The organism is Streptomyces sp. NPDC018019 (genome assembly GCF_044327805.1).
Lineage (GTDB): Bacteria > Actinomycetota > Actinomycetes > Streptomycetales > Streptomycetaceae > Streptomyces.
This window is the reverse complement of record NZ_JBIRGD010000002.1, coordinates 380018-587810: the sequence shown is the minus strand read 5'-3', so window position 1 is coordinate 587810 and position 207793 is coordinate 380018. Positions and strand designations below refer to the sequence as shown.

At 73.4% G+C, this 207793-nt stretch carries 173 protein-coding genes, 2 tRNA genes and 4 pseudogenes; 97 read left to right on the top strand and 82 right to left on the bottom strand.

Going from position 1 to position 207793, the window contains the following annotated elements:
* From ACH4FX_RS05785 to ACH4FX_RS05765, 5 genes and pseudogenes are all read right to left on the bottom strand, one after another.
* Window positions 1–225 (bottom strand): annotated as a pseudogene (locus ACH4FX_RS05785) (hypothetical protein); the annotation flags it as partial.
* A gap of 313 nt (window positions 226–538) precedes the next feature.
* Entirely contained in the window at window positions 539–2191 is a 1653-nt protein-coding gene (locus tag ACH4FX_RS05780; RefSeq protein ID WP_398475487.1) for an APC family permease, read from the bottom strand.
* A complete protein-coding gene (locus tag ACH4FX_RS05775) occupies window positions 2179–3648 on the bottom strand; it encodes an aldehyde dehydrogenase family protein (protein WP_398475485.1) in 1470 nt (489 codons plus the stop codon). The genes ACH4FX_RS05780 and ACH4FX_RS05775 overlap by 13 nt, the downstream gene beginning before the upstream one ends.
* Before the next feature lie 231 nt (window positions 3649–3879).
* A complete protein-coding gene (locus ACH4FX_RS05770; protein ID WP_398475483.1) occupies window positions 3880–5454 on the bottom strand; it encodes an AMP-binding protein in 1575 nt (524 codons plus the stop codon).
* 438 nt (window positions 5455–5892) lie between these two features.
* Complete coding sequence (locus ACH4FX_RS05765; protein WP_398475481.1) at window positions 5893–6198, bottom strand: putative quinol monooxygenase; 306 nt, start codon at window positions 6196–6198, stop codon at window positions 5893–5895.
* A 261-nt stretch (window positions 6199–6459) separates the two neighbouring features.
* On the opposite strand from ACH4FX_RS05765, the gene ACH4FX_RS05760 reads away from it, so the two are divergent.
* The 3 genes from ACH4FX_RS05760 (at window position 6460) to ACH4FX_RS05750 (ending at window position 9277) form a co-directional block, all read left to right on the top strand.
* Window positions 6460–7227 (top strand): serine/threonine protein kinase, encoded by a 768-nt coding sequence (locus ACH4FX_RS05760; RefSeq protein WP_398475479.1) that lies wholly within the window; start codon window positions 6460–6462, stop codon window positions 7225–7227.
* Window positions 7228–7256: 29 nt separating this feature from the next.
* A complete protein-coding gene (locus ACH4FX_RS05755; protein WP_398475477.1) occupies window positions 7257–8777 on the top strand; it encodes a protein kinase in 1521 nt (506 codons plus the stop codon).
* 158 nt (window positions 8778–8935) lie between these two features.
* Window positions 8936–9277, top strand: a complete 342-nt coding sequence (locus tag ACH4FX_RS05750) for an SH3 domain-containing protein (protein WP_398475476.1) — start codon at window positions 8936–8938, stop codon at window positions 9275–9277.
* 115 nt (window positions 9278–9392) lie between these two features.
* Here the strand turns inward: ACH4FX_RS05750 and ACH4FX_RS05745 are convergent, their stop codons facing one another.
* Window positions 9393–9896 carry a hypothetical protein gene (locus ACH4FX_RS05745; protein WP_398475475.1) on the bottom strand — a complete coding sequence of 168 codons (504 nt, stop codon included), beginning with the start codon at window positions 9894–9896 and terminating at the stop codon, window positions 9393–9395.
* A 330-nt stretch (window positions 9897–10226) separates the two neighbouring features.
* Between ACH4FX_RS05745 and ACH4FX_RS05740 the strand changes: the two genes are divergently transcribed.
* The 4 genes from ACH4FX_RS05740 (at window position 10227) to ACH4FX_RS05725 (ending at window position 13334) form a co-directional block, all read left to right on the top strand.
* Window positions 10227–10688, top strand: coding sequence for an SCP2 sterol-binding domain-containing protein (locus ACH4FX_RS05740; RefSeq protein WP_398475474.1), 462 nt, complete (start codon window positions 10227–10229; stop codon window positions 10686–10688).
* Between the two features lie 291 nt (window positions 10689–10979).
* Window positions 10980–11495 carry a lytic polysaccharide monooxygenase auxiliary activity family 9 protein gene (locus ACH4FX_RS05735; protein ID WP_398475472.1) on the top strand — a complete coding sequence of 172 codons (516 nt, stop codon included), beginning with the start codon at window positions 10980–10982 and terminating at the stop codon, window positions 11493–11495.
* Between the two features lie 129 nt (window positions 11496–11624).
* Window positions 11625–12425, top strand: coding sequence for an SDR family NAD(P)-dependent oxidoreductase (locus ACH4FX_RS05730; RefSeq protein ID WP_398475470.1), 801 nt, complete (start codon window positions 11625–11627; stop codon window positions 12423–12425).
* A gap of 12 nt (window positions 12426–12437) precedes the next feature.
* Window positions 12438–13334 carry a LysR family transcriptional regulator gene (locus ACH4FX_RS05725; RefSeq protein WP_398475468.1) on the top strand — a complete coding sequence of 299 codons (897 nt, stop codon included), beginning with the start codon at window positions 12438–12440 and terminating at the stop codon, window positions 13332–13334.
* Between the two features lie 127 nt (window positions 13335–13461).
* Here ACH4FX_RS05725 and meaB read toward each other — a convergent pair whose 3' ends face one another.
* Genes meaB through ACH4FX_RS05710 form a run of 3 tightly spaced genes read right to left on the bottom strand, consistent with a single transcriptional unit; the run spans window position 13462 to window position 18620 of the window.
* The gene (gene meaB / locus ACH4FX_RS05720) at window positions 13462–14445 is read right to left on the bottom strand and encodes a methylmalonyl Co-A mutase-associated GTPase MeaB (protein ID WP_398475532.1); all 984 of its coding nucleotides are present in this window, start codon (window positions 14443–14445) and stop codon (window positions 13462–13464) included.
* Between the two features lie 57 nt (window positions 14446–14502).
* Window positions 14503–16728, bottom strand: coding sequence for a methylmalonyl-CoA mutase (scpA, locus tag ACH4FX_RS05715; protein ID WP_398475466.1), 2226 nt, complete (start codon window positions 16726–16728; stop codon window positions 14503–14505).
* On the bottom strand, window positions 16728–18620 hold the full coding sequence (locus tag ACH4FX_RS05710; RefSeq protein WP_398475464.1) for a methylmalonyl-CoA mutase family protein: 1893 nt from the start codon (window positions 18618–18620) through the stop codon (window positions 16728–16730). Before ACH4FX_RS05710 ends, scpA begins: the two co-directional genes overlap by 1 nt.
* Before the next feature lie 241 nt (window positions 18621–18861).
* Between ACH4FX_RS05710 and ACH4FX_RS05705 the strand changes: the two genes are divergently transcribed.
* Window positions 18862–20127 carry a DUF4185 domain-containing protein gene (locus ACH4FX_RS05705; protein ID WP_398475462.1) on the top strand — a complete coding sequence of 422 codons (1266 nt, stop codon included), beginning with the start codon at window positions 18862–18864 and terminating at the stop codon, window positions 20125–20127.
* Between the two features lie 79 nt (window positions 20128–20206).
* Here the strand turns inward: ACH4FX_RS05705 and ACH4FX_RS05700 are convergent, their stop codons facing one another.
* The 6 genes from ACH4FX_RS05700 to ACH4FX_RS05675 form a co-directional block, all read right to left on the bottom strand.
* Complete coding sequence (locus tag ACH4FX_RS05700; protein WP_398475460.1) at window positions 20207–20605, bottom strand: VOC family protein; 399 nt, start codon at window positions 20603–20605, stop codon at window positions 20207–20209.
* An 88-nt stretch (window positions 20606–20693) separates the two neighbouring features.
* Window positions 20694–22394 (bottom strand): CocE/NonD family hydrolase, encoded by a 1701-nt coding sequence (locus ACH4FX_RS05695; RefSeq protein WP_398475459.1) that lies wholly within the window; start codon window positions 22392–22394, stop codon window positions 20694–20696.
* 156 nt (window positions 22395–22550) lie between these two features.
* Complete coding sequence (locus ACH4FX_RS05690; protein WP_398475457.1) at window positions 22551–24128, bottom strand: GMC family oxidoreductase; 1578 nt, start codon at window positions 24126–24128, stop codon at window positions 22551–22553.
* A gap of 86 nt (window positions 24129–24214) precedes the next feature.
* Window positions 24215–24811 carry a hypothetical protein gene (locus ACH4FX_RS05685; RefSeq protein ID WP_398475455.1) on the bottom strand — a complete coding sequence of 199 codons (597 nt, stop codon included), beginning with the start codon at window positions 24809–24811 and terminating at the stop codon, window positions 24215–24217.
* The gene (locus ACH4FX_RS05680) at window positions 24808–26511 is read right to left on the bottom strand and encodes an ATP-binding protein (RefSeq protein WP_398475453.1); all 1704 of its coding nucleotides are present in this window, start codon (window positions 26509–26511) and stop codon (window positions 24808–24810) included. The genes ACH4FX_RS05685 and ACH4FX_RS05680 overlap by 4 nt, the downstream gene beginning before the upstream one ends.
* Window positions 26508–27215 carry a response regulator gene (locus ACH4FX_RS05675; protein ID WP_398475451.1) on the bottom strand — a complete coding sequence of 236 codons (708 nt, stop codon included), beginning with the start codon at window positions 27213–27215 and terminating at the stop codon, window positions 26508–26510. The genes ACH4FX_RS05680 and ACH4FX_RS05675 overlap by 4 nt, the downstream gene beginning before the upstream one ends.
* 188 nt (window positions 27216–27403) lie before the next feature.
* Here ACH4FX_RS05675 and ACH4FX_RS05670 point away from each other — a divergent pair, with 188 nt between their 5' ends.
* Window positions 27404–28156: a polysaccharide deacetylase family protein gene (locus ACH4FX_RS05670; protein WP_398475449.1), complete on the top strand. Its 753-nt coding sequence runs from the start codon at window positions 27404–27406 to the stop codon at window positions 28154–28156.
* A gap of 54 nt (window positions 28157–28210) precedes the next feature.
* Here ACH4FX_RS05670 and ACH4FX_RS05665 read toward each other — a convergent pair whose 3' ends face one another.
* The 3 genes from ACH4FX_RS05665 to ACH4FX_RS05655 all read right to left on the bottom strand — a co-directional run bounded on the left by ACH4FX_RS05665 (window position 28211) and on the right by ACH4FX_RS05655 (window position 30843).
* Window positions 28211–28624: an SsgA family sporulation/cell division regulator gene (locus ACH4FX_RS05665; RefSeq protein WP_398475447.1), complete on the bottom strand. Its 414-nt coding sequence runs from the start codon at window positions 28622–28624 to the stop codon at window positions 28211–28213.
* A gap of 96 nt (window positions 28625–28720) precedes the next feature.
* The gene (locus ACH4FX_RS05660) at window positions 28721–30328 is read right to left on the bottom strand and encodes a PH domain-containing protein (protein ID WP_398475445.1); all 1608 of its coding nucleotides are present in this window, start codon (window positions 30326–30328) and stop codon (window positions 28721–28723) included.
* On the bottom strand, window positions 30325–30843 hold the full coding sequence (locus ACH4FX_RS05655) for a PH domain-containing protein (RefSeq protein ID WP_398475443.1): 519 nt from the start codon (window positions 30841–30843) through the stop codon (window positions 30325–30327). The genes ACH4FX_RS05660 and ACH4FX_RS05655 overlap by 4 nt, the downstream gene beginning before the upstream one ends.
* Window positions 30844–30933: 90 nt before the next feature.
* Here ACH4FX_RS05655 and ACH4FX_RS05650 point away from each other — a divergent pair, with 90 nt between their 5' ends.
* Window positions 30934–31545, top strand: coding sequence for a TetR/AcrR family transcriptional regulator (locus ACH4FX_RS05650; RefSeq protein ID WP_398475441.1), 612 nt, complete (start codon window positions 30934–30936; stop codon window positions 31543–31545).
* Window positions 31546–31647: 102 nt separating this feature from the next.
* Here ACH4FX_RS05650 and ACH4FX_RS05645 read toward each other — a convergent pair whose 3' ends face one another.
* On the bottom strand, window positions 31648–32616 hold the full coding sequence (locus ACH4FX_RS05645; RefSeq protein ID WP_398475439.1) for an aldo/keto reductase: 969 nt from the start codon (window positions 32614–32616) through the stop codon (window positions 31648–31650).
* 183 nt (window positions 32617–32799) lie between these two features.
* Complete coding sequence (locus ACH4FX_RS05640; protein ID WP_398475437.1) at window positions 32800–33213, bottom strand: SsgA family sporulation/cell division regulator; 414 nt, start codon at window positions 33211–33213, stop codon at window positions 32800–32802.
* A 234-nt stretch (window positions 33214–33447) separates the two neighbouring features.
* Here ACH4FX_RS05640 and ACH4FX_RS05635 point away from each other — a divergent pair, with 234 nt between their 5' ends.
* Entirely contained in the window at window positions 33448–34977 is a 1530-nt protein-coding gene (locus tag ACH4FX_RS05635; protein ID WP_398475435.1) for a sigma factor, read from the top strand.
* 43 nt (window positions 34978–35020) lie between these two features.
* On the opposite strand, the gene ACH4FX_RS05630 is transcribed toward ACH4FX_RS05635, so the two are convergent.
* Window positions 35021–35335: a GNAT family N-acetyltransferase gene (locus ACH4FX_RS05630; protein ID WP_398475433.1), complete on the bottom strand. Its 315-nt coding sequence runs from the start codon at window positions 35333–35335 to the stop codon at window positions 35021–35023.
* 238 nt (window positions 35336–35573) lie between these two features.
* Here ACH4FX_RS05630 and ACH4FX_RS05625 point away from each other — a divergent pair, with 238 nt between their 5' ends.
* A complete protein-coding gene (locus tag ACH4FX_RS05625; protein ID WP_398475431.1) occupies window positions 35574–36683 on the top strand; it encodes an oxidoreductase in 1110 nt (369 codons plus the stop codon).
* Between the two features lie 55 nt (window positions 36684–36738).
* Here the strand turns inward: ACH4FX_RS05625 and ACH4FX_RS05620 are convergent, their stop codons facing one another.
* From ACH4FX_RS05620 to ACH4FX_RS05600, 5 genes are all read right to left on the bottom strand, one after another.
* A complete protein-coding gene (locus tag ACH4FX_RS05620) occupies window positions 36739–37473 on the bottom strand; it encodes a class I SAM-dependent methyltransferase (RefSeq protein WP_398475429.1) in 735 nt (244 codons plus the stop codon).
* 414 nt (window positions 37474–37887) lie between these two features.
* Window positions 37888–38394 carry a MarR family winged helix-turn-helix transcriptional regulator gene (locus tag ACH4FX_RS05615; protein ID WP_398475427.1) on the bottom strand — a complete coding sequence of 169 codons (507 nt, stop codon included), beginning with the start codon at window positions 38392–38394 and terminating at the stop codon, window positions 37888–37890.
* A 164-nt stretch (window positions 38395–38558) separates the two neighbouring features.
* Window positions 38559–40367, bottom strand: a complete 1809-nt coding sequence (locus ACH4FX_RS05610; RefSeq protein WP_398475426.1) for an FUSC family protein — start codon at window positions 40365–40367, stop codon at window positions 38559–38561.
* A gap of 44 nt (window positions 40368–40411) precedes the next feature.
* A complete protein-coding gene (locus ACH4FX_RS05605; RefSeq protein WP_398475424.1) occupies window positions 40412–41416 on the bottom strand; it encodes an acyl-CoA dehydrogenase family protein in 1005 nt (334 codons plus the stop codon).
* Window positions 41417–41444: 28 nt separating this feature from the next.
* Window positions 41445–42614, bottom strand: a complete 1170-nt coding sequence (locus tag ACH4FX_RS05600; RefSeq protein WP_398475422.1) for an acyl-CoA dehydrogenase family protein — start codon at window positions 42612–42614, stop codon at window positions 41445–41447.
* Between the two features lie 112 nt (window positions 42615–42726).
* Here ACH4FX_RS05600 and ACH4FX_RS05595 point away from each other — a divergent pair, with 112 nt between their 5' ends.
* From ACH4FX_RS05595 to ACH4FX_RS05585, 3 genes are all read left to right on the top strand, one after another.
* Window positions 42727–43536 carry an SDR family oxidoreductase gene (locus ACH4FX_RS05595; protein WP_398475420.1) on the top strand — a complete coding sequence of 270 codons (810 nt, stop codon included), beginning with the start codon at window positions 42727–42729 and terminating at the stop codon, window positions 43534–43536.
* Window positions 43537–43629: 93 nt separating this feature from the next.
* Window positions 43630–44217 (top strand): TetR/AcrR family transcriptional regulator, encoded by a 588-nt coding sequence (locus ACH4FX_RS05590; protein WP_398475530.1) that lies wholly within the window; start codon window positions 43630–43632, stop codon window positions 44215–44217.
* Between the two features lie 77 nt (window positions 44218–44294).
* Window positions 44295–45452, top strand: a complete 1158-nt coding sequence (locus tag ACH4FX_RS05585; RefSeq protein ID WP_398475419.1) for an acetyl-CoA C-acetyltransferase — start codon at window positions 44295–44297, stop codon at window positions 45450–45452.
* 40 nt (window positions 45453–45492) lie between these two features.
* Here ACH4FX_RS05585 and ACH4FX_RS05580 read toward each other — a convergent pair whose 3' ends face one another.
* The 5 genes from ACH4FX_RS05580 to ACH4FX_RS05560 all read right to left on the bottom strand — a co-directional run bounded on the left by ACH4FX_RS05580 (window position 45493) and on the right by ACH4FX_RS05560 (window position 49570).
* The gene (locus ACH4FX_RS05580) at window positions 45493–45804 is read right to left on the bottom strand and encodes a hypothetical protein (RefSeq protein ID WP_398475418.1); all 312 of its coding nucleotides are present in this window, start codon (window positions 45802–45804) and stop codon (window positions 45493–45495) included.
* Between the two features lie 166 nt (window positions 45805–45970).
* Window positions 45971–47017, bottom strand: coding sequence for an NAD(P)H-dependent flavin oxidoreductase (locus tag ACH4FX_RS05575; RefSeq protein ID WP_398475528.1), 1047 nt, complete (start codon window positions 47015–47017; stop codon window positions 45971–45973).
* Window positions 47014–47796, bottom strand: a complete 783-nt coding sequence (locus tag ACH4FX_RS05570) for a CoA-transferase subunit beta (protein ID WP_398475416.1) — start codon at window positions 47794–47796, stop codon at window positions 47014–47016. Before ACH4FX_RS05570 ends, ACH4FX_RS05575 begins: the two co-directional genes overlap by 4 nt.
* Entirely contained in the window at window positions 47793–48743 is a 951-nt protein-coding gene (locus ACH4FX_RS05565) for a CoA transferase subunit A (protein ID WP_398475414.1), read from the bottom strand. The genes ACH4FX_RS05570 and ACH4FX_RS05565 overlap by 4 nt, the downstream gene beginning before the upstream one ends.
* Window positions 48740–49570: an enoyl-CoA hydratase family protein gene (locus ACH4FX_RS05560; protein ID WP_398475413.1), complete on the bottom strand. Its 831-nt coding sequence runs from the start codon at window positions 49568–49570 to the stop codon at window positions 48740–48742. The genes ACH4FX_RS05565 and ACH4FX_RS05560 overlap by 4 nt, the downstream gene beginning before the upstream one ends.
* 98 nt (window positions 49571–49668) lie before the next feature.
* Between ACH4FX_RS05560 and ACH4FX_RS05555 the strand changes: the two are divergent.
* From ACH4FX_RS05555 to ACH4FX_RS05545, 3 genes and pseudogenes are all read left to right on the top strand, one after another.
* Window positions 49669–50439 (top strand): annotated as a pseudogene (locus ACH4FX_RS05555) (SDR family oxidoreductase); the annotation flags it as partial.
* A 217-nt stretch (window positions 50440–50656) separates the two neighbouring features.
* A complete protein-coding gene (locus ACH4FX_RS05550) occupies window positions 50657–51613 on the top strand; it encodes an SDR family oxidoreductase (RefSeq protein ID WP_398475411.1) in 957 nt (318 codons plus the stop codon).
* Between the two features lie 297 nt (window positions 51614–51910).
* Window positions 51911–52690 (top strand): SDR family oxidoreductase, encoded by a 780-nt coding sequence (locus tag ACH4FX_RS05545; RefSeq protein ID WP_398475409.1) that lies wholly within the window; start codon window positions 51911–51913, stop codon window positions 52688–52690.
* Between the two features lie 31 nt (window positions 52691–52721).
* Here ACH4FX_RS05545 and ACH4FX_RS05540 read toward each other — a convergent pair whose 3' ends face one another.
* The 4 genes from ACH4FX_RS05540 to ACH4FX_RS05525 all read right to left on the bottom strand — a co-directional run bounded on the left by ACH4FX_RS05540 (window position 52722) and on the right by ACH4FX_RS05525 (window position 57463).
* A complete protein-coding gene (locus tag ACH4FX_RS05540; protein ID WP_398475407.1) occupies window positions 52722–53438 on the bottom strand; it encodes an N-acyl homoserine lactonase family protein in 717 nt (238 codons plus the stop codon).
* Between the two features lie 296 nt (window positions 53439–53734).
* Window positions 53735–54538: a DeoR/GlpR family DNA-binding transcription regulator gene (locus tag ACH4FX_RS05535; RefSeq protein ID WP_398475405.1), complete on the bottom strand. Its 804-nt coding sequence runs from the start codon at window positions 54536–54538 to the stop codon at window positions 53735–53737.
* A 642-nt stretch (window positions 54539–55180) separates the two neighbouring features.
* Window positions 55181–56065: a class II fructose-bisphosphate aldolase gene (locus tag ACH4FX_RS05530; protein WP_398475403.1), complete on the bottom strand. Its 885-nt coding sequence runs from the start codon at window positions 56063–56065 to the stop codon at window positions 55181–55183.
* Between the two features lie 474 nt (window positions 56066–56539).
* Entirely contained in the window at window positions 56540–57463 is a 924-nt protein-coding gene (locus tag ACH4FX_RS05525; protein WP_398475401.1) for an SIS domain-containing protein, read from the bottom strand.
* Between the two features lie 379 nt (window positions 57464–57842).
* On the opposite strand from ACH4FX_RS05525, the gene ACH4FX_RS05520 reads away from it, so the two are divergent.
* Window positions 57843–59255 carry a sugar porter family MFS transporter gene (locus tag ACH4FX_RS05520; protein ID WP_398475399.1) on the top strand — a complete coding sequence of 471 codons (1413 nt, stop codon included), beginning with the start codon at window positions 57843–57845 and terminating at the stop codon, window positions 59253–59255.
* Here ACH4FX_RS05520 and ACH4FX_RS05515 read toward each other — a convergent pair.
* On the bottom strand, window positions 59252–59587 hold the full coding sequence (locus ACH4FX_RS05515) for a hypothetical protein (protein WP_398475397.1): 336 nt from the start codon (window positions 59585–59587) through the stop codon (window positions 59252–59254). The genes ACH4FX_RS05520 and ACH4FX_RS05515 overlap by 4 nt on opposite strands.
* Window positions 59588–59835: 248 nt before the next feature.
* Here ACH4FX_RS05515 and ACH4FX_RS05510 point away from each other — a divergent pair, with 248 nt between their 5' ends.
* Window positions 59836–60669, top strand: a complete 834-nt coding sequence (locus ACH4FX_RS05510; protein WP_398475396.1) for a nucleotidyltransferase domain-containing protein — start codon at window positions 59836–59838, stop codon at window positions 60667–60669.
* A 78-nt stretch (window positions 60670–60747) separates the two neighbouring features.
* On the opposite strand, the gene ACH4FX_RS05505 is transcribed toward ACH4FX_RS05510, so the two are convergent.
* From ACH4FX_RS05505 to ACH4FX_RS05490, 4 genes are all read right to left on the bottom strand, one after another.
* Window positions 60748–61047 (bottom strand): YciI family protein, encoded by a 300-nt coding sequence (locus ACH4FX_RS05505; RefSeq protein WP_398475394.1) that lies wholly within the window; start codon window positions 61045–61047, stop codon window positions 60748–60750.
* A 167-nt stretch (window positions 61048–61214) separates the two neighbouring features.
* The gene (locus ACH4FX_RS05500; protein ID WP_398475392.1) at window positions 61215–61733 is read right to left on the bottom strand and encodes a hypothetical protein; all 519 of its coding nucleotides are present in this window, start codon (window positions 61731–61733) and stop codon (window positions 61215–61217) included.
* A 383-nt stretch (window positions 61734–62116) separates the two neighbouring features.
* Entirely contained in the window at window positions 62117–62332 is a 216-nt protein-coding gene (locus ACH4FX_RS05495; protein WP_398475390.1) for a ferredoxin, read from the bottom strand.
* Between the two features lie 5 nt (window positions 62333–62337).
* Complete coding sequence (locus ACH4FX_RS05490) at window positions 62338–63528, bottom strand: cytochrome P450 (RefSeq protein WP_398475388.1); 1191 nt, start codon at window positions 63526–63528, stop codon at window positions 62338–62340.
* A gap of 134 nt (window positions 63529–63662) precedes the next feature.
* Between ACH4FX_RS05490 and ACH4FX_RS05485 the strand changes: the two genes are divergently transcribed.
* Window positions 63663–64307: a TetR family transcriptional regulator gene (locus ACH4FX_RS05485; protein WP_398475386.1), complete on the top strand. Its 645-nt coding sequence runs from the start codon at window positions 63663–63665 to the stop codon at window positions 64305–64307.
* Between the two features lie 66 nt (window positions 64308–64373).
* Here ACH4FX_RS05485 and ACH4FX_RS05480 read toward each other — a convergent pair whose 3' ends face one another.
* Window positions 64374–64937 carry a GNAT family N-acetyltransferase gene (locus tag ACH4FX_RS05480; protein WP_398475384.1) on the bottom strand — a complete coding sequence of 188 codons (564 nt, stop codon included), beginning with the start codon at window positions 64935–64937 and terminating at the stop codon, window positions 64374–64376.
* A gap of 148 nt (window positions 64938–65085) precedes the next feature.
* Between ACH4FX_RS05480 and ACH4FX_RS05475 the strand changes: the two genes are divergently transcribed.
* A complete protein-coding gene (locus tag ACH4FX_RS05475; protein WP_398475382.1) occupies window positions 65086–65814 on the top strand; it encodes an endonuclease V in 729 nt (242 codons plus the stop codon).
* A 15-nt stretch (window positions 65815–65829) separates the two neighbouring features.
* Here ACH4FX_RS05475 and ACH4FX_RS05470 read toward each other — a convergent pair whose 3' ends face one another.
* Window positions 65830–67056 (bottom strand): saccharopine dehydrogenase family protein, encoded by a 1227-nt coding sequence (locus ACH4FX_RS05470; RefSeq protein WP_398475380.1) that lies wholly within the window; start codon window positions 67054–67056, stop codon window positions 65830–65832.
* Window positions 67057–67252: 196 nt separating this feature from the next.
* Between ACH4FX_RS05470 and ACH4FX_RS05465 the strand changes: the two genes are divergently transcribed.
* Together ACH4FX_RS05465 and ACH4FX_RS05460 are read left to right on the top strand one after the other, a co-directional pair.
* Window positions 67253–68191: a dihydrodipicolinate synthase family protein gene (locus ACH4FX_RS05465; RefSeq protein ID WP_398475378.1), complete on the top strand. Its 939-nt coding sequence runs from the start codon at window positions 67253–67255 to the stop codon at window positions 68189–68191.
* Window positions 68192–68207: 16 nt separating this feature from the next.
* Window positions 68208–69740 (top strand): sialate:H+ symport family MFS transporter, encoded by a 1533-nt coding sequence (locus tag ACH4FX_RS05460; RefSeq protein WP_398475377.1) that lies wholly within the window; start codon window positions 68208–68210, stop codon window positions 69738–69740.
* A gap of 104 nt (window positions 69741–69844) precedes the next feature.
* Here the strand turns inward: ACH4FX_RS05460 and ACH4FX_RS05455 are convergent, their stop codons facing one another.
* The gene (locus ACH4FX_RS05455; RefSeq protein WP_398475375.1) at window positions 69845–70582 is read right to left on the bottom strand and encodes an MgtC/SapB family protein; all 738 of its coding nucleotides are present in this window, start codon (window positions 70580–70582) and stop codon (window positions 69845–69847) included.
* 480 nt (window positions 70583–71062) lie between these two features.
* Between ACH4FX_RS05455 and ACH4FX_RS05450 the strand changes: the two genes are divergently transcribed.
* The 4 genes from ACH4FX_RS05450 to ACH4FX_RS05435 all read left to right on the top strand — a co-directional run bounded on the left by ACH4FX_RS05450 (window position 71063) and on the right by ACH4FX_RS05435 (window position 77004).
* Window positions 71063–72280, top strand: coding sequence for a CaiB/BaiF CoA transferase family protein (locus tag ACH4FX_RS05450; RefSeq protein WP_398475373.1), 1218 nt, complete (start codon window positions 71063–71065; stop codon window positions 72278–72280).
* A gap of 49 nt (window positions 72281–72329) precedes the next feature.
* Window positions 72330–73484, top strand: a complete 1155-nt coding sequence (locus tag ACH4FX_RS05445; protein WP_398475371.1) for an acyl-CoA dehydrogenase family protein — start codon at window positions 72330–72332, stop codon at window positions 73482–73484.
* 98 nt (window positions 73485–73582) lie between these two features.
* On the top strand, window positions 73583–74797 hold the full coding sequence (locus tag ACH4FX_RS05440; RefSeq protein ID WP_398475369.1) for an acetyl-CoA C-acetyltransferase: 1215 nt from the start codon (window positions 73583–73585) through the stop codon (window positions 74795–74797).
* Between the two features lie 32 nt (window positions 74798–74829).
* On the top strand, window positions 74830–77004 hold the full coding sequence (locus tag ACH4FX_RS05435) for a 3-hydroxyacyl-CoA dehydrogenase NAD-binding domain-containing protein (protein ID WP_398475367.1): 2175 nt from the start codon (window positions 74830–74832) through the stop codon (window positions 77002–77004).
* A 138-nt stretch (window positions 77005–77142) separates the two neighbouring features.
* Here ACH4FX_RS05435 and ACH4FX_RS05430 read toward each other — a convergent pair whose 3' ends face one another.
* Complete coding sequence (locus ACH4FX_RS05430) at window positions 77143–77730, bottom strand: TetR/AcrR family transcriptional regulator (RefSeq protein WP_398475365.1); 588 nt, start codon at window positions 77728–77730, stop codon at window positions 77143–77145.
* 70 nt (window positions 77731–77800) lie between these two features.
* Between ACH4FX_RS05430 and ACH4FX_RS05425 the strand changes: the two genes are divergently transcribed.
* Complete coding sequence (locus ACH4FX_RS05425) at window positions 77801–78709, top strand: NADP-dependent oxidoreductase (RefSeq protein ID WP_398475363.1); 909 nt, start codon at window positions 77801–77803, stop codon at window positions 78707–78709.
* A 124-nt stretch (window positions 78710–78833) separates the two neighbouring features.
* On the opposite strand, the gene ACH4FX_RS05420 is transcribed toward ACH4FX_RS05425, so the two are convergent.
* The gene (locus ACH4FX_RS05420) at window positions 78834–79565 is read right to left on the bottom strand and encodes a MerR family transcriptional regulator (protein ID WP_398475361.1); all 732 of its coding nucleotides are present in this window, start codon (window positions 79563–79565) and stop codon (window positions 78834–78836) included.
* A gap of 493 nt (window positions 79566–80058) precedes the next feature.
* On the opposite strand from ACH4FX_RS05420, the gene ACH4FX_RS05415 reads away from it, so the two are divergent.
* On the top strand, window positions 80059–81555 hold the full coding sequence (locus ACH4FX_RS05415) for an amino acid permease (protein ID WP_398475359.1): 1497 nt from the start codon (window positions 80059–80061) through the stop codon (window positions 81553–81555).
* Window positions 81556–81632: 77 nt separating this feature from the next.
* Here the strand turns inward: ACH4FX_RS05415 and ACH4FX_RS05410 are convergent, their stop codons facing one another.
* The 3 genes from ACH4FX_RS05410 to ACH4FX_RS05400 form a co-directional block, all read right to left on the bottom strand.
* A complete protein-coding gene (locus ACH4FX_RS05410; protein ID WP_398475357.1) occupies window positions 81633–83111 on the bottom strand; it encodes an MFS transporter in 1479 nt (492 codons plus the stop codon).
* A 99-nt stretch (window positions 83112–83210) separates the two neighbouring features.
* Window positions 83211–84209 (bottom strand): sphingomyelin phosphodiesterase, encoded by a 999-nt coding sequence (gene sph, locus ACH4FX_RS05405; RefSeq protein ID WP_398475355.1) that lies wholly within the window; start codon window positions 84207–84209, stop codon window positions 83211–83213.
* 236 nt (window positions 84210–84445) lie between these two features.
* Window positions 84446–85957 (bottom strand): M1 family metallopeptidase, encoded by a 1512-nt coding sequence (locus ACH4FX_RS05400; protein WP_398475353.1) that lies wholly within the window; start codon window positions 85955–85957, stop codon window positions 84446–84448.
* Between the two features lie 233 nt (window positions 85958–86190).
* Between ACH4FX_RS05400 and ACH4FX_RS05395 the strand changes: the two genes are divergently transcribed.
* From ACH4FX_RS05395 to ACH4FX_RS05385, 3 genes are all read left to right on the top strand, one after another.
* Entirely contained in the window at window positions 86191–88158 is a 1968-nt protein-coding gene (locus tag ACH4FX_RS05395; RefSeq protein WP_398475351.1) for a Xaa-Pro dipeptidyl-peptidase, read from the top strand.
* Between the two features lie 98 nt (window positions 88159–88256).
* On the top strand, window positions 88257–89570 hold the full coding sequence (locus ACH4FX_RS05390) for a M14 family metallopeptidase (RefSeq protein ID WP_398475349.1): 1314 nt from the start codon (window positions 88257–88259) through the stop codon (window positions 89568–89570).
* A gap of 65 nt (window positions 89571–89635) precedes the next feature.
* Window positions 89636–91393, top strand: a complete 1758-nt coding sequence (locus ACH4FX_RS05385; protein ID WP_398475347.1) for a BCCT family transporter — start codon at window positions 89636–89638, stop codon at window positions 91391–91393.
* A gap of 57 nt (window positions 91394–91450) precedes the next feature.
* Here ACH4FX_RS05385 and ACH4FX_RS05380 read toward each other — a convergent pair whose 3' ends face one another.
* A complete protein-coding gene (locus ACH4FX_RS05380) occupies window positions 91451–92440 on the bottom strand; it encodes an FAD-dependent oxidoreductase (RefSeq protein ID WP_398475345.1) in 990 nt (329 codons plus the stop codon).
* Between the two features lie 179 nt (window positions 92441–92619).
* Here ACH4FX_RS05380 and ACH4FX_RS05375 point away from each other — a divergent pair, with 179 nt between their 5' ends.
* The 3 genes from ACH4FX_RS05375 (at window position 92620) to ACH4FX_RS05365 (ending at window position 96642) form a co-directional block, all read left to right on the top strand.
* Window positions 92620–93657: an oxidoreductase gene (locus tag ACH4FX_RS05375; protein ID WP_398475343.1), complete on the top strand. Its 1038-nt coding sequence runs from the start codon at window positions 92620–92622 to the stop codon at window positions 93655–93657.
* 327 nt (window positions 93658–93984) lie between these two features.
* Window positions 93985–96159 (top strand): FUSC family protein, encoded by a 2175-nt coding sequence (locus ACH4FX_RS05370; protein WP_398475342.1) that lies wholly within the window; start codon window positions 93985–93987, stop codon window positions 96157–96159.
* Between the two features lie 252 nt (window positions 96160–96411).
* Window positions 96412–96642, top strand: coding sequence for a hypothetical protein (locus tag ACH4FX_RS05365; protein ID WP_398475340.1), 231 nt, complete (start codon window positions 96412–96414; stop codon window positions 96640–96642).
* Window positions 96643–96720: 78 nt separating this feature from the next.
* On the opposite strand, the gene ACH4FX_RS05360 is transcribed toward ACH4FX_RS05365, so the two are convergent.
* From ACH4FX_RS05360 to ACH4FX_RS05350, 3 genes and pseudogenes are all read right to left on the bottom strand, one after another.
* Window positions 96721–99156, bottom strand: coding sequence for a Tex family protein (locus ACH4FX_RS05360; protein WP_398475338.1), 2436 nt, complete (start codon window positions 99154–99156; stop codon window positions 96721–96723).
* Between the two features lie 245 nt (window positions 99157–99401).
* Window positions 99402–100138, bottom strand: a pseudogene (locus ACH4FX_RS05355) (SAM-dependent methyltransferase).
* Window positions 100139–100266: 128 nt separating this feature from the next.
* Window positions 100267–101139 (bottom strand): hypothetical protein, encoded by an 873-nt coding sequence (locus ACH4FX_RS05350; protein WP_398475336.1) that lies wholly within the window; start codon window positions 101137–101139, stop codon window positions 100267–100269.
* Between the two features lie 331 nt (window positions 101140–101470).
* Here ACH4FX_RS05350 and ACH4FX_RS05345 point away from each other — a divergent pair, with 331 nt between their 5' ends.
* Window positions 101471–102439 (top strand): GlxA family transcriptional regulator, encoded by a 969-nt coding sequence (locus ACH4FX_RS05345; protein WP_398475334.1) that lies wholly within the window; start codon window positions 101471–101473, stop codon window positions 102437–102439.
* A gap of 39 nt (window positions 102440–102478) precedes the next feature.
* Window positions 102479–103117 carry a DJ-1/PfpI family protein gene (locus ACH4FX_RS05340; RefSeq protein WP_398475332.1) on the top strand — a complete coding sequence of 213 codons (639 nt, stop codon included), beginning with the start codon at window positions 102479–102481 and terminating at the stop codon, window positions 103115–103117.
* Here the strand turns inward: ACH4FX_RS05340 and ACH4FX_RS05335 are convergent.
* Both ACH4FX_RS05335 and ACH4FX_RS05330 read right to left on the bottom strand, forming a co-directional pair.
* Window positions 103101–105263: a hypothetical protein gene (locus tag ACH4FX_RS05335; RefSeq protein ID WP_398475330.1), complete on the bottom strand. Its 2163-nt coding sequence runs from the start codon at window positions 105261–105263 to the stop codon at window positions 103101–103103. The two genes, ACH4FX_RS05340 and ACH4FX_RS05335, sit on opposite strands and share 17 nt — an antisense overlap.
* A 220-nt stretch (window positions 105264–105483) precedes the next feature.
* Complete coding sequence (locus ACH4FX_RS05330) at window positions 105484–106236, bottom strand: enoyl-CoA hydratase/isomerase family protein (RefSeq protein WP_398475328.1); 753 nt, start codon at window positions 106234–106236, stop codon at window positions 105484–105486.
* Between the two features lie 55 nt (window positions 106237–106291).
* Between ACH4FX_RS05330 and ACH4FX_RS05325 the strand changes: the two genes are divergently transcribed.
* The 4 genes from ACH4FX_RS05325 to ACH4FX_RS05310 all read left to right on the top strand — a co-directional run bounded on the left by ACH4FX_RS05325 (window position 106292) and on the right by ACH4FX_RS05310 (window position 109498).
* Window positions 106292–107950 carry an ABC-F family ATP-binding cassette domain-containing protein gene (locus ACH4FX_RS05325; RefSeq protein WP_398475326.1) on the top strand — a complete coding sequence of 553 codons (1659 nt, stop codon included), beginning with the start codon at window positions 106292–106294 and terminating at the stop codon, window positions 107948–107950.
* A 60-nt stretch (window positions 107951–108010) separates the two neighbouring features.
* A tRNA-Met gene (locus tag ACH4FX_RS05320) sits at window positions 108011–108084 on the top strand.
* Between the two features lie 115 nt (window positions 108085–108199).
* Entirely contained in the window at window positions 108200–108892 is a 693-nt protein-coding gene (locus ACH4FX_RS05315) for an HdeD family acid-resistance protein (RefSeq protein ID WP_398475324.1), read from the top strand.
* 99 nt (window positions 108893–108991) lie between these two features.
* Window positions 108992–109498 carry an ATP-binding protein gene (locus ACH4FX_RS05310; RefSeq protein ID WP_398475322.1) on the top strand — a complete coding sequence of 169 codons (507 nt, stop codon included), beginning with the start codon at window positions 108992–108994 and terminating at the stop codon, window positions 109496–109498.
* Here ACH4FX_RS05310 and idi read toward each other — a convergent pair.
* Together idi and ACH4FX_RS05300 are read right to left on the bottom strand one after the other, a co-directional pair.
* Window positions 109473–110084: an isopentenyl-diphosphate Delta-isomerase gene (gene idi, locus ACH4FX_RS05305; protein ID WP_398475320.1), complete on the bottom strand. Its 612-nt coding sequence runs from the start codon at window positions 110082–110084 to the stop codon at window positions 109473–109475. The genes ACH4FX_RS05310 and idi overlap by 26 nt on opposite strands.
* Window positions 110085–110140: 56 nt before the next feature.
* Window positions 110141–111088: a cation diffusion facilitator family transporter gene (locus ACH4FX_RS05300; RefSeq protein WP_398475318.1), complete on the bottom strand. Its 948-nt coding sequence runs from the start codon at window positions 111086–111088 to the stop codon at window positions 110141–110143.
* Between the two features lie 858 nt (window positions 111089–111946).
* Here ACH4FX_RS05300 and ACH4FX_RS05295 point away from each other — a divergent pair.
* From ACH4FX_RS05295 to ACH4FX_RS05215, 17 genes are all read left to right on the top strand, one after another.
* The gene (locus ACH4FX_RS05295; RefSeq protein ID WP_398475526.1) at window positions 111947–113740 is read left to right on the top strand and encodes a DUF5941 domain-containing protein; all 1794 of its coding nucleotides are present in this window, start codon (window positions 111947–111949) and stop codon (window positions 113738–113740) included.
* Window positions 113737–114474, top strand: coding sequence for a sugar phosphate nucleotidyltransferase (locus tag ACH4FX_RS05290; protein WP_398475316.1), 738 nt, complete (start codon window positions 113737–113739; stop codon window positions 114472–114474). Before ACH4FX_RS05295 ends, ACH4FX_RS05290 begins: the two co-directional genes overlap by 4 nt.
* The gene (locus tag ACH4FX_RS05285; RefSeq protein ID WP_398475314.1) at window positions 114462–115523 is read left to right on the top strand and encodes an iron-containing alcohol dehydrogenase family protein; all 1062 of its coding nucleotides are present in this window, start codon (window positions 114462–114464) and stop codon (window positions 115521–115523) included. Before ACH4FX_RS05290 ends, ACH4FX_RS05285 begins: the two co-directional genes overlap by 13 nt.
* Window positions 115501–116280 carry a CDP-alcohol phosphatidyltransferase family protein gene (locus tag ACH4FX_RS05280; RefSeq protein ID WP_398475312.1) on the top strand — a complete coding sequence of 260 codons (780 nt, stop codon included), beginning with the start codon at window positions 115501–115503 and terminating at the stop codon, window positions 116278–116280. The genes ACH4FX_RS05285 and ACH4FX_RS05280 overlap by 23 nt, the downstream gene beginning before the upstream one ends.
* Before the next feature lie 14 nt (window positions 116281–116294).
* The gene (locus ACH4FX_RS05275; RefSeq protein WP_398475524.1) at window positions 116295–117167 is read left to right on the top strand and encodes a glycosyltransferase family 2 protein; all 873 of its coding nucleotides are present in this window, start codon (window positions 116295–116297) and stop codon (window positions 117165–117167) included.
* Between the two features lie 78 nt (window positions 117168–117245).
* Window positions 117246–118175: an ABC transporter permease gene (locus ACH4FX_RS05270; protein WP_398475310.1), complete on the top strand. Its 930-nt coding sequence runs from the start codon at window positions 117246–117248 to the stop codon at window positions 118173–118175.
* Window positions 118168–118965: an ABC transporter ATP-binding protein gene (locus tag ACH4FX_RS05265; protein WP_398475308.1), complete on the top strand. Its 798-nt coding sequence runs from the start codon at window positions 118168–118170 to the stop codon at window positions 118963–118965. The genes ACH4FX_RS05270 and ACH4FX_RS05265 overlap by 8 nt, the downstream gene beginning before the upstream one ends.
* 424 nt (window positions 118966–119389) lie before the next feature.
* Complete coding sequence (hpnC, locus tag ACH4FX_RS05260) at window positions 119390–120337, top strand: squalene synthase HpnC (RefSeq protein ID WP_398475306.1); 948 nt, start codon at window positions 119390–119392, stop codon at window positions 120335–120337.
* Window positions 120334–121311 carry a presqualene diphosphate synthase HpnD gene (hpnD, locus tag ACH4FX_RS05255; protein WP_398475304.1) on the top strand — a complete coding sequence of 326 codons (978 nt, stop codon included), beginning with the start codon at window positions 120334–120336 and terminating at the stop codon, window positions 121309–121311. Before hpnC ends, hpnD begins: the two co-directional genes overlap by 4 nt.
* Before the next feature lie 133 nt (window positions 121312–121444).
* Window positions 121445–122890: a hydroxysqualene dehydroxylase HpnE gene (hpnE, locus tag ACH4FX_RS05250; protein WP_398475522.1), complete on the top strand. Its 1446-nt coding sequence runs from the start codon at window positions 121445–121447 to the stop codon at window positions 122888–122890.
* Complete coding sequence (locus ACH4FX_RS05245; RefSeq protein WP_398475302.1) at window positions 122887–124008, top strand: polyprenyl synthetase family protein; 1122 nt, start codon at window positions 122887–122889, stop codon at window positions 124006–124008. The genes hpnE and ACH4FX_RS05245 overlap by 4 nt, the downstream gene beginning before the upstream one ends.
* A 128-nt stretch (window positions 124009–124136) precedes the next feature.
* Window positions 124137–126152 carry a squalene--hopene cyclase gene (gene shc / locus ACH4FX_RS05240; RefSeq protein ID WP_398475300.1) on the top strand — a complete coding sequence of 672 codons (2016 nt, stop codon included), beginning with the start codon at window positions 124137–124139 and terminating at the stop codon, window positions 126150–126152.
* Entirely contained in the window at window positions 126152–126841 is a 690-nt protein-coding gene (locus tag ACH4FX_RS05235) for a 1-hydroxy-2-methyl-2-butenyl 4-diphosphate reductase (protein WP_398475298.1), read from the top strand. The genes shc and ACH4FX_RS05235 overlap by 1 nt, the downstream gene beginning before the upstream one ends.
* A gap of 5 nt (window positions 126842–126846) precedes the next feature.
* Window positions 126847–127869 (top strand): adenosyl-hopene transferase HpnH, encoded by a 1023-nt coding sequence (hpnH, locus tag ACH4FX_RS05230; RefSeq protein ID WP_398475296.1) that lies wholly within the window; start codon window positions 126847–126849, stop codon window positions 127867–127869.
* 58 nt (window positions 127870–127927) lie between these two features.
* A complete protein-coding gene (ispG, locus tag ACH4FX_RS05225; protein ID WP_398475520.1) occupies window positions 127928–129064 on the top strand; it encodes a flavodoxin-dependent (E)-4-hydroxy-3-methylbut-2-enyl-diphosphate synthase in 1137 nt (378 codons plus the stop codon).
* 36 nt (window positions 129065–129100) lie between these two features.
* Window positions 129101–130996, top strand: coding sequence for a 1-deoxy-D-xylulose-5-phosphate synthase (gene dxs / locus ACH4FX_RS05220; RefSeq protein WP_398475294.1), 1896 nt, complete (start codon window positions 129101–129103; stop codon window positions 130994–130996).
* Window positions 130993–132375 carry an aspartate aminotransferase family protein gene (locus tag ACH4FX_RS05215; protein WP_398475292.1) on the top strand — a complete coding sequence of 461 codons (1383 nt, stop codon included), beginning with the start codon at window positions 130993–130995 and terminating at the stop codon, window positions 132373–132375. The genes dxs and ACH4FX_RS05215 overlap by 4 nt, the downstream gene beginning before the upstream one ends.
* Window positions 132376–132432: 57 nt before the next feature.
* Here the strand turns inward: ACH4FX_RS05215 and ACH4FX_RS05210 are convergent, their stop codons facing one another.
* Entirely contained in the window at window positions 132433–133242 is an 810-nt protein-coding gene (locus ACH4FX_RS05210; RefSeq protein WP_398475290.1) for a tyrosine-protein phosphatase, read from the bottom strand.
* A gap of 365 nt (window positions 133243–133607) precedes the next feature.
* Between ACH4FX_RS05210 and ACH4FX_RS05205 the strand changes: the two genes are divergently transcribed.
* Window positions 133608–134408: an SGNH/GDSL hydrolase family protein gene (locus tag ACH4FX_RS05205; protein ID WP_398475288.1), complete on the top strand. Its 801-nt coding sequence runs from the start codon at window positions 133608–133610 to the stop codon at window positions 134406–134408.
* 95 nt (window positions 134409–134503) lie between these two features.
* On the opposite strand, the gene ACH4FX_RS05200 is transcribed toward ACH4FX_RS05205, so the two are convergent.
* Window positions 134504–134974 carry an ATP-binding protein gene (locus ACH4FX_RS05200; protein ID WP_398475286.1) on the bottom strand — a complete coding sequence of 157 codons (471 nt, stop codon included), beginning with the start codon at window positions 134972–134974 and terminating at the stop codon, window positions 134504–134506.
* A 136-nt stretch (window positions 134975–135110) separates the two neighbouring features.
* Between ACH4FX_RS05200 and ACH4FX_RS05195 the strand changes: the two genes are divergently transcribed.
* From ACH4FX_RS05195 to ACH4FX_RS05180, 4 genes are all read left to right on the top strand, one after another.
* Window positions 135111–135977: a helix-turn-helix domain-containing protein gene (locus ACH4FX_RS05195; RefSeq protein WP_398475284.1), complete on the top strand. Its 867-nt coding sequence runs from the start codon at window positions 135111–135113 to the stop codon at window positions 135975–135977.
* Between the two features lie 3 nt (window positions 135978–135980).
* Window positions 135981–136268 carry a DUF397 domain-containing protein gene (locus tag ACH4FX_RS05190; protein WP_398475282.1) on the top strand — a complete coding sequence of 96 codons (288 nt, stop codon included), beginning with the start codon at window positions 135981–135983 and terminating at the stop codon, window positions 136266–136268.
* Between the two features lie 23 nt (window positions 136269–136291).
* Entirely contained in the window at window positions 136292–137167 is an 876-nt protein-coding gene (locus ACH4FX_RS05185) for an SAM-dependent methyltransferase (RefSeq protein WP_398475518.1), read from the top strand.
* A gap of 192 nt (window positions 137168–137359) precedes the next feature.
* Complete coding sequence (locus tag ACH4FX_RS05180) at window positions 137360–138817, top strand: NAD(P)/FAD-dependent oxidoreductase (RefSeq protein WP_398475517.1); 1458 nt, start codon at window positions 137360–137362, stop codon at window positions 138815–138817.
* A 49-nt stretch (window positions 138818–138866) separates the two neighbouring features.
* On the opposite strand, the gene ACH4FX_RS05175 is transcribed toward ACH4FX_RS05180, so the two are convergent.
* Entirely contained in the window at window positions 138867–140006 is a 1140-nt protein-coding gene (locus tag ACH4FX_RS05175) for a hypothetical protein (protein ID WP_398475280.1), read from the bottom strand.
* Window positions 140007–140363: 357 nt separating this feature from the next.
* On the opposite strand from ACH4FX_RS05175, the gene ACH4FX_RS05170 reads away from it, so the two are divergent.
* Complete coding sequence (locus tag ACH4FX_RS05170; RefSeq protein ID WP_398475515.1) at window positions 140364–141515, top strand: MBL fold metallo-hydrolase; 1152 nt, start codon at window positions 140364–140366, stop codon at window positions 141513–141515.
* Window positions 141516–141578: 63 nt separating this feature from the next.
* On the opposite strand, the gene ACH4FX_RS05165 is transcribed toward ACH4FX_RS05170, so the two are convergent.
* From ACH4FX_RS05165 to ACH4FX_RS05155, 3 genes are all read right to left on the bottom strand, one after another.
* Window positions 141579–141932 (bottom strand): hypothetical protein, encoded by a 354-nt coding sequence (locus ACH4FX_RS05165; protein ID WP_398475278.1) that lies wholly within the window; start codon window positions 141930–141932, stop codon window positions 141579–141581.
* Between the two features lie 37 nt (window positions 141933–141969).
* A complete protein-coding gene (gene ctaD / locus ACH4FX_RS05160) occupies window positions 141970–143679 on the bottom strand; it encodes a cytochrome c oxidase subunit I (protein ID WP_398475276.1) in 1710 nt (569 codons plus the stop codon).
* A gap of 292 nt (window positions 143680–143971) precedes the next feature.
* Window positions 143972–144232 carry a GlsB/YeaQ/YmgE family stress response membrane protein gene (locus ACH4FX_RS05155; RefSeq protein WP_398475274.1) on the bottom strand — a complete coding sequence of 87 codons (261 nt, stop codon included), beginning with the start codon at window positions 144230–144232 and terminating at the stop codon, window positions 143972–143974.
* Between the two features lie 191 nt (window positions 144233–144423).
* On the opposite strand from ACH4FX_RS05155, the gene ACH4FX_RS05150 reads away from it, so the two are divergent.
* The 7 genes from ACH4FX_RS05150 to epsC all read left to right on the top strand — a co-directional run bounded on the left by ACH4FX_RS05150 (window position 144424) and on the right by epsC (window position 153095).
* Complete coding sequence (locus tag ACH4FX_RS05150) at window positions 144424–144594, top strand: hypothetical protein (protein WP_398475273.1); 171 nt, start codon at window positions 144424–144426, stop codon at window positions 144592–144594.
* 243 nt (window positions 144595–144837) lie between these two features.
* The gene (locus tag ACH4FX_RS05145; protein WP_398475271.1) at window positions 144838–145851 is read left to right on the top strand and encodes a helix-turn-helix transcriptional regulator; all 1014 of its coding nucleotides are present in this window, start codon (window positions 144838–144840) and stop codon (window positions 145849–145851) included.
* Between the two features lie 454 nt (window positions 145852–146305).
* Entirely contained in the window at window positions 146306–147541 is a 1236-nt protein-coding gene (locus tag ACH4FX_RS05140; protein WP_398475269.1) for a multidrug effflux MFS transporter, read from the top strand.
* Window positions 147542–147655: 114 nt separating this feature from the next.
* A complete protein-coding gene (locus ACH4FX_RS05135) occupies window positions 147656–148876 on the top strand; it encodes a cytochrome P450 (protein WP_398475267.1) in 1221 nt (406 codons plus the stop codon).
* A gap of 129 nt (window positions 148877–149005) precedes the next feature.
* Window positions 149006–150832 carry an asparagine synthase (glutamine-hydrolyzing) gene (gene asnB / locus ACH4FX_RS05130; RefSeq protein WP_398475265.1) on the top strand — a complete coding sequence of 609 codons (1827 nt, stop codon included), beginning with the start codon at window positions 149006–149008 and terminating at the stop codon, window positions 150830–150832.
* Window positions 150833–151430: 598 nt separating this feature from the next.
* Window positions 151431–152456, top strand: coding sequence for a PLP-dependent cysteine synthase family protein (locus ACH4FX_RS05125; protein ID WP_398475263.1), 1026 nt, complete (start codon window positions 151431–151433; stop codon window positions 152454–152456).
* Between the two features lie 90 nt (window positions 152457–152546).
* On the top strand, window positions 152547–153095 hold the full coding sequence (gene epsC, locus ACH4FX_RS05120) for a serine O-acetyltransferase EpsC (RefSeq protein ID WP_398475513.1): 549 nt from the start codon (window positions 152547–152549) through the stop codon (window positions 153093–153095).
* 629 nt (window positions 153096–153724) lie between these two features.
* On the opposite strand, the pseudogene ACH4FX_RS05115 reads toward epsC, so the two are convergent.
* Window positions 153725–153945: pseudogene (locus ACH4FX_RS05115) on the bottom strand (TetR/AcrR family transcriptional regulator); the annotation flags it as partial.
* A gap of 291 nt (window positions 153946–154236) precedes the next feature.
* Between ACH4FX_RS05115 and ACH4FX_RS05110 the strand changes: the two are divergent.
* From ACH4FX_RS05110 to ACH4FX_RS05085, 6 genes are all read left to right on the top strand, one after another.
* Window positions 154237–155151: a hypothetical protein gene (locus ACH4FX_RS05110; RefSeq protein WP_398475261.1), complete on the top strand. Its 915-nt coding sequence runs from the start codon at window positions 154237–154239 to the stop codon at window positions 155149–155151.
* 444 nt (window positions 155152–155595) lie between these two features.
* Entirely contained in the window at window positions 155596–157638 is a 2043-nt protein-coding gene (locus ACH4FX_RS05105; RefSeq protein ID WP_398475259.1) for a sensor histidine kinase, read from the top strand.
* On the top strand, window positions 157628–158074 hold the full coding sequence (locus ACH4FX_RS05100) for a roadblock/LC7 domain-containing protein (RefSeq protein ID WP_398475257.1): 447 nt from the start codon (window positions 157628–157630) through the stop codon (window positions 158072–158074). The genes ACH4FX_RS05105 and ACH4FX_RS05100 overlap by 11 nt, the downstream gene beginning before the upstream one ends.
* Window positions 158075–158076: 2 nt before the next feature.
* Entirely contained in the window at window positions 158077–158487 is a 411-nt protein-coding gene (locus ACH4FX_RS05095; protein ID WP_398475255.1) for a DUF742 domain-containing protein, read from the top strand.
* Window positions 158465–159130 (top strand): GTP-binding protein, encoded by a 666-nt coding sequence (locus ACH4FX_RS05090; protein WP_398475254.1) that lies wholly within the window; start codon window positions 158465–158467, stop codon window positions 159128–159130. Before ACH4FX_RS05095 ends, ACH4FX_RS05090 begins: the two co-directional genes overlap by 23 nt.
* Window positions 159127–159735, top strand: a complete 609-nt coding sequence (locus tag ACH4FX_RS05085) for a GAF domain-containing protein (protein ID WP_398475252.1) — start codon at window positions 159127–159129, stop codon at window positions 159733–159735. Before ACH4FX_RS05090 ends, ACH4FX_RS05085 begins: the two co-directional genes overlap by 4 nt.
* A 127-nt stretch (window positions 159736–159862) precedes the next feature.
* Here ACH4FX_RS05085 and ACH4FX_RS05080 read toward each other — a convergent pair whose 3' ends face one another.
* Window positions 159863–161164 carry an acyl-CoA dehydrogenase family protein gene (locus ACH4FX_RS05080; RefSeq protein WP_398475250.1) on the bottom strand — a complete coding sequence of 434 codons (1302 nt, stop codon included), beginning with the start codon at window positions 161162–161164 and terminating at the stop codon, window positions 159863–159865.
* Window positions 161165–161545: 381 nt separating this feature from the next.
* On the opposite strand from ACH4FX_RS05080, the gene ACH4FX_RS05075 reads away from it, so the two are divergent.
* Entirely contained in the window at window positions 161546–162745 is a 1200-nt protein-coding gene (locus ACH4FX_RS05075) for a Gfo/Idh/MocA family protein (protein ID WP_398475248.1), read from the top strand.
* Window positions 162746–162769: 24 nt separating this feature from the next.
* Here ACH4FX_RS05075 and ACH4FX_RS05070 read toward each other — a convergent pair whose 3' ends face one another.
* The 3 genes from ACH4FX_RS05070 to ACH4FX_RS05060 form a co-directional block, all read right to left on the bottom strand.
* Window positions 162770–166015 carry an amidohydrolase family protein gene (locus ACH4FX_RS05070; RefSeq protein ID WP_398475246.1) on the bottom strand — a complete coding sequence of 1082 codons (3246 nt, stop codon included), beginning with the start codon at window positions 166013–166015 and terminating at the stop codon, window positions 162770–162772.
* Between the two features lie 312 nt (window positions 166016–166327).
* The gene (locus tag ACH4FX_RS05065; RefSeq protein WP_398475244.1) at window positions 166328–167230 is read right to left on the bottom strand and encodes a transketolase family protein; all 903 of its coding nucleotides are present in this window, start codon (window positions 167228–167230) and stop codon (window positions 166328–166330) included.
* Window positions 167231–167316: 86 nt separating this feature from the next.
* A complete protein-coding gene (locus ACH4FX_RS05060) occupies window positions 167317–168093 on the bottom strand; it encodes a transketolase (protein WP_398475242.1) in 777 nt (258 codons plus the stop codon).
* Window positions 168094–168147: 54 nt separating this feature from the next.
* Here ACH4FX_RS05060 and soxR point away from each other — a divergent pair, with 54 nt between their 5' ends.
* Complete coding sequence (gene soxR, locus ACH4FX_RS05055) at window positions 168148–168645, top strand: redox-sensitive transcriptional activator SoxR (RefSeq protein ID WP_398475240.1); 498 nt, start codon at window positions 168148–168150, stop codon at window positions 168643–168645.
* Here soxR and ACH4FX_RS05050 read toward each other — a convergent pair.
* Window positions 168626–168919: a YiaA/YiaB family inner membrane protein gene (locus ACH4FX_RS05050; protein ID WP_174856366.1), complete on the bottom strand. Its 294-nt coding sequence runs from the start codon at window positions 168917–168919 to the stop codon at window positions 168626–168628. The genes soxR and ACH4FX_RS05050 overlap by 20 nt on opposite strands.
* Window positions 168920–169108: 189 nt before the next feature.
* Here ACH4FX_RS05050 and ACH4FX_RS05045 point away from each other — a divergent pair.
* The 5 genes from ACH4FX_RS05045 to ACH4FX_RS05025 all read left to right on the top strand — a co-directional run bounded on the left by ACH4FX_RS05045 (window position 169109) and on the right by ACH4FX_RS05025 (window position 174828).
* Window positions 169109–169185, top strand: a tRNA-Pro gene (locus tag ACH4FX_RS05045).
* 733 nt (window positions 169186–169918) lie between these two features.
* Window positions 169919–171229: an MAB_1171c family putative transporter gene (locus ACH4FX_RS05040; protein WP_398475238.1), complete on the top strand. Its 1311-nt coding sequence runs from the start codon at window positions 169919–169921 to the stop codon at window positions 171227–171229.
* A 60-nt stretch (window positions 171230–171289) separates the two neighbouring features.
* Window positions 171290–172525 carry a cytochrome P450 gene (locus ACH4FX_RS05035; RefSeq protein ID WP_398475236.1) on the top strand — a complete coding sequence of 412 codons (1236 nt, stop codon included), beginning with the start codon at window positions 171290–171292 and terminating at the stop codon, window positions 172523–172525.
* A gap of 274 nt (window positions 172526–172799) precedes the next feature.
* Entirely contained in the window at window positions 172800–174059 is a 1260-nt protein-coding gene (locus tag ACH4FX_RS05030; protein ID WP_398475234.1) for a D-alanyl-D-alanine carboxypeptidase family protein, read from the top strand.
* Between the two features lie 133 nt (window positions 174060–174192).
* Window positions 174193–174828 carry a DUF309 domain-containing protein gene (locus ACH4FX_RS05025; protein WP_398475512.1) on the top strand — a complete coding sequence of 212 codons (636 nt, stop codon included), beginning with the start codon at window positions 174193–174195 and terminating at the stop codon, window positions 174826–174828.
* Between the two features lie 14 nt (window positions 174829–174842).
* Here ACH4FX_RS05025 and ACH4FX_RS05020 read toward each other — a convergent pair whose 3' ends face one another.
* The 8 genes from ACH4FX_RS05020 to ACH4FX_RS04985 all read right to left on the bottom strand — a co-directional run bounded on the left by ACH4FX_RS05020 (window position 174843) and on the right by ACH4FX_RS04985 (window position 181990).
* A complete protein-coding gene (locus ACH4FX_RS05020; protein WP_398475232.1) occupies window positions 174843–175940 on the bottom strand; it encodes a hypothetical protein in 1098 nt (365 codons plus the stop codon).
* On the bottom strand, window positions 175931–177184 hold the full coding sequence (locus tag ACH4FX_RS05015; protein WP_398475230.1) for an MFS transporter: 1254 nt from the start codon (window positions 177182–177184) through the stop codon (window positions 175931–175933). The genes ACH4FX_RS05020 and ACH4FX_RS05015 overlap by 10 nt, the downstream gene beginning before the upstream one ends.
* 24 nt (window positions 177185–177208) lie before the next feature.
* A complete protein-coding gene (locus ACH4FX_RS05010; protein WP_398475228.1) occupies window positions 177209–178189 on the bottom strand; it encodes a metallophosphoesterase family protein in 981 nt (326 codons plus the stop codon).
* Window positions 178190–178287: 98 nt separating this feature from the next.
* Window positions 178288–178644: a DUF427 domain-containing protein gene (locus tag ACH4FX_RS05005; RefSeq protein ID WP_398475226.1), complete on the bottom strand. Its 357-nt coding sequence runs from the start codon at window positions 178642–178644 to the stop codon at window positions 178288–178290.
* A 116-nt stretch (window positions 178645–178760) separates the two neighbouring features.
* Complete coding sequence (locus ACH4FX_RS05000; protein ID WP_398475224.1) at window positions 178761–179219, bottom strand: thioesterase family protein; 459 nt, start codon at window positions 179217–179219, stop codon at window positions 178761–178763.
* Window positions 179216–180172, bottom strand: coding sequence for a 3-hydroxyacyl-CoA dehydrogenase NAD-binding domain-containing protein (locus tag ACH4FX_RS04995; RefSeq protein WP_398475222.1), 957 nt, complete (start codon window positions 180170–180172; stop codon window positions 179216–179218). The genes ACH4FX_RS05000 and ACH4FX_RS04995 overlap by 4 nt, the downstream gene beginning before the upstream one ends.
* Before the next feature lie 48 nt (window positions 180173–180220).
* Complete coding sequence (locus ACH4FX_RS04990; protein ID WP_398475220.1) at window positions 180221–181108, bottom strand: 3-keto-5-aminohexanoate cleavage protein; 888 nt, start codon at window positions 181106–181108, stop codon at window positions 180221–180223.
* Window positions 181109–181135: 27 nt separating this feature from the next.
* Window positions 181136–181990: a TetR family transcriptional regulator C-terminal domain-containing protein gene (locus ACH4FX_RS04985; protein ID WP_398475218.1), complete on the bottom strand. Its 855-nt coding sequence runs from the start codon at window positions 181988–181990 to the stop codon at window positions 181136–181138.
* 193 nt (window positions 181991–182183) lie between these two features.
* On the opposite strand from ACH4FX_RS04985, the gene ACH4FX_RS04980 reads away from it, so the two are divergent.
* The 4 genes from ACH4FX_RS04980 to ACH4FX_RS04965 all read left to right on the top strand — a co-directional run bounded on the left by ACH4FX_RS04980 (window position 182184) and on the right by ACH4FX_RS04965 (window position 188279).
* Window positions 182184–184247 carry a SpoIIE family protein phosphatase gene (locus tag ACH4FX_RS04980; RefSeq protein WP_398475216.1) on the top strand — a complete coding sequence of 688 codons (2064 nt, stop codon included), beginning with the start codon at window positions 182184–182186 and terminating at the stop codon, window positions 184245–184247.
* 72 nt (window positions 184248–184319) lie between these two features.
* On the top strand, window positions 184320–185744 hold the full coding sequence (locus ACH4FX_RS04975) for a glutamine synthetase family protein (protein ID WP_398475214.1): 1425 nt from the start codon (window positions 184320–184322) through the stop codon (window positions 185742–185744).
* Window positions 185744–186916 carry an amidohydrolase family protein gene (locus ACH4FX_RS04970; RefSeq protein ID WP_398475212.1) on the top strand — a complete coding sequence of 391 codons (1173 nt, stop codon included), beginning with the start codon at window positions 185744–185746 and terminating at the stop codon, window positions 186914–186916. The genes ACH4FX_RS04975 and ACH4FX_RS04970 overlap by 1 nt, the downstream gene beginning before the upstream one ends.
* 70 nt (window positions 186917–186986) lie before the next feature.
* Window positions 186987–188279: an MFS transporter gene (locus ACH4FX_RS04965; RefSeq protein ID WP_398475210.1), complete on the top strand. Its 1293-nt coding sequence runs from the start codon at window positions 186987–186989 to the stop codon at window positions 188277–188279.
* Here ACH4FX_RS04965 and ACH4FX_RS04960 read toward each other — a convergent pair.
* The gene (locus tag ACH4FX_RS04960; protein WP_398475209.1) at window positions 188166–189113 is read right to left on the bottom strand and encodes a LysR family transcriptional regulator; all 948 of its coding nucleotides are present in this window, start codon (window positions 189111–189113) and stop codon (window positions 188166–188168) included. The genes ACH4FX_RS04965 and ACH4FX_RS04960 overlap by 114 nt on opposite strands.
* A gap of 224 nt (window positions 189114–189337) precedes the next feature.
* Between ACH4FX_RS04960 and ACH4FX_RS04955 the strand changes: the two genes are divergently transcribed.
* Entirely contained in the window at window positions 189338–190033 is a 696-nt protein-coding gene (locus tag ACH4FX_RS04955; protein ID WP_398475208.1) for an SDR family oxidoreductase, read from the top strand.
* Window positions 190034–190090: 57 nt separating this feature from the next.
* On the opposite strand, the gene ACH4FX_RS04950 is transcribed toward ACH4FX_RS04955, so the two are convergent.
* The 3 genes from ACH4FX_RS04950 to ACH4FX_RS04940 all read right to left on the bottom strand — a co-directional run bounded on the left by ACH4FX_RS04950 (window position 190091) and on the right by ACH4FX_RS04940 (window position 195356).
* On the bottom strand, window positions 190091–192469 hold the full coding sequence (locus ACH4FX_RS04950; RefSeq protein WP_398475206.1) for a phosphoketolase: 2379 nt from the start codon (window positions 192467–192469) through the stop codon (window positions 190091–190093).
* A gap of 146 nt (window positions 192470–192615) precedes the next feature.
* Window positions 192616–194115, bottom strand: coding sequence for a M81 family metallopeptidase (locus tag ACH4FX_RS04945; RefSeq protein ID WP_398475204.1), 1500 nt, complete (start codon window positions 194113–194115; stop codon window positions 192616–192618).
* Between the two features lie 77 nt (window positions 194116–194192).
* Window positions 194193–195356 carry an ROK family protein gene (locus ACH4FX_RS04940; RefSeq protein WP_398475202.1) on the bottom strand — a complete coding sequence of 388 codons (1164 nt, stop codon included), beginning with the start codon at window positions 195354–195356 and terminating at the stop codon, window positions 194193–194195.
* A 225-nt stretch (window positions 195357–195581) separates the two neighbouring features.
* On the opposite strand from ACH4FX_RS04940, the gene ACH4FX_RS04935 reads away from it, so the two are divergent.
* The 4 genes from ACH4FX_RS04935 to ACH4FX_RS04920 are packed head-to-tail and all read left to right on the top strand — an operon-like array spanning window position 195582 to window position 201397.
* Window positions 195582–197390, top strand: coding sequence for a peptide ABC transporter substrate-binding protein (locus tag ACH4FX_RS04935; protein WP_398475200.1), 1809 nt, complete (start codon window positions 195582–195584; stop codon window positions 197388–197390).
* Window positions 197387–198337 (top strand): ABC transporter permease, encoded by a 951-nt coding sequence (locus ACH4FX_RS04930; RefSeq protein WP_398475198.1) that lies wholly within the window; start codon window positions 197387–197389, stop codon window positions 198335–198337. Before ACH4FX_RS04935 ends, ACH4FX_RS04930 begins: the two co-directional genes overlap by 4 nt.
* Before the next feature lie 11 nt (window positions 198338–198348).
* Window positions 198349–199263: an ABC transporter permease gene (locus ACH4FX_RS04925; protein ID WP_398475510.1), complete on the top strand. Its 915-nt coding sequence runs from the start codon at window positions 198349–198351 to the stop codon at window positions 199261–199263.
* Window positions 199264–199273: 10 nt separating this feature from the next.
* A complete protein-coding gene (locus ACH4FX_RS04920) occupies window positions 199274–201397 on the top strand; it encodes a dipeptide ABC transporter ATP-binding protein (RefSeq protein ID WP_398475197.1) in 2124 nt (707 codons plus the stop codon).
* Here ACH4FX_RS04920 and ACH4FX_RS04915 read toward each other — a convergent pair.
* A complete protein-coding gene (locus ACH4FX_RS04915) occupies window positions 201384–202133 on the bottom strand; it encodes a L,D-transpeptidase (protein ID WP_398475195.1) in 750 nt (249 codons plus the stop codon). The two genes, ACH4FX_RS04920 and ACH4FX_RS04915, sit on opposite strands and share 14 nt — an antisense overlap.
* Window positions 202134–202903: 770 nt before the next feature.
* Here ACH4FX_RS04915 and ACH4FX_RS04910 point away from each other — a divergent pair.
* Window positions 202904–204295, top strand: a complete 1392-nt coding sequence (locus tag ACH4FX_RS04910) for an NADP-dependent succinic semialdehyde dehydrogenase (RefSeq protein WP_398475193.1) — start codon at window positions 202904–202906, stop codon at window positions 204293–204295.
* A 129-nt stretch (window positions 204296–204424) separates the two neighbouring features.
* On the opposite strand, the gene ACH4FX_RS04905 is transcribed toward ACH4FX_RS04910, so the two are convergent.
* On the bottom strand, window positions 204425–205414 hold the full coding sequence (locus ACH4FX_RS04905) for a LuxR C-terminal-related transcriptional regulator (RefSeq protein ID WP_398475191.1): 990 nt from the start codon (window positions 205412–205414) through the stop codon (window positions 204425–204427).
* 432 nt (window positions 205415–205846) lie between these two features.
* Between ACH4FX_RS04905 and ACH4FX_RS04900 the strand changes: the two genes are divergently transcribed.
* On the top strand, window positions 205847–206116 hold the full coding sequence (locus tag ACH4FX_RS04900; protein WP_398475189.1) for a hypothetical protein: 270 nt from the start codon (window positions 205847–205849) through the stop codon (window positions 206114–206116).
* A gap of 114 nt (window positions 206117–206230) precedes the next feature.
* Window positions 206231–207793 (top strand): FG-GAP-like repeat-containing protein (locus ACH4FX_RS04895; protein ID WP_398475187.1); only part of this gene is annotated, 1563 nt, incomplete at its 3' end.

Genomic DNA, 207793 nt, shown 5'->3' with positions numbered 1-207793 from the left:
GTCGTCCTTGGCCTCGACGGAGGTGAGACTGCCGCCGCTGACCTTCACGGATATAGGGGAGCCGAGCTCGGCCGACTTGCTGCCCGCCGCCGGCGTCACGGTCACCTTCGCCGCCGGCTTGTCGGACGCCTGGGAGCCGCCGTCCGCACCGCACGCGGTCAGCAGCGCGGCTCCCACCAGGGTGGCGGACAGCAGGACTGTGCGACGGGCTGATCTGACGTGCACGTGGGGTTCCCTCCGAAGCAACACAACTGGCTGTGGCGGGCACCACCGCGGCCCCGGCGCGGTCACGGGACCGCCGGAGCCGGTTGCGGCAACCGCCGACCATCCAGACGGCATGCGCCGCATGATCGGTTGCCTGGAGAAACGGATATTTGTGTCACAGATTGGTACAGGAGTGCGCCGAGCTGGCGGAATGCGAAATTCCGTTTACCTGTGCGGGTACGGCGCGGCCCGCGGGCTCCCCGAGGGAACCCGCGGGCGAGGGATGCCGCACGGTGCGGAGGGCGCGACTATGGCGCGGCCGGCTCCGGAGGGGTCACGGCGTCGCGGGAGCGGACGGGTCCTCGGACCCGTCCGGGTTCGCCGGGTCCTCCGGCGTCTCGGCCGCGTGGCCCGCCAGGACGCAGGTGCGCTTGCGCTGGACGAACCAGTAGTACGTGAAGCCGCCGACGGCGACGATGCCGACGAACAGGAAGGCGCCCCAGCGCAGGTACCAGTGCTGCGGCCCGTTCGCGTTGTAGACCTCGGCGCGCGGCCAGGCGAGGTTGGTGGCCATGGCGGTGCCCCACAGCACGGCGAGGATGTTGACCGGCAGCCCGAACCGGCCCAGCGAGAACTTCCCCGCGGCCGGCTCCCACTGGCCGCGCAGCCGCCGTACCAGCATCGGCACGGTGACCATCAGGTACGCCACGTAGATCATGATGATGGCGATGCTGGTGATCACCGAGAAGATCTGCGGCTGGTTGACGTTGACCAGCAGGATGCAGACCGCGATGCACCCGATGATCACCGCGGGCGCCACCGGGGTCTGGAAGCGCGGGCTGACCCGGGCGAGCAGCGAGGCGGCCGGCAGATTGGTGTCCCGGGCCATGGCGAACGCCAGCCGGATGCCGGCGGTGTGCACGGCCAGCGCGCACACCGTGATCGCGATGACCACGCACCACAGCATGATGTCGCCGATGGTCGTACCGAGCGCGCTCAGCACGACGTACTGGAGGCCGTCCACGGCCAGCCGCTTGTCGTGCAGATCGGGCGTGGCCAGCAGCGCGAACAGCAGGATGAGCCCGCCGATGAGGAACGAGGCGAACAGGGCCCGCAGGATCGCGCGCGGCGCGTTGCGGCCGGGGTCCTTGGACTCCTCGCCGAGCGAGGACGCCGTGTCGAAGCCGTACATGACGTAGGCGGAGGCGAGCGAGGCGGTCAGGAACGCGCCGAGGTAGCCCAGCGACTCGCCCCGGCCCAGCGCGTACGTCTCGGTCACCGCGCCCGGGCCGCGGGTGATGTGCGCGGCCAGCAGCACGATCAGCGCGAGGGCCGCGATCAGCTCGATGGCCACCCCGGCCGAGTTGATCTGCGCCATCAGCTTGACCCCGAACGCGTTGACCAGCGTGGTGAACACGACGAGCACGGCGCCGAGCAGCACGGCGTTGGCGGCCTGGTCGGTCCGGCCGCTGCCGTCCCCGATGAACTGGAAGAACGAGGAGATCTGCGGCAGCGTGACCTGGTAGGCGAGCGCCACGGCCGCCAGCGACACCATGGTCGCGGTCATCATCATCCAGCCGCCGAGCCAGCCCACGTGCGGGCCGCCGAGCTGCTTCGACCAGTTGTAGACCGAGCCGGCCACCGGATAGCGGGCGGCCATCTCGCAGAAGCACAGGGCCACCATCAGCTGGCCGCAGAAGACCATCGGCCAGGACCACCAGTAGGCGGGACCGCCGTGGTTGACGCCGAAGTAGAAGAGCTGGAAGGTGCCGGTGAGGATCGAGATGTAGCTGATGCCGGCGGCGAAGGTGTGGAAGTTGCCGAGGGTGCGCTTCAGCTCGGGCTTGTAGCCGAGTTCCGCGAGCGAGTCGTCGTCGCTGGAGGTCTCGGTCTCCGCGGCCGGCGCGGTGTCCACGCCGTCGCCCTGTCCGCCCCCGTTCGCCGAACCGCCCGCCGCGGGCCCCGTGCCGCCGCTCACTCGAACCACCGCTGCGGCCGGGGCGCGGTGTTGCGCCAGATGTGCTTGGCCTCCTGGTACTCCCCGAGCCCGGCCGGGCCCAGCTCGCGCCCGATGCCGGACTGCTTCATACCGCCCCACTCGGCCTGCGGGACGTACGGATGGAAGTCGTTGATCCACACGGTGCCGGCCCGCAGCCGGGCGGCCACCCGGTGCGCGCGCTCCGCGCTCTGCGTCCACACGCCCGCGGCCAGCCCGTAGACGGTGTCGTTGGCGAGCGCCACCGCCTCCTCCTCGGTACGGAACCGCTCCACGGTCAGCACCGGCCCGAACGATTCGTCACGGATCACGGACATGCCGGGGGAGCACTCGTCCAGCACCGTCGGCAGGTAGTAGTAGCCGTCCCGCAGCCGGGGGTCGTCGGGGCGTTCGCCGCCGCAGCGCAGCACCGCGCCCTCGGCCAGCCCGGCCGCCACGTACTTCTCCACCTTGTCGCGGTGTTCCGCGGAGATCAGCGGTCCGCTGCGCGCGTCCTCGTCGAACGGCCCGCCCAGCCGGATCGCCCGCGCCCGGCGCACCACCTCGTCCACGAAGTCGTCGTGCAGCGTGTCCTCCACCAGCAGCCGCGCACCGGCCGAGCAGACCTGCCCGGAGTGCAGGAACACCGCCATCAGCGCGTAGTCGACGGCGGTGTCGAAGTCGGTGTCGGCGAAGACCAGGTTGGGGTTCTTGCCCCCCAGCTCCAGCGCGATCTTCTTGACGGTGGGCGCGGCGGCGGCCATGATGCTCCGCCCGGTGACCAGCCCGCCGGTGAAGGACACCAGGTCCACCCGCTCGTCGCTGGTCAGCGGCGCGCCGACGGCGGCGCCCGCGCCCAGCACCAGGTTGGCCACCCCGTCCGGCAGCCCGGCCTCGACCAGCGTCCGCATCAGCAGGATCGCGGTGTGCGGGGTCAGCTCGCTGGGCTTGAGGACGAACGTGTCGCCCGCGCCGATGGCCGGGGCCACCTTCCAGGCCGTCTGGAGCAGCGGATAGTTCCACGGTGTGATCAGCGAGCAGACGCCGACCGGCTCGTGCACCACCCGGCTGTCGATCTCCGGCTGCCCGGTGTCCACCACCCGTCCGTCGTTGCCGGACGCCACGAGATCGCCGAAGTAGCGGAAGCAGCCGGCGATGTCGTCCATGTCGTACCGGCTCTCCACGAACCGCTTGCCGGTGTCCAGGGACTCGGCCCGTGCGTACGTGTCCTTGTCGCGCTCCAGCAGACCGGCGACGCGCAGCAGCAGCGCCCCGCGCTCCGCGGCCGGGGTGTGCGGCCAGGGCCCGTCGTCGAACGCCGCGCGGGCCGCGGTGACCGCGGCCGCCGCGTCCACGGCGCCCGCCTCGTCGACGGTGGCGACCAGCGTGCCGTCCGCCGGGCAGCGGATCTCGCGCACCTCCCCGTCGGCCGCGGCGGTCCACTGACCCCCGATGAACAGCTCCGGCATGGGTGAGCCTCCGTGCCTGTGCTCGCGGACGGGCGGCCCGGCCGGGCCGCCTCGGTGACGATCTCCGTACCGAGCGTAGGCGGGGCGGGGTGCGGACGCATGACGCGCTGCTCCGGGTGGCTGCCCGGCGGGCCCGCCGGAGCGGGGCCGGGCCAGGACCGGCCCCGCCGCAGACGAAGGACCGGCCCCCGCCTCTGAGCGGCAGTGGGCCGGTCCGGCCGTCCCCGCGGGTCAGGCGGCCGTACGGGTCGCCTGCGCGCGCAGCTGCTTCTTGTCCGGCTTGCCGGCGTCCGTCAGCGGCAGCTGCTCGACGAACTCGATGTGGGCCGGTTCGTACATCGCGCCGCGCGCCTCGCGCACCATCGCGCGCAGCTGCTCCGCGTCCACGCTCCGGCCGGCGGCGGGCACCACGGCCGCGTACACCTGCTCCATCCGGTCCGCGTCCCGCACGCCGAAGACGGCGCTCTGCAGGACGCCCGGGTGCGAGTTGAGCAGGTCCTCCAGCTCGGTGGTGTACACGTGGCCGCCCACCACGACGATCATGTCCTTGATCCGGTCGACGATGGTCAGGTAGCCGTCGTCGTCCAGGAAGCCGATGTCGCCGGTGTGCAGCCAGCCGTCGCGCAGCACCTCGGCGGTCAGCTCCGGCTGCTTCCAGTAGCCCTGCATGATGCTCGCCGAGCGGATGCAGATCTCGCCGTGCTCTCCGCGCGGCAGGTCGCGGCCGTCCTCGTCGCGCACCGCCACCTCGACGTTGGGCAGGATGCGGCCGGCCGAGCGCAGCCGCTCCAGGTTGTCCGGGTCGTGGTCCTCGGCGGGCAGCACGCTGATCCCGCCGGCCTCGTTCTGTCCGTAGAACTGCACCAGCACCGGGCCGAAGCGCCGGATCGCGTCGGCGATGCGGGCGGGCGAGGACTGGCAGCCGCCGTAGGTCAGGCAGCGCAGGCTGGAGGTGTCGGTGGTGGCCGCGTCGGGGTGGTCGGTGAGCTGGTACAGCAGCGGCGGCAGCAGGAACAGGTGGGTGATCCGCTCGCGCTCGATGGTCGCGAGCACCTCGGCCGGGTCGAAGTCCTCCAGGAGCACCACGAGTCCGTGCTCGCGCAGCGTGACGTCGGCCATCATGCCGCCCGCGTGCGCCAGCGTGGTGCACACCAGCAGCCGGTTCCCCTCCTGGCCGGCGGGGCGCTCCCAGAGCACCTTGGCGTCGCCCGCGTCCTCGTCGTTGTCGGCGACGAAGGTGCGCACCTGCCCGTAGGTGGTGCAGATGCCCTTGGGGTGGCCGGTGGTGCCGCCGGTGTGGCGGATGGTGCAGATGTCCTCGGGCCGCGCCTGGCTCGGGAACGGCTCGTCGCTCTCGGCGGCCGCCAGTTCCAGCAGGTCGGTGCCGGTCTTCGCGGGGCCCAGGGACAGTACGGTCGCCACCGGCGCCAGCGCGGTCAGTTCGGCGGCCCGGTCGTCGAAGCGGGGGTCGACGATGAGCGCGGCGGTCTCCACGTCCTTGACGATGGTGGCCTGCACGTCGGCCGAGAGCTTGTTGTAGAGGTGGTTGACCCGGCAGCCGATGAGGTTGGCGGCGTAGCGGGCGGCGATGGTCTCGGGCAGGTTGCCGCTGAGCAGTGTGACGGTCCGGCCGCGGTCGATGCCCTGACCCCGCATCGCGCGGGCCATGCGGTGGACGAGGGCGCGGAACTCACCCGCGGTGACGCGTCGCCCTTGGTGCACCAGCGCCTCGCGCCCAGGGTCGGCCCCCAGCGCGTCGAGGTTCTCCTCCACGTAGGTGCGGAAGTCGTGCGCGGTGTCGGGCATAGGTGATTCCTCCTAGATCCCGGGGCATGACGGGTAGTTAGTTGCCCCGGACAACCATTTCCATGCTAACGGTCGTCGATCAAGGGTTCCAAGTTGATGCGAACGCGCATTGGCGGGCCTTTTACCGAGGCGGGGATATCCGGCCAACAATGACCGGCCGCGATGGGCGTCCGGGCGCGCGGCACCGCCTTCCGCCCGCAATTCCGGGCGGAAACCGGCAGGTCGCGCACCTGCCGGACGGCGGTCGGCGAGTCATGGGAATGGCCGGTCAGTGGGGTGCGGGGCCATCGGGAAGGTGTACGGACGGCCGCGGCCGGACATTCCGGAACGCCGGCCGCGGGCGAGAATTACGCATCGTCCGAAATGACGGGCTCCCGCTGGCGAGGAATTGACGCATTGTTTGCCTGCCTTTTGCCGGGGCCGTACTGCGAAGTGTGCCTAAAGCGTGGATTTGCCCGGGTCGCCCATCGGGACCGCGTCCAGCACGGCGACATCCATCGGCGCGGCGAGCAGCCCGCCGACCCCCTCCGCGATCGCGGCGAGCGCCGCACCCCGGGAATGGGCGTCCAGCGCGGCGCCGTCCGCCCAGTTCTCCACGACCACCACGCGGTCCTCTCCGGCGTGCACCGCGTACAGCAGGCAGCCGTCCTCCTCGTGCACGGCCGGTGCGTGCGAGCGGAAGACGTCGAGAGCCGCCTCCAGCTCGCCGGGCTTCGTCCTGATCGTGGCGACTACGACGGGCATCTGTGCGACCTCCAAAGCGAACGGAATGTCGCACGAACCTATCCCACGCCCGGCCTCTGACCTGCGGCCGGAGCCCCGGACGTGTCGTCAGGCCCGGTGCTCCGGCGCGTCGTACGGCAGGGAACGCCGGGCCGCTCCGGCCCCCGGCCCCGCGGCAGGCCGGATCGGCCGGAACCACCGCCCTGTCGGCACGGGACGCCGGGCACGGCACGTGGTACGGCTGGAAGGACCGGGGCGGAACGGCAGGAACGGGGGAGCGGCGTGGACACCGTCATCGTCGAGTTGCCCGAGGCGGCGGAGCGGGCGCCGGACGGGCGCCGCGGCAGGCCACGGCTGCTGCGGCTCGGGCCGGGGGACACCGCGGACTTCGGGCGCGGCTCGCCGGGCGCCCCGGTGGCCGTGCCGCTCGCCGACCCGGGCGTCTCGCGCCTGGCGGGGCAGCTCACCGCCGCCGAGGACTACTGGCGGCTGTCCAATTTCAGCCACGCGGTGACCTATGTCGTGGAGAACATGGAGGGCGCGGGGGAGCACATCAAGGTCGCCCCCGGCCGGCTCGGGGCCCCGGTGCCCTTCGAGTTCTCGCGGGTCCTGCTGCCCGCGACGCGCGGCGAGGCGTCCTTCAAGGTGTTCGCGCCGGAACACGCGTACCTGGACGGCGAACCGTACGACGGGGTGGGAGAGCCGACGGCGAGCCCCTTCGCGCTCGACCCGACCGCCAAGTACTTCCTGGTGCTGCTCGCCCTGTGCGAACCCCGGCTGCGCCACGCCTCCAGCGGAGCCGTGCCGGGCGTCGGCGACGTGCTGGAGCGGCTGCGCCCGCTGGAGACCTGCCGGGGGCTGACCCGCTCGGCCGTCAACTACCACATCGACTACCTGACTTCGGTGAAACTGCGGCTGCGCGCCGGCGACCCGGCGGAGCCGGACGCCCGCGGCGGCGGCAAGCGCGACGAACTCGTCGCCTTCGCGCTGCGCTTCGACCTGATCCGTGAGGAGCACCTCGCCCTGCTGTCCCCGGGCGGCAGGCGGTGAGGCGCGGGACGGGCTGACGGCGGACCGCCATGGACGGAACGAGTGCCACCCCGCCGCCCGGCGTCCGGCCCGGCTACCGGATCGGCGACTGGCGGCTGACCGGGCCCATCGGGGCGGGCAGTTGGGGCAGCGTGTACGCCGCCGAGCACACCGGCGACGGCCGCCCGGCCGCCGTCAAGCTCCTGCGGACCGATCTGCTCGCACCGGGCCAGCGCGCCTGGATGGCCGAACTGGTCCGCCGGGAGGTGCGCTTCAGCCTGGAGGCCGACCACCCGAACGTCGTCCGGACCCATGCCGCGCTCACCGTCGAGGACCCGGACCACCCCGCGCTCGACGGGCTCACCGCCCTCGTCATGGACCGGGCCGAGCGCAGCCTGCGGGACCTGCTCGCCGACGCGGCGGGCCGCCCGCTGCCGGACGGGCCGCACCTCCTGCGGGGGGTCGCCGACGGGCTGGCCCACCTGCACGGGCGCGGCTGGGTGCACGGGGACCTGAAACCGGCCAACATCCTCCTCGCCCCGGACGGCACGGCGTGGCTCGCCGACTTCGGCCTCACCGCCGAACTGGAGGGCAGCCACGCGTACGTGCCGCCGCTGGGCTCGCTCGACCACGTACCGCCCGAGTGGTGGTCGCAGCGCACCGGGCAGCGCGGTGCGACGGTGCGCCCCACGGCCGACATCTGGGCGTACGGCGTGCTGGCCCACCAGGTGCTCACCGGCGGCCGGCACCCCTTCCCCGGCCGTACCGCGCGGGCCCGTGCCCTGGCGGCCCAGACGTACGCGCGCGGCGGCGCGCCCCTGCGGCTGGACGGACAACTGCCGCCGGGGTGGCGGGAACTGATCGGTGACTGTCTGCTGCCCGGCCACGCGTCCCGGGCCCGGCACACCGCCGCGGAGCTGTCCCGGCGTGTGCAGCGGCTGTGTGACGCGCCCGGCGCCCGGCGCCGCGCAGGCCGACCAGCGCTGCTGGCCACCGGCGCCGCGCTGCTCGCCCTGGCCGGAAGTGCCGGTGTACTGCTGGCCTCCGACGGCCGGACCGGCCCGCCGACCGCCGGTGCGTCGTCGTCGGCCACACCGCCCGCCACCGGTTCCATCGCCGGTGCGCTGCCGGAGGATTCCGACGTGCCGCGCGCTCTGCGGACGTACATCACCCGGGCCGCGGAGCGCTGCGCGGAGGAAGAGGTGACGCCCGCCCTGATCGCCGCCATGCTCAAGACGGAGAGCGGCTTCGACCCGCGCGCGCGGCGCAAGGACGAGTACGGCATCGCGATGTGGACCCCTTCGGTCTTCCGCGCCTGGGCCGTGGACGGCGACCACGACGGCCGCAAGGACTACTGGTCACCGCCCGACGCCATCGCCTCCATGGGCTCCTACCTGTGCTGGCTGGGCCAGCGCTTCAAGGCCGGCGGGCTGCGCCACGACCTGCCCGCGCTGATCGCGGCCGGCTACCGCACCAGCAGCCGGGTCGTCCTGGACACCGGCGGCGTGCCCGCCCGTACCCGCGGCTATGTGGACCGGGTGACCCGACAGCTCGCCCAGTACTCCCGCTGACCCCTGCTGACCTGCGACGTTGCCGCGGCCCTGACAGATGTCAGGTACCGCGGCGGTCCGGTCCGGGGCACCGTGGAGCACGCAAGGCAGGCAGCTGTACGGCAACGGCAGCGCCCACCGCACACAGCGGGGACCGTACGAACCGGAAGGACAGCACCATGCGCAGGACCGCAGTCACCAGGACGCTCGCCAAGCTGGCCGTCGCCACCGCGGCGACCGGGACGCTCGTCGCGACCACCGGCGCCGCCCACGCCGCCGCGCAGCCGGAGCGTGCCGCCGCCGCGTCGCACGCCGCCCGGCAGGCCGCCGCCCCGGTGTGCACCGTCAACGACAACGGGGTCAACTTCCGCGGCGGGCCCGGTGAGAACTTCCCGGTCCTGGGGAAGGTCAACGCCGGTCAGAAGATGAACGCACGCGGGCGGCAGGGCAACTGGATCATGGGCGACCTGTGGGGCGGCCGCACCGGGGTGTGGATCCACGTCGCCTACCTGAACTGCTGACACCGGCTCTCGGGGGACGTCGCGCCGGGTACGCGCCGCACAGCGCGGGCCCGGCGCGGCGGCTGTGTCCACGGCCGTGCGTGACCGGTCATGCGGCAGGGCCGCCCCCGGACGGCTACTGCTCCGTGTCCGGCCGGATGTCGGTGATGCGCAGGGTGTTCAGGTCGGAGGTGACGAGCAGGTGGGTGTACCGCGGCTGGGCGGCGCTGCCGAAGGTGAGGCGGACCCGGGTCCAGGCGCGGCCCATGGCGCTGTCGTTGTAGGTGACGCGCCAGGCCCTGGGGGCGTCCTGGGCGCGTGTCACGCCGTCCGCGTGCTCCCGCCGCTCCCAGTCCGCCAGGCGCGCCCGCAGCTCGGGGGTCAGGTAGTGGGTGCGCAGCGCCTCGGCCAGCGCGCCGCGCCCCTCGTCGTGCACGGCGTCGAGGTAGCCGCCGTAGAAGTCGGCGACCCGGTCGACGGCCGATTCCGTACTGCCGCTGCGGGCGGGCACGTCGGCCCGGTCGCCGGCCGGCGCGGGGGCGGGCGCGGCGGTGGCGCTCGCCCCGGCGGGCGCGGTGACGGCGAGGGCCGACAGGGCGGCGGCCAGGGCGGCGCGGCGGACGGTCCGGTTTCCGGACATGGTGGCGCTCCTTGTTCCCGGTGCCTCGCCTCCCGCGGGTGCGCCGTGCGGACGGCCGCGGCCGCTGGTCTGGCGCGCTGCGGGGGAGCGAGGTGCGTACGTCGGAACGGCCGCCTCCGCGCGGTGCACGGGCGACGGGTAACCGGTACGCGGGCCGTCAATCCCCGTGGGCCCGCAGCCGTACGGGGAACGGCGCGAAGCCCTCGCCCCGGCGGCCGGATGTGACCGGTGGGGCAGCAGGGGAGTGCCGGTGGGCGGCCCCGGGCGACGCGGTCCGGGGCCGCCCGTGCACCATGCTGGAATCAGGAATTCCGTCATGAGGAGAGTGCCGTGGCACGGGACGTCAGGTCGCTGCTGGCCGAGCTCGACTTCGCGAGCGTCACACCCGAGGAGTTCGCGCGGATCGTTAAAGGGCTGTCGACCGAGGAGATCACCGGTCTCGCGCGCGGCGAGCTGCGGGAGCGGGTGCTCGGCGAGGTCTTCGGGCGGATGGGGCGGCAGTTCCGCCCGGACCGGGCCGGGCAGGTGCGCGCGGTGATCCGCTGGCACATCACCGGGGAGTGGGAGGCGGTGTACGAGACCACGCTCGCGGACGGGGTCTGCACGGTCCGCGAGGGCACCGGTACCGCCGCGCCGCAGCTGACGCTGACCATGGGCGACGCGGCGTTCCTGCGGCTGGTGTCGGGCAACGGCAACCCCGTGACGATGGTCGTCACCCGCAAGATCAAGGTGTCCGGCGACCTCGCGCTGGCCGCCTCCCTGAACCGGTACTTCGACCTCCCCAAGGTGTGACGCAAAAGCGTCACATGGGTCCCAAGTGGCCTCTGTGGCGGGATAAGTTGATGTCCAGACTCTTGACCCGGGCCTGCCCGTCGGTAAAGTCTAGACCAATTGACGAGCGGGAACCCGTTCCTCCCCACGGAGTCGGCACTGCACACCGGGGCGGCCGTGGTCCCCGCGCGTCGGCACCACCCCTTCGCGTCACCCACCCCCACCCGCGAGGCCCCCGCAACACGGACGTACGGCGCACCCGCGCCGGTACCCGTCTGCCCTGCGCCGGGCCTCCACCGTGAAGGAGTCGACATGCACCAGAAGAGAAAGATCGCCACGGCCATCGGCGCCGCGCTGGCCCCGCTCCTCGTCGTCACCCTGCCGGCCGGTTCGGCCAGCGCGCACGGCTATGTGAACGCCCCGGCCAGCCGGCAGGCGCAGTGTGCGGCGGGCACCGTCTCCTGCGGAGAGATCAAATGGGAGCCGCAGAGCGTCGAGGGGCCCAAGGGCCTCAAGAGCTGCAGCGGCGGCAACGCCCGGTTCCGTGAGCTCGACGACGACAGCAAGGGCTGGAAGGCCACCCCGGTCGGCAGCTCCCAGAACTTCACCTGGCGGCTGACCGCCCAGCACCGCACCAGCACCTGGCAGTACTTCATCGGCGGACGCAAGATCGCGGAGATCAACGACCACGGGGCCAAGCCGCCCGCCACGGTCACCCACAACGTGAACTTCCAGGGCATCAAGGGCAAGCAGAAGGTGCTCGCCGTCTGGAACGTCGCGGACACCGCCAACGCCTTCTACGCCTGCATCGACGTCACCATACGCTGACGCCGGAGCGGGGCGGCGGGCCCGCGCCCGCCGCCCCGCCACAGCTCCCTGACGCGGATGCCGCGGTGCGCACGACGGTCACCACGGCCGCGGCGGAGCGCCCCCGCGGCCTCCGGCACAATGATCGGCATGACGGATACGACGGGTACGGAACGGCCGGGCACGGCCGGCGGCCGGCTGCTGGACGGCAAGGTCCTGCTGATCACCGGGGCGGGGCGCGGCATCGGCGCCGCCGCGGCCCGGCTGTTCGCACGGGAAGGCGCCGCGGTCGTGCTGACCGCACGGACGGAGCCGGAACTGGCCGCCGTGGCCGAGGAGATACGGGCGGCGGGCGGCAGCGCCGAGCACGTCGTCGCGGACCTGGCGGACGCGGACGCCGTACAGCGGGCGGTGGACACGGCCGTCGAGCGCCACGGCCGCCTGGACGGCGCGTTCAACAACGCGGGCATGGGCATCGGCCACGCCCCGCTGGCCGAGATCCCCCTGGCGGACTTCGACCGGATCACCGCCGTCAACCAGCGGGGCGTCTGGCTGGCGATGGCCGCCGAGATACGGGCGATCACCGCCACCGCCGGCACCGGCGCGATCGTCAACAACAGCAGCGTCGGCAGTCTGAAGCCGTCCGCCGGAATGAGTCTGTACGGCGCCTCCAAGCGGGCGGTGAACAGCCTCACCCAGACCGCCGCCGTCGAGTACGGCCCCCAGGGCGTCCGCGTCAACGCCATCGCGCCCGGCACCACCATGACCGCCATGATCGAGGACTGGGCCGCCCGCGAACCGGACGTCCTCGACCGGCTCACGGCCCGCACCCCGCTGCGCCGCGCGGCCGCCCCCGAAGAGGTGGCACAGGCGGCCGCGTGGCTGCTCAGCGACCGGGCCTCGTTCGTGACGGGCGCGATCCTGCCCGTCGACGGCGGCCTCACCGTCTGAGCGGGAGCGGGCGTGGACCTGACGTCCCTGCGGACGTTCCGGATGGTGGCCCGGCACGAGCACATCAGCCGGGCGGCGGCCGAACTTCGGGTCGCACAGCCCGCGGTGAGCCGGACGGTGGCCCGGCTGGAGGCGGAGCTGGGCGTCCCGCTCTTCGACCGGCAGGGGCGCTCGGTGCGCCTCAACCGGTACGGCGCCGCCTTCCTGCGCCGGGTCGAGCGCGCGCTCGGTGAGCTGGACGACGCGCGCCGCGAACTGGCGGACGCCGCGGGCCTGGACCAGGGGCGGGTCGTGGTCGCCGCCGAGACGCTGCTGACCCTCACGTCGCTGCTGTCCGCCTTCCGGGCCGCGCACCCCGGCGTCGAGATCCGGCTGCACCAGTCGACCGCCGAGGTGATGCGGCGTCAGCTGGCGGGCCGGGAGGTGGATCTGTGCATCGCCTCGCAGCCCCTGAGCGGTGCCGGGCTGCGGTCGGTGGTGCTGAAGGAGGAGGACGTCCTGCTGGCCGTGCCGGTCGGCCACCCGCTGGCCGGACGCGCGAGCGTCGGCCTGGACGAGGTCGCGGACGAGCCCTTCGTCACCACCCGCCGCGGGCACTGGCAACGCGAGCTGCTGGACCGGCTGTTCGCCGCGGCGGGCCGCAGCCCCGTCATCACCTGCGAGGGCGACGAGCCCGCCGCTACCCAGTTCATGATCGGCGCCGGGCTCGGCATCGGGCTCATCCCGGAGATCGCCCGCAACGAGTCGGCCGAGGCGCCGGTCCACTGGCTGCGCCTGGACGTACCGGGCTGCCGCCGCACGCTGTGCCTGGTGCGGCGCGCGGACGGCTATGTCTCCGAGGCCGAGCGGCGGTTCGGGGAGGCGGCGGTCGCGCACTTCGCGGGCCGGGGCACGCCATTGGCGGAGTGAGCACTCACCCGTACGGGGCGCGCCCACCACCTGGGGAACCCGTGCCCGTCACGCGGTGCCGGACCCCGAGGGCCACCACCTCGCCTTCGACGTGGACCCGGACACCTTCGACGCGATCATGGCGCCTTCACGCGCCGTCCGGCATCCCGAACGCGCCGAGGATGCGCTCGGCCGCGAGCGTCGCCGTCAGCGTGCCCGCCCGTACCTCGCGTTCCACCTCCGGGGCCACGTCCCGCACCCCTGGGTGGTCCCGGAGCCGGTTCAGCAGCTGTTCGCGGACCATCGACCAGGTCCAGTCGACCTGCTGGTCCCGCCGCTTCTCCGCCAGCGCCCCGGTGGACTCCAGCAGCTTGCGGTGCTGCTCGACGCGGTCCCACACCGTGTCCAGGCCGGTGCCCTCGCGCGCGCTGCACGTCAGGACCGGCGGGGTCCAGACGGCGTCCGGCGGCCGGAGCAGCCGCAGCGCGCCGGACAGCTCCCGGGCCGCCGACTTCGCGTCGCGCTCGTGCGGCCCGTCCGCCTTGTTGACCGACACCAGGTCGGCCAGCTCCAGCACGCCCTTCTTGATGCCCTGGAGCTGGTCGCCGGTCCGGGCGAGGGTGAGCAGCAGGAACGTGTCGACCATGTTGGCGACGGCCGTCTCGGACTGCCCGACGCCCACCGTCTCGACGAGCACCACGTCATAGCCCGCGGCCTCCATCACGACGATGGACTCCCGCGTCGCCCGCGCCACCCCGCCGAGCGTGCCGGAGGTGGGGGAGGGGCGGACGAACGCCGCCGGGTCGGCGGCCAGCCGCTCCATCCGCGTCTTGTCGCCCAGGATGGAGCCGCCGGTACGGCTGGACGACGGGTCCACGGCCAGTACGGCGACCCGGTGCCCGGCGCCGGTCAGCTGGGAGCCCAGCGCGTCGATGAAGGTCGACTTGCCGACTCCGGGCACCCCGCTGATGCCCACCCGCCGGGCCGCGCCGGAGTACGGCAGCAGCTCGACCAGCAGCCGCTGTGCCAGCGCCCGGTGGTCGGCCCGGGTGGATTCCACCAGCGTGATGGCGCGTGCGATCCAGGCCCGGGAACCCTCCCGCACGCCTGCCGCGTACTGGTCGATGTCGATCGTCGGTCGCTTGCGGGCCGCTCGGGGCCGGGGCTTCTCAGGCGTCAACGTGGTGGCTCACAGCTCGTGGCCGAGGACCCCGGCGAGGTCCTTGACCAGGTCGTACGCGGCATCGGGGATCACCGTACCGGGCGGGAAGACGGCCGCGGCGCCCGCCTCGTGGAGCGCCGGGACGTCGCCGGGCGGGATCACCCCGCCCACCACGATCATGATGTCCTCCCGGCCCTGCGCCGCCAGCTCCTCGCGCAGCGCGGGCACCAGCGTCAGGTGCCCCGCGGCCAGCGAGGAGACGCCGACGATGTGCACGTCGGCCTCCACCGCCTGCCGGGCGACCTCCGCCGGCGTCTGGAACAGCGGGCCGACGTCCACGTCGAAGCCCAGGTCGGCGAAGGCGGTCGCGATCACCTTCTGGCCGCGGTCGTGGCCGTCCTGGCCCATCTTGGCGACCAGGATGCGCGGCCGGCGCCCCTCGGCCCGTTCGAACTCGGCCACCAGGTCCCGGGTCCGGTCCACGCCGGAGGACGGCCCTGCTTCGTCTCGGTACACACCGGAGATCGTACGGATCTGCCCGGAGTGGCGTCCGTAGACCTTCTCCAGTGCGTCGGAGATCTCGCCGACCGTCGCCATCGCACGCGCCGCGTTCACGGCCAGTGCCAGCAGGTTGCCCTCCAGGCCCGGGCCGGGACCGGCCTCGGCGGCGGCGGTCAGCGCCCGCAGCGCGTCCTGGCAGGCCGCCTCGTCGCGCTCCTCGCGCAGCCGCCGCAGCTTGTCGATCTGCTGCGCGCGCACCGCCGAGTTGTCGACCTTCAGCACGTCGATCTGCTCATCGGTGTCCACCCGGTACTTGTTGACGCCGATCAGCGCCTGCCGCCCCGAGTCGATCCGGGCCTGCGTACGGGCCGCGGCCTCCTCCACGCGCAGCTTCGGGATGCCCGCGTCGATGGCCTTGGCCATGCCGCCGGCCGCCTCCACCTCCTCGATGTGCTGCCAGGCCCGGTGCGCCAGGTCGTGGGTGAGCTTCTCGACGTACGCGCTGCCGCCCCACGGGTCGATGACCCGGCAGGTGCCCGACTCCTGCTGGAGGAAGAGCTGGGTGTTGCGGGCGATGCGGGCGGAGAAGTCGGTGGGCAGGGCCAGGGCCTCGTCCAGCGCGTTGGTGTGCAGCGACTGGGTGTGGCCCTGCGTCGCGGCCATCGCCTCCACACACGTCCGCGTGACGTTGTTGAACACGTCCTGCGCGGTCAGCGACCAGCCGGAGGTCTGCGAATGGGTGCGCAGCGACAGCGACTTGGGGTTCTTCGGGTCGAACCGCTGCACCAGTTTCGCCCACAGCAGCCGGGCCGCCCGCAGCTTGGCGATCTCCATGAAGAAGTTCATGCCGATCGCCCAGAAGAACGACAGCCGCGGCGCGAAGGAGTCCACGTCCATCCCCGCGTCGATGCCCGCCTTCAGGTACTCGACGCCGTCCGCGAGGGTGTACGCCAGCTCCAGGTCGGCGGTCGCGCCCGCTTCCTGGATGTGGTAGCCGGAGATGGAGATGGAGTTGTAGCGCGGCATCTTCTGCGAGGTGTACGCGAAGATGTCGGAGATGATCCGCATCGAGGGGCGCGGCGGATAGATGTAGGTGTTGCGGACCATGAACTCCTTGAGGATGTCGTTCTGGATGGTCCCGGCCAGCTTCTCGGGCGGTACGCCCTGCTCCTCGGCCGCCACGATGTAGAGCGCGAGGACGGGCAGCACCGCGCCGTTCATCGTCATCGACACCGTCATTCTGTCCAGCGGGATGCCGGAGAAGAGCTGCCGCATGTCGTAGATGGAGTCGATGGCCACGCCCGCCATGCCGACGTCACCGGTCACCCGCGGGTGGTCGCTGTCGTAGCCGCGGTGGGTCGGCAGGTCGAAGGCGACCGACAGGCCCTTCTGACCGGCCGCCAGATTGCGCCGGTAGAACGCGTTGGACTCCTCGGCGGTGGAGAAGCCCGCGTACTGCCGGATGGTCCAGGGCTGGTTGACGTACATGGTCGGGTACGGGCCGCGCAGGTACGGCGCGATGCCCGGGTACGTGCGCAGGAAGTCCAGCCCGGCCAGGTCCTCGCCGGTGTACAGCGGCTTGACCTCGATGCCCTCGGGCGTCTCCCACACCAGGTCGTCGACGCCCTTGCCGGTGGCCTCCTGGACGGCGGCCGTCCACTGCGCCGCGCCGCCCTCCGGGGCCCGCGGCTCGCCCAGCTCGACCGTGCTGAAGTCCGGGATGGCGCCCGCCCGCCCCGTCGCGCGCTCCATCACGCCACCTCCATGACATCCAGGGCCGAGGCCAGCACCCCGACCGCGTCGCAGCCCGCGAAGACGAACGCGTCCACTCCGGCTCGTACATATGCTTCCCGCCGCTCGCCCGGTTTCCCGGCCAGCAGCACCTGTCGCGCGCCCGCGGCCTTCAGCGCCGCCGCGACCTCGGCGGCCTGCTCGGCGTAGAGCGCGTCACTCGAACACAGGCAGGCGATACCCGCGCCGCTCGCCGTGAACGCCTCGGCCGCCGACTCCGCGTCCACCGAGACCGGGTCGTGCACCGGCTCGATGCCGCCCGCCTGGAGGAGGTTCGAGGCGAAGGCGGCACGCGCGGTGTGCACCGCGGCCGGGCCGAGCGCGGCGAGGAACGCCCTGGGACGGGCGCCGGTGGCCGCCAGGTGCGCGTCCGAGCGGGCGCGCAGCGCCTCGTACGCCTCGTCCCGGCGCACCCGCGGCAGACCGCCGCCGGCCGGTACGGGCGCGGGCTCGCGCTCCACCGGCGGCTCGGCCAGGAACGGGAACTCGCTGACGCCGGTGACCGGTTCACGGCGGTGCGCCAGGTCCTCGGACCGCCGGCGCCAGGTCGCGGCCAGCCGCTCGCCGACCATCCCGGAGCCGAGCGCCGCGGCCTGCCCGCCCGCGGCCTCGATCTCCTGGAACCACGCCCAGGCCGCGCGGGCCAGCTCGTCGGTCAGCCGCTCCACGTACCAGGAGCCGCCCGCCGGGTCGATCACCTTCGACAGGTGCGACTCCTCCAGCAGGATCGACTGGGTGTTGCGCGCGATACGGCGGGCGAACGCGTCCGGCAGGCCGAGCGCCGCGTCGAACGGCAGGACGGTGACGGCGTCCGCGCCGCCCAGACCCGCCGAGAGGCCCGCCACGGTGGTGCGCAGCATGTTCACCCACGGGTCCCGACGGGTCATCATGACCGTCGAGGTCACCGCGTGCTGGCGCTGCGCGCGGGCCGCGGGGGAGGCGCCGCACACCTCGGCGACCCGCGACCACAGCCGCCGGGCCGCCCGCAGCTTGGCGATGGTCAGGAACTGGTCGGCGGTCGCCGCGTACCGGAACTCCAGCTGCGCGCAGGCGGCGTCCACACCGAGGCCCGCCGCGGTCAGCTCCCGCAGGTAGGCCACGCCGGCGGCCAGCGAGCACCCCAGCTCCTCGGCGGTCGAACCGCCCGCCTCGTGGTAGGGCAGCGCGTCCACGGCCAGTGCGCGCATCCGGGGCGCCTCGTCGGCGCACCGCCGGGCCAGCCCGGCCGCCGCCTCCAGGTGTCCGGCCAGGGCGGCCGAACGGCCGGTGCGGGCCAGCACGCCCAGCGGATCGGCACCCAGGGTGCCCGCCGTCTCGGAGGGCGCCACGCCCTTCTCCGCGCAGAGCCGGAACCACGCGTCGGCCGCCTCCGCGAAGTCCGCGCCCGCGTCCAGGGCGACGGCCGCGAGGTCCAGATAGACCCCGTCGAGCGCGATGGCCAGCTCCGGCACCGGCACGCCGCCGTCCCCGACGGCCAGCCACAGCGAGGTGACGCCGTTCTCCAGATCGGCGAGGACCGCCTCGTTGGCGCGCCGCGGATCGGTGTCCGCGTGGCGCTGCCGTACGTCCCAGCCCGCCACGGTGCTGCCGGTGGCACGGCCGGCCCGGACGAACGGCGGGAACCCGGGGCGGCCGGTGGCCGCCGCGGCGGCGGGCGCGTCCTCGGCGGTGTAGAGCGGACGGACCTGGATGCCGTCCTGGAGTGCGGTGGCGAGCGCGTCTTCGGCGGCGGTGCCGGTCGCCTCCGCGGCGCCCGATTTGCGCAGCACGCCTTCGACCAGGCGCTGCCACTGCTCGCGGTCCGCGTCCGGGAACGCGGCGGCCAGAGGGAGTTCGGAGGGCTGGGCGGTCATGACAGCAGGCTAGGCGAACGGTCGTTAGCCGCAGCAGGGCATCGGGCTGTGACCTTGCACTCGTTGACCTGGGATTGCTCCGTTGGGAAGCTCTACGATCGCCCTTCCGGCGGTGTCGCTACCCGCGAGTAGGTGCCTGCGGCGGGCAGCCTGCCGCTTTCATGGCGAATGGGCTGGTATGCCGCCCTTGGCGGACGGGTTCTGTACGGTGGGCGGCCCCGCCACCCCGACGAGGAGGGACATGCGCGTGCCGGTGAGGCGAACCGCCGCCGTGACGGCGGTACTCGCCCTGCTCGCCGGCGTGGTCCTGCTCCTCGTGCGCCCCGGCGACGAGCGCCCGGCGTGCACCGGCCGGAAGATCACCTCGTGGTCGGCGGAATCCCGCTTCACCCGGGAATTCACCCGTTACGGCAACGACAACACCCGGGTGGACGACTGGACCGGCGGCGACGGCACCCACTCCGTCCGGCTGCCGGACGGCCGGACCCTGTGGATCTTCTCCGACACCTTCACCGACCGGATCCAGCCGCCGCCCGACCCGCAGGGGCGGCCGTACCACCGGCGCTCCTCCGACACCGGCCGCACCCCCGCCCTGGTGCACAACTCCCTCGTCGTCATGGGCCGTTCGGGCCGCCTGGAACGCACCCTGACCGGCACCACCGGCTCCGGGACCGGACCGTACTTCCCCGACCTGCCGGACGGCTGGCGCTGGCCGGTGCAGGCACACGTGGAACCCCGTACGCCCGGCTCCCCGGAACAGGTCGTCCGCGTCCTGCTGTGGAACCGGACGCCCGGCCAGGGTCCGTGGATCTTCGGCGTCCCCCGCGCGACCGAGGTCGCCACCCTCTCCCTCCCCGACCTGCGGCTGGAAGGCATCACCCCGGTCGTCGACCAGTCCTCCGTACAGGACCCCGCGCGCCGCGTCCTGTACGGCACCGCCTCCGTACAGGACGGCGCGTGGACGTACGTCTACGGCGGGGACGACGGGCCGTCGCGCCCCACCTCCAACGCCTACCTGGCCCGGGTGCCCACCGGACAGCTGGGACAGGCCGGGGCGTGGCGGTTCTGGGACGGGAAGGACTGGCAGCCGCACGCGGACCGGGCGGCCCCGGTGATCCGCGCGGGCGCGGGCCGCGGCGTGGGCAGCTCCTTCACCGTCGTACGGGACGGCGCCACGTGGGTGCTGCTGTCGATGGACACGCCGGGGGCGCCCGGCAACGCCCTGTCCTCCGTCACCACCTACTGGTCGTGCTCGGCCGAGGGACCGTGGCACGGCCCGGCCGGACGCATCACCCCGCCCCGGCCGGCCGACCCCACCGGACAGCACCGCGTCGCCGCGTACAACCCGCAGGCGCACCCGGAGTTCACCGACGCCGCGGGCCAACTCCTGCTCAGCTACGACATCAACTGGCTCGGACCACCGGGCGTCCCCTCCGACGCCCAGATCAACGGCGATGTCGAGCTGTACCGGCCGCGCTTCCTGCGGCTGCGCCTGGGGCCCGGGTGAGGGGTACGTGGTGATCACCGTGGGCCCGCGACGGCCGGACGCCGGCTGAGCGCCGGCCCAGGCAGCGCGCGGCGCGGGCTCAGTCGGTCTTCGGGCCCGACTGGAGCGAGCAGCGCAGCGAGAACGGGTGCCCGGCCGGATCGGAGTAGATCCGCACCTCGCGGGGGCCGGTGTCGTCCTTGGTGTCCAGCGGGCGCGCGCCGAGACCGACCGCCTTGCGCTCCGCCTCATCCATGTCCGCCTCGTCGACCAGCAGGTCCAGATGGGCCTGGAGCGAGCTGTCGGGACGCGGCCAGGTCGGCGGCGTCATGTTCAGGTCGCGGCGGAAGGACAGCTGGGCGCCGTTGGCGATGACCTCCACCCGGTCGGGCAGGTGCTCGGTGCGGATCTCGCCCTCCAGGAAGTCGGCGTAGAAGTCCGCCAGCTTCTCCGGCTCGGCGCAGTCGAGCACGATGACGGCCGCTTTGACCAGTCCCATGGCATCTCCTCGGCCCCGTGGGCCCTCGGCGGGGCACCGTCGCCGGTGCCGGCCGCGCGGCGCGCGGACGGGACGACGAGTACCGCGCTCAGGCCGGTTCACTCCCGCCGGGCGGGGCGGGCGCGGTCATCAGCGGCAGCACGACCGCGGAGGGGCGGCCCGGCTCGTGGAAGACCTCGAACCGTATCGGCCGGCAGGCGACGGCGGACGCGACCGGCTCCCCGGTCCCGTGGTGGCGCGCGTACCGGGGGAACGCGCCGCCCGCCACCTGCACCCGCAGGCTGTGCCCGCGCAGGAACCGGTAGCCGGTCGGGTGCATCTCCACCCGGGCCGTCACCACGCCGTCGGCGTCCGCGGGCGGCGAGCCCGGGCGCAGGCGCAGGATGCCGTCGGTGACGTTGCGGGAGATCCCGGCCCGGTCCACGTCGCACAGCCGGACGAAGACATCGCCGTGCCCGGAGTCGGTACGGACGTGCACCACGGCCGACACCGGGCCGATCAGGTCCAGGTCGCGGGGGAGCGGCCGGCCGGTGAAGACCAGGACGTCGGGCCGCCGTTCGACGGCCGCGTTGTCCTGCTGCCGGATCTCGCCCGGCAGCAGCAGCGGGCCGCCGGTCGACGGGGTCGGGTCGGCGCCGTGGTAGGTGAACCGGTCGGGCGCGCCGTCCGGCGGCTCCGGCCAGTCGAGCCCGCCGGACGGCTGGAGGCGCAGCGGCGTCGGCACCGACTGCGGCGGCGGCCACCGGTCGAAGTCCAGCCAGCGGCCCGCCCGCTGGAGGTAGAGGCGGACCGGGGACTGGTGCAGCTGCGTCGCGTCGCCGGCGAGCTGCGCGCTCAGCCAGGAGACGTGGTCGGTGAGCGTGGCCTTGAGCGCGTTCCGGTCGTGCGCCCACGGCCCGATGGTGATCCGCGAGCGGTGCCCGGCGGCGGTCAGCGCCGCGAAGTCGCGCAGCTGCCACGGCAGGAACAGGTCCCACCAGCCGGTCACCATGCTGGTCGGCGTGGACATCCGCAGCGCCGCCGCACTGTGGTCGATCGGCGCCCAGAAGTCGTCGCCGGGCACCGCGTGCGCGCTGACCTCGCGCAGGAAGCGCTCCGGCCGCCCTATGGCCGCGAGGTCGGCCTCGCCGACGGGGAGCGTGCGCATCGCGCGCTGCACCCTGCGGGTCTGGAGCGGGTTGGGCAGCAGTCCGCCGAGCGGCGCCTCCTCCTGGGTGCCCGTCGCGGAGGACCACACCAGCATGTTGTGCAGCGCCAGCACCCCGCCCGGGTAGAAGGCGGCGGGGAAGCCGGAGGTGGTGATGCCCAGGCACATCGCCTCCAGCGGCGGGTCCAGGTACGGGCCGATCGCCCACTCGGTGTGCCCGAGGTAGCTGGCGCCCGCGGTGGCCAGCCGGCCGTCGCACCACGCCCGTTCGCGCAGCCACGCCGCGGTGTCCAGCCCGTCCTCCTTCTCGTGCACGAAGGCGCGGAAGTCGCCGCCGGAGCCGAAGACGCCGCGTACGTTCTGCGCCACGACCTGGAAGCCGCGCCGGGCCAGCACGCCCGCGAACAGCCTGATGTCCGGCTTGTGCTTGCCGTACGGGGTGCGCAGCAGCACCACCGGCAGCGGCCCGGCGCCGCGCGGCCGGTAGCGGTCGGCGAGCAGCACGGTGCCGTCCCGCATGGGCACGCGCAGGTCGCGGACGCACTCGACATCGGGCGTGACCGGCTCGGGCAGGTCCAGGTACCGGTCGACCAGGCGGCCGAGCCCCCGCCTGGTCCGGTCGCGGAGCATGGATTCCGTCATCGGTCCCTCCCGTCGTCCGTTGCGTCCGCCTTCCCCGCGGGGCTCGTCACGGTGGGTACACGGGCGTCACTCCCTGTGCCGTTCCGGGGTGCCGTCCCGGGTGATCCAGTGTCCGGCTTTCCGCCGGATCGCGCATGTACGCACCGGAACGGCCGGTCAGGCGCGGAGCAGGTCCGCGGCCCGTTCGGCGATCATCACGGTGGGGGCGTGGGTGTGCCCGCGGGGAATCGCCGGCATGACCGAGGCGTCCGCGACGCGCAGCCCGGTGACGCCCCGCACCCGCAGGCGGGGGTCGGTCACGGTGTCGTCGCCGGTGCCCATCCGGCAGGTGCCCACCGGGTGGTAGAGGGTTTCGGCGAGGGCGCGGACGGTCTCCCCGGCGGTCCGGTCGTCCTGTGCGCCGGGCCAGGGTTCCAGCGGCTTCGTGACGTGCGGGGCCAGCGCGCGCGTCCCGTACAGCCGCTCGGCGAAGCGGACCCCGGCCAGCAGCCGCGGCAGGTCCGCGTCGGACGTCAGGTAGCCCGGGTCGATGAGCGGCGGCGCGTCCGGGCCGTCGCCCAGGGTGATCCGGCCGCGGCTCTCCGGCCGCAGCAGGATCACGCCGATGGTGACGCCGTGTTCGGTCGGCGCCCGGAGACCGTGTCCGACGAACGGGACGGGCGCGAAGATCAGCTCCAGGTCCGGTACGGCCAGATCCTCGGAACTGCGCACGAACGCCACGGCCTCGCCGATGTTGGAGGTCAGCGGGCCCCGGCGGGACAGCAGGTAGCGCGCGACGTTCGCGGGGGTGTCGGCGCCGGTGAGCGTGCGGGGCAGCGCGGTGCGCATCAGGACCGGTACGGACAGGTGGTCCTGGAGGTGGCGGCCCACCGCGGGCAGTTCGGCCACCGGAGCGATGCCGGCCTCCGCCAGCTGCCCGGGGTCGCCCACGCCGGAGCGCAGCAGCAGCTGCGGGGAGCCGATCGCGCCGGCGCACAGGACGACCTCGCGGCGCGCCCGCAGCCGCCCGCCGGGCAGCTCGACGCCGTACGCCCGGCCGTCCTCGAAGAGCACCCGGCGCACCTCCTGCCCCGTGACGACCCGCAGGTTCGCGCGCCGCAGCGCCGGGCGCAGATAGCCGTCGGCGGCGCTCCACCGGCGCCCGCGCCGCTGGTTGAGCGGGGTGGGCGCGCAGCCGCTGTGGTCCGGCCCGTTGAGTTCCGCGAGTCGCGGCAGACCGGCCTCCGCGCACGCGTCGAGGAAGGCGCCGGTCAGCGGGTGGGCGTCGCGCGCCGGGGAGATCCACAGGGGTCCGGTGGCGCCGTGCACGGTGCCACCGGGCGGTCCGGCCCAGCGCTCCGCCCGCCGGAAGTAGCGGGCCACCCCGTCCCAGGACCACTCCTCGCCCGCCGTCTCGGCCCAGCCGTCGTAGTCGGCACGGTGGCCGCGCACCCACATCATCGCGTTGAGCGACGAGGAACCGCCCAGGGTCCGGCCGCGCGGCCAGTACAACTCCCGTCCGTGCAGGCCGGCCTGGGGCACCGTGGTGAAGTTCCAGTCGTACGGGGTCCGGAAGAGCTTGGGGAAGGCCGCCGGGACGCGGATCTCCTGCTTGCGGTCCGGCCCGCCCGCTTCCACCAGCGCGACGCGCACCGTCGGGTCCTCGGACAGCCGGGCCGCGAGCACACAGCCCGCGGACCCGGCGCCGACGACGATGTGGTCGTACGCCTGGTCGTACACCCCTGCACCGGCCATCCGACCCGCCTCCCGATGTCCCCAGCCCGCCGTGCCCCGTGCCCCCGTGTCCGTGGGTGATCGTAGGGGAACCGGCGGGGGCGGCGTCAGTCCTCCGGGGCGGGAGCGACGGCCGAGGGCCCGGGCTGGATGAGGGGGAAGGCGTTGGTGCCGCCGCACACCATCGGGCCGACCCGGACGCCGTCGCCGACCAGGGTGACCCGGACGTCCGAGGGCCGGCGGCTGCCGGGCACGTTGGCGTTGGCGGCGGTGCACACCAGCTGGCTCATCGAGGGGGTGTCGAGCCGCTTGGCGTTCACGGGCAGGCGGACGGTGACCGCGCCGTCCTGCGCCTCCGCGGTGATCCGGCCGGGCAGCACCGGCAGCACGTTGGTCAGCCCGCGCTGCCGTTCGGCCTCGTTGGGGCCGGCCAGCAGCAGCTGGATCGCCTCCTCCGGGCCGACCGGCGCGTTCGCGGGGCGGCTGGCGGCGCGCATGCCGGCCGGGCCGAGGAAGTACAGCTGCACGTCGGGCGCCGGCTTGCCGGGCGCCTTGACGCCGTGCGCCGGCTCGCCCGCGTCGATCACGCCGGTCGGCGCGATGCCGCAGCCGGTGAGGGCGCTCGCCGACAGCCCGCCCAGCGCAGCCGCCAGCAGCCCGCCCAGCGCGATGTGCCGGGCCCGTGCGGAGTTCAACAGCTTCACGTCGGGTCCGCCTTCCCGGCCGGCGCGGCCGGCCCTCGTCCGCGGTCCGCCGGCGCCTCGACCTGGGGATCGCCGCCGTCGTCCGCGGCGTCCCGGGTCCGGTCCGCACCGGCCGCGCCGCTCTTGGTACGGTCCGCGCTGTCCCGGTCCGCGGCGGCACCGTCCACGGGCCCCCGCGCCGGCTCCCCGGCCGTCTCGGACGCTTCCGCGCCGCCGCTCGCCCCCTGCTCGGGCAGCGGCAGTTCCACGGTGAACACCGCGCCCCCCTCAGGGCAGTTGGCGGCCTGGATGGTCCCGCCGTGCAGCCGTACGTTCTCCATGGCGATGGCCAGGCCCAGCCCGCTGCCCTCGGAACGGGCGCGCGCGGAGTCCGCCTTGTAGAAGCGGTCGAAGACGTGCGGCAGCACCTCGGGGTCGATGCCCGGACCGCTGTCCACGATCCGGATCACCAGCCGCCCGTCGCCCGGCTCCGGCGCCCGCAGCAGCACCCGTACCGGCTCCCCGCCGTGGTGCAGCGCGTTGCCGACGAGGTTGGCCACCACGACGTCCAGCCGCCGCGGGTCCAGCCGGGCCCGTACGCCGTCCGGCAGTTCGGTGCCCACCCGGCCCTGCCAGGCCCGGGCCTGGAGCGTCTTGCGGATCGTCTCGGCGACGTCCACCTCGTCCAGGTGCAGCGCCGCGGCCCCGGCGTCGAAGCGCGAGACCTCCATCAGGTCCTCGACCATCCGCGCCAGCTTGCCGGTCTCCTGGCTGATCAGGCGGACCGCGGAGGCGGTGTCCGGGTCGAGCGCGTCGGCGTCCTCGTCGAGCACGTCGGTGACGGCGCTCATCGCGGCCAGCGGTGTGCGCAGCTCGTGCGAGACGTCGGCCGCGAAGCGCCGGGCGTTGGCCTCCATGCGCCGCAGGTCGGCCACGCTCTCCTCCAGCTTGGCGGCCATGTCGTTGAACGTCCGGGACAGGTCGGCCAGCTCGTCGGCGCCCTTGACCTCCAGCCGGGTCTCCAGCTTGCCCTCCGCGATCCGCCCGGCGGCCTGCCGCAGCCCGCGCACCGGCCGCAGCACACCGCGGGCCGCGAGCAGCGCCGGGACCACGGCCAGCGCGAGCGCCGGAAGGGCGCCCCGCTGCGCGGCGCTCACCAGCGCCTCGACATTGGCCTCCTCCGCGCGCAGCGGGAGCTGGGCGTAGACGGACAGCGGGGCCGCCTTGCGGCTCCCGGTCTGCGACTGCAGCACCGGCATGCCGATCAGCAGCCACGGATCGCCGTTGCGGTCCACCCGCTGGAAGGCGGTCACATGGCGCTTCTCGACCGATTCCCGGAGCTCCTCGGGGACGACGACCGGGTGGCGCCGGCCGCGCTCGTCCTCGGCGACGCCTTCGTACCGGACGTACACGTCCCAGTCCCGGGCCCGGCCGGAGCGGTCCAGCTGCCGGGCGAACTCCTCCAGGTCCTCCCGGGTGGGCGGCACCGCGAGGTCGGGCGCGAGCGAGTTGACCTGCCCCCTGAGGTCCTGGATCGCGGTGTCCTGGGAGCGCTGGAGGATGGCGTTGCGGGCCTCGCGGTAGGTCAGTGCCGCGGTGGTCAGCGCGCTGACCGCGGCGACCAGCAGGAACGCGACGACGAGCCGGGCCCGCAGGCCGCGGGGCAGCGAACGCGGCAGCAGGGGGCGGCGCGCGCCGCCCGCGGGCCTTGGGCGCCTCACAGGGGGCCGAAGCGGTAGCCGAAGCCGCGCACGGTCTGGACGTACCGGGGGCTGCGCGGGGTGTCCTCGATCTTCGTGCGCAGCCGCATCACGCACGCGTCCACCAGGCGCGCGTCGCCGTGGTAGCTGTGCTCCCACACGTGTTCCAGCAACTGCTGGCGGCTGAAGACCTGGCCGGGCGTCGCGGACAGGAACAGCAGCAGCTTCATCTCCGAGGGGGCCAGCGGCAGATCGGCGCCGCCCTTGGTGACGACCAGTCCGGCACGGTCCACGGCCAGTTCGCCGTAGGTCTCCACGGGGGCGGGGCCGGGCTCGGCGGGGCCGGCGGCACCGTCGGCGGGCAGTGCGGTACGCCGCAGCACCGCGCGGATGCGGGCCTCCAGCACTTCGCCGCGCGCGGGTTTGACGATGTAGTCGTCGGCGCCCGCCTCCAGTCCGAGCACCACGTCCAGGTCGTCGCCGCGGGCGGTGAGCATGATGATCGGCAGCTGGCGGTCGGCGCGGATGCGCCGGCAGACCTCGAAGCCGTCCTTGCCCGGGAGCATCAGGTCCAGCAGCACGATGTCGGGGCGGAAGGCAGGGAGGAGGTCGAGGCCGTCCTCGCCGCTGGCCGCGGCCGCCACCTCGTGGCCGCGCCGGCGCAGCGCGAGGGTCACGCCGTCGCGCACCGCGGCGTCGTCCTCGATGAGAAGTACTCGGGGCATGGGACCAGTATCAATAAGTTTCATGATGGATCGGTAACAGACGGATCCTGCCCGCAATTCTTCGCATCTGTCGTGATGCACAGCAGTAAGCGCGCGAGCGCACCGCAGGGGGAATCGTACGGCGCCGACGGTGGCGTCCGTACGCATGTCCGCGGTGGCCCGCGCACGGCAGTAGGGACGGGATACGCATGGCACGGCACGGCAGGCGGAGCGGGATCATCGGGGTGGCCGCGGTGGCGGTGGCCTCGCTGGGGGTGGCGGGCTATCTGACCTTCGGGCAGTCCGGCGCCACCTCCGAGGCGCACGCCGGCACCACCGAACAGGCGGGGCCCGCCCCGGTCGACCAGAGCATCGTGCACGCCTCCGACCGGCCCGGAAAGAGCCTGAACATCACCATCGACGACGGCCCGGACCCGGTCTGGACCCCGAAGGTGCTGGCCGTGCTGAAGAAGTACGACGTCAAGGCCACCTTCTGCATGATCGGCCCGTCGGCGAAGGCCCACCCGGACCTGGTCAAGCAGGTGGCGGCGGCCGGTCACAGGCTGTGCGACCACACCATCAGCCACAACACCGGCATGGACCACCGGCCCGAGAGCTACCAGTCGCGGCAGATCGTGGCGGCGCAGGAGATGATCGAGCAGGCGGCGGGCGGTCCGAAGGTGGAGTACTACCGGGCGCCGGGCGGCGCCTTCACCCCGTACAGCAGGAAGGTGGCCGCGGAGCGGGGCATGCGCCCGCTGGGCTGGAACGTGGACAGCAAGGACTTCGAGCGGCCGGGGACCGACGCGATCGTGCGCACGGTGCGCAAGGAGCTGCGCAACGGCCCGACCGTGCTCTTCCACGACGGCGGCGGCGACCGCAGCCAGACGGTCGGGGCGCTGGAACGGCTGCTGCCCTGGATGAAGCAGCAGGGCTACGGATTCGGGTTCCCGCAGCGCTGAGCGGGCGCCGGAAGCGGTGCCGGGACCCCGGGGACCGGGGCCCGGACACCGCTGTCACGCGTCGCCGAGCAGCTCCGCCAGCCCGCGGTCCACGTCCATGTGCTGCTGCTCGCGGCCCGCGGGCACGGCCCGGTACGTACGGTCCAGGAAGCTGCGCAGGTCGGCGGTGCGGACCTGGACCATCGCGACGCCGTCCTCGACGTGGAACTCCAGCACCGTCCGCTCCGGGCCCAGCGGGCGCACCCGCACATCGCCGGTGCCCGCCGGGGTCTCCAGCCCGTCGGCGAGCAGCTCGCGGGCGAACGCCCAGTCGACCGCGGCGCCGTCCAGCGAGATCTCCGGGGGGAAGGAGATCCGCACCGCGAGCGGGTCGGCTCGGTGGTAGTGCAGGACCGCGGGCACGGAACGCGAGCCGGGCGCGGTCGCGATGAGACGTACCTGGACGGCTTGGTCGATGACACTGGGCACCGCGGCTGCTCCCTTACGGCTGTCGGGTCGGGGACATGGCTTACGCCATGTAGGACGGTGTGCCCGCACTCGCCGTGCACGTGACAGGGGTGTGATCTATGTCATGTCCAGGTCGTCATGGTTCCGGTGCAACGCGTGGGTTGGCATGGTTTTGCGATGCCGTCCGGGGCCCGCGTTCCCGTGGCCGCGGGCCGGGCCGTGGTCGCCGTGGTCCAGGAATTCCTCCAGGATCCCGGGCGCCGCGGCCGCCGCCAGGGCCGGTGCCTCGTCCGCCGCGAGATCGCGGACGTGGTAGCCGTCCTCGCCGGCCGCGACCGCCGCGGTGAGGGTGACCAGTCCGGTCCGCCGGCTGAACGGGGTGGTGGAGAACGTCCAGGCCCCGATCGCCTCCCGCCGGAGCGCGACGGTGTCCCGGCTGAACGTGCCGGAGCGCGCGATCAGGTGGCGCCCCTGGAGGCCGTGCCCCAGACTGCGGTATGCGTCCCGGGCCGACCACAGCACCAGCGGCACCGACACCAGCGCGAACACCCAGGCGCAGTGCAGCAGTACGGGCGTCAGCAGCCCGCCCAGGAGTGCCAGGACGAGGGTGCCCGGGAGCGTGACGAGGAGCAGCCCGCGTGTGCGGCGCCGCCGCAGTGCCGCCTTCGGGTGGGAGCGCAGCTCGGTGTCCGGGAAGGCAGCGCGCAGGGTTCCGGAGGCCGCGCGCACCGCCTCCGTGCGCGGCGCGGGCGGCAGCACGACGCTGCGCTTGCGGTTCTCCTCCTTGTTGCCCAGGCCGCCCGCGACCACACGTACGGTGGCGCCGCCGCCCGCCCGCAGCAGCAGCGGTTCGCGCAGCACCGCCCCGCGCAGCCGGGCCCGTTCGATGGTCACCGACCGGGTGGTGAGCAGGCCACGGCGTACCCGCAGCGTCTGCGCGTCGGTCCATTCGAGGCGGAAGCCCCACCAGCCCTCGACGTAGAGGACGAGCGCACCGACCGTTCCGAGGGCGAGGACGGCCAGCAGCGCGAGCGGGATGGTGATCCAGAGCGCGCCGGTGCCGAACTCGTCGAACGCGCTGCGCACGATGCCCAGCCGCCACGGCTCGATGCCGGCACCGTCCAGGACGCGGTAGACGCCGCCGGCGGCGGCGAAGACACCGCCGATGACCCAGAAGGTGAGCGGCGCATAGCGCAGCCAGCGCCAGTTGATGCGGGAGACGACCGGGTCCTCGGCCGCGGCGGCGTCGGCGCGGGCCAGCAGCGCGGCCCGCAGCCGCTCCGCGTCGGCCGCCGTCAGTGCCTCCAGGGACAGTTCGGCGCTGCCGCCCGCGGAGCCCGCGGTACCGGCCCGCAGGACGGTGACGCCCATCAGCCGGTGCAGCGGCGAGGCGGTCAGGTCGACCGTACGGATGCGGTGCAGCGGTACGGAACGCAGCCGCCGGGTCAGCACCCCGCTGCGCACCTCGAAGGAGTCGTGGGTGACGCGGTAGTCCGTGCGGGCCCAGCGGATCAGGCCGATCACGGTCAGGACCGCGAAGCTGACCGCGATGACGGACAGGGTGATCCAGGCGCCCGGCGTGATCCGGCCGCCGGTGGCCAGCGCGGTCAGCGCCCACGAGCCGAGCGGCGCGGCCATCCAGCCGCAGTGCACCAGGAGGGTGCGCCGGTCCAGCCGGTGCCACCGCTGCGGTGCGCCGGGCGCGTGCGGTGCGGTGGCGGTCATGCGGCATCACCCGGCACGGCCTGTGCGGCCTCGCCGATCCGGCGCGACAGCTCCTCGGCGTCCGCGTCGGACAGCCCGGCTATCTTCACGTCGCCGGCGGTGGAGGCGGTGGTGACGGTGACCGTCGCCAGCCCGAACCGCTGCTGCACGGGGCCGCGCACGGTGTCCACCGTCTGCACCCGCGACAGCGGCGCGATCCGCCGCTTCTGCCAGAACCAGCCGTTCGCCGCGTACACCGCGCGGTCGCCCAGCTCCCAGGCGTGCACCGAGTACCGCCACCGCGGCATGACCAGCAGGTATCCGAGCGCGGGCAGGACCAGGACGACGAGCAGCAGCGGGCCGAGCCAGGGCAGGGCGCCCGGGAAGAGCAGCACCGAGCAGACGGCCAGGGCGAGCGCGGTGAGCAGCAGCGGCCCGCTGACCGTCAGCAGCGCCTGGACGGTCCACCAGCGGCGGGCGCGCGGGTCGACCCGGTTGCGGGGGGGCCGCAGCTGGGGCGTGGCGGGTGCGGACATGGAGGCTCCCCGTTCTTTGCAAGTCAGGCGTATTGAGTAGCGTTACGTTATAACGGTACGAGCGACTTGTAAAAAAGAAGGCGAGGGCACGTGCCCAAGAAGGTGGACCACGAGGCGCGGCGGCGGGAGATCTCCGAGGCGCTGTGGCGGATCGCGAGCACCCGGGGGCTGGAGGGCGCGAGCCTGCGGGACGTGGCCGCCGAGGCCGGCATGTCCCTGGGACGGCTCCAGCACTACTTCCGCACCAAGGACGAGATGCTGGTCTTCGCGCTGCGCTACATCGAGACCCTCGCCCAGCAGCGCATCCGCGCACGCATCGAGGCGCTGGACGGGGAGCCGACGCCGCGCGACATCCTGCGCGCCTGCCTCATGGGGATGCTGCCGCTGGACGAGCAGAGCCGTACCGGCTTCCTGGTGGGCGTGGCCCACTTCCACCGGGCCGTGCACGACCCGTCGCTGCGCACCGACGCCCGGGACGGCATCCCCAGACTGCGCGGCTTCTTCGCCGACCAGCTGCGGCTGGCGGTGGAGCGGGGCGAGGTGAGCGCCGAACGGGACGCCGAGGACGAGGCGATGGTGCTGATCTGCCTGGCCGACGGCCTCTCGACGTACATCCTGCTGGACGTGCACACCCCCGAGAAGGCCGTCGGGCTCCTGGACATGCACCTGTCCCAGCTGTTCGACGGGGCGGGCGCGGGCTGAGACGGCGCGGGCGGGGACGGCGCCGGGCCGGGACGGCGGCGCGCGTCCGCCCGCGGGCCCCGCCGCCCCGGGGCCGCCCGCCGCGCCGGGGCGGCGCCGCGCTCAGTAGCGGGTGCCCGCGGCCGCCGGCAGGGCGTCGAGTTCGGCCAGCGCCTCCGCCGGCAGGGACAGGTCCGCCGCGCCCGCGTTGTCCACCAGGTACTTGGGCGTCTTGGTGCCGGGGATCGGAACGACGAACCGCCCCTGGGCGAGCACCCAGGCGAGGGCGACCTGCGCGGGCGAGGCACCGTACCGCCCGGCGATGGCGCGCACCTTGGCCACCAGCTCCAGGTTGGCCTTCAGCGCCTCCTGCTGGAAGCGCGGCAGCCGGCGCCGGAAGTCGTCCTCCGCCAGTTCGTCGAAGGAGGTGATGCTGCCGGTCAGGAAGCCCCGGCCGAGCGGCGAGAACGGCAGGAAGGCGATGCCCTGCTCCTCGCAGTACGGCAGGACGGCGTCGAGCGCGTCGCGGGTCCACAGCGACAGTTCGGACTGCACGGAGGCGACCGGGTGGACCGCCTGGGCGCGCCGGATCTCCTCGACGGTCGGCTCCGACAGGCCGATGTGCCGGGCCTTGCCCGCCTGGACGGCCTCGGCCAGCGCGCCCCAGCTCTCCTCGACCGGCACCTCCGGGTCCACCCGGTGCAGCTGGTAGAGGTCCACATAATCGGTGCCCAGGCGGCGCAGGCTCGCGTCGATGGAGCGGCGGATGTGCTCGGGACGGCCGTTGCGCACCAGTCCGCTCGTGTTCTCCGGCGTGATCTCGCCGGTCACCAGCCCCACCTTCGTCGCCAGCACCACCCGCTCCCGGTGCCCGCCCGCCAGCGCCCGGCCCACCAACTCCTCGTTGGTGTACGGGCCGTAGACGTCGGCGGTGTCGATCAGCGTCACGCCGAGATCGACGGCCTGCCGGATCACCTGGACGGAGGTGGCCTCGTCCCGGCCGTCCGGGTCGTAGGCGTGGGTCATGCCCATGCAGCCGAGACCGATGACGCCGACCTCGGGGCCGGTGCTGCCGAGCGTGGTGGTGCGCATGCTGATGCTCCTCGGGGAGTGCCGTGGTCGCGTGATCGCGAACGGGACTCACTCTCCACGCTGGAGCGCACTCCAAGTCAAGCGGCGGCCGGAGCGGTGGGGAACTCGCCGGGTGCGGCCGGGCGGTGGGGGAAGCTCGTCGGGTGCGGCCGGGGGGAGGCAGGGACCGCCGCGCCCACCGGGCTACGCCTCGCGCAGCAGGGCCGCGAGGTCGCCCTCGACGTCCAGGTACCGGCCCTCGCTGCCGAGGGCCACGACGCCGTACGACCGCATCAGGAAGCCGCGCAGGTCACGGGCCCGGAACTGCACCATGGCCAGGCCGTCGGCGGTGTGGAACTCCAGCATCGTGTACTCCGGTCCGCACGGCCAGATGTGCACGTCGCCCCGGCCGGCCGGCTCCCGCAGGCCCGCCGCCAGCAGATCGCGGGCGAACGTCCATACGACTTCGGCCCCGTCCAACGACGCCACGGGCGGGAAGACGACCCGCACCGCGAGCGGGTCGCCGCTGTCGTAGCGCAGCCGGGCGGGGACGGGGCGCGACCGGGGCGCGGTCGCGATCAGGCGGGCGTGCACGGCGTGGTCGATGACATGGGGCATCGCCGGCTCCTCGATGCTGGTGCGGACAGGTCCTTGCCTCTATGACCCGTAAGACGCGCCGGGCATGACGCCAGTGCACCTGATGACCGCGTGAGGTGCGTCACGAACTTTTGATCGCGCGGACTTCCGGTCCTTACGCTGACGAAACCCATGCGAGGCCGCAGGAACCCGAACGTGTGCGTCCGGTTCCGGCGGCCCCGGGGCCGGTGGTGACACGTCAGGGGTTGTTCGTTCATGTCCGATGCATCCGCGGTGTCCCCGGAGTCGGCGGCGGACGACTACGCCCGGCTCTACGAGCGCGAGCACCCGCGTCTGGTCGGGTACGCGCGGTCGCTGACGACCAGCGGCTGGCTCGCGGAGGACCTGGTCGCCGAGGCGCACTTCCGGGTCTGGCGCCGCATCCGGGCCGGACACCGCATCGACAACGTGCCCGCCTACCTGCGCACCACCATCCGGCACCTGGCCTCGGCCGTCGGCGCGGCCGCCGCCCGCGAGACACCGCGGGACCCCGCGGACGGCGGACCGGCGTGGTCCGGGGCCGGGCCGGCGGCCGAGTCCGCCAACCCGGCGCAGCGCATCGCCCACGTCGAACTCCTCGCCCGCGTCCTGGGGCAGCTGCCGCGGCGCTGGGTGACGGCACTGTGGCTGGCGGAGGCCGAGGGCCAGCCCCTGGAGGCGGTCGGCAGGGCGATCGGGACGAACAAGGGTGCGACGGCGGTCCTGCTGCACCGGGCCAGGGAGGGGATGCGGCAGGCGTTCCTCGGCGCGGTGCCCGGCACACCGGACGACCCGGCGTGCGCACGCTACTGGGAGCGGCTGCCCGCTTTCGTGCGGGGCGAGACCACCGCGAAGCAGACCGGCACGGTCGCGGGCCACCTCACCGGCTGCGCCGACTGCCAAGCCCGGCTGGCGCTGCTGACCAGGGCCAACGACCGGCTGCCCGCGCTCACCGGGCCCGCGCTGCTGGTGCTGCTGGCGGGCGGTTCGGCGAAGTTCCTGATGCCGCTGGCGGGGGCCGGGGCCGCCGCGGCCGGCGGCGGGCACGCGGCGGGCAGCGGCGCGCTCACCTCCGTCCGGACCTGCGTACGGCACCTGCTGCACGGCCGGATCGGGCAGGCCGGGCCCGTCGGTGCCACCGTCGCGGGGGTCGGTGTGGCGGTGGCAGTCGGTGTGGCGGTGGCCGCGGGCGCCGTGCTGACCGGTGGCGGAACGGGGGCACCGGCCGAGCAGGCGGCGGTGGCCCCGGCAGCGCCCGGCGGAAGCGGCGACGCGCGGCCGGGCAGGCAGGCCGCGGCGGAGCGGCCGGTGCCTTCCGGGGCGGCGGTTTCCGGGCCCACCGATTCCGGGCCCACCACTCCCACCACTCCCACCGGTGCCGCGCCCGCACCGGCCGCACCGGCCGGGAGCGGCACCGCGAGTGCGCCGCCGGAGTCCCGGCCGAGCGCGCCGGCGGTGTCGCCGGCCGCCTCGCCAGCCCCCGTGCCGACCGCGACCGGACGGCCGGGACCCGTGCCGGGGCCCACCGGCTCGGCCACGGACGCCGATCCGCGTCCGACGGCGTCCGCACCGACCGGCGGGCCGACGCCCACCACCGGGCCGACCATCGGCCCCACGCACCGGCCCACACCCACACCCACACCCACACCCACTCCCACCCCGACCTCCGTACCCACTCCCGCGCCCACCGTCGCGCCGTCCCCGCCCGCGCACTGCCACTGGGGCAGGTGGGGCTGGATTCCGGTGTGGATCTGCCGCGCAGGCTGAACCGGACGGTCCGTGGGTGCTGCCGGGCCGCGCGCCGACGCGGTCAGTCCGTGACCTTGCTGCGGTTCTCGTAGGCCAGGTCCCGGTACTCGGGGTGCCGGTCCATCCAGCCCGCGACGAACGGGCACACGGCCAGCACTCGCAGCCCGTCCGCCCGCGCCGCGTCCAGCGCGTGCCGGGCCAGCGCCGAACCGACGCCGTTGCCCTCGTACACCGGGTCCACCTCGGTGTGCACGAGGGCGAGGATTCCCTGGGCCCGCAGATAGGCCGCCACACCCGCCAGTTGCCCGCCGAGCCGGGCCTCGTAGCGGTGGGCGGCGCGGTCGTCGGTCACCGTCACCGGGGCCGGCGCGTTCATGAGCGGTTCCCCTGCCGGTCCATCGCGACCTCCTCGTACGTCGCCCAGGGCGTGGGGCGCCCTTGTGCAGCACAGTAGGAGGGCCGGACGGACCGCGCGAGGCGAGACACGTAGACACGGGGGGCCGGGGCCGGGCCTCTCTGGACGGGGCGTCCCGGCTGGGCTAGCTTCCAGCCTCATGAGGGCCAAGGGGAAGCCGGGACAGCCTGGACAGCCGGGGTGGATGAGACGGGGGCGCATGCTGTGGGCGGTGGCCTGCGCGGCGGTGCTCGGTGCCGCGGGCACCGCACCGGTGTCCGCACAGCCGCACCGCACCGCAGCACGAGCGGCGACCGCCGCGCAAGCCGCCGCGCAACCGGCCGTGGCCGGTCTGCTGCGCGGCGGCTGGGACCTGAAGGACAGCGACAGCGACGCCCGCTTCCGCGGACTGGCCGCCGTCAGCCGCCGCACCGCCTGGGTCGCGGGCAGCGGCGGGACCGTACTGCGTACCGGCGACGGCGGCGACCACTGGCGTGACGTGTCCCCGCCGGGCGCCGGAACGCTGGATTTCCGGGACGTCGAGGCGTTCGACGCGCGGCACGCCGTGGTCCTGGCGGCCGGTGAGGGCGAGGCGTCCCGGGTCTTCCGTACCGACGACGGCGGCGCCACCTGGACCGAGAGCTTCCGCAACACCGACCCGCGGGCCTTCTACGACTGCATGACGTTCTTCGACAGCAGCCACGGCATCGCGCTCGCCGACCCGGTGGACGGCAGGTACCGCATCCTGTCCACCGTCGACGGCGGCCGGAACTGGCGGGTGCTGCCCTCGCGCGGGATGCCCCCGGCCCAGCCCGGCGAGGCGTCGTTCGCGGCCGGCGGCCAGTGCCTGGTCAGCTCCGGGGAGCACGACGCGTGGTTCGCCACCGGCGGCGCGGCCCGCAGCCGGGTGCTCCACTCGCCGGACCGCGGGCGCAGCTGGACCGTGGCCGAGACGCCGGTCCCGGCGGGCGACCCGGCCCGTGGGGTCTTCGGGCTGGCCTTCCGGGACCGTACGCACGGCCTGGCGGTCGGCGGTGACCACCGGACCGGCAAGCCGTCGCCCAAGGCCGCCGCGGTGAGCGCGGACGGCGGCGCGTCCTGGCAGCCGTCCGCCCGTCCCCCGAAGCGCTACCGGTCCGGCGTGACCTGGTTCCCCCGCACCACGAGGGCCGCCCTCGCCGTCGGCCCGACGGGCAGCGACGTCACCCTCGACGGCGGCCGGAGCTGGTACGCCTTCGACGACGGCTCGTACGACACCGTCGACTGCGCCGCGGACTTCGGCTGCTGGGCTGCGGGGGAGGACGGGCGCGTCGCCCGGCTGGAGCCGTGAGGCCGCGGCCCCGCGGACGACGCGGGGCCGCCGCCGCGGGTCCGGGCACAAGCTTTCAGCGCACGCGCGCGGACACGGCCAGCACGTGCGGGGCCGCCAGGTAGCGTGCGAACAGGGACGCGCTGCCGTCGGCGGCGGTGCGCGGGGACTGCCAGGTGACGTCGGTGAACCCGGCCTCGGCCAGCGCCCGGCCGTGTGCCTCGCGGGACCAGTAGTAGGCGGTCACCTGGAAGCTCTCCTCGCCGGTCCGGCTGTGCAGGCCGACGGGGTCGCCGTCTCGCAGGTGGGGATCGACCACGGTGAGGTCGAAGCCGTAGGGCCGGTAGTAGTGGGGCACCGTCGAGAGGTCCGGGTTGAGCGTGGCGGCCACGAAACGGCCGCCGGGGGCGAGGGTGGCGCGGGCGGCGGCGCACCGCCGGGCGAGGGCCGCCGGGGTGGCCGCGTAGGACAGCCCGTACACGGAGACGGCCAGGTCGAACGCGCCGGCCAGGGCCTCTGCGGTCGCCGCGTCGTGGACCAGGTAGCGCACGCCCAGCGGTTCCACCTCCTCGCGGTGCCGGGCGTGCGCGATCAGCCCGGGGGAGCGGTCCACGCCGAGCACGCTGCCCGCCCCGTTGCGGGCGAAGAAGCGGGCGTACAGCCCCGAACCGCAGCCCAGGTCCAGGACCCGGCGCCCCGCGACGTCGCCCGCGGCGGCGAGGACGGAGGGCATCTCGATGTGCCGTCTGCAGGGCAGCTCGTCGATGCTGCGCTCGTGCAGAGCGGCCATACCGTCGAATTGGGAAGTCATGACGCTGCCTGGGGGATGCGGGTCGCCGGGCGACGGGGCGGGCGGTGGGCGGGCGGTGCGGGGCCGCGACCGGGGCGGCCCGCGTCCGCCGGCGGCCGGGCACCGCGGCCGGCCGCCCCCGGGAGGGCGGAGCGTGCGGTCGGACACTGCGGCGTTCCTCCCTCGGCCGGTGCGGGACGGCGCCGCCCCGGTGCCCGCCGGCCTGCGGGCACCTGCGGAGCCGTCTACGGAACGCATCATTCCGCAGGGCGTGGGCGGTGACCGGGAGGCGCCGGGCGAACGGCCGGTGCGCCACTCGCCCTGCCCAGGCGGGCCGCCGCGCCGCGGCCCTGTTCCGTACCCGTACGCGGGGAACGCGGCGTCGCCTGTCCGGCCCACGGCGGCGCACCGCCCGGCCGCCCGCCGCGCGGGCCGTCAGTCCAGCAGGCTGCCGAGCCGTCCTTCCAGGAGGACCAGCAACTCGCTCAGCCCCGCGGAGAGTTCGTCCTGCCGGCGGGCGTCGATGCCCTCCAGCAGACCGGCCTCGTAGCGCAGTTGCTCGGGCAGCAGCCGGTCGATGACCGCGCGGCCCGCGTCGGTGAGCGAGAGGTGCGCAACGCGCCGGTCCCGCTCGTCGGGGCGCCGCGCGAGCAGCCCGCGCGACTCCAACTGCCGTACCCGCTTGGTGACCGCGGCCCCGGACGCGAAGGTCTCGCGCGCGATCCGCCCGGGTGTCAGCTCGCGGTCCATCCGCCGCAGCGTGCCGAGGATGTCGAACTCCGGGCGGGTCAGGCCCTCCCGCCGCAGCGGCGCGTCGGCGGCCTGCTGCAACAGCGCGGAACAGCGGTTGAGCCGTCCGATCACCGCCATCGGACCGGTGTCCAGCCCCGGGTGGACCTGCTGCCACTGGCGCAGCACCCCCGCGACGATGTCCTCGGTCACGCGCGCACCCCTTCTTCCCGGGCTCTCCCGGCCCCCGTCGGCGTCCTGTGTCGCGCGCGGCGGCGCGGGCCGCCGTCCGGGACCCGCGCCGCACCGCGCCCGGCCATTGTGCCTGGCGCCGCCGGCAGGGGCGGTCCGGGGAGGTACGGGCACGGCCGCCGCGCCTACGCGGCCAGGGCCGGCGCGGACAGCCGGCGCACGAGCCGGGCCAGAGTGCGGTGCCCCTGCTGCTCGGCCAGCGCCACCCGCTCCTCGGGGACGGCCCGCTGCCACCACTCGCCGGCCGACACTTCCACCGCCTCCCGCAGCTCCACCAGGCTCCCGGCGAGGCGGTCCCGCGCCCAGCCGGTCTCGCGCGCGTCGTCCCGTACGTCCGCCGGGTCCGGCCCGCCGTCGCCGTCCAGCAGCCGCAGGGCCGCCGCCTCGGCCGCGGCCACCCGGCCGAGCGCCGCCTCGATGCGGTCGGCGGCGCGGCGGTTGGTGACCAGGACGCAGCAGGCCAGACCCACGGCGGCGCCCACGACGGTGTCCGTCCAGCGGTCGGTGACCAGGGTCCGCGCGGGCAGCCGGCGGGCGAACTCGGTGAGCAGCAGCGCCATCGGCGTGACCCAGACCGACCCGAGCCAGTAGTTGCGGGTGATGCTCGCCTCCGCGCAGAACTGGAAGGTGAGCGCCAGCAGGATCATCGCGAGGTGGCCGGTGTGGATCACCGGCAGCAGGGCGGTGAAGAGCAGCAGCCCGAGCAGGTTGCCGAGGGTGCGCTGGACGGCCCGCTGCCAGGAGAGGGTGGTGTTGGCCTGGTAGATGGAGGCCGCGGTGACCACGGCCCAGTACGGGTGGCCGACGCCGACCGCCATCGAGGCCCAGCCCGCCAGCGCGCAGCCCACGGCGACCCGCGCGCCGATGGGCAGCAGCGGCGAGCCGGGCGCGAGGCGGCCGAACATGGCCCGGAAGCCGCGCGGGTGCCCGGGCGCGGGGCGGCGCGGGCCGGTGTCCCCGTGTCCCGGGTCCCTGTCCTGGCCTGCGTGCTCCGCGGCGACCCCGGCCAGCTCGCCGGCCTGCGCACCGGTGAGCGTGACCGCCGGCAGCGGCCGGCCCCGGCGCAGGTCACGGGCCCACGCCGCGTAACGCTCGGCCTCCGCCGCATCGGCCTCACGGGCCGCGAGGGCCGACTCGGCCCGTACGAGGAGCCGTTCCAGCCCCGCGCGGGCGGCTGCCGCGGCGGGCGTACGGCCCGGCACCTGGAACAGCGTCAGCCAGGCGGCGTTCACGGCGGCCGCGGTGGCGTGCCGGGCACGGTCCGGCGCGCCGGGGGCGTCCGCCGCGGCCGGGCCGGAGCGCAGCAGCCCGGCGGCGGCCTCCAGCGCCCGGGCCGTCGCGATCCGCTCCGGGCCGCGCGGCCGGACCAGCGCGGGCGCCATGCACACCAGCCAGGCGAGGGCGCCCGCGCCGAGCGCCAGAGCCAGGTGGAAGGGCACCTGCCCGGCCCGCTGCGGCACGAAGAAGGCGGACGCCGAGATGAAGGTGAAGATCAGGTTTCCCGGCGGTCCGACGCGCGTCGCGTCGCACATCATCTTGTGCACGGCGGCGACCAGCGAGGCGAGGAGGACGAGCAGCGGGACCGAGGTGGTCAGGGAGGCCGCCGTCAGGGCGACGCCGAGGCTCGCGACCATGCCGAGCACCACCCACATCAGAGTGCGGGCGCGGGCGGCGTACGGCAGCCCGTGTGCGTACAGGGCGCACATCGCGCCGGCCGAGGTGTAGAGCACCAGGTCCAGGCGGCCCAGCGCGAGCAGGACGAATTCCGGGATGCCGAGCGCGACGACGGCGCTCAGCGCGGGCTTGTGCCAGATGTCCACGGGGCGGCGCAGCAGCACCGTGCTCCTGATCGGCAGCGGGCGGGCGCGAACCGCGGTGCCGCTGCCGGAGCGGGCCGTCGCGCGCTGTCCCGTGGACCTGGCATGTTTCCCCATGCCAAAACCTTAGCAGGTGTTTTACTCGTAAAAGATATCCGTGATCAGCCGCCCGGCGCCGGGGCGGCGAGGACGCGGGCCCGGCACTCTGCGGGCGTGCCCCAGGCGCCGCGCAGGGCGCGGGCCTTGCGGATCCACAGGGAGAGGTCCAGTTCGTCGGTGTAGCCGAGGGCGCCGTGCAACTGGAGCGCGGCCCGGGCCGCGGTGTAGGCGGCCTCACCGGCGGCGGCCTTCGCCATGGCGATGCCGGCGCCCGCCTCCGCGCCGCCCGCGAGCTCCACCGCGGCCCCGTACACCAGCGGCTCGGCGAACTCCAGCGCCAGCAGCACATCCGCCAGCCGGTGCTTCACCGACTGGAACGACCCGATCGCGACGCCGAACTGGGTGCGCTGTTTGACGTACGTCACGGTGTCGTCCAGCAGCCGCCGGCCGACGCCGAGCGCCTGGGCCGCGGTGAGCAGCCGGGCGGTCTCCGCGGCCTGCGCGGCGGCGGCCCGCACGGCCGGCCCGCTCGCCAGGACGTCCCCTTCGTTCTCCGTGCACCGGGACAGCCGCCGCGCCGGATCGACCGAGGGCTGGACCGGCCCGCTCCCGTCGGACCGCCGCAGGACGTCACCGCTGACGATGAACGTGATGTCGGCGGTCGCCGCGTCGAGCGCGTACGGCCCGCGGGCCAGGTCCGCGTACGACGCCAGCAGGTCCCCGTCCGTGAGCGCGGGCAGCCAGGCACCCGCCGGACCGGCATCGCCGAGCCGGTCCAGCAGCGCGGCCGCCGCGGCGGTCTCCACCACCGGGCCGGGTACGGCGTGGCGCCCCAGCTCGGCGAACGCGACGACCAGTTCGACGGGCAGGAACCCCGCGCCCCCGTACTTCTCCGGTACGGCGAGCCCGAACACCCCGGCCCCGGCGAGCCGCCGCCACACCTCGCGCCCCGGGCCGCCGTCCCCGGCGCCCCAGGCCCGTACGGCGGCCGGGGTGTCCGCCGCCGCCAGCATCCGGCCGACGGTCCGGCCGAACTCCGCCTGCTCCGCGTCCAGCAGAAACCGCATCCCCACTCCTCCCGCGGGCGCGGCCCGCTCAGCGCCGTCCCTTCGGCAGGCCCAGCAGCCGTTCGGCGATGATGTCGCGCTGGATCTCGTTCGTACCGGCGTAGACCGGACCGGCCAGCGCGAAGATCCAGCCGGCCGCCCAGCCTCCGTGGTCCGGCGCGTCGGCGGCGGTGTCCGCCAGTTCGCCGTACGGGCCCAGGAGGTCGAGCGCGGTCTCGTGCAGGGCGATGTCCAGTTCGGACCAGAAGACCTTGGTCAGGCTGGCCGCCGCGCCCGGTGCGCCGCCCGCCGTGGGCCGCGCGGCCTGGGCGTAGGCGGCCAGCCGGTAGGCGCGGGCGCCGATGACCGCGTCGGCGACCCGGTCGCGCAGCGCCGTGTCCGCGGGGTCGGCGGTGGCCCGCCAGAGGGCGGCGAGGCGGTCCGCGGCGGCCGTGAAGCGCCCGGGGCTGCGCAGCGTGAGCCCGCGCTCGTTGCCCGCCGTGCTCATCGCGACCCGCCAGCCCCGCCCCGGTTCGCCGATCACGTCGGCGTCCGGCACGAACACGTCCTCCAGGAGGAGTTCGGCGAAGGCCGGCCTGCCGTCGAGACGGCCGATCGGCCGCACCGTCACGCCCGGCGCGGCCAGGTCGAACATCAGATACGTGAGGCCGTGGTGCGGCCGTTCCGCGCCGGGGTGACTGCGGAACAGCCCGAAGGCCCGGTCCGCGAATGCCGCCCGGGAGGACCATGTCTTGTGCCCCCGCAGCAGCCAGCCGCCCTCGGTCCGCACGGCGGCCGACCGCAGCGCGGCGAGGTCGGAACCGGCGCCCGGCTCCGACCACGCCTGCGCCCAGACCGTCTCCCCGCTCGCCATCGGCGGCAGCACCCGCGCCAGCTGTTCGGCCGTGCCGTGCTCGAAGAGGGTGGGGGCGAGCAGGCTGATGCCGTTCTGGGAGACCCGGCCCGGCGCGCGTGCCGCGTGGTACTCCTCCTCGAAGAGCAGCCACCGCACCACCGACGCGCCGCGCCCGCCGTACTCCTCGGGCCAGGTCACGGCCGACCAGCGGCCGGAGTGCAGCTCGCGCTCCCACTCCCGGTGGGCGGCGAAGCCTTCCGCCGTCTCCAGCGAGGGCAGCGGCCCGGCGGGTACGTGGGCGGCCAGCCAGGCCCGCGCCTCGCGCCGGAACTCCTCGTCCTCCGGGGCGTGTTCGAGATCCATCGGCGAGCGGCCTCCCGTTGCGGTGGCGGCGTGCTCCGGCGCGGTTCCTCCGGGGATCGCGGCGGTCCCGCGACCGTTCCCTAACAAGTGTTAGGTAGGTTAGCGTACGGCCATGACGCCCGAGAAGCCTCCGACGGCGCACCCGGCACCCCCGTACGTCCCCGGCCACGGCCTGCTCGCCGGCCGGACGGCCGTGGTCACCGCCGCGGCGGGCACCGGCATCGGCGGCGCCACCGCCCGCAGACTCCTGGAGGAGGGCGCGGACGTGCTGCTCTCCGACGCGCACGCCCGGCGCCTGAAGGAGTCCGAGGCGGCGCTCGCCGCCGAGTTCGGCGCCGCGCGGGTCACCGCCCTGCCCTGTGACGTCACCGACGAAGCGCAGGTCACCGCCCTCTTCGACGGTGCCGAGCAACGGCACGGACGGCTGGACGTGGTCGTCAACAACGCCGGACTCGGCGGCAGCGCCGACCTGGTGACGATGACCGACGAGCAATGGGCGGCCGTCCTCGACGTCACACTGAACGGGACGTTCCGCTGCACCCGCGCCGCCCTGCGCCGGATGCGGGCCGCGGGCCGGGGCGGCGTCATCGTCAACAACGCCTCCGTCGTCGGCTGGCGGGCCCAGCGCGGCCAGGCGCACTACGCCGCCGCCAAGGCCGGGGTGATGGCGCTGACCCGCTGCGCCGCCGTCGAGGCCGCCGCGTACGGGGTCCGGGTCAACGCCGTCTCGCCCAGCCTGGCCGTCCACCCGCACCTGGCGAAGGTGGCCGACGCGGAACTGCTGGCCGGTCTCGCCGCCCGGGAGGCGTTCGGGCGCTCCGCCGAGCCGTGGGAGGTCGCCAACGTCATCGTCTTCCTGGCCAGCGACTACGCCTCGTACATGACCGGCGAGACGGTGCCGGTCAGCAGCCAGCGCGCCTGACCGGGGAGCGACAATGGCCCGGTGCCCACCGACAGCAAGCCCCAGAAGAAGCCCGCCGGGCGGACGCGCCGGCCGGCCCCCGGGAAGTCCGCCGTGACCCCGTCGCCCGCCCGCCGCCGCGAACTGCTCGCCACCGCGGCCGAGGTGTTCGCCGCCCATGGCTACACCGCCACGACCGTACGCCGCATCGCGGACGAGGCCGGTCTGCTCGCGGGCAGCCTCTACTACCACTTCGACTCCAAGGAGTCGATGCTGGACGAGATCCTGCGCACCTTCCTGGACGAGCTGTGGACCGGCTACGACGCGGTGCTCGCGGCCGGCCTCGGCCCCCGGGAGACCATCGAGGCCCTGGTCACCGAGTCCTTCCGGGAGATCGACCGGCACCGCGCCGCCGTCGCCATCTACCAGAACGAGTCCCGGCAGCTCGCCGCCCGGCCCCGCTTCGGCTACCTCGCCGACTCGCAGCGCAAGTTCGAGAAGGCGTGGCTCGGCACGCTGGAACGCGGCGTCGCCGAGGGCGTCTTCCGCCCCGAGCTCGACGTCCGGCTCACCTACCGGTTCGTCCGCGACACCGTCTGGGTCGCCGCGAGCTGGTACCGGCCGGGCGGCCACCACGGCCCGGAGGAGATCGCCCGCCAGTACCTGTCGATGGTGCTGGACGGCATCGCCGTACGGGACTGACCGCACCGCACCGCACACCGCTCCACCGGACACCGCACCGCGCACGCTCCGCCCGCCCCGACGACCGAGGAGCCCGCATGGCCGAGGCCTACATCATCGACGCGCTGCGCACCCCCGTCGGCAAGCGTGGTGGCGGGCTCGCCGCCGCGCACCCGGCCGACCTCGGCGCGCACGTGCTGAGGGCGCTGCTGGACCGCACGGACGTGGACCCGGCCGCCGTGGACGACGTGGTCTTCGGCTGCCTGGACGCGGTCGGGCCGCAGGCCGGTGACATCGCCCGGACCAGCTGGCTGGCGGCCGGACTGCCCGAGGAGGTGCCGGGCGTCACCGTCGACCGCCAGTGCGGCTCCTCCCAGCAGGCCGTCCACTTCGCCGCGCAAGGAGTGCTCTCCGGCACCCAGGACCTGGTGGTCGCGGGCGGCACCCAGAACATGTCGGTGATCCCCATCGCCTTCGCGAGCCGCCGGGCCGCCGAACCGCTCGGCCTGGCCGACGGCCCGTACGCGGGCAGCGCGGGCTGGCGGGCCCGTTACGGCGACCGTCCCGTGGACCAGTTCCACGGCGCCGAGCTGATCGCCGAGCAGTGGGGCATATCCCGCACGGATATGGAGGAGTACGCGCTGCGCTCGCACCGGCGGGCCGTTCGCGCCGCCGACGAGGGCCGCTTCGCACGCGAGCTGGTGCCGTACGGGGACGTCGCGGCCGACGAGGGCCCGCGGCGGGACACGACGGCCGCGAAGATGGCGGCCCTGCCGCCCGTGGTGCCCGGCGGACGGCTCACCGCCGCCGTCTCCTCCCAGGTCTCCGACGGCGCGGCGGCCCTGCTCCTGGCGAGCGAACGCGCCGTACGGGACCACGGCCTGACGCCGCGCGCCCGCGTCCACCACCTGTCCGTACGCGGCGAGGACCCGATCCGGATGCTGACCGCGCCGATCCCGGCCACCGCGCACGCGCTGAAGAAGACCGGGCTGCGCATCGACGCCCTCGACCTCGTGGAGATCAACGAAGCGTTCGCGCCGGTCGTGCTGGCCTGGCTGAAGGAGACCGGCGCCGACCCCGCCCGGGTCAACGTCAACGGCGGGGCCATCGCGCTCGGCCACCCGCTCGGCGCGACCGGGTGCCGGCTCATGGCCACGCTGCTGCACGAGCTGGAGCGCACCGGCGGGCGCTACGGCCTCCAGACGATGTGCGAGGGCGGCGGCCAGGCCAATGTGACGGTGATCGAACGGCTGTGACCAGGACCGGGCCGGAGGCCGGCCCGGCGGTGCGTCCGTGTCAGCAGGCCCGGTTCTTCACGTACAGCGCGCGCGGGCCCCGGTCCGTGCCGTACCGGACGTCCTTCGTCTGGCCCTTGGCGAGGCGGCCGTTCACGGCGGGCCGGGTCGGTACGACGATCGTGTAGCACGCCGGGCGCTGCTTGCAGAGGTTCTTCAGACGGACGATCCGCTGGTGGTTCTTGGTGAAGTACTTCATCACTTTGGCGCACTGCGGCGCCCGCGGGGCCGCGGCCGCCTCTGACGCCGTGGCCAGACCGAGCGTCGTGCTGAACGCCGTCACCGCGACGGCCGTGGCGAGGAACTTGCGCATCTGATCTCCCCCGATGGAAACCTGCGCCCGCAGCGGTACCACGGGCAACCTTCACGTGGTCGGTGTCCACCGTAGTCCGCCGGAGTCCCGTTCGAGATTCGGGGCACGTGTTCGAGCCGGGTGGCGCGTCGTCGCCCGTACGGTACGGGTCCCGGCGGCGGCCTGTTCAGGACGGCCCCAGCCGGTCCAGCGTCGCCGCCGCCTCGGCCATGATCCGGCCGACCAGCTCCGCACACGACGGCAGGTCGTCGATGAGCCCGGCCACCTGGCCCGCCGCCAGCACCCCGGCGTCCGTACGGCCCTCCACCAGCGCGGCCCGCAGCATCATCGGCGTGTTCGCGGCCAGCAGCACCTGGCTCCAGGTCAGCCCGGCGCCGCGCCGCATGGCCAGCCCGTCGCGCACCATACGGGCCCAGCCCGTGCCCGCCTGCTTCCGGAACGCCGCCGCGTGCCGCACGGCCCGCAGCAGGGCCGCCGGACGCCCGGACCGTTCGAGGGCGGCGACCAGATCCGTACGGAGCATCCGGTGCGGCAGCCCGTCCACCGCGCGGGTCACGGTGACGTCGTGCACCGAGGCCGCCAGATAGCGCGCCTTCACGGCGGCCGGAACGGTGCTGTCGGAGGTGAGCAGGAAGCGCGTCCCCATGGCCACGCCCGCCGCCCCGAAGGCCAGGGCGGCCACCAGCCCGCGCCCGTCGTGGAAGCCGCCCGCCGCCACGACCGGGATGTCCACCGCGTCCACCACCTGCGGCACCAGCACGGTGGTGGTCACCTCGCCGGTGTGCCCGCCGCCCTCGGACCCCTGGACGACCACCGCGTCCGCGCCCCATCCGGCGACCTTCTCGGCGTGCCGCCGCGCCCCCACCGTCGGGATGACGACCACCCCCGCGTCCTTCAGCCGGGCGATCAGCTCCCGCGAGGGCGCGAGGGCGAACGAGGCCACCCGTACGCCCTCCTCGATGATGACGCGCACCCGCTCCGCTGCGTCCCCGGTGTCCGCCCGCAGATTGACGCCGAAGGGCCGGTCCGTACGGGCGGCGACCTCGCGGACCGCGGCCCGCAGCCGCCCGGCGGACATGGTGGCGGAGGCCAGGATGCCGAGCGCACCGGCCTCGGCGGTGGCGGAGACCAGGCGCGGCCCGGCGACCCAGCCCATGCCGGTCTGCACGATCGGGTACCGGACGCCGGTCAGCTCGGTGAGCGCCGTGGTCAGGGGGCGCACGGCGGCACCTCCCGGTCGCGCAGCCCGCGCGGATCGATCACCTCGCGGATCAGCCGCAGCTCGGCGGCGTCCGGCGCACGGGTCTCCGGCACCCCGCCGCCCGGCACCCGCAGCGCGAATCCGGTCGCCGCCGACACCTCGCCGAGCGGTACGCCGGGGTGCAGCGACCGGATGCGCATCGTGCGGTCCGGCGTGTCGAAGTCGAACACACCGAGGTTGCTGACGACCTCCCGGACGCGGTGGTAGCGGGTGGCGGCCGGCCCGGCCGCCGCGGCCCGGTCGTACCCGACACCGCAGACCATGTCGACGCGCTCGACGAAGGTCCGCGGCGTGTGCCTGGGCACCCAGTAACTGGTCGGGTTGTTGAGCGTGTTGGCGGGCGCGCCGCGCACCCCGAGCAGCTGCCGGGACGGGCGCGCCCAGTCTCCGATGCAGGAGATGTTCTGGTTGCCGTACCGGTCGATCTGGCTCGCGCCCATCATCACGTGCCGGCGCCCCGTGGCGACCAGCGCCAGATGCCGGCGGTACGGCAGCCAGCCCTCCGTCACCGGCCCGGACCCGGCCTCCGGCGCCTCGCCGACGAGCAGGGCCTCGCCGTCCGTCAGCAGCAGGTCGGGGGAGAAGGTGAGCCTGGCCAGCCGCGCGCCGAGCGCGGGCACGGTCCCCATGGGCGAGGCGAGCACCTCGCCCGCGCCGCGCCACACCTCGGCGCACGCGACCACGCAGTACTCGGCGCGGGTGACGGCCCCGGTGCCGGCTCCGGCGGTCATGGGCGCTCCTTGGCGGGGGTGGCGGGCTTGGCGATGGCCCCGGTGGGGCCGGTGGGCTCGGCGGGCCCGGCGGTCTCCGCGGACTCGGCTGACCCGGCGGCGAAGGCCGCCACCGCGGCCCGGTAGTCGTCCTCGTCGCCCGACAGGAAGCGCTCGGCGAACGCGGCCCAGGCGGCCGGATCCGCCGCAGCCCGCGCGTACGCCCGCTGGAACGCCTCGTCCCGCCCGTAGTCCGGCGCGCAGGAGGTGAAGTGCGCGCCGCCCGGCGCCTCCACAACGCCCCGCACGAACATCCGGCTGACCAGCAGCGTCTGCGGGCCGCCCGCCCGGGTCAGCTCCGCGCCGTCCACGATCCGCTCGCACGAGACGTACGCCGCGTCCGCCGCCTCGCAGAAGAGGTCGTCGAAGTACGGGTCGGGGCCCAGGTACTGCCCGTTGCCGCGCGCGTCCGCCCGGTTCAGGTGTACCAGCGCCGCGTCCAGCCGCAGCGCCGGTACGGCGACCAGCTCCTCCCCGTCCTCGTAGGGCGAAGTGACGGTACGGAGGTGCGGGTTGACCCGCATGACGTCGGAGCCCGGCCCCGCCCGTACCGGCAGGAAGGGCAGCCGTCGGCCCGCCGCGGTCAGCCCCCACAGGAACATCGCCTCGTCCAGCTCGGTCAGTTCGAGGGCGCCGCGCTCGCGGGCGGCGCGGTAATGCGGTTCCAGGGGGATCGAGTCCAGTGTGACGAAGGGCGTGACCAGTCGGCGGATCTTCCCGGCGGCGGCCAGCAGGCCCACGTCCGGGCCGCCGCAGGAGACGACGGTGAGGTCGGTCAGCCCGGACCGCAGCAGCGCCCGTACGAGCGCCATCGGCTTGCGGCGCGAGCCCCACCCGCCGATGCCGACCGTCATCCCGCTGGCCAGCCGGCCCGCCACGTCGTCGGCGGTCATGGTCTTGTCGGTCAACTCGTCTCCTTTCCGCTCGTGTCGGCGGACCCGTCACCGGATGCGGTCCCCGGGCGCGGCGGCCCGTGCCCGGGCTCCCGCCGCGCGAACGCGTCCCGGTGCCGGTCGGCCACGCCGCTGAGACTCGCCTCGAAGGTGAAGCCCTGCTCGAAGCGGTAGCTGCGGTGTACGTCGACGGGGTCGATGCCGTTGATGGCGGCCTTGGCCAGCCGCAGCAGGTAGCCGTCCTTGGCGGCGATCTCCCCGGCCAGCGCGAGCGCCGCCGCGAGTACCGTGCCGCGCGGCACCACGTCCCACACCGCGCCGTGCCGGTGGAGTTCGGCGGCCGTCACGGTGCGCGAGGTGTAGTAGAGGGTGCGCATCAGGTGCGGCGGGACGAGCCGGGCGAGGTGGGTGGCCGCGCCGAGCGCGCCGCGGTCCAGTTCGGGCAGGCCGAACGTGGCGTCCTCGCTCGCCACGATCGCGTCGGCGTTGCCGGCCAGGCCGATCCCGCCGCCCAGGCAGTGCCCGTGCACGGCGGCGACGACCGGCACCTCGCAGTCGTACACGGCGCCGAACGCCGCGTGGCAGCCGCGGTTGACGCCGAGCAGCGCGCCGTGCCCCGGGGTCCGCTGCAACTCCTTGAGGTCCACGCCCGCGTTGAACCCGCGGCCGGCCGCGGCGAGCACCACGCAGCGGGTGCCGGGGTCGCGGCCGGCCGCCCGTACCGCGTCGGCGAGATCGAACCACCCCTGTACGGGCAGGGCGTTGACCGGCGGACGGTCGACGGTGACGAGCGCGATGCCGTCCTCGGGACGGGACAGTGTGACGGCGGTGGAGACACCCATGGGCGGATCAGCTACCTTTCCACCAAACGTTTGTTAGGTGCCGGTTGCCTGAGAAGGTAGCAGCGCGGCGCCCGCAACGGGAGGGCGGAGGTGCTCCGTTGGCGATCGGCATCGACCTGTCGGGCCGCGTCGCGGTCGTCACGGGCGGCACCCGGGGCGTCGGCGCCGGCATCACCCGGGCCCTGCTCGCGGCGGGTGCCGAAGTCGTCGCCTGCGCGCGCCGCCCGCCGGAACGGCCGGTCACGGCGGCGGACGGGCGCGCCGCCGCCTTCGAACCGGTGGACGTACGCGACCCGGACGCGGTCACCGCCTGCTTCGCCCGCGTACGGGACCGGTACGGCAGCCTCGACATCCTCGTCAACAACGCGGGCGGCACACCGTACCGGCTCCTCGACGACTCCACGCCGCAGCAGGCCGCCCGGATCATCGAACTCAACCTCGTCGCGCCGCTCACCGTGTCCCTGGCCGCCCGCGCCGTCATGGCGGAGCAGGAGAGCGGCGGCTCGATCATCATGATCGGCAGCGTCAGCGGCACCCGCCCGTCACCCGGCACCGCCGCCTACGGAGCCGCCAAGGCGGGGCTGGAGAACCTCGCCCGCACCCTGGCCGTCGAATGGGCGCCGCACATCCGCGTCAACACGCTCGTCCTCGGCATGGTGCACACCGAACGCGCCCACCTGCACTACGGCGACGCGGCGGGTGTCGCCGCCGTCGGCCGCACCGTCCCGCTCGGCCGGCTCGCGACCCCCGACGAGGTCGGCGACGTGTGCGCCTTCCTGGCGGCGGACCGGTGCGGCTACGTGAGCGGCGCGAGCCTCGCCGTCCACGGCGGGGGCGAACGGCCGGCGTTCCTGGCGGCTGCGGGGGTGGCGAGTGGGGCGTGTCCGTCAGGTGCGGATGCCGGTACGTCGAGTGAGTCGCCGGACCCGTCCCGTACGGCCACTGGTGTGTCGGGTGGGTCGCCTCCGTGTGGTGCGGATGCCGGTACGCCGAACGGGCCGCCGTTCCCGTCCCGTACGGCCACCGATACGCCGGGCGCGCCCCCCTCGTCCCGTACCGGCGCAACTTCCGATCAGGAGGACGCAGATGACCGATGAGAGCACGAGCGAAACACCCCCGCCCGCCGGGGCGGGCCTGTGCGCCGGGCGGGTGGTGGTCGTCACCGGCGCGGGCCGTGGCCTCGGCCGCGCCCACGCGCTGGCCTTCGCGGCCGAGGGCGCGCGGGTCGTCGTCAACGACTTCGGGGTACGGCCGGACGGCACCCCGGCCACGGGCGCGCGAGGTCCTGCCGACGAGGTCGCCGCGGAGATCCGCGCGGCGGGCGGTGAGGCGGTCGCCCACGCCGGGGACGTCGCCACGGAGACCGGCGCCGCCTCGCTCGTCGCCACCGCGCTCGGCACGTACGGACGCCTGGACACCCTGGTCAACAACGCGGGTTTCGTCCGCGACCGGATGCTGGTGAACCTGACCGAGGACGAGTGGGACGCCGTCGTGCGCGTCCATCTGAAGGGCCACTTCCTGCCGCTCCGGCACGCCGCCGCGCACTGGCGCGCGGAGGCGAAGGAGGGCCGCGGGCCGCGGGCGCGGGTCGTCAACACCAGCTCCGGCGCGGGCCTCGCGGGCAGCGTCGGCCAGGCGAACTACTCCGCCGCCAAGGCCGGTGTCCTTGGCCTCACCCTGGTGGCCGCCGCCGAACTGGGCCGGTACGGCGTCCAGGTCAACGCCATCGCCCCGGCCGCCCGTACCCGTATGACCGAGCGGACTTTCGCCGAGACCATGGCCGCGCCGGCGGACGGCACGTTCGACGCCATGGCCCCCGAGAACGTCTCCCCCCTCGTCGTCTGGCTCGGCTCCGCCGCCTCCGCAGGCGTCACCGGCCGGGTCTTCGCCGCCGAGGGCGGGCGGATCACGGTCATGGAGGGCTGGCGCCCCGGCCCCACCGCCGACAAGCAGGCCCGCTGGACCCCGGCGGAAGCGGGCGAGAGCGCCCGTGGCCTCCTGGCCGAAGCGGCTGCGGCGGAGCCGGTTCACGGGGCGGGCTGAGCGGTTGGGCGAGGCCGGTTCATGGGGCGGGCTGAGCGGTTGGGCAAGGCCGGTTCATGGGGCGGGCTGGCAGCGGTGGGACTGGTTCAGAGGGCTGGCCCTGGCCGGGCCGGTTCAGGGGGCTGGCCGTGGCGGGGCCGGTTCAGGGTGGGCTGAGGGGAGTCCGGGGGCGTAGGACTCGGCGAGACCGGGAGGGGCGGGGCGCCGTGCGGGGTGCCCGGGCCTCGGGGTGCGCGGATGCCGCAGGTAGGTTGGCGGTTGCCTGGCGGTCACCTGGATCCACCGAGGAGCACACCCATGCCGTCCCGTACGTACCTCGTCACCGGAGCGGCCTCCGGCATAGGCGAGGCCACCGCCGCCCGCCTCCGCACGCAGGGCCACACCGTGATCGGCGCCGACCTCAAGGACGCCGACATCCACGCCGATCTCGCCACCGCCGAAGGCCGTACGGAACTGGCCGCCCGGGCAGTGGAACTGACCGGCGGCCGGCTGGACGCGGTGATCGCCTGCGCCGGTACCGCCGCTTTCGACCCGCTGACCGTCAAGGTCAACCACTTCGGCGCGGTGGCCACCCTGGAGGGCCTGCGCCCGCTGCTGGTCGCCGGCACCGACCCGCGCGCGGTGGTGGTCTCCTCGGTGGCGTCGTTGCACCCGTACGACACCGCCATCGTCGACGCGGCGCTGGCCGGTGACGAGCCGGCGGCGGTCGCCGCGGCGCAGGCGGCCGTCGACCGCGGCGAGGGCCACCTCATCTACGGCTCCTCCAAGGCCGCCCTCGCGCGCTGGATCCGCCGTACCGCCCCGGCCGCCGACTGGGCGGGCGCCGGCATCCCGCTCAACGCCGTCGCCCCGGGCACCGTCGTCACCCCCATGACCGCGCCCATGCTCGCCGACCCGGACACCCGCCAGGTGGTGGACGCCAGCGTGCCGATGCCGCTGCACGGGCACGCCCGCCCGGAGCAGGCCGCGGCGCTCCTGACCTGGCTGACATCGCCCGAGAACACGCACGTCACCGGGCAGGTCGTCTTCCTCGACGGCGGCGCGGACGCCGTGCTGCGGGGCGATCGCACCTGGTGACGGGACGTCGGCAGGGGACGGGCCCGCGCCCTTAAGACGGTTCCCACACCGAACAGTCGTGAGCGAACAGCACCCGCCGCGGATCGAAAGCGCTCAGCCGCTCCAGCCAGGACGGATAGCCGGGCAGCGGAGCGCCCTGACCGTCGAGGGCGGCCTGCCGGGCCAGTTGGTCCGACGCGTACTCCGAGGCGAAGTCGCGCGCCTGGCCCGCCAGGACCACGGTGCCGTCGGGCTGCCGTACCACCAGGGACTGGTGCCCCGCGGTGTGCCCCGGCGTCGGGACGACATGGACGCCGGGCCACACCTCGGCCTCACCGTTCAGCTCCTCGTAGACGGCACCCGGGAAGTCGATCAGCGCGTCCACCGTGTAGTCGCCTCCGCGGGCCAGGGCCAGTTCCGTCGCCTGTACGAGGACGGGCCGGCCGGCCAGCAGCGGATTGCCGCCGCAGTGGTCGAAGTGCAGATGGCAGTTGACCACCAGCGTGATGTCCGCGAGCCGGTGCCCGGCCGCGGCCAGCGCCGCTTCCAGGGGCCTGCGCCGCGGCCGGTAGTGGGCCTCGGTTTCCGGATCGGCGGCGCCGATACCCGTGTCGAACAGCAGCAGCCCGGCATCATGCCGTACCAAGTACGCGAGTACCGGTTCCACCCGCGGCTCCGGCCCACCGGTCTCCGACGCAGGCCGGACGAAGTAACCAAGATCCAGCCTGTGCACGGCATGCACCGCCTGTACCGCTCGCCCTGCCCGCATCCCCTGCCCCGGGGCGCTGGGCGCTGACCGCCTCCGTGCCGGTTCCCTGATATGTATGGGGTCCATACGGTCATCGTGACAGCGACCACAGGTCGGTGGTGGGCAGAGAGGCTGTTCGGTTCGACGGCGGGGAACGGCCGGGCACGGGCCGGCCGAACCGCGCCCGGCCGCCGCGCCGGGCAGCCGTAACCGTGCCGGAACGCCGGGCGTGACCGCGCTCGCCCGCCATGTCCGGCCGCCGCGCCGGACAGCCGTGACTTTGCCGGAACGCCGGCGCGCCCGTGCCCGGCCCCGGCTCAGTCCTCCGCGCCGGTCCGGGCGGCGACGACGCGCAGGCCCCGTTCGGCGAACTCCCGCCGGACGGACTCCTGCACACCACTGTCCGTGATGAGGGTGTCGAAGACGTCCGCGGCGCCCACCCGGGCGAAGCAGCGGGCGCCGATCTTCGAGGAGTCCGCGACGACCACGGCGCGCCGTGCCCGTTCGGCCATGAGACGGTTGATCCGGGCCTCCGCCTCGTCGTGCACGGTCGCGCCCATCACCGGTTCTATGCCGTTGGCGCCGATGAAGGCGATGTCCACGGAGATCTGCTGGAGGACCAGCTCGCTGAACGGGCCGACCAGCTCGAACGACCTGGAGTGCGCCACACCGCCGGTCAGCACGATCTTGATCTGCGGGCGTACGGCGAGTTCGTTGGCGATGTTCAGCGAGTTGGTGACGATGGTCAGGTGCGGCTGCGGTCCCGCCTCGGCGAAGTCCGGGCGGGTGGCCAGTACCCGGGCGATCTCCGTGGTCGTGGTGCCGCCGCTGAGCCCGACCACGTCGCCGCGCTCGACCAGCTTCGCCGCGGCCTGCGCCACCGCCTGCTTCTCGTCGGCGCGGTGCGCTCGCTTGTAACGGATGGGCAGGTCGTACGCCACCGAGCTGAGCACCGCGCCGCCCCGGGTACGGGTGAGCAGCTGCTGGTCGGCCAGGGCGTCCATGTCGCGCCGCATCGTCGCGGCCGACACCTCCAGCTGGGCCGCGGCCTCCTCGACCTCCACCCGGCCGCGTTCGCCGAGCAGCTCAAGGAGGGCGTTCATCCGTTCATGGCGGTTCATGGCGCGAGCCTAAGTCCTTTCCGGCGGCCTGCGTGATATCGGGGAGCCCGCCGCCCGGCCGGAGGCGGAGGGTGGGCAGGCACCGTGCACACCCGTTGTGGGAGCGTACGCAAGCGCTTTCGCGTCATATGCCGACGGGTAGCTCTCCGCCCGACGCCGCCCACTCCCTCCCACACCACCCCCGCACGCCTCCGCACGCCCATGCACTCCTCCACACCTGTTCACATGGCGCATGGGGGCTCCCGCCGCCTGAGAGTTCCTGCCGCCTGAGAGTTCCTGCCCATGGGGCTCCCACCGCGGAGGGCTCGGCCGTGCGCGATGGGGTCGGCACACGCCACGGACCGGTGTACGCCACGGGACCGGTGGACGCCATGGGACGGGCGGACTCCAGGACCGGCGTACGCCATGGGGTGGGCGGACTCCAGGACCGGCGTACGCCACGAGGCCAGCCTCTGCACGGGCCCCGCATCTCTGCATGGGCCCCTGCGTTGGACCCTGCCCCGTGCACGGGGCCCCTGCACGAGCCCGACCTCTGCGCGGGGGCCTCCGCACGAGACCCAACCCCTGCACGGGCCCTGTACGAGACCCAGCCAGTCCCCTGCACGGGCCCGACCTTTTAGCGGGGGCCTCCGCACAAGACCCTCACCCCTGCACAGGGGCCTCCGCGGCGGCCGACTGACCCGGGACCGCAGCGGGCGCGCCGAGCAGACCCAGCAGCCGCGCCGCCTCTCGCGTGACCGCTTCCCGGGCCGGTTTCACGTACTTCCGCGAGTCGACGAGCGCCGGGTCCGCGTCCAGGGTCTCCCGGATGCTTCGGGTGAAGACGGAGACGAGGTGGGTGGAGATGTTGATCTTCGTCATGCCGGCCGCGATGGCCCGGCGCAGTTCGTCGTCCGGCACCCCCGAGGAGCCGTGCAGCACCAGCGGCACCGGCAGCTTCCCGGCCAGCGCGGCGATCAGCTCCTTGTCCAGGACGGCGGTGCGCTCGTGCATCGCGTGGGACGACCCGACGGCGACCGCCAACGCGTCCACCCCGGTCGCCCGGACGAACGCCAGCGCCTCGGCGGCGTCCGTACGGGCGCCTGGGGCGTGCACGCCGTCCTTGCCGCCGACCTCGCCCAGCTCGGCCTCGACGTAGGCACCGCGCTCATGGCACCAGGCGGTCAGCTCCGCCGTGGCGGCGACGTTCTGCTCGTACGGGAGGGCTGAGGCGTCCACCATCACCGACCTCACCCCGGCCTCGACGCCCTCGCGTACCAGGTCCGCCTCGGTGATGTGGTCCAGGTGCACGGCGACCCGCGCCGTGGACACCTCGGCGAGCGCGAGCGTGGCGCGGACGATGGGCAGCAGGCTGCCGTGGTACCGGATGCAGTTCTCGCTGATGCCCAGGATGACCGGAATCCCGGTACGTTCGGCCGCCGCGACGAGCGCCTCGGCGGTCTCCAGGTGAATGACGTTGAACGCCGCGGCACCGGCCCGCGCCTCACGGGCAGCGGCGACGATCGACGAGGTCGGAACGAGAGACATGAGGTCCTGACTCCCTTGCGGGACGGGTGATGGGTGGGAGAAGAAGGCGGGGGAGGGGCGGGCCGGAGCAACGGTGGTCGGTGAATCGAAGGATCAGAGGACTGGACGCCACACCGGCGGAGACCGACGCCCCGAACACCACACCCCGGAGGCACGCGCCCATCCGCCGAACGCCCGGAAGCCGCCGGCCCATCCGCAGCACGTCTGCGCGCCACGCGTGCGGAGCCCCCGCATCCGAAGGCCGTGCGCCCGAACTTTGCGCCTCCGGAGGCCGCGCGCCCATCCGCCGCGCGCCCGGAGCCCGTACGCCCGAACGCCACGCGCCCCGAGGCCGCGCCCGCCACGCCCCCACCGCCCGACCGCCACACGCGCTCCCCCGAGCAGTTCGCCTGGCCACCCGTCCGGCCATCCCCGTCCGGGCCGCCCCCCATCCCGGCCCTTCACCCGACCACCTTCCCAGCCACCAACGGCCCCCTAACCAGCCGCGGGCTCGGGTTCGGGCCCGGGCTCGGTGAGCATGACCGAGCGGGTCAGGCTGCGTGGGTTGTCCGGGTCCAGGCCGCGGGTGCGGGCTCGTTCCAGGGCGATGCGCTGGACCAGGACCAGGTCGGCCAGCGGGTCGCGGTCGTGGTGCACGAAGTGGGCGCCGGTGCGGGCGACGTCCGCCTCCAGGCCCTCGGGGACCTCGCCGAACACCCAGGTGACGCGGCCCGGGGCCGCTATGGAGATCGGGCCGTGGCGGTACTCCATCGCCGGGTAGGACTCCGTCCAGCTCTGCGACGCCTCGCGCATCTTCAGCGCCGCCTCGTTGGCCAGGCCGTACGTCCAGCCCGTGCCCAGGAACGAGAACTGCTCGGCGGCCACCCACTCCTGGTCCAGGGGCGCGGCCAGTGCCTCCTCCGCGTCGTGCACCGCGCCGGACAGGTCCGCGCCGAGGTGGGCCCGCAGCAACGCGAGCGCGGTCGTTGCGAACCGGGTCTGCACCACGGACTTCTCGTCGGCGAAGGGCAGCGGGACGGTGGCGTCCGACAGCTCGGTGGCGGGGGTGCCGGGGTCGCCGAGCACCGTCACGGTCGGGATGCGCCCCTTGACCTCCTCCAGGACGCGCAGCACCTCGGTCGTGGTCCCGGACCGGGTGATCGCCAGGACGGTGTCGTAGCCGCGGTCGGCGCCGAGGAACGCCTCGGAGGCGGCGAAGGCGTCCGTCACGCCGAGCCCGGCGCCCTCGCGCAGGGCCGCGTACGCCTGCGCCATGAACCACGAGGTGCCGCAGCCCACCACGGCGACGCGCCGGCCCGCCCGGGGCAGCGGGCCGTCGGCGCCACCGATCCGCGCGGCCTCCCGCCACGTCTCCGGCTGACTGCGCAGCTCCTGCTCCATGTACGAGGTCCCGCTCACGACACCCTCCAGCTGTCTGCGTGAACTTGCAACATCATGCTCGCTTACGAACAACTCTACGCACGCCCTGCGGCGTAATCCATCCCTCGTAAGGGTGGGACTTCCGGTAGGACGGGAAGGGATGCTCCATGAACTGGCGCTCTCTCCAGGAGGTGTGGCGAACATCTGGTCGCCCCAGGTGACTGTTGACACCTGCATGAAAGGAGCCGAATACTCGCAGGATCACTCATGCAGCCGCAGTGGGGCGGCGGCCGTCAGGCAGTGCAGCCAGTGCTGGCACCGGGCGGTGCGTCCGGTCCCCGGCCACCCACCCGCAGCTGCCGCAGTGATCGCCACGCAGCAAGGCCGTTCCGCCGACAGTCGTCACAAAGGACTTCCCATGTCCGTTGCAACGCGCTCCACGCAGCCACCGTCATCGCCGCCGCCCGGCCCGCCGCCCCGCCGCACCGGCCGGCTCTTCGCCCTCACCGGTGCCGTCGTCGGCGTGATCTACGGTTACGACACCGGCAGCATCTCCGGCGCCCTGGTGTTCCTGAGCAAGGACTTCCACCTCACCGACAGCGAAAAAGGCCTGGTCAACAGCATCCTGGTGTTCGGTTCGATCGTGGGCGCGCTGATCGGCGGAAAGCTGGCGGACGCCCTCGGCCGCAAGGCGGCCATGCTGATCGTCGCCGGGTCCTACACCGTCTTCGTGGCGCTGTCCGCCCTCGCCCCGAACGTCGTGGTGCTCGACGCGGTCCGGTTCCTGCTCGGCATCGCCATCGGCATCTCGATCGTCGCGGCCCCGCTGTACATCGCCGAATCCACGCCGGCCCGCACCCGCGGCGCGTCCGTGGCCGCGTACCAGGTCGCCACGGTCGCGGGCATCGCCCTGACGTACTTCGTGAACTGGGGACTGTCCGACGGCGGCCACTGGCGGCTGATGCTCGGCCTGTCCGCCATCCCGGCCGCGCTCGTGCTGATCCCGCTGTTCCGGCTGCCCGACACGCCGCGCTGGTACGTCCTCAAGGGGCAGACCGAAAAGGCCGTCGAGGTCATGGCGATGACCGACCCCGACGTGGACCCGCGGGCGGAGACCGAGGCGGTGCGCGCCGCGCTGGCCGAGGAGAGCGGCGGCTCGCTGCGCTCGCTGCTGCGCAAGCCGTACGCCCGCGCCACGCTCTTCGTCATCGGGCTCGGCTTCTTCTGCCAGATCACCGGCATCAACGCCGTGACGTACTACAGCCCGCAGATCTTCGAGGAGATGGGCTTCACCGGCGACGGGCAGAACTTCCTGCTGCCGGCCTTCGTCCAGCTGGCCTCACTGGCCGCGACGGTGCTGGCCATCCTCATCATCGACCGGCTCGGGCGGCGTGTCGTCCTGCTCTCCGGCATCGCCACGATGACGGCCATGCTCGGCGTGCTGACCGCCGTGTTCGGTTTCGGTGATCTGGAAGGCACGGCCACCTGGATCGGCTTCGGCGCCATCCTGCTCTTCACCGCCGCCTTCAACTTCGGCTTCGGCTCCCTGATCTGGGTGTACGCGGGCGAGGCGTTCCCCGCCCAGCTCCGCTCCACCGGCGCCTCGGCGATGCTCACGGCCGACCTCGTCGCCAACCTCCTCATCGCCCAGTTCTTCCCCTCCCTGCTGTCCTGGGCGGGCGCCGCCGCGACCTTCGCGGGCCTCGGCCTCCTCGCACTCGGCGCCCTGGCCTTCGCCGCGGTCACCGCCCCGGAAACGAAGGGCCGCCAACTGGAAGAAATCCAGGGCTACTGGCTCAACGGAGGCCACTGGCCCACCCCGGCCGCCTAGCGAAGCGGCCCGTGGTGGCAGGGGGCGCCGCGGTCATCAGCGGCGCCAAGTCGGCAGGCGCAAAGGTCGTAAAGGTACGAGCGGTTGTTCTTGAAGCTGCGCCAGGTGGTGGCGGGGGGTGTGGGGGCGTCGGCCCGGCCGTCGAGCGGGCGAGCGGTGACGAGGCCGTCGCTGGTCGTGCAGTGCCAGCCGTCGGCCGGTGACCACAGGCACCACACCTGTCCGTCCGTTCGGCGGTAGGCGGGGCGGCCGTTGCGCTCGCCGTCGCGTTCGAAGTGATGGCGGAGCCCGTCCAGATGGCGCATGAAGGTGAACGACGTAAGTTCGGTCATGCTTTCGGCACTGTACGGGCTGCCACCGGCACCGGCCATCGGGTGCGGGGCGCCACCTCGTCGAGCGGCGCCCCGCCCACGCGTCCCTGAAATCATTGGACCGTCACCGATCACAGCGCATACGATCCCGGCATGGGCGTTTTCATCTGAGCAGGCGGATGTGGTCCGCGACCTGATCGCCCGGTGCGTTGCCGCCGGGCCGGTTCCGTGTGTCTGTATCTCATCCGTCTGCTCAGGAGAACTCACCCATGCACCACGATTCCGCTTCGGCCTGTCCCGTCCTCGATCGCCGTGTTGCGCGGCTGCGTGAGCTGGCCGCGGCCGAGCCTCGGCTGGAGGGCGTTCTGCTCTATGGCTCGTGGGCCCTCGGCGAGGCCGACGCGTACTCCGACATCGAGGCGTATCTGTACGTCCGTGACGCGCACGCCGACACCTTCGACGGTCCGGAGTTCGTCGGCCGTCTGGCCCCGCTGAAGCTGGCCTACACCAATATGTACGGCATTCTGGCCGTCGTCTTCGACGACCTGATGCGCGGCGAGTTCCACCTCGTGCCCGCCGGGCCGGGCATCGACGAGGTGCCCACCTGGCGCGGCATGGTCCATTTGCCGGATCCCGGCGCCGCCGTGCTGCTGGACCGCAGCGGCCGGCTGACCGCCGCGGCCCGTCGCCTCGCCGATCCGTGCCCGCCCGAGCCCGGCCCGACCGCCCAGCAGATCACCGACGAACTCGCCAACTGGACACTGATGCTCGCCCACGTCCTGGGCCGCGGTGAGACCGCCCGCGCACACGCGCTGCTGCACACCGTCGTCGCCCCGCAGCAGCTCCAGCTGTGCAGACTGCTGCGCGGGTCCACCACACACTGGCTGACCCCCAGCCGCGCTCTGGAACAGGACCTGCCGGCCGCCGACCGAGACCGTTACACGGCGACCACTGCACCGGCCGTGCTCCCTGCCGTACGTACGGCGGCGCGGGCCAGCTGGGCCTGGAGCCGGGAACTGGCCACCCAGGCGGCGGAACGGTGGGACATCCGGCTGCCGGTCGCGCTGCACGAGGAGATCGGCGCGCTGCTGGACCGCGGCTGATGGGTGGCCCGGCCGGGCACCGGACGGGCCGAGGGACATGGGCGTGTCCGCCCCCCTGCCGGGCCCTGCCCCGCCGCATCAGGACGGCAGCTGCTCCTTGTACGGTTCCAGCGCCGGCGCGGTCGTCGTCGCCACGAACTCGGTGATCCGGTAGGCGCAGACGCCCGCGACCGTGAAGGGGTCCTCCGCGACGATCCGCTCCGCCGTCGCCCGGTCGGCCACGGACGCGAGGATGACGCCGCCGTCCCGCGGCACCTTGCGTCCGGCGGCGAGGAAGTGCCCGGCCGCGTAGTGCCTCTTCAGCCACTCCACGTGGTCGGGCAGGGCGGCGTCGACGCGCTCCAGCGGCGCGGTGTAGGTCAGCTCCAGTACGAACATGCGTGCCATCGTATGCGGCGTCGGTCGCAGCGCCGCCGGAGCCGCGGCGGACCGCGCCGAGCCCGCTGTGCCGTGCTGCGGCCGCTGTGTCCCCGCCGGGCCGGGAGGTGGGACCCGGCGGGGACACAGCGGCCCGAGGTGGTGCCTGTAGGTGGCTCGCGGCGCCGTCAGGACTGGTTCTGGCGGCGGCGCAGGAAGTAGGTGCCACCGATCGCGGCCGTGGCCAGGACGGCGGCGCCCGCGACGATCTCCGTGGTGTTGGAGTCCTCGCTGGTGCCGCCGGCACCCGTGCGTACCTTGCCCTTGGGCAGCTTGGCGTCGGTCTTGAAGCTGGTCATCCACTGCTTGCCGTCGGGGCAGTTGCCGTTCACGCCCCAGTTGGAGTAACGGCCGAGGTGGTGGGGGCCGCCGGTGAGCTGGGACGCCACCCGGGCGGTGCCGCGGTAGGTCTTGCCGTGCTTGTGGGTGCGGTACAGCCAGATGGTGCCGCTGCGGAACCCCTGTGAGGACGCGGCGATACGGCCGGCCTTGCCCGTGTCACAGGTGACGGTGACGGTGACGGCTCCGCCCGGGCCCACGAGCTTCGGCGAGGTGGTGGCCACCGGCTTGGCGAACGCGGCGCCGGTGGACAGCCCCAGGGCGGCGATGGTCAGGCCGGATGCGGCGATGACGCGAGTGGAACGCATGGTGATCCTCCGGCAGCGCGGAGGCGGCGCGGGTGCGCCGCGACAGGATCGGATGGATCCGCGCTGACGCATTCGAGACAAGCGTCGGCGCGCCGTCGCCGCCCGGTGAGGAGGTGTCAGGTAGGGTGCCGCCCCTCGGCGTGTCGGCCCCCGCCCGGCAGCGTCGTGGCAGGTCATTGCGCTGACAGCTGGTCGGCGATTTGCCGCTGCCCGGCGGGGACAGACGGGTGAGGGCCGTCCGTGCCCGTGTAGGCCGTTCGGTGAACGGCCCGCGCCCCGCCTGCCCCGGACGTACGAAGACGGAGATGGAGACGTACGGGACGGAGGCGAGCGGGGCGGAGACGTGCAGCCCACCCGACTCGCCCGCCGTCCCCGCGCCCCCCTCACGGCCGCGGCCCCACCACCCTCTCCCCGTCCCGGATCAGGATCGCCATGGCCGGACACGAGTCCGCCGCGTCCAGTGCGCTCTCGTCCTTGGGGATCTCCTCGTGCAGGGGCCGGGCGTACGGCCCGTCCAGGACGAAGAGGTCCGGGGCGATGCCGGCGCACATGCCGGACGCCATGCACTGCTGTCCGTCGATCGCCGCCTTCCAGGTCATCCGGCTCACCACCCCACCGGCAGCACGCGCGGGCCGCGGACCAGCATCTGGTCCTTCCAGACCACGTCCCCGGCCACGTGCAGCTCCGGGAAGCGGGTGATCAGGGCGATCAGCGCCTCCTGGAGTTCCAGCCGGGCCAGCGGCGCGCCGAGGCAGTGGTGCACGCCGTGTCCGAAGCCGAGGTGCTGGTTGCCGTCGCGGGCGATGTCGAGGGTGCCCGGTTCGTCGAAGCGCAGCGCGTCCCGGTTGGCCGCGCCGACCGCGACCAGCACCGGTTCACCCGCACGGACGAGCGTGCCGCCCACTTCGATGTCCTCGGTGGCGTAGCGGGGGAAGCTCGCGCCGCTGCCCAGCGGGACGAAGCGCAGCAGCTCCTCGACGGCGCTCTTGACCAACCCGGGCTCGGCGCGCAGCCGCTCCAGCTCGCCGGGGTGGTCCAGCAGCGACAGGACGAAGTTGGGGATCTGGGTGGCGGTCGTCTCGTGTCCGGCGACGAGGATGCCGACGCACAGGTCGATCAGCTCCAGCTCGGACAGCCGGTCGTCGACGTCCCGGGCCTCGATCAGCCGCGTCATGAGGTCGTCCCGGGGCGTCACGCGGTGATCCCCGATCAACTTCGCCATGTAGGCGCGCAGTTCCTCGCGGTTGGCCTCGAACTCCTCGGCCGTCAGGGAGCTGGTGGACAGCGCGGCGTCGCTCCACGTACGGAACTTGGGCCGGTCCTCCTCGGGCACGCCCAGCATCCGGCAGATCACCGCGACCGGGATGGGCAGGGCGTAGCGGTCCACGAGGTCCACGGGCGGGCCCGCGGCCTCCAGCTCGTCGATCAGGCCGTGCGTCAACTCGCGCACCCACGGCCGTAGTTTCTCCACCTGGTGGACGGTGAACGCCTTGGCGACCAGGGTGCGCAGCCGGGTGTGGTCGGGCGGGTCCATGCTCAGGATCCCGCTGTCCCGCTGGCCTTCGGACTGCCGCGGCTCGTCGTGCTTGAGTCCTTCCGCGCGGCTGAAGCGCCGGTCGCCGAGGACCAGCCGGGCGTCGGCGTAGCGGGTGGCGAGCCAGGCCGGTTCGCCGTACGCCATCTGTACCCGCAGTAACCCCGGCTGGTCGCGGACCTGTTCGTAGATGCCGGACAGGGACAGTCCGTCGGAGTCGTTGAAGGGATAAGCAAGGGGCTTCGTGTCGGCTGTGGTCACCGGGGCCTCCCTCGTGTAAGCAGCTGCTTACAAAGTAGAGGGCGGTTCTTGGTACGGTCAACGGCCGCGCATGATCCGCGTACCGGCGGCCCGTCGGGTCCGCCGGGCGCGGCACCGGAGAGAGGAGTACGCGGATGACCGGGAACGAGCCGAGGAACGGGGCGGGAACCGCCACGGGGTACGCGCCCGGCGGTGCGGGGGCGCGCCGCCGCGGGGCCCAGGGCACCCGGCTGCTCCTCCTGGAGGCGGCCGCGGCGCTGTTCGCCGAGCGGGGGTACGAGCGGGCCACCGTACGCGACATCGCGGAGCGGGCCGGCGTCAACCAGGCTCTCCTCTTCCGCTACTTCGGCTCCAAGAAGGCGCTGTTCGGCGAGGTGGTGGCGCTCGGCGGCCAGGAGCAGCTGCACAGCACCCCGCCCGGCGAACTGTTCGAGGTGGCGCTGCGCGGGATGCTCGGCCACCGGGGCGAGGAGCCGGGGGACCGCGCCCTGGAGACGTTCCTGCGCTCCATCGGGGACAGCGATGAGATCACCACCGCCGTACGGGAGATGGGCGACGACTACGCGCGGGTGCTCGCCACCCTCAGCAGCGCCGACGACCGCGGACTGCGTGCGGACCTCGCCCTTTCCTGGATGCTCGGCATCGGCCTGATGCGCGTGGTCGTCGGCAAGCAGCCGCTCGCCGACGCCGACCCGGACGCCGTGTGCGCGCTGGTCACCGGCGCGCTCGGCACGCTTCTGGAGGACCTGCCGCGGTCGGCGCCGTCGCCGACCGCCTGAACCCGCCGGTGGCCGAGCCCCGGCCGGGACGCCCGGAGGCGCCCCCAGCCGGTCCGGCCGCGCCGGTCAGCGTCCGGCCGCCTGCCGCTCCCGCCACTCCGGCGCCAGCACCGACCAGACCTCCACGTCGTGGCGTACACCGCCGCGCGCGTAGCTCTGCCGCAGCACCCCGTCCCGCACCATCCCGAGCCGCTCGGCCACCTTCAGGCTCGCCGTGTTGCCGGACGCGGCCCGCCACTCCACGCGGTGGATGCCGCGTTCCTCGACCGCCCAGTCGACGATCACCCGGATCGCCCGCGTGACCAGACCGCGCCCGACGGCCGCCTCCTCCAGCCAGCAGCCGACCTCGCAGGTCTCCGCGGCGGCGTCGAACGTGCGGAACAGCACGCCGCCGACGAGGGTGCCGTCCGTCCAGATCCCGTACAGCCGCCCGCTGTCGGCCGCCGCCTTCTCCGCGTACGACCGCAGTAGCTCCCGGGTGGAGGCCAGGTCGGTGCAGAGGTCCGGCAGCCCGATGAAACGGCCGATGTACTCCCGGCCGCGTTCCATGTGCGCCAGGTACTCCTCGGCGTGGTACGGCTCCAGGGGCCGCAGTTCGGCACCGTCGTCACCCAGCGAGATCACGAACATCCCCGTTCCCCCTTGCTCTCTGCGCCCGTGCGGGCGCGGCTCCATGGCACGCGGCACCGGTCGCACGCGCACCGCGCGCATCATCACACACGGCCGTCACATCCCACCCAGGGCCGTCCACCAGCCCGTTCGATACCGTGACCCCACCATGACGAACGACGGCACGATCTCCCTCGACGACGAACTGGCCCACTGGCCCACCGACGAGACCGCGGCGCTCGCGGTCCAGGACCGGCTGCGCGCCCACGTGTGCCGGGAGCAGTCCGGTCCCGAGCCGGGGGCCGCCGGGACGGTCGTCGGCGTGGACGTCGCCTACGACGACGAGCGCGACCTGGTGGCCGCGGCGGCCGTCGCCCTGGACGGGGCCACGCTCGCGGTCGTCGAGGAGGCCACCGCCGTGGGCCGGGTCGCCTTCCCGTACGTACCGGGGCTGCTCGCCTTCCGGGAGATCCCCACCGTGGTGGAGGCGCTGGGCCGCCTCGGCCGCACGCCGGACCTCGTGGTCTGCGACGGCTACGGGCTCGCGCACCCGCGCCGCTTCGGCCTCGCCAGCCACCTCGGCGTGCTCACCGGCCTGCCCACCATCGGCGTCGCCAAGAACCCGTTCACCTCACGCTACGACCTGCCGGGCACCGAGCGCGGCGCGTCCTCACCGCTGCTGGACGGCACCGCCGACGGGCGTGACGAAGTGGTCGGGCGGGCGCTGCGTACCCAACAGGGCGTCAAGCCGGTCTTCGTGTCGGTGGGGCACCGCGTCGACCTCGACCGGGCCTGCGCGCACACCCTCCACCTGACGCCCCGGTACCGCGTCCCGGAGACGACCCGGGCCGCCGACGCGCTGTGCCGGCGCGCCCTGTCGCAGGCGCGCGCCGGCTGACGGCCCGGCGCCCGGTCAGCCCGCCGGAGCCGTACGCCCCGCACGCGACGCGGATTCGGCCACCACCCGGAACGTGATGCCCGCCCGCCGCAGCCGTCCGATGAGCGCGTCGCCCATCGCGACCGCCGGGGTCACCTGGCCGGACGTCGCGGGCAGGTCGTCGAAGGCCAGGCTCAGCGCCGACTCCGCGAGGATCTTCGCCGTCTCGTCGTATCCCGGATCGCCGCCCGAGACCTCCGTCAGGACGCGCCGGCCCCCGCCCTCGCCGACGAACCGCAGGCTGAACGAGCTGCGCGCCCGCCGCTCCTCGCTCGGCCCCGTGCCCGGCTCCAGACGGCCCGCCAGCCAGCGGCGCGCCGGCGGCACCTGCGCGACCGCGCAGGCGGCGGAGGCCGCGCCCACCGCGCCCACGGCGACCGGCAGCCAGGAGACGGCGGCGAAGTGGCGGTAGCGGAAGTCCGGCCCGTACTGCTCCAGCGCGGCCGCCGAGCGCGCCACCACCTGGGGGTCGAGCGTCGGCAGCGGCAGGCCCCAGGCCCGGACCACGCCGTTGCGGTACGGGCGGCCGAGCGGGGCCCGCACCGTGCGGTCCGCGGGCCGCGGCTCCAGCCGCTGCCGGTCGCGGGCGGCGCGCAGCATGCCCAGCGGACGCGAGACGGCCGTCAGCACGGAGGCCAGCGTGCCGCCGGAGATCCTGCCGTTGCTGCGTACGAAACCGTCGACGCGCAGCGGCACACCGGCCGGGAGCCGGTCGACGGTGAAGCGCACGCCGAGGTCGGCCGGTACGCAGTCGAAGGCGCAGGCGTGCACGAGACGGGCGCCGGACGCGCGCGCCGCCGCGTCGTACCGCACATACGCCCGGTCGACGAACTCGGCCTCGCCGGTCAGGTCGGCGTAGTCCGTACCGGCCTCGGCGCAGGCGGCGACCAGCGCGTCCCCGTAGAAGAGGTACGGGCCGACGGTCGTGGCGAGCACGCGGGTGCTCGCGGCGAGCGCGCGCAGCGAGCCGGGATCCTCGACGTCCGCGCACAGCAGGGGCAGTTCCGCGCAGGCCGGGGCGGTCTCGGCCAGGCTCTCGCGCAGCCGCTCCAGCTTGGCGCGGTCGCGGCCGGCCAGAGCCCAGCGGCAGTCGGCGGGCGCGTGCCGGGCCAGGTACGCGGCGGTGAGCCGCCCCACGAATCCGGTGGCGCCGAACAGCACCAGGTCGTACGGCCGTGCTGCGGTCTCCTGCGGTCCTGTCACGCCTGCCTCCGCCTCGGTTCCCCGGCCGCGCCGTGCCGCCGGCCGGTGCGGCGCCACGCTAGGCAGGGGGTTGACCGTCCGTCAACGAACGGTCTTCGGCCGGACCGTATTGACACGCCTGGGCGGCTGGTCCACATTCACCCGCACGTCCGCGAACATGGGACGTCCGATGTCCGGAATATGAAGGCCCTCGCCGATGCCGCTTCCCCCGCCCCCCGCCCCCCTCACCGGAGTCGTCCCGCCGCTGTGCACCCCGCTGACCCCCGACGGCCGGGTCGACACCCGCTCGCTGGCCGCGCTCGCCGCCCGGCTCACCGGGGCCGGGGTGAGCGGGCTGTTCGTCCTCGGCTCCACCGGGGAGGCCGCTCACCTCACCGACGCGCAGCGCCGCACCGTCGTGGAGACGGTGGTCGGGGCGGTCGCGGGACGGCTGCCCGTGCTGGCCGGAGTCATCGACATGACCACCGCGCGGGTGCTCGAACACGCCCGGCAGGCCCGGGACCTGGGCGCCGACGCGATCGTGGCCACCGCCCCGTTCTACGCGCGCACCCACCCCGCGGAGGTCGCCGACCACTTCCGGCGCGTGCGCGACGGCGCGCACCTGCCGCTGTTCGCGTACGACATCCCGATGGCCGTGCACACCAAACTGCCGCTCGACACGGTGCTCACGCTCGCGCGGGACGGCGTACTGGCCGGCCTGAAGGACAGCAGCGGCGAGGACGGCGCGCTGCGGCGCCTCCTGGTGCGGGTGCGCGGCCTGGCACCGGACTTCACCGTGCTCACGGGGTCGGAGCTGACCGTCGACGGCGCCCTGCTGGCGGGCGCCCACGGCGTCGTACCCGGCCTCGGCAACGTCGACCCGCACGGCTACGTACGCCTCTACGAGCACGCCGCGGCGGGCCGCTGGCGCGAGGCCGCCGCCGAACAGGACCGGCTCGCCGCGCTCTTCGCGCTCACCGAAGCGGGCGACCCGGCGGTGATGGGCCGCAACTCCTCCGCGCTGGGCGCCTTCAAGACGGCCCTGCATCTCCAGGGCGTCATCGCCTGCCCGGCCACCGCGCCGCCGCAGGTGCCGCTGGACGGGGCCGCCGTCGGCCGGGTCCGGCGGTGTCTGGAGGAAGCCGGGCTGCTGTGAGGGAAGCCGGTCTGTCATGAGGAAGCGCCCCTCCGAGGGCGGCGGCCCCGGACGGCGCCGTACCGGGGGCGCCGGTCACGGCCGGCGCCGCACCGGAGGCAGCGGACACGGCCGGCGGACGCCCTGGTACCGGCAGGTGACACCCCGCCAGTGGAAGTCCCTGTTCGCCGCCTGGGTGGGCTACCTCCTGGACGGCTTCGACTTCGTCCTCATCACCCTCGTCCTGACCGAGATCGCCGACACGTTCGGCCTGAGTACGGCCGGCGCGGCCTCCCTCGTCTCCGGCGCGTTCATCACCCGCTGGCTCGGCGGGGCGCTCCTCGGCGCGCTCGGCGACCGGCACGGGCGCAGGGCCGCGATGATCACCAGCATCCTCCTGTACTCGCTGGGCACCTTCGCCTGCGGCTTCGCCTGGGACTACACCAGCCTGTTCACCGCCCGGCTGGTCGTCGGCATGGGCATGGCCGGGGAGTACAGCGCCAGTGCGACGTACGTCCTGGAGAGCTGGCCCGCCCCCTTGCGCAACCGCGCCTCCGGCTTCCTGATATCCGGTTACGCGGGCGGCACGGTCCTCGCGGCCCAGCTGTACCAGTGGGTGGTGCCGCACTGGGGCTGGCGCTGGATGTTCTGGATCGGCGTGCTGCCGGTCCTGGTCGCGCTGTGGGTGCGCAGATCGCTGCCGGAGGCGGGCGACTGGAGCGCCGAGGTGGGGGCCGCCGGGGTACGGCCCGACCCGTTCCGGCCGCTGTTCGCCGGGCGCGCCAGGCGCCGGCTCAACGGGGTGCTCGCGGCCGTCGCGTCGGCCGCCCTCTTCTGCGTCTTCACCCCGGTCGGCGCGGGGCACGTGCCCTGGCTGGCGGCGCTCTCCGCGCTCTGCCTGACCGCGTTCGCCGTACAGCTCGGCGGCCGGCGCGGCTGGGTGCTGTACGTGTCCCTGACGGTCACCGTGTTCTGCGCCTTCCTCTACAGCTGGCCCGTCCAGGCGCTGCTGCCCACCTACCTCAAGACCGAGCTGGGGTACGCGCCCGCCCAGGTCGCCGACGTGCTGTTCTATGCCGGGTTCGGCACGATGGCGGGCTGCTGGCTGGCCGGCTTCACGGGCGACCGGTTCGGCACCCGCCGCGCGTACGCCGGCACGCTGCTGGCCTCGCTGGCATTCGTCTTCCCGGTGTTCGCCGTCCGGGTCAGCCTGGTCGCCCTGGGCGTCCTGCTCTTCGGGCTGCTCGCCCTGGGCCAGGGCATCTCGGGCATCCTGCCGAAGTACATCGCCGGGCACTTCCCGACCGCGGTCCGCGCGGCGTCGCTCGGCTTCGTCTACAACGTCGGCGCGCTCGGCGGGGCGGTCGCCCCGGTGCTCGGCGCCCGGCTCGCCGAGGGCATGTCCCTGGGCCGGGCGCTGGCCGTCCTCACCTTCGGGCTGACGCTGGTCGTCATCGTCCTGGTGGGCGGTGACGTACCGGTACGGCTCGCCCGTCTGCTGGACCGCGGGGTGGTGGGGGACCACTTGGTGCCGGGCGGGGCGGACGGGGCGGTGGGGCGGCGGCCGTAGCCGCGGCGTACGCAGTGCCGGTCGGCCGGTCTCCCGTCCAGGACGGCGGGGCAGGGCCAGGCCGCGTGTACTGTGCGCGCCGCCGCCGGGCTCCCCTCCGCCCATCACTCCGTACGGTCCGATTCCTGTCCCATGGACACCCCGCGCACGCCGTCCAGCTCCGTCAGCTGCTCCACGAGCGAGTGTGCCGAGCCGCGGCCCTCCAGGCGCAGCAGCACCTCGGCCGGCACCCGGTCGTCCGTGCTGGTCTCCACCTGGACGTCGGTCACCTGGAAGCCGCTGCCGGTGCACATCTCCAGCATCCGGCCCAGCAGGCCGTGCTGGGCGCGGTAGCTCAGGCGCAGTTCGACGCGCTCGACGGACGGCGTCCGCCGGCGCCCCGAGAACAGCTTCGGGAAGCCGCGTACGACGAGGAAGTGGACCAGTGTCGCACCGGCGGCCAGCAGGGGCAGGCCACCGCCGCACGCCATGCCGATGGCACAGGTCAGCCAGATCGTCGCGGCGGTCGTCAGCCCCCGTACCGCGTCCTTCTTCACGAAGATCAGGCCACCGCCGATGAAGCCGATGCCGGAGACGATCTGCGCGGCCACCCGGGACGGGTCGAGCGCCACGCCGTCCGTGCCGAGCAGTGCGTAGAAGCCGTGGATCGAGACTTCCATGAACAGCGCGCTGCCCACACCGACGAGGGTGTGGGTGCGCAGCCCCGCGCTCTTCTGCTGCACCTGCCGCTCCAGCCCGATGAGGGAGGACAGGAGCAGCGCCAGGGCCAGTTCGGTGAACTGGCGGAGGCCCTGACCGTGGCTGACGTCGAACAACGGTGATGCGAGGTGCGTATGAGGCATTCGGCCATTGTCCCTCCGTGCCCGGCGCGCGGGCCGTTGTCAGTGGTCGCCGCTAGCGTGGTGTTCACGGTGACCGGCAGCGGGCCGGTCCGGTGCGGAGTGGAAGGGGGCGGGTCCGGTGGTGCGGATGGCGAGTGCGGCCGTGGTGCGTACGGCAGCGGTGCGGGGGAGTGCTGCGGTGGTGCGGGACAGGGCTGCCGTGGTGCCGGGTGGCGGCGTGGGTGCGCCGGCGCCGGGCGGCGCGGTGGCGTGGCGCCGCATATCCGGGTGCGACCCCATCGCCGGTTCCGACGGGGGCGCGCGCCGCTGGTGAAGTGACGCGTGAAGGCCCGTGGCGGCGGTGGGAGTTGACCACCGCCGCCACGGGCTTTTCCGTTGTCCGTCCGTTGCCGCCGGGGTCTTGTGGAAAGTGGAACACGTTCTTAACATCGCGAGTGTTACATCAGTAGTGTCACAGTGCTGCGGAGCTCAGGGGGCCCGATGGCAGGGACAGGGAACGGCCCGCTGAGCGGGGTGCGCGTGGTGGAGCTGGCCGGCATCGGGCCCGGCCCGTTCGCCGCGATGCTGCTGGCCGACCTCGGCGCCGACGTGGTGCGCGTCGACCGCCCCGGCGGGTCCGGGCTCGGCATCGACCCGGCGTACGACGTCACCAACCGCAACAAGCGCTCCGTGCTCGTGGACCTGAAGTCCGCCGAGGGGCCAGACCAGGTGCTCGACCTCGCCGAGCGCGCCGACGTCCTGATCGAGGGATACCGCCCCGGCGTGGCCGAGCGGCTCGGCATCGGCCCGGACGCCTGCCTGGCGCGCAACCCGCGGCTCGTGTACGGCCGGATGACCGGCTGGGGCCAGCAGGGCCCGCTCGCCGGAACCGCCGGACACGACATCGGCTACATCGCCGTCACCGGCGCGCTGGGCATGATCGGCCCGCCCGACGGCCCGCCCGCCGTCCCCGCCAACCTGCTCGGCGACTACGCGGGCGGCTCCCTCTACCTGGTCGTCGGCGTCCTGGCCGCGCTCCGGCACGCCCAGAGCGAAGGCGGCCGCGGCCAGGTCGTGGACGCGGCCATCGTCGACGGCACCGCCCACCTCACCGCGATGATCCACGGCATGCTGGCCGCCGGCGGCTGGCAGGACCGGCGCGGCGCCAACCTCCTGGACGGCGCCGCCCCGTTCTACGGCACGTACGAAACCGCCGACGGCGGCCACATGGCGGTCGGCGCATTGGAGCGGCGCTTCTACGGCGAGTTCATCCGGCTGCTCGGCATCGAGGACGAGGTGCCGGCCCGGGACGACCTCGCCGCCTGGGAGGAGCTGCGCTCCGCCATCGCCGCCCGCTTCAGGACCCGTACGCGCCGGGAATGGACCGCCGTCTTCGAGGCGGCCGACGCCTGCGTGGCGCCCGTCCTGTCGCTGCGTGAGGCCCCCGGCCACCCGCACCTCGCCGCCCGCGGCACCTTCACCGACCACGGCGGCATCACCCAGCCCGCGCCGGCCCCGCGCTTCTCCGCCACCCCCGGCGCCGTCCGCCGGCCCCCGGCCCAGCCCGGCGCGGACACCGTCGAGGTGGCCCGCGACTGGGGCGTTCCGGCCCTCACCGACCGCCGGGAGCCGGACCCCGGCACCGGCCACCGCACGGCCTGGCCCGACGGCACCCGGGCCGCGGACGGCCGCGCCCGGTCCGGGGGCGGGGCCGGCTGATGCCCACCACCCCGCCGGCCCACCGCCGGCCCCGAGGAGGCCCCAAGCGATGACCGCGCAGCTCAAGCGGCAGATCTTCACCGAGGACCACGACGCTTTCCGCCGCACCGTACGGACCTTCCTCGACCGGGAGGTGACGCCGCACTACGCCCAGTGGGAGAAGGACGGCATCGTCAGCCGCGACGCCTGGCGCGCCGCGGGCAAGCAGGGCCTGCTGGGTCTGGCCGTGCCCGAGGAGTACGGAGGCGGGGGCAACGCCGACTTCCGGTACGCCGCCGTGCTGGCCGAGGAGTTCACCCGGGCCGGCGCGGCCGGACTCGCCGTCGGCCTGCACAACGACATCGTCGGCCCGTACCTGACCCAGCTCGCCACCGAGGAGCAGAAGCGCCGCTGGCTGCCCGGTTTCTGCAGCGGCGAGACCATCACCGCCATCGCCATGACCGAACCGGGCGCCGGCTCCGACCTCCAGGGCATCCGCACCACCGCCGAGGACCGCGGCGACCACTGGCTGCTCAACGGCGCCAAGACGTTCATCTCCAACGGCATCCTCGCCGACCTGGTCATCGTCGCCGCCAAGACCACACCCGAGGGCGGCGCGCACGGCCTGAGCCTGCTGGTCGTCGAGCGGGGCGCCCCGGGCTTCGAGCGCGGCCGGAACCTGGACAAGATCGGCCAGAAGGCGCAGGACACCGCCGAGCTGTTCTTCACCGACGTACGGGTGCCCAAGGAGAACCTGCTCGGCGAGCCGAACGGCGCGTTCATCCACCTGATGACCAACCTCGCGCAGGAGCGCATGGCCATCGCGGTCGCCGGGATCGCCGCCGCCGAGCACCTGCTGGAGATCACCACGCGGTATGTGAAGGAGCGGGAGGCGTTCGGCCGGCCGCTCGCCAAGCTCCAGCACATCCGCTTCGAGATAGCCGAGATGGCGACCGAGTGCGCCGTCACCCGCGAGTTCCTGGACCGCTGCATCGTGGACCACTCCGACGGGAAGCTCGCCGCCGTACACGCCTCGATGGCCAAGTGGTGGGCCACCGAACTGCAAAAGCGCGTCGCCGACCGCTGTCTGCAACTGCACGGCGGCTACGGCTACATGAGCGAGTACCCGGTCGCCCGCGCCTTCACCGACGGCCGCATCCAGACCATCTACGGAGGCACCACCGAAATCATGAAGGAGATCATCGGCCGTTCCCTCCTCGGCTGACCGGCCGCCCGGCGCGGCACCGGGCGCTGCCCCGGCCCCGGCCTCGCCGCCCCTGCACCCCGCCGCCCCCGAATCCAGAGCTGGAAAGGCTGCTCACCGTGACTTCCGAAGCGTACGTATACGACGCGATCCGCACCCCGCGCGGACGCGGCAAGGCCAACGGCGCGCTGCACGGCACCAAACCGATCGATCTCGTCGTCGGCCTCATCCACGAGGTGCGCAAGCGCTTCCCCGGCCTCGACCCGGCCGCCGTCGACGACATCGTGCTCGGCGTCGTCGGCCCGGTCGGCGACCAGGGCTCGGACATCGCCCGGATCGCGGCGATCGCCGCCGGGCTGCCGGACACCGTCGCGGGCGTCCAGGAGAACCGCTTCTGTGCCTCCGGCCTCGAAGCGGTCAACATGGCCGCCGCCAAGGTCCGCTCCGGCTGGGAGGACCTGGTCCTGGCGGGCGGCGTCGAGTCGATGTCGCGCGTCCCGATGGCCTCCGACGGCGGCGCCTGGTTCGCCGACCCGATGACCAACTTCGACACCGGCTTCGTCCCGCAGGGCATCGGCGCCGACCTCATCGCCACCGTCGAGGGCTACTCCCGCCGCGACGTCGACGAGTACGCCGCGCTCTCCCAGGAGCGCGCCGCCGCGGCCTGGAAGGACGGCCGCTTCGCCCGCTCCGTCGTCCCCGTCACCGACCGCAACGGCCTGGTCGTCCTCGACCACGACGAGCACATGCGGCCCGGCACCACCGCCGACTCGCTGGCCGGCCTCAAGCCGTCCTTCGCCGCCATCGGCGACGCGGGCGGCTTCGACGCGGTGGCCCTGCAGAAGTACCACTGGATCGAGAAGATCGACCACGTCCACCACGCGGGCAACGCCTCCGGCATCGTGGACGGCGCGGCGCTGGTCGCCATCGGCTCCCGCGAGGTCGGCGAGCGCTACGGCCTCACCCCGCGCGCCCGTATCGTCTCCGCCGCGGTCTCCGGCTCGGAGCCCACGATCATGCTGACCGGACCGGCCCCCGCCACCCGCAAGGCACTGGCCAAGGCCGGGCTGACCATCGACGACATCGACCTGGTCGAGATCAACGAGGCGTTCGCCGCGGTCGTGCTGCGCTTCGTCAAGGACCTGGGCCTGAGCCTGGACAAGGTCAACGTCAACGGCGGCGCCATCGCCATGGGCCACCCCCTCGGTGCCACCGGCGCGATGATCCTGGGCACCCTCGTCGACGAACTGGAGCGCCAGGACAAGCGCTACGGCCTGGCCACCCTGTGCGTCGGCGGCGGCATGGGCATCGCCACCGTCATCGAGCGCGTCTGACCCCGTCCCGAACCCACCACGGAGCACGCATCATGACCGAACCCACCACCATCCGCTGGGAACAGGACGAAACCGGCGTCGTCACCCTCGTCCTCGACGACCCGGACCAGTCGGCCAACACGATGAACGCCGCCTTCAAGTCCTCGCTGACGGCGGTCGCCGACCGTCTGGAGGCCGAGCGGGAGTCCGTCCGCGGCGTCATCGTCACCTCCGCCAAGAAGACCTTCTTCGCCGGCGGCGACCTGCGCGACCTGATCGCCGTCACCCCCGACCAGGCCCGGCGCGCCTTCGAGACCGGCCAGGGCATCAAGCGCGATCTGCGCCGCATCGAGACCCTCGGCAAGCCGGTCGTCGCCGCCATCAACGGCGCGGCCCTCGGCGGCGGTTACGAGATCGCGCTCGCCTGCCACCACCGCGTCGCCCTCGACACCCGCGTCACCAAGATCGGCCTGCCCGAGGTCACGCTCGGCCTGCTCCCGGCGGCCGGCGGCGTGGTCCGTACGGTCCGGCTGCTGGGCATCGCCGACGCGCTGCTGAAGGTGCTGCTCCAGGGCACCCAGTACAACGCCGTACGCGCCCGGGACAACGGCCTGGTCCACGAGGTCGCGGCCACGCACGAGGAACTGCTCGAGAAGGCGCGCGCGTTCATCGACGCCCACCCCGAATCCCAGCAGCCCTGGGACGTCAAGGGCTACAAGATCCCCGGCGGCACCCCGGCGCACCCGAAGTTCGCCGCCAACCTCCCCGCCTTCCCCGCCAACCTGAAGAAGCAGCTGAACGGCGCCCCGTATCCGGCCCCGCGCAACATCCTCGCGGCGGCCGTCGAGGGCTCCCAGGTCGACTTCGAGACCGCGCAGACCATCGAGGCGCGCTACTTCACCGAGCTGGTCACCGGCCAGATCTCGAAGAACATGATCCAGGCGTTCTTCTTCGACCTCCAGGCCGTCAACTCCGGCGCCAGCCGCCCGAAGGACATCGCGCCGCGCACGGTGCGCAAGGCCGCCGTGCTCGGCGCCGGCATGATGGGCGCCGGCATCGCCTACGCCTGCGCCAAGGCCGGGATCGAGGTCGTCCTCAAGGACGTCACCCCGGAGGCGGCCGAGAAGGGCAAGGCGTACTCCGCGGGTCTGCTCGCCAAGGCGCTCAGCCGCGGCCGGACGACCGAGGCCCAGCGGGACGAACTGCTCGCCCGCATCACGCCCACCGCCGACCCGCGGGACCTGGCCGGCTGCGACGCCGTCATCGAGGCGGTCTTCGAGGACACCGCCCTCAAGCACAAGGTGTTCCAGGAGATCCAGCACCTCGTCGCCCCGGACGCGCTGCTGTGCTCCAACACCTCCACGCTGCCCATCACCACCCTCGCCCAGGGCGTCGAGCGGGACGCCGATTTCATCGGGCTGCACTTCTTCTCGCCCGTCGACAAGATGCCGCTGGTCGAGATCATCAAGGGCGGGCGGACCGGCGACGAGGCGCTGGCCCGCGCCTTCGACCTGGTGCGGCAGATCCGCAAGACGCCCATCGTGGTCAACGACTCGCGCGGCTTCTTCACCTCGCGCGTCATCGGCCACTTCATCAACGAGGGCGTGGCCATGGTCGGCGAGGGCATCGAGCCCGCCTCGGTGGAACAGGCCGCGGCCCAGGCCGGCTACCCGGCCAAGGTGCTCTCCCTGATGGACGAGCTGACCCTCACCCTCCCGCGCAAGATCCGCGACGAGACCCGGCGGGCGGTCGAGGCGGCCGGCGGCACCTGGCAGGAGCACCCCGCCGACACCGTCATCGACCGCATGGTCGACGAGTTCGGGCGGCCGGGCCGCAGCGGCGGCGGGGGCTTCTACGAGTACGGCGAGGACGGCGGCCGGACGGGCCTGTGGCCGGGCCTGCGCGAGCACTTCACCCGGGAGGGCACTGCCATCCCGTTCCGCGACATGCAGGAGCGGATGCTGTTCGCCGAGGCGCTGGACACCGTCCGCTGCTTCGAGGAGGGCGTGCTGACCTCCGTCGCGGACGCCAACATCGGCTCCCTCCTCGGCATCGGCTTCCCCGGCTGGACCGGCGGCGTCCTCCAGTACATCAACGGCTACGAGGGCGGGCTGCCCGGCTTCGTGGCCCGCGCCCGCGAACTCCAGGCGGCGTACGGGGAGCGGTTCGCGCCGCCCGCGCTGCTGGTGGAGAAGGCGGAGAAGGGCGAGAAGTTCAGCGACGCGTAACCGTGCGCCGCGCGCCGCGGACCGGCCCACCGGGGCCGGTCCGCCGTGCACGCGGCACCCGTATCCGCCCGTCCCGGCACCGAGTGCAGTGCGACGGCCCGCCGCCGGACGGCCGCTGTCCCGCCCGGCCACCGTCCCTCACGCGCGTCGCGGAGGGCGGCCGGCCTCCCAGGCCGCCTCGATCATCCGGAAGATCTCGTCCACCGCGGCGTCCGGATCGGCCGCCTCGCGGGCCAGCGAATAGGCGTCGATCACGAACCTCGCGAGCGTCCGGCAGGCCGTGGTGGCCGGTGGCAGGCCGAGGTCGGCAGCGATGGCCGTGGCCAGCGCCTCCGCGTGGCGCAGCCGCATCGACTCCTCGTACTCCCGCAGGGCGGGGGACGCCTCGATCATGTGCCAGATCGGGGCGGCGCCGTCTCCGGTGCAATGCCGTACCAGGGCCAGGATCTCGTGGCGCAGCGCGGGCAGGAGCGGCTCGTGCGGCGCCCGGTCGGCGACCGCCCGGGTGAGGCGTTGCTCGAAGTCCGCGTCCTGCTCGAACACCAGGGCCTCTTTCGAGGCGAAGTGGGAGAAGAGCGTGGTGACGGCCACGTCGGCCTCGGCGGCCACGTCACGGATACCCACCGCGTCGTACCCGCGTTCCAGGAAGAGCCGCAGGGCGGTGTCGGCGATCTTCTGACGGGTCGCGGCCTTCTTGCGCTCACGGCGCCCGGGCGGCTCGGTCATTCCTTGATGCTAACAGGTGCATTGTCATACCTGTTTCAAAACGCTAACCGTTAGCGTTACGGTCGGCGGCATGAAGAGAGTGAGCTTCGCCGTGTTCGGCGGTCCGGACGTGCTGCGACTTGAAGACGCCGAGGAGCCCCACGCGGGCCCCGGCCAGATACGCGTCGCCGTGCGGGCGGCGGGCGTGAACCCCGTCGACTGGCGGATCCGTGAAGGCCAGTTCCAGAACGAGCGCCGTACGGTGCACCGGCCGATCGAGCTGCCCGCCGGGATCGGGCAGGACGCCTCCGGGGTGGTGGACGAGGTCGGCGCGGGCGTCGAAGGGGTCGAGACCGGCGACCGGGTGTTCGGCAGAGGATCGAACACCTACGCCGAGTTCGCCGTGCTGGGGGCCTGGGCCCGGATGCCCGAGGGCCTGACGTTCGAAGAGGCGGCCGGCTACCCCTCCGTGGTGGAGACCGCGCTGCGCGTCATCCGCGAGGCCGGGGTCCGGTCCGGGCAGACGCTGCTGGTCAGCGGCGCGTCCGGGGGAGTCGGATCGGCGGTGCTCCAGATCGCCCGGGACCGCGGCATCACGGTGATCGGCACGGCCGGGGCCGCGAACCAGGACTATCTGCGCGGTCTGGGTGCCCTCGCCACGACGTACGGCGAGGGCTGGGTCGAGCGGGTCCGGCAGCTCGGCCGCGTCGACGCGGCCCTCGACCTGGCCGGTTCAGGGGTGATCCGCGAGCTCGTCGAGCTGACCGGAGACCCGCAAAAGGTCATCTCCATCGCCGATCTCGACGCGCCGGAGTTCGGAGCCCGGTACTCCGGCGTGTCCGGGGACAAGGCGGCTGCGCTCGCCGAGGCGGCCGGTCTCATCTCGCGGGGGAAGCTCCGCATTCCGGTCGAGAAGGCGTATCCGCTCGCCGAGGCCGCGGCGGCGCACGCCGACAGCCAGGCCGGTCACACGCGCGGGCGCCGGGTCATCGTCGTCTGAGCCGGTCTGCGCGGTCGCGCGGCCCGGCGCATCCCCTTCCTCGGCGGTGGTGAACGTGCTTCCCGCCGCCGAGGCCGCCGCGGCGGCGGGCCTCCACGCTCTGCCCGCCGGGCGCCGGCTCGCCTCACTCCTCGGCGTAGGTCGCCCGCAACTCCTCGCGCATCGACCGCTGGAAGGCCGTCACCAGCGCCTGCACCACCATCGGCTGCATATGCGCGGAGAGCGACTTCATCGATTCCACCTGCTCCGGGTCCGACTCGCGTGCCCGGTACGGGCCCCACACCTGGTCGTGGAAGAGCCGGGTCAGCTCGCGCGCCGCCGCGCGCGTGTGGTCCTGGACGACGGCGCGGGCGGCGAGCAGCGTTTCCAGCGAGATGGGCACGTCCAGCAGCCGGATGCCCAGGTGGAGGACGGCCGGGTCGACCCGGAACGCGTCGGGTTCCGCGGTGCGTTCCAGGACGTCCATCGCCGCCAGCCGGTCGATGTCGTCCTCGCTCAGCGCCCGGCCCGCGCGGCGCTCCAGCTGGGCGCGGGTGGCCTCCTCGGCGGAGTCCGGCGACCAGGAGGCGACCAGCGCGCGGTGGATGGCGAGGTCGTGCGCGCTGAGATCGTCGGGCAGCCGGGCGAGGTAGCGCTCGATGGCGGCCAGCGTCATGCCGTGGTGCTGGAGTTCTTCGATCAGTGCGAGCCGGGACAGGTGGGCGGCGCCGTACCGGCCGACCCGGCGCGGGCCGATCGCGGGCGGCGGGAGCAGTCCGCGGGTGCTGTAGAAGCGGACGGTCCGTACGGTCACGCCGGCGCGGGCGGCCAACTCGTCGACGGTGAGCGTCGGTTCTTCCCCGGTCCCGGTGGCCATGCCGCGCCTCACTTCCCTCGCTGCGTCCGCGCGGGTGCCCGCGCCCCCTCGGCCGCCGCGTTCCGCGGCGTGGTCCGTGTTCAACAGTATTGCTGTCTCACCAGCCCTGTGAAACCTTCCGGGGCGTACGGAGCCTGGGGAGCCCCCTTCAGCGGCACCTCGGCGCCACACCGGCCACCGGCCGGCGGACGGACGCCCTCCGCAGGCGAGTGGCGATTTCCGGCCACCGCCGACCGGAATGCGTTCCCCGTTTCGCTCTTCTGGGTGAGGGTCGATGACCGGAGCGTGGCGAATTGCTGGGTCTGAACGAGGGGCGTCGGCGCGGCATTCCGGGCATTCCCGGACGGATTATTGATGTCTTATACACGCTGTGATCCAGCACACAGACGAGGGGGCGGCTCTGGGGGAAGGTGTGCCGTCGGCCGGACTTCGCGTGACCCGTGGGGCCGCGCCGTCGGCTCCATCGCCTGCCCGAAAGCGAGATGAACCAGCTGTGAGCACGGAAACCGTCCAGGAACACGCCCACAGGCCACCGGACGGGGGGACGGCCGGAACCGCGCAGGACGCGGGCGACGCCGGATACAGCAAGGGCCTCAAGGGCCGGCACATCAACATGATCGCGATCGGTGGGGCGATCGGCACCGGCCTGTTCCTGGGGGCGGGCGGCCGGCTCGCCTCCGCCGGCCCCGCCCTCGCCGTCGCGTACGCGGTCTGCGGCCTGTTCGCGTTCTTCGTCGTCCGGGCCCTGGGCGAACTGGTGCTGCACCGACCGTCGTCGGGCTCCTTCGTCTCGTACGCCCGCGAGTTCCTGGGGGAGAAGGGCGCCTACGTCGCGGGCTGGATGTACGTCGTCAACTGGTCCACGACCGGGATCGCCGACATCACCGCCATCGCGCTCTACACCCACTACTGGAGCCTGTTCACCGCCGTCCCGCAGTGGGTGATGGCGCTGATCGCGCTCGCGGTGGTGCTGGCCATCAACCTCATCTCGGTGAAGATCTTCGGTGAGATGGAGTTCTGGTTCGCGATCATCAAGGTCGCGGCGCTGGTCGTCTTCATGTTCATCGGGATCTTCCTGCTGGCCACCCAGCACCCGGTGGGCGGCGCCACCCCCGGCCTCAGCCTGATCACCGACCACGGCGGCTTCTTCCCGACCGGCCTGCTGCCCGTGGTGATCGTGCTCCAGGGCGTGGTCTTCGCCTACTCCGCCGTCGAACTGGTCGGCGTGACCGCGGGTGAGACCAGCGAGCCGGAGAAGGTCGTGCCCAAGGCCGTTAACTCGATCATGTGGCGGGTGGGCGTCTTCTACGTCGGCTCGGTCATCCTGCTCGCGCTGCTGCTGCCGTGGAACAAGTACACCGGCTCCGAGAGCCCCTTCGTGACCGTGCTGTCCAACGTCGGCGTACCGGCCGCGGGCGACGTGATGAACCTCGTGGTGCTCACCGCCGCCATGTCCAGCCTCAACTCCGGCCTGTACTCGACCGGCCGCATCCTGCGCTCGATGTCGATGGCCGGCTCGGCGCCGAAGTTCGCCGCCCTGATGAACCGCAACCAGGTGCCGTACGGCGGCATCATGCTCACCTCCGCGGTGTGCGTGCTGGGTGTCGGGCTCAACTACCTGGTGCCCGGCAAGGCGTTCGAGATCGTGCTGAACATCGCGGCGCTCGGCATCATCAGCACCTGGTGCACGATCATGATCTGTCACCTGGTCTTCGTCCGCCGCTCCCGTGCGGGCCTGGTGGAGCGGCCCCGCTTCCAGCTGCCGGGCACGCCCGTCACCGACATCGTGACCATCGTCTTCCTGGTCGGCGTGGTCATCCTGATGGCCTTCGACAGCGAGGGCGTGGGGCAGCAGACCGTGATGCTGGTGCCGGTCATCGGCGCGGCGCTGTGGGCGGGCTGGTACGCGGTCCGCGGCCGGGTCGCCCGGATCGCGGCCGAGCGCGAGCGGGCCGCGGCGGCGGCCGGCGGCGCGCTGGGCAAGGAGTGACCGCGGGGCCGTGACGTACGGCGAAGGGCGGTCGTGTGGCTCGCACACGACCGCCCTTCGCCATACCGCCGCGTGCCTCAGGCGCCCGCCGCCTTCTCCGCCTGCGCGGTGCGGTCGGCCGCGCGCCGGATGACCGTGGTCAGCACCGTGACCGCACAGGTCAGGACGACCGAGACCAAGGTGGTCCACATGGCGGCACGGGCGTGCGCCGCGGTGTCCGGCGCGGTGCCGGCCAGGGCGAAGAAGGCCGCCCCGATGATCGCGACACCGGCGGCGCCGCCGAACTGCTGGGCGGTGGTGAGCACCCCGGCCCCGGTACCGGCCCGCCGCGCCGGCACCCGTACCAGGGAGGCGCCGATCAGCTGGGGGAACGTGAGCCCGTTGCCCACCCCGGCCACCGCCATGGTGAGCATCACCCAGGGCAGCGCCCCGCCGTCCGGCCGGAGGGCGAGCACGAGGGTGAGCGCCGCCAGACCGGTCACCGTGACGACACTGCCCAGTTGCAGGACGCGCAGGCCGTAGCGCTGCACCAGCGGGCGGCTGAGCAGCGAGCTGCCCGCGAAGCAGATGCCGGTCGGCGCGAAGGCCAGCCCCGCCGCGAAGGGCCCCAGCCCGAATCCGCCCTGGAGCAGCAGCGTCAGGGTGAACATCAGACTCGCCCAGTACGCCATGAAGGCGGCCTGGGCCACCACACCGGCCAGGTAGGACCCCTCGCGGAACAGCGCGAGGTCCAGGACCGGGTCGCCGCCGCGGGCGGTCAGCCTCCGTTGCCAGTACACGGTGGCCGCGCCCACCGGCACGGCGGCCGCCAGACACAGCCACGTCCAGACCGGCCAGCCGGCGGTCCGGCCCATCGCGAGCGGCACCAGCACCAGGCCGAGCGCCACTGCGACGCCGCTCGCGCCCAGCAGGTCCAGCCGGGCCCGGCGGGCGGGGCGTACCGCGGGCAGGTACCGCAGTGACAGCACCGCCGCGACCACGCCGATCGGCACGTTGACCAGGAACAGGATCCGCCAGCCCAGCCCCAGGACGTCGGCGTCCAGCAGCAGTCCGCCCAGCACCTGGCCGGCGACCGAGGCCGACCCGCCGGCGACGCCGTACCAGGCCATCGCCCGGCCCCGGGCGTGCGCCGGGAACGAGGCGGTGATCGTGGCGAGCACCTGCGGCACCATCACCGCCCCGGCGAACCCCTGGAGCAGCCGGGCGCCGACCAGCTGGGCCGGGCTGACCGCGATGCCGCACAGCAGCGAGGTGACGGCGAAGGCGGCCAGGCCCGCGACGAACGTGCGCCGGTACCCGAACAGATCGCCCAGCCGGCCACCGGTGATCATGCCGCTGGCGTACGCGAAGGCGTAGCCGCCGACGATCAGCTCCAGCGCGGCGGGCCCGGTGTGCAGGTCCTGTTCGAGTGAGGGTGCGGCGACGTTGACCACGAAGAAGTCGAACTGCGCCATGAACCACGCGGACAGCAGGACGGCCAGCAGCGGGCCCGGGCGCGGCACGGCGGGGGGAGAGGGCCGTACGCCGGCCCGTGGATCAGCGGATAACTCGGTCACGGCAGCATCCTGGACCCTAAGTGTCCAGGAAGACAAGCCGCGCCCCGGTCCGGTGCCCCCGGCCGCCGTCCGTGCGCCGCCCCCGCGCCGGTCCGGATCTCAGCCCGCCACCAAGGGGTAGTGGTCGGAGAGATTGGTGTACGTGTAGTCCCTGCCCCAGCTCGACACCGTCCAGGGCGCGGACTGCTCCTTGACGACCTGGTTGTGCCAGGCGGCGGGCCGGGCGTGGCCGCCGCGGTGCAGGACGTGGTCCAGGTCCTCGCGGGGATCGTCCGGGTAGCGGTACTTCGCGACGGAGTTCTCCCGGGTGTCGAAGGAGTACGGGTGCCCGGTGCGCGTGTCGGCCGCCACCAGGCCGGCGTCGGCGAGCATCGAGGAGAACTCGGGGCTGCGGCCGTCCACGTTCAGGTCACCGGCGACCATGACCTGTTCGTCCGCCGGAATGTGCTTGGCGTCCAGGAAGGCGTCGATCTCCTTGAACTGCCTGGACCGTACCGCCGCCGCTTCTCCCGCCTTGCAGCCCGGGTCGGTGGACTGGGTGTGCGTACCGACCACGTGCACCTTGGCGCCGCGTACGTTCAGCACCGCGTAGGCGAAGCCCTTGTTGGACCAGTAGTCGGAGCCGCACGCGTCCTTGAAGACGTACTGTTCCTTCCGGATCACCGGCCAGGCGCTGAGCACGGTGACACCGCCGTCCTCGGGCGTGGTGGCGGAGTACGCCCCGCCCGTGGCGTCCCAGCCGCTCTTCCCGCGCCCGACGACCGGGGTCTGGTACGGATACCGCGCCGCCGCGGCCGACTTCAGCGCGTCGGACGACGCGTTGTCGAAGGCTTCCTGGAGCACCACGACGTCCTGACCGCGGAAGAAGTCCGCGGCGGGTATCGCCCCGGCCCGGTGGTCCTGCCCCCAGTTGGGGTAGAGGTTCTTGCTCATGAGGAAGACGTTGTACGAGAGCACCTTCACCGCGGGGGCCGCGGCCGGGGCCGGAGCGGCCGACGCCGCGGGGGCCGTGGCGAGGAGCGTCGACGCGGCCAGTACGGCGGCCAGCGTCGCGCCGGCCGCGGCCCGGGGGGAGCGGCGTGGGGTGCGGTGCGGCATGGGAACTCCCGATCGTGGTGGGGGGCATGAACCGCCGCACAGTGAACCAGGCTCACTTACTTCTGAGTAGCCTCCGTGTGATGCCGAGATGTACGCGCTGTGGCAGATGGGTTGTTGCTGTCGTCGCAGATGACGTGGACGCAAACCACACGTCCGAGTGGCATCTCGCGGGACTTGGGCGCGAAAAGGCCCGGCGCATCGCGCCGGGCCCCTTCCGTACGTCATCCCCGCACGGTTCAGTGACCGTGACCGTGGTCGTGGATGTGGTTCGTCGCCTGGATCGACTTCCAGGACTTCGGCTGGGCCGGAGCCTTGGCCGGGGCCGCGGCCCGGGCGCCGAGCGCCTTCTTCGCCGCCGGGGCCGAGGGCTTGACCGGCTGGAACAGCCAGGTGTCGAAGAGCCCGGCGAGCGGCTTGCCGGTCTTGCGCTCGGCGTACGCCACGAAGTCGTGCACCGAGGCGTTGCCGTACTTCCGGTCGGTGGGCCAGGACTTCAGGAGCCCGAAGAACGCCTGGTCGCCGACGGTGTTGCGGAGCGCCTGGAGGGCGAGCGCGCCCCGGTCGTAGACCGCGCCGTGGAACTGGTTGTCCGGGCCCGGGTCGCCCGGCTTGACCTTCCAGAACGGGTCGTCGGCCGGGTGCTGGGCGTACACGTAGTCGGCCAGTTCCTGGCCGGTGCCCTCGCCCTCCTTCTCCGACCACAGCCACTGGCTGTAGCGGGCGAAGCCCTCGTTGACCCAGATGTCCTTCCAGTCCTTGACGGAGACGCTGTCGCCGTACCACTGGTGGGCGATCTCGTGCACCACGACGGAGACGTTGGTGCCGTTGGCGAACGCCTCCTTGCCGTAGAACGGGCGGGTCTGCGTCTCCAGCGCGTACCCGGCCTTCACGTTCGGCACGTACCCGCCGACGGAGTTGAACGGGTAGGGGCCGAAGACCGACTCCAGCCACTCCGTGACCTCGGTGGTGCGCTCGATGCTCGCGCGCGCCGAACCCTCGTAGGGGCCGAGGTCGGTGCTGACGGCGTTGATCACCGGCAGGCCGCTGGCCGTGGTGTCCTTGGTGACGTCGAACTTGCCGACCGCGAGCGTGGTCAGGTACGTCGCCTGCGGCTTGTCCGAGCGCCAGTTGAAGCGCGTCCAGCCGAGCTTGGAGGACTGGGACAGCAGGACGCCGTTGCTGAGCGCCTGGTTGCCGTCCGGCACCGAGACGGATATGTCGTACGTCGCCTTGTCGGTCGGGTGGTCGTTGCTCGGGAACCACCACACGGCGGCGTCCGGCTCCTGGGCGATCACCCCGCCGTCGGGCGTACGGTGCCAGGCGGAGAAGCCGTCGATCTTCAGCTCGGACGGCTTGCCCGCGTAGCGCACCACGACGCTGATCTGCTTGCCCTTGGGCAGCGGCGCGGCCGGGGTGACCTCCAACTCGTGCTTGCCGGAGGTGGCGAAGGACGCCTTCTTGCCGTTGACGCGTATCTCGCTGACCTTCAGGCCGAAGTCCAGGTTGAAGCGGCTGAGGTCCTGCGTGGTCTTGGCGAGCAGCGTCGCCGTGCCCTCCAGCAGGTCCGTCTTCGGCTGGTATTTCAGCCGCAGGTCGTAGTGGGAGACGTCGTACCCGCCGTTACCGCTCTCGGGGTAGTAGGAGTCGCCCGCGCCCGGAGCGCCGGGTGTGTAACCGGCCGCGGAAGCCGGGATCGCCAGCAGCATGCTGAGGGCGGCCGCACCCGGAACGATGAGTCTGTGACGCACGAAATCCTCCAGCTGGTAGGGGAGGTGAGCCCGTTCGGCTCGTCAGCTCTTCAGGTGTTCAGACCTTATGTACTCGGAAGCCACCCGTCATGTCCATGGCCCCATCTGACACATGACCGACATCAGCACGACACAGGACGTACCGGTGCCCACCCGGCACGGCAGTCCCCGCGGACACTCCCGCCGCCCGCGCACTCTTACGCACAGGAGTTCCCCCGCGCTACCGTCCGCCCGTGACCAATAGCGCGCGGATCACCCGCATCCCCTGGAAAGCGCTCGTGACGGCGCTCACGGCCGCCCTGCTGTCCACGCTCATCGGCCCGGTCTCCGCCGCCCAGGCCGCGCCCGGTGGATCCAGACCCGTGTACTCCTACGACCGTGCGATACGCGAATCGGTCTGGGTGGACACGGAGACCGACGGCGACTCGGACGGGCGGACCGACCGGGTCGCCGTCGACATCGTGCGGCCGCGCGAGCCCGCGCAGCAGGGCCGCCGGGTCCCTGTGATCATGGATGCCAGCCCGTACTACTCCTGCTGCGGGCGCGGCAACGAGAGTCAGAAGAAGACCTACGACAGTGCCGGACGGCCGGTGCGGTTCCCGCTCTTCTACGACAACTACTTCGTGCCGCGCGGCTATGCGACGGTGCTGGTCGACCTGGCGGGCACCAACCGTTCGGACGGCTGCGTGGACGTCGGCGGGCGCTCCGACATCCAGTCCGCGCGCGCCGTGGTCGACTGGCTCAACGGCCGGGCGCGCGCCTACGACTCCCGTACCGGCGGCAAACGTGTCACCGCCGCCTGGTCCGACGGCAACACCGGCATGATCGGCAAGAGCTGGGACGGCACCATCGCCAACGGCGTCGCCGCCACCGGCGTCGAGGGCCTGAAGACCATCGTGCCGATCGCCGCCATCTCCTCCTGGTACGACTACTACTTCGCCAAGGGCGCCCCGCTGTACAACTCCGGCCCCGACCGGCTGGCCGACCGCGTCGAAAGCCCCGAGGCGCGCCTGCGCTGCGCGGCGATGCAGAAGAAGCTCGTCGAGGGCGCCCCGCGCACCGGCGACTGGACCCGGCTGTGGACCGAGCGCGACTACGTCAAGAACGCGGAGAACGTCACCGCCAGCGTCTTCGCCGTCCACGGCATGCAGGACCTCAACGTCCGCACCAAGCACTTCGGCCAGTGGTGGGACGCGCTCGCCGACAACGGCGTCGAGCGCAAGGTCTGGCTCTCCCAGACCGGCCACGTCGACCCGTTCGACTTCCGCCGGGCCGACTGGGTGAAGACCCTGCACCGCTGGTTCGACCACTACCTGATGGGCTACGAGAACGGCATCGACGAGGAGCCGATGGCCGACATCGAGCGCGCCCCCGACCGGTGGACCACCGACCGCGTCTGGCCCGCCGCCGGCACGTCGGCCACCACCGTACGGCCGCGCAACGGGGCACTGCCCGGCGTCGGCGAACTCGGCACCCGGCGCGCGCCGCACGGCGCCACCGAAACCTTCACCGACGACGCGCGGCTGGACGAGGCCGACTGGGCGGCACAGATCGACACATCGACGCCCGCGAAGGCCGGGTTCACCACCAAGCCGCTCGCCAAGCCCCTCCGCCTGTCCGGCTCGGGCAAGGTCACCGTCACCGCCACACCCAGCACCACCACCGCCCACCTCTCCGCCGTCCTGGTGGACCTCGGCCCCGACACCATCCGCAACTACGGCGCCGCCGGCGAGGGCATCACCACCCTCGCCGACCGCACCTGCTGGGGCGCGAGCACCGCCGGTGACAGCGCCTGCTACAAGGAGACGGAGGCCGACACCCTGCGCGTCGGTCACACCGTCTTCAGCCGCGGCTGGGCCGACCTGGGCAACTGGGCGGACCCGGGCAAGGGCCGTCCGCTGACCCCCGGCAAGCGCTACACGATCACCCTCGACCTGGCCGCGAGCGACCACGTCGTGCCCGCCGGGCACCGGCTCGCGCTCATCATCGCCGGTACGGACGCCGGCCTGATCGACCCGCCGTCCACCACCCCGCGGCTCACCCTCGACCTGGACCGCACCGCCGCCCGTCTGCCCGTCGTCGGCGGGAGCAAGGCGCTGGCCGCCGCCACGGCCGGCACCGGCGGACCGGCCGGTGTCGCGCCCGCGCCCGCGACCGGCGTCGAGCCGCGCGTGCCGAGCGGCATCCCCGGCGCGCGCTGACGGCACGGCGGGGACCGGGACACCGCGCCCGGTCCCCGCCGTACGCCCGCCCCTCCTCCACCGTTCGCCCCACCGACCGACACCGGAGGCACCCCCTCGTGACATCCCTCTCCCGCGGCCTCGCCCTGACCGCCGCGCTCACCACGGCCCTGCTGGCCGCACCGCTCGCCCCGCCCGCCGGGGCGGCCGGCCCGGACCTCCCCCGCACCGGCTTCGAGACCAGCAAGGGCGCCCGCTGGACCACCCAGCCGGAGGAGCAGGACTTCCTCGCCGCCGTGGACCGGGCGAGCGACCGGGTCCGTACCGACCGGATCGGCACGACCGCGCAGGGCCGCCCGCTCCAGCTGGTACGGATCGGCGCACCGGCCCCCGCGCGCCCCGACGCCGTACGGCACGGCAACGCGGTGCTGCTCATCTGCTCGCAGCACGGCGACGAGCCGTCCGGGCGCGAGGCGTGCCTGTCCGCCGTCCGCGACCTGGCCTTCGCCGGCGACCGGGCCACCCGCCGCTTCCTGGAGCGCACCAGCGTGCTGGTCGTACCGACCGCCAACCCGGACGGCCGGGCCGCGGACACCCGCGGCAACGCCGCCGGGGTGGACATCAACCGCGACCACCTCGCCCTGAAGACCGCCGAGGCCCGCGCGCTCTCCGCCGTACAGCGCGACTACCGCCCGGACATCGTCTACGACCTGCACGAATACGGGCCCACCGTGCCGTATTACCTGAAAGACGTGCTGTCCCTGTGGCCGCGCAACCTGAACACCGCCCGCGCGGTGCACCGGGAGGCCACCACCCTCTCCGAGGAGTACGTCCGCCCGGCCGCCGCCCGGGCGGGCTTCAGCACCGGGATCTACGGCATCTGGACCGACCCGGAGACCGGTGAGCCGGTCAAGCAGGTGGCCGGTGACGGCCAGGAACGCATCCTGCGCAACACCGCCGGGGTGAAGAACTCCGTCGGGCTGCTCGTGGAGACCCGGGTCGACGCGCTGACCGACGCCGAGAAGGCCGATCCGGCGCTCAACAACCGCCGCCGCGTCACCTCGCAACGGGCCGGACTGAAGGGCCTGTTCGATTTCGCCGGGGAGCGCCGGGCCCGGATCGAGCCCGCCACGGCCCGTGCCCGGCTGGCCGGTTACGCCGACCGGGGGCCGGTCTACCTCGGCGGCGCGGACAACGAACCGCCCGCGGCCGGTGAGATACTGCGCGACCCACCGTGCGCGTACCGCCTGGACGCCCGGCAGTACGCCGAGGTCGGGGACGAACTGGCGCTGCACGGCGTGTCGTTGCGCCGGACGGGCGAGGGCGGGGCCGTGGTGCCGCTGCGCCAGCCGCTGCGCGCCCTCGTCCCGCTGCTGCTGGACGGCCGGGCCGAATATCACCTTACGGCCGCGACTCCGCTCAAGGGCTGCTGAACGCGTCCCACCGTGTGGTAGGGGGTAACGGGTAGGGAAATTCTTGCCAATTGAAAGGGCGACACGTGTCGGAAACAGACAAGGACACGGGCGGCGGGGGAGGTGCGACGGTGCAGGCCGACCTCCCCGGCGCGCCGCACCGTACCGGCCCTCCGCAGACCGACCGCGTGGTCTTCGGCGTCACCGCGCTGCTCACCCTCGCCTTCATCGTCTGGGGGGCCACCTCCACCGAGTCGCTCAAGAGCGCCTCGTCGACGATGCTGGACTGGATCATCAAGAACGGCGGCTGGGCCTTCGTGCTCTCCGCCTCCGGTTTCGTGGTCTTCGCGATCTGGCTGGCCCTGAGCAAGTACGGCCGCATCACGCTGGGGAAGGAGGGCGAGGAGCCGGAGTTCCGCACGGTGTCCTGGGTCGCGATGATGTTCAGCGCGGGCATGGGCATCGGTCTGATGTTCTACGGCGTCAGCGAGCCGCTGGGGCACTTCGGCAGCCCGCCCCCGGGCACCGACCCCAAGGACGCCGCGCAGGCCATGGACACGGCCATGGCCACCACGCTGTTCCACTGGACCCTGCACCCGTGGGCGATCTACGCGGTCGTGGGCCTGGCCATCGCGTACAGCTGCTTCCGGCGGGGGAGAAGGCAGACCATCAGCGCGGTGTTCATCCCGTTGATCGGCGAGCGGCGGGCCAACGGCTGGGGCGGACAGGTCATCGACATCCTCGCCATCTTCGCCACGCTCTTCGGCTCCGCCGCGTCGCTGGGACTCGGCGCGCTCCAGATCGGCAGCGGGATCAAGGTGCTCGGCTGGCTGGACAAGGTCAGCACCACCCTGCTCGTCGTCGTCATCGCCGTGCTGACCGTCGCCTTCGTCCTGTCGGCGGTCTCCGGCATCGCCCGTGGCGTCCAGATGCTGTCCAACATCAACATGGTGCTGGCGCTGATCCTGGCCGTCTTCGTCTTCGTCGTCGGGCCGACCATCCTTATCCTGAACATGCTGCCGACCTCCATCGGCACCTTCATCGGTGAACTGCCGCAGCTGGCCGGCCGCACCGAGGCCGGCAGCGGGGACAAGGTCGGTGAGTGGCTGCGCGGCTGGACGGTCTTCTACTGGGCGTGGTGGATCTCCTGGACGCCCTTCGTGGGCATGTTCATCGCCCGGATCAGCCGTGGGCGCACGATCCGGCAGTTCATCGGCGGGGTGATCCTGGTGCCGAGCCTGGTGAGCCTGCTGTGGTTCGCGGTGTTCGGCAGCTCCGCGATGCACCTGCAGGACGGGAAGAAGCTCTCCGGCGAGACCACGCCCGAGGGCCAGCTCTTCGACGTGCTCCACCAGTACCCGGTGGCCACCGTCACCAGTGTCCTGGTCATGGTCCTGGTCGGCATCTTCTTCGTCTCCGGGGCGGACGCCGCGTCCATCGTCATGGGCACGCTGTCGCAGAAGGGCTCCTTCGAACCGACCCGGCTCGTGGTGGTCTTCTGGGGCGTGGTCACCGGCGCGGTCGCCGCGATCATGCTGCTGATCGGCGGCGGGTCGGACGACGCGCTCACCGGACTGCGGGACCTGACGATCCTCGTCGCGGCGCCCTTCACCCTGGTGATGATCGCGATGTGCTGGGCGCTGATGAAGGACCTGCGCAAGGACCCGCTGATCGTCCGCGGGCAGAAGGGCGAGGAGGTCGTCGAACTGGCCGTGATCGCGGGCCACGAGCGCTACGACGGCGACTTCGAGATCCGCATCGGGCCGGGCAACGGCGCCGGGGCGGGAGCCGCCGGCCCGGCGCCGGCCGCCGGGACGCCGGCTGCCGAGGAGGGCAAGGCGTAACACCGGCCGCACGGCGGGGAACCATGGGGGAGGGCCGGCGCGCGACCGGCCCTCTTCTCATGCCGCGCTGTCCCCGGCCAGCCGCACCACCTCGTCCGCGCAGCCCCACGCCACCGTGACCCCCGCCCCGCCGTGCCCGTAGTTGTGCACGCACAGCGCGCCGCCGGGCAGCCGTTCGGCTTCGAGCCGTACGGCGGTGCGCCCCGGGCGCAGGCCCACCCGGTGGGCCAGGACGCGGGCGTGCGCCAGCTTCGGGTGGACGCGCGCGCAGCGCTCCACGATCGCGCGGGCGGTCGCCGGGTCCGGCTCCCGCGACCAGGCGCCCTCGCGCGCGGTACCGCCGAGCACCACGCCGTACGGCTGCGGCAGGATGTACGTGGTGGTCTCGGCGTGCCCGTCGGCCGACCCGAACCACTCCTCGATGCCCGGGTTCTCCGCGATCACCAGCTGCCCCTGCACCGGCTGGACCGCCACGTCCGGGACCAGCTCACGGGCGCCCAGCCCGGAGCAGTTGACGACCGTGCCGGCCTCCCGCCCGGCCTCCGCGAGCGAGGTGACCGGCCGCCGCTGCACCGTGCCGCCCGCCGCCGCCAACCGCCGCTCCAGGTAGTGCAGGTGGGACGGCATGTCCACCAGCGGCATGCACGCGCGCCACCCCGAGCCGTAGCCCGGCGGCAGCTCGTCCGGCGCGGCCCGCCGCAGCCCCGGGACCGCCGCGTGCCAGCCGTCGGGTCCCGCGTCCGGCCCGGCGTCCGGCACCGTGCCCGGGGCGTCGGCCATGGTGCCGGTGACCATCCGGACGCCGGTCTCCGCCGGGCGCTCCGCCAGCTCCGCGAGCACGTGGAAGGAGCGTACGGACCAGGCCACCGCCCGCTCCTCCGGCCGCACCCGGTAGGGCCAGCACAGGCCGCCCGCGACCGCGGAGGTGGTGTCCCGGGCCGGGTCGCGGCTGACGACCCGTACCTCGCGCCCGCTCTCCGCCAGTGCCACGGCGGCCGTCAGGCCGAGCACCCCGCCGCCGATCACGATCACATCGCTCGTCGTCATGCCAGGACGCTATCCGCTGCGTCCGCCGGGGGCGACGGGGCGGCGGGTGGCGGGGCCGGAGGGGACACGGCCGGGGCATGCCGCCGGGGTGCGGATGCCGGAGCGATACGGAATGTGCCCCTCCCGGCAGATTGCCGGAGCCGGGCTCATATCGCCGGTCGCATGGGGATACTCAGGACATGTCTGCGCACCACGCGACTTTCGCACTGGCCCCCGCGACACGCGCCGGAGCCGTGCTGTCCGACGGCGCGTACGAAGTCCACCGCGACTTCTGGGACTTCATCGTGGACGGCAGACCGCTCCTGCTGCGCCTGGCGGACCTCGACGCGGTCTCCCCGCTCGCCGCCGACCTCGGGCCGTCCCTGTTCACCGCGCACGTCCGGCGGCTGCTCCTGGAGGAGGCCGCCCCGCTCGCCGGCGGGCGCTACGTCCTGTACGGCTGCCCGGAGTGCGAAGGGCTGGAGTGCGGCGCGGTCACCGCCGTCATCGAGCGCGACGGCGCGGACGTGGTGTGGCGGGACTTCGCCTGGCAGACCGGGCAGACCGCGGATCTGCGGCGCGACGGCTATCCCGGCATCGGCCCGTTCCGCTTCGACGGCGCGCAGTACCGGGCCGCGCTGGAGCGCCTGCTGTCCGACGGCGGCCCGGCGCATGGCGCGGCGACCGCCCGGCGGGTCCTGCTGGTCGCACAGCGGGTCGCGCTGCCCGCCCGGCTGGCCGCCGCGCTGCGCGGCATCGGGATCGGCGCGGAGATCACCCGGGACGCGGCGGGCGCCTCGCCGGACGAACTGCGGTCCTACGGGGCGGTGGCCTTCGGCGGTGCGGTGGGGGAGGCGGAGCGGGAGGCGGTGCGCGCCGCGTTCGCGGCGGCGGGGTCCTCGGCGGTCTTCGTGGACCTGCCGGTGCCGGTCGTCCCGCTGCTCGTCGCGCGGATCGAGCAGGCCCTGGACCGCTGTCCGCAGGACCAGCGGCGCCTGCTGCGGCTGGCCGCCGCCCGGGGCGAGGTCACGGTCGAGACCGCCGTGCCGTGCCGGCTCACGCTCACCGCGTACCGGGTGGACCGCCTCGCGCGTGCCCGGACGGCCGAGCTGTTCGGGGGACGAGTGGGAGCGGGTACGCACCGGCTGGCGGTGGACGCGCGGGCGACGAAGGGCACGGCGTACGTCGTCGCCCGGACGAGCGGAAGCGTGCTGGTCGCGGCGGTGGCGGGGGAGTAGGCGCGGGCGGGGCGGGACGGGCAGACGGTGGGGGCGGGCCCGGGGACGTAGACGGAGCCGGACCGGGCCCGGGCGCAGGGTGGGGCTCGCTCGTTCGGTGCGGCTGAATGTGATCTTGACATCCCGGTAACCCGCACGTCCCGACGCGTACAAACAGGACCTTAAGCTGGGTGTCAGCACCGTCGGCCGATGACGCCCCTCGGACACCCGCCCCCGCCCCGCGCGCCGGGGCACGCCCATCCCATTGCCAGGCAGTACGTCCCGTTCCCACCGGGTACGTACCCATACGTTTCCCGCCCTCCGTCATCCGCCGTACCGAGGAGGCCCATGCCCCGCGCTCCGCGCGCCGTGCCCACCTGGCTCGCCCACCCCCTGCGCTGGCAGCGGCTGCCCGTCCCCTGGGCGGCCGTGGTCCGCGGCGCGCTGTGCGCGGGCCCGCTGCTCGCCGCCGGTGTGGCCACCGGCCATCCGGCGGCCGGCGTGCTGGCCGGGCTCGGCTCCATGCTCGCGGGTGTCAACGACCGCCCCGGCACCCGCCGCCGCGGCGTCGTGCACATCGGCCTGCCCGCCCTCGCGTCGGCGTTCGGCATGCTGCTGGGCGCCACGCTCCAGACGGTCGGCGCGGGCTGGTGGGTGGTGCCCGCGCTGTTCGCCGTGGGCTTCGTCTCGGGCGCGGGCAGCGTCGCCGGGCCGGTCCGCTCCAACGCGGGCATGCAGATGCTGGCCAGCACCATCCTCGGCGCGGGCATGCCGCTGTCCGGCGCGCCGTGGCTCAAGGCCCTCTACCTCCTGGCCGGCTGCCTGTGGCTGCTCCTGCTGCGCCTGGTCTTCCACCCGCCGCGCCCGGCCGGCGGACCGCTCAGCGGCGAGCGGGCCGCCGTCGCGACCGTCTTCGACGCGCTCGCGGACGCGCTGGCCGCCGTCGGCGGGCCGGGCGCCGAGGCGGCCCGGCGCCGCCTGACCGCCGCCCTCGACCGCGCCGACGAGGCGCTGCGGCTGCGCCGGCTGCTGCGCCGCCGGCCGCGTCCGGACGAGCGGCTGCTCGCCGAGCGGCTGGCCGCCGGCACCGCGCTGTGCGAGGCCAGCGTCGCGCTGCTGTGGGAGGCCCGGCCGCTGCCGGACCGGGTCACCGAGGGGCCGCGCCGCTTCGCCGAAGCGCTGCGCACCGGCCGTCCGCCGGGCCGGCTGCCCGCCCCGGAGACCAGCTCACCGGCGCGCGGCGCCTTCGACCGCGCGCTCCTGGACGCCGCGGTGGTCTTCGACCGTACGGAACCGGTGGACGCCGCCGGGGCCGACGGCGGGCCCGCGGCGATCTCCGGGGCGGTACCCGTCGATACGGGAACGGAAACGGAACCGGGGACGGACGGCGCGGAACCGGGGACGGACGGCGCGGAACCGGGGACGGACGGCGCGGAACCGGGGACGGACGGCTCGGGACCGTCCGCCGGGCCGAGCGGGTCCACCGGCCCCACCCATCCCACCGCCCCCACCCGGCCCCGCCCCACCTCCCGACAGCGCCGCTCCTCCCCACTGGCCCGGCTGATCGCGTCGGCCGGCGCGCGGACCCGGCCCGGCCGGAGCGTGCTCGGACCGGCCGGCCGCGACTACGGGCTGCGGGTCGGCCTGTGCATCGCGGTGAGCGCGGCGGTGGCCCTCGCGCTGCGCGCCGAGCACTGGTACTGGCTGCCCGCCACCGTCACCTTCCTTGTCAAGCCCGACCTGGGCCCGCTCTTCTCCCGTACGGTCAACCGCTTCGCCGGGACCGTCGCCGGCGTGCTGGTCTTCGCGGCGGCGGGGACACTGCTGGACGGCTGGTGGTGGCCGGCGCTGGTGGCCGGCGCGGGCGGCGCGCTGCTGCCGTTCGCCACCCGGCACTTCGCGTTGCAGACCGTCGCCATCACGCTGATGGTGCTGTCGTTCGTGCACGTCAGCGGTGATCCGCAGGCCGCGCTGGAGCGGATCGTGGACACCTCGGCCGCCTGCGCCATCGTGCTGGTCGTCGGCCATCTGCCGCGGCTCGCCGACCCGCGCCGCCGCGTCGGCCACCGGGTGACGGCCGCGCTGCGCGCCACCGGGACGTACCTGGGCGAGGTGCTGCGCACCGAGCCGGGGCACGACCGGGGCGAGCGGCTGGTGCGGCGCCGGGCGGCCTACCGGGCGCTGGGGGAGGCGCGCGCTGCGGCCGAGACCGCCGCCGCCGAACTCCTCGCGGCACGCGGCCGCAATCCCGACTGGCTGACCGTCGTCACCGCCGCCGAGCGCATCGTCGACGCGGCGACGGCCTGCGCGGTGCGGCTCGACCACGGCGCCCGCCGCCCCACCCCGCAGGAGGCGGGCCGCCTGTGCGAGGCGCTGACCGCGATGGCCGACGCCCTGGAGGACCCGGACCGGCCGGGCCCGCCCGCGCTGGCCGCGGAGATCCCGCCCGTACCGGGCTGCGCGACGCTCACGGACGTCGCCGCCGAACTGGAACGCATGCGCGGCTTCGCGGGGGCGGCCTGAGCGGTCCGCGGCCCGGTACGGGCCACCGGCCGGCGTGGTCCGCGACGGGCCGGCCGGCCCGGTCTGATCCCGCCGGCAGCGGGTAGGCGAGCCGCGGACGGGCGCCGGTGCGGCTGCCGCCGGCCGCCACCCGCTTGGCTCGCCGGGCATGCCGACGGTGCCGGGCCGGTGCGGTACTGGAGGGGCCGGGCGGCACCGCCGGGCGCCACCGAACCACCGATTCCGCGTGAGCCGGGAGCCAGCATGGATGACATGAGCACGGGTGACATGTCGGAGAATCGCCCCGAACGGGAGCGCAGGGCACAGCGCGCGGCGCAGGAGAGCGCCCCTGCGGCACGGGAGCGCAGCGCGAAGGAAGCCCCCGTGGGAGAAAGCTACGTCTCCGAGGAGAACGGCCGCTGGGTCAGCCACGTGGCGAAGCCGGGCACCGGCAGGCCCCGGCGGGGCCCCGGCCCGGTACCGCGCGAGGACGCGCCGGAGTGATCCGGCCGGGCTGAGCCCGCCCGGAGCCCGGACCCGTACGGCCGGAACCGGCGCCCGCCGGTCCCGGCCGTCTTCGGCTCAGCGTCCGCCGCGCTCCTTGCCGAGCAGCCCGGCCCGGCGCAGCGCGTCGGCCATGGCGCCGTTCGCCGGGGCCGCGTCGCGGGAGCCGCCACGGCGGTCGCCGCTCTGACGCTGCCGGGGCGTGCCGCCGCGCCGCTGGTCGCCGCGGTCCGGCCGGTCGCCGCGCCGCCCCTCGCGCGGGCCGCCCGCGCGCCGGCCGCCGTCGGCCGCGCCGCCGCCCTTGGCCGGTTCGTCGTCGAGCCGCAGCGTCAGGGAGATCCGCTTGCGCGGGATGTCCACGTCCAGCACCTTGACGCGCACGATATCGCCCGGCTTGACCACGTCCCGCGGGTCCTTGACGAACGTCCTGGACATCGCCGAGACGTGCACCAGGCCGTCCTGGTGGACGCCGACGTCGACGAACGCCCCGAAGGCGGCGACGTTGGTCACCACGCCCTCCAGGAGCATCCCGGCCGCCAGGTCGCCGATCTTCTCCACGCCCTCCTTGAAGGTGGCCGTCTTGAACACCGGGCGCGGGTCCCGGCCCGGCTTCTCCAGCTCCTGGAGGATGTCGGTGACGGTCGGCAGACCGAACGAGTCGTCCACGAAGTCGGCGGGCTTCAGCGAGCGCAGCACCGCCGTGTTGCCGATCAGCGAGGACACCTCGCCGCCCGCCGCCCGCACCATCCGGCGCACCACCGGGTACGCCTCCGGGTGCACGCTGGAGGCGTCCAGCGGGTCCTCGCCGTCCCGGATCCGCAGGAAGCCCGCGCACTGCTCGTACGCCTTCGGGCCGAGCCGCGCCACGTCCTTGAGGGCCTTGCGGGCGCGGAAGGGGCCGTTGGCGTCGCGGTGCGCGACGATGTTCTCGGCCAGCCCGGAACTGATGCCGGACACCCGCGACAGCAGCGGCGCGGACGCGGTGTTGACGTCCACGCCGACGCCGTTGACGCAGTCCTCGACCACCGCGTCCAGCGAGCGCGACAGCTTCACCTCGGACAGGTCGTGCTGGTACTGGCCGACCCCGATCGACTTCGGATCGATCTTGACCAGTTCGGCCAGCGGGTCCTGGAGGCGGCGCGCGATCGAGACCGCGCCGCGCAGCGACACGTCCAGATCCGGCAGTTCCTGCGAGGCGAACGCGGAGGCGGAGTACACCGAGGCGCCCGCCTCGGAGACCATCACCTTGGTCAGCTTCAGCTCCGGCTGCGCCGCGATCAGGTCGGCGGCCAGCTTGTCCGTCTCGCGGGACGCGGTGCCGTTGCCGATCGCGATCAGCTCGACGTCGTGCTCCCGGGCCAGCCGCGCCAGCGTGGCCAGCGACTGGTCCCACTTCTGCTGCGGGACGTGCGGGTAGATGGTCTCCGTCGCTGCCACCTTGCCGGTCGCGTCCACGACGGCGACCTTCACGCCCGTACGGAAACCCGGGTCCAGGCCCATCGTGGCGCGGGTGCCGGCCGGCGCCGCCAGCAGCAGGTCGCGCAGGTTGGCCGCGAACACCCGTACCGCCTCGTCCTCGGCGGCCTGCCGCAGCCGCAGCCGCAGGTCGATGCCGAGGTGGACCAGGACGCGGGTGCGCCAGGCCCAGCGGACGGTGTCCTGGAGCCACTTGTCGGCCGGCCGGCCGCGGTCGGCGATGCCGAACTTCCGGGCGATGGACTGCTCGTACGAGGAGACGCCCTCGACCGGCTCGGTCTCCGGCTCCAGCGCGAGGTCGAGGATCTCCTCCTTCTCGCCGCGCAGCATCGCCAGGATGCGGTGCGACGGCAGCGCGGTGAACGGCTCCGCGAAGTCGAAGTAGTCGGCGAACTTCGCGCCCGCCTCCTCCTTGCCCGCGCGCACCTTCGCCGCCACCTGGCCCCGCGACCACATGCGCTCGCGCAGCTCGCCGATCAGGTCGGCGTCCTCGCTGAACCGCTCGGTCAGGATCGCCCGCGCGCCCTCCAGAGCGGCGGCCGGGTCGGCGACGCCCTTGTCCGCGTCCACGAACGCCGCCGCCGCGGCCACCGGCTCCACCGAGGGGTCGCTCAGCAGGCCGTCCGCCAGCGGTTCGAGGCCCGCCTCGCGCGCGATCTGCGCCTTGGTGCGCCGCTTGGGCTTGAAGGGCAGGTAGATGTCCTCCAGCCGGGCCTTGGACTCCGCGCCGCGGATCCGCGCCTCCAGCGCGGCGTCCAGCTTGCCCTGGGACCGTACGGACTCCAGGATCGCGGTGCGCCGGTCCTCCAGCTCCCGCAGGTAGCGCAGCCGCTCCTCCAACGCGCGCAGCTGCGCGTCGTCGAGCATCTCGGTCGCTTCCTTGCGGTACCGGGCGATGAAGGGCACGGTCGAGCCGCCGTCGAGCAGTTCGACCGCGGCCCGCACCTGCCGCTCCTTGACGCCGAGCTCGTCGGCGATCCTCGCTTCGATGGATCCGATGGTCCCGGACGCCCCGTTGGCCTCGGTGGATGCCGTCACGTTGATTCCTGCCCCGCCTTCCAGCGCTTGCTTGAGCCTGCATTGTGCAGGTTGCCGGGCAGCACTGTCGCGCCACCCGGCCCACTGCCGCCAGGTGTGAGAAGCCGCACGCACCGGGCGCGGGGCGCGCGCGGCACGGGGACACACGTGGGGCGGGCGGGGCGGGGCATGCCTCGCGCCGGGGCCGCGGGCGGCCGTGAAGGGGCCCGGCGGCCGGGCGTGTCCGGGGATCGCGCGCCCGCCGCTCAGCCGTCGGTACGGCGCAGCACCAGGCTGACGAACCCCCAGCTGTCCCGGTAGTCGCGCAGCCATTCCGTACGGTGCGCCTCGGCCGCCGCGAGCGCTTCGGTACGGCCGGCACCGGCGGGGCGGTCCAGGGCCCACGACGCCAGCGACCCGGTCCAGGACCACTCGTAGTCGTCCAGTTCGCGGCGGGTGCTGAGGTGCCCGTGGACGGGGGTCCACCCGTCGGCGGCGATGCGTTCCACCGTGGCCGGCAGACCGGCGAAGTCGCCCAGCATCTCGACGGCCTCGCGGGACGGCGTACGTTCCCAGAAGCCGTCACCGATCAGGACCCGCCCGCCGGGGCCAGGTGGCCGCGCGCCGCCGCCAGGGTGGGCAGCAGGCCCCCGAAGGCGTGCGCGGCCCCGACGCTGAGCACCAGGCCGAACCGGTGCGGGGAGCGGAAGTCCGCGGCGTCCGCCCGGTGCAGGACGAGCCGGTCCGCGACGCCCCGCTCGACGGCGGCCGTACGGGCGTGCGCCAGGGATTCCGCGCTGATGTCCACGCCCTCGGCGCGCAGCCGCGGGTATGCGGCCAGCGCGCGCAGCAGCCACTCCCCGCCGCCGCAGCCGAGATCGAGTACGCGCTCGTCGCCGCGCGGCAGACCGTGTTCCAGCAGTTGCCGCACCGAGTCGTCGTCGAGGGGCGCCGCGATCGGGTGGCCGGTGTGGGCGATCCGGGAGATCCGTTGGCGGTTCACCGGTGCAGCGTGGCAGCGGCGGCCCGTCCCGCGCACCTGATTTCCCGTACGCGGAAGGGCGCCACACGGCGTCCCGCGGCGCTGGCAACCTCCGCAGGACGCCCGTGAGTCCGGCCCGTGCCGACGGCTCAGCTCTTGTTGAACAGCTCCTTCGGGAACGCGCCCGCCGCCACCGCGGTCTGCGTGAACCCGGTGGCCAGTTCGGTGAGCCGGGCCACGTCCGCCGCGCCCAGGTGCTCGTACGGCGCGCGGTCCAGCCGGTCGGTGGTGTCCTCCAGGTCCGCGCGCAGCGCGGTGCCCGCCTCGGTCAGGGCGCCCGCCTCGTCGAGGAGGCCGCGCCCGCGCAGCCGCTCCTCGGCGGCCTGCCACTCCTCCAGCGTCCAGCCGCGGGTCGCCAGCACCCAGGAGCGCTCCGCGCCGCGGTCGGTGGCGGTGTGGGTGACCAGGGCCTCCAGGCCGTCCAGCCCGGCGTCCAGCAGCGCCGCGAGGTGGCCGTCGCCGCGGTGCTCGCGCAGCAGCGTCGCCGCGTGCCAGTAGGCGAGGTGCGGGGCGTCCGGGACCGGCAGGTCGGCGTGCGCGGCGAACAGCGGACGGGCGTGCCGGGTGCCGGCCTCGGCGGCGCGCAGCGCCAGCCGGGCCGCCTCGGCCATCTCCGGCGACTCCACCGTCGCGTCGCCGAGCAGCCGCCGCAGGGTGCGGTCGGCGGCCCGCAGCCGCGCGGCCAGCACCTCCTCGGGCGCGGCCACCGTCCACACCTGCGGTATGTGACGGGCGACCAGCTCGTGCTTGAAGTTGTAGAAGGTCGCGGTGACGGTGCCGGCGCCCACCGCGCCCAGGGCCGCGGCCCGGGCGGCGAAGTAGGCGGCGCTGCGGTCCTCGACGCCGAGGGCGGCGAGTTCGGCCGGCAGGTCCGGGGAGAAGTAGACGGTCGAGTGCAGCGGGTTGACGACGTTGTGACAACGCCGGCCGGCGCGCTCGGGGAGCGAGGTCGTGGTGGTCATGCCCGCAGGTTACCGACCCGTTGGTATGGACGGGAGGGCAGGACCCGCGGCACACCCGGCGACGCCGCCCCGGCCGCGGCGGTGCGCGGTCCGCGGATCTGCGGCCCTCGGCCCCGGACACGGTGGCGTCCTCGGCCCCCGGGCGCGGCGCAACACGGCCTCCGGACCTGGCGGAGCGTGCCCGCCGGTCTGCCGGCCCTCGGCCCCCGGACCCGGCGCAACGCGGCCTCCGGCCCAGGTGGCCGGCGGCCGTCGACCCGGCGGGCCATGGCCGGAAAGGTGGGAAATTCGTCATTGCCGCCATCGCCGGCGCCCGCCCAGGATGGGCGCCATGGAACAGCGCGACGTGCTGGTCGTCCTCTTCGACGGCGTGCAGAGCCTCGACGTCACCGGCCCGCTGGAGGTCTTCACGCAGGCGACCCTGCGAGTGCCCGGCGCGTACCCGGTCCGTACCGCCTCGCTCGACGGCGCCCCGGTCCGTACGGGCAGCGGGCTGACCGTGACCCCCGACCTCGCGCTGCCCGACGCCGCCCCGCCGCACACCCTGCTCGTGCCCGGCGGGCGGGGGACCCGCGCCCCCGACGAACGGCTGGTCGACTGGCTGCGCCTGCACGCGCCGCGGGCCCGGCGCAAGGTGGCGGTGTGCACCGGAGCGTTCCTGCTCGCCGCCGCCGGACTGCTCGACGGGCGCCGGGCGACCACCCACTGGACCCGGTGCGACGCGCTCGCCGCGGCGTTCCCGGCCGTACGGGTCGATCCGGAGCCGATCTACGTACGGGACGGCGACGTGGCCACCTCCGCCGGGGTGACGGCGGGCATCGACCTCGCGCTGGCGCTGGTGGAGGAGGACCACGGCCGCGACCTCGCCCTGGCCATCGCCCGCCACCTGGTCGTCTTCCTGCGCCGGCCCGGCAACCAGACCCAGTTCAGCGCCCAGCTCGCCGCCCAGACCGCGGACCGGCGCCCGCTGCGCGACGTACAGCAGTGGATCACCGAGCACCCGGCGGCCGACCTGTCCGTGGAGACCCTCGCCGCCCGCGCGGGCCTGTCCCCCCGGCACTTCGCCCGCGCCTTCCGCGCCGAGGTCGGCATGACGCCCGGCCGGTACGTCGACCGGGTGCGGCTGGAGGCCGCCCGGCGCCTCCTGGAGGACACCACCGACGGCGTCGAGGGCATCTCCCGGCGCTGCGGCTACGGCACTCCCGAGGCGATGCGCCGCGCCTTCCTGCGCACGCTGGGCACCGCACCGGCCGAATACCGCCGCCGCTTCCGGCCCGCGGAACCGCCGCCGTTCCCCTGACCACCCGCCCCACCACGCCCCACCACCGAGAGGCACCCCATGCAGATCGCCATCCTCCTCTACGACCGCATCACCGCCCTGGACGCCGTCGGCCCGTACGAGACCCTCAGCCGCATCCCGGGCGCCGAGACCGTCTTCGTCGCCGAGCGCACCGGCGGGCACCGCACCGGCCGCGGCGACCTCGCGCTGACCGCCGACGCCGTGCTGTCCGAGGTCACCGCCCCGGACGTGCTCGTGGTGCCCGGCGGCACCGGCCAGGCCGCGCTCATGGACAACGGGCCGCTGCACGACTGGCTGCGCGCCGTGGACACCCGTACGACCTGGACGACCGCCGTCTGCACCGGCTCCCTGGTGCTCGCCGCCGCGGGCCTCCTCAAGGGCCGCCGCGCCACCTCCCACTGGCTCGCGCTGGACCGGCTTCCCGCCCATGGCGCCGAGCCGACCGGCGAGCGGGTCGTCTTCGACGGCAAGTACGTGACCGCCGCGGGCGTGTCCTCCGGCATCGACATGGGCCTCGCCCTGGTGGGCCGGATCGCCGGTGACACCCAGGCGCAGACCGTCCAGCTCGGCATCGAATACGACCCGGAGCCGCCGTACGACGCGGGCTCACCCGAGAAGGCCCCGGCCGGGATCACGGCGGCGATGCGGGAGCGGAGCCGGTTCATCCTGGAGGGCTGACCTCCGGCGGGCCGCCGGGGCGCTCGGCCTCACCGGCCCCCGGCCCGCCACCTCCCGGCCCGCCGCGCTCCAGCTCCTCCTGCCACAGCAGCTCCGTCAGCCGGCCGACCCCGGCGGCGAGGTGCTGCCGGTACGCCGCCACCGGCAGGCACAGCAGCTCCGCGACACGCGCCTGAGTACCGGCCGGGTGCAGGTACGTGTGGTGCAGCGCCCGGAAGGCCCGCCCGTCCTGCGGCGACGCCTCCAGCGCTGCCGCCGCCGCGCGCACCGCCTCCCGCAGCGCCGCCACCCGCTCTCTCGGACCCGGTCCCGCCGTGCCCGGACCGCCCGCCGCGCACCGCCCGGCGACCAGGCGCGTGTCCAGCAGCGGCGAGCCGCGCAGGCCGTCCGGCCGTACGAGCCCGCGCAGCGCATCCCGTACGGCCGCCGCGAACGCCTCCCGGTCCAGCACCCGCAGCGGGTCCGGGGCGACGGGCGGGGCCACCGCGAACGGGTCCTCGGCCCGTTCCCGCTCGGCCAGCATCGTCAGCCACGCCAGCGCCGGCACCCGCCGCCAGTCGTGCACGAACATCCCGTAGCGGCGTCCGGCGGCCGTGAAGTCCGCCGCGGGCAGCCGGGCGAAGTCCACGGACGCGCAGCCCGGCGCCCAGAACTCCGGATCGGCGCACGGCAGCAGCGTGACCGCGGGCCGCCGGCCGGCCGGGTACAGGTGATGGCGGGTCAGACGCAGGGTGATCAGGGACTGTACGGGCGAGACGGCCTGGTACTCGTCGCGGCTCATCCAGAACCGCACCAGCAGCGCCGTCTCGCCGCCGCGCAACTCCCCGTGCCCGGCCAGCCAGCGGCAGGCGGCCCGTACCGCCGGATCGTCCGGCGCGTCCGCCGGGGGAGCGCCGGCCAGCTCGATCAGCGTGTAGAACCCGGCCGCCACCCCGTCCGGGCCACGCACGGTGTACGTCTCGGCCTCCGCGCGCCCCGACCAGTCGTGCACCAGCCGCGCCGCCTCGATGCCCTCGTGGATCGCGGCGATCGTGCACGCCTCCACCAGCGCGCCGCCGGTGACCGGACCCGGCGAGACGGACAGCCGGTCCAGCCGCGCGGGACCGGCCGCGCCGTGCCCCACAGGCTCCAGCACCGGCCCGACGACCGGGCTGTCCCGGTGCAGATACGCGAAGTCCGCGAGCACCGCCCGCTGCCGCGCCCGGTCGTCGTCCCGGGCGGACAGGCGCTGGTAGTACGCGCTCGCCCGGCGGCGCAGCGCCACCAGGCACTCCGGGGCGCGCCGGCGCAGCTCCGCGTCCAGCTCGTCCCGCACCAGGTCGTGCGGGCACACCCCGCGCGGCCCGCTCTCCACGGCGGACAGCCCGCGCAGCCAGTCGAAGTACGGCCGGGCGTCGGCCACCTGGAGCAGCGCGGCCAGCAGCGGCTCGGTCGTCGAGAGCACCTGCGAGGACGCCTCCAGCGCGGTCCGGTGCAGCGGCGTGGGCACCGCTTCCAGCAGGCGCGCCAGCAGCGTCCGTACGACCTGCGGCGTCGGCCCGGCACCGGCAGCCTCGCCGCCGTGCGCGGCGACGTCCGCCACCAGCGCGAGGGCCAGGGGATGCCCGCGGGCGCAGGCCAGACCACGGTCCTGGACGGCGGGCGGCACGCCGCGCCGGGTGAGCAGCTCCCGGCTGTCGGCCTCGTCCAGCGGCCCGAGCGGCAGCAGGCGCAGCAGCCCCTGCCAGGCCGGGTCCAGGCACCAGGACGGCGGCGGCGCCGTCCGGCCGGCCAGTGCGACCAGCGCGTCGGCGGGCAGCCGGGGCAGCAGCTCGCGGCGCACGGTGTCGCGCGCCGTCCGCGGATCGTCCAGGCCGTCGACCAGCAGCACCGGATCCGGCCGGTCCGGAAGGCGCTCCGCCGGTTCCGCCCCGTACGACCGCGCCTCGGCCGCTTCCAGCCGTACGGCGGGCCGCCCGGAGCGCCGGGCGAGCCGCGCGAAGTGGTGCAGCAGCGTGGTCTTGCCGATGCCGCCGGGGCCGTGCAGGTACACCACCGCGCCGCGTCCGGCGGCCAGCAGCGTACGGAAGGCCGCGGTCTCACCGCGGCGGCCGACGAAGCCCTCTTCGCGCGCCGCCACGATCCGGTCGCCCAACCGGTCGCCCACCCGTCAAGTATGTCGCCGCGGCGGCCGGAACGGACCCTCGCAGGACGCGCGGCGGACCCGTAAGGGGCTGCTTTCCGGCCGGTCGCCGCCCCTGGCTTCCCGGTAACCGAACGGGCAACGTCCCAGGGGGCGGGGGAAGATGCACCGCGGGTTCCCACCGCCATGGCGCCGCGTGCCCGGCATCGGCTCCAGCCCGGCGCGGGCGGCTACCCCGCCCGTCTCACCCCGCCGACCAGGTGAAACGCGGCTCCCGGCGCTCCAGGAACGCCGCCACACCCTCCGCGGTGTCCCCGCTGCCGCGCGCCTGCTCCTCCCAGTGGGCGACCCGCTCCGCGTCCCCCGGGCCGTCCGCGAACTCCTTCGCCGCGGCCTGCGTCAGCTGCGACCGGCTCGCCAGTACGGCGGTGAACCGCGCCACCCGCTTGTCCAGTTCGCCCTCGGGCAGCACCTCGTCCAGCAGCCCGGTCCGCAGCGCCCGCGCGCAGTCGATCAACTCACCGGAGAACAGCAGGTACTTGGCGGCCGACGGGCCCACCAGACGCACCAGCCGCCGGGTGGACGAGGCCGGATAGACGATCCCCAGCTTCGCGGGCGTCACCCCGAACTGCGCGCCCTCCTCCGCGAACCGCAGGTCGCACGCGGCCGCCAGCTGGCAGCCGCCGCCCACGCAGTACCCGCGTATCGCCGCCAGCGTCGGCTTCGGGAACGCCGCGAGCGCCTCCTCGGCGGCCGTCGCCAGCCCCTTCTCCGCCCCCGCCGACCCGCGCAGCGACCCGATGTCCGCACCGGCGCAGAACGTGCCGCCCGCGCCGGTCAGCACCAGCACCCGTACGGCGGGATCGGCCGCCAGCCGCGCCAGCAGCGGCGGCAGCCCCCGCCACATCCCCGTCGTCATGGCGTTGCGCTTGGCGGGGTGGCTGAGGACGACGGTCGCTGTGCCGTCGCTGACGCGTGTGACGATGCCCGGTTCCATGCCCCGGATATTAGGGCGACCGCCGGACGGGCGGCCGGATACGATCGACGGTCTGATGTCTGCCACCGCCGCCACCCTCGTCGCCAAGTCCCTCGCCGCCGGCCACGGCGAACGCGTCCTGTTCTCCGGCCTCGACCTGGTGGTCGCCCCCGGGGACGTCATCGGCCTGGTCGGCGCCAACGGCGCCGGCAAGTCCACGCTGCTGCGCCTGCTGGCCGGGCTGGACACCCCGGAGGAGGGCCGGCTGTCCCTGAGCCCGCCCACCGCCACCGTCGGTCACCTCCCGCAGGAGCCGGACCGGCGTCCCGGCGAGTCGGTCCGTGCCTTCCTGAGCCGCCGCACCGGCGTCACCGCCGCCCAGACCGCGCTGGACACCGCCACCCAGGCACTGGTCGACGGGAAGCCCGGCGCCGACGACGCGTACGCCACCGCCCTGGAGCGCTGGCTCGCGCTCGGCGCCGCCGACCTCGACGAGCGTGCCGAGGAGACGGCCGCCCAGCTCGGCCTCGCCGTCGGCCTCGACCAGCCCATGACCTCCCTGTCCGGCGGACAGGCCGCCCGTGCCTCGCTCGCCTCGCTGCTGCTCTCCCGCTACGACGTCTTCCTGCTGGACGAGCCCACCAACGACCTCGACCTGGACGGCCTGGCCCGGCTGGAGGAGTTCGTCACCGGCCTGCGCGCCGGCACGGTCCTGGTCAGCCACGACCGCGAGTTCCTGACCCGTACGGTCAGCCGCGTCCTCGAACTGGACCTCGCCCAGCAGCAGGTCAACACCTACGGCGGCGGTTACGCGGCGTACCTGGAAGAGCGCGAGCGGGCCCGGCGGCACGCCCGCGAGGAGTACGAGGAGTACGCGGACACCAGGGCGGCGCTCGAAACGCGCGCCCACACCCAGCGCAACTGGATGGAGAAGGGCGTCCGCAACGCCCGGCGCAAGGCCACCGACAACGACAAGATCGGCCGCAAGTTCCGCGCGGAGTCCACCGAGAAGCAGGCCGCCAAGGCCAAGCAGACCCAGCGCATGATCGAGCGCCTGGAGGCCCGCGCCGTCGAGGAGCCGCGCAAGGAGTGGGAGCTGCGCATGGAGATCGCCGCCGCGCCCCGCGCGGGCGCGGTCGTGGCCACCCTGCGCGGCGCCGAGGTGCGGCGCGGGGACTTCCGCTTCGGCCCGGTGGACCTCCAGATCGACTGGGCCGACCGGGTCGCCGTCACCGGCCCCAACGGCTCGGGCAAGTCCACCCTGCTCGCCGCCCTGCTGGGCCGGCTGCCGCTGGACGCCGGGCACGCCTCGCTGGGCCCCGGCGTGGTCGTCGGCGAGGTGGACCAGGCCCGCGGCGCCTTCCTCGGCGACGAGCCGCTGGCGGAGGCCTTCCGTACGGCCGTACCGGAGATGTCCCCGGCCGACGTGCGGACCCTGCTCGCCAAGTTCGGGCTCAAGGCGGCTCACGTCCTGCGGCCCGCCGCCACGCTCTCGCCGGGCGAGCGGACCCGCGCCGCCCTCGCCCTCCTCCAGGGCCGCGGCGTCAACCTCCTGGTCCTGGACGAGCCGACCAACCACCTCGACCTGCCGGCGATCGAGCAGCTGGAGTCCGCGCTGGCCTCCTACCAGGGGACGCTGCTGCTGGTCACGCACGACCGGCGGATGCTGGAGGCGGTGCACACCACGCGCCGGATCGAGGTCGGGGCCGGGCGCATCACCGAGCGCCTGGGCTAGAGGAGCGCCGCCCGCGATTTGGCACCCGGCCCGGTGGCCCGTATGGTGGACGCATACCGACGCGGGGTGGAGCAGCTCGGTAGCTCGCTGGGCTCATAACCCAGAGGTCGCAGGTTCAAATCCTGTCCCCGCTACTTCCGCAGCAGGCCCGGTGCTCGTGACGAGCACCGGGCCTGCTGTCGTGCGTGTGCTGCCGTCCGGTTGCGAAAGAGGTATACCGGGACAAAGGCGTCCGTAGGGAGGTCCCTCATGATCGGCACACGCAGATCTTCGAAGCGTCCGGCGCACGGGACGCAGCCGGGGACCCGGGAAGCGGGAGAGCTGGGGCGCAGCTTCGCCTGGCTGGCGGTGCTCGGCGCGATCCTGGTGCTCGCGGGCCTGGTGGGCCTGGTGTACGTCGGCTTCGCCACCCTCACCTCGATGCTGCTGTTCGGCTGGCTGCTGCTGATCGGCGGCGTGGTGGGACTGCTGCACGCGATCCAGTCGCGCGCCGCCGGCTTCTTCTGGCTCGCGGCGATCGTGGCGGCTCTGAACATCGCCGCGGGCGTGGTCGTTATCCGGCAGCCGGAGGTCGCCGCCGCCGGCCTGACGATGTTCGCCGCGCTGCTGTTCCTGACCGGCGGCGTCTTCCGGCTCGTCGGCGGGGCGGTCGTCCGGGGGCCGCAGTTCGGCTGGACGCTGGTGCAGGGGGCCTTCGGCATCCTGCTGGGCGTGCTGGTGCTCGGCGACTGGCCGCACAGCTCCCGGTACGTGATCGGCTGCTTCTTCTCCCTCGCGCTGCTCTTCGACGGGCTCGGCCTGGTCGCGATGGGCATCGGCGGCCGGCGGATCGTCGGCATGGTGGCGGGCGGGCGCGGCGCCGCACCGGATGCCACCGGCCCCTCACCGGCCTCATCCGGACAATCCTTGAACGGGAAACAAAAAGGTCAGGAGCGGTCGTAGGACAGGACGTCGATGGCGAAAGCAGTCAGAAGACGTCGATAGGTGCTGACTTCTGTTCAGCGGGTCGGTCCGGACCAGCGCAGAACCAACACTCGAAGCGTGAGGACGCCTTCCGGACCCCCGGCCGAACCCCCCGAGGAGCTGACCGCCCCGCGCACGTACGAAGGTGTCTGGCGCTTCACCGCACCGGCACTGGAGTCCTCGGTGCCCCAGGCGCGGCACGCGGTCCGGGACCTGCTCGCCGAGCAGCGCGTAGCGGCCGCCGAGGAGGTCGTGGACGCACTGCTGCTGATCACCTCCGAACTGGTCACCAACGCCGTGCGGCACGCGGCGCTGCTCTCGCCGGAGATCACCATCGAGGTCACCGTCGGCGCGGGCTGGGTCCGGGTCGCCGTCGAGGACGACCATCCGTACCGGCCCAAGGCCGTCGAGGCGGGCGCGGACGACATCGGCGGGCGCGGCCTGTGGCTGGTCAAGATGCTCACGGCCGAGGCGGGCGGCAAGTGCGACGTCGAAGACACGGCGAGCGGCGGCAAGGCGGTCTGGGCCGAACTGCCGCTCGCCCCGCTGACGGGCGGGCCTACCAGCCCGCCGCCGCCCCGGTGAGTTCCCGCACGGCCGGCCGCGCCGCGTCCAGCACGGTCATGAACCACGCCGAGAACGGCGCCCGGGCGTGCCGCTCGGCCAGCTCCTGCGGCGTCACGAACGCGATCTCGCCAACCTCCTCCGGGTCCGGCTCCGGAGTGGCCTGCACCAGTCCCACGAACAGGTGGTTGTACTCCTGCTCGACCAGCCCGGACTCTGGGTCCGGGTGGTTGTAGCGGACCGTACCGGCCTCGCCCAGCAGCGCCGGGGCCACACCCAGCTCCTCGGCGGTGCGCCGCGCCGCGGCGGCGAACGGCGTCTCGCCCGGGTACGGGTGGCCGCAGCAGGTGTTGGACCAGACACCGGGGGAGTGGTACTTGCCCAGCGCCCGGCGCTGGATCAGCAGCCGCCCCCGGTCGTCGAAGAGGAAGACCGAGAACGCCCGGTGCAGCAGGCCCGGAGGCTGGTGGGCGGCGAGCTTCTCCTCGGTGCCGATCGTCGTGCCGTCCTCGTCGACCAGCTCCAGCAAGATCGGTTCGGCGGTGCCGCCCGGGGGGTTCGCCGCCGCGGTTTCGGCGGTCTGTCCGTTGGCAGGTGTGATCGGCATGCCCATCCTTGTCGTCGGTCTCCTCGCCGCTCAAGTCTGCCCTAGGCGCGCCCGCATCATGGGCACGGCTGCGCCTCATGCGTCGCGTGGCCGCGCGGTTCGAGCTGGAAGGTGCAGTGTTCGACGGCGAAGTGCCCGCCCAGGCAGCCCCGCAGTTCGTGCAGCATCTTCTCGTGCCCCACCGCGTCCAGCGCCTCCGGCGCGACCACCACATGGGCCGACAGCACCGGCATCCCGGACGTGATCGTCCAGGCGTGCAGGTCGTGGACGCCCTCCACGCCCGGCAGTGCCAGCAGATGCGCCCGTACCTCCGTCATGTCCACGTCCTTCGGCGCCGCCTCCAGCAGGACGTCCAGCGCCTCCCGGAACAGCTTCCAGGTACGCGGCACGATCATCAGACCGATCACCAGGGAGGCGATCGGGTCCGCGGCCGACCAGCCCGTCAGGGTGACCAGCAGCGCCGCCACGATGACCGCCACCGACCCGAGCGCGTCCGCCATCACCTCCAGGAACGCGCCGCGCACATTGAGGCTGTCGCGCTGCCCGCGCATCAGCAGGGCCAGCGAGACCAGGTTCGCCAGCAGGCCGACGACGCCGAAGACCATGGTCGTACCGCCCTCGACGCCGACCGGTTCGAAGAACCGCGGGACCGCGGTGACCAGGACGTACCCGCCCACCCCGAACAGCAGCAGGGCGTTGGCCACCGCCGCGAGGATCTCCGCGCGGGCCGGCCCGAAGGTGCGCTGCGGGGACGGTGGCCGGTTCGCGAAGCGGATCGCCACCAGCGCCATCGTCAGCCCCACCACGTCGGTGGCCATGTGGCCCGCGTCCGCCAGCAGCGCCAGCGAGCCGGTGATGACACTGCCGACGATCTCGGCGACCATGACGGCCGAGGTCAGCGCCAGCGCGCCGCGCAGCCGGCCGCGGTACGCGGCGGCGGCCGTGCCGCTGCCCGCACCGCCCCCGGCCGCTCCGCCGGCTCCGTGGTCGTGTCCTGCGCCCATGCCGTACGCCTCCCGGAAAGCCGCGTCCGCACCGCCCGGCCCGATGCCGTCTGCCCTTGCAGTGAACTACGGGAGGGGGGTATGTGGCAACGCGGTGGTGAACACCGTTGTCATGCGCTGACCTGCGAAGACGCTCCCCGGCGGCGCCAGGGGGAACCAGCGAGGTCCCCCCGCTTGCCGTCCTCCCGCCCCTGCCGACTGCCTCTCCCGCGTACCGGCCGTCCCAACGGCTTCCGGCCACGCCTTCCGGTCGCGCTCCCGGCCACGCTTTCCGGCTACGCCTGCCGACCGCGCCCTTCCGGCCGTACCGCATACCTATCGGGCGTTCTCCCGCGCTTTCCGTGCGCTTCCGATGGGTAGACCCCCGGTGGGGGAACGTGGCGTTCGATTCGATCTGTAGGGGCCGCCCGCCCCGCCGGCGCCGCCCCCAGCGCCCGTCTCCAGCGCCCGCCCCCACGCAGCGCCGCCCTCAGTGCTCGCTCCTCAGTACCCACCACCCCAGCACCCGCGCCCCAGCACCGCCACCCCCTGCACCCGCCCCCCAGCACCCTCCCCCGGCATTCCGCCCACAAGTAGCCAGCCGTCGCATAACCGGCGCGTCGCCCGGGTCCCGGGCCCGTGTCAGTTGTTCCTGAGTGCGTTGATCCACCATGATGATCGCGGCAGGCGCAGCCGGCGGTCACTCGATCGGGCGGTGAATGCGCGGTGAACGGCCGCATCCGGCGATCCGATAGCCTCTGCCGACGTGCCCACCCGCCCCCTCGGGGGCCCAGGTGTGCCACGCCTGCTGCCCGGGTAGCCCGTACCGAATGCGGACCGACCGGCGCGGCCTCGCCAGTTTCCAAGGAGTGAGTTCGTCTGTCGACCGCCATCCTCACCGGTCCGCCGGTCGCCGGGTCGCCGCTCGAAGCCGCCCTGCGCTCGCTGGGTTTCCACGTCCGTACGGCGGACGGCGCCGCGGCCGTGGCCGACGCGCTCGCCGAGGTCCCGGCCGATGAACGCGTCGCCGTCGTCGACCCGCGCTTCGTCGGCCACCTGCACAGCCTGCGTCTGGCGCTGACCGACCCGCGCTTCCCGGCCGCCGCCGTGCCGGGCGCCGTCACCGCGCAGCCCGAGGCCCGCGCCGCGCTCCGGCGCGCCGCCACCGCGGTGCCCGCCGGCCCCGGCACCCGCTACCGCGTGGACGTCCTCCCGGACGCGCTCGCCGAGGGCATGACGGCCGAGGACGCCGCGCCGCAGCGCGTGGAGCTGGGCAGCCTGGTCGCGACCGTGCCGCTGACGCCCGCCGAGCGCGTCACGGCCGAGGAAGCCGTCGCCGCCGTCGACGACGAGGCCGTACGGCTGCGCACCGCCGTCAAGGCCCGCGACGGGTTCTTCACCACCTTCTGTATCAGCCCGTACTCCCGCTACCTCGCCCGCTGGTGCGCGCGCCGCGGCCTGACCCCCAACCAGGTCACCACCGCGTCGCTGCTCACCGCGCTGATCGCGGCGGGCTGCGCGGCCACCGGCAGCCGCGGCGGCTTCATCGCCGCCGGCCTGCTCCTGATCTTCTCCTTCGTCCTGGACTGCACCGACGGGCAGCTCGCCCGTTACTCGCTCCAGTACTCGACGATGGGCGCCTGGCTCGACGCGACCTTCGACCGCGCCAAGGAGTACGCGTACTACGCGGGCCTGGCGCTCGGCGCGGCGCGCGGCGGCGACGACGTGTGGGCGCTGGCTCTGGGGGCCATGGTGCTCCAGACCTGCCGGCATGTCGTCGACTTCTCGTTCAACGAGGCGAACCACGACGCCACCGGCAACACCAGTCCCACCGCGGCCCTGTCCGACCGGCTCGACAGTGTGGGCTGGACGGTCTGGGTGCGCCGGATGATCGTGCTGCCCATCGGCGAGCGCTGGGCCATGATCGCCGTACTGACCGCCTGCACCACCCCGCGCATCGTCTTCTACGCGCTGCTCGTCGGCTGCGCCCTGGCCGCGTGCTACACGACGGCGGGTCGGGTGCTGCGCTCGCTGACCCGGCGCGCCCGCCGCACCGACCGCGCCGCGGCCGCGCTCGCCGACCTGGCCGACTCCGGCCCCCTGGCCGAACTGGCCGCCAAGGGCCCGGCCGCCCGCGGCCCCGTCACCGCCCCCGTCATGGCGTTCGCCGGTGTGGCCTTCCTCATGGCGCAGCTGGCCTGGAGCGACGCGGGCAGCTGGTGGCCGGTGCTGGGCGCGGCCGTGTACGCGGCCTTCGCCGGCGCCGCCGTCGCCCGCTCCCTCAAGGGCCCGCTCGACTGGCTCGTACCGCCGCTGTTCCGGGCCGGCGAGTACGTCGCCATCCTGGTCGTGGCGGCCCGCTCCGGCGCCGACCAGGCGCTGCCCGCGGCGTTCGGGCTGGTCGCGGCGGTCGCCTACCATCACTACGACACCGTCTACCGGATCCGCGTGGGCGCCGGGGCACCGCCCCGGTGGCTGGTACGGGCAGCCGGCGGGCACGAGGGACGCACGCTGCTCGTTGTCCTCCTCGCGGCCCTGCTGCACTCCACAGGTTTCACAATCGCGCTGACGGCCCTGGCAGTGGTCCTGGCGCTGCTGGTGCTCGCCGAGAGCATCCGCTTCTGGGTGTCCTCCGGAGCACCCGCCGTACACGATGAAGGAGAACCCGCATGATCGGCCTCGTGCTGGCCGCCGGCGCCGGACGGCGTCTGCGTCCCTACACCGACACCCTGCCCAAGGCGCTGGTGCCGGTCGACGGTGACACGACCATCCTGGACCTGACGCTCGGCAACTTCGCCGAGATCGGCCTGACCGAGGTCGCGATCATCGTCGGCTACCGCAAGGAGGCCGTGTACGAGCGCAAGGCCGCGCTGGAGGAGAAGTACGGCCTCAAGCTCACCCTCATCGACAACGACAAGGCCGAGGAGTGGAACAACGCCTACTCCCTGTGGTGCGGCCGGGACGCGATCAAGCACGACGTGATCCTCGCCAACGGTGACACCGTGCACCCGGTCTCCGTGGAGAAGACGCTGCTCGCCGCCCGCGGCAACGGCCAGAAGATCATCCTCGCGCTGGACACGGTCAAGCAGCTCGCCGACGAGGAGATGAAGGTCGTCGTGGACCCCGACAAGGGTGTCCAGAAGATCACCAAGCTGATGGACCCGGCCGAGGCCACCGGCGAGTACATCGGCGTCACCCTCATCGAGGGCTCGGCCGCCGAGGAACTGGCGGACGCGCTGAAGACCACCTTCGAGCGTGACCCCGACCTGTACTACGAAGACGGCTACCAGGAGCTGGTCAACCGCGGCTTCAAGGTCGATGTGGCCCCGATCGGCGAGGTCGCGTGGGTCGAGATCGACAACCACGACGACCTCGCGAAGGGCCGTGAGATCGCATGCCGGTACTGACCCGGCTGATTCCGTCCCCGGTCGTCGTCGACATCAGCGCCGGCGCACTGGACGACCTGGCGGGCCTCCTGGCCGACCAGCGCATCTCCGCATCCGGGAAGCTCGCCGTCGCCATCAGCGGCGGCTCGGGCGCCCGGCTGCGGGAGCGGCTGTGCCCGATGCTGCCCGGCGCCGACTGGTACGAGGTCGGCGGCGGCACGCTGGACGACGCGATCAAGCTCGGCGACGCCATGAAGAAGGGCCACTACGACGCGGTCGTGGGCCTGGGCGGCGGCAAGATCATCGACTGTGCGAAGTACGCGGCGGCCCGTATCGGCCTGCCGCTGGTCGCCGTCGCGACGAACCTGTCGCACGACGGCCTGTGCTCCCCGGTCGCCACCCTCGACAACGACGCGGGCCGCGGCTCCTACGGCGTGCCCAACCCGATCGCCGTGGTGATCGACCTCGACGTCATCCGCGAGGCGCCCGTGCGCTTCGTACGGTCCGGGATCGGCGACGCCATCTCCAACATCTCCGCGGTCGCCGACTGGGAGCTGTCGCACCGCGAGACCGGCGAGGACATCGACGGGCTGGCCGCCGCGATGGCGCGCCAGGCCGGCGAGGCCGTGCTGCGCCACCCCGGCGGCGTCGGCGACGACGGCTTCCTCCAGGTGCTGGCCGAGGGCCTGGTCCTCACTGGCATCTCCATGTCGGTGGCCGGCGACAGCCGCCCGGCCTCCGGCGCCTGCCACGAGATCAACCACGCCTTCGACCTCCTCTACCCGAAGCGGGCGGCGAGCCACGGCGAGCAGTGCGGCCTGGGCGCCGCCTTCGCCACCCACCTGCGCGGGGACAAGGAGACCTGCGGGCTGATGATCGAGGTGCTCCGGCGGCACGGCCTGCCGGTGACGCCCGGCGAGATCGGCTTCAGCGACGAGGAGTTCGTCCGGGCCGTCGAGTTCGCGCCGCAGACCCGCCCGGGCCGCTACACGATCCTCGAACACCTCGACCTGTCCACCGACCAGATCAGGGACGCCTACGCCGACTATGCACAAGCCGTCAGTAGCTGAACTCCGCCCGGTCGTGCACCCCGCGGGTGTCAAGGACCGGCGCAGCGGTGAGCACTGGGCCGGTCGCCTGTACATGCGGGAGATCTCGCTGCGCTGCGACCGGTACCTGGTGAACACCAGGATCACGCCCAACCAGCTCACCTACGTGATGACCCTCTTCGGCGTCCTCGCCGCGCCGGCCCTGCTGGTGCCGGGAATCTGGGGAGCCGTCCTCGGCGTGCTGATGGTCCAGCTCTACCTGCTGCTCGACTGCGTCGACGGCGAGGTGGCCCGCTGGAAGAAGCAGTTCTCGCTCGGCGGGGTGTACCTGGACCGGGTCGGGGCCTATCTGACCGACGCCGCCGTACTGGTCGGCTTCGGCCTGCGCGCCGCCGACCTGTGGGGCCCCGGGCGGATCGACTGGCTGTGGGCCTTCCTCGGCACCCTGGCCGCCCTCGGCGCGATCCTGATCAAGGCCGAGACCGACCTGGTCGGCGTGGCCCGGCACCAGGGCGGGCTGCCGCCGGTCAAGGAGGCGGCGTCCGAGCCGCGCTCCTCCGGCATGGCGCTGGCCCGCAAGGCCGCCGCGGCGCTCAAGTTCCACCGGCTGATTCTCGGGATCGAGGCGTCGCTGCTGATCCTGGTCCTGGCGATCGTGGACTCGGTCCGGGGCGACCTGTTCTTCTCGCGGCTCGGCGTCGCCGTCCTGGCGGGCATCGCGCTCCTCCAGACGCTGCTGCACCTGGTGTCCATCCTCGCCTCCAGCAGGCTCAAGTGACGGGGGCGCGCGAGATGAAGGTCGGCGCTGTCGTCCTGACCATGGGCAACCGCCCCGAGGAGCTGCGGGCGCTGCTCGACTCGGTCGCCAAGCAGCACGGCGACCCGGTCGAGGTGGTGGTCGTCGGCAACGGCTCGCCGCTGCCGCCGCTGCCCGAGGGCGTACGGACCGTGGAGCTGCCGGAGAACGTCGGCATCCCGGCCGGGCGCAACGTCGGCATCGAGGCGTTCGGACCGGGCGGCAGCGAGGTGGACGTGCTGCTGTTCCTGGACGACGACGGGCTGCTGGACCGGGCGGACACGGCCGAGCTGTGCCGTGAGGCGTTCGCCCGCGACAAGAAGCTGGGCATCATCAGCTTCCGCATCGCGGACCCGGACACGGGGGAGACCCAGCGCCGCCACGTACCCCGGCTGCGCGCCTCCGACCCGCTGCGGTCCTCCCGCGTCACCACCTTCCTCGGCGGCGCGAACGCGGTCCGTACCCAGGTCTTCCAGGAGGTCGGCGGACTGCCCGACGACTTCTTCTACGCCCACGAGGAGACCGACCTGGCGTGGCGGGCCCTGGACGCGGGCTGGATGATCGACTACCGGTCGGACATGGTGCTGCTGCACCCCACGCACGCCCCCAGCCGGCACGCGGTGTACCACCGCATGGTGGCCCGCAACCGCGTCTGGCTGGCCCGCCGCAACCTTCCGGTCCCGCTGGTTCCGGTCTATCTCGGCGTCTGGTTCCTGCTCACCCTGGCCCGGCGGCCCTCGCGGCCCGCCCTGCGTGCCTGGCTGGGCGGCTTCAAGGAGGGCTGGGCCACTCCCTGTGGTCCCAGGCGCCCCATGAAGTGGCGTACCGTTTGGCGCCTGACCAGACTGGGCCGCCCTCCCGTCATCTGACAAGCTCGTATCTGAGAGCATCAGGCGCGAGCCGGGCCACGGCCCCGGCAGCGCACCTTGAGGACGAAAGTGTCAACAGTGAGCGAGACTACGCACGACAGTGCGGTCGCCATGAGTGCCCCGCCATCATCCGACGACGGGCTGTCCCGCGCCGAGCTGGCCCGCAAGTACGGGCTCACGCAGAGCGGCGCACGGCCCAGCCTGCCGGAGTACGTGCGGCAGCTGTGGGACCGGCGGCACTTCATTTCCGCCTTCTCCAGCGCGAAGCTGACCGCGCAGTACAGCCAGGCGAAGCTGGGCCAGGTGTGGCAGGTGGTGACGCCCCTGCTGAACGCGCTCGTCTACTACCTCATCTTCGGCCTGCTGATCGGCACCAGCCGCGGCGTGCCGGACTATGTGCCCTTCCTGGTCACCGGCGTCTTCATCTTCACCTTCACGCAGAGCTCGGTGATGGCCGGCACCCGCGCGATCTCCGGCAACCTGGGCCTGGTGCGCGCGCTGCACTTCCCGCGCGCCTGCCTGCCCATCTCGTTCTGCCTGATGCAGCTCCAGCAGCTGCTGTTCTCGATGGGCGTGCTGGTCCTCATCCTGCTGGGCTACGGGCAGGTGCCCACCTGGTCCTGGCTGCTGGCGATCCCCGCGCTGGTGCTCCAGTTCCTCTTCAACACCGGGCTCGCGATGGTCATGGCCCGCCTGGGCAGCAAGACCCCCGACCTCGCGCAGCTCATGCCCTTCATCATGCGGACGTGGATGTACGCGTCCGGCGTGATGTTCAGCATCGACGTGATCCTCAAGGAGAAGGCGGTCCCGGCCTTCGTGCACGTCCTGCTGGACTGCAACCCGGCCGTGGTCTTCATCGACCTGATGCGCTTCGCGCTGATCGACAGCTTCACCTCCGACAAGCTGCCCCCGCACGTGTGGCCGCTGGCCGTCGGCTGGGCGCTGGTGATGGGCATCGCCGGCTTCGTGTACTTCTGGAAGGCTGAGGAGCGCTACGGCCGTGGCTGAGCAAGAGGACGCCGTACTGACGGCGGACGGGACCCGCGTCCCCACCGTGATCGCGGACGACCTGCACATCGTGTACCGGGTCTACGGCACCGGAGCGGGCAAGGGCAGCGCCACCGCGGCCCTGAACCGCATCATCCGCCGCAAGCCCTCCGGCGGTGTGCGGGAGGTGCACGCGGTCAAGGGCGTCAGCTTCACCGCGTACCGCGGCGAGTCGATCGGGCTGATCGGCTCGAACGGCTCGGGCAAGTCGACGCTGCTCAAGGCGGTCGCCGGGCTGCTGCCCGCGGAGCGCGGCAAGGTCTACTCGCACGGCCAGCCGTCGCTGCTGGGCGTGAACGCGGCCCTGATGAACGACCTGACCGGCGAGCGGAACGTCATCCTCGGCGGGCTGGCGATGGGCATGTCCCGCGAGCAGGTGCGCGAGCGCTACCAGAGCATCGTCGACTTCTCCGGCATCAACGAGAAGGGCGACTTCATCTCGCTGCCGATGCGCACCTACTCCTCCGGCATGGGGGCGCGGCTGCGCTTCTCCATCGCGGCGGCCAAGGACCACGACGTCCTGATGATCGACGAGGCGCTGGCGACGGGTGACCGGGCGTTCCAGAAGCGCTCCGAGGCCCGCATCCGCGAGCTGCGCAAGGAGGCCGGTACGGTCTTCCTGGTCAGCCACAACAACAAGTCGATCAGGGACACCTGCGACCGGGTGCTGTGGCTGGAGAAGGGCGAGCTGCTGATGGACGGCCCGACCGACGAGGTGATCAAGGCGTACGAGAAGGAGACGGGCAAGTAGCCCGCAGCGCGCCGTACGGCCCCCGCGAGTCCGGCTCGCGGGGGCCGTTGGCCGTTGCCGGCCGGCCGCGGAAGGTTGTCCGCGGGTCTACTGATCGTTAACAGGTGGTCAACTCCGCCGGAACCGGGAACAGTTCAGGCCGGTTCGATGTTGACCGGATCGTTGCTTCGAGGTTCGGTACCCCCTCGGACGCCGGAGAGATGTACGGCGTAAGCTGTACGGGTACTGAACAGCACAAGTGGCACAAGTCGGGCAAGGCGTACCCGTCCTGGCGACCGGGAGTCCGATCGGGCGGGTCGCGCCCTGCGGCGTGTCCGAAATGGGATGTTTTGGCTTGGCGGTGTAGAACGGGAGGCGTGACGGCAATGGCTACTGGAACTCTCCGGCTCCGAAGCGCGCCGGGCAGCCTCCGGTGAGCCGAGGGATGGCACGGGCGCGCGACGTCCTCGTCCGGCACCGGGCGCCGGACGGCGCCCGCGACGACGACGCGCAGTCGCGCACCGTCCTGGACAAGGCCGCGCACGAGAATTTCCCGGTGGCGCCGTTCTTCCTGCCCCGCGCCTGGCGGCGGGACCTGATGGCCGTCTACGGCTTCGCCCGCCTCGTGGACGACATCGGCGACGGCGACCTGGCGCCCGGCGGCGGCGACGCCCTGCGGCTGGGTCTGGACCCCGCCGCGGACGGGGCGGACCGCCTGGCCCTGCTCGACGCGCTGGAGGCGGACCTGCACCGTGTCTTCAGCGACCGGGCCCCCGGCCCGCTGCACCCCCTGATGCGGCGCCTGGGCCCCACCGTGCGCCGCTGCGGCCTGACGCCCGAACCCTTCCTCGGTCTGATCGAGGCCAACCGGCAGGACCAGCGGACCGGCCGCTACGCCACCTACGGCGACCTGCTCGCCTACTGCGAGCTGTCCGCCAACCCCGTCGGCCGGCTCGTCCTGGGCATCACCGGCACGGCCAGCCCCGAGCGCATCCGCCGCTCGGACGCGGTCTGCACCGGTCTGCAGATCGTCGAACACCTCCAGGACGTCGCCGAGGACCTGCGGCGGGACCGCGTCTACCTGCCGGGCGAGGACATGAAGCGCTTCGGTGTCACCGAGCGGGACCTCGCCGCACCGACCGGGAGCGCCCCGGTGCGCGCGCTGATCGCGTACGAGGCGGAACGCGCCCGCGCGCTGCTGAATGAAGGCACCCCGCTGGTGGGTAGCGTCCACGGCAGGCTCAAACTGCTGCTCGCCGGTTTCGTCGCCGGCGGTCGCGCCGCACTCCGGGCGGTCGCGGCCGCCGACCACGACGTACTCCCTGGACCGCCCAAGCCGACCAAGCTCAGCCTGCTGCGCGAGGTGCGGGCGACATTGCGAAGAAAGGGGTGAGTCGGACCGTGGAGGACATCGCACATGCGTCCGCGCCGGTGCTCGCTGCGTACCGCTATTGCGAGGCCGTCACCGGGCAGCAGGCACGTAACTTCGCCTATGGCATCCGGCTGTTGCCGGCCGACAAGCGGCAGGCCATGTCGGCGCTCTACGCCTTCTCGCGCCGGGTCGACGACATCGGCGACGGCCCGCTGGCCGACGACGCCAAGGAGCGGCGGCTGGAGGACACCCGGGCCCTGCTCGCCCGCATCCAGGACGGCACGGTCGACGAGGACGACACCGACCCGGTGGCGGTGGCGCTGGCCGACGCCTCCCGGCGCTTCCCGATCCCGCTCGCCGGGCTCGACGAGCTGATCGACGGCGTCCTGATGGACGTGCGCGGCCGGACGTACGAGACCTGGGACGACCTGAAGGTCTACTGCCGCTGTGTCGCGGGCGCGATCGGCCGCCTCTCGCTGGGCGTGTTCGGCACGGTCCCCGGCGCACCGGACGCCGCACGCGCCGCGGAGTACGCCGATACGCTCGGGCTGGCCCTGCAACTGACCAATATCCTGAGAGATGTTCGCGAGGACGCGGGAAACGGCCGTACGTACCTCCCCTCCGACGACCTCGCCAAGTTCGGCTGCTCGGTGGGCTTCCACAGTCCGGTCCCACCGCCCGGCGCGGACTTCACCGGACTGGTCCACTTCGAAGTACGGCGCGCCCGCACCCTGTTCGACGAGGGCTTCCGGCTGCTGCCGATGCTCGACCGGCGCAGCGGGGCCTGCGTCGCCGCCATGGCCGGCATCTACCACCGCCTCCTGGCGCGGATCGCGGCGGACCCGGAGGCCGTGCTGCGCGGGCGGGTCTCGCTGCCCGGCCGGGAGAAGGCGTTCGTGGCCGTGCGCGGGCTCTCGGGCTTCGACGCGCGGGCGATCGGCCGCCGCCAGGCGGCGCGGGCGGCGGGCCGGCCGCCCGCGAGGAGGCGCGGATGACGGGGCGCGAGCCGGGCGAGGCCGACGAGCCCTGCTCAGGGCCGCTGCGCCGGTCCCGGCGGTGGGCAACCCTCCGCCGGACCGCTGCGTCCCTGACGACAGTAATCAGGGAGGGCGAATGACATCGGAACCGATGAGGCCCGACCGGCACGATGCACATGAGGCAGGCCGTCCCGATGGGGCGGCTGCGGTGGTCATTGGGGGCGGTCTCGCCGGTATCACGGCAGCGCTGGCGCTGGCCGACGCGGGACTGCGCGTCACCCTCGCCGAGGGCCGGCCCCGGCTGGGCGGCCTGGTCTTCTCCTTCCGCCGCGAGTCCGCGGTGGGGGAGCTGACCGTCGACAACGGGCAGCACGTCTACCTGCGCTGCTGCACCGCGTACGACTGGTTCCTGGACCGGGTCGGCGCCCGTGGGCTGGTGCCCCTCCAGGACCGGATGGACGTCCCGGTGCTGGACGCCGACGGCCTGCGGCTGGGGCGGCTGCGGCGCACCGCCCTGCCCGTACCGCTGCACCTGGCGAAGAGCCTGGCCACGTACCCGCATCTGTCGCTCGCCGAGCGGGCGAACGTCGGCCGCGCGGCGCTGGCGCTGAAGAAGCTCGACCCCGAGGACCCCGCGCTGGACGGTGTGGACTTCGCCTCCTGGCTGCGCCGGCACGGCCAGTCGCCGCGCGCCGTCGAGGCGCTGTGGGACCTGGTCGGCGTCGCCACGCTGAACGCACGGGCCGCTGACGCCTCGCTCGGCCTGGCCGCCAAGGTCTTCAGGACCGGCCTGCTCTCCGACAACGGCGCCGCCGACATCGGCTGGTCCCGGGTGCCGCTCGGCGAGGTGCACGACACGCTCGCCCGCGAGGCCCTGGAGAAGGCCGGCGTCCGGGTCGCGCTGCGCACCCGCGCGAGCGCCCTCACGCGTACGGAGAACGGCGCCTGGCAGGTGACGGTCGACAACGGCCCGCACGGCCGCGAGCAGCTGACCGCCGGAACGGTCGTGCTGGCCCTGCCGCAGCGTGAGACGCACGGCCTGCTGCCCGCCGGCAGCCTCGACGGCCAGGACCGGCTGCTGGACATCGGCACCGCGCCGATCCTGAACCTGCACGTCGTCTACGACCGGCCGGTGCTCAAACGGCCGTTCTTCGCGGCGCTCGGCTCGCCCGTGCAGTGGGTCTTCGACCGTACGGAGGCGTCCGGGCTCGCCGCCCTGCCCGGCGGCGCCGGCAGCCAGTACCTGGCCGTCTCGCAGTCCGCCGCTCAGGACGACATCGACCGGCCGGTGGCCGAGCTGCGCGAGCGCTATCTGCCGGAGCTGGCACGGCTGTTGCCCGCGGCGCGCGGTGCCGGCGTCCGCGACTTCTTCGTCACCCGCGAGCGCACCGCGACGTTCGCCCCCGCCCCGGGCGTCGGCCGCCTCCGCCCCGCCGCCCGCACACAGAACCCCGGCCTGTACCTGGCCGGTGCGTGGACCGCCACCGGGTGGCCCGCGACCATGGAAAGCGCTGTTCGCAGCGGCCTCGGCGCCGTTCGCGAGGCACTCACCGAACTCGGCTTCCCCCAGGGCCAGTTGCCCCAGGAGGTGGCATGACCACGAGTACGAGCGCTCGCACGAGCACGAGCACCGGAAACAGAGGAGAAACCGTGAATCCGGCTTCCCCAGCTATCGACACCGAGAGCGTCACCGCGCTGCTGGAGCGCGGGCGACGGCTCGCCACTCCCGTGCTGCGTGCCGCCGTGGACCGGCTCGCGCCTCCCATGGACACCGTCGCCGCGTACCACTTCGGCTGGATCGACGCCGCCGGACGGCCCGCGGACGGCGACGGCGGCAAGGCCGTACGCCCCGCGCTCGCCCTGCTGTCGGCCCAGGCCGCCGGGCAGCCGCCGGAGGTCGGCGTCCCGGGTGCGGTCGCGGTGGAACTGGTCCACAACTTCTCGCTGTTGCACGACGACCTGATGGACGGCGACGAGCAGCGCCGCCACCGCGACACGGTGTGGAAGGTGCACGGCCCGGCCCAGGCCATCCTGGTCGGCGACGCGCTGTTTGCCCTCGCCAACGAAATACTGCTGGAGCTGGGCACGGTCGAGGCCGGCCGCGCCACCCGCCGGCTGACCGCCGCCACCCGCAAGCTCATCGACGGCCAGGCCCAGGACATCTCCTACGAGCACCGCGAGCGGGTCACCGTCGCGGAGTGCCTGGAGATGGAGGGCAACAAGACGGGCGCGCTGCTCGCCTGCGCCGTGTCCATCGGCGCGGTCCTCGGCGGCGCCGACGACCGCACCGCCGACACCCTGGAGCGCTACGGCTACCACCTCGGCCTCGCCTTCCAGGCCGTCGACGACCTGCTCGGCATCTGGGGCGACCCGGAGGCCACCGGCAAGCAGACCTGGAGCGACCTGCGGCAGCGCAAGAAGTCCCTGCCGGTGGTCGCGGCCCTGGCGGCCGACAACCCGGCCGCCGAGCGGCTGGCCCACATCCTCGCGGCGGACGCGAAGAAGAGCGAGGACGAGATCGCCGACTTCACCGAGGAGGAGTTCGCCTCCCGCGCGGCCCTCATCGAGGAGGCCGGCGGCCGCGAGTGGACCTCCCAGGAGGCTCGCCGCCAGCACACCACCGCCATCGCCGCACTGGACGAGGTGGAGATGCCCGAACCGGTCCGCGCGCAGCTCGTCGCGCTCGCGGACTTCGTCGTCGTACGAGAGAGATGAGCACTATCGACCCGACCTGAATCGCAGTCGCCGGCCGGCGTCCCGCCCCGACCTCCGTACGGATGTCCCGGGCGCCGGCCGACGGAATCCCTGAGCACGCTTCACAGTTCACTGCAGAAGGGGAAGCCATGACAGCGACGACCGACGGAAGCACCGGGGCGCTGCCGCCCCGGGCCCCCTCGGCCGGCGAGGCCACCGCCGAACAGACCGAGAACCACCCGGCCGCCCCCCGGAGCACGACCGCCGCCGCCCGCCGCGCCGCGGCCCGCGCCACCGACTACCTGCTGTCCGTCCAGGACGAGGCGGGCTGGTGGAAGGGCGACCTGGAAACGAACGTCACCATGGACGCCGAGGACCTGCTGCTGCGGCAGTTCCTGGGAATCGGCGACCGCCGCACCACCGAGGCCGCCGCCCGGCACATCCGCGGCGAGCAGCGCGCCGACGGCACCTGGGCCACCTTCTACGGCGGGCCCGGCGAACTGTCCGCCACCATCGAGGCGTACGTCGCCCTGCGGCTGGCCGGCGACGAGCCGGACGCCGCCCACATGGCCCGGGCCGCCGCCTGGATCCGCGAGCACGGCGGCATCGCCGCCTCCCGGGTCTTCACCCGGATCTGGCTGGCGCTGTTCGGCTGGTGGAAGTGGGCGGACCTGCCCGAACTGCCGCCCGAGCTGATCTACTTCCCGAAGTGGTTCCCGCTCAACATCTACGACTTCGGGTGCTGGGCGCGGCAGACGATCGTGGCACTGACGATCGTCTCGGCGGTTCGCCCGGTACGGCCCGCGCCGTTCGCCCTGGACGAGCTGCACGCCGACCCGGCCCGCCCGAACCCGCCGCGGCCGCTCGCCCCCGCGACCACCTGGGACGGGATCTTCCAGCGGCTGGACAAGGGGCTGCACGGCTACCGCAAGGTGGCCGTGCGCAAGCTGCGCCGCTCGGCCATGAGGGCCGCGGCGAGCTGGATCATCGAGCGTCAGGAGAACGACGGCTGCTGGGGCGGCATCCAGCCGCCGGCCGTCTACTCGATCATCGCGCTGCACCTGCTCGGATACGACCTCAAGCACCCCGTGCTGCGCCTCGGGCTGGAGTCGCTGGACCGTTTCGCCGTATGGCGCGAGGACGCCGACGGCGCTCCCGTCCGCATGATCGAGGCGTGCCAGTCCCCGGTCTGGGACACCTGCCTCGCCGCCATCGCGCTCGCCGACGCCGGCCTGCCCGCGGACCACCCGCAGCTGGTCAAGGCCGCCGACTGGATGCTCGCCGAGCAGATCCGCCGGCCGGGCGACTGGAGCGTACGCCGGCCCCAACTGCCCTCCGGCGGCTGGGCCTTCGAGTTCGAGAACGACAACTACCCGGACATCGACGACACCGCCGAGGTCGTCCTCGCGCTGCGCCGCATCCAGCACCCGGACCCGGAGCGGGTCGACGCCGCCGTACGGCGCGCGGTGCGCTGGAACCTGGGCATGCAGTCCAAGAACGGGGCCTGGGGCGCCTTCGACGCCGACAACACCAGCCCGTTCCCCAACCGGCTGCCGTTCTGCGACTTCGGCGAGGTCATCGACCCGCCGTCGGCCGATGTGACCGCCCATGTGGTGGAGATGGCCGCCGACCTGGGCATGACGCACGACGCGCGGGTCCGGCGCGGCATCCGCTGGCTGCTCGCCGAACAGGAGCCGGACGGCTCGTGGTTCGGGCGCTGGGGCACCAACTACATCTACGGCACCGGCTCGGTCCTGCCGGCCCTGGCCGCCGCCGGCATCCCGGCCTCGCACCCCGCGGTCCGCCGCGCGGTGCGCTGGCTGGAGCGCGTCCAGAACGAGGACGGCGGCTGGGGCGAGGACCAGCGCTCGTACCAGGACAAGGCGTGGGCCGGCCGCGGCGAGTCGACCGCCTCGCAGACCGCGTGGGCGCTGATGGCGCTGCTCGCGGCGGGCGAGCGGGAGAGCGCGGCGGTCGAGCGCGGGGTGCGCTGGCTGGCGGAGACGCAGCGCGCCGACGGGTCCTGGGACGAGCCGTACTTCACCGGTACGGGCTTCCCCTGGGACTTCTCGATCAACTACCACCTGTACCGGCAGGTCTTCCCGCTGACGGCCCTCGGCCGTTATGTCAACGGCGGACCGGCCGGCGCGTCCCAGGGGGCCTGATGCCCGGGTCGCGCGGCGGGCCGGGTGCCCGGGACGGCCGGTGGGCCCGGCCGGACGGGCCGCCGCCGCTGCTGGTCGCCTGTGCGCTCGGCATCGAGCGGTTCGCACTGCGCGGCGGCGACCGCAGTGGCGCGAGCGCGCCGGTCGTCACGCTCCGTACGGGCATGGGGCCACAGGCGGCGACGGCCGCCGTCCGGCACGCGCTGCGGGACGGCTCCGCCACCGCCCGGGCGCCGGTCGTGGCCACCGGCTTCTGCGCCGGCCTCGTCCCCGGCATGCGGCCGGGGGACGTGGTCGTCGCCGAGGCGGTCCGGGGCCATCTGCCCGGCGCGCCGGACGTGCTCTGCTCCGACAACGGCCCGCTGCTGCGGGCCCTCAAGGAGCGCGGCCTGACCGTGCACACCGGCCTGCTGCGCGGCTCGGACCACGTCGTACGCGGCGCGGAGCGGGCCGGGCTGCGCGCCGCGGGCGCCGTCGCGGTGGACATGGAGTCCGCCGCGACGCTGGCGGCCGCGACGCGGGGCGGCGGGCGTCCGGTTGCGGCCGTACGGGTGATCGTGGACGCTCCAGAACATGAACTTGTCCGAATCGGCACTTTGCGCGGTGGAATGTCAGCCTTCCGTGTGCTGCGCTCCATCCTTCCTGTCTTTTTTGAATGGCACCGTTCTTTGCTGCTCCCCAGGAGGTGAGCCAGATGGCCATGCCGCTCCGTCAGTCCATCCGGGTCGGTACGTATCTCTTTGAACAGAAAGTGCGCCGGCGGGAGAAGTTCCCGCTGATCGTGGAATTGGAGCCGCTCTTCGCCTGCAACCTCAAGTGCGAGGGGTGCGGGAAGATCCAGCACCCGGCCGGGGTGCTCAAACAGCGCATGCCGGTCGCGCAGGCGGTCGGCGCGGTCCTGGAATCCGGTGCGCCGATGGTCTCCATCGCGGGCGGCGAGCCCCTGATGCACCCGCAGATCGACGAGATCGTGCGGCAGTTGGTGGCCAAGCGGAAGTACGTCTTCCTGTGCACCAACGCCATGCTGCTGCGCAAGAAGATCGACAAGTTCACCCCGTCCCCGTACTTCGCGTTCGCCGTGCACATCGACGGCATGCGCGAGCGGCACGACGAGTCGGTGGCCAAGGAAGGCGTCTTCGACGAGGCGGTGGAGGCGATCAAGGAAGCCAAGCGGCGCGGCTTCCGGGTCACCACCAACTCCACCTTCTTCAACACCGACACCCCGCAGACCATCATCGAGGTGCTCAACTTCCTCAACGACGACCTGAAGGTCGACGAGATGATGCTCTCGCCCGCCTACGCCTACGAGAAGGCCCCCGACCAGGAGCACTTCCTCGGCGTCGAGCAGACCAGGGAACTGTTCAAGAAGGCGTTCGCGGGCGGCAACCGGCGCCGCTGGCGGCTCAACCACAGCCCGCTGTTCCTGGACTTCCTGGAGGGCAAGGCGGACTTCCCCTGCACGGCGTGGGCGATCCCCAACTACTCGCTGTTCGGCTGGCAGCGCCCCTGCTACCTGATGAGCGACGGGTACGTGCCCACGTACCGGCAGCTGATCGAGGAGACCGACTGGGACAAGTACGGCCGCGGCAAGGACCCGCGCTGCGCCAACTGCATGGCGCACTGCGGCTACGAGCCCACCGCCGTGCTCGCCACCATGGGCTCCCTGAAGGAGTCCCTGCGCGCCGCCCGCGAAACCGTCGCGGCCAACCGCAGGTGACCTGATGGGTACGGGAGAGCCCCCCGGGGGCGGCGCCGCCACCGGTGTCGCACTGGGGATGCCCGGGGTACCGGCCCGGCCGCTGGCCGAGCGGCGCGTCTCGCGCCGCATCCAGGTCGGGCCGGTGCCGGTGGGCGGCGGTGCCCCCATATCGGTGCAGTCGATGACCACGACGAACACCGCGGACATCGGCGCGACGCTCCAGCAGATCGCCGAGCTGACCGCCTCCGGCTGCCAGATCGTCCGGGTCGCCTGCCCTTCGCAGGACGACGCGGACGCGCTGCCGGTCATCGCGAAGAAGTCGCAGATCCCGGTCATCGCGGACATCCACTTCCAGCCGAAGTACGTGTTCGCCGCGATCGACGCCGGCTGCGCCGCGGTCCGGGTGAACCCGGGCAACATCAAGCAGTTCGACGACAAGGTCAAGGAGATCGCCAAGGCGGCCTCCGACGCGGGCACCCCCATCCGCATCGGCGTGAACGCGGGCTCCCTCGACCGCCGGCTGCTGCAGAAGTACGGCAAGGCCACGCCGGAGGCGCTGGTGGAGTCGGCGCTGTGGGAGTGCTCGCTGTTCGAGGAGCACGGCTTCCGGGACATCAAGATCTCGGTCAAGCACAACGACCCGGTGGTGATGGTCAACGCGTACCGGCAGCTGGCGGCGCAGTGCGACTATCCGCTGCACCTGGGTGTGACCGAGGCGGGCCCGGCGTTCCAGGGCACGATCAAGTCGGCGGTGGCCTTCGGTGCGCTGCTGTCCGAGGGCATCGGTGACACGATCCGCGTCTCGCTGTCGGCTCCGCCGGCCGAGGAGGTCAAGGTCGGCCTCCAGATCCTGGAGTCGCTGAACCTGCGCCCGCGCCGTCTGGAGATCGTCTCGTGCCCGTCGTGCGGGCGTGCGCAGGTGGATGTGTACAAGCTGGCGGATGAGGTGACCGCGGGCCTGGAGGGCATGGAGGTGCCGCTGCGGGTCGCGGTGATGGGCTGTGTGGTCAACGGTCCCGGTGAGGCGCGTGAGGCGGACCTGGGAGTGGCGTCCGGCAACGGCAAGGGCCAGATCTTCGTGAAGGGCGAGGTCATCAAGACCGTTCCGGAGTCGAAGATCGTCGAGACGCTCATCGACGAGGCCATGAAGATCGCGGCGGGGATGGAGTCCGAGGGAGTGATGCCCGGCACCCCTGATGTCGTCGTCAGCTGAACCCGTACTGGCTGTACCCGTAGAGGGGGACCGAGCATGTCCATGCTGGAACAGATCCGCGGCCCGCGCGACCTCAAGGCGCTTCCCGGGGATCGTCTCGGCACACTCGCCGAGGAGATCAGGCAGTTCCTCGTGCACGCGGTGGCCCGGACCGGCGGCCATCTGGGACCCAACCTGGGCGTGGTGGAACTGACCATAGCCCTGCACCGGGTCTTCGACTCACCGGCCGACCGCATCCTGTGGGACACCGGCCACCAGTCGTACGTGCACAAGCTGCTGACGGGGCGTCAGGACTTCTCCAAGCTGCGCGGCAAGGGCGGACTGTCCGGCTACCCGTCCCGCGAGGAGTCCGAGCACGACGTCATCGAGAACTCCCACGCCTCCACCGTGCTGGGCTGGGCCGACGGCCTGGCCAAGGCCAACCAGGTGCGCGGCAGGCAGGACCACGTCGTCGCCGTCATCGGGGACGGCGCGCTGACCGGCGGCATGGCCTGGGAGGCGCTCAACAACATCGCCGCCGCCAAGGACCGCCCCCTCATCATCGTCGTCAACGACAACGAGCGCTCGTACGCCCCCACCATCGGCGGCCTCGCCAGCCACCTCGCCACCCTGCGCACCACCGACGGCTACGAGCGCTTCCTCGCCTGGGGCAAGGAGGTCGTGCAGCGCGCCCCCGTGGTGGGCCGCCCGCTGTACGAATCGCTGCACGGCGCCAAGAAGGGCTTCAAGGACGCCTTCGCCCCACAGGGCATGTTCGAGGACCTCGGCCTGAAGTACGTCGGGCCCATCGACGGCCACGACATCGCCGCCGTCGAGTCCGCGCTGCGCCGCGCCGCCCGCTTCAGCGGGCCCGTACTGGTCCACTGCCTCACCGAGAAGGGCCGCGGCTACCGGCCCGCGCTGGAGGACGAGGCCGACCGGTTCCACACGGTCGGCGCCATGGACCCGCTGACCTGCGCGCCCGTGGCGCCGCCCGGCCCGCCGTCGTGGACCTCCGTCTTCGGCGACGAGATGGTGCGCATCGGCGCGGAGCGCCCGGACGTGGTCGCGATCACCGCGGCGATGCTCCAGCCCGTCGGACTCGCGCGATTCGCGGCGGCCTTCCCCGACCGTACGTGGGACGTGGGCATCGCCGAGCAGCACGCGGCGGTCTCCGCGGCCGGCCTGGCCACCGGCGGCCTCCACCCGGTCGTGGCCGTCTACGCCACCTTTCTCAACCGCGCCTTCGACCAGGTTCTGATGGACGTCGCGCTGCACAAGTGCGGCGTCACCTTCGTCCTCGACCGGGCGGGCGTGACCGGCACCGACGGGCCGAGCCACAACGGCATGTGGGACCTGTCCGTCCTCGGCGTCGTCCCCGGCCTGCGCATCGCCGCACCGCGCGACGCCGACCAGCTGCGCGCCGAACTGCGCGAGGCCGTCGACGTGGACGACGCGCCCACCGTGCTGCGCTTCCCGAAGGAGTCGGTGGGCGAACCGGTCCCGGCGCTGGAGCGGATCGGCGGCGTGGACGTCCTGAGCCGCGGCGACCGGGCGGACGTCCTGCTGGTCTCCGTGGGCGTGATGGCCCCGGTCTGCCTGGAGGCCGCGGAACTGCTCGCCGAGCGCGGCACCGGCGTCACCGTCGTCGACCCGCGCTGGGTCAAGCCCGTCGATCCCGCCATCGCCCGGCTGGCCGCGCGGCACGCCTCGGTGGCGGTCGTCGAGGACAACAGCCGCAACGGGGGAGTGGGCGCGACGGTCGGCCAGGCGCTGCGCGACGCGGGCGTGGACGTACCGCTGCGCACCTTCGGCATCCCCGAACAGTTCCTGGCGCACGCCAAGCGCGGTGAGGTGCTGGCCGACATCGGGCTCACCCCCGCCGAGATCGCCGGGCGGATCAGCGCCTTCCTGGCCCGTAAGAACGACCTCGTGACGGAGAACGGCTCGTGACCGGATTCGACCTGACCAAACTGCTCGCCGAACGCGGCGCCGAGCGCTACGACCTGCACGCCAAGTACGTCAACCCGCAGTTGCCGCGGATGCTGCACACCATCGGCTTCGACAAGGTCTACGAGCGGGCCGAGGGCGCCTACTTCTGGGACGCGGACGGCCGGGACTACCTGGACATGCTCGCCGGCTTCGGTGTGATGGGCCTGGGACGCCACCACCCGGTCGTACGCCAGGCCCTGCACGACGTGCTGGACGCGGGCCTCCCCGACCTCACCCGCTTCGACTGCCAGCCGCTGCCCGGCCTGCTCGCCGAGAAACTGCTCACCCACACCCCCCACCTGGACCGCGTCTTCTTCGGCAACAGCGGCACGGAAGCCGTCGAGACCGCCCTGAAGTTCGCCCGCTACGCCACCGGCAAGCCCCGCGTCCTGTACTGCACCCACGCCTTCCACGGCCTGACCACCGGCTCCCTCTCGGTCAACGGCGAGGACGGCTTCCGCGACGGCTTCGCCCCCCTCCTGCCGGACACCGCCATCGCACTCGGCGACCTCGCGGCCCTGGAACGGGAGCTGCGCCGCGGCGACGTGGCGGCGTTCATCGTCGAACCCGTCCAGGGCAAGGGCGTACACCCCACCCCGCCCGGCTTCCTGCGCGCCGCCCAGGAACTCCTGCACCGCCACAAGGCGCTGCTCATCGCCGACGAGGTGCAGACCGGCCTCGGCCGCACCGGCGACTTCTTCGCCTACCAGCACGAGGACGGCGTCGAACCGGACCTGGTGTGCGTGGCCAAGGCGCTCTCCGGCGGCTACGTCCCGGTCGGCGCGACCCTCGGCAAGGACTGGATCTTCAAAAAGGTCTATTCCTCCATGGACCGCGTCCTGGTGCACTCCGCCAGCTTCGGCGCCAACGCCCAGGCGATGGCCGCGGGCCTGGCGGTCCTCTCCGTCATGGAGGACGAGCAGATCGTCGCCAACGCCCGCCACACCGGCGACCTGCTCCGTACCCGGCTCGCCGCCCTCACCGACCGCTACGAACTCCTCCACGACGTCCGCGGCCGCGGCCTGATGATCGGCATCGAGTTCGGCCGCCCCAAGTCCCTGAAACTCCGCGGCCACTGGACCATGCTCCAGGCCGCCCGCAAGGGCCTCTTCGCCCAGATGGTCGTGGTCCCCCTCCTCCAGCGCCACCGCATCCTCACCCAGGTCTCCGGCGACCACCTGGAGGTCATCAAACTCATCCCGCCCCTGACGATCGGCGAACGCGAGGTGGACCGCTTCGTCACGGCGTTCACAGAGGTGATGGACGACGCGCACCAGGGAGGCGGACTGATGTGGGACTTCGGAAGGACACTGGTGAAGCAGGCTTTGCAGGCGCGGTGACGCGAACGGGCGGGGGCGGGCCGGTGAAACCGCCGGTCCGCCCCCGCCCGTGGCCGCTCAGCCCTCCAGGAGCTGGAAGCGCAGCCGCTCGCGGGTCTGCGGGGAGAGCTTCAGGCCCTCGGTCAGGTAGGTGTCCGTCGAGCCCCAGGTCGTCTCGATGGCGTCGAAGGCGGCGGACAGGTATGCGACGCGGGCGTCGAAGAGCGGTGCGAGGAGTTCCATCACCTCGGAGGACATGCCGGCCGCCGAGTTGTCCGAGCGGCGCACCTTGTAGCGGCGGTGGGCGGCGTTGGACTCCAGGTAGTCGGCCTCGATGGCCTCCCGCTCGACGCCGACCGCGAGGAGGGTGACGGCGATGGACAGGCCCGCGCGGTCCTTGCCGGCGGCGCAGTGCATGAGGGCGGGGACGCTGTCCTCGGCGAGCGCGTGCAGGACGCGGCTGTGGTCGGCGGTGCGGGTGGTGATGATGTGGCGGTAGGTCTGCGCCATCCGGTCCGCCGCCTTGCCGTCGCCCAGCGCCGTACGCAGGTGGCCCAGCTCGCCGTCGCGGACCATGGCCCAGAACTCGGCGCCGTCGGCGGGGTCGGTGAGCGGGATGTTCACGTTCCGCACGCCGGGCAGCGTGACGTCCGGGCCCTCCAGCTTGATGTCGGCGGCGTTGCGGAAGTCGAAGACGGTGTGCAGCCCGAGCCCGGAGAGGAACGCCGCGTCCGCCTCGGTGGCCGACGCCAGATGGCCGCTGCGGAACAGCCGGCCCTTGCGCACCCGGCGCCCGTCCACGGTCGGCAGGCCGCCCACGTCACGGAAGTTGCGTACCTCCGCGAGCTCGGAGTCGGTCGACGGGACCTCCGGGGTCTGCTGCGTCACGGGCGCTCCTCGGGATCGGTCGCCGACGCTGCTCGTCGACGAGGCGGGTCACTCCGACGATACGACATGGGCACAGCCGGCAATCGGGCCGGTCGGGAGGTGACCGGCGCGGTGCGGAGGTGGGTGGGAGGGGGCGGGGGCGGACGGGGCGTCCTACCCCGCGTGCGCCGTACCGCACGCTGAGTGCGCTCCGCCTCCTCACGTCAGCCACCCCCGCCACCCCCCAAACGACCGAAAAAAGCCGTTTATCGGCGCCGTTTCTTATTCCGACTTGAGCAGAATTTGACCAGGTGGTATTAATCACCCCACGTCAACCCCTGGTTACGGTGGCGTAAGTCACTTCCGGGGGTGAAGTATGTCCTGACGTGGCAGACGATTCGAAGAAGATGAGCAGTGGCGCAGAAGGCGTCATCGGGTCGTACGCAGCCGTCGGGGACAGCTTCACCGAGGGGGTCGGGGATCCCGGCCGTGACGGGGCGTACATCGGCTGGGCGGACCGGCTCGCGGTCCTGCTGTCGGACCGGCGGGCGGAGGGGGACTTCCGGTACGCCAACCTCGCGGTCCGCGGGCGCCTGCTGGACCAGATCGTCGAGGAGCAGGTGCCGCGCGCCAAGGAGCTCGCGCCCGACCTGGTGACGTTCTGTGCCGGCGGCAACGACATCCTGCGGCCGGGCTCGGACCCGGACGACGTCGCCGAGCGGTACGAGGCGGCCGTCGCCGACCTGCGGGAGAAGGTCGGCACCGTGCTGCTCTGCACCGGGTTCGACACCCGTGGCGTACCGGTGCTGCGGCATCTCCGCGGCAAGATCGCGACGTACACCGCTCACGTCCGGGCGATCGCCGACCGGCACGACTGCCCGGTCCTGGACCTGTGGTCGCTGAAGTCCGTGCAGGACCGGCGGGCCTGGAGCGACGACCGGCTCCACCTGTCGGCCGACGGGCACACCCGGGTCGCGCTGCGCGCCGCGCAGGTGCTGGGCCTGGACGTGCCGGCCGATCCGGACCAGGCGTGGCCCCCGGAGGCGGAGCGCACCCCCGCCGAGGCGCGCCGGGACAACATCCAGTGGGCGCGTGAGCACCTGGTCCCGTGGATCGGCCGCCGGCTGCGCGGCGAGTCCTCCGGCGACCACGTCGAGCCGAAGCGGCCCGACCTGCTTCCTCTGTAGGGGGCGGAACGGCGTCTCCGTACAGGAGAACGGCGTGCCCCCGCTGTCCGGCGCAGTGCCACACCGCCGCCCGCCCCATGGCGCGGGCGGCGGTTTCAGTGTGCGGCGGGGGAGTCGTACGGGCCGTACGGGAGGTCGGCCCAGACCGTGCGGCCCCGGCCGGTCGGATCGGGGCGGACGCCCCAGCTCTCGGAGAGGGCACCGACCAGGAACAGGCCCCGGCCGCACTCCTTGTCCACGCTGCCGGGCTGGACGTGCGGCGCCGAGTCGCCCCGGCCCTGATCGGTGATCTCCACGCGCAGGAACGCGCCGAGCACCGCCAGTTCGCAGCCGACCTTCTCGCTGTCGGTGTGCCGTACGGCGTTGGTGAACAGCTCCGACACCACCAACTCGGCGTCGTCGCGGACCTGTTCTGCCGCGCCCCACTCGTGCAGCACCGCGAGAACACGTCTGCGCGCCTCCGGTACGGAGGTGCGGCGCGCCGGCAAGTGGAACGCTTCCCGGGGACGCTCGGCGATGAAGCCGCCACAGCGCCCTAACGAAGGAGCGTTGTTGGAGGAAGCCACTCCGCAACTATGTGCGATGTTGGTCACCAATGGCAAGGATCAATGTGTAATTTGCAGAATCGCAAGCACAGTCTGTTCGGTCTACTGACGGCATGACACACTGCTGATCACTCATGTCGGTGGGAGGGGATCAGAAGTGGCGGATGCACGGTCGGGTGGCGCTCCGACCGTCCTGCGGGTGGTGCTGGGCAAGCGGCTGCAGGACCTGCGCGAGAAGGCGGGGCTGTCCTACGAGCAGGCGGCCGGTGCCCTCGATGTGACGCACGCCACCGTACGGCGCATGGAGAAGGCCGAGGTCGGCCTCAAGATCCCGTACGTGGAGAAGCTGCTCGCCACCTACGGCGTCACCGACCGGGACGAGATCGACGGCTTCGTCAAACTGGCCCGGGAGGCCAACCGGCCGGGCTGGTGGCACAACTTCCGGGACGTGCTGCCCGAGTGGTTCAGCGCGTACGTGAGCCTGGAGAGCGAGGCCAACCTCATCCGGAGCTACCAGCCCCACTACGTACCGGGACTGCTCCAGACCGAGGAGTACGCCCGCGCCGTCCTGCGCGCCGGCAAGCCGCACGCCGCGCGCGAGGAGATCGACCGCGCGGTCGCGCTGCGCATGGAGCGGCAGTCGCTGCTCACCCGCGAGGACGCCCCCATGTTCTGGGTGGTCATGGACGAGACCGTCTTCCGGCGCCCGATCGGCGGGCCGCGGGTGATGCGCGACCAGATCGCCCGGCTGGCCGAGGCCGCCGCGCTGCCCAACATCCGGCTGCAGATCATCACGTTCGCGGCCGGACCGCACCCTTCGATGTACGGGCCGTTCAGCATCTTCCGGTTCCCGATCCCGGAGCTGCCCGACATCGCGTACGCGGAGAACCTGGTGGGCGCCGTGTACTTCGACCAGCGCGACGACGTCTCGACCTTTCTGGAGGCACTGGACCGGATGTGCGCGCAAGCCGCGCCGGCACAGACCACCGAGGCCCTTCTGGGCGGCTTTCGCAAGGAGATCTGAACCATGGATCGCATACGCATCTACAACGGCATGCCCGCCACCGACCTGGGCAGCGACGGCTGGCACAAGCCGTGGAGCGGCGGCAACGGCGGCGACTGCGTGGAGGCGCTGCGGCTCGGGGACGGGCGGGTGGCGCTGCGCCAGTCCACCGATCCGGACGGCCCGGCCCTGATCTACACCCACCGCGAGATCAAGAGTTTCATCGAGGGCGCGAAGGCGGGCGCGGCCGACTTCCTGCTCACCGCGGCGCCCTGCGGGTGCGGCTGCGGCACCGATCGGAGGACGGCGTGACGGAAGCGGACTTCTCCCGGGCCGTGGTCGGCTCGTGGGACGAGGACGGCTCGCAGGGGCTCCAGGACGCGGCGGCCTTCGCGCCCGAGGAGATCGACACCAGCAAGCCGCACCCCGCCCGGATGTACGACTACTACCTGGACGGCCGGGACAACTACGAGGTCGACCGCCAGGCGGCGGAGCGCGTCATCGAGGCGCACCCCCAGGTGCGGCTGAGCGCCCGCGCCAACCGGGCCTTCCTGCACCGCGCGGTGCGCGAGGTGGTCGCCGGCGGCATCCGGCAGATCATCGACATCGGTACGGGCATCCCGACCTCGCCGAACACCCATGAGGTGGCGAGGGAGACGGCCCCCGGCGTCCGGGTCGTCTACGTGGACAACGACCCCATCGTCGCCACCCACGCGGGGGCACGGCTGACCAACACCGAGGACACCGGGTTCGTCCTGGCCGACGTGCGCGACCCGAAGGCCCTGCTCGACCACCCCACGGTCCGCGCGCTGATCGACTTCGGCCGGCCGGTGGCGCTGCTGCTGGTGGCCGTCCTGCACTTCGTCCGGGACGACGAGGACCCGGCGGGGATCGTGGCCACGCTGGCGCGCGAACTGCCCGCCGGCAGCGTCCTGGTGATGTCGCACGCCACGGGCGAGCCGTACGAGGCGTACGAACAGGGCCGTACGGACGAGCAGGCGCGGGACGGCGTCCTCGACGTCTACAAGAACGCGACGGCCACCCTGAACCTGCGGACCAAGGCCGAGGTCGAGCCGCTCTTCGGGCCGTTCGAGCTGCTGCAGCCGGGCGTCGTGCGGGTGCCGCTGTGGCGTCCGGACGGTCCGCCGCCCGGCCCGGCGGAGCTGAACGACATCATCTTCTACGGCGGGGTGGGCCGGAAGCAGGGCTGAGCGCGCAGGGGCGGGCGGGCGTACGGAGACTGTCCAACCGTCCGATACGGGGCGGCGGTTGACACTGCCGCCCGGTGCGCTGAAGGTGAGAGACCTCGGACGCGGACGGGCGGAGGCGCGGTGACCGCGCGACCGGCGCCGGTGACGGCGGCGGCGTACGCGGTCGCCCAGGTGCGGAACGGGGTGGGGCAGGTGCCGGAGACTGCCGCGGGAGCAGAGGCACGGGCAGGGGAGCGGCACGCCGTCGTCATCGGCGGCGGGCTCGCCGGGCTGCTCGCGGCCGGCGCCCTGCTCGGACACGCGGACGTGGTCACCGTGGTCGAACGCGACCGCTACCCGGCCGGCCACGCCTTCCGCAAGGGCGTCCCCCAGGCCCGCCACCTGCACGTCTTCCTCAGCGGCGGCGTGCGGGCGCTGGAGGAGCTGCTGCCCGGCACCGGGCAGGCCCTCACCGGCGCCGGGGCGCGCACCCTCTACCCGCCGCGCGACCTGGTCACCCGTACCGCCGTGGGGTGGCAGCACCGCTTCGACGAGCGCCGCCACGGGTGCCTGTCGGTCACCCGCCCGGTGATCGACGGCGTCGTACGGGACCGCACGCTGCGGGCGGCCGCCGGGTCGGCGACCCGCCTGGAGGTGCTGGAGGCGACCGAGGCGGTCGGTCTGACCGGTGACGCGGAGCGGGTCACGGGCGTACGGGTACGGGCCCGGACCGGCGGCGGACGGACCGGCGGTGCGGCCCCGGCGGGACCGGCCGAACGGGTCCTCCCCGCCGCCCTTGTCATCGACGCCTCCGGCCGTTCCTCCAAGGCGCCGCAGTGGTACGCCGAACTGGGCCGCCCCGCCCCGCGCCAGGAGACGGTGGACGCCGGCATCGCCTACGCGACCCGGATGTTCCGCCCCACCGGCCCGGCCGGCGCCCCGGACATGGGCGTCAACATCCCCGGCTGGCGGGGGAGCCCGCGCGGCGCGGTGTACGTACCGGTCGAGAACGGCACCTGGCTGCTCACCGTCGCGGGCGTCCGCGGCCATCACCCGCCGACCGACGACCAGGGCTTCGCCGACTTCACCGCCACGGTCGGCGACCCGTACATCCACGGCCTGCTGCCGCACGCCGAACCGGTCTCGCCCGTCTACGGCTTCCGCGACACCGCCAACCGCCGCCGGCACTACGAGCGGCCCGGCGCCGTCCCCGAGGGGTTCGTCGTGCTCGGCGACGCCAACTGCACCTTCAACCCGATCTACGGGCAGGGCATGTCGGTCGCCGCGCTCGGCGCCCTGGCGCTGCGCCGCATCCTGGACTCCGGCGGCGGGCTGTGCCCCGGGCTCGCGGCGGAGGCGCAACGGGCGGTGGCCCGCGCCACCGAGAGCGCCTGGATCACCGCGGTCGGCGCCGACCGCCCGTACGCGAACGGCCCGGACGCCCGCGCGGGCCTCGGCGAACGACTGATCTCCTGGTACGTGCAGCGGCTCATCCTCCGCGGCGTCACCGACCCCGTCGTCGGCGCCGCCTTCCGCGACGTCTCCTGCCTCACCGCGCCACCGTCCCGCCTGATGGCCCCGCACACGGTCCTGCGCACCGTCCTGCTGCCGCCCCGGCCCGGTTTCAGCGCCCCGCCGACGGCCGTCGAACCGCTGCGGCGGGCCGCCTGACGGCCACGGGCCCGCCCGTCACCGGCCGCCCGGCACCGGTCCCCGCCCGTCACCGGCCCCCGCTCGGCAGGAACAGGCTGACCGCGCCGGTGGCCAGGGGCGCCAGGATGCCGAACGCCGGGGCCAGCACCTTCGGCAGCGAGACGTCCAGGCGCAGGAAGGCCACCAGCCGCGCCCGGCGCTCGATCCAGTCCTCGGTCAGCTCGTCCGCCTCCGGGATGCGGACCGTCACCTCGACCAGCCGGCTCGCCACCGCCCGCCACAGCACCACGACCGGCAGGAAGACCAGCGCGAACATGACGCTGAAGAACGCGCCGTAGAGCAGCACGGAGGACGCCGGGAAGGTCTTCTCGGACACGCCGTGGGCGAGCAGGGCGTTGCGCAGCGCGCCGCCGTCGATCACCGCGGTCGAGATGATCAGGCTGCCGCCGGTCAGGAAGCGCACCGCGTCCCGCCACGCGCGGTCCAGTTCCCGCAGCGCCCCCACGGGCGCCAGGACCCCCGGTTCGGCGGGCAGCCGCCGGCTCAGCCGCAGCAGCCGGACCTGTACGTCCCACAGGCCCACCGCGCCCGGCGCCGCCGCCAGCATCCCCAGCACGAGCAGCAGCGGAACGCGCCAGGCCAGCCCGTCGAGCGGGACGGGCAGGGTGCCGGGCGGGGTGAAGAAGCGCAGCACGCCGAAGACGGCGCCCATCAACAGGACGGCCCCCGCCGCCAGCACCGCCATGGCCCAGGGGGCGGGCCGGTCGAGCGGATGCCGCCAGCGCCGGTGCACCGCGTACGCCATCGCGTACGCCACCGCCACGTACAGCGCGATCGAGGCGCCGACCAGCGCGCTCCACAGGTCGTACTCCAGGAGCTTGGTGAAGGCGCGCGCCTCGGGCGACTCGGCGGCCCGGAACCGCCCGACGAAAGCGGTGCCGAGCCCGGCGACGGCCAGCAGCCCGAGCGTGACCGCCAGGGGCACGGCCACCAGACGGGCGTCCGGCCGCGCGAGGTGCGGGGCGGCACGGGCCACGGGCGGGGGCAGTGCGGCCGCCGGGACCGGTGGCACGCGCTCTTCCGTACCGGCACGTTCCACGGTTTCCGGGCACTGCGCCGGCCCCCGGGGCGGCACGGGCCCCTGGTCGGCAGGAGGCATTCCGCCGCCCGGGGAATCCCCGTGTTCCGGCGGCAGGGTCTGGCTCATGCCATGAAGGTAGGGCCGTACGGTCCCGCCGCACAGAGGGGCGGCGGGACCGTACGGCCCTCCGGGCGGCGCACCCCACAGCACCGCCCGGCACCCGTACGGCCGGTACGGAATGCCCGTGCCGCCCGCGTGGTCCGGGACGGGTGGGGAACACGTGTCCTGTCCGGGCGTCGCGGGACCCGCCGCCGGTGCCGCGTGCCCGGACGCCGGCGTGCCGGAACCCGTCGCCGCGGCGGTCCGTTCACTGCTCGGCGACCCGTTGACAGCGCTACCGCCCCGAACCATGGAGGTGCCGTGCCCGGCTACCGATCCCGCCGTGAGACCCCGACCGCCCCGCGTGCCGCAGGGCGGTACACGCTGCGGCGGCCCGCCGTCTTCGGCGCCTGGCCCACCGGGGAGCGGCTGGCGCGGATACGACGGTCCCCGCAGTTCGTGGACGGCCAGTTCCGCAACCCCGTACCGACCCGGCAACTGCTCCCGGGCGCCACGCTGCCCATGGCGCGGACGCAGCTCAACCGGGAGGGCCGGCTGCGCCGGGCGCCGGTCGGCCGCATCCCGGTGCACCGGCCGACCGCGGCGGAGCTCAGCGGGCCGCCCGCCTCCGGACTGCGGCTGACGTGGATGGGGCATTCGAGCGTGCTCGCCGAGATCGACGGCCACCGGGTGCTGTTCGACCCGGTCTGGGGCGAGCGCTGCTCACCGTTCGCCTGGGCCGGTCCCAGGCGGCTGCACCCGGTGCCGGTCGCCCTCGGCGAGCTGGACCCGGTCGACGCCGTGGTGATCTCCCATGACCACTACGACCACCTGGACATGCCGACGGTCAAGGCCCTGATCCGTACGGGCACCCGCTTCGTCGTACCGCTCGGCATCGGTGCCGACCTCGAACTGTGGGGCGTCCCCGAGGAGCGCATCACCGAACTGGACTGGCACGAGTCGGCCGGTGTCGGCGGTCTGACGCTGACCGCGACACCCGCGCAGCACTTCTGCGGGCGCGGGCTGCGCGGACCGCAGCACACCCTGTGGGCGTCCTGGGCGGTGGCCGGCCCCACGCACCGGGTCTTCCACAGCGGCGACACCGGCTACTTCCCCGGCTTCGCCGGGATCGGTGCCGAGCACGGCCCGTTCGACGCGACGATGATCCAGATAGGCGCCTACAGCGAGTTCTGGCCGGATGTGCACATGACGCCCGAGGAGGGGGCGCAGGCGCACCTGGATCTGCAGGGCGGCCGGCCGGACGGTCTGATGCTGCCGATCCACTGGGGCACCTTCAACCTCGCGCCCCACCCATGGGCCGAGCCCGCCGAACGCACCATGTACGCCGCCCGCTCCGCCGGCTTCCGCTGCGCCATCCCCCACCCGGGCCGGCCGTTCGAGCCCGCCGACGCGCCCGTGGTGGAACCGTGGTGGCGGACCGTGGCTCTGCCGCCGGTCCACGGCTGGCCGTCCTGGTCCGCCGGGGCACCGCCCGTCGCTGCGCCGGCGGCCGAGGCTTTCGAAGTCGCGGGGTGACGGCGGGCGCCGGCGTACGGAGAGTCCGTACGCCGGCCGCCACACGGCCGGCCGGTATGCCGATCACCGCACGATCGACAGCACCACGGTGCCCGTGCAGACGGCCGCGGCCGTCAGGGTGACGGCACAGCAGGTGCGCACGAGCCTGCTGCGGAACGCCTCGTAGCGGGCCGCGTACTCACCGCGGAGCTGGTCGCACCGGGCGCGGATGCGCTCCCAGTCCCGCCGGGCGCCGGTCAGCCGCTGCTCGGTGTAGCAGCGGACGACCTCGTCGCGCTGGGCCGTGGTCAGCCACGGCAGCCGGTCGGCGAACGCACGGGCCTCGTGGTCGGCGCGGTCCCGCTCGGCGTGAAGGAGGAGGTAGCCCTCCAGCCGGGCGATACCCGCCGCGGTGTCGTGGTCGGCTTCCGTGGTCATGAGCGCGCTCCTGCGGTCCGGCGGCCGGAGCCGGGCGTCAGCTGCCGCCGCCCGGTCCGGGCTCGACCATGTCGCGGCGGCCGGTCTCCTGGGTCTGGTCGCGGACGGCGATGTCCGGGTGGTGCAGGTCGAACGCCGGGGACTCGGAGCGGATCTTGGGCAGGCACACGAAGTTGTGGCGGGGCGGCGGGCAGGAGGTCGCCCACTCCAGGGAACGGCCGTAGCCCCACGGGTCGTCGACGCCGACCTTCTCGCCGTACTTGGCGGTCTTCCAGACGTTGTAGAGGAACGGCAGGGTCGACAGGCCCAGCAGGAAGGACCCGATGCTCGACACGGTGTTGAGCCAGGTGAAACCGTCGGCGGCCAGGTAGTCGGCGTAGCGCCGGGGCATGCCGTTGGCGCCCAGCCAGTGCTGGACGAGGAACGTGGTGTGGAAGCCGGTGAACAGCGTCCAGAAATGGATCTTCCCCAGCCGCTCGTCGAGCATCCGCCCGGTGAACTTGGGCCACCAGAAGTGGAAGCCGGCGAACATCGCGAAGACGACGGTGCCGAAGACCACGTAATGGAAGTGCGCCACGACGAAGTACGAGTCGGTGACGTGGAAGTCCATGGGCGGCGAGGCCAGGATGACCCCGGTCAGCCCGCCGAAGAGGAAGGTCACCAGGAACCCGGTGACCCACAGCATCGGGGTCTCGAACGACAGCGACCCCTTCCACATGGTGCCGATCCAGTTGAAGAACTTCACCCCGGTGGGGATGGCGATGAGGAAGGACATGAACGAGAAGAACGGCAGCAGCACCGCGCCGGTGGGGAACATGTGGTGCGCCCATACGGTCACCGACAGGCCGGTGATGGAGATGGTGGCCGCCACCAGGCCCACGTAACCGAAGATCGGCTTACGGGCGAAGACCGGGATGATCTCGGTGACGACGCCGAAGAACGGCAGCGCGATGATGTAGACCTCGGGGTGGCCGAAGAACCAGAACAGGTGCTGCCACAGGATCGCGCCCCCGAAGGCCGGGTCGTAGAGGTGCGCCCCGAACTTGCGGTCCACCTCCAGGGCGAACAGCGCGGCGGCCAGCACGGGGAAGGCCAGCAGCACCAGCACGCTGGTCAGCATGATGTTCCAGGTGAAGATCGGCAGCCGGAACATGGTCAGGCCCGGCGCGCGCATGCAGATGATCGTGGTGATGAAGTTGACCGAGCCGAGGATCGTACCGAAACCGGAGAACGCCAGGCCCAGGATCCACATGTCGGCGCCGACGTTCGGGGTGTGCACGCCGTTCGACAGGGGCGTGTAGGCGAACCAGCCGAAGTCGGGCGCGCCGTTGGGCGTGAGGAACGAGGCCACGGCGATCAGCGAGCCGAAGAGGTAGAGCCAGTAGGCCAGCATGTTCAGCCGGGGGAAGGCCACGTCGGGCGAGCCGATCTGCAGCGGCATGATCGCGTTGGCGAATCCGGCGAACAGCGGCGTGGCGAACATCAGCAGCATGATCGCGCCGTGCATGGTGAACGCCTGGTTGAACTGCTCGTTCGAGATGATCTGGATGCCCGGCCGGGCCAGCTCCGCCCGCATGGCCAGGGCCAGCAGACCGCCGACGCCGAAGAAGAGGAACGAGGTGACCAGGTACAGCGACCCGATCTTCTTGTGATCGGTGGTCGTCAGCCAGGTCACCACGATCGCGCCCAGGCGCCGGCCGCCCGACGGCCCGCCCCCGTCCTCCGCCGCCCGCTCTGCTTCCGCCACCTGCCCCGACACCGCGCCACGCCCTCTCGTCAGCTGGAACTGCTCACCCGTGTCGTGTTCCGCATCGCGTCGGCGCGACAGCCGGCCGAGCCGTATTGCGGCACTTTGTCCCATTCATACAGCACGGGGGATCTTTGCGGTGGGAGGCCGGACGCAGTGATCTGAGGGGCCGTGGCCCGGCCCGGCGGCGGGCCCCGGCCGCGCGACAGCCGGTCCGTGGGCCCACCGGTCCGTAGGTGCGCCGGCCCGCCGACCCGTCGGTTCGGACCCCGGCGGGCCGGCGGTACGGGTGTCAGGCGCGCCGCCGGACCCACAGGGGAGTGATGACGGCGAGGAGGACGGCCGCGATGCCGACCTGGAAGATGTGGCGGATCCAGTCGACACCGCCGGTGTCGCGCACGCCGAAGGCGGTGGCGAGCGCGTTGCCCGCGACCGCGCCGACCATGCCCAGGATGACCGTCAGCCACAGGGGGACGGGCTGCCGTCCGGGCACGACCAGCTTGGCCAGCAGGCCGATGACGAGCCCCGCGATGATGGCCCACAGGAACGACACGACGACTCCTTCCGTTCATTGATCTTCGGGCACCAGTGCGCGTGCCCGCGTGAGTCCGCCGTAAGCGCCGTCCGCGCGTACCGCTCCGTACCGGGAAGCGGCGGCCGGGCGCGGCGCATGACGCTGCCGGTGACGGGTACGCAGTCGCTGGCCGACCGACAGGAAGCGGCCTGTTCAGAGGAGTGAGACCGATGAGCGTTCCGGACGAGAACCGCCCCAAGAGCGAGAAGACGGACGACACCGCGGCGGCGCGGGCCGAAAGGGACCGCCGTTCCCGGCAGCAGCGGGGTGCCGGACGTACCATGCAGGAGGCTCTGCGGGAGGCCGACGTCCGCCCGCAGGATTACGAGGAGAAGAAGTGACGCAGGCGGGGCGGGTGCCGGGGGCGCTTCCCCGCTGAGGTTCCCGTTCCGTACGGAGATTTGCCGCCGTGACTTCTGACCCCGGGCCCGCAGGGCTTCACCCGAATGGACCAGTGGTCCGGCCGCAGTCGGCCGTTCGCGCACTGGAAGGCCGACGGCGAAGCGGCCCTGCACCGGGCGGACCGGACCGGCTTCGCCGCGCTCCCATGGGCAAAGCGCTTAGGGGAGGCTAACCTTGATCTTGTGACTCCGGTTCACCAGCTTGCCGGCGCGGCCGGTTCCACCGATCTGGACGCGACGTACGCGGCGTACTTCGCGTCGATCGCGCAGGCCGACGAGAGCCGCGACGGCACCGTCCGGCACCGGCTGCGCCCGGAGGTCGGCGACGGCACGATCGAGGTCACGACATTGCGGAGCGGGTTCCACGTCCTCCGGTACGACGTCGCGTTCGCCGGCGGGCATCAGGTCCGGTTCGCCTTCCCGGGCGACCACTTCGAGCTGGAGCACTGCGTCGACGGGCGCATGCACATCAGCGAGACCCGCACCGGCGCCGGTGATCTGGAGGCCAACTCGGTGTCGCTGAGCCCCCGGTGCGCCACCGACGGCGTCATCGCGCACGGTGACGGCGAGCGGTACCGCGCGGTGTCGATCACCGGGACCTGGACCGGGCTGGAGTCCTATCTCAGCGGCCTCGGAGCGGGCGCCCTGCCGGCCATCGGGCCGGAGAACGTCGCGCGCGAACGGTACTTGGGCCGGTCCACCGCGCTGCGCCCGGCGGCCGGTCCGCTGGAGGAGATCTTCCTGCACCGGCGCGCGTCCCCGGGGCGCCTGCTGTTTCTGGAATCGCGGCTGGTGGCGGCGATGGCCGCACTGGTCGACGGACTCACGGTCACCGCGACGCCAGCGGACACGCAGGACCTCGCCCTGGACGACCACGAAGTGGCCGCGCTGCGCCGTGTCCCCGACCTGCTGTGGCGGGAGCGCCACGCACCGCCGACACTGGCCGACCTGGCCCGCGCGTCATCGATGTCGGTCCGGCGCCTCGCCACCGGATTCCGTGCGCTGTACGGGACATCGGTGATGGAGTACCACCGGCGCCGCTGCCTCGACCGGGCCGCGGCGCTCCTCGTCGAGACCGACTGGCCGGTCTCCCGGATCGGGCACGAGGTCGGCTACGCCTCGCCCAGCAACTTCGGCTACGCCTTCCGGCGCGACCGGGGCACCACTCCCGCCCGGTTCAGGCAGGCACACTCCTGACGCAGGGCGTGCGCCGGACGGGCACCGCGCTCCACATTTCCGGGCCCCTCGCTCCACACCACGCCGCGGCCCCGCAGCCGAAGATGTGGCGAGTAGCGGCCGCACCGGCCGTCATGTCGTCGTGAAGGAAGGCCGGATCCCTCGGTGACGGCGTTGCGTTGGCCTGCGCCTCCGTCTTCGCCCTGCATCCATGTCCGCGCCCGCGCCGGTGTGGACGGGCGGCGTGCCGGTATGCCGGTGCGCCGGCGTCCGCGCTGTCGGAGGCGTCTTCGGTGTTCCCTCCGGCGTCGCTGTACGGGCCGGTGTCCGCGCCGCCGAGATGCCGTGGCGCCGCGGCCGGAACCGGCCGGTGGCGCGACGCCTCCGCCGCGGCCGGATCGACAGCTGCGTTGCGAGTAAGGTAAGGCTTACCTTACCGTTCAGGTATCCCTCAGGCACTTTCGGATGGAGACCGATGACCGTCAGCATCGATACCGCGACCCCGCGGACCGGGACGGGGCGACTCATCGTCGTCCTCGGCGGACTCTCGGCGGTGTCGCCGTTCGCCATCGACATGTACGCGCCCGGCTTCCCCGAGATCGTCACCTCGTTCGCGACCTCGAAGACGAACGTCCAACTCTCCCTGACCGCCTGCCTCATCGGGATCGCCGTCGGCCAGGTCGTGCTCGGCCCGGTCAGCGACGCGATGGGGCGGCGGCGGTTACTCCTGGCCGGTTCCGGCATGTTCACCGTGTTCTCCCTGGTCTGCGCGGTCGCCCCGTCCATCGCCGTGTTCGACGTGGCCCGGCTGCTGCAGGGCATCGCCGGCAGCGCGGGCATCGTCATCGGACGGGCGGTGGTCAGCGACCGGTTCACCGGCACCCATGCGGCCCGCCAGCTCACCACGCTGAGCGTGATCGGATCGACCGCGCCGGTCCTCGCGCCGGTGGTCGGAGGGCTCATCCTCGACGTCGGATCGTGGCGGCTGGTGTTCGTCGCGCTGGCCGTGACCGGGCTGCTGTTGCTGCTGGCGGTCCGGGCGTGGGTACCCGAATCGCTGCCCGCCGAGCGGCGCAGGGCCGGCGGCCTGCGCGCCATGTCCGCCGCGATGGGCGGACTGCTCCGGCGCCGTGAACTGGTCGGCTACCTCCTGGTCATGGGGTGCGGGCTGGGCGCCCTGTTCGCCTACATCAGCGGTTCGCCCTTCGTCTTCCAGAACATCTACGGCTTGTCGCCCACCGGTTACAGCCTCGTCTTCGCCGCGAACGCCGTCGGCACCGTGGTGGCGGGCACGATCTTCGGGCGGCTGGCCGGGCGCGTACGTCTCAACAGCCTGCTCGCCGTCGGCGTGGCCATCACCGTGCTCTCCCTGGCCGTGCTGGTGGTCCTGCTCTCCAGCGGCATCAGCACCTTCCCCACCACCTGGGCCTGCCTGTTCGGCCTGACGTTCGGGTTCGGGCTGCTGCTGCCCGCGTCGACCACCATCATCCTCGCGGTCGGCAGCGACGCCCCCGGAGCCGCCTCCGGACTGCTCGGCGGCGCCCAGTTCGTCCTCGGCGCCGCCGCCGCGCCGCTCCCCGGCGTCCTGGGCAACACCACCGCCATGTCGACGGCCGTCGTGGTGCTGGGCTGCGTGCTCATCGCAGCGGTGGCCCTGGTCGCACTCGCCCGACCGTGGCAGGGTCATGGCGAGCCGGCCGGCCAAGCCTGAGTCCGCAGCGCCCTTTCGCCCTGCGGTGTATCCGCCGTATATCGCGCGACGTACCCGCTTCGTATCCGCACTTACCCGCTACGTACCCTCGACGTACCTGAGAAGGGGAAACCCGTGACCAGTACGGAACGTGCCGCGACAGCGGCCGTGCAAGAACTGGAGATCTCCCGCCGCTGCCCCTATGCGCCGAATGCGCAGCACTTCCGATTCCTGCGCCAGGGGCGCCCCGTCAAAGTCAGGCTGGCGTCCTTGGGACCCGACGCGCCGGTCTGGGCGGTGAGCAACCACGCCGATATCCGCACCATGCTCAACGACGGCCGGTTCAGCGCCGACCGGCAGCAGCAGGGCTTTCCGTTCCAGGTGGACGGGCAGCCGGGCCATTTCCGCCGGACGATGATTTCCATGGACGGGCCGGAACACCGGGACGTCCGCCGTTCGGTGACCGGCGAGTTCACCCTGAAGCGCATGAAGGCGTTACAGCCGCGTATTCAGGAGATCGTGGACGACTGCCTCGACACGATGCTGGCCGGTCCCAAACCGGCGGACCTGGTCGGCGCGCTCGCCCTGCCCGTTCCCTCGCTGGTGATCTGCGAGCAGCTCGGCGTGCCCTACGAGGGGCACGACTTCTTCCAGTCCCGCTCCCACATGCTGTTGCTGCGCGGCGCTTCGGCCGAGGAACGGCTGCGGGCGCTGGACGAACTCATCGAGTTCCTCGGCGACCTCATCGCCGAGAAGGAGACCGAGCCGACCGATGATCTGCTCGGACGCCAGATCGTGAAACTGCGCGAGGCGGGCACCTACCGGCGTGAAGAGCTGGCGCGCATGGCATTCCTGCTGCTGGTCGCCGGGCACGAGACCACCGCGAACATGATTTCGCTCGGCACCATGGTCCTGCTCGATCGGCCGGCGGACGCGGATGCCCTGCGCGCGGACCCGGGCAGGATCCCGGCCGCCGTGGAAGAACTCCTGCGCTACTTCACCATCGCCGAGTTCATTCCCACACGGGTGGCCACCGAGGACGTCGAACTGGGCGGCAGCCTGATCAAAGCAGGCGATGTCCTCGTCGCGCTCTGCAACGTGGCCAACCGCGATCCCGCGGTGTTCCCCGGCGGCGACGAACTGGACCTGCGGCGCGGCGCCCGGCACCAACTGGCCTTCGGCTTCGGGGCGCACCAATGCCTCGGCCAGAATCTCGCCCGGATGGAACTGGAGATCGTCTACTCGACCCTGCTACGGCGTATCCCGACACTGCGCCCCGCGATACCGACCGCCGACTTGCCGTTCAAGCACGACGCGGACATCTACGGCATCCATGAATTCCCGGTCACCTGGTGACACGTGCCGCCGGCACTCGCTGGGCTCCGCTGATCCGGGGCGCCGAACGCCGTGCCGGTCCGGTTACTCGAACAACGCACGCAACATGCTGGCCTGTCCCACTCGAAGCGAAGAGAGAGCGAGTATTTCATGTGCGGCATAACGGGTTGGGTGGACTTCGAGCGCGAAATGAGCCACGCACCGGGCGTACTACGGGACATGGCCGACACGATGGCCTGCCGGGGCCCGGACGCGCAGGGGTACTGGACGGGCGCCCATATCGGCTTCGGGCACCGGCGCCTTGCGGTGATCGACCTGGAAGGCGGGGTCCAGCCGATGACCGTCGAGCACGACGGCCGTACGCTGGCCGCGGTCACCTATAGCGGCGAGGTCTACAACTACCGTGAGCTGCGCGCTGAGCTGAGCGCGCTGGGGCACCGATTCCGTACCGAAAGCGACACCGAAGTCGTGCTGCACGCTTATCTGCAATGGGGCGCGGCCATGGTGGACAAGTTGAACGGAATGTTCGCCTTCGGGATCTGGGACGCCCGCAGCGAGGAACTGGTCCTGGTGCGCGACCGGCTCGGCATCAAACCGCTCTACTACTTCCCGACCGCGCGCGGGCTGCTGTTCGGCTCGGAGGCCAAGGCGATTCTCGCGCATCCCGAAGTGCGTCCCCTCGTGGACCAGGACGGTCTGCGCGAGCTGCTGTCATGCGCCAAAACGCCGGAACACGCGATCTTCCACGGCATGTACGAGCTCCGCCCCGGCCACCTGCTCCGCTTCGGCCGCGCAGGGCTGCGCATCCAGCGGTACTGGGCACTGGAGGCGCGCGGACACACCGATGACCTGGACACCACCGTACGGACGGTGCGCGGCCTGCTCGAAGACATCGTCGAGCGCCAGCTCATCGCCGATGTCCCGCTGTGCACCCTGCTCTCCGGCGGGCTGGATTCCAGTGTGGTGACCGCTCTCGCCGCCCGTTCGCTCGCCGCGCGCGGGGCCGGTCCGGTCCGTTCGTTCGCCGTCGACTTCGCCGGGAACGACCGGGACTTCACCGCCAACACGGTGCACAGCTCCCCGGACGCCCCCTTCGCGGCGGAAATGGCCGACTACGTGGCCGCTGACCACACCAATCTGGTGCTCAGCCTGGAAGAACTCGGCGACCCGCGCACCCGGGCCGTGGTGCCGAAGGCATACGACGCGCCCGCCGCGATGCTCGGTGACGGATACGCCTCGCTGTACTTGCTGTTCCGGGCCATTCGCGAAAGGTCGACGGTGGCCCTTTCCGGAGAAGCGGCCGACGAACTGTTCGGCGGGTACGGGTGGTTCCACGTACCCGAGCTGCGCGACGCGGCGACCTTCCCGTGGGTGGCCGCCGGATACGACCCGATCCCCACGCTGGCCGGACTGTTGGACCCTGGTCTGATCGCCGATCTGCGCATCGACGAATACCGTGCCCAGCGGTATTCCGAAGCGCTGGCCGAGGTGCCGGTGCTGCCCGGCGAGGACGCGGCGGAGCGGCGGATCAGGGAAGTGAGTTATCTCGGCATCACCCGCTTCGTGCCCTTCATGCTCGACCGAAAGGACCGGATGAGCATGGCGGTCGGCCTCGAAGTACGAGTGCCGTTTTGCGACCACCGGCTCGTCGAGTACACCTTCAATGTGCCCTGGTCGATGAAGTTCTTCGACGGGAAAGAGAAGAGCCTGTTGCGGGCGGCGACCCGCGACCTGCTCCCGGACAGCATCGTGGAGCGTAAGAAGAGCGCGTACCCGATCAGTCACGACCCGCGCTACGACGCCGGACTGCGCGCCGCATTCGACCGGCTGGCCGCCGACCCCAACGCACCCGTGCATTCCCTCATCGACCACGGGGGCATCCGCGAGCCGCGGGCGGACGGCTGGCCGTCCCGGATCGGTCTGGAGTTCATGGTGCAGCTCAACAGCTGGCTGGAGACCCACGAACTGAAACTCTGACTCTGGCGCGAGGGCGAGCGAGCAGGCACGGCGACCGGGCCGGTGAAGATCCGCCTCTTGGGTCTTCACCGGCCCACGTATGTCGGCCAACACCGGGACTGACCATTCTGACCACGTCCTGACCCAGCTGACCGCCACCGGCCCTTACGGTGCCCCCGGCGTCCGGCTCTGATGGACGGAATACGCGAACGCCGCGCGGCCATATCCCGCGTCGGCCGGCACGCGTACACAGCGGCACACGCAGCAATTCGCGGTGCTCTGTCACCGATTCCGCGTCGCCGAATCAGGCCGGCCGCGTCCAGCAGACCGCGCTCCCTGTTCAGTTGCGGAAAATCCGCGGTTGAACAGCGCCGGACGGCCCGCCGGCCCGCATGCCGGCCCACTTGGCGATCACGCGCCCGGTAATCGTCCTGCCGGCCGAGAACGAGAAACTTCTCGTACGGCCCTGGTGCGTTCGCGCGCTTGAACATCGGCCTTTCGTTGACACCTCTCCCGGGCTCGCTGAACATCTACCCGGCCGAGCGTTCGCTCGCACGGCGCGAAGGCAGCGCGGAAACGGCCGCGCAGGCCGCGAATTGGCGAAGGGACCGTGAGCCCGATGGCGACACAACCGCCTCAGATCGACCTCTCCGTGACCGAGCCGCTGGAGGCGGCGGTCGACGAGACCACCGCGCTGGCCCGGTACCCGGGACTGCGCGAATTCCGGGCCACCCTGGGCGGTACACCGCTCGTCGAGGTGCCCGGCCCGCCCGGCGGGGCGAAGATCATGGCCAAGTACGAATTCCGCAACCCGTCCGGTTCCGCCAAGGACCGCCCCGCGTACTCCATGCTCTGCCGTGCCATCAACGCGCACGCGGACCAGGACGGCCCGCTGAAGGTCCTGGACTGCTCGGGCGGCAACATGGCCCGCGCCCTGACGGGGCTCAACGCGGTCACCGGGATTCCCGTACGGGCCGTGATGCCGGACTCCGTACCGCAGAGCCTGCTGACCCACCTGTCCGAGCGGGGGACCGGCATCGACCTGGTGCCCGCGTCCGAGTTCCCGCTCGCCATCATGCGGCGCGCCTCGGAGATCGCGGAGCAGGACCCCAGCTGGACACTGCTGGCGCAGCACCGGAACATGGCGAACGTCGCCGCGCACCAGTTCTTCACCGGCCGCGAGATCGTGGGCCAGCTCGACGGCGCCCGCCCCGCCGCCGTGGTGGGGGCGGTGGGCAGCGGCGGCATGATCGCCGGTGTCGCCCGGGCGCTGCGGGGCATCGCCCCCGGGCTCGCGGTCATCGGCGTGACCCCCGCGGAGCTGCCCTACGGAACGCCCGAACCCCCCAACGCCGAGCCGAAGTTCGCCGGAGCCGGCGGACTGACCTACGGGATGCGCCAGCCTTTCGTGGAGAAGCTGATCCCGGAGTTCGAGAGCGCCCAGGTCTCGCACCGCGAAGCGCTCACCGCGATGTACGACTTCTGGAAGGAGACCGGCACCAGGATCGGTTCGTCGGCCGGCGCCAGCTGGCTGATCGCCCGCGAGAAGGCGAAGAACCTGGGCCCCGACGACATCGTCGTCACGGTCTTCGCCGACGCCGGGTCCAAGGAGGACTGGGAGAAGGCCGAAAGCATGGGGAACTGAGCCATGCTTCAGCCGCAGCCCGACCGGAAACCGAAGGCGGCCGCCGTGCCGTTCGGCGGCCGGCGCGCCGGGGGCGGTCCGCTGTCCCGGATGCTCGAAGACATCGACACGACGCTGGCCCGCGACCCCTCGATCACCTCCCGGGCGGAGGCGGTGTTCCACTCCACGCTGCCCGCGCTGTGGATCCACCGCGTCGCACACCGTCTCTACGGCAGGCGGCACCGGATCGCCGCCCGCGTCCTGACCAGCTGCGCGCGGGTGCTGACCGGCATCGAGATCCACCCGGGGGCGCGGATCGGCCGCCGGCTGTTCATCGACCACGGCACCGGCGTGGTGATCGGCGAGACCGCGGTGCTGGGGGACGACGTCACCATTTACCAGCAGGTGACGCTGGGCGCGGTGGGGTGGTGGCGGGACAAGCTGCGGCCGAGCGGCGACCGGCGCCACCCTGAGGTCGGCGACCGGGTCACGCTCGGTGTGAACGCGACCGTCCTCGGCCCGCTGACCATCGGCGACGACGCCCTCGTCGGTGCCCACGCGCTGGTCCTCGGCGACGTGCCGGCGGGGAGCCGCATCATGGGCGAGCCCACCGTCGCCCGCCCCCGGAAGAAGGCGGACCTCCGGACGGACAGCGCCTGACCCGGCCCGGCCGCCGTGGACCCCGTACACGTCGTACACCCCGGGCGAGCCGGTGAGCCGGGCGAGCCGGTCGGAAGCGTCGCCCGAGCTGGTTCTCCGTCGGCGGCGGTGCCGGGCGGTGGCCCGGTACCGGCTGCGCCGACGGGGCCGGCCGCCCACCGGCCGCAGGCCCCGGCCCGCGTCGCCGGTCAGTGGGCGAAAGGCGGTGCGAAGCAGCCCGTCCCCAGATGCGGCCCGTTGACCTGTACCTGTGGTAGTTGGTCTTCTGGGCGAACGCGGTGACGCAGGCATCCCGGCGGACGCGGAGGCCGATCAGGGCGCCCGCGGGTGTCACGTAGGGGTCGGTTTCGAAGCGCGCGTCCATGGCGCGCACCTCAAGCGTCCCGTCCGGCGGCGCGCCGGCCGCGACACGCTGCTGTCCGCAGGCGGACAGGGACAGTGTGGCGCCCGTGCGGAGCAGGGCGGCAGCGAGGCGTCTTCGGTGCCGTGCTGTGGAGGTGGGCATGCCGCTCACCGTGCCAGGCCGGAACGCGCGTACGGACAAGGGCGCTCGGCAGCCGTCGCGCGGCGCATGTACGGTGCGCCGCGCCGCACGTCCGAGCGGCGGACCGGTGCGCGTCTCCCGCCTGACCACCCACCAAGGCGCTCACCAGGCGTGTGAGGGAAGGCCGTGGGTCGGGTGCGCCCGGCCGCTGGTCATCAGGAGATGGTGGGCGGCGCCGACGATGGCGAGTTCCGCGGCCTCCGGATCGACGGTCTCCGCCACGCGGCCGAGCTCCTGTTCGGCCTTGAGATAGCCCGTGACGGCCTCCTGGATCGCGTCGAAACCGGGCGCTCCGCCCTCCGGGGCCGCCGGAGCCGGTCCGGTTCCCGGCGCCGCGCGCGGCGGCCGGTGCGCCACCGTGCGCCGCGCTGAAGCGGAGGTGGCGGAGGTGACGGACGATTTGCGGGCAGATTGATTCCGTTTGTTGGACATCTGGTGTTATCCCGCAGGTATTCCGTTACATGATCGTCAGGTGGCGGGCACGCGGGCCTCTTAGCTTTCTTCCGGCGGACGGTGGTACCGGCTCACCCCCGGACACGCGGCAGCGCTCACCGTCCCGCACGGCCTTTCCCGCTCACATGAGAGATGGAGACACGCATGTCGATTCAGTTACCGCGCCCGCGCGGCACCTTCCGCCTGGCCGCGACCGCCGCCGTGACGGTCCTGGCGGTCCTCGCGCCCGCTGCGGGAGCCCTCGCGGCCGAGGCGCCGCATCCCCCGGCGGCCGGTGCCGGCTCCGTGGCCCGGGCGCAGGGCGGCGGGGAGTACGTGCGCTCGGTCGAGCTTCCGGACGGCGTGTCCGTCGGGAAGATCTACAAGCTGGGCGACCACCACTACCGCGAGGAGGGGTTCGCGGACGGCGCCTCCTTCGGCTCCATCGAGGCCCGCCCGGACAGACCGTACGCCGCGGGCAACCTCAACGGGATGTTCACCGTCCTGGACAACAACGGCAATGTCGTGTCCTGGATCCAGCGGACCTCCCAGGGCCACGGCGCGCACACGGAGAAGCTCGCCGACGGCGAGACCGTCGCCAAGGTGACCGCGCTCGGGGAGCAGCGCCACAAGGCCGAGTTCTCCCGCGACGGACGCGTGCTCGGCACCATGGAGGCGGACACCGACACGCTGTACGGGGTCTTCCGGATCGGCAGCGTGTGGGCCGTGCTGGACTTGGACGGCGGCGTCGCCTCGTACGTGGGTCCGGCGGACATCGACGCCTGCACCGTGACCAAGACCATCGACTCGGTGCTGCCGGCCGAAGGCATGACGGTGGAGCTGACCAACCGTCCGGTACCGAAGTCCGGCCCCAACGGGCCGCAGGCCGCCCTGAAGGACAAGTACGGCGTGGTCGTCGGGAGGGTGAACTTCAACCACCCCGAACTCGCCGAGCTGGGCCTGAAGATGACCGACGTGCTGAGCGGCCGCCCCACGCTGACCGACCGCCGCCCCGCGGGCGGAGCGTGGCGGACCACTGCCTTCCCCAAGCTGCCGAAGGGATGCGCCAAGACCGCGTAGGCGCTCGGCCGGGTGGCCGTGATCTGCTTCCGGGGACGCGCCGTGTCCCCGGAATGGCCTAGTACACTCGCCGGACTTCCGGCACGGCCCGCTCTCCCGGCGTTGGGCCGGCACGTCCGGCCGGCCGGTGGGGTGGCGTATTCCCTGGCAGGGGCCGGTGATGGCGTGCGCGAGTGACGTCTGAGCCTGTGATGCCGGGGCGCGGGGCACACTCGGCGGGAGCGTGTCCGGCCGGTGTGCGCCCCGCCGGCCGGGCGCCGCCACCGGGCGGTAACTGCCAGCAGTTGAACGGTAGTTCGGGGAGAAGCGCACTGGCGTGCGAGGTGGCCCCTCGCGGGGAGGTGGCGCGGGGTAGCGAAACGCCGAAGTGTGCCCAAGTACCACCCCCGAAACAACTAGCGTGCGTGCTCCGCGAACTGCCGACGGCCGATCCGGAGGGCGCCGATGCCTGCTGCATTCCCCCAGGGGACCCCCGCCACCCAGGAGGCCCAGGGTCCCCTGGGACCCCACGGTCCCCGGGGGGCGGACCCCGAGCCGGCAGCCACCCGGCGCCGGGAGCGGGAGGGCGGGCGGCACGGCCGGACCGCGTTCCCGGAGACGGCCGCCGACTCGGCGATACGGGCCCGGCTGGTGCGGCTCGCCGCCGTGCCCTGCCTCCTGGTCGCCGCCACCTGCTCGGCCGCCACCGCCTTCGTCGTACGGGTCGGCGGCACCGAGCTGACCGGTCGCGACTGGGCCGTACTGCTCGGCGCCGGTGCCCTGGTCTGCGCCATCGTGACGGCCGCCGGCACCGCGGCCAACAACGAGGCACGCGCCGCCGTGGCCCGCTACGCGCGGCTGTGCGAGGTCTGCGCCCGCAGCCAGCACGACCTCTACGACCTGCTGCACCGCGTCCGCCAGGGTGAGTGGCTCCAGCAGCGCGAGCCCGAACCGGCCGCCCCGCCGCCCACCGGCGACACCCTCGACCTGCTCGCCCACGAGGTGGCCGCGGCGGGCCGGGCGGCCGAGGCGGCGGTCGTCGACGCGGTGGCCATCGCCCGCGCCAACGCCAGCGGAAACGAGCAGAAGGTCGAGGTCTTCGTGAACCTCGCCCGGCGCCTGCAGTCCCTGGTGCACCGGGAGATCGAGCTGCTGGACGAGCTGGAGAACCAGGTCGAGGACCCCGACCTGCTCAAGGGGATCTTCCACGTCGACCACCTCGCCACCCGCATCCGCCGGCACGCCGAGAACCTCGCCGTCCTCGGCGGCGCCATCTCCCGCCGTCAGTGGAGCCGCCCGGTCACCATGACCGAGGTACTGCGCTCCTCCATCGCCGAGGTCGAGCAGTACCCGCGGATCAAGCTGGTGCCGCCCATCGAGGGCACGCTGCGCGGCCACGCCGTCGCTGACGTCATCCACCTGCTCGCCGAGCTCGTCGAGAACGCCACCGTCTACTCCGCCCCCCAGACCCACGTCCTGCTGCGCGCCCAGCTGGTCACGGCCGGCCTCGCCGTCGAGGTCGAGGACCGCGGCCTGGGCATGTCGCCGGCCGAGCAGACCCGGATGAACGGACTGCTCGCCGACCCCGACCACGTCGACGTGGCCGAGCTGCTGAACGACGGGCGCATCGGGCTCTTCGTCGTCTCCTCGCTCGCACGGCGGCACGGCATCGTGGTCCGGCTGCAGAGCAACATCTACGGCGGCGTCCAGGCCGTCCTCGTCGTGCCGAAGAGCCTGCTCGGCCCGGTGACCGAGCAGGGACAGGGACAGGGCGACGAGCCGTACACGGACGCCGACACCGCCCTGCCGGCTCCGGAGCGGCGCTCCCTCGCCGCCGCCGACACCGCGTCCGGGTACCGGAGCGGTTACGACGATGAGGACACCGGCCCGGTGGGCACCGCCGAGCCGCGCGGGCCGCGCCGGCGGCTCGTACAGGCCGCGCACGGCGCGCCCGTGGCCGGGGCCGCCGAAGGGGCGTACCCGGACATCGTGTACGGCGACGGCGTGTGGCCCAGCGCGGCCGGCACCCCGCACGCCGGCACCCACGCCGTGCACGCCGCCGCGCCCCCGGCCGCCGGCCCGCCCCCGGCCGGCGCCCACCGGGCCCCCGACCCGCTCGGCGGCGAACACCGGTCCCCGCACCCGGACGCGCACCCCGTCCCACCCGCCGCCACCGCCCCGGGCCCGGTCCACATGCCGCCCGCCCCGCCCGCCGCGCCGGAGGACGGCACCCGCCCGCGCCTGCCGCGCCGCCGCAAGCAGGAGCACCTGGTGCCCCAGCTGCGCGGCGAGCCGATCCTGCCCTCCGCGGGCCGCCGCGACGGCGGACCCGAACCCGAGCACGACCCCGGCCTGATGGCCGCGTTCCGGCGCGGCATCAGCCTCGCCGACGACAGTTACGGCAGTCCCGGCGACCACGACGGTTACGACAGTTACCGGGCCGGCGCCGACGCCGGCCACGACAGGCCCGAACCCCGCCGAGGAGACGACCGCGACCATGGTGAGTGACGTGCACACGCAGGCACATGCCCTGCAGGGAGGCCAGCAGACCGACCTGTCCTGGCTGCTGACCGGACTCGTGAACCGCGTACCGCATGCGACCAGCGCGCTTCTGCTGTCCTCCGACGGCCTGGTCAAGGCGGCCCACGGCTTCGACCCGGACAGTGCCGACCACCTGGCCGCCCTCTCCTCCGGCCTGTACTCCCTCGCCCGCAGCGCAGGGGTGCGCTTCGGCAAGGGCGACGACGTCCTCCAGGTCGTCGTCGAGCTGGAGTCCACGTTCCTGTTCGTCTCCACGGCCGGATCCGGCGCCTGTCTCGCCGTGCTGGCCGGCCGGGAGGCCGATGTCGCGGTCCTCGGCTACGAGATGGGCATGCTGGTCAAGAGTGTCCGGCCCTACCTCGCGACGCCGGTGCGGCAGCAGGCCCGGGCGGGTGGTCGCTGACCATGGGCGTACGGCGCCGCCGCAGACCGGGCCGGGAGATCCCGTGGCTGGACGACGAAGCCGGCCGCCTGGTCCGCCCGTACACGGTCAGCAACGGCCGCACCCGCCCGACCGCGCACTTCGACCTGCTGACCATGGTCATAGCCACCGGCAAGCGGCCCGTCACCTGTCAGGGCCCCGACTACGCGCAGGTGCTCGGTCTCTGCGGCGGCCCGGTGTCGGTCGCCGAGATCGCCGCGCACATACGTCTGCCCGCCGTGGTCACCAAGGTGCTGCTGGCCGACCTCGTCGAGTGCGGGGCGCTGGCCGCCCGCGCGCCCGTCCCGGTGGCCGCCCGCGGAGCAGACTCCCCGAACCGTACCGACCGAGCCCTGCTGGAGGCGGTGTTGCATGGATTACGCAAACGGCTCTGACGCCCTGTCCGCCGACGCCCGGCTCCCCGCGCACCGCCCGTCCCCCGCGGACCCCGCCCCGGGCCCCGCCGCCGACCCCTTCCCGCTGGCGCTGAAGATCCTGGTGGCCGGCGGCTTCGGCGTGGGCAAGACGACCTTCGTCGGAGCGGTCAGCGAGATCGAACCGCTCAGCACGGAGGAACTGCTCACCCAGATCAGCGTGGGGACCGACGACCTGGCGGGCGTCGAGGACAAGAACACCACCACGGTCGCCATGGACTTCGGCCGGATCACCCTCGGCCGCGAGCACGTCCTCTACCTCTTCGGCACCCCGGGGCAGGAGCGCTTCTGGTTCCTGTGGGACGAACTGTCCAACGGGGCGCTCGGCGCCGTCATCCTCGCCGACACCCGCCGCCTGGACCAGTGCTTCGCTGCCGTCGACTTCTTCGAACGGCGCGGCATCGCGTTCATCGTCGCCGTCAACGAGTTCGACGGCGGCTACCGCTACGACCCGGACGAGGTGCGCTCCGCCATGGACCTCGACCCGGGCACCCCCGTCGTGCTCTGCGACGCGCGCCAGTGCAGCTCGTCCACCCACGTCCTGGTCTCGCTCGTCCAGCACCTGCTCACCCCCGCCCTCGCCGCCACCCCGGAGTTCCCGTGACCCGTCCCGTCCCACGCGTGTCGTACGCCTCCTACGACCCCACACGCCATCTGCTGCTCACCCCGGAGGACCACGAGGCACCGGCCCGTGTCGCCCGGCTGCGCGCCCTGGGCATCGGCGACGCGCCGCTGCCCGCCTTCGACGAGTTCGCGCGCAAGCTGGCCCGGACCACCCGGGCGCCGTACGCCATGGTCAACTTCATCGACGAGCACCGGCAGTACTTCGCCGGGCTCTACACGCCCGACGACGAGCAGGCGCCCGTCGAACTGGGCCCCGCGCCGCCGAGCGCCCAGCCCGGCCGGGTGATGGCCCGTGACCACGGCTACTGCCCGCACGTCATCGTCCGCCGCAAGGCACTCGTGCTGGAGGACGTCTGCGACTACCCGCGCTTCGCGGGCAACCCGGTCGTGGACGAGATCGGCATCCGCTCCTACCTGGGCGCCCCGCTCATCGACCATACGGGCATGGCGCTCGGCACGGTCTGCGTGGTGGACCTGGAACGCCGCCCGTGGGGGCGGGAGGGGCTGGAGACCATCAAGTCGATGGCGGCCGAACTCGTCGAGCAGATCCACCGTATGGAGCGGCAGCGCGCCGAGGACGGCTGAGGCCCGTACACCGCCGTACGCTCCCGTTCGCCGCCGAGCCCGTGCCGTTCCTCCCGGTCGCAGCTGCCGGGAGGAACGGCACGGGCTTTCGCCGTGTGGCGGGCGGGCGGTCCGGGACGACACCGGGTCAGCCGGTCGGCTGCAACTCCGTCCGCTCCCGCAGGAGGGGGGCGGACCGGGCGGGCTCCGCCGGCGCCCTGGCCGGATCGCTCTCGGCCGGCAAGGACATGTCGCCGTCCGACGCCTCCAGGCGCACCACGTCCGACAGCCGGCTGGACCACTCGCCCTTGGCGGTGCCGAGCGCCAGCTCGCCCAGGCGCAGCAGCTGGATGTCGGAGGTCCCGGCGGGGGCGGAGATGTGGTGCGCGTCGCGCAGGTAGCGCTCGACCGGCCGGTCCGTGAACAGCCCGCAGGCGGCGTGGATGTCCATCGCGTCGCGCGCCGACTCCAGCGCGCTCTCGACGTTGACCAGCTTGGCGTTCATCAGCTCCGCGTCGCACGGCAGGCCCCGGTCGAGGAGGTGGACGGCGTGGTACGCGGCCAGCCGGGCGGTCAGCAGCCGGGACTGGATCCGGCCCAGCTTGATCTTGATGTTGCCGAGGTTCGCCAGCGGTTTGCCGTATCGTTCCCGCTCCGCGCAGAACCGCGCGGTCTCGTCCAGCACGGCCTGGTGGATGCCGAGCGACACCGCGGTCAGGTTCGGCCGGCCGTACAGCACGCTGGAGGAGTACGCGACGGCCAGCCCGTCGCCCTCCCGGCCGAGCAGGTTCGCCGCCGGTACCCGGCAGTCGTCGAAGAACAGCTCGCCGAAGCTGAAGCCGTGCAGCCCCATCGCCTGCCGCTGCGGACCGACCCGGACGCCCGGCCGGTCCGCCTCCACCAGGAACGCCGACAGGCCCGAGGAGCCCGCGCCGGTCCGCAGGACGACGCCGTGCAGGTCGCCGACGTGGCTGTTGCCGACGTAGATCTTGCGGCCGTTGAGGACGTAGTCGTCGCCGTCGCGGACCGCCCGGCCGGTCATGCCGAGCACATGGCCGCCCGACTGCGGTTCGGTGACCGCGATGGTCGGCAGGCACTCGCCCGCGGCGATGGCCGGCAGCCAGGTCTTCTTCTGCTCCTCGCTGCCGAAGTGGATGATCTTCGCGGCGCCGAGCTGGGACGCCTGCACCATGGCGCCCATCGCGCCGCTGACCCGCGACAGCTCCTCGATGATGACGGTTTTGGCCAGGTGTCCGGCGCCCATCCCGCCGTAGGCGCGGTGCACGGTCGCGCCGATCCACCCCTGGCGGGCGATCAGGCGCGACAGCTCGTGGCAGACGGTACGGGATGCCTCCATCTCGGCTATTCGGGGCCGGACCTCGCGCTCGGCGAAATCCCGCACCTGGTGCCGGAGTGCTTCGTGTCGCTGGTCGGTGAAGTAGCGATGCAAGACGAGCCTCCTCATGAACGCCCCCGCGCCGTGCTGCTTCGTGCCCGCCGGACGGCGCGCGCCGGGCGTGCGCCGCCGGCCGCTCCGGCCCCTTCCCTGCCGACCCGGACCGTCAATGGTGTTTACCTCGTGCAATACCCGTTGGCATACCTGCTGCACGGCGCATAAAACATCAACTCCGTGCATTTATGCGACCAATGGGAGTGCGAAGAACACCTTCACCACCCCTGTGGTTTACGGTGCGTGTGCACGTCCGGCGGTGTTCTGCGGGGGGTGGCGGAGGGAGGCGCGAGGGTGGGGGCCGAGGGTCCCCGCCGCCCCGCCGTTCCTTGGTCCCGTACTCCGCCGACCATGGAGTCCGTCCGCCCGAGGAGGCACCTCATGACCGACGACCTGCGCCTGGGCGTCATCGGCTTCGGCCTGCGCGGCGACCTCGCGCTCACCGCCCACCGGCCGGGGTACGGCGCCCGGGTCACCGCGGTGGCCGACACCGACCCGGACGCGTTGGCGTACGCCACCCGACGCCTCCCGGGCGCCCGGACGTTCGCCGACCACCGGGCCCTGCTGCACCACCCGGACCTCGACGCACTGCTCGTCCTCACACCCGACCACACCCACGCGGACCTGGCGTGCCAGGCGCTGCGCGCGGGCCGGCCCGTCTTCGTGGAAAAGCCCCTCGCCATCTCGGTCGAGGACTGCGACACGATCCTGCGGACCGCGTACGACACCGGCACCCGCCTGTACGTGGGCCACAACATGCGTCACATGCCGGTCATCCGGCTGATGCGGGAACTGATCACCCGCGGCGACATCGGCCGGGTGAAGACCGTCTGGGTACGCCACTTCGTCGGGCACGGCGGCGACTACTACTTCAAGGACTGGCACGCCGAGCGGCGCCACACCAACGGACTGCTGCTCCAGAAGGGTGCACACGACCTGGACGCGCTGCACTGGCTGGCGGGCGGCTACGCCCGGCAGGTGCAGGCGCTGGGCGATCTGATGGTGTACGGCGATCCCGGGATGCGGCGGGCGCCCGGGGAGCCCCGGCCGGCGGACTGGCTGGCGCACGACGCGCACTGGCCGCCCGGCAGCCAGCGCGGCCTGAACCCGCGGATCGACGTGGAGGACGTCTCCCTGGTCAACATGCGCCTGGACAACGGGGTGCTGGCCGCCTACCAGCAGTGCCATTTCAGCCCTGACTACTGGCGGAACTACACGGTCATCGGCGACGCGGGCCGCCTGGAGAACTTCGGCGACGGGCCCGGCGGTTCGGTCCGGGTCTGGAACTCCCGGCAGTCCGGCCACCGCGCCGACGCCGACGCGACGTACGAGCTGCCGGCCGGCGAGACGGACGACGAGGCCGGGCACGGCGGCGCCGACCCGCTGCTGGTCGACGAGTTCCTGCGGTTCGTCCGGCACGGCGGGCGCACCGACACCTCACCGGTCGCCGCCCGGATGGCGGTGGCGGCGGGCGACCGCGCCACCGCCTCGCTCCGCGACGGCGGCACCCCCCGTGAGGTGCCGCCGCTGGACCCGGTGCTGGCGGACTACTTCGAACGGGGCCAGACCAAGGAGGAGTGAGAGGACGCGGCCACCCGGCCGCCCTCAGCCGCCCGCCCCGCAACAGGAGTCGCGCCGGTGCTGCCGTCCCACCGCCAGCCAGTCCTCCCGGGCCGTGGCGGCCCGAGCCGTGCGGCCGGCCGGCGCGGGGAAGGCCGCCACCAGGTCCCGCTGCTCGTACAGCCGCCCGCCGCGCAGCACCGCGGCCGTGCGGACCAGCGAATCGAAGTCGGTGAAGGGGTCACCGTCCACGATCACCAGGTCGGCCAGCTTGCCCTCCTCCAGCGTGCCCAGGTCCCCGTCGGCGCCGAAGACGCGGGCCGGGAGCACGGTGGCGGTGCGCAGGGCCTGCGCGGCGGTGAACCCGCAGCGGTGCAGGGCGCGCAGGGCCAGGTGCAGGTGCAGCCCGACCGGCGTCAGCGGCTGGTCCGTGCCCAGCGCGACGAGCCCGCCGCCGCGCAGCACCCGCCGGTAGACGCCGACCTCGGTCTCGATGTCGCCCAGCTGTTCCGGCGTGGGACGGTGGCCCGCGTTCTCCCGTACCAGCGCGGCGTCCCACGGCGGCATGAGCGTCTTGACCCGGGCGTCGTCGGCGAGCCCGGGGGCGGCGCCCAGCAGGACGGAGGCGGAGAACGGGGTGGCGATGAGGTGGAAGTCGGTGGCGGTGTAGATCTCCTCCACGTCCTCGTAGGCGTGCCCGGAGGCGGAGACGGCGTGCCCGAACTCCAGCCGCTGCGTCGCCTGGAGGTGGGTCGTCAGGTCCTGGCCGAGCAGCACACCGGGCGTCAGCAGATGGCTGCCGGAGCGCACCCGCAGCCGCTGGTGCGCGAACCGCGCGGCTTCCTCCATGATCCAGCCGGGGGCCCGTACGTACGTCTTGACGAAGTCCCAGTCGAGCGCGGCGCCCCGCTCCAGCGACCGCCGCAGCCCCTCCCGCGTGGCGTGCGCGCGGCCCATGCTGTAGGCGACGCGGCTGCCGTCCAGCAGCTCACCGCAGGACAGCAGCCGCGGCCCGGCGAGCGTACCGGCGGCGACCGCCTCACGGATGCGGGCCTGTTCATAGGAGAAGCCGCCGAACGAGACGGCCGTGGTGATGCCGTAGGCGAGCTGGAGCGCGGTCTGCCGGCCGCCGTACGTCGTCTGCCAGGGGTGGGTGTGCGAGTCCCACAGCCCGGGGATCACCGTCCGCGCGGAGGCGTCGACGCGCCGGGCGGCGCGCCGGCCCGCCGCCCGGCCGTGCGGCTCGACGGAGGTGATCCGGCCGTCGCGCACCACCAGGTCCACGTCCTCGCGCACCTCCTCGCCGGTGCCGTCCCAGAACCGGCCCGCGTGCACGACCGTGTCCCGGGCGCGCGTGCCGCGGTGGTCCAGGGCCACCCTGACCGTACGGGCCGGGCCGCCGTCCACGCCGGTCAGCCGCAGCCGGCCGGCCGAGAGATAGAGGAGCGTACGGGAGTCGCCGGACCAGGACGGGTGGTCGGCGCTTTCGTCGGTCAGCCGGCGCGGGGCGCCGTCGGGGGTGCCGTCCGGCCGTACGGGCAGCACCCACAGCGCGGATTCGGCGATCAGCGCCAGCCACCGGCCGTCCGGGGACCAGACGGGGCCGGAGTCGTAGCGGTCGGCGATGCACGGCAGGGTGTCCCCGGGGCCGGGGGTGTGCAGCCGGTCCTCGCCCGTACGGGTGTCGACGATCCGGATGAGGTTGTAGCCCTCGCGGAAGCGGTGGTTGAGGCGGTTGCGGTCGCAGAACGCCAGGTAGCGGCCGTCCGGTGACCAGCTGGGCCGGCCCGGCACCCCGCCGGCGCCCAGCGGCGCGGCGGCCACGCGCTCGGTGCCGTCGGCCAGATCCCGCACCACCAGATTGCCCGACATGTCGATCGCGGCGAGCCGTCCGCCGTCCGGGGACAGCGCGGGCTGCACCCGGCCTCCCTCGGCCAGCACCGTTTCCGCGCCGGTCGCCAGGTCGTGCCGGCGCACCGCGAACAGCCCGTCGCGGTCGTCGGCGTACAGCAGGGAGCGGCCGTCGCGGGCCCAGCTCGGCCCGAGGACGTACCGCGTGGCGCCGGACCGGACGAGCCGCCGCGGCCTGCCGCCCGAAGTGGGCGCCAGCCACAGCGAGTTCAGCGCGGCGAAGGCCACCTGGCGGCCGTCGGGGGAGAGCGCGGGCAGGTGCACCCCGCGCACCGGCCGGACGCCCGTGCGCTCGAAGCCGTAGTCCTTGACCTCGTAGCGGGGCCGGCGCACCGGCAGCTCGGCGGTGAAGTCGATGGTCTCCGCGGCGTCCGGCGCGCCGGGCCGCAGCACGGTGAACCGGCCGTCAACGGTCAGCAGCAGCTCCTCGCGCGAGCTCCAGCGCGCCGGTACGGGCAGCACGTCACCGTCCACCGGGACCGGGGCGCCGTCCACGACCAGGGTGCAGGTGCCGCCGGGACGGTCGGTGGTGCGCAGATAGGCGAGGCGGGCGGCACCGCCCTTGCCCGCGGGCGCCACCGCCGGAACCATGACCTGGCCGCCGGAGGTGTCGGTGTGCTCGGTGGTGACCCCGCCGCTGCCGTCGGCCCGTACCGACGCGACGGTACGGCTGTCCAGCGTGGTGTCCGAGACCGTGCCGCGCACGAACCACAGCCGTTCGCCGTCCGGTGACCAGGTGGGATCGAAGTCCTCCCACGCGCCGTCCTGGTGGGGCCCCTGCTGCCCGGCCCGCCCGGTCACGCGGGTCAGTTTCCGCGTCCGTACGTCCAGGACCCAGATCCGGTACGGGCTGCCCGCCACCGGGTCACCGCCCCGCTCGGACGCGAAGGCGATGCGGGTGCCGTCCGGCGACCAGGCCGGGCCGCGGTCGTCCCACGGCCCGTCGGTCAGCTGCCGCAGGTCCGTGCCGTCGGGGCGCAGCGTCCAGATGTGGAAGCCGCCGCCGCGGTAGGCGCAGACGGCGACGCGGCTGCCGTCGGGGGAGAAGACGGGCCGGGTGGGCTCCAGGTCCGGCGGCGTGAGCGCTCGGGCCTCGCCGCCCCCGCGCGGCACGGACCACAGGACGTTCTGGATCTCGGCGACCAGCCGGTCGCCGGCGGGCGAGAGGGTGGCGGAGCCGTTCGTGGCGGCGGTGAAGGAAAGGGTGGGCAGGCCGGCGGCGTCGGCGGCGCGGGCCGTACCGGCGAGCGGACCGGGCAGCCCGGCCAGGCCGGTGACCGCCGCCGCGGAGGCCGTGCCCTGCAGGAATCTGCGCCGGGTGAGGGGCCGCGGCGGGGGCGCGGCCGACGAAGCGTCCTCGGATCTGTCCGTGGTGTCCAACGGTCCTCCAGCTGTGGCGGGTTGCGCGGGTCGATCGCCGGCGGCGGGCCGACCGATCGTGTCACGCACCGTTGGGCCTGGGTCAACACCCTCGGTGGAGCGTCTGGGGTACCTTCCAGAGTTGGCGGGAACGGGGGTGCCTCCCGGCGGTGGCCGGGGAGAAGCGGAACCGGAGCGGGGCGGAGGCCGGAGACCCACGGGCCGCGGCCTCCGGCGGTGGCCGAACACCCGCGGGCCGCGGCCTCCGGCGGTGGCCGAACACCTCCGGTGAAACGGCCGGTTCGTGCGGTGGCGCACCCCGGCCGCGGGGCCTCACCGGGCCAGGAACCCGGTGATCCGCTCGCGTAGCGCCCGCGCGTCCAGTCCCTGGCCCGCCAGGTGCTCGTCGAGCTGCCCGTAGCGGCGCAGCTCCCGGCGCCCGACGCCCAGACCGAGGACGCGGTGCGGTACGTGCGCCAGCGCGTCGTTCACGTGCCGGGTCGAGGTGCCCTCGTGGTACGGCTCCACGACCACCACGTCCGCCGCCGTGGTCCCGGCCACCGCGGTCCGCAGCGCCGCGTCGTCGAAGGGTCGCACGGTCGTGGCGTACAGCACGGTCACGTCCAGGCCCTCGGTGGCGGCGAGGACGTTGTCCAGCATCGGCCCGACCGCCAGCACGACACCGTCCCGCCCCTCGCGCACCGGCAGGAAGCGGGCCCCGTCGACCGGCCGCGCCGCTTCGTTGCTCTGTACGGACAGCCGTACGTAGACCTTGTCGTCACCGGCCGCGGCGGCGTGCCGCAGCAGCGTCTCCGCCTCGTCCGGATGCCCGGGGACGTGCATGGTCCAGCCGTCCAGACTGTCCAGCAGGGCGATGTCCCCCGGCGCCATGTGGGTGAAGCCGCCGGCCGGCCAGTCGTAGGAACCGGCGGCGCTCACCAGCACCCCGCCCACGTCCTGGTGCCCGAAGTCCAGCTTGACCTGCTCGAAGGGCCGCTCCACCAGGAAGCTGGCGAAGGTGTGCACGACGGGCCGCAGCCCGGCCAGGGCGAGGCCGCCGCCCACCCCGACGAGCAGCTGTTCCCTGATGCCGACGTTGATCACCCGCCGGGGGTGGCGCTCCTGGGCCGTACGGAAGCCGTCCACACCGATGTCGGCGAGCACCACCGCCAGCCGGGGGTCCTCGTCGAGCAGCTGGGTGGTGACCGAGGCGAAACGTTCGCGCATGGTGTCCATCGGATGTATTCCTCTCGAAGTCGGTACGGGGTGCGATAGAAGTGGCGGAGCGGCAGGGGTTGGGGGCGAACGGAGTACGGCAGGGCTCAGGCGGCGACGGCCTGGGGCTCGCCGGGTTCGTCCACCTGCTTCGGCTTCGGCTCACCCGCGTACTCCTTCGGCTCCACCCGGGCGACCACCGCGTGCGGCCGGTCCGGGTGGGGCAGGGTGAACGCCGCGTGCAGCGCTTCGTGGTCGCGCCCGTCCACGGTCGTCGTGGACCAGCCCGCGGCCTCGAACCGCGAGGCGATCCCGCCGCGCCAGCCGTGGGTCGCCGAGGAGTTGTCGACCACCAGCGTGTGCAGCCGGGACAGGCCGGCGGCGCCCGCGTACGCGATGGCCTCGTGGTTGCTGCCCTCGTCCAGCTCGGCGTCACCGATCAGGACCCAGACCGCCGGGCCGGTGCGCCCCTGGGCGTGCAGGCCGAGCGCCGTGCCCACGGCCAGCGGCAGCCCGTGCCCCAGCGAACCGCTGCCGATCTCCGCGCCCGGCACCAGCACCCGGTCCGGATGGTGGCCGAGCGGCGAGTCGTACGAGCCGAAGCCCGGCAGCCACGCGGCGGGGAAGAAGCCCTTGGCGGCGAGCACCGCGTAGTAGGCCATCGGGCCGTGCCCCTTGGAGAGCAGGAACCGGTCCCGGTCCGGGTCCTGCGCGGTGGCGGGGGAGACCCGCAGCACCCGGTCGTAGAGCACCCACAGGGCGTCGAGGGTGGAGGTGGCGGCCGGTCCGTGCTTCTCGTCCCCGGTCATCAGGCTCATCAGACGGGGCAGCGCGGCGAAGTCCGTCTGTGGCGACGGGACGGTGTCCGTGGTCGTGTTCGTCATGGCAGAGAGCCTGCAACTTCAAGCGCACTTGAAGTCAAGCGCTAGGCTGCGGGCATGACATCACCCCACGACCGCCTCCCGATCGGGGAACTCGCAGGCCGCAGCGGACTGGCCGCCTCCGCGCTGCGCTACTACGAGGAACTGGGACTGATCCACTCCGAACGCACCAGCGGCGGACAGCGCCGCTTCACCCGCGCCACCCTGCGCCGCGTCGCCTTCATCCGGGCGGCCCAGGTGGTCGGCCTCTCCCTGGAGGAGACCAGCGCCGCTCTGGCCAAGCTGCCGCAGGACCGCGCGCCCAACGCCGCCCAGTGGAACAGCGTCGCCCGCACCTGGACCCGACGCATCGACCAGCAGATCGCCGAACTCCAGCGGTTGCGCGGCCAGTTGGCGGGCTGCATCGGCTGCGGCTGTCTGAGCCTGCGCAAATGCGGCCTGTACAACCCGGGCGACGCGGCGGCGGAGAGCGGGGCGGGCGCCCGCTACCTGCTGGGCGACCGCCCCGAAACGGTCGGCGTCGACGCGCCCGGCGTCACACCTGACCGGGCTTGAAGACGTCCTGCTCGATGAGGAGCTTGTCGATCCGGGCCTTGTCCACCCGGTTGGTGACCTCCTCGACCTCCTGCCGGTCCCGTACGCACTTGGCCAGCGTGAACGCCGACGAGACCACGAAGATCAGCCCGAGCCCGAGGAAGCCGCGCTCCCAGGCGCCCACGGGCAGCTTGACGATGCCCACCATCAGGGCGACCAGGGAGAGCCCGAACGAGATCGCGGACTGGACGAAGAAGGCGGTGGTCGTCGGCCGCTGTATCGATGGAGTGGTCATGCGCGTAGCGTCCCGCCACCCGCCCGGCCCTGCATGAGTACGCGTACTCATCCCCACCCGCCCGAGAACACCGCCCACCCCGGACCACCCACCCGGCCGCCCCACCGAAACCTGGCGGTGGACACCCCCTGACATGCGGTATTGTTCTCGTGCACGGCCACCCGGGCCCACACCCGGCCGGCCGGGCATCGGGACGTGGCGCAGCTTGGTAGCGCACTTGACTGGGGGTCAAGGGGTCGCAGGTTCAAATCCTGTCGTCCCGACCAGCGTTTTCGCAGGTCGTAGGCCGTTCTCGCAGGGATGCGAGGGCGGCCTTCGCGGTGTTCGGGCGTGGCGCCGTCGGCGAGGGCCTGTGCCGGCCGCCCGGACGGCCAGGCGTACGGCCGGCCGCCGCTTTCCGGGCCGACCCGGCCCCTCTCCGTCCCGTCTTCGATTCCCTGGAAACAGGCCCCTGCTTCCGGTGTTTTCACTGTCCGTAAGTGGACTGGTGCGCGTTATTCCTCGCGTGTCAGGATGCGGGCTGCGGTTTCGGGGGTGTCAGCTGCGTGCGGGGCGCGGGTGGCCGGGAGCCGGGGGAGCGGATGCCATGGGGGGCGTGCGGGGCCGGTATCGCTGCGGGCGGCTGGTCAGGGGGATGGTGCTGCCGGGCGGGGCCGGTCCGACGGGCATGGGCGATGTGGGCACGGGGTGCCGGGGGTGTTCCGCGCGGGGTGCGCCGATGCGGCCGAGGGGCAGGGCTCCGGGTTCGACGGTCTGCGCCGGTGACGGGCGCGGGATTTTCTGCGGGCTGCGGGCCGCTGCCTGGCTTCGGACGTACATCGTGCTGCATGAAATCGGCCGCGTGCTGATGGGGCACGTGGCGCCCGGCGGTGCGGAGAGCGACGGGCCCGCGCTGCGGCACCGGCGCGGTGTGCCCGGCGCCACGGGTTGCACGAGCGACGGCGCGAAGAAGGGCGGCGCCGTGTGGCGCCGGAATCGGTTACTCGGACGGGGGATCGAGTGTTTGACGTGCTGTATCTGTGTTTCGGCGGAGTGGTCTGGGCCCTCGTCGCCTTCAGGGCGCGTGCCTGGCTCCCTGGCCGCGGCAACGTGGTCCTGGGGCTGACGTGCGTGATGAGCGCCGGTGCCACGACGGTGTTCCTCTTCTCCGTCCCCGGCGTCTACCGGTGGTTCGACCGGCTGACCGGTGTGCCGAACCTGTCGATGGTGCTGCTCTCCTCCTCGGTCGTGGTGTTCGCGACGGGCGCGTTCGTCCTGTTGCTGCGCTGGAACGGCGGTACGGGCGCGGAGGGCCGCGCGCGGGCGCGGGCGCGGTCCCGTACGGCCGTGGCGGCCGTGGCCGTGGCCTGGGCGGTGGCGGTCACCTGTTTCGTCACCGGGCGGCCGGACGGCGTGGAACACCCCCGCGACTTCGGTACGGCGTACCCCGGCTCGCCGGGAGTGATGACGTTCCTGGTGCTGTATCTGGCCATCTTCGGCGCGAGCCTCGCGGGCCTGGGCACGCTCTGCCCGCGCTACGCCGGCCGGCTCGGCGCCTCCTGGCTCGCCCGGGGGCTGCGGGTGCTGGCCGCGGGCTGCTGGCTCGGTCTGGCGTACTGCGCCTGCAAGCTGGCCGGCTTCGCACTGTCCTGGGCCGGGTACGAGGTGCCGTGGCTGTCCGACGGGGTGGCGCCGTTGAGCGCCTCGGCCGCCGCGGTCCTGGTGCTGGCCGGGTTCGCGCTGCCGGCCGCGGGTCCGCGGGCGAACGCCTGGCGCCGACTGCGCCGGTTGCACCCGCTGTGGAAGGACGTCGCCACCCAGGTTCCCGAGATGACGGCGAACCGCCCGTTTCTGGGCGGGCGGTGGCCGTTCGCCGGCCTCCAGTGGCGCGCCGACCGGCAGCTGGCGCAGATCCGGGACGTGCAGCGCGGCATCCGGCGGTACGTGGAGGCGGACACCGTCGACATCGCGCGCGAGCGCGGGCGTGCCGTGGTGGCGGACGAACGCCAGCTGGCGGCCGTCGCGGAGGCCGCCGCGCTGCGCCGCGGTCTGGAGAACCGGGCGGTCGGGCGCGTTCCCGTGATCGGCGCGGAGAGCGTGGTGGTGCGGGCGGAGGAGTGGCCGGGGGCGCCGGAGCGTGCGGAGGACGGGTTCGCCGGGGCCCGGGAGCGACCGCCGGGCTGCCTGCCCGGCGGTGCGCGGCTCGGCCGGTCCGCCGAACTGGCCGCGGAATTCGAGCACTTGGCGCGCGTCGCGGACGTCTACCATTCGCCGCTGACCGACACCGTGCTCACCGAACTGCGCCAGCGCAGCGCGATGCAGCGGCACTGAGCCGGGGCGGGCGGCGGGCGCCCATGGGCTCGGCGGACGCCGTGTCTAGAGTCATGCACCATGCAGAACACCGCCGAGACCGGCCCCGACGACCTCATCGACGTGACGCACCTCCTGGACGACCCGTACGCCGGTTACGCGGCGCTGCGGGAAGCCGGGCCCGTCCACCGGATCGCCGGTCCGGACGGGCGGCCTGCGTGGCTGGTGACGCGGTACGAGGACGTGCGCCGGTGCCTGGCCGACCCCCGGCTCTCCCTGGACAAGCGCAACGCGCGCGGCGGCTACCGCGGGTTCGCGCTGCCGCCCGCTCTGGACGCCAACCTGCTCAACATGGACCCGCCGGACCACACCCGGGTGCGCCGCCTGGTGGCCAAGGCGTTCACCTCCGCCCGGGTCGAGAAGCTGCGGGAGCCCGTGCGGCGGGTCGCGGACGCTCTGCTGGACGCGGTCGAGGGCGCCGGGCGGACGGACCTGGTGGCCAGTTATGCGGGCCCGTTGCCCATCATCGTCATCTGCGACCTCCTGGGCGTACCGGAGGGCGACCGGCCGGACTTCCGTGCCTGGACGGACGCGCTGGTCACGCCCGACCCGGCCCGGCCGGAAGGGGCGAAGGAGGCCGTCGGGGCGATGATGCGCTATTTCACCGACCTGATAGCCGCCAAGCGGGCGGAGCCGGGGGGCGATCTGCTCTCCGACTTGATCCTGGTGCGGGACGGGGACAGGAGCGGGCGCGGGGGCGGAGACGGGCTCGGGGACCGGCTCACCGAGGACGAACTCACCTCGCTGGCCTTCCTCCTCCTCTTCGCCGGCTACGAGAACACCGTCCACCTCATCGGCAACTCCGTGCTCGCCCTGCTCGACCACCCCGACCGCCTCACAGCGTTGCGTACGAATCCAGCCGAACTGTCGGCGGCCGTGGAGGAGTTTGCGCGCTACGACGGGCCGGCCTCGCTGGCCATCCGCAGGTTCCCCCTGGAGGACGTGGAGATCGGCGGCGTACGGGTGCCCGCGGGGGAGAGTGTGCTGCTCGCCCTGGCTTCGGCCAATCGCGACCCGCACCGTTTCACCGCCGCGGGAACGCTGGATCCGGGCCGTGACACCGCGGGGCACCTTGCGTTCGGGCATGGCATCCACCACTGCCTCGGCGCGGCGCTGGCGCGGCTGGAGACGGTGACCGCGCTGACCGCTCTCATCAGGCGTTTTCCCGGTCTGCGGCTGGACGGGCCGCGGGCCGCGCTGGAGTACCGCCGCACCCTGCGCTCACGTGGCCTGATCTCGCTCCCCGTCGCCTGGTAGTTGCGGGGCGAACAAGTTTTTGAGGCATAACCGTTCCTGCATGCGGTAGAAAAGGTCGTGAGGCCCGCCCGGTGTGCATCCCCCGTCGCACCGGGCGGGTCCTCGTGCGCGCGGGGCGTGTGTGGCCGCAGAGGCGTTCCTTCGCCGTAGCCGCCCGTGAGGCTTTGGCCTTGAGCCTCCCCGTTTTCACCCCGCTTCTCCGGTCCCGGTGAGGCTTCGGCCGTCTGGCGTAGGTCCCTCTGCGGCCGAAGTGCACGCTTCCTAGCGTGAAGGCATGGCAATTGACACGCTTTTGTCGCGGAATGCCGGTGCGCTGGCCGTCATCGCCGTCACCGGCCTGACCCTCACCTCCATACCGACGGTGGCCCGTGCCGACGAGGTCGTGACGGGCCGGCAGGCGGCGGACCGGGGGGCGGGGGCGGCCAGGGGGCCGGTGGCGGACCAGCTGGGGGACCGCACCGGGCTGGAGGTGGTGGGGGCCGGCGCGCCCGCGCTGCCCGGCGGGGTGACCGCCCGCGCCTGGACGGTGACCGACGTCCGTACGGGCGACGTGCTGGCGGCCAAGAACGCGCACCAGCGGCTCGCGCCCGCCAGCACCCTCAAGACCCTGTTCGCGGTCACCGTCCTGCCGAAGTTCCGCGCGGGCGCCGTGCACAAGGTCACCGCGAAGGAGCTGGCCGGCATCGGTTCCGGCAGCAGCCTCGTCGGCCTCCAGGAGGGCCGCAGCTACCAGGTCGCCGACCTGTGGCGGGGCGTCTTCCTGCGCTCCGGCAACGACGCGGTACGGGTGCTCGCCTCGATGAACGGCGGCTGGACGGCCACCGCGAAGGAAATGCAGGCCAGGGCGCGGCAACTGGGCGCCCGGGACACCACGGTGCGGTCCCCGGACGGGTACGACAGTCCGGGGCAGCTGTCCTCGGCGTACGACCTGAGCGTGTTCGGCCGCGCGGGGCTCGCCAACGCCGACTTCGCCCGGTACTGCGCCACCACGACGGCCCGGTTCCCCAGCAGGGGCAGCCCCTCGTTCGAGATCCAGAACACCAACCGGATGCTGTCCGGTGCGAACGGGATGCCGCGCTACCCCGGCATCGTGGGCGTCAAGAACGGCTACACGAGCAACGCCGGCAACACCCTGATCGCCGCGGCCCGCCGCGGTGGCCGTACCTTGCTGGTCACCGTGCTGGGACCGCAGTCCGGGGCCGGCAACGCCGTGTACCACGAGGCGGGTTCGCTGCTGGACTGGGGCTTCAAGGCGGTGGGCAAGGCGCGCCCGGTGGGCTCCCTCCAGGCCGCTGCCGCCGCGCCGGGCGGCGGCCGGTCCGCTCCGTCGGCCGGCGGGGCGCGCGGCGGGGCGGAAGGCCACGCCGCCTCCGTGCGGCCGGTCGCCGCCCAGGTTTCCCGGGGGCCCGGACGGCGTACGGACGCCAGGCTGTGGGCGGTCGCCGGCGGTTTCTCCGTGGCGCTCGCGATCGGTGCCGTCTTCGGCTGGCGGATGTACGTCCGCGGTCGGCGGACGCCCGGCGACGGTTCCTGACCGTACGGCCGCCGCCCGGCTCCGGCCCCATGGCCGTTGCTCCGGCCCCCCGGCCGCCCCCCCCCGGCCGCCCCCCGGCCGCCGCCCCGGCCGCACACCGGCCCGCCGCGCGCTGCACAATCGAACCGTGAACGTGACACGAGGCGATGAGGGCGGCGACCCGGCCTGCTGGCTGGACCGGGTGTGCCCGGAGTGCGGCCGGATCCCGGACCGCCCGGCCGAGTCCGGCTGCGAACACTGCGGCGCCGGAAGCGGTACCGGAGCGGCGGCCGGGGCCGGACGGGACCGTGACCCCGAGGGCCGGGCCCGCAACGCCCGGCCGCGGGACGGCCTGGGCCGCCCGCTCCCGTACGGCGCGCCGGGCGTGGCCCGCCAGCCCGAGGGCGTCGAGCGCCGTCCCCGGCAGGCGCTCGCCGAGGCCCAGGACCTCTTGGACCGCGGTATGCCCTTCCACGCCCACGAAGTGCTGGAGGACTCCTGGAAGACGGCCCCCGAGCCGGAGCGGCAGCTGTGGCGCGGCCTCGCCCAGCTCGCCGTCGGGCTGACGCACGCCGCCCGCGGCAACGCGAAGGGCGGTGCGGCGCTGCTGCTCCGGGGCGCGGGCGCCATCGCCCCGTACGCGGACACCGTCCCGTACGACATCGACGTCGCCGGGCTCACGGGCTGGGCGCAGGACCTGGCGGACCGGCTGGGCGGACCGGACGGGCCGGTCGACGCGGCCGGGAACGCGCCGCGCCTGTGCGCCGGGGGCGGTGGGCCCGCCGAGTAGCGCGGGTGGCCCGGTCAGCGCACCGGTGCGGGGGACGAGCCGTCGGCCACCCGTAGCGCCGGGGCGCCGGTGCCGTCCGCCGGGACGGTCCAGATGTCGCTGCCCCTGCCGCCGCGCCCCGGCAGCGCGTAGCCGAGCGTGTGGTCGTCCAGCCAGGCCGCCTGGTCGTCCACGCTGCGCTCCTCCGCGAGCGGCTGTTCCCGCATCGTGCGCAGGTCGAGCACGTACAGCCGCCAGGGGTCGCGGGCCCCTTCCCGCACCCGCTTCTTGAAGGCCAGCCGGGTGTTGTCGGGGGAGAGTGACGGGCACTCCACGTTCTCGCGCAGGGTGCGGGCCGTCCAGCGGCGCAGATCCCCCTCGACGAGGTAGGTCCGGCCCTTCGTGGAGACCGTGGCGTAGAAGCGGTTGTCGTCGCGGGCGAAGCTGACGCCCCAGTAGTTGACGTCGGGGGAGTGGTAGCGGCGGCCGTCGAGGGTGAGCGGGATGTCCTCCATGTTCTTGATCAGGTAGCCGGTGCGGGTGTCGAGGAGGGACGTCCGGGTGGAGAAGGAGGTGGTGGCGTAGGAGTCGCCGGTGGCGAACATCGTCCAGGACAGCATCCGGCCGGAGGCGGAGACCCGGGCCCGGTTGGGGATGCCGGTCAGGGCGATCCGGCGTTTCTCGCGCAGCCGTCCGTCCAGGACGACGGCGTACGCGGCCGGGGGGATGCCGGGACGGCGCTGGAGGCACAGGGCGGTGCCGCCGGCCGCGTGGAAGCGTTCGCAGACGGGGCCGCCGGTGGTGCGGTGGTCCGGCGCCGGGGCCGCCTTCGCGCTCATCGCGGCGGCCCCGCGGGCGGCCGGCACGGCGGCCACGCGTGCCACCCGCCCCGCCCCGTCCCCCTCCCGTGTACTGCGGAAGTACAGCTGTCCGCGGTCCAGCCCGAACGCCGAGGGCGTGTCGGCGGAATCGGCGCGCCGGGCCGCCGTCACCGTGTAGACCACGGCGACCGTGGCGAGTACGGCGGTGGCCACCGCGATGGCGATGACACGGGCGCGCAGGGACGGCCCGCCCGGCCCTGCCCCGCGGGGCGTGCTCTCCGCCGGGGCACTTGCCCTGTCCGTCACGACCACGACGACCGCCTTTCCGTACGGGGAAGCAGCGCGGCGGCGCCCGCCAGGGCGGCCGCGAGGACGACGACGGCGGTGACCAGCGCGGCCCGGCTGTCCCACAGGGTCCAGGCGGCACCGAACCCCGCGGCGGCGAGCAGCCGGGTCAGCGCCTGGCCCGTCTGGAGCAGCGCCATGCCGCTCGCCCGGCGCGCCGCCGGCAGCACCGGGCCCGCCAGGGCCATCAGCACGCCGTCGGTGGCCGCGTAGAAGACACCGAGCAGCACCAGTACACCGACCAGCAGGACGGTGCCGTCGCCGACGGCCAGCAGCAGGACGTAGGCGGCGAGCAGGGCCGCGTGGCCGAGGAGGAAGGGGACCCGGCGTCCGATGCGGTCGCCGAGCCGCCCGGCGGGCACCGCGAGGAGCAGGTAGACCGCGGCGGTGCCGAGCGGCAGCAGCGGGAACCAGCGCACCGCGAAGTCCAGTTGCCGCTGGAGCAGCAGGTAGACGAACGAGTCGCCGATGGTGGCCGCGCCCAGCAGGGCGGCGGCCAGCATGATCCGCCGGAAGGCGGCGTCGCGCAGCGGCTCGGTGATCCGGCTGCGCAGTGGGACCCGTGGGCCGGGGGCGGCGACCGGGCCCGGAGCAGCGCGTCCCGGCACGAACGCGACCAGCAGCAGCACACCCAGCAGCCCGACGCAGAAGCTGACGACGAACACCGCGTCGTAGGCGTCCGCGGTCGCCCACAGCAGTGCGAACGCGGCGAGCGGGCCGAGCAGCGCACCCGTGGTGTCCATCGCGCGGTGCACGCCGAACGCCCGGCCCAGGGTGTCCGGCGGGCTGCTGAGCGAGATCAGCGCGTCGCGCGGGGCGGTCCGTACGCCCTTGCCGATGCGGTCGGCGGCGATGGCCGCGCCGATCCCGGCCGTGCCGCCGCCCGCGAGCAGCAGGCCCAGCCGGGACAGCGCGGACAGCGCGTACCCGGTGCCGGCCACCAGCTTGTGCCGCCCGCCGCGGTCGGCGGCGTGCCCGCCCAGCAGCCGTACGAGTGCGGTGACACCGTTGTAGAGCCCGTCCAGAAATCCGAACTGGAGCGGTGAGAGGCCGAGTTGGAGGACGAAGTACAGGGGCAGTACGGCGGTGACCATCTCGGAGGAGATGTCGGTGACCAGGCTGACCGTGCCGAGGGCGAGGACCGGTCCGGCGACGCGGCCGCGCGTCAGCCGCGTGGTGGCGGCGGCCGCGCCGGTGGTGGCGAGATACATGGCGGGTGGGTTCCGGGCCGCCGGTCAGTGGCACTGGTAGGACGGGCTGCTGTCCTTCGTCTTCCCGTCCGTGCCGACCAGCTCCCAGGAGAACCCGTCGTCGGTGAAGTCCAGCTTGACCACGCCGAAGGTCTTCGTCAGCCGCTTCTCGCTGTGCGGCTGGACCTCCTCGATCTTGTACGGGTTGGCGCCGCCCATCCCGGCGAGCAGCTCGACCAGCCCCTTCGGGTCGGCGTTGCCGTCCGGGTCCTGCGGCGCGAAGCGCTCGTAGTGGTGGTCGTGCCCGTTGAGCACCAGCTCGGCCTTGGCGTCGTACAGCAGCTTCCACACCGAGCGGCTGACCGGCTGGTTGCCGTGCTCGCCGGAGGAGAACAGCGGGTGGTGCCAGTAGGCGGCCACACACTTCTTGGAGTTGGCGGCGAGGTCGCCCTTGAGCCACTTGGTCTGCGCGGAGTCCAGGCTGTTGGAGTCCAGCGCGATGAAGTGCCAGTTGCCGTGGTCGAAGCTGTAGTAGCTCTTGCCCTGGGGGTAGGCGAGGGAGCCGAAGTAGGACTTGTACCCGGCCAGCTTGCCGGCCGGGTCGTACGTCTCGTGGTTGCCGGCCACCGGGTGGGTCTTCGCCTTGAACGCGCCCCAGGACGTGTCGTAGTACTTCTGGAAGTCCTTCAGGCGGGCGTCGTCGTACTGGTTGTCGCCCATGGTCAGCACGAAGGCCGGGTTGATCTTCTTGACCTGGGCCGCGGTCTTCGGATGCACGCAGCTGCTGCTGCTCGCGGTGCACTGCTCGGCGATGTCGCCGGCGGCCACCGCGGTGAAGCCGCCGGCCCGCGCCGCCGTCCGCTCCGGCGCGGCGTCCGCCCGCCCGGCCGGTGACCACAGCAGCGCACCGCCGACGAGCGCGAGGACCGCGCCCGCGGCGGTGGGTATGCCGGTGCGGGGGTTGGCCAGGAAGGGCCGGGCGGAGCGGGTGGTGCGGGACTTCGTGGCGCGGGGGGTGGGCGTCATGTCCGTCTCCTCGGTCGGCGGAGGTGCCGTCGGAGGAATCCTGACGACGGTACATGTACGCGTCAATAAGTCCGGAGGAGAATAGTTAGGAAACTTTCCTACTCGCTTCCCTCGCTGCCCTCGTCCACCAACTCCGCCTCGTAGAAGCAGAGGTGGTCCTTGATCCGGGCCACCGCGGACTTCGGCGCAGGGTAGGCCCACGCGATGTCCTCCGGGCCACCGGAGAGCGACCAGTAGGAGGCGTCTCCCTTGAACGGGCAGTGGGTGCTGGTCCCGGACGGGACCAGCAGGTCCGTGCGGACGTCCGCGGGCGGCAGGTAGTAGCGCACCGGATAGCCGGTCTCGTGGAGCAGCAGCGGACGGCGGCTGTCGGCGACGACCTGGCCGTCGTGGACGACGCGGACGTGGTCGGTGCCCTCTTCGACGGTGATGCGGTGACCTGGTACGGACGGCATGACGGGTCCTCTCTGGACGGGGCGTGGAACTCTAGAGTCGCACCGCGCGGTGGCCGGGCGGCCGACCCGGCGGCGGCGCGCCCCCGCCCGGCGGGGGACACGCCGTGCAACGCGTGCTACACGTCCCGGATTCCCCGCCCCGCCCACTCCGGCACCGGCCCGGCCAGCGCCGCCAGCCGCTCCCGCGCCTCCTCGGGCAGCGGCGCGGCCCGCCCCGCGCCCTGGTGCACGTGCAGGGCGAAAATCTCCTCCGTGGCCACCGGGCCGCCGGCCGCGCCGTCCACGTACATCTCGTGGACGAACCGTGCCTTCTTCGCGCCCACGCCCAGCACCGTGGTCCGCACCGCGAGCCCGGCGCCCCGCGGCACCTCCGCGAGGTAGCGCACGTGCGCCTCGACCGTGTAGAGCGAGTGCCCGGTACGGACGCGGTAGGCCGCGTCGAGGCCGGCCGCGTCCATGAGGGCGTCCGTGGCGAAGCCGAAGACCAGGACGTAATAGGCCTCGGAGAGATGGCCGTTGTAGTCGATCCAGTCGTCCTGGACCGTCCGGCGCAGCAGTGGCAGGCGCGCCGTCACCGGGCGGGCCCGCCCAGGCGGCCGGTCGCGCGCAGCACGTCGATGACGCCCTGGTCGCGCTCGGCGACGAGCTGCGCGTACGTACGGCCCCGGGCGGCCCGCTCGCAGCCGTCGACCATCGCGTCGCGCAGCGCGCGGTCCAGCTCGGGCGCCGCCAGCCGGGTCCACGGGGACTTCAGCGACGGACCGAAGTGGTCCAGCATGTGGGCCATCCCGCCCTCGCCGCCGGCCAGCGCGAACGTCAGGATCGGCCCCATGAACGCCCAGCGCAGCCCCGGCCCTTCGGTGATCGACGCGTCGATGTCCTCGACCGTGGCCTCCCCGTTGGCGACCATGTGCAGCGCTTCCCGCCACAGGGCCTCTTGGAGGCGGTTGGCGATGAAGCCGGGCAGCTCGCGGTCCATGGTGATCACGGACTTGCCCGCCGCCTCGTAGAAGCGTGCGGCCCACTCGACCGCCGCGCGCTCGGTCCGCTCGCCGCCGATGACCTCGACCAGCGGGATGAGGTAGGGCGGGTTGAACGGGTGCCCGACGACCAGGCGGCCGGGAGTGGCGGCCGTGGTCTGCATGTCGGTCATCGGATAGCCGGAGGTGGACGAGGCGATGACCACACCGGGCGGGGCGGCCGCGTCGAGCTGGGCGAGCAGGTCGCGCTTGAGTTCCAGCTGCTCGGGGGCGCTCTCCTGGACGAACTCCGCGTCGGCGACGGCCTCGGCGAGGGTCGGTGCCAGGGTGAGGCGGTCGGCGGAGGCGCCTTCGGCCAGGCCGAGCTGTGCCAGGGCGGGCCAGGCGGCCGTGACCAGGCGGCGCAGCTTGTCCTCGGCGTCCGGTGCCGGGTCCCAGGCGGTGACGTCGTAGCCGCGGGCGAGGAAGTGGGCGACCCAGCCGCCGCCTATGACGCCGGCGCCGATGCACGCCACACGGCGCACGGACCGGGGAGGGGTGGGGGACATGGGGAACTCCTGGAGGTCGGGGCGGGATAGGGGGGCGGGCGGTCCGGCTCAGCCGCGCGGCTTCAGGCCGAGGCGCGCCCGGGCCTGGTCCGGGGTGGCGACGTTCGCGCCCAGCAACTCCGTGATCTGTACGGCGCGTTCGACCAGCTGCCCGTTGGTCGCCTGGACGCCCTTGCTCAGGTACAGGTTGTCCTCCAGCCCCACCCGTACGTTGCCGCCGAGCAGGATGGACTGCGCGACCCACGGCACCTGCATCCGGCCGAGCGCGAAGCTGGCCCACTCGGCGCCCTCCGGGAGCATCGCGACCATCGACTGGAGCACGCCCGGGTCGGCCGGCGCGCCCCACGGAATGCCCATGCACAGCTGGAAGACGGTCGGGTCGTCGAGCAGCCCCTCGGCCAGCAGCTGCTTGGCGAACCACAGCTGCCCGGTGTCGAAGATCTCCAGCTCCGGCCGTACGCCCAGCTCCTGGATGCGCCGGGCGCCCGCGCGCAGCATGTCCGGAGTGGACACGTACAGGCTGGAGCCGTCGCCGAAGTTGAGGGAGCCGCAGTCCAGGGTGCAGATGTCGGGGAGCAGCTCCTCGACATGCGGCAGCCGCTCCAGACCGCCGACCAGATCCGTACCGGGCAGCTGCCGCAGCGGCTCGTCCGGGTCGATGACGAGGTCGCCGCCCATCCCGGCGGTGAGGTTGATGACGACGTCGGTGCCGGTCTCCTTGATCCGCTCGACGACCTCGGCGTACAGACGGGGGTCGCGGGAGGGAGCACCGGTCTCCGGGTCGCGTACGTGGATGTGTACGACGGCGGCGCCGGCCGAGGCCGCCTCGACGGCGGACCGGGCTATCTGCCCGGGCGTGACGGGCACGTGCGGGGAGCGGCCCACGGTGTCGCCGGCGCCGGTGAGCGCGCAGGTGATGATGACGTCGTTGTTCACGCGGTGTCCTTCGGTGGAGGAGGCGGGCTAGGCAGCGGGTGTCAGTTCGCCTTCGACGAAGGCGAGCAGCGCCGCGTGCATGCGGTCCGGGGTGGTGCTGTCGGGTGCGGTGGCGAGCACCTGGGTGGCCAGGCCGTCGATGAGCGCGGTGAGCCGCAGCGCGGTGGACTCCGGGTCGACGGGCCGGAAGACGCCCTGTTCGACGCCCCGGCGGACGACCTCGGCGACGGTGGTCCGCCACTGCCGGTAGTAGTGCTCGTGCAGCCGCCCGACGGCGGTGGAGCGGGCGGCCTGCGCCCACAGGTCGAGCCAGACCAGCCACTGCCGCCGCTGCTGTTCGGTGCGCGGCGTCTGCAAGGCGATGAGGTGGAGCAGTTCGGCGCGCGCGTCCGCGGCTTCGGCCAGGCCCGCCGCGCGCCGCGCGGTGTCCTCGTCCATGCACCAGCGCACGGCCGCCTCCAGCAGCTCGTCACGGCCGGGGAAGTGGTAGTGCACGGCGGCCGTGCTGGTGCCGCAGGCGGCGGCGATGTCGGCGACCCGTACGGCGTGGAAGCCGTGTTCGGCGATCAGCCGGACCGTCTCCCGCACGATCTGCAGCGGTCGCCCGCCCTCGGGCACCGCGGCCGGCGCCCGGCCGCGCGCCGGCGTCCCGCCGCGGGAGCCGAGCAGCCACGCCACGTCCACCCCGCCGATGTCCGCGACGCGCACGATCTCGGCGAGGGTGAAGCGCCGGGTGCCGCCCAGTGACCTGGACAGCTTGGAGGGGTCCATCACGATCCGCCGGGCGAACTCGCGGCGGCTGCATCCGAGGCGCTCGACCACCTGCTTGACGCGGTCGGCCACGTCGGCGTCGGCGACCCGGGTGCCGGGGTCTTCGTCCATGGTCCGGGACCGTAACAGTGTGTTGAGCACATCGCAATGGCCTCGCGAGTGGGTGAGGCGCAGAAGCCGCTAATGGCAAGGGTTGGTGTGCTGTGTTGCGCACTGACTGATGCATAAGTCAGGGGACGGGCGGGGCCTCGGCCCCGGTTGCCGCACCGCCCGTAAAGCGGCGGAATGTGGCAAAGTGGCGGACATGGCTGACCGGGGTGCGAAGCCGTCGGCCGTGTCGGTGCCGGACGACTGGCCGGCCCATCCGGACCTGACCCTGGCCCTCAACGGCATGGGCGGCTTCGACTGGGACCTCGACAGCGGCCGTATGCACATGGACGGCTCCGCTCTTGAGGTCTTCGACCTGCTGCCGGAGGAGTACGACTCCGATCCGGCGACCCTGTCCTGCCGTCTGCCGCCCGACGAGGCGGCCCGCCTGGAGGCCGTCGTCGCGCAGTCCCTGAAGGACGGCAGCGAGTCCTACGGCGCCTACTTCCGCGTCCGGCTGCGGGACGGCACGGTGCGCTGGACCCACACCCAGGCCAGCATCCGCCGCGACGCCACCGGCCGGCCGCGCCGCGTCATCGGCGTCGTCCGCGACGCCGGCCAGGAATACGCCCAAGCGGCGGAGCGGGCCCAGGCGCACGCCCGCAGACTGCGCAACACCGGCCTGGTGGAGCGCACCACGGCGGCTCTGGCGCACGCCAGGACCGTCCGGGACGTCATCGACGTGCTCGGCGACGACCAGGCCCTGATCCGGCTGGGCGCGCAGAACGTCATCGTCGGCCTGGTCGAGGCGGGCCGCATCCGCGTGGTCCACGAGGGGCAGGCGGGCAGCTTCGTGCCGCAGCACGAGGTGCTGCGGATCGAGGACGAGTTCCCGATGAGCGAGGTGGTGCGCACCCTCCAGCCGTGCTTCATCCGCTCCCGCGCCGAGTTCGCCGAGCGCTACCCCGCGCTCTGGCCGCACCTCGAACGGATGGACTTCGGCTCCGCCGCGTACCTGCCGCTCATCGCGCAGGCCCGGCCGATCGGCGTGGTGGGGCTGTTCTACCGCTCGGAGAACCCGTTCGGCGTACAGGAGCGCGACCTGCTGGTCGCGCTCGGCTCCAGCGTCGCGCAGAGCCTGGCCCGCGCCATGCTCTACGACCAGGAGCACGACCTCGCCGAGGGGCTCCAGCAGGCCATGCTGCCGCGTCGCATCCCGGGCATCCCCGGCGCCCAGATCGCCGTCCGCTACCGCGCCGCCCGCATCGGCCGGGACATCGGCGGCGACTGGTACGACGTCGTCCAGCTGCCCGAGGGCCGGGTCGCTGCCGTCATCGGGGATGTCCAGGGGCACGACACGCACGCCGCGACCGTCATGGGCCAGCTGCGCATCGTGCTGCGGGCCTACGCCGCCGAGGGCCACACACCCGCCACCGTCATGGCCCGTGCCTCCGCCTTCCTCGGCGAACTGGACACCGACCGCTTCGCCACCTGCACGTACGCGGAGGCCGACCTGACCACCGGAACCGTGCGGCTGGTACGCGCCGGGCACGTGGACCCGCTGCTGCGGCACGCCGAGGGCCACTGCCGCCGGCTGGAGGTGACCGGCGGCCTCCCGCTGGGCATCGCGACCGGCTTCGGGGACCTCGACTACCCCGTCACCACCGTCCACCTGGCCGTCGGCGAGACCCTGGTGCTGTACACGGACGGGCTGGTGGAGCAGCCCGGCGCGGACATCGAGGACGGCATACGGCACTTGGCCAGGGTGGTGCGCGACGGCCCGCAGGACGTGCAGCAACTGGCCGACCGGCTCTGCGACCTGGCGGCCGAGCAGCCCGGTGACGACGACATGGCGATGCTGATCCTGCGGCGCGGCGGCGAGCCCGTCGCCCCGGCCGCCGGCCGGCTCCAGCAGCACGTGGCGCCCGACGACCCCCAAGGGCTGTCCGCCGCCCGCCACATGATCCGCTCCGCGGTACGGGCCTGGGGCGCCCGGGACCGCGCCGAGGAGGTCGAGCTGGCCGCCGACGAGCTGATCACCAACGCGCTGCTGCACACCGACGGCGCGGCACTGGTGACGGTGCGGATGCCGCACGGCACCGACCGGCGGCTGCGCCTGGAGGTGGCCGACCGCTCCAGCGCGCTGCCGCGGCGCCGGGACGCCGACGAGGCCGCGATGTCGGGCCGCGGACTGCTGCTGGTGGACCGGCTGGCGGATGTGTGGGGTGTGGAGCCGCGCGGCACCGGAAAGTGCGTATGGTGCGAGTTCGACTGTCCGTGACGGCCGTCGTGGCCGGGCGGGCAGCGGGCAGCGACACAGCCCGTCCGGCCGCCGAGTGAGGGGACACGCACCATGGGACCGGGGTCTGCGCAAGAGTGGGGCGACGCCCGCCGGACGGCGGCGCGGCTGGACGCGGAACACGTCCGCGCCATCGCCCTGACCTGGGTCGACAACGCGGGCATCGCCCGTACCAAAACCGTGCCGACGGCCCGGCTGGCGCCCGCCGTCCAGCGCGGCGTCGGCATGTCACCGGTCTTCGACGTCTTCACCTCCGACGACGCCGTCACCGCCTCCGCGCACCTCGGCGGACCCGACGGCGACCTGCGGCTCTTCCCCGACCTGGAGCGGATCACGGTGCTCGCCGCGCAGCCCGGCTGGGCCTGGGCGCCGGTCGACCGCTACGACCAGCTCGGCACGCCGCACCCCGGCTGCCAGCGGCAGTTCGCCCGCCGGATGGTGGACCGCGCCGCCGACGCGGGACTCGACCTGCGGATGGGCTTCGAGACCGAATGGGTCGTCACCCGCCCGCCGGGGCCCGGCCGGCAGCCGGACGGCGGCGGGCGCCCCGGCGGGTCCGCGGACATCGCCGACCCCCTGGAACACCCCTGCGCCGGCCCCGCCTACGGCATGACCCGCGTCGTCGAACTCTCCGACTACCTCCGCGACGTGGCCGAGGCGCTGGCACTCCAGGGCGTGGACGTGCTCCAGCTCCACCCCGAGTACGCGCCGGGCCAGTTCGAGGTGTCCACCGCACCGGCCGACCCGCTGCGCGCCGCCGACGACCTGGTCCTGGTCCGCGAGACCGTACGCGCCGTCTCCCTGCGGCACGGCCTGCGGGCCAGCTTCGCGCCGGTGTTCGTGGCCGGCCAGGTCGGCAACGGCTGCCACCTCCACCTCAGCCTGCACCGCGGCGAACACAGCCTGCACCGGGCCCCGGACGCCCGGTGGGGCCTCGACGCGGACGCCGTACGGTTCCTCGGCGGCGTCCTGGACGCGCTGCCCGCCCTGCTCGCCATCGGCTGCCCGTCGCCCGCGAGTTACCTGCGGCTGGCCCCCTCCGTGTGGGCCGGGGCCTACCAGTGCTGGGGCGTGGAGAACCGGGAGGCCGCGCTGCGCCTGGTCACCGGCGCCCCCGGCGACCCGGACGGCGGACACGCCGAGATCAAGCCGTTCGACGCCGCCGCCAACCCGTACCTGGCCGTCGGCACGGTGATCGCCGCCGGGCTGCACGGACTCTCCGCGGGCGCCGAACTGCCGCCGCCGGTCAGCGGCGACCCGGGCGCCCTGGGCGTGCGCGAACGCGCCCGGCGCGGCATCGTCCGCCTGCCCTCCTCGCTCACCGAGTCCACCGACCGGCTGGCCCGGTCCACGGCGCTGGCAGAGGCCATGGGCGAGGTGCTGCACGGCGCCGTGATCGCGGTGCGCCGGGCCGAGGCGACGCACTTCGCCGACAGCGAGCCCGAAGAGATCGCCGCCGCCACCCGCTGGAGGTACTGATGACCACGGACGGCCCCGGCGGCGGTTGGTCCCCAAAACTGCCGCCGCTGATCGACCAGCACTGCCACGGCGTGCTGCGCGGCGACCTGCCGGCCGCCGAGTTCGAGGCGTACCTGACCGAGTCGGACCGGCCCGCCGCCGCGGGCACCACCTTCTTCGACACCCAGACGGGCTTCGCCGTCCGCCGCTGGTGCCCGCCGCTGCTCGGCCTCGCGCCGCACTGCTCGCCCGGCGACTACCTCGCCCGGCGGCGCGAACTGGGCGCGGCCGAGGTGCGGCGCCTGCTGCTGGGCGGCACCGGCATCGGCACGTACCTGGTGGACACCGGGCTGCCCGGCGACCTCACCGGAGCCCATGAGACGGCCGAGGCGGGCGGCGGCACCGGACACGAGATCGTCCGCCTGGAGACGCTGGCCGAACGGGTCGCGGCCGGTGTACGGGCGGGGGAGGCGGGCACGGGCGCGGGGTACGGCCCGGCGGCCGAGGTGTTCGCCGCCCAGCTCGCCGACGCCGTACGGGACGCGGCCCGCGGCGCCGTCGGCTTCAAGTCGGTGGCCGCCTACCGCCACGGACTGGCCCTGGCCCCCGAACCGCCCACCACCGCCGACGTGGTGACCGCCGCCCGCGCCTGGCTCGCCACCGGCGTCCGCCGGCTCACCGACCCCGTCCTGCTGCGCCACCTGCTGTGGCTCGCCGCCGGCACCGGCCGCCCGCTCCAGCTGCACACCGGCTTCGGCGATCCCGACCTGCGCCTGCACCGCGCCGACCCGGCGCTGCTCACCGACTTCGCGCACGCCACCGCGGGCACCGGCACCGACCTGGTGCTGCTGCACTGCTACCCGTACCACCGGCAGGCCGGCTACCTGGCCCACGCCTTCCCGCACGTCTACGCCGACGTCGGCCTGGGCCTCGGCCACACCGGGCCGCGCGCGTCGGCCGTGCTGGCCGGGTTCCTGGAGCTGGCCCCCTTCGGCAAACTCCTCTTCTCCACCGACGCCTACGGTCTGCCGGAGCTGTACACGGTCGGCAGCGCCGCCTTCCGTACGGCGCTGGACGAGGTGCTCACCGGCTGGGTGCGTTCCGGCGCCTGGTCGGCGGCGGACGCCGCCCGTGTCGCGGCACTGGTCGCGGCCGGCAACGCCCGCCGCGTGTACGGGCTTTCGGGGAGCTGAGGCGGGCCGGACGATCCGGCCGGGCACGGCGAGGAGCCCGCCGCCCAGGTAAGTGGCACCCCCACCGATCGTGCTTTACTGCCCCGTGCCTCCTGCCATATCCACCCCGAAGTCCCGTCCGCCGCTGCGCACCCGCGTCTTCGCCGACATCACGCCGCTGCGCGCCTCCGCCCCCTACCGCCGCCTGTGGTTCGGCAACACCGTCTCCTGGGTCGGCCAGCAGATGACCGCCCTCGCGGTCTCCCTCCAGGTGTACGCCCTGACCGGCTCCACCTTCGCCGTCGGCGCGGTCGGCCTGTGCTCGCTCGTCCCGCTGGTCGTGTTCGGGCTGTACGGCGGCGTCATCGCCGACACCGTCGACCGCCGCAAGCTGGGCCTGTTCAGCGCGGTGGGCGCCACGGTGCTGTCCGTGGCGCTGGCCGCCGCGGCCCTGCTGGACGTGCGGCAGGTCTGGGTGCTCTACACGGTCGTCGCCCTCCAGGCCGTCTGCTTCGCGATGAACGCCCCGGCCCGCTCGTCGATGATCCCGCGCCTGCTGCCGCCCGAGCAGCTGCCCGCCGCCAACGCCCTCAGCTCGCTGACCAGCAACCTCGGGATGATGGGCGGCCCCATGCTGGGCGGCGTCTTCGTCGGTCTGTGGGGCTACCAGGCCGCGTACCTGATCGACGTGGGCTGCTTCACGGCCGCCCTGTACGCCATGTGGCGGCTGCCCGCCATGCGCCCCGACCACGGCGACGACGAGGCGCCGCGCCGGGCCTCCGTCCTGGAGGGGCTGCGCTTCCTGGCCACCCGGCCCAACCTGCGCATGACCTTCTTCCTCGACCTGGCGGCGATGGTGCTGGCACAGCCCCGCGCGCTGTTCCCCGCGGTCGCCGTGCTCTGGTTCGGCGGCGACGCGAAGACGGTGGGGCTGCTCGTCGCCGCGCCCGCGGTCGGTGCCGTGCTCGGCGCGCTGTTCTCCGGCTGGCTGGGCACCGTCCGCCGGCACGGCCTGGCGATCCTGGTCGCGGTCGCCGCCTGGGGAGCGGCCATCGCCTGCTTCGGCCTGACCCGTCACCTGTGGCTCGGCCTGTTCTTCCTGGCCGTCGCCGGCTGCGCCGACACCGTGTCGATGGTCTTCCGCGGCACCATGCTCCAGGCCGCCGCGCCGGACCGGATGCGCGGCCGCCTCCAGGGCGTGTTCATCGTGGTGGTGGCGGGCGGGCCCCGGCTCGGCGACTTCCTGGCCGGTTCGGCGGCCGACCTGGCCTCACCCTCCGTGGCCGTGGTCGGCGGCGGCCTGGCCTGCGTCGTGACGGTCCTGCTCCTGGGCCTGTGGCGGCGCGGCTTTGCCCGCTACGACGCCCACGACCCGCGGCCGTGACGGCGGCTCCCGGGTGTCCGCGGCACCGTCGGGCCGCAGGATCGCGGTGGCGATGTCCAGGAAGTCCCGTACCGGACCGGCGCGGTTGTCCTCCGGGGCCGCCAGGCAGGTGCCGACGGGAGGGGCGTCGGTGACGGTCAGGTAGACGAGGTCGGGGCGGCGGTACGACGCCGCGACGCTGCGGGGGACGAGCGCGATGCCCTGCCCCGACGCGATCAGTTCGAACTTCTCCTCCAGGGAGGACGTCCGCCGCGTCCGGACGTCGAGGACCGGCTCGCCCTCCAGATCGGCCGAGGTGAGGGCGGGGCGGCCCGCCAGCGGATGGCTCACGGGCAGGCACGCGACCTTGGTCTCCCGGCCGACGGGGACGGTGTGCAGCCCCGCCTCGTCGAAGGGGTGCCGGAGGTAGCCGACGTGCGCGCGGCCGTCGCGGAGCGGTGCGTCCCGCTCCCACCAGCGCAGCGGGAAGACGTCGATCGCGATCTCCGGGTGGCGCGCCGTGTACGCCCGGATCGCGTCCGACACGTGCAGGCCGGGCGAGAAGGCGACGACGAGCCGCCGCTCGCCCCGCCCGGCCTCGTGGACGCGCCGCAGCGCGGTGTCCACCACTGTGGTGATCCTCGGCGCCTCGTCGTACAGCTGCTGCCCCGCGGGGGTCAGCTCGACGCTGCGCGTGGTCCGGGTGAACAGCTCGGCGCCCAGCTCCTGTTCGAACGCGCGGATCTGCCGGCTGAGGACCGGCTGGGCGATGAACAGGGCCTGTGCCGCCCGGCCGAAGTGCCGGTGCTCGGCCACCGCCAGGAAATAGCGGAGTTTGCGCAGATCCAGGTCCATGCCGTGACGGTATCAATGCGGACGCAAGGGTATTGGACGCCCGGACACCCCGCTCGCAGACTGGGGTTCCTGCTCGTCGGCACCGAGGGCCCGATGGACGGACAGCCCCGACCACGAACGGTCCTGACCACAAGCAGCCCTGCGCGGCATGCGGTCCTGAACGCGAACACTCCTGCACCGAGCAGCCCTGACCACGAACAGCCTTGGCCCACGAGGGGAACCCCATGACCGAAACCCGCAGCACCGCCCTCATCGTGGGGGCCTCCCGGACCCTGGGCCTCGGGCTCGCCGCCGAGTACCTCCGCCGTGGCTGGGACGTCATCGGCACGGTCCGCGGCAGCGGGCGCACCGGCCTGCACGACCTGGCCGAAACGGCCGGCGGGCGGCTGACCGTCGAGTCGCTGGAGATGACCGCTCCCGAACAGATCGCGGCACTGCGCGACCGACTGGCGCCGCGCACCCTCGACCTGCTCTTCGTCAACGCCGCCATCACCCGCGGCGACATCCCGATCGGCGAGGTCCCGGCGGACATGTTCACCGAGGTCATGCTCACCAACGCGCTCGGCCCGATGCGCGTCGTGGAGTGGCTGCGCCCCCTGGTCGCGCCGGGCGGCACCATCGGCGTCATGTCCTCCGACCAGGGGAGCATCGGTCTGAACACCGACGGCGGACAGGATCTCTACCGGGCCAGCAAGTCCGCGCTGAACCAGCTGATGCGCTGTTACGCCGCCCGCCACGCCGCGGACCCGCGGACGCTGCTGCTCATGGACCCGGGCTGGGTGCGCACCGGACTCGGCGGACCGGACGCCGAACTCAGCGTGGAGGAGAGCATTCCCGGGGTGGCGGAGACGATGGAGGCCCACCGCGGGAAGCCCGGCCTCCACTTCGTCGACCACCAGGGGCGGACCGTGCCCTGGTAGACGCGGCGACCGGGCCCCGGAGCGGCCGGCGGCTCGCCTCGTGCGGGCCGCGCGCCGTCACCGCCCGCCGTCCGGCCAGCTCCACTCCTCGACCTCCGGCAGGTCCGTGCCGTGTTCGCGGATCCAGCCGTGGTGGCGCTGCCGTACGTCCGCCATCGCCTGCCGCACCCCGGCGGCCCGCACGGCCAGCCCCGGCACCCGGTCGATGACGTCCATCACCAGCCGGTAGCGGTCCAGGTCGTTGCTGAGCACCATGTCGAACGGCGTGGTGGTGGTGCCCATCTCCTTGTAGCCGCGTACGTGCAGGTGGGGGTGGACGGCCCGGCGGTAGGTGAGCCGGTGCACCAGCCACGGGTAGCCGTGGTACGCGAACACCACCGGCACGTCGTGCGGGAGCAGGGCCTCGAACTCCCGCTCCGTCAGCCCGTGCGGGTGCTCCTCATGGGGCTGCAACCGGGTCATGTCGACGACGTTGACGAACCGTACGGACAGGTCCGGCAGGTGGGCGCGGAGCAGCGAGGCGGCGGCCAGGGCCTCCTGCGTCGGTACGTCACCGGCGCAGGCGAGCACCACGTCGGGGCGGGTGCCGGGCCGCTCGGTGCCCGCCCACTCCCAGATGCCCGCGCCGCGCGCGCAGTGCGCCCGCGCCTGCTCGATGTCCAGCCAGTCGAAGCACGGCTGCTTGCCGGCGACGACCACGTTGACCACGTCCCGGGTGCGCAGCACGTGGTCGGCCACGCAGAGCAGGCTGTTGGTGTCCGGTGGCAGGTAGACCCGTACCGTGTGCGGGTCCTTGTTGAGGATGTGGTCGACGAAGCCGGGGTCCTGGTGGGAGAAGCCGTTGTGGTCCTGGCGCCAGACGTGCGAGGTCAGCAGGTAGTTCAGGCCCGCCACCGGCGCCCGCCAGGGGATGGCGCGGGCCGACTGGAGCCATTTGACGTGCTGCGAGGCCATGCTCGACACGATGTGCGCGAACGCCTCGTACGACGAGAACAGGCCGTGCCGTCCGGAGAGCACGTACCCCTCCAGCCAGCCCTGGCACAGGTGCTCCGAGAGCACCTCCATGACGCGCCCGTGCCGCCCCAGGTGCTCGTCGGTGGGCTCGGTCCTGGCCTGCCACGTCTTGTCGGTGGCGGTGTACACGTCCTGGAGGCGGTTGGACGCCGTCTCGTCCGGGCCGAACAGCCGGAAGTCGCGGCGGTCCGCGGTCCGCTCCATGAGGTCGCGCAGCATCCCGCCGAGCACCCGGGTCGGTTCGTGCATCCGGGTGCCGGGCTTGTCGACGGGCACCGCGTACTTCTCGGGGTCGGGCAGCGGCAGGGACCGGACGAGACGGCCGCCGTTGGCGTGCGGGGAGGCGCCGAGCCGCCGGTCGCCGTGCGGCACACAGGCCAGCACCCGCTCCACCGGCCGGCCGTCGCCGTCGAACAGCTCCTGTGGCGCGTACGACCGCAGCCAGCCCTCCAGCTGGCGCAGGTGGTCCGGGTTGTCCCGGACGCCGGAGAGCGGGACCTGGTGGGCGCGCCACGTGCCCTCGACGGGGGTGTCGTCCACCGTGTCGGGACCGGTCCAGCCCTTGGGGGTGCGCAGCACGATCATGGGCCAGCGGGGCCGGGCCCGCTCGTCGCCGCTGCGCGCCGCGCGCTGCGCCTCGTGGATGCGGTGCAGCGCGGTGTCCATGGCCGCGGCCATGTCCCGGTGCACCTGCGCGGGGTCCGAGCCGGTGACGTACAGCGGCTCGTGGCCGTATCCGCGCAGCAGCGCGTCCAGCTCGTCCTCGTCCAGCCGGGCGAGGACCGTCGGGTTGGCGATCTTGTAGCCGTTCAGGTGCAGGACCGGCAGCACGGCGCCGTCGTGCCGCGGGTCCAGGAACTTGTTCGCGTGCCAGGAGGCGGCCAGCGGCCCGGTCTCCGCCTCGCCGTCCCCGATCACGCACGCCACCAGCAGGTCCGGGTTGTCCAGCGCGGCGCCGTACGCGTGCGAGAGGGAGTACCCCAGCTCACCGCCCTCGTGGAAGGAGCCCGGCGCGTTGGGAGCGGCGTGGCTGGGCACCCCGCCGGGGAACGAGAACTGCTTGAACAGCCGTGCCATCCCGGCCGCGTCCCGCCCGACGTCCGGATTCAGCTCCCCGTACGTGCCCTCCAGCCAGGCCCCGGCGAACACCGAGGGCCCGCCGTGCCCCGGCCCCCACACGCACACCGCGTCCTGCCCGTGGGTGCTGATGACCCGGTTGAGGTGGGTGTAGACGAGGTTCAGGCCGGGGCAGGTGCCCCAGTGGCCGAGCAGCCGCGGCTTGATGTGCTCGGGCCGCAGGTCCTCGGTGAGCAGCGGGTTGCCGGTCAGGTAGATCTGGCCGGCGGCGAGGTAGTTCAGCGCCCGCCAGTGCGCGTCGAGATCGAGCAGGTCGCTGTCGGTGAGCGGGGTCGGCGACGCCATCGGGGCCCTCCGTCGGAAAAGGTGATCAGGGAGCGCCTCTCCACCGTACGGGCCGTCATGCACCGGCGCCGCGCATATCGGCCGTACCGGTCAGCCGGACCGTTCCGGGCCCGGCGGTTCAGCGGTACGGCCGTTCCGGGGTCCGGTCAGAGCAGCACCGGCGTCAGGTCCGGGTCCTCGAAGCCCGCGTCGTCGAACGGGTAGAGCGGGCGGGCGACCCGGTGGTGCCCCAGGCGCGGCAGATCCTGGTCCACGCCGCCGGGGGTGAGGGCGAGCAGCCAGTCGGCGGCCAGGGCGTGCAGCTCCGGCTCCAGGTAGCCGATCTTCACCACCACGAGGTCGTACGCGGCGGGGTCCAGCGGGCCGAAGTCGGCGCGGGTGTGGAACGGCCTGCGCCGCTCGGTGAGCACCACGGTCACGCCGCCGCGGGTGACGGCGGCGCTGCGGCCGCCTCCGTCGTACGCCGGGTTGCCGCGCGGGGCCCCGGGGGCGGGCGTGGCGGGCTCCTGGAGAGCGGTGACCGTGCCGGTCAGCTTGTACGGCTCGGCGTGCGGGCCGGTGCCCGCGCTGATGTGGCCGCCGACCTCGACCGTCACCCGGGTGCCGACCCCGGCCTCGAAACACGCGGCCACCGCCGCCGGATCGGTGATGCCGGGGTGCAGCGCGGTGACCCGCCCGCTCGCCAGCTCCTCGTTCGCCAGCAGCCGGCCCAGCATGTACGCCAGGTCGCCCGCGCCGCCCGCGGTCGGGTTGTCACCGGAGTCGCTGATCAGGAACGGGCGGGCGGTGGACGCCACGGCGCGCGCTATGCAGGTGTCGGCGTCGCCGGCCGGGCCGGCGAAGACGAAGTCGCGGCGCGCGTCCCAGTACTCCTGCGCGAGCGAGCGGGCCTGCGCCAGCGCCAGGTTCCGGTCGTCGCCGGTCACCACCACCGCGGCCCGGCAGCGCTCCTCGTCGGCCCAGGCGTAGCCCACCCAGATCGCCGCGTCCACGATGCCGTCCAGCGCCTCGACCGACGCGAGCCTGCCGTAGAGGGACTTGGCCGGTTCCAGACGGGTGCTGGTCTTCTCGCCGGGGAGCAGGACCGGCACCTGCACCCAGGCGCGGTACGGGCGGCCCCGGCCGGAGGCCAGCCGCCCGACCAGTTTGCGGGCGGCCCGCTCACGCGTGACCCAGACGTCCTCGTGCGGGGCCAGACGGTGCGCGGTGAGCAGGTCGAGCAGTTCGGCGAAGCGGCGCGAGACGTTGCCGTGCAGGTCCATGGCGGCCGAGATCAGCGCGTCGGGGCCGAGCGCGTCCCGTACGGCCTCGGTGAGGTCCGCCTCGGCGTCGTCCAGCCCGGTGACGCTCATCGCGCCGTGGATGTCGTAGACCAGGCCGTCCAGCGGCCCGGCCGCCCGTATGCGCGTGACCAGCTCGGACTTGATCCGGTCGTAGGTGTCCCGCTCCACGGGCCCGCCCGGTACGGACACCGCGTGCACCAGCGGCACCCACTCCACCCGGTCCGCGAGGTCACTGTCCGGCCGCGTCCAGGTGTAGCGGTCCAGCAGCGCGGCGCCACGGGTGACGCGGAAGTCGTCGTACGTGGAGCGGTGCGGGCAGAACCGGCTCGACTCGATGGCCATGCCGCCGATCGCGATGCGCATGTCGTGGTGCACCTTTCGTGGGGGCGTCTTCCCAGGGGCCTGGGGCCGGGGGTCCTGGGGATGTCTTCGTGGGGAAGTCAGGTCCGTACGACCGGCAGCCCGCCGCCGGCGGCCAGTTCGCGCAGCGCGGCGTACCCGGCGCCGAGCAGGCCCGCGTCCGGGCCGCGGCTCGCGGCGACGATGGTCAGCTCGCTCGTCGCCATCGGCAGACAGCGCTCGTACAGCACGCCGCGGACCGCCGCGACCAGCGGCTCCGCCGCGGAGAGCGCGCCGCCCAGCACCACGGCCTGCGGGTTGAAGAAGTTCACCACGACGCCGAGCACCGCGCCGATGTGCCGGCCGGCCTGCCGTACCAGGGTCGTGGCGTGCGGTTCGCCGTCCTCGACGAGCCGCAGGATGTCGGTGGTGGAGTCCGCCCCGACGCCCCGCTCGCGCAGTGCGGCGGCGATCGCCGCGCCGCTGGCCACGGTCTCCAGGCAGCCGATGTTCCCGCAGGAGCAGGGGCGTTCGGCGGCGGCGTCCACCCGTACGTGGCTGATGTCGCCGGCGCAGCCGCGGGCGCCCCGGTAGAGCCGGCCGTGGCTGATCACGCCGGAGCCGATGCCGCGCCCCGCCTTGACCACGACCAGGTGCCGCAGGCCCGGGTGGGCGGACCGGTGCTCGCCGAGTGCCAGGGCGTTGGCGTCGTTGTCGACCAGCACCGGCAGGCCGAGCCGCTCGGCGAGCCGGGCGCGCAGCTCGTACAGGTGCCAGCCCGGCATCCGGGACGGCGCGACGACCCGGCCGGACGCGGGATCGACGGGCCCGGGGAAGCCGACGCCCACCCCGCACACGGTGCGGCCGGCCGCGCGCTGCCGCTCGGCCAGCGCGGTCAGCCGTCCGGCGAGCAGGCCGACGGCCGGTTCCGGTCCGGCCGTCAGGTCGAAGGCGCACTCGTCGATGTCGTAGCCGGTGCCGGTCAGGCCCACCGCGCCGGTACGGATGTGGTGGCTGCCCAGGTCGGCGGCGAGCGCCACGGTGCCGCCGTCCGGTACGCGCAGCAGCCGCGGACGGCGCCCGCCGCGCGAGGCGCCCTCGCCGGACTCGGTCAGCAGCCCGGCGTCGACCAGTTCCTGGACGCGGGCGGAGACGGTGGAGGCGGCGAGCCCCAGCTCCCGTACGAGGTCGGCGCGCGAGCGGGCGGTGCCGGTCGCGACGAGTTCCAGGACGTGGGCGGCGGAGCCGGGCTCGACGGTGGTCATGCCGGGGTCTCGGCGGCGGTCATGGCGGGCCCTTCGGCTGCGAGCGCCGGAATACGGCGGTGTCTTCCCATGGCGGTGGCTTTCTTCGGGGTGCGAAGAAAGCCGGGATATCAAGTGGCCCTCAGTACACAACAATTGGCGATGTTCTGCCAGCCCCTTGACTTCTTTTCGCGGCCGTCCGTACTTTTCTCGCACTCTTCGACCGGCCGACCTTCCGGAGGCAGCATGGGGCCGCGCAGCACCCGCCGACGTGGGCCCGTCCGCGCCCTGCTCGGCGCGGTGGCCGCGCTGCTCCTCGGCGTCGGCACGCTCACCGGATGCGGGCCGAAGGACGGCGCCATCACCGGTCTCGGCGCCACCGGCGGCACCCGCGTCGAGGGCGGTACGGCCACCATGGCCCTGCCGCCCGCCGCCACCCCCAACTGGATCTTCCCGATCGGCGCGGCCGGCTACCTGGCCTCGTACAACAACGCCGTACAGGACCTGCTCTACCCGCCGCTCTACACGGCCGGGAAGAAGGGCGCGGGCCTGACCATGGACAGCCCGCGCAACCTCGCCGGGCAGCCGCGGTACAGCGACGGCAACACCACCGTCACCATCACCCTGAAGAAGGGCTACCGCTGGTCCGACGGCACGCCCGTCACCAGCCGCGACGTGGAGTTCTGGTACGACCTGATCAAGCACGACAAGGAAGAGTGGGCGGGCTATTCGCCGGGCCTGCTGCCCGACAACGTCAAGGCGTTCGAGGTCGTGGACGACCACACCTTCCGGCTGCGCCTGGACCGCGCGTACAACCCGGACTGGTTCACCGGGAACCAGCTGCAGGATTTCACCCCGCTGCCCAAACACGCCTGGGACCCGGACGACGAGAAACCGGAAAAGGTCTTCGCGCGGCTGCTGCGCCACGCCAAACGGCTGTCGGAATTCGCCACCGACCCGCTCTGGAAAACCGTCAGCGGACCCTGGCGCATCGAAAAGTGGACCACCTCCGGGCAGGTGTCGCTGATTCCCAACCGGCAGTACGGCGGCCCCGACAAACCTCATCTCGACCGGGTCGTCCTCAAGCCCTTCACCACCGCCGACTCCGAATTCAACGTGCTGCGCGCCGGCGGCGTGGACTACGGCTACATCCCGCCGTCCGTCATGGCCCAGTCCACGCGCTTCAAGGAGCTGGGCTACCGCATCGACCCGTGGGAAGGCTGGGCGATCACCTACATCGTCCTGAACTTCAACCACCCCACCGCCGGGCCGCTGCTCCGCCAGACCTATCTGCGCCGCGCCCTCCAGCACCTCATCGACCAGCGGGCGATCTCCGACGTCGTCTGGCACGGCAGCGCCGAGCCCACCCGTGGCCCGGTGCCCGCCGGACAGCTGGACCGCGACCCGTTCCCGTACGACCCGGAGAAGGCGCAGGCGCTGCTCGCCGCGCACGGCTGGCAGCGCACCGACGGCCGGCTGCGCTGCGCACGCCCCGGCACCGGAACGGACCAGTGCGGCAAGGACATCCCCGCCGGGCAGCCCCTGCGCCTGGAACTCCTCTCCCAGTCCGGCTCCACCGAGACGTCCAACACGATGCAGGAGATCAAGTCGGCCATGGACAAGGCGGGCATCACCCTGGACATCCGGCAGCAGCCGCTGAACACGGTCCTCGGCACCACCGTCCCCTGCAAGCGGTCGGAACCGGTGTGCTCCGCCTGGCAGCTGGGCTTCTTCGGGACGCAGGGCAGCTGGTACTTCCCGACCGTGGCCAGCGGCGAATCGCTCTTCGCCACCGGCGCGCCCTCCAACATGGGCAACTGGTCCGACCCGAAGACCGACCAGCTGATCAAGAGGACCGAGTTCTCCGCCGACCCGACCGCACTGCGCGACTACGCCCGCTACACGGCGGACCAGGTGCCCGTCCTGTGGACGCCCAACCCGGCCTACCAGGTCTCCGTCATCCGCAACGACCTGCGCGGCATCGACCAGAACCCCACCCTCAGCCTCGCGCCGCAGGACTGGTACTACGTCAGGAAGGGCGGTACCGGCCGGTGATCCGCTTCCTGGCCAAGCGCGTCGCGCAGGCCGTCGTCGTCCTGCTGCTGGTCTCCGTCATCGTCTTCGTCCTGCTGCACCTGCTCCCCGGCGGCCCGGCCCGCGCCATCCTCGGCGTCAAGGCCACCCCGGAGGCCATCGCCCACTTCGACCACCAGCAGGGGTACGACCGTCCGCTGCCGCAGCAGTACGTGATGTACCTCGGGCGGCTGCTCACCGGCGACCTCGGCGAGTCCTACAAGCTCAACCAGACCGTCGCCTCCCTGCTCGGCGAGCGCCTCCCGAAGACCGCGCTGCTGGCGGGCCTGTCGATCGCGTTCGCCGCCGTACTGGCCGTCCCGCTCGGCATCCTCCAGGCCGTACGCCGCGGCAGGGCCGCCGACTACCTGCTCACCGGCGCCGCCTTCCTCGCCTACGCCACCCCGGTCTTCTTCCTCGGCCTGGTCCTGGTCCTCGTCCTCAGCCAGCAGCTCCCGATCTTCCCGGCCGAGGCACCGCAGGCCGACACCGTCGGCGGTCTGCTCGCCGACGCCCCGGCGCTGGTCCTGCCCGTGGTGACCACCGCGCTCGGCATCATCGCCGCGTTCAGCCGCTACATGCGCTCGGCCGTACTGGACAACCTCGACGAGGACTACGTACGCACCGCGCGCGCCAAAGGGCAGTCGGGCGCCCGCATCATGGCCCGGCACGTGCTGCGCAACGCGCTGATCCCGCTCGCCACCCTCCTCGGGCTCTACCTCCCCACCCTCTTCAGCGGCACCCTCGTCGTCGAGTCGATGTTCAACTACCCGGGCATGGGGCTGCTGTTCTGGAACGCCGCCCAGGGCTCGGACTTCCCCGTCCTGCTCGGCGTCACCCTGGTCGTCGGCGTGGCCACCGTGCTCGGCTCACTGATCACCGACATCGCCTATGCCGTACTCGACCCCCGCATCAGGAGCGTGTCGTGACCGCACCCTTCATGGCCACGCCCAGCGGGCCCGCGCCGGCTGTGGTCCCCGGCGCGCCCGGCCCGGCGCCCGCCGCCCCCGGACCGCTGCGCCGCGCCCTCGCCGTCTTCACCCGCGACCGACTCGCCCTCACCGGCGCCCTCGTCCTGCTCGGCCTGCTGGCCCTGTGCTACCTCGGCCCGCTGCTGCACCCCACCGACCAGATCCACACCGACCTGTCGCAGGCGAGCCTGCCGCCCGGCAGCCCCGGCCACCTCATCGGCACCACCGACCTCGGCTACGACATGCTCGGCCGGCTGATGCACGGCGGCCGGACCTCCCTCGAAGTCGGCCTCGCCGCCGGACTGCTGGCCACCCTCTTCGGCACCGTCTACGGCGCGGTCGCGGGCTACTTCGGCGGCTGGGCGGACGCGGTCATGATGCGCGTCACCGACGCGGCGCTCGCCATCCCCGCGCTGTTCCTGCTGGTCGTGGTCGCCGCCATCATCACGCCCAGCAAGCCCGTGCTCATCCTGATCATCGCCTCGGTGGCCTGGCTGTCCCCGGCCCGCCTCATCCGCGGCGAGGCGCTCGCCCTGCGCAGCCGCGACTACGTGCACGCCATGCGCCTGATGGGCGGCGGCGGGGCGCGGGCGGTGTTCCGGCACATCCTGCCGGGCGCCGCCGGCACCGTCATCGTCAACGCCACCTTCCAGGTCGCCGACGCCATCCTCTACGTCGCCTACCTCTCCTTCCTGGGCCTGTCCATCCCGCCGCCGGCCGCCGACTGGGGCTCCATGCTCTCCGCCGGCATCACCTACACCCAGGTCGGCCACTGGTGGCTGATCTTCCCGCCGGGCCTCGCCATCGTCCTCGTCGTCGCCGCGTTCAACTTCATCGGGGACGGCCTGCGGGACGCCTTCGACGTGCGCCTCCGGAAGAGCTGAGGAAGGGCCCATGACCGCCGACCCCCTGTCCGCCGCCACCCGCCCGGCGTCCGGTGCCGCCGCGCCGCTGCTGGCCGTCGAGGACCTGCACGTCGAGATCACCGGCCGCGACCGCACGGTGCACGCCCTGGACGGCGTCGGTTTCGACCTCGCCCCCGGCGAAGCCCTCGGCATCGTGGGCGAGTCCGGATGCGGCAAGACCATGACGGCGCTGTCCGTCCTGGGCCTGCTGCCCCGAGGCGGCCGGATCACCGGGGGCCGCATCCTCTACCGGGGCGGCGGTCCCGGCACGGACGGCACGGTGGACCTGGCCGCCGCCCCCGAACCGGTCCTGCGGGACGTCCGCGGCAACACCATCGGCATGGTCTTCCAGGACCCGCTGACCTCCCTCAACCCCACCATGACCATCGGCGCCCAGGTCGCCGAACCACTGCTGCTGCACCGGGAGATCACCCGGCGGCAGGCCTGGGAGAAGGCCGAGGAGACCCTGCGGCTGGTCGGCATGCCGCAGCCCGCCGAGCGGATGAAGAACTACCCGCACCAGCTCAGCGGCGGTATGCGGCAGCGCGTCGCCATCGCCACGGCCCTGGTGTGCGAGCCCGCGCTGCTGATCGCCGACGAGCCGACCACCGCCCTCGACGTCACCACCCAGCACCAGATCCTGGAGCTCATCGACGACCTGCGGGCCCGCCTCGGCATGGCGATGATCCTGGTCACCCACGACCTCGGCGTCATCGCCAAGCGGGTGGACCGGGTCGCGGTGATGTACGGCGGCCGGATCGCCGAACGCGCCGGGGTCCGCGGCCTCTTCGCCGCGCCACGGCACCGGTACACGGAAGCCCTGTTCGCCGCCCTCCCCGAACGCGCCGCGGGCGAACGGACCACCCTCGCCACGATCCCGGGCCTGCCGCCCGCGCTCCTCACCCGCCCCGCCGGCTGCCGCTTCGCGCCGCGCTGCTCCCACGCCACCGCCGAGTGCCGTACGGCGGAACCCGGCCTGGCGGGCGACGCGGACCACGCCTACGCGTGCTTCCACCCGGCCGGCGAGCGGCCCGACGCGGGGTCCGGACCGGGTGGCCGGGCCGTCGTCGAAGCCGTACCGGACGGCCGGACCACCGAGCCCGCCGACCGTGCCGTCCTCCTTGACCTCGACGGCGTCACCAAGCGGTACGCCCTGCACGCCGGGCCCTTCGCCCGCCGCAAGGGCGCCAGGGAGGTCGGCGCCGTCGCCGGGGTGAGCCTCACCGTCACCCGCGGCGAGACCTTCGGCATCGTGGGCGAGTCCGGCTGCGGCAAGTCCACCCTCGGGCGGCTGGTCGTCGGCCTGGAGCCGCCGTCGGACGGCGCGATCCGCTTCGCGGGCCGGGACATCGCCACCCTGAACCGCCGGGAACTGCGCGCCCACCGCCGCGACGTACAGCTGATGTTCCAGGACTCCTACGCGTCCATGGACCCCCGGATGCGGGTGGGAACGATCCTGCGCGAGCCGCTGGTCATCCAGGGCATCGGCGACCGGGCCGGGCAGCTGCGGCGGGTCGCCGCACTCCTCGACGACGTGGGCCTGCCGCGCGGTGCGGCGGACCGCTATCCGCACGAATTCTCCGGCGGCCAGCGCCAGCGCCTCGGACTGGCCCGCGCGCTCGCCCTCTCGCCGGCCCTCGTCGTCGCCGACGAACCGGTCTCCGCGCTCGACGTCTCCGTACAGGCGCAGATCCTCAACCTCATGCGCGACCTGCAACGCGACCGCGGGCTGACATACCTGTTCATCTCGCACGACCTGGCCGTGGTCCGGCACCTCGCGGACACCGTCGGCGTCATGTACCTGGGAAAACTGGTGGAGACCGGCCCGGCCCGGGACGTCTTCGAACGCCCCCTGCACCCCTACACCCGCGGTCTCCTCGACACCGTCAACGCGCCCGACCCGACGGCCCCCGCGCCGGGCGCCCCTCTCACCGGCGAAACGCCCTCCGCCGCCGCCCCGCCCTCCGGCTGCCGCTTCCGCACCCGCTGCCCGGCGGCCCGCGCGCGCTGCGCGGAGAGCGAGCCCGGCCCCACCGAGCCGGCCGGGCCGGGACACCGTGTCGCCTGCCACTTCCCCCTCGTGGCGACGCCCGGCCCGGTCAGTAGCGGGTGATCGCCGTGGGACCGGAGTCCGTGCCGATCGCCATGTGCGGGCGCGCGCCGGGCTTCACCCAGGACACGATGCGCGCCATCGCACGGGCCGGTACGGACACGCAGCCCGCCGTCGCCCCCCGGCCGTTGACGTGCAGGAAGATGCCCGCGCCACGGCCGCGCACCGGACGGTGGTAGTTGAAGCCGATGACCAGGGCCCGGCTGTACTGCGTCGGATAGCCGGCCAGCCGCTCGGCCTCCCGCGCCGCGCAGTCCCGCGGCCGGGGGTCCACCCACCGGTTGTAGGCGGTGGAGGCGTTGTCCTGGCACCACCAGGACGTGGCGCGCACCGGGCGGTAGGGGACGGTCGTGCCGGGCGGCGCCTCCGCGAGGCCGAAGGCGAACGGCAGGTCGTACAGGCCGGTGGGGGTGGTCGAGGTGCCCTGCTCGCGGGTCCGGCCCTCGGCCAGCCCGTTCGCCCCGAAGCGCGCGGGCGCCGTACCGACCCGGTGCCAGCGGTGGCCGTACCGCTGCCACCAGCTGACCGTGCCGGTCGTGGCGCGCAGGTCCGGGGCGCGGGCCGTGATCAGCTGACGGCCGCCGCCGGTGTCGGCCATCCGGGCGGGCAGCGGACGGCCGGCCGCTGCGGCGGTGGCCGGGGCGCCGGGGGAGCGGGGTACGGCCGGGGCGGCGGCGGGCACGGCCAGGGCGAGCGCGGCCGCGCAGGCCATGGTCGTCAGGGTCCTCGCGGAGGTCATGGACGCAATGTAGGGCTCACGGGCGCGGGCGGCGGCGAACGAACCGGACGACACGGAACGTGCACCGCGGGCCTGCGCAGCGGGTCACGGGCGCTGGGGCGGGGCATCCGGTCCCGGCTCGCCGTAGGCGGTCGGGCTCGCCCGTACGGTGGCCGTGGCTCGCCCGGGGGTGGTCCCGGGCTGCCGGGCCGTGATCGCAGGGCGGTGTGGGGGGCCGCGGACCGGCGCGGTGGCCGCGGGGCGGCGCGGTGGTCGCAGGCTCGGGGCGAGGGCCGCGGATCGGCGCGGTGGTCGCCGCCCGGCGCGCAATCCACCGTGCGCCGGGGCGATAGACCGGCGAAACCCGGGTACCGGGGCCGGAGAACCACGTGACGTCCGACCCAGGAGGTCTGCTGTGGAGCGGCAACCGACACCACACCGTACGAGCGAGCCGGAACAGGAGCGGGACCCCGTACCACCGGCACCCACCCCGCCCCCGGGGCCCGGCGGACCCGAGCCGGGACCGGGGCCGGGCCCCGCGCCCGGACCCACGCCGGGGCCGCCGACGCCCGGGCCGCCCGACCCCACGCCCCCGCCCCCCGCACCGCAGCCGCCGACGCCGTCCCCCGACCCGGTACCGCGCCCGCCGGGGCCCGACCCGGTACCGGACCCGTCACCGGCTCCCGGACCGCTCACGTAGCGCGCGGGCGGGCCCGGTCACGCAGCCGCGTGCGGACCCGCCCGGCCCCGCTTCCCCTTCCGCCCACCCCGACCCCACGGGAGGTGCACCCATGGCCATCGCCACGGTCAACCCGGCCACCGGCGAGACGCTCCGGACCTTCGACGCGCTCGATGCGGACGGCATCGAGGACCGGCTCGCCCGTGCCGCGCAGGCGTTCCGCAGCTACCGGACGACCACCTTCGCCGAACGCGGCGAACTGCTGCGCAACGCCGCCGGCCTGCTGGAGGCGGGCCAGGACGGCATCGCCCGCACCATGACCACCGAGATGGGCAAGCCGCTGGCGGCGGCCCGCGCGGAGGTCGCCAAGTGCGCCAAGGCGATGCGCTGGTACGCCGCGCACGCCGCGGAACTCCTCGCCGACGAGGAACCCGACCCCGGCGACGTCAAGGACGCGGGCGCCGCGCGCGCCTACGTGCGCTACCGGCCGCTGGGCACCGTCCTCGCCGTCATGCCGTGGAACTTCCCCCTCTGGCAGGTCATCCGCTTCGCCGCGCCCGCGCTGATGGCGGGCAACACCTGTCTGCTCAAGCACGCCTCGAACGTGCCGCAGACCGCGCTGTACGTGGAGGACCTGCTGCGCCGGGCGGGCTTCCCCGAAGGCTGTTTCCAGACCCTGCTGGTCGGCTCCGGCGAGATCGAGAAGATCCTGCGCGACCGCCGGGTCGCCGCCGCGACGCTCACCGGCAGCGAACCGGCCGGCCGCTCGGTCGCCTCCGTCGCCGGCGACGAGATCAAGAAAACGGTGCTGGAACTGGGCGGCAGCGACCCGTACATCGTGCTGCCGTCCGCCGACCTCGACGCGGCCGTCCGCACCGCGGTCACCGCGCGCGTGCAGAACAACGGTCAGTCCTGCATCGCCGCCAAGCGGTTCATCGTGCACACCGACGTCTACGACGAGTTCGCGGTGCGCTTCACCGAGCGGATGGCCGCCCTGACCGTCGGCGACCCGATGGAGGAGACGACCGATGTCGGCCCGCTGTCGAGCGAGCAGGGCCGCTCCGACCTGGAGGAACTGGTGGACGACGCGGTCCGGCGGGGCGCGGCGGCGCTGTGCGGCGGCAAACGCCCGGAGAAGCCGGCCGCCGGCTGGTTCTACGAGCCGACGGTACTGGCCGGGATCACACCGCAGATGCGCATCCACCGGGAGGAGGCGTTCGGCCCGGTCGCGACGCTGTACCGCGTCAACGACCTGGACGAGGCGATCGGCACCGCCAACGACACCCCGTTCGGCCTCAGCTCCAACGCGTGGACCCGCGACGAGGCCGAACAGGACCGCCTCGTCCGCGACCTCGAAGCCGGCGGCGTCTTCTTCAACGGCATGACCGCCTCCCACCCCGCCCTCCCCTTCGGCGGCATCAAACGCTCCGGCTACGGCCGCGAACTGGCGGGCCACGGCATCCGCGAATTCTGCAACGCGACCACGGTGTGGCACGGGGTGTGAGGCGTCTGCCGGTCCTCCGGTACTTGCGCTGTCGTACCGTTCCCCGGCCTCACGCGCCGTGGCCGGCGACGGTGGGACCGGCTGCGCGGCTGCCGCAGCGCAGGCCGGTCTCGTCCACGGCCGTGCGCGTCACAGCCACCCGCGCTGGCCGGCCTTGAGCCCGGCGGCGAAACGGCTGGTCACATTCAGGCGTTCCATAAGGGAGGCCATCTGACGGCGTACGGTACGCAGGGACACCCCGAGCCGTCTGCCGGCCGCCTCGTCGGTCAGACCGGATGCGAGGAGCTTGAGCAGTTCCTTTTCTCCGGAAGTGATCCCGTCCTCGTCCGCCCGTCTCCTTCGGGAGTACTCAAGGGGCACAGCGGAGTCCCAGGTCAGTTCGAAGAGGGCGACGAGGGAGGCGACGATGCCGGGGGCCGTGGTGCACAGGGCTCCCTGACGGGACTGCGCCGGATCCATCGGGACCACGGCGGTGGTGCGATCGAAGATCAGCAACCGGGGCGGCAGCACGGCGCTGGTGCGCACCTCACCGCCCCGCGTCACGGTCCACTGCGCGTAGGCGAAGGTTGCCGCATCGTTTCTGGCGGCGTCCTGGTAGAGGGCCCGCATCCGGATGTCGCGGGCCAGCGCGTCTTCGTCCAGTGGCCGTGAGGCGTCGAGGCTGGCCGGGGACTGGGCGCCGCCCGGCATGATCGAAAGGCACTCGTGCCTCAGTTCCCGGCTGAGGATCTCCAGACGGGACTGGATGGCGTCGAGTCCGACCAGTCGCTCCGCATGCTGGGATTCCGTGGCCGGGCGCAGGCCGGCGAATTCGGCGACGGCCCGGGCCGCGGCCGCCTTGTTCTGTATCAGCTCCTGCTGCCGGCGGAAGAGGTCGGCTTCCTGACGCCGGAGCAGTTCCTCCAGTCCCGACTCGGGGCTGACGGGCCGCAGCGCTCCGGGGGCATCGCGGGAGGCCCGCAGGAGGTTCAGATCCACGAGACGGTCCAGCCCGTCTCTCACCTGCCTCTCGGGCAGGCCCAGTAGCACGCTGAGCTCGGTGATTCCGCTCGTCGGATTCGCCAGCATCCCCCGGTAGACGGTTTCGGCGTGAGCATCCAGCCCCAGCGCTTCCAGCATTCCTTTTCCCCTCGTCCTGCACCGGAACCGGCAGGTCACGGCCGTCGGTCGGCCGATTTTATGCGATCTCGCTCAGGGGCGCACAAATGTCACCAAGGTGCCTGGCGCTTTAGTGCCAGCGGAAATCTCTTCCGGCAGGGGGGAGGGAGCGGCAGGATCGGACTGACCGGGCAGGAGAGGCGGAACCGTGACGCCGACCGTGCCCCCGGTCGAGGACCGTGAATGCCGGCCCAGTGCACCGGCAAGCCACCCCGTTTTCTGACATCGACTCGTGCATCGGAGCCCTTCATGCTGTGTTCTCTCCGGCCGCTTGCGACCGTCCCGTTCACTGCTCCCGCTGTCTCCGCTCACGGAGTTGCGGGTACGGCGGGTCGTGACGCCGGTCGCATGACCGGCGCCGTCCGCAACGTGATCAGCTGGGATTGATCGTCGGTGCAGGTGTTCCACGTCCGCTTCGAGCGCGGCGACAACGAGCCCGTCTCTGAAGAGGAGGCCGCCCTCGTCCACGATCTGCTGTGGGCGCACGCGGTCCCTTCCGACGGCCTGGAACACATCCGAGCACGGTCCGTCGAGGGCGGACTGGACCTCTTCCTCTTCGTACGGGCCGATGGCGCCCCGTACGGCCTGCGGCACATGCATGTCCTGCTGGCCCGGGCCGAGGAGCCTCTCGCCGCTTACGGTTTCGCCGTTCCCGCTGCCTGAGCCCACTACGTTCCGGCCGGTGTCGCACCGTTCCGATCCAGCCTCCTGACGTGTTGTGGCATCAGTTCCGCAGCTTTCTTTTTTCTTGCAACTTTCGCATTTCTGGAGACACGTATGTCCGTGAGGAAAGCCGCGCTCCGCGGTTCCTCCATGCTTCTCACCACCGCGATCGCATCCGTTGCCCTGGTGACCGGCACCGCGCACGCGGATTCGGTCCAGGCCGGCTACCGCGCGGTGACGTCGACCGGGACGATGGGCCATGGTGCCGCCCCGGGTGGTCAGGTGACCCGGCAGCAGGTGATCGACCGGGCCAGAGTCTGGGCCGACGCCCGTGTCCCGTACAGTTCGAACGGGCTCAATTCGCCTTACAGCTGGTGGCAGGACTCCAAGACGGGAGGCCGCTACCGCCAGGACTGTTCCGGCTACATATCCATGGCCTGGCAGCTTCCGGAGAGCCGCAACACTTGGAGCCTGCGGGATGTGTCGACGCAGATCAGCCGGTCGGAGCTGCAGCCGGGTGACATCCTCAACGACACCAACACCCATGTTGTTCTGTTCGCAGGCTGGAAAGACCGGTCGGCCCAGACCTTCTATTACTACTCGGAGAGCGGTCGGAGTGTTCCGACCCAGCGCTACGTGGGCAACTTCAACGCCTCCATGCTGTCCGGCCACCCGGTCAGCACGTACCGCGCATACCGTTACAAGAAGATCGTCGACGGTCCGGTGAACCCCGAGACCGATCCGGGGGCTCCGTCCGCGTCACCCGCCGTCGCCACCGTGACCGGGCCTTCGGACAGCGCCATTCTGGACGGCCAGGTAGCCATGACCGCCTCGGTCGCGGAGAGCGTCGGTACACCAACGGGCGCGGACTTCTACATCGACGGTGAGCTGGTCGACTCCGTCGCCAGCAAGGGGAACAGTTTCGCCTCCTCACTGGACACCACCGAACTCGGCGATGGCCCGCACAAGCTGACCGTTCGGGCGAAGAACGCCGCCGGACAGGCCGGTCCGGTCTCCGCGGCCGCCGGATTCTTTGTCGCCAACAAGGCCGTGCCCACGACCACCACGGGCGACTTCGACGGCGACGGCAAGGCGGACATAGCGGTCCTGTACAACAACGGCCAGAACAGCTCCGGCAAGAACATCACCACCCTGTACAAGTTCACCAGTACCGGTTCCGGGTTCAAGGCGCCCGAGAAGGTGTGGGACAACGACAACGCCGCCACCGGGAGCTGGAACGCCGACCGCAGCAAGCTGAGCGTCGGCGATTTCAACGGTGACGGCAAGGCGGACATAGCGGTCCTGTACAACAACGGCCAGAACAGCTCCGGCAGCAACATCACCACCCTGTACGAGTTCATCAGTACCGGTTCCGGGTTCAAGGCGCCCGAGAAGGTGTGGGACAACGACGACCGTACGACCGGTAGCTGGAACTGGAAGCGCAGTAAGCCGGTGGCCGGTGACTTCAACGGCGACGGTAAGGCCGACCTCGGCATTCTCTACAACGAGGGCCAGGACGATCAGGGCGGCAACCACACCGCCTTCCACATCCTCTACTCCTACGAGGGAGGAATCCGCGGCCCGAAGCGCGTGTGGGACAACGACGACCGTACGACCGGTAGCTGGAACTGGGAGCGCAGTAAGCCGGTGGCCGGTGACTTCAACGGCGATGGTAAG

Bases quoted from the DNA above. Each gene is read 5' to 3' on its own strand.
- ACH4FX_RS05770 (WP_398475483.1), bottom strand. From the start codon at position 5,454: ATGCCCGACACCGCGCACGACTTCCGCACCTACGTGGAGGAGAACCTC.
- ACH4FX_RS05330 (WP_398475328.1), bottom strand. From the start codon at position 106,236: ATGGAACCGGGCATCGTCACACGCGTCAGCGACGGCACAGCGACCGTC.
- ACH4FX_RS05605 (WP_398475424.1), bottom strand. From the start codon at position 41,416: ATGCGGTTTCTGCTGGACGCGGAGCAGGCGGAGTTCGGCCGGACCGTC.
- ACH4FX_RS05370 (WP_398475342.1), top strand. From the start codon at position 93,985: ATGCCCCGCGCTCCGCGCGCCGTGCCCACCTGGCTCGCCCACCCCCTG.
- ispG (WP_398475520.1), top strand. From the start codon at position 127,928: ATGCCCGGGGTACCGGCCCGGCCGCTGGCCGAGCGGCGCGTCTCGCGC.
- shc (WP_398475300.1), top strand. From the start codon at position 124,137: ATGACAGCGACGACCGACGGAAGCACCGGGGCGCTGCCGCCCCGGGCC.
- ACH4FX_RS05645 (WP_398475439.1), bottom strand. From the start codon at position 32,616: ATGCGCACCACCACGCTCGGCAGCACCGGCCCCGAGGTCGGCGTCATC.
- soxR (WP_398475240.1), top strand. From the start codon at position 168,148: ATGACATCACCCCACGACCGCCTCCCGATCGGGGAACTCGCAGGCCGC.
- ACH4FX_RS05325 (WP_398475326.1), top strand. From the start codon at position 106,292: ATGTCTGCCACCGCCGCCACCCTCGTCGCCAAGTCCCTCGCCGCCGGC.
- ACH4FX_RS05510 (WP_398475396.1), top strand. From the start codon at position 59,836: ATGCACCACGATTCCGCTTCGGCCTGTCCCGTCCTCGATCGCCGTGTT.
- ACH4FX_RS05515 (WP_398475397.1), bottom strand. From the start codon at position 59,587: ATGACCGAACTTACGTCGTTCACCTTCATGCGCCATCTGGACGGGCTC.
- ACH4FX_RS04985 (WP_398475218.1), bottom strand. From the start codon at position 181,990: ATGGACGAAGACCCCGGCACCCGGGTCGCCGACGCCGACGTGGCCGAC.
- ACH4FX_RS05035 (WP_398475236.1), top strand. From the start codon at position 171,290: ATGCAGAACACCGCCGAGACCGGCCCCGACGACCTCATCGACGTGACG.
- ACH4FX_RS05750 (WP_398475476.1), top strand. From the start codon at position 8,936: ATGCGCAGGACCGCAGTCACCAGGACGCTCGCCAAGCTGGCCGTCGCC.
- ACH4FX_RS05445 (WP_398475371.1), top strand. From the start codon at position 72,330: ATGACCGCGCAGCTCAAGCGGCAGATCTTCACCGAGGACCACGACGCT.
- ACH4FX_RS05670 (WP_398475449.1), top strand. From the start codon at position 27,404: ATGGCACGGCACGGCAGGCGGAGCGGGATCATCGGGGTGGCCGCGGTG.
- idi (WP_398475320.1), bottom strand. From the start codon at position 110,084: ATGCCGATCACACCTGCCAACGGACAGACCGCCGAAACCGCGGCGGCG.
- ACH4FX_RS05705 (WP_398475462.1), top strand. From the start codon at position 18,862: ATGCGCGTGCCGGTGAGGCGAACCGCCGCCGTGACGGCGGTACTCGCC.
- ACH4FX_RS05165 (WP_398475278.1), bottom strand. From the start codon at position 141,932: ATGACCACGGAAGCCGACCACGACACCGCGGCGGGTATCGCCCGGCTG.
- ACH4FX_RS04960 (WP_398475209.1), bottom strand. From the start codon at position 189,113: ATGGACCTGGATCTGCGCAAACTCCGCTATTTCCTGGCGGTGGCCGAG.
- ACH4FX_RS05735 (WP_398475472.1), top strand. From the start codon at position 10,980: ATGCACCAGAAGAGAAAGATCGCCACGGCCATCGGCGCCGCGCTGGCC.
- ACH4FX_RS05030 (WP_398475234.1), top strand. From the start codon at position 172,800: ATGGCAATTGACACGCTTTTGTCGCGGAATGCCGGTGCGCTGGCCGTC.
- ACH4FX_RS05570 (WP_398475416.1), bottom strand. From the start codon at position 47,796: ATGACCGCCGGAGCCGGCACCGGGGCCGTCACCCGCGCCGAGTACTGC.
- ACH4FX_RS05620 (WP_398475429.1), bottom strand. From the start codon at position 37,473: ATGACTTCCCAATTCGACGGTATGGCCGCTCTGCACGAGCGCAGCATC.
- ACH4FX_RS05245 (WP_398475302.1), top strand. From the start codon at position 122,887: ATGACCACGAGTACGAGCGCTCGCACGAGCACGAGCACCGGAAACAGA.
- ACH4FX_RS05485 (WP_398475386.1), top strand. From the start codon at position 63,663: ATGACCGGGAACGAGCCGAGGAACGGGGCGGGAACCGCCACGGGGTAC.
- ACH4FX_RS05755 (WP_398475477.1), top strand. From the start codon at position 7,257: ATGGACGGAACGAGTGCCACCCCGCCGCCCGGCGTCCGGCCCGGCTAC.
- ACH4FX_RS05535 (WP_398475405.1), bottom strand. From the start codon at position 54,538: ATGAACCGCCATGAACGGATGAACGCCCTCCTTGAGCTGCTCGGCGAA.
- hpnC (WP_398475306.1), top strand. From the start codon at position 119,390: ATGGCACGGGCGCGCGACGTCCTCGTCCGGCACCGGGCGCCGGACGGC.
- ACH4FX_RS05425 (WP_398475363.1), top strand. From the start codon at position 77,801: ATGAAGAGAGTGAGCTTCGCCGTGTTCGGCGGTCCGGACGTGCTGCGA.
- ACH4FX_RS05460 (WP_398475377.1), top strand. From the start codon at position 68,208: ATGAGGAAGCGCCCCTCCGAGGGCGGCGGCCCCGGACGGCGCCGTACC.
- ACH4FX_RS05530 (WP_398475403.1), bottom strand. From the start codon at position 56,065: ATGTCTCTCGTTCCGACCTCGTCGATCGTCGCCGCTGCCCGTGAGGCG.
- ACH4FX_RS04970 (WP_398475212.1), top strand. From the start codon at position 185,744: ATGACCACGGACGGCCCCGGCGGCGGTTGGTCCCCAAAACTGCCGCCG.
- ACH4FX_RS04935 (WP_398475200.1), top strand. From the start codon at position 195,582: ATGGGGCCGCGCAGCACCCGCCGACGTGGGCCCGTCCGCGCCCTGCTC.
- ACH4FX_RS05430 (WP_398475365.1), bottom strand. From the start codon at position 77,730: ATGACCGAGCCGCCCGGGCGCCGTGAGCGCAAGAAGGCCGCGACCCGT.
- ACH4FX_RS05690 (WP_398475457.1), bottom strand. From the start codon at position 24,128: ATGGCCGGTGCAGGGGTGTACGACCAGGCGTACGACCACATCGTCGTC.
- ACH4FX_RS05520 (WP_398475399.1), top strand. From the start codon at position 57,843: ATGTCCGTTGCAACGCGCTCCACGCAGCCACCGTCATCGCCGCCGCCC.
- ACH4FX_RS05420 (WP_398475361.1), bottom strand. From the start codon at position 79,565: ATGGCCACCGGGACCGGGGAAGAACCGACGCTCACCGTCGACGAGTTG.
- ACH4FX_RS05730 (WP_398475470.1), top strand. From the start codon at position 11,625: ATGACGGATACGACGGGTACGGAACGGCCGGGCACGGCCGGCGGCCGG.
- ACH4FX_RS05495 (WP_398475390.1), bottom strand. From the start codon at position 62,332: ATGACCTGGAAGGCGGCGATCGACGGACAGCAGTGCATGGCGTCCGGC.
- ACH4FX_RS05345 (WP_398475334.1), top strand. From the start codon at position 101,471: ATGGAACAGCGCGACGTGCTGGTCGTCCTCTTCGACGGCGTGCAGAGC.
- ACH4FX_RS05010 (WP_398475228.1), bottom strand. From the start codon at position 178,189: ATGACGCCCACCCCCCGCGCCACGAAGTCCCGCACCACCCGCTCCGCC.
- ACH4FX_RS04945 (WP_398475204.1), bottom strand. From the start codon at position 194,115: ATGCGCATCGCGATCGGCGGCATGGCCATCGAGTCGAGCCGGTTCTGC.
- scpA (WP_398475466.1), bottom strand. From the start codon at position 16,728: ATGGAGCGCGCGACGGGGCGGGCGGGCGCCATCCCGGACTTCAGCACG.
- ACH4FX_RS05455 (WP_398475375.1), bottom strand. From the start codon at position 70,582: ATGCCTCATACGCACCTCGCATCACCGTTGTTCGACGTCAGCCACGGT.
- ACH4FX_RS05300 (WP_398475318.1), bottom strand. From the start codon at position 111,088: ATGGGCGCAGGACACGACCACGGAGCCGGCGGAGCGGCCGGGGGCGGT.
- ACH4FX_RS05765 (WP_398475481.1), bottom strand. From the start codon at position 6,198: ATGCCCGTCGTAGTCGCCACGATCAGGACGAAGCCCGGCGAGCTGGAG.
- ACH4FX_RS05505 (WP_398475394.1), bottom strand. From the start codon at position 61,047: ATGTTCGTACTGGAGCTGACCTACACCGCGCCGCTGGAGCGCGTCGAC.
- ACH4FX_RS05540 (WP_398475407.1), bottom strand. From the start codon at position 53,438: ATGCGGGCAGGGCGAGCGGTACAGGCGGTGCATGCCGTGCACAGGCTG.
- ACH4FX_RS04975 (WP_398475214.1), top strand. From the start codon at position 184,320: ATGGGACCGGGGTCTGCGCAAGAGTGGGGCGACGCCCGCCGGACGGCG.
- ACH4FX_RS04915 (WP_398475195.1), bottom strand. From the start codon at position 202,133: ATGACCTCCGCGAGGACCCTGACGACCATGGCCTGCGCGGCCGCGCTC.
- ACH4FX_RS05100 (WP_398475257.1), top strand. From the start codon at position 157,628: ATGGTGAGTGACGTGCACACGCAGGCACATGCCCTGCAGGGAGGCCAG.
- ACH4FX_RS05190 (WP_398475282.1), top strand. From the start codon at position 135,981: ATGGATCGCATACGCATCTACAACGGCATGCCCGCCACCGACCTGGGC.
- ACH4FX_RS04920 (WP_398475197.1), top strand. From the start codon at position 199,274: ATGACCGCCGACCCCCTGTCCGCCGCCACCCGCCCGGCGTCCGGTGCC.
- ACH4FX_RS04925 (WP_398475510.1), top strand. From the start codon at position 198,349: ATGGCCACGCCCAGCGGGCCCGCGCCGGCTGTGGTCCCCGGCGCGCCC.
- ACH4FX_RS05695 (WP_398475459.1), bottom strand. From the start codon at position 22,394: ATGACGGAATCCATGCTCCGCGACCGGACCAGGCGGGGGCTCGGCCGC.
- ACH4FX_RS05105 (WP_398475259.1), top strand. From the start codon at position 155,596: ATGCCTGCTGCATTCCCCCAGGGGACCCCCGCCACCCAGGAGGCCCAG.
- ACH4FX_RS05015 (WP_398475230.1), bottom strand. From the start codon at position 177,184: ATGTATCTCGCCACCACCGGCGCGGCCGCCGCCACCACGCGGCTGACG.
- ACH4FX_RS05595 (WP_398475420.1), top strand. From the start codon at position 42,727: ATGACGCCCGAGAAGCCTCCGACGGCGCACCCGGCACCCCCGTACGTC.
- dxs (WP_398475294.1), top strand. From the start codon at position 129,101: ATGTCCATGCTGGAACAGATCCGCGGCCCGCGCGACCTCAAGGCGCTT.
- ACH4FX_RS05075 (WP_398475248.1), top strand. From the start codon at position 161,546: ATGACCGACGACCTGCGCCTGGGCGTCATCGGCTTCGGCCTGCGCGGC.
- ACH4FX_RS05005 (WP_398475226.1), bottom strand. From the start codon at position 178,644: ATGCCGTCCGTACCAGGTCACCGCATCACCGTCGAAGAGGGCACCGAC.
- ACH4FX_RS05585 (WP_398475419.1), top strand. From the start codon at position 44,295: ATGGCCGAGGCCTACATCATCGACGCGCTGCGCACCCCCGTCGGCAAG.
- ACH4FX_RS05110 (WP_398475261.1), top strand. From the start codon at position 154,237: ATGTCGATTCAGTTACCGCGCCCGCGCGGCACCTTCCGCCTGGCCGCG.
- ACH4FX_RS05580 (WP_398475418.1), bottom strand. From the start codon at position 45,804: ATGCGCAAGTTCCTCGCCACGGCCGTCGCGGTGACGGCGTTCAGCACG.
- ACH4FX_RS05500 (WP_398475392.1), bottom strand. From the start codon at position 61,733: ATGCGTTCCACTCGCGTCATCGCCGCATCCGGCCTGACCATCGCCGCC.
- ACH4FX_RS05095 (WP_398475255.1), top strand. From the start codon at position 158,077: ATGGGCGTACGGCGCCGCCGCAGACCGGGCCGGGAGATCCCGTGGCTG.
- ACH4FX_RS05125 (WP_398475263.1), top strand. From the start codon at position 151,431: ATGGCGACACAACCGCCTCAGATCGACCTCTCCGTGACCGAGCCGCTG.
- ACH4FX_RS05375 (WP_398475343.1), top strand. From the start codon at position 92,620: ATGTCTGCGCACCACGCGACTTTCGCACTGGCCCCCGCGACACGCGCC.
- ACH4FX_RS04950 (WP_398475206.1), bottom strand. From the start codon at position 192,469: ATGGCGTCGCCGACCCCGCTCACCGACAGCGACCTGCTCGATCTCGAC.
- ACH4FX_RS05635 (WP_398475435.1), top strand. From the start codon at position 33,448: ATGTCCGATGCATCCGCGGTGTCCCCGGAGTCGGCGGCGGACGACTAC.
- ACH4FX_RS04910 (WP_398475193.1), top strand. From the start codon at position 202,904: ATGGCCATCGCCACGGTCAACCCGGCCACCGGCGAGACGCTCCGGACC.
- ACH4FX_RS05710 (WP_398475464.1), bottom strand. From the start codon at position 18,620: ATGACCGCCCAGCCCTCCGAACTCCCTCTGGCCGCCGCGTTCCCGGAC.
- ACH4FX_RS05235 (WP_398475298.1), top strand. From the start codon at position 126,152: ATGCCCGGGTCGCGCGGCGGGCCGGGTGCCCGGGACGGCCGGTGGGCC.
- ACH4FX_RS04980 (WP_398475216.1), top strand. From the start codon at position 182,184: ATGGCTGACCGGGGTGCGAAGCCGTCGGCCGTGTCGGTGCCGGACGAC.
- ACH4FX_RS05480 (WP_398475384.1), bottom strand. From the start codon at position 64,937: ATGTTCGTGATCTCGCTGGGTGACGACGGTGCCGAACTGCGGCCCCTG.
- ACH4FX_RS05640 (WP_398475437.1), bottom strand. From the start codon at position 33,213: ATGCCCCATGTCATCGACCACGCCGTGCACGCCCGCCTGATCGCGACC.
- epsC (WP_398475513.1), top strand. From the start codon at position 152,547: ATGCTCGAAGACATCGACACGACGCTGGCCCGCGACCCCTCGATCACC.
- ACH4FX_RS05655 (WP_398475443.1), bottom strand. From the start codon at position 30,843: ATGTCCGCACCCGCCACGCCCCAGCTGCGGCCCCCCCGCAACCGGGTC.
- ACH4FX_RS05560 (WP_398475413.1), bottom strand. From the start codon at position 49,570: ATGGGTGTCTCCACCGCCGTCACACTGTCCCGTCCCGAGGACGGCATC.
- ACH4FX_RS05545 (WP_398475409.1), top strand. From the start codon at position 51,911: ATGCCGTCCCGTACGTACCTCGTCACCGGAGCGGCCTCCGGCATAGGC.
- ACH4FX_RS05550 (WP_398475411.1), top strand. From the start codon at position 50,657: ATGACCGATGAGAGCACGAGCGAAACACCCCCGCCCGCCGGGGCGGGC.
- ACH4FX_RS05090 (WP_398475254.1), top strand. From the start codon at position 158,465: ATGGATTACGCAAACGGCTCTGACGCCCTGTCCGCCGACGCCCGGCTC.
- hpnH (WP_398475296.1), top strand. From the start codon at position 126,847: ATGGCCATGCCGCTCCGTCAGTCCATCCGGGTCGGTACGTATCTCTTT.
- ACH4FX_RS05700 (WP_398475460.1), bottom strand. From the start codon at position 20,605: ATGGGACTGGTCAAAGCGGCCGTCATCGTGCTCGACTGCGCCGAGCCG.
- ACH4FX_RS05340 (WP_398475332.1), top strand. From the start codon at position 102,479: ATGCAGATCGCCATCCTCCTCTACGACCGCATCACCGCCCTGGACGCC.
- ACH4FX_RS05775 (WP_398475485.1), bottom strand. From the start codon at position 3,648: ATGCCGGAGCTGTTCATCGGGGGTCAGTGGACCGCCGCGGCCGACGGG.
- ACH4FX_RS05625 (WP_398475431.1), top strand. From the start codon at position 35,574: ATGCTGTGGGCGGTGGCCTGCGCGGCGGTGCTCGGTGCCGCGGGCACC.
- ACH4FX_RS05175 (WP_398475280.1), bottom strand. From the start codon at position 140,006: ATGAGCCAGACCCTGCCGCCGGAACACGGGGATTCCCCGGGCGGCGGA.
- ACH4FX_RS05675 (WP_398475451.1), bottom strand. From the start codon at position 27,215: ATGCCCCGAGTACTTCTCATCGAGGACGACGCCGCGGTGCGCGACGGC.
- ACH4FX_RS05365 (WP_398475340.1), top strand. From the start codon at position 96,412: ATGAGCACGGGTGACATGTCGGAGAATCGCCCCGAACGGGAGCGCAGG.
- ACH4FX_RS05435 (WP_398475367.1), top strand. From the start codon at position 74,830: ATGACCGAACCCACCACCATCCGCTGGGAACAGGACGAAACCGGCGTC.
- ACH4FX_RS05050 (WP_174856366.1), bottom strand. From the start codon at position 168,919: ATGACCACTCCATCGATACAGCGGCCGACGACCACCGCCTTCTTCGTC.
- ACH4FX_RS05315 (WP_398475324.1), top strand. From the start codon at position 108,200: ATGATCGGCACACGCAGATCTTCGAAGCGTCCGGCGCACGGGACGCAG.
- ACH4FX_RS05350 (WP_398475336.1), bottom strand. From the start codon at position 101,139: ATGACCACCACGACCTCGCTCCCCGAGCGCGCCGGCCGGCGTTGTCAC.
- sph (WP_398475355.1), bottom strand. From the start codon at position 84,209: ATGCCGCACCGCACCCCACGCCGCTCCCCCCGGGCCGCGGCCGGCGCG.
- ACH4FX_RS05285 (WP_398475314.1), top strand. From the start codon at position 114,462: ATGCCGGTACTGACCCGGCTGATTCCGTCCCCGGTCGTCGTCGACATC.
- ACH4FX_RS05475 (WP_398475382.1), top strand. From the start codon at position 65,086: ATGACGAACGACGGCACGATCTCCCTCGACGACGAACTGGCCCACTGG.
- ACH4FX_RS05150 (WP_398475273.1), top strand. From the start codon at position 144,424: ATGAGCGTTCCGGACGAGAACCGCCCCAAGAGCGAGAAGACGGACGAC.
- ACH4FX_RS04940 (WP_398475202.1), bottom strand. From the start codon at position 195,356: ATGACCACCGTCGAGCCCGGCTCCGCCGCCCACGTCCTGGAACTCGTC.
- ACH4FX_RS05600 (WP_398475422.1), bottom strand. From the start codon at position 42,614: ATGGATCTCGAACACGCCCCGGAGGACGAGGAGTTCCGGCGCGAGGCG.
- ACH4FX_RS04955 (WP_398475208.1), top strand. From the start codon at position 189,338: ATGACCGAAACCCGCAGCACCGCCCTCATCGTGGGGGCCTCCCGGACC.
- ACH4FX_RS05140 (WP_398475269.1), top strand. From the start codon at position 146,306: ATGACCGTCAGCATCGATACCGCGACCCCGCGGACCGGGACGGGGCGA.
- ACH4FX_RS05060 (WP_398475242.1), bottom strand. From the start codon at position 168,093: ATGACGAACACGACCACGGACACCGTCCCGTCGCCACAGACGGACTTC.
- ACH4FX_RS05630 (WP_398475433.1), bottom strand. From the start codon at position 35,335: ATGAACGCGCCGGCCCCGGTGACGGTGACCGACGACCGCGCCGCCCAC.
- ACH4FX_RS05610 (WP_398475426.1), bottom strand. From the start codon at position 40,367: ATGGGGAAACATGCCAGGTCCACGGGACAGCGCGCGACGGCCCGCTCC.
- ACH4FX_RS05745 (WP_398475475.1), bottom strand. From the start codon at position 9,896: ATGTCCGGAAACCGGACCGTCCGCCGCGCCGCCCTGGCCGCCGCCCTG.
- ACH4FX_RS05660 (WP_398475445.1), bottom strand. From the start codon at position 30,328: ATGACCGCCACCGCACCGCACGCGCCCGGCGCACCGCAGCGGTGGCAC.
- hpnE (WP_398475522.1), top strand. From the start codon at position 121,445: ATGAGGCCCGACCGGCACGATGCACATGAGGCAGGCCGTCCCGATGGG.
- ACH4FX_RS04905 (WP_398475191.1), bottom strand. From the start codon at position 205,414: ATGCTGGAAGCGCTGGGGCTGGATGCTCACGCCGAAACCGTCTACCGG.
- ACH4FX_RS05065 (WP_398475244.1), bottom strand. From the start codon at position 167,230: ATGGACACCATGCGCGAACGTTTCGCCTCGGTCACCACCCAGCTGCTC.
- ACH4FX_RS05380 (WP_398475345.1), bottom strand. From the start codon at position 92,440: ATGACGACGAGCGATGTGATCGTGATCGGCGGCGGGGTGCTCGGCCTG.
- ACH4FX_RS05275 (WP_398475524.1), top strand. From the start codon at position 116,295: ATGAAGGTCGGCGCTGTCGTCCTGACCATGGGCAACCGCCCCGAGGAG.
- ACH4FX_RS04995 (WP_398475222.1), bottom strand. From the start codon at position 180,172: ATGTCCCCCACCCCTCCCCGGTCCGTGCGCCGTGTGGCGTGCATCGGC.
- ACH4FX_RS05450 (WP_398475373.1), top strand. From the start codon at position 71,063: ATGGCAGGGACAGGGAACGGCCCGCTGAGCGGGGTGCGCGTGGTGGAG.
- ACH4FX_RS05280 (WP_398475312.1), top strand. From the start codon at position 115,501: ATGCACAAGCCGTCAGTAGCTGAACTCCGCCCGGTCGTGCACCCCGCG.
- asnB (WP_398475265.1), top strand. From the start codon at position 149,006: ATGTGCGGCATAACGGGTTGGGTGGACTTCGAGCGCGAAATGAGCCAC.
- ACH4FX_RS05290 (WP_398475316.1), top strand. From the start codon at position 113,737: ATGATCGGCCTCGTGCTGGCCGCCGGCGCCGGACGGCGTCTGCGTCCC.
- ACH4FX_RS05465 (WP_398475378.1), top strand. From the start codon at position 67,253: ATGCCGCTTCCCCCGCCCCCCGCCCCCCTCACCGGAGTCGTCCCGCCG.